Below are 161854 nucleotides of genomic sequence, written 5' to 3' on the forward strand. Positions count from 1 at the left end.
GCCGCCGCGCTCTCCGGGGGGGGCGGGGTCCGCCCGGGCCCGCCGGCGCCGGGTGGCCCGGGCATGCTGGCGGGGGGGGCCCCGCCCCGGGCCGCCCCCCCCCTCGCTCGTTCCCTCCCCCCTCCGCACGGGGACGCGCGGAGGGGGGAGGGAACGGCCGGATCAGCGCTCCGCGGCGGCCCGGTCGGCGTCCTGCGCCTTCAGCGCCCGCTCCACGCCGGCCCGCGCCTCGACGACCTGGCGCCGCAGCGCCGGCGCCGGCTCGGCCGAGGCCAGCCACGCGTCGGTGGCGTCCAGCGTGGCCTGCTCGACCAGCAGCGCCGGGTACAGCCCGACGATGATCTGCTGCGAGATCTCGTGGCTGCGGCTCTCCCAGACGCCCTTCACCGCGGCGAAGTACTTCTCCGCGTACGGCGCGAGCAGGGCGCGCTGGTCGGCCTGCTGGAAGCCGCCGATCACCGCCGCCTGCACGTAGTTGGTCAGCTCGTCCGACTCCACCACGCTCCTCCAGGCCGCGGCCTTGGCCTCGATGGTCGGGCGGGCGGCGCGGCAGCTGGCCGCGTGCTCCTGGCCGGCCGCGGTGTTGTCGCGCTCCAGCTCGGCCGAGATCTCGGCCTCGTCGGCCCGGCCGGTCGCGGCGAGCCGGCCCAGCAGGGTCCAGCGCAGCTCGGTGTCCACGGCCAGGCCGGGGATCTGCGCGGTGCCGTCCAGCAGACCGGCGAGCAGGTCGAGCTGACCCTCGGTCCGGGCGACGCCGGCCAGCGCGCGGGCCCAGGCCAGCTGGTGGTCGCTGCCCGGCTCGGCGGCGCGCAGCGCCTCCTCGGCGGCCTCGGCCCAGCGGGCCAGGCCCACCTCGCGCCAGGCCGGGTCGGCGTAGGCGTCCAGCGCCAGCTTGACCTGGCGGTGCACCGACTGGACGACGCCGATGTCGCTCTCGCGCGGCAGGCCGGAGAGGGCGAGCGTCAGGTAGTCGCGGGCGGCCAGCTCACCGTCGCGGGTCATGTCCCAGGCGGAGGCCCAGCACAGCGCGCGCGGCAGCGCGTCGGTGAAGCCGCCGAGGTGCTCGGTGACCACGGCCAGCGAGTCCTCGTCCAGCCGGACCTTGGCGTAGGACAGGTCGTCGTCGTTCAGCAGGACCACGGCCGGGCGGTGCCGGCCGACCAGCTGCGGCACCTCGGTGCGCGGGCCGTCGACGTCCAGCTCGATCCGGTCGGTGCGCACCAGCGCGCCGTCGGTCAGCTCGTAGAGGCCGATGGCGATCCGGTGCGGGCGCAGCACGGCCTCGCCCTTGGCGCCGGCGGGGAGCGCCGGGGCCTCCTGGAGCACGGCGAAGGACTCGATCTCGCCGTCGGTGTTCAGGGTCAGCGCGGGGCGCAGCACGTTGATGCCGGCGGTCTCCAGCCAGGCGGCGGACCAGGCCTTGAGGTCGCGTCCACTGGCCTCCTCCAGCGCGCCGAGCAGGTCGCCGAGCCGGGTGTTGCCCCAGGCGTGCCGCTTGAAGTAGGCGCGCACGCCCTCGAAGAAGGCGTCCTGGCCGACGTAGGCCACCAGCTGCTTGAGCACCGAGGCGCCCTTGGCGTAGGTGATGCCGTCGAAGTTGACCTGGACGTCCTCCAGGTCGTTGATCTCCGCCATGATCGGGTGGGTGGACGGCAGCTGGTCCTGCCGGTACGCCCAGGTCTTCATCTGGTTGGCGAAGGTGGTCCAGGAGTTGGGCCAGCGCGAGGCGGGCGACTCGGCCTGGCAGACCGCCTCGGCGTAGGTCGCGAACGACTCGTTCAGCCAGAGGTCGTTCCACCACTCCATGGTGACGAGGTTGCCGAACCACATGTGGGCCAGCTCGTGCAGGATCGTCGCGGCGCGGGCCTCGTACGCGGCGTCGGTCACCTTGGACCGGAACACGTACTGGTCGCGCAGGGTGACGGCGCCCGCGTTCTCCATCGCGCCGGCGTTGAACTCCGGCACGAACAGCTGGTCGTACTTGGGGAACGGGTAGGGGAAGTCGAACTTCTCCTGGAAGTAGTCGAAGCCCTGCTTGGTGACCTCGAAGATCGCCTCGGCGTCCAGGAACTCGCGCAGCGAGGGCCGGCAGTAGATGCCCAGCGGCACCTTCTGCTCGCCGTTCTCGTAGGCGTCGAAGACCCCGACGTAGGGGCCCGCGATGAGGGCGGTGATGTAGGAGGAGATGCGGCCGGTCGGGGCGAAGCGCCAGACCCGCGCGTCCCCCTCGCCCTCCGGCTCGGGGGTGGGCGAGTTGGAGATCACGCTCCAGCCGGCGGGCGCGGTCACCGTGAAGGTGAACGCGGCCTTCAGGTCGGGCTGCTCGAAGTTGGCGAAGACCCGGCGGGCGTCCGGCACCTCGAACTGGGTGTACAGGTAGGTCTCGCCGTCGACCGGGTCGACGAACCGGTGCAGGCCCTCGCCGGTGTTGGTGTAGGCGCAGTTCGCGACGACGCGCAGCTCGTTCTCGGCGGCGAGGCCCGGCAGCGCGATCCGGCTGTCGGCGAAGCCGGCGGTGTCGAGGCGCTCGCCGTTGAGGACGATCTCCTCGACGCTCGGGGCGACCAGGTCGATGAAAGTGGCCGCGCCCGGGGTGGTGGCGGTGAACCGGACCACGGTGGTGGACCGGAACGTGCCCCCCTCTCGGGCCGAGCTCAGGTCGAGCTCGATGTCGTACGCGTCCACGTGCAGGAGGTCGGCCCGGGTGCGGGCCTCCTCGCGGGTCAGGTTGGTGCCGGGCACTCGCAGGACTCCTTCGTCAGGCTGATGTCTGGCATCCTGCCATGCCGGTCCGCCCGGTCCGCCGGAATGTGCCCGGATACGGGACGGGCGGGGCGGCAGGGACTCGTCGGTCCCCGCCGCCCCGCCCGCGGACCCGTTACTTCTTGACGTACTTGAACACGGGGGAGTCGAAGCTGCCGCGGGAGAACCCGTACAGCGACCCGTCCGAGTTCAGGACGAACTCGTTGCTGCTCATGCCGATGGTGAAGGTCGAGTTGACGGTGACGTTGCCGAGCTCGCTCACCGCGCCGTCGGCGGCGGCCAGCGTCACCAGCTTGGCGTCGTTGCCGTAGCCCATGTCCAGGATGGCCCGGACCCGGCCGTCCTTGTCGGTGCCGGAGACCAGCCGGATCCCGTCCTTGGCCTTGCCGTCGGTGGACCAGAGCCGCTTGCCGCTGTTCAGGTCGTAGGCGTTGATCGCCGGCTTGGTCGGGTTGGTCTGCACGTACAGCGTGCTGCCGCTGACCACGCTCTGGGTGAAGGCGTCGGCCAGGCCGCTGAGCCGCAGGCTGTCGTAGCCGGGCTCCTTGACGGGCATCTGGGTGCCCGGCTTGTTGGTCTTGTCGAACGGCAGCACGTAGTCGCCGTTCGAGCCGTTGGCCATCGACAGCACCAGCGGCTGGTCGGAGAGGACCTTGTCGACCCGCTCGATGCTGCCGGTCAGGGTGATCGGCGCGGGTGAGGCGACCTTGCCGGTCTCCGTCTCCAGGATCACCAGCTGCGACTTGACGGTGGTGTTGACGCCGTAGCAGCTGTCGGTGACCACGATCTGCGCGCCGGCGGCGGTGCCGTAGACGCTGCAGTTCTTCTCGCGCGGCTGGAACGCCCAGACCGCGGAGCCGTCGGAGACGTTCACCGCGGCGGCCGTGTTGGCGCCGATGCCGATGACCTTGTCGGTGATGCTCAGGGTGGGGGCGACCATCTTGTTCTGCCCGACCTTGGCGCTCCACGACAGCTTGCCCGTGGTGAGGTCGACGGCGGCGATGGTGGAGCAGTCGCTGTCACCGGTGTTCAGCGCGACCGCGGCGACGTGCTTGGAGTTGGCGCTGTACGAGGCGCTGCAGAACTCCTTGGCGCCGGACGGCACCGGGATGCTCCAGGCCTCCTTGCCGTCGGCGGTGTTGACGGCGCGGATGCCGGTGGTGTCGGCGCGCACGGCGATCTTGTCGGCGCCCCAGATGGCGAGCAGCCGGGTGGAGCCGCTGACCGAGCTGGCCGGCTTGTCGGCCGCCCAGCCCAGGTTGTAGGCGCCGGCCTTGCCACCGCCCCCGCCGCCGGTGGTGCCGCCGGTGCCGCCGGCGGTCGTCGGCGGTGCGCTGACGCTGTTGCTGACGTCCGGCGTGGTTCCGCCGCCACCGGTGACCTGGCCGCCGGTGGTGCCGCCGGAGGCGGCCGGCGGGTCGTCCGTCTTCTTGTTGTCGGTGAACAGCACGACCAGCGCGGCGACGATGGCGATCGCCAGTACGCCGCCGATGATGCCGCCCCAGACCATCACGGGGTTGCGCTGCTTCGGCGGGGCCGGCACCGGGGCACCCGGGTAGCCGTAGCCGCCCTGCTGCGGGTAGCCGTACCCGGCCGCGCCGCCGTCGGCGGGCGGCGGCGCGGCGTAGCCGTACGGCTGCTGGCCCGCGGCCGGGGCGCCGAACTGCGGCTGGCCGGGCGCCGGGTCGTACGGGCCGACCGGCGCCGGTCCCTGGGCGGCTCCCTGCGCGGGGAAGGCGGGGGCGGTGGGCGCGTACGCGTACCCGCCCGCCGCCGGGGCGGGCGGGGCGGGCGGAGCCGCCGGCGGGGCGGGCGGAGCGGCCGGGGCCGGCGGCGCGGCCTGGCCGGGGACCGCCGCCCCGTCGAGCTGTGTCTGCTGGTCCGCCACGGCCGCCGGGTCGACGCCGCCCGGCTTGCGTCCGAACGAGACGCCCCGGTTGTCCGGTCCGCCGCCCGGAGCTTCGCCAGCCCCCGGTATGGGGTGATCCCCTGCCATCTGATGCCCCGTCTTGTCTGGAAGCGTCCCGTGGCCGGCGCACGTCCGTGTCCGGCGGGACGGGTGAGATTGGGCACCATCGTACGGGGGGCCGGTTTTCGGACGGGCGGCGGAACCCGCGACCCCGTCCGCCTCCGCGCCGACCTGGGGCGATGTCAACCCTCCGGCACCCCCGCCGACCTGGCCCGCGGCCGCCCTCCGCCCCCGCCGGCCGCCCCTGTCCTCCCGGGTGTGCTCACCGGCCCTTCGCCGTCCCTCCCCCGTGCCTTCACCATCCGGCAGGCCCTAGGCTTCAGGACTTGAAGGGGACGCCCGGCGGAGGGGTCCCGCGCCCTTGGGAGGGTGGATCATGTCGACGGACACTCCGGGTTCGCAGTCCTCGCTGCACCGGGCCAACCTGGAGCGGGTGCTCCGCGCGGTGCGGATGGCCGGCTCGCTGACGCAGGCCGAGATCGCCCGCGGGACCGGCCTCTCGGCGGCCACCGTGTCCAACATCGTCCGGGAACTGAAGGAGAGCGGCACCGTCGTGGTCGCCGACACCTCCGCCGGCGGCCGGCGTGCCCGCAGCGTCTCGCTCAGCGGGGACGCGGGCATCGTGGTGGGGATCGATTTCGGCCACACCCATCTGAGGGTCGCCGTCGGCAATCTCGCCCACCGGGTGCTCGCCGAGGAGAGCGCCCCGATGGACGTCGACGTCTCCGCCGCGCAGGGCTTCGACCGTGCCGAGGCCCTGGTCGAGCGGCTGCTCGCGGAGGCCGGCTTCCGCGCCGACAAGGTGATCGGCGTGGGCCTGGGCGTCCCCGGCCCGATCGACGTGGAGACCGGCGCGCTGGGCTCCACCGCGATCCTGCCGGGCTGGACCGGCATCGCCCCCGGCCGCGAGCTGGCCGAGCGGCTCGGCCTGCCGGTGCACGTCGACAACGACGCCAACCTCGGCGCGCTCGGCGAGCTGGTCTGGGGCGCCGGCCGGGGCCTGAACGATCTCGCCTACATCAAGGTGGCCAGCGGCGTCGGCGCCGGCCTGGTGGTCAACGGGCACATCTACCGGGGGCCGGGCGGCACCGCCGGAGAGATCGGCCACATCACCCTGGACGAGGCGGGCCCGGTCTGCCGCTGCGGCAACCGGGGCTGCCTGGAGACCTTCGTCGGCTCCCGCTACCTCCTGAACCTGCTCACCCCCACCCTCGGCACCGGGCTCACCCTGCCCCGGGTGGTGGAGCTGGCCCACGAGGGCGACCTCGGCTGCCGCCGGGTGATCGCCGACGCCGGCCGGCAGATCGGCACCGGCGTGGCCACCCTGTGCAATCTGCTCAACCCGCGCCGGGTGATCCTCGGCGGAGACCTCGCCGAGGCCGGTGAGCTGGTGCTCGCGCCGATCCGCGACTCGGTGGCCCGCTACGCGATCCCCAGTGCCGCCCGCCAGCTGTCGGTGGTCCCGGGCACCCTGGGCGGGCGCGCCGAGGTGCTGGGCGCGCTCGCGCTGGTGATGAGCGAGGCCGGTGACTCCAGCGCGCTCGCGATCGCCCGCCCGTAGGCACGCCCCGGCCGCCGCGGGCCGGTCCCGGGGCCCCGCCGTCCGGTCCGTCCGCGGCGCACCGACACGCCGGGTGTGCCCGTCCACTCGAAGGAGTGACCGTCGAGGTGACTGGCGCGTACCGGCCGTCGGTACCGGACACCCCGCCCGGTGTTCGGTAGGCGGACATTAGACTCGACCGGTCGACACCGGGCGGCGACGCCCGTCGGGCCCCCGCGGTCCGCGAACACTGAACGAGGAGGAACGGGTGGCCCTGCTGACCCGCATTCGGGGACCGCGCGATCTCGACCGGCTCACGCCCGGACAGCTGGCCACCCTGGCCGAGGAGATCCGGACCTTCCTGGTGACCGAGGTCTCCAAGACGGGCGGCCACCTCGGCCCGAACCTCGGCGTGGTGGAGCTCACCATCGCGCTGCACCGGGTGTTCGACTCCCCGCGCGACCGCATCCTCTTCGACACCGGCCACCAGAGCTACGTCCACAAGCTGCTCACCGGCCGCCAGGACTTCTCCGGGCTGCGGACCAAGGGCGGCCTGTCCGGCTACCCCTCGCGCGCCGAGTCCGAGCACGACGTGATCGAGAACTCGCACGCCTCCACCGTCCTCTCCTACGCCGACGGCCTGGCCAAGGCCAACGAGCTGCTCGGGAAGAACGACCCGGTGGTGGCCGTGATCGGCGACGGCGCGCTGACCGGCGGCATGGCCTGGGAGGCGCTCAACAACATCGCCGACGCCAAGGACCGCCCGCTCGTCATCGTCGTCAACGACAACGAGCGCTCCTACTCGCCGACCATCGGCGGCATGGCCAACCACCTCGCCACCCTGCGCACCACCCAGGGCTACGAGCGCTTCCTGTCCTGGGGCAAGGACGCGCTGCAGCGCACCCCGGTGGTCGGCCAGCAGCTCTTCGAGACCCTGCACGGCGCCAAGAAGGGCCTGAAGGACTTCATCGCCCCGCAGGGCATGTTCGAGGACCTCGGCCTCAAGTACATCGGCCCGATCGACGGCCACGACCTCACCGCCCTGGAGTCCGCGCTCACCAAGGCGCGCGGCTTCGGCGGCCCGGTGATCGTGCACTGCCTCACCGAGAAGGGCCGCGGCTACCACGCCGCCGAGAACAACGACGAGGACCGCTTCCACGCGGTCGGCGTGATCCACCCGGAGACCGGCCTGCCGATCAAGAGCTCCGGCGGCCGGAGCTGGACCTCGGTCTTCGCCGAGGAGATGGTCGCGCTCGGCCACGAGCGCGAGGACATCGTCGGCATCACCGCCGCGATGCTCCACCCGGTGGGCCTGGCGCCGTTCGCCGAGGCCTTCCCGGACCGCATCTTCGACGTCGGCATCGCCGAGCAGCACGCCGTCACCAGCGCCGCGGGCCTGGCCACCGGCGGGCTGCACCCGGTCTTCGCGGTCTACGCGACCTTCCTCAACCGCGCCTTCGACCAGGTCCTGATGGACGTCGCCCTGCACAAGCTGGGCGTCACCTTCACGCTGGACCGGGCCGGCGTCACCGGCGACGACGGTGCCTCGCACAACGGCATGTGGGACATGTCGATCCTCCAGGTGATCCCCGGCCTGCGGCTCGCCGCCCCGCGCGACGCCGACCAGCTGCGCGCCCAGCTGCGCGAGGCCGTCGAGGTCAAGGACGCCCCGACCGTGGTCCGCTACTCCAAGGGCACGGTCGGCCCGGCCGTCCCGGCGGTCGGCAAGGTCGGCGGCATGGACCTGCTGCGCACCAGCCCGGACGCCGAGGAGGGCCGCCGGGCCGACGTGCTGATCGTCTCGGTCGGCGCGCTCGCCCCGATGTGCCTGGAGGTGGCCGACCTGCTGGCCGCCCAGGGCATCAGCTCGACCGTGGTGGACCCGCGCTGGGTCAAGCCGGTCGACCCGGCGCTGCCCGGCCTGGCCGCCGAGCACCGGGTGGTCGTCACGGTCGAGGACAACGGCCGGGCCGGCGGCGTCGGCGCGGCGATCGCCCAGGCGCTGCGCGACGCGGACGTGGACCTGCCGCTGCGCGACTTCGGCATCCCGCAGGAGTTCCTGGACCACGCCTCGCGGGCCGAGATCCTCGCCGAGATCGGCCTCACCGCCCCGGACCTCGCCCGCCGGGTGGCCACCCTGGTCTCGCGCCTCGACGTCGCCGTCGACGCCTGACCGTCTCCCGCACCACGTCACCCCCGACCCGTGTGTGACAGCTCTGCAACAGTCACACTCGGTGGGGGCTGATAATCGCACCAAAGGCGGGACCGGCGCTGCCGGCGCCGATCCCGCCCGGTAGGTTGTCATCCGTGCCGACCCCCACCCGATCCCGCCTGACCGCGCTCGCCGAGCGCCTTCCCTTGGGGGTACCCCCGGCCGACGGCTGGGAGCGCGTGAAGGCCGGCTACTGGACGCGCCTGGTGCCGCTGCTGGCGCTGGTCGCCCTGCTCACCCACCTGCCGTCCTTCATCCGCCCGGTCTGGAGCCCCGACGAGGGCTTCCTGGCCACCCAGGCCCGGATGCTCGCCGACGGCGGCGTGCTCTACGACACCGTGGTGGACCGCAAGCCGCCGCTGCTGCCCTGGCTCTACCAGGCCTGCTTCGCCGTCTTCGGCTCCGCCTCGCTCTGGCCGCTGCGCACCCTGGCGGTGGTCGCCCACCTGGTCACCGCGATCCTGCTGGCCTCGATCGCCCGCGGCCGCTGGGGCAACCGGGCCGGCGTCGGCGCGGGCCTGCTCTACCTGCTGGTCTCCATCGGGCTCTCCCCGGAGGACACCCAGGCGGCGACCTTCGAGGTCTTCATGCTGCCCGCCATGGTGGCCGCCTTCCGCTACGCCGAGCGCCGCCGCTGGCTGGCCGCCGGCATCGCGGTGGCCCTCTGCTCGCTGACCAAGCAGACCGGCGGCGCGGTGCTGCTGCCGGTGCTCTGGATGCTCTTCCAGGACGCCCGCCGGCGCGGCGTGCGCTGGATCCCCGCGCTGCTCAAGATCGGCTTCGGCTTCACCCTGCCGATAGCGCTGGTCGCGGTGATCCTCACCAAGCCCAAGGGCTTCCTGTTCTGGGTGGTCACCGGCAGCGGCGACTACGCCACCGTCGGCGGCGCCTGGCTGCAGATGCTCGGCCGGGCGCTCGGCAACTCGGCGATCCTGCTCGGCGCCGGCCTCGGTTTCCTGCTGCCGGTCGGCCGCCGGCTCTGGCTGAAGCACCGGCACCGCCCGCTGCCGGTCGCCGGCGAGGAGCACGGCTCCACCACCGACCTGTGGGTGTGGCTGCTCTCCTCGGTCGTGGCGGTCAGCATGGGCTTCCACTTCTTCGGCCACTACTACCTCCAGCTGATGCCCCCGCTGGTGCTGCTGGGCACCGGAGCGATCGCCACCTCGGCCGTCCGCTGGAAGCCCGTGCTGCTGTACACCACGGCCGCCGCCACCGTCTTCTGGGGCCTGGCGCTGGCCTGGCCGGGGGAGCGGCTGGACCGCACCACCGAGGTCGCCACCGCGGTCGCCGCGCAGACCACCCCCAAGGACACCGTGCTGGTCTGGGGCATGCACCCGGAGCTGTACTGGCTGGCCGACCGCAAGCCCGCCACCCGCTACCTCACCGCGGGCTTCCTGACCAACTACAGCGGCGGCAAGGACGGCAGCCTCAACGTCGGCGAGCAGTTCTCGATGGCCAACGCCTGGCAGACCTTCGACCAGGAGATCGCCAAGAGCCTGCCCGAGGTCGTCGTCGACGACTCCGGCCTCGCGCCGTACCAGCCCGGCATGATCCCGAAGATCGAGAACCTGCTGGACACCCACTACGAGATGGTCGGCGTCTTCGCCGACACCGTCGTCTACCGCCTCAAGCGCTGAGCGGCCCCGTGCCCGACACAAAGGGCCCCGGTGACCGGATCCGGTCACCGGGGCCCTCCGTTGTTCGCCTAGGCGGGCACGGAGGCCGTACCCGGGGCGAGGAAGCGCTTGCCGTTCACCCGCTCCGAGACGCCCTCACGGTCCAGGTACGGGGTGATCCCGCCCAGGTGGAAGGGCCAGCCGGCGCCGGTGATCATGCAGAGGTCGATGTCCTGCGCCTCGGCGACGACACCCTCCTCCAGCATCAGGCCGATCTCCTGCGCGACGGCCTCCAGGGCGCGGCCGAGGACCTGCTCCTCGGTCAGCACGGTGTCGCCGAAGGAGAGCAGCTCCAGCACCTCGGGGTCGAGGACCTGCTGCCCGTCCACCCAGGTGTAGAAGCCGCGCTTGCCGGCCTTGACCACCTTGCCGAGGTTCTCGGAGACGGTGAACCGCTCCGGGAACGCGCCGTGCAGGGTCTCCGAGACGTGCAGGGCGATGGCCGGGCCGACCAGCTCCAGCAGCACGATCGGGGACATCGGCAGGCCGAGCGGCTCGACGCCCTTCTCGACGGTGGCGATCGGGGTGCCCTCGTCGATGATGTTCTGGATCTCGCCCATGAAGCGGGTCAGGACCCGGTTGACCACGAACGCCGGGGCGTCCTTGACCAGCACCGAGGTCTTCCGCAGCTTCTTCGAGACGCCGAAGGCGGTGGCCAGCGAGGCGTCGTCGGTCTGCTCGCCGCGGACGATCTCCAGCAGCGGCAGGATCGCGACCGGGTTGAAGAAGTGGAAGCCGACGACCCGCTCCGGGTGCTTCAGCTTCGAGGCCATCTCGGTGACCGACAGCGAGGAGGTGTTGGTCGCCAGCACGCAGGTCGGCGAGACCACGTTCTCCAGGTCCGCGAAGACGGTCTGCTTGACGCCCATCTCCTCGAACACGGCCTCGATCACGAAGTCGGCGTCGCCGAAGGCCACGGCCTTGTCCAGCGAGCCGGAGACCAGGCCCTTGAGGCGGTTGGACTTGTCCTTGCCGATCCGGCCCTTCTCCAGCAGCTTGTCGATCTCGGCGTGGACGTAGCCCACGCCCTTGTCGACGCGCTCCTGGTCGATGTCGGTGAGGACCACCGGCACCTCCAGACGGCGGGCGAACAGCAGCGCCAGCTGCGAGGCCATCAGACCGGCGCCGACGACGCCGACCTTGGTGACCGGGCGGGCCAGCGACTTGTCCGGGGCGCCGACCGGGCGCTTGGCGCGGCGCTGCACCAGGTTGAAGGCGTAGATGCCGCTGCGCAGCTCGCCGCCCATGATGAGGTCGGCCAGCGCCGCGTCCTCGGCGTCGAAGCCGGCCTGCAGGTTCTCGTCCTTGACCTGGGCGATGATGTCCAGCGCCCGGTAGGCGGCCGGGGCCGCCCCGTGCACCTTGGCGTCGGCGACCAGCCGGCCCCAGGCGACGGCGTCGTCCCAGGCCTTGCCGCGGTCGATCGCCTCGCGCTCGACGACCAGGTCGCCCTTGAGCACCCGGGCCGCCCAGAACAGCGACTGCTCCAGGAAGTCGGCCGGCTCGAAGATCGCGTCGGCGATCCCCAGCTCGAACACGTCCTTGCCCTTGAGCTGCTTGTTCTGCGCCATCGAGTTCTCGATGATCACCTTGACGGCCTTGGCCGGGCCGATCAGGTTCGGCAGGATGCTGCAGCCGCCCCAGCCGGGGACGAGGCCGAGGAAGACCTCGGGCAGCGAGAACGCCGGGACGCCCGCCGACACCGTGCGGTAGTCGCAGTGCAGGCCGACCTCGACGCCGCCGCCCATCGCCGCGCCGTTGTAGAACGCGAAGGTCGGGACGGGCAGCGCGGCGATCCGCTTGAAGACCTCGTGGCCGCCCTTGCCGATGGCCAGCGCGTCCGCGTGCTCCTTGAGCAGCTCGACGCCCTTGAGGTCGGCGCCGACCGCGAAGATGAACGGCTTGCCGGTGATCGCGGCACCGACGATGGCGCCCTCGGCGGCCTCCGCCTCGACCTGGTCCAGCGCCTCGTCCAGCTTGAGCAGCGAGCCCGGGCCGAAGGTGGTCGGCTTGGTGTGGTCGAAGCCGTTGTCCAGGGTGATCAGGGCCAGCCGGCCGGCCTGCAGCGGCAGGTCCAGGTGCCGCACGTGCGCGGTGGTGACGACCTCGCCGGGGAAGAGCTCGGCGCCGCGGGTCAGCAGCTCAGTCGTGGTGCTCATGTTCACTTACCGCCCTCGAACGCAGACGACTCTTCCGCTCCGCTCCAATGCGGGTTCTCCCAGATGACCGTGCCGCCCATGCCGAAGCCGATGCACATCGTGGTGAGGCCGTAGCGGATGTCCGGGCGCTGCTCGAAGCGGCGGGCCAGCTGGTTCATCAGGCGCACGCCGGAGGAGGCCAGCGGGTGGCCGTACGCGATCGCGCCGCCGTACGGGTTGACCCGCTCGTCGTCGTCCGCGATGCCGTAGTGGTCCAGGAACGCCAGCACCTGGACGGCGAAGGCCTCGTTGACCTCGAACGCGCCGATGTCGTCGATGGTCAGACCGGCCTTGGCCAGCGCCTTCTCGGTGGCCGGCACCGGGCCGATGCCCATCACCTCGGGCTCGACGCCGGCGAAGGCGAACGAGACCAGGCGCATCCTGACCGGCAGGCCCAGCTCCTCGGCCACGTCCTCGGCGGCCAGCAGCGAGGCGGTGGCACCGTCGTTGAGGCCGGCCGAGTTGCCCGCGGTGATGTTGCCGTGCGGGCGGAACGGGGTCTTGAGCCCCGCCAGGTTCTCCATCGTGGTGCCCGGGCGCATCGGCTCGTCCACGGTGGCCAGGCCCCAGCCGGTCTCGCCGACCTCGGGGTTGGTGTTGCGGATCGAGATCGGCACCAGGTCGGGCTGGATGTCGCCGTTGGCGTACGCCTTGGCGGCCTTCTCCTGCGAGCGCACGGCGTAGGCGTCGCAGCGCTCCTTGGTCAGGTGCGGGAACCGGTCGTGCAGGTTCTCCGCGGTCATGCCCATGAACAGGGCGGACTCGTCGACCAGCTTCTCGGAGACGAAGCGCGGGTTCGGGTCGACGCCCTCGCCCATCGGGTGACGGCCCATGTGCTCCACGCCGCCGGCCACGACCACGTCGTAGGCGCCGAAGGCGATGCCGCCGGCGGTGGTGGTCACGGCGGTCAGCGCGCCGGCGCACATGCGGTCGATCGCGTAGCCGGGGACGGACTTCGGCAGGCCGGACAGCAGCGCGGCGGTGCGGCCGATGGTCAGACCCTGGTCGCCGATCTGCGTGGTGGCCGCGATGGCGACCTCGTCGATGCGCTCGACGGGCAGGTTCGGGTTACGGCGCACGAGCTCCCGGATGCACTTGACGACCAGGTCGTCGGCGCGCGTCTCGTGGTAGATGCCCTTCGGGCCGGCCTTGCCGAACGGGGTGCGGACGCCATCGACGAAGACGACGTCCCTCACGGTACGAGGCACGGGGGCTCTCCTCCCAGGGACCAACGGTTCAGGTGGGCAGGCTGCCGCTCACCATCGCACGAGGGGATGTGAGCGGCGCCGCTTCCCCGCTATGCTACCCGCCGGTAACCACCCTGCCCAGGCCTGTCCGGCGACTCTCGCGATGTGTCCCCGGACACGTTCCGCTCGGCGAGCGCCGAACGGAACGCCGAACGGAACGCCGAACCGGACGCCGCACCGGCCACCGCGGGGAACGCCGAAGGGGATGCCGCCCGACCGGGCGACATCCCCTTCCTCCTGCTCCTCCGCCGCTCAGCCCTGCTGCGCCGCCGTCTCCGCCGCCTTGGCGAAGGCGGTGGAGACCACCGGGGCGACCAGGTCCACCTGCCACTGGCGGGCGCCCAGCCGGCGCAGCGCCGCGGCCACGTTCGCCGCGGAGGCGTCGGCCGGCGGCTCCCAGGACACCCGGCGGACCAGGTCCGGGGTGATCAGGTTCTCGGCCGGCAGGTGGTGGCGCTCGGCCAGCTCGCTCACCGCGGCGCGCGCCCCGCTCAGCCGGGCGGCCGCCACCGGGTCCTTCTCGGCCCAGGCGCGCGGCGGCGGCGGGCCGTCGTGCGGTGCGGCGGCCGGCGGCAGCTGGTTCTCCGGCACCTCCCGCCCGCGCTGGACGGCGGCCAGCCACTGCTCCAGCTGGCGCCGGTGCACCCGCGGCCCGAAGCCCTGGACGGACTGCAGCGCGGCGATGTTGAGCGGCATGGCCAGCGCGGCGTTGACGATCGCGGCGTCCGACAGCACCCGGCCCGGCGAGACGTCGCGGTCCTGCGCCATCCGGTCGCGGGCCAGCCACAGCTCGCGCACCACGACCAGCTGGCGGCGGCGGCGCACCTTGTGCAGCTGCGAGGTGCGCCGCCAGGGGTCGGTGCGCGGTGCCGGGCGGGGGGCCGCGGCGATCGCCGCGAACTCCTCCAGGGCCCAGTCGAGCTTGCCCTGGGCGTCCAGCTCCCGTTCGAGTGCGTTGCGCAGCTCGACCAGCACCTCGACGTCCAGAGCGGCGTAGCGCAGCCACGGTTCGGGCAGCGGGCGGGTGGACCAGTCGACCGCGGAGTGCTCCTTGGCCAGGCTCAGCCCGAGCACGCTCTCGGTCATCGGCCCGAGTCCGACCCGGGCGAAGCCGGCGATCCGTCCGGCCAGCTCGGTGTCGAACAGGCGCCCCGGTCTCATGCCCACCTCGGCCAGGCAGGGCAGATCCTGGGTGGCGGCGTGCACCACCCACTCGGTGTCCGCGAGGGCCGCGCCCAGTGCGCCGAGGTCGGGGCAGGCGATCGGGTCGATCAGCGCGGTACCGGCGCCCGCGCGGCGCAGCTGGATGAGGTACGCCCGCTGGCCGTAGCGGTAGCCGGAGGCCCGCTCGGCGTCGACGGCGACCGGTCCGGTTCCCGCCGCGAAGGCGGCGATGGTGGCGGCCAGCGCCTGCTCGTCCGCCACGACCGGAGGGATCCCCTCCTTCGGTTCGAGGAGCGGGACCGGGGCTGCTTCTTCTGGGATGGCTGCTACGGCGTCGGTCACCCCCCAAGGGTACGACGGTCCCCGCGACCGGGAGTGTTGTCGGACTGGTCAGACCGATGACGGGGGCCGCCGGTTCGCCGCCGCGGCGGCGAACCGGGTACTCCTCAGCGCGCCGCGGCGGCCACGGAGGAAACGTTCCTCCATGGCCGCCGCAGCGGCGGACCGCTCAGTGGATGATGCCGGTGCGCAGCGCGACCGCGACCATCCCGGCGCGGTCGCCGGTGCCGAGCTTGCGGGCGATCCGGGCGAGGTGGCTCTTCACGGTGAGCGCCGAGAGGCCCATCGCCACGCCGATCGCCTTGTTGGACTGGCCCTCGGCCACCAGCCGCAGCACCTCCACCTCGCGGCCGGAGAGCTCGCGGTACGCGGCCTGCTGCGCACCCGGCGCGCCGTGTGCCCCGGGAGCGCCCGGCGCACCGTGCGCGCCCGGCATGCCCGGCATGCCGGGCCGGCGCATCCGCCCGGCCAGGCCGGCGGCACCGAGCGGCAGGCCGGGGCGGCCCGGCATGGCGACATTGGTGCGGGTACCGGTGACCACGTAGCCCTTGACGCCGCCGGCCAGCGCGCTGCGCACGGCGCCGATGTCGTCGGCGGCGGAGAGCGCCAGGCCGTTGGGCCAGCCGGCGGCACGGGTCTCGGCCAGGATGGTGAGCCCGGAGCCGTCGGGGAGGTGGACGTCGGCGACGCAGATGTCGCGCGGGGTGGAGACCCGGGGACGGGCCTCGGCGATCGAGGACACCTCGATCACGTCCCGGACGCCGAGCGCCCAGAGGTGACGGGTGACGGTGTTTCGGACGCGGGGATCGGCGATGACCACCATGGCGGTGGGCTTGGTCGGGCGGTAGGCGACCACGTTTGCGGGGTGCTCAAGAAGGACCGACACCAGGCCTCCTGCGGGAGTGGCGGACGGAACCCCGAGGGGGCGGTCGGAGTGTTCCGCGTTCGGAAAGGGTCACAGTCTGCTTCGGCAGCATCCGTGCCCGGCTTTAGCGAAAGATCACGATCTAGTGAGTCACAATACGGACAAATCGCGCAGATGACTGATGCGACATGCTTGGAAATCGCACAAAATCGATCAGATCCAGCGCAAAGCGGTCAGTTCCGAACGATTTGTTGACGGAGAGCCGCCCTGAAGTCACACTCTGTCAGCCTTGGGGGTGGCGGCGCGCCGACCGATGACGCCCGGGCCGGGCGCCACTCCTCAGTGCGAACGGGGGCGTCGCCGCGCCGGCATCGGAACCACTCCACCGAGTGACGTGACGTCCGCGGGGGAGTACGGGGTCGGGGAGGCCGGCGGCAGGCCCGCGCTGATGCAGAGCAGGTCCCCCCAGGCCGCCAGGTGCCGCTCGAAACGGCCGTCGGCCGGCGTCCAGGACGCCCGGATCTCGATCTCGGTGCTCGAAGCGCGGTCCGCCAGCCCGCCGAAGTACTGCGAGGCGCACAGGCTCACCGTGCCGGACGGCTCCGCGTACCCGGCGCCGTGCGCCTGCAGCGCGTCCAGCAGCCAGGCCCAGCCGACCTCGGAGAGCATCGGGTCGCCGGCCATCTCCGGCTCCAGCTCGGCCCGGGTCATGGTGACCACCCGGAAGTCCCCGTTCCAGGCCTCCTGCCCGGCCGGGTCGTGCAGCAGCACCAGCCGGCCGTCGGCCAGCTCCTCGCCGTCCACCTCGACGGTCGCGGTCAGCGCGAAGGAGAACGGCGCCAGCCGGCGGGGCGCCGGGGCGGGGGAGAGGACGACCTCGGGGCGCAGCCGGGCCTCGGAGAACGCCTCCACGGCAGCCCGGAACTCGCTCGGCGCCGCCTCCCGACCCGTTCCGCCACCTGCTCCGCCACCCTGTGCGGGGTGCCCTCCGACCGCTGCCATGACCCGAAGACTAGGTCGAAAACGCGGGTAATCGCCGCAACTTCTTCCCGCGCGGCGCGCCGGAGCGGCAAACCGGCCAGATCTTGGAGGAACCGACGAGGCCGACGGGGCGGACGGGTCCGGGCCGCGTGCGAAGATTTGGAGCGTGAGCGAGACGACGGCAGACACCACGGCAGCCACCCCGGCAGTCCCCCCGACCGGTGCCACCCCCGGTCAGCAGCCCGACGCGCGCCGCGGCGCCGCGTACGACTCGGCGTTCCTGCGCGCCTGCCGGCACGAGCCGGTACCGCACACCCCGGTGTGGTTCATGCGCCAGGCCGGCCGCTCGCTGCCCGAGTACCTGAAGGTCCGCGAGGGCATCCCCATGCTGGAGTCCTGCATGCGGCCCGAGCTGGTCAAGGAGATCACCCTCCAGCCGGTGCGGCGGCACAAGGTGGACGCGGCGATCTTCTTCAGCGACATCGTGGTCCCGCTCAAGGCGATCGGCATCGACGTCGACATCAAGCCCGGCATCGGCCCGGTCATCGCCGACCCGATCCGCACCGCCGAGGACCTGAAGCGGCTGCGCCCGCTGGAGCCGGACGACGTCCCCTACATCACCGAGGCGGTCGGCCTGCTGGTCGACGAACTCGGCTCCACCCCGCTGATCGGCTTCGCCGGCGCCCCCTACACGCTGGCCAGCTACCTGGTCGAGGGCGGCCCGTCCAAGAACCACGAGAACACCAAGGCCATGATGTACGGCGCGCCCGAGCTGTGGGCCGCCCTGGTCGACCGGCTGGCCGACATCACCTCCGCCTTCCTCAAGGTGCAGATCGAGGCCGGCGCCTCCGCCGTCCAGCTGTTCGACTCCTGGGTCGGCTCGCTCGCCCCGGACGACTATCGCCGCTCGGTCATGCCGGCCAGCACCAAGGTCTTCGACGCGGTCGCCGGCTACGGCGTGCCGCGGATCCACTTCGGCGTCGGCACCGGCGAGCTGCTCGGCCTGATGGGCCAGGCCGGCGCGGACGTGGTCGGCGTCGACTGGCGGGTGCCGCTGAACGTCGCCGCCGAGCGGGTCGGCCCCGGCAAGGGCCTGCAGGGCAACCTCGACCCGGCGGTGCTGTTCGCGCCGACCAGGGCCGTCGAGACCAAGGCCCGCGAGGTGCTGCACGCCGCGCAGGCGCTGGGCACCAGCGGCCACATCTTCAACCTCGGCCACGGCGTGCTGCCCACCATGGACCCGGACGCGCTCTCCCGCCTGGTCGCCTTCGTGCACGAGGCCAGCGCCCGCTGACCCACCGCGACCCACCGCGACGGCGGCGGGCCCCGTCCGGGAGACCGGAGGGGGACCGCCGCCGTCGTCGTACCGGGTGTCAGGGCGTCCGTGACCCCTCGTCCTGATCCTGCTCGTCGTCCTGCGCCGCTCCCTGCCCCGGTTCCTGTTCGGCACCGGGCGGGGACGACGGCGGCGGCGCGAAGCCCGGGATCGGCTCCTGGCCCCGACCTCGACCGCGTTCGCGCGGCGTACGCGCCCACCGGCGGCGCACCGCCCACACCGCCGCCGCCACCGGCACCACCACCAGCAGGAACGGCAGCAGCGCGGCCACGGCCACGAACAGCCCGCGCACGATCAGGAACAGCACGTGCCAGCCGCCGCCCAGCGCCGAGCCGACCTTGGCCCAGAAGCCGTCGTCGTCCTCCTCCGGAGCCGGCGCCTCGGGCCGGGCGGTGTCCGGCTTCGGGCGCACGTCCAGCGTGACGGTGGACAGCGAGGTCCGCGCCGACAGCTCCTTCACCTGCTTCTGCAGTGACTCCAGGTCCGCCTCCCGGCGGCTCAGCTCGCTCTCCAGGCTGACGATCTCGGCCAGCGACTTCGCCTGCGCCATCAGCGCCCGCACCCGGTCCACGCTCGCCTGCTGGCTCTGCATCCGGCTGTTGACGTCCGCGACCTGCTGGGTCAGGTCCTCCGCCTGGCTGCGCCGGGACACCACCTCGCCGAGCGCGGCCAGCTGGTCCAGCGTCTGCTGGAACGCCGCCGACGGCACCTTCACCGTGAGCTGCCCGCTCTGCACACCGGTCGCCGCGGGCTCGGGGCCGGTGCCGGGACCGGTGCCGCTCGCAGTCTCGCTCGCCACGTAGCCGCCGGCGGCGAGCGCCAGCGCGCGGGCCCGGTCCAGCGTCTCGTCCACCTTGGCCACCCGCACCGTCAGCTGCGCCGAGTACGCGATCTGCCGGGCGTCCACCACCGGGGCCGCGGCGGGCTGCCCGGTCGCGGCGGCATTGGGAGCCGCCGCCGAGGCGGCCGAACCCGGTCCGCCCGGCGGGGCGTCCCCCTTGGCCGCCTCCCCGGCCGCGGCCTGTGCCGGGGCCGCCGCCGCGCGGTCCGCGGCGCCGTTCTCGGAGCCGGCGCTGCACCCCGCCGCCAGCGCCGCGGCCACCGCCACCGCCGCCAGTGTCCCCGCTCTTCGCCGTCCTCTTCCCACCGTGCGGCCCTCCCGCGTCGACCGTCCGGCGTCCCCCCTCGGGACGCTCGGACCATTCGACGGGAAGCGGCCCGGATCGGATCCCGCCGGAACATCGCGGGTTGATCACGTATCGGCTGCGGGCCGGACAAGGCGTCAGACGGCCTCCACCTCGATCCCCGCGCGCCGCAGCAGCGCCGCCGTCACGCCGTCCCCCGGCCGCAGCGTCCCGCCGAACGTGCCGTCGTACACCTGCCCGCACCCGCAGGACGGGCTGCGGGCCATCAGCAGCGCCCGCCGCGCCCCCGACGCCTCGGCCGCGGCGAGCGCCGCCCGCGCCCCGGCCACGAACTCCTCGGTGCAGTCCGCGCCGGTCGCGTCCACCACCCGCGCCCGGCCGTCCAGCACGTCCGCCCCGTCCCCGCCGACGATCTCCGCCGCCGGCCGGGGCGTCGGCAGCCCGCCCGCCCCTTCCGGGCACACCACGACCCCGCGCCCCTCGGCCACCAGTTCGGCAGCCGCCCGCGCCGTCTTCGCCCGCCCGTCGTACCGACATGGCACCCCGGCCAGACACGCACTCACCAGCACCTTCTCCATGCCGCCGAGCCTAACGAGGTCCCGCACCCGCCCAGGACTCACTACCGTGGGCCCATGAGTGAGTTGCCGGAGTGGATGTACGCACCCCGAGTCGAGGGCTGGTTCGCCGACGACCTCGACCACTTGCCGCAGGCGCCGCGCCACACCGAACTGATCGACGGAGCGCTGGTCTTCATGATGTCCCCGCAGCGGTCGTGGCACAGTCGAGCGGTCACCGGCCTGACCGCAATCCTGGAGGAACTCGTGCCGGAAGGCTTCCTGGCCGAGCGCGAGATGACGATCAAGCTGGACGCGCGTAATCGGCCCGAGCCCGATCTGGTGGTCGCGACAACCGACTACGACCCCGACCGTACGTACTTCGCAGCGGCCGACGTGGCGCTCGTCGTGGAGGTGGTCTCCCCCGAGTCCGCTCACCGTGACCGGGGCGTCAAGCTCCAGAAGTACGCCGAGGCCGGGATCCCGCACTACTGGGTGATCGAGGAGGAGGGACTGCCAGTGGTGCACGCCTTCGAGCTGGAGCGGCCGGTCCGTGCCTACGCCCCGGCCGGGATCTTCCGGAAGCGGCTGGAGCGGCCGGTGCCGTTCCCGCTGGACATCGACCTCGACGCGCTCGTCCCCGCCCCCGGGGCGAAGCGTGCAGCGGATTGAGGCAAAGGTGTAAAGACCTGCGAGACTGCGAACCATGGCGCAGGCACATGTCGTGGTGATCGGCGGCGGTATCGCGGGACTGACCGCTGCCGCCGTGCTCGGTGGGGGTGCGGGGGAGCCCGCGCGGGCGCGGGTGACGCTGGTGGAGGCGTCGGAGCGGCTGGGCGGGAAGCTGTGGGGCGGCGAGGTCGGCGGGGTCCGGGTGGACCTCGGGGCCGAGTCGATGCTGGCGCGGCGGCCGGAGGCGGTCGAGCTGGCGCGGGCGGTCGGACTCGCGGAGCAGTTGGAGCCGCCGACCACCGCCAAGGCCGCGATCTGGACCAGGGGCGCGCTGCGTCCGCTGCCCGGCGGGCAGGTCATGGGCGTTCCCGGGGACCTCGCCGCGCTGGCGGACTCCGGGGTGCTGAGCCCCGAGGGGCTTGAGCGGGCCCGGCACGAGGCGGCCGGCGAGGCGGTCGCGGACGACGTCGCGATCGGCCGCTACGTCGCCGACCGGCTCGGCCGCGAGGTGGTGGACCGGCTGGTGGAGCCGCTGCTGGGCGGCGTCTACGCCGGGCACGCCGACGAGATCTCGCTGCGGGCCGCGGTGCCCGCGCTGCTGCCGCTCGCCCGGGGCGGCGGGTCGCTGCTCGACGGGGTGCGCGAGCTGGCCGGCCGGCCGAAGAGCGACACCCCCGTCTTCCAGGGCCTGCGCGGCGGCCTCGGCACCCTGCCGGCGGCGGTCGCCGCGGCCTGCGCGGAGGCCGGCGTCGAGCTGCGCACCCGCACCGGGGTGACCGCGCTGCGCCGCACCGCCGACGGCTGGCGGGTGACCACCGGCGACGGCGACACCCTGCACGCGGACGCCGTCGTGCTGGCCGTGCCGGCGCCCGCCGCCGCCCGGCTGCTGCGCGCCGACGCGCCGGCCGCCGCCGCCGAGCTGGACGGCGTCGAGTACGCCGGGATGGCGCTGGTCACCCTGGCCTTCCGCCGCGCCGACCTGTCCGAGCCGCCGGCCGGCAGCGGCTTCCTCGTCCCGCCGGTGGACGGCCGCCGGATCAAGGCGTCGACGTTCTCCTCCAACAAGTGGGGCTGGCTGGAGCGCTCGGCCCCGGACACCTTCGTGCTGCGCACCTCGCTGGGGCGGCTGCACGAGGAGGAGCCGCTGGAGCTGGACGACGGGGAGCTGGTCGCCCGCTCGCTGGCCGACCTGGGCGAGGCGATCGGTCTGACCGCCCGCCCCTACGACACCGCCGTCACCCGCTGGCGGGCCGGACTGCCGCAGTACCCGGTCGGCCACCTGGACCGGGTGGCCCGGATCCGGGCGGCCGCGGACCGGGTCGGCGCGCTGGCGCTGTGCGGGGCGGCGTACGACGGCGTGGGCATCCCGGCGTGCATCGCGAGTGCCCGGGCGGCCGTCGCCGGGCTCGACAGAGTGTTGACCCCGCTGACCGGGGCGAACGTCACGGAGAGGACAATGGGCGCATGACTGAGACCGTTGAGCAGCAGGCCGCCGAGCAGCCCGCGAAGAAGAAGGCGCGCGACCTGAACCAGGTCATCCGCTACACCATGTGGTCGGTGTTCAAGCTCAAGGGCGCCCTGCCCGAGGACCGCACCGGGCTGGCCGCCGAGGTCGACGAGCTGTTCGCGCAGCTCGCCGCCAAGGACGTCCTGGTGCGCGGCACCTACGACGTGTCCGGTCTGCGCGCCGACGCCGACATCCTGGTCTGGTGGCACGCCGAGGACTCCGACGACCTGCAGGAGGCGTACAACCGCTTCCGCCGCACCGGCCTGGGCCGGCTGCTGGAGCCGGTCTGGTCGAACATGGCGCTGCACCGCCCGGCGGAGTTCAACAAGTCGCACATCCCGGCGTTCCTCGCCGACGAGCGCCCGCGCGACTACGTCTGCGTCTACCCGTTCGTCCGCTCCTACGAGTGGTACCTGCTGCCGGACGCCGAGCGGCGCGCGATGCTCGCCGAGCACGGCCAGATGGCGCGCGGCTACCCGGACGTGCGGGCCAACACCGTCGCCTCGTTCGCGCTGGGCGACTACGAGTGGCTGCTCGCCTTCGAGGCGGACGAGCTGCACCGGATCGTGGACCTGATGCGCGACCTGCGCCCGTCCCGGGCCCGGCTGCACGTCCGCGAGGAGGTGCCGTTCTTCACCGGCCGCCGCAAGCCGGTCGCCGAGCTGCTCAACGGCCTGGTCTGAGCGGCGCGGCAGGCGAAGGAGGGGTCCCGTCCACATCGGACGGGGCCCCTTCCCGCGTCAGTGGCGGCGTCCGGCGTCAGTGGCGGCGCAGGGCGGCGCGCAGCCGGGCGTCCGGGAGGGCGGCCGGGCCGTTCATGGCGACGGCGGTGAGCAGCTCGCGCTCGTCGTCGTCGGTCAGCCCGTGCTGGCGCGGAGGGCGCACCTCGCGGAGCACCTCCTGGCCGACCGGCGAGGCCCAGCGGGTATAGGGGTAGACATCGACCCGGGCCATCAGCAGGGTGCCCGAGGTGAGCACCAGCGGCAGCGAGAACCAGGCCAGCGGGGTCAGCGCGTCACCCTCCAGCAGACCGCCGGCGACCAGCGCGAGGACCAGCAGCACCAGGGAGAGCAGCAGCGCCTGCCGGACCTGCCGGACCACCAGCACGGTGTGCCGCTGGACGGCCGCCGGGGTGGCCAGTCCGGCCAGCGACAGCCGGCTGCCGATCTCCAGCACGGTGGGGTGGGCGGCCATCGCGGCCCGCAGGTCGTCGGTGCGGCACTGGCCCTCCGGGCCGACGGTGGCGATCACCGCGCGCTCCAGCCGGCTGCGCCCGCGCGGGTCGACGACGGTGGTCCAGCCGGTGTGGGCGAGGTGCAGCCGGCCCCGGGAGGCCATCAGGACGAGGGCGAGTTCGACGACCCGGTCCGGTCCGCCGGCCAGGTAGGCCGTCTCGTACAGCCCGATGCCGACCGCCTCGGGCGGTCGGGGGCCCTCCTGCCCGGAGAACGCGTCGGCGGCGGCGGTCATCCGGACCAGCCGGATGCAGGAGAGCACCGCGGCGACGCAGGCCGGGAGCAGGAAGAGCAACCACATGGGCTTGTTGTAGACCCGGCCGCGCCGCACGCGGTACGTGTTCCCGGACCGCGATACCGAACTGTGACGTCCGGCGGGGCGTCGGGCGGGGGCGGTGGTCAGGAGCCGCAGCCGCCGCCGCAGCTGGAACCGCAGCTGGACGAGGAGGAGGACCCGCAGCCGGAGGACCCCGAGGAGCAGCTGGACGACGACGAGGAGCTTCCTCCGCAGCCGCTGCTCCCGCCGCAGCTCGAACCCGAGGAACCGGAGCCGGAGTCGGACGAGCCGGAGTTGGAGTCGGAGGAGGAGCCGCACCAGACCGCCGGGCTGCTGCCGCAGCCGGAGGACGAGGAGCCGGAGGACGACGAGGACGAGGAGGACGCGGACGGCGAGCCGGCGGCGGACCAGCCGGCCGCCCCGACCGTCTGGTCGGCGGCGGCCGAGGCGAGCAGCGCCTGCCGCAGCTCCTCGTCGGCGAACTCGACGGCGACCAGGCCGCCGAGCGCGATGGCGCCGAGCAGCGCGGCGTCGGCGTTGCGGGCCCCGTGCCGGGGCCGCCACGGCGTGCCGTTGTCCATCAGGCCGAGCTGGCGGCGCCCGGCCGGGGTGATCCGGCCCTTGGGCGGCCGGGTGCCGAGCAGCGAGAGCAGGCCGACGGCGAGCAGCAGCAGCGGGATCCACAGCGCGGGACCGTCGTCGCCGGACCCGTCGTGCGAGGCGAGCGGGTAGGCGAGGGCGGTGAGGGCCACCGTGAGCAGTGGCGCGAGCCAGATGGACCGGTGCGCGGTCCTCGCCCGGCGCAGCCGGACGGGGTTGCGCAGCAGACCTCGCCCGGCGAGCTCGTCGCCGATCGCCTGGACGCCCGGCGAGCGCATCACGGCGAGGCGCAGCGGGTCGAGGTCGAGGCTGCGGGACGGGCCGACCGCCTCGACGATCGCGCGCTCCACGGCGTCCTGCGGGCGGTCGGCGGTGACGGTGACCAGCCGGGAGCGGCTGACCACGACGTGGCCGGCCCGGTGCATCCGGACCAGCGCGGTGTCGAAGACCCGGCCGGGGCCGCCGGCCAGGAAGGCGGCGTGCAGCAGGTGGAGGCCGCGGCCGGGCAGGCCCTGGGGGTTGGGGACGCGCAGGGCGGCCTGCCGGGCCCGTGAGGCCCACAGGACGGTGGCGGCCAGGACGGCGGCGGGGATCAGGTAGTAGGCGTCGTGCCACATGGGCGGGTTCCCCCGGTCGGTGAGACGTGGTCCGGGCGCGCGCGGCGCCGTGGTTCGGGCGGTTCTGGGGTGCGGGGTGCGGTGCGGCGGGAGGCCGCTCAGGTGTCGAGGCCCGGGCGCAGCGCTCGCCGCAGGCGGGCGAGCGGGCCCGGCGGGCGTTCCGGGGCCGGGTCGAGCCACCGCGCCAGCGAGCGGCGGACGTCGGCGTCCGGTCCCGCGCCGCCGGTGCCCGGGTCTTCCGGGCCTGGGCCTCCCGTGCCCGGGTCTTCCGGGCCCGGGCCTTCGGCGAGCACCCAGGCGGCGAAGGCCCGGGCGTCGGCGCGGTAGCCGCCGGTCTGCGGACGGCTGCGGGCGTAGGCGAGGAACAGCGGGCCGTACTGCGCGCCGAGCAGGCGGGGCAGGGCCGGGGCGACCTTGGCGGCGGTGTCCCGCCGTTTGGCGGCCAGACCGGCGGCCTGCGCGCGCACCTGCGCGGGGTCGAAGCCGGGCGGCACCGGGCCGCCGGCCACCAGGGCGGTGAGCAGCTCGGTCTGCCGGGCGGCCAGCCGGGCGCGGGCGGAGTCGGTGCCCCGGTCGGTACTGGCGCCCGGCCGGGTGTCGGTGCCCGGGTCGGTGCCGGTGTGCGGAGCCGCGGTCATCGGGCGGCACCGCCGTCCAGCACCCGCCGGATGGCGTCGAGCTCGGCCGCCAGCTCGGCGGGCGGCGGGAACGCGGCGTCGCGCTCCAGCAGCACCCCGGGCGGGGCGACCCGCGCGCACAGCTCGGCCAGCACCTCCAGCACCGGCTCGGTGACCGGGTGGGCGTGGGTGTCGTGCCAGACGCCGTCGACCAGGGTGCCGCCCGCGACGTGCACGTAGGCGAGCGCCTCCAGCGGCAGGCGGTCCAGCTCGGCGGCCGGGTCGATGCCGAGGTTGACCCGGTTGGTGTGCAGGTTGGCGACGTCGATCAGCAGCCGTACGCCGGTGCGCTCGACCAGCTCGGCGAGGAACTGGCCCTCGGTCAGCTCGTCGTCCGGCCAGGCCAGCTGGGCGGCGATGTTCTCCAGGGCCAGCGGCACCGGCAGCCGGTCCTGGGCGATCCGGACGTTCTCGGCGATCACTCGCAGCGCGTCGCGCGAGCGGGGCACCGGCAGCAGGTGGCCGGCCTCCAGGCCGCCGGCCCGGACGAACGCCAGGTGCTCGGTGACCAGCGGCGAGCCGAGCGCGCCGGCCGTCTCGGCGAGCCGGTCGAGACGGGCCGGGTCGGGCCGGTCGGCGCCGCCGAGGCCGAGCCCGACGCCGTGCGGGACGACGGTGAGGCCGCGCTCGCGCAGGATCCGCAGGGACTCCGGGAGGTGGCCGGCGCAGAGGTTCTCGGCGACCACCTCGACCCAGTCCAGGCCGGGCTGGCGCTCGACCACGGTGTCGATCTCGCTGCGCCAGCCGAGGCCGATGCCGAGCCGGCGGGCGTCGTCGGTGGTGTGGGTGGTGTGGGTGGTACCGGTGGTGTGAGTGCTGCCCGTCGTCGGTGCGGGCGTACGGGGTGCGGGCGTGGGCGGTGCGGGGTGCAGGGCAGGGGAGGTCATCGATGCGCCCCCTTCGGAGGGCCGGGTGGGAAGGCCGTCGGTCGGCCGGGCCTCGTCGCCGGGGCCGCCGGGCCGTGCTGGTGAGCATGTCCCCGGGCGGCTCGGCTGCCAAGCCTGGTCCGGTCATCTCAGAGCATTACTTGAGCTTGGCGTGGCGTCAATGAGCGATCCGTACCGCCGGGCCGCGGCAACGCCGCAGGTCGGGGCGGTCCCGGCCGGAAAAACCAGGGGCGGACGGTCCGGCTGTGGGGCTACCGTGACCTCCCTATGACACTTCTGACGATTCGTGACTTCCGACCGGAGGACGCCGAGGCCGTCGCGGCGGCCCACCGCGCCGGCCGTGAGCACCTGGTGCAGACGCCCGAGATGTTCGTCTGGCGCGAGGCCCGGCCGCCGAAGGGCTCCCACTACCGGACCTTCGTCGCCGAACTGGACGGCCGGGTGGTCGGCGCGGTCCGCTGCGGGGTGGTCGTCGGCACCACGACCACCGGCGTCGGCCACGCCAACGGCAGCGTCCTGCCCGGGTACCGGCGGCGCGGAGCCTTCACCGCCCTGCTGGCCGCCGCCGAGCGGCACCTGACCGGGCACGGCGTCGTCGAGCTGCACAGCTGGGTGGACGACGAGCCCGGCTCGCGCGCCTTCGCCGAGGCCCGGGGCTTCACCGCCGGCCGCACCGCCCACTTCGCGGGCCGCGACCTCGCCAAGCCGCTGCCGCCGGCCCCGCCGCTGCCGGCCGGTGTGGAGCTCCGCCCGACGAGCGACTTCGCGGCCGATCCCCGCCCGGTCTACGAGATCGAGGTGGACGCGGCGCGGGACGAGCCGGGCGAGATCGTGCTGGACGCCGTCGAGTACGACGCGTGGCTGGCAGGGGAGTGGAACCGTCCGGACCTCGACCGCGAGCTGACCGTGGTCGCCGTGGCCGACGGCCTGCCCGTCGCGTTCAGCGCCGTCAGCACCGACGGCGCGGACCGCTACTGGTCGGCGTTCACCGCCTGCCGCCGGGCGTACCGGGGGCGGGGGCTGAGCAAGCTCGCCAAGCTGGAGTCGCTGCGCCGCGCCCGCGCCGCCGGTCTGCGGCGGGCCTACACCTCCAACGACGCCACCAATGCGCCGATGCTCGCGATCAACGCCTGGCTGGGTTACGAGCGCTGCGCGAGCGAGCGGAAGTACATCAAGCGCCTGGACGGCGGCGTGGCCGGAGGTGGTGACGGAGCGTGACGAGACGCTGAGCCGTCCGGGTGAATTCGGGGCGTCCACCCGCGTGGGCGCTGGATGGGGCCCGGAACGCGTGCGTTCCCGGGGCCTCACGGGGCATCACCTCCGCGCAGTCTGTTCGTGCCCGAGTCGTCGGGCTTCCGCGCGGGGGTGCCATGGAGATCCTGCTCCAGATCCTGGTCGGGTTCGTCCCGGCGGTGATCGGCTTTCTCGCCGCCCGCTCGCTCGCCCGCACCAGGCTCTTCCTGCGCTACGGCTTCCTGCGGGTGCTGCTCGGGCCGTACGGCCGGGTGCAGATCGTCACCCCGAGCGTCGAGGCCGCCGAGTTCGCCTACGCCAAGGACGGCTGCCGGCTCACCAGCCGGGGGCCGCGGAACGTGCTCTTCATGCCGATGGCCGAGGCCCGGGCCATCGCCCAGCTCATCGACCTGCTGCGGAAGATCAACCGCAAGGCCACCATCGAGCTGGTCACCGCGGGCGCGCAGGACCCGAGGATGCCGACCTTCTCGATCGGCGGGCCGGCCGTCAACGCCTACTCGGCCGGCGTCCTGGCGGCCGGCTTCCCGGACTTCCGGCTGGAGCACCCGCACGCGGCCCGGGCCCGCTGGGGCGGGATGATCTTCGAGGCGCAGTACAACGCGGCCGACGAACTGGTCCGCGACCACGGCTTCGTGTTCGTCACCCGGACCGGCCGGCAGGCGCCCTGCGTGGTGCTCTGCGGGGTCTTCGCGTTCGGGTCGGCGATGGCGGTGGAGGCCCTGGCGGCGGCCGGCCGGCAGTCCCCGCTGGCCGCGCTGTTCCGTTCCGGGGAGAAGGGGTTCGTCGCCGTCGAGGGCCGGGTGATCGGCCTGGACACCGTGGACGTGACGGTCGAGGTCTGCCGCATCCTGCCCTCGGCCTGAGTGCGCGGGGGCAGGATTCGGCCGCCGCGGATCCGGGCAAACGGGACAGTCCGGGAGACTCTGGGACAGGAAGTGGCCGGATTCATCAGGCTTTTGCTCCACTACTGTCACATCATCGGCATAATCGCGCCCATGACGATCAACCGTGCGAACGTGAGCGCGATTGCCGAGGACCTCTACGTCTGGCTCCCGCCGAAGCGAGGATGGGGCCTGGCCAACTGCGGACTGCTCGCCGGTCCGCGGACGGCGCTGTGGATCGACACGCCGTACGACCCCTCGCTCGCCGCCGAGTTCCTCGCCGAGAGCCGCAAGCGGCTGGCCGACGGCGTCACCGTCGACCGGATCGTCGTCACCCACGCCAACGGCGACCACCTCTGGGGCGCGGGCGTGCTGCCGGACGCCGAGGTGATCGCCACCCGGGAGGCGCTGGAGCACATCCACTGGGAGCCGACGCCCCAGCAGACCCACGGCCTGGTCGTCGGCAGCGACCCGGACTCGCCGCTCGGCGACTACCTCCGGCGCCACTTCGGCCGGTTCGACTGGTCGCACACCGAGCCCGTCCACCCGGACACCGTCTTCCACGGCGAGCTGGAGCTGCGCGTCGGGGAGTACCCCGTGCAGATCACCGGCCTGCCCGCCGCGCACACCGGCGGCGACCTCATCGTCCACCTCCCGCGGCAGCGCGCGGTGTTCAGCGGCGACGTCATCTTCGGCTCCACCGCCGCGCAGCCCGGCGACCACCCCTCGCACTGGGCCGGGCCGCTGGAGAACATCATCGCCGCCTGCGAACAGATCCTGGCCACCGGCGCCGAGATCATCGTCCCCGGCCACGGCCCGGTGCTCGACCGGGCGGGCGTGCGCGAGCACATCGCCTACCTCGACCACGTCCGCGAGCGCGCGCACGCCCTGCACCGGGCCGGCCTGCCCGCCCTGGACGCCGCCCGGCGGATCATCGCCGAGCAGCGCCACCCCGAACTCGGCCTGCCCGAGCGGCTGGTGCTCACCGTCGCCGCCGAGTACCGGCACCTGGAGGACAGCGCGGTGCCGAACATCCTGGAGGCGATGAGCCAGGTGGCCCTGGTCGCCCGGGAGCTGGAGCAGGACGCCGAACGGCGCGTCCCCCGCCCGCGCGCCTGAGCCGGCCGCCGCCCCCCCCGAACCGCCCGTACCGCCCCCGCCCCGAGTCCGTTCTTCGTACAAGGAAACTCCGAGGACGCCGATGACGCAGCTGCTGGTCCCGGCCCTGGCGCTGATCGCGCTCGCCGCGCTCGCCGCGGCCGGGTGGCTGGCCCGCGGCCGCTCCCACGCGCTGGCCCGGGCCGCCGCCGCCGAGGCCTCGACCGGCCTGGCCGAGGAGCGCGCCCGGGTGGCCGAGGGCCGGGCCGGCCGCTCCGAGCAGCAGGCCCGCGAGGCGCGGGCCGAGGAGCAGCGGTCGGCCGAGCAGGCCCGCGGCGCGGCCGAGAGCGCGCTCGCCGCCGAGGACCGCGCCCGGCGGGCCGAGCACCGGGCGGCCGAGGACGGGCAACGGGCCGCCGAGGCCGACCAGGTGGCCGCCGAGGCGCGGCAGCGCGCCACCGGCGCCGAGCGGGCCGCCGCGGCGGCCGAACGCCGCACCGCCGCGCTGCTCGCCGAGATCGGCCACCTCGCCACCGAACGCGTGGTCGCCGCCGCCCTGCGGCTGAGCCACCCCAACGCGCCGATCGCCGGGCCGCTCGACGCCGCCGCCGTCGGCCCGGACGCCGTCCAGGCCCTGCAGGCCGTGCTGGACGCCGCCTCCGCCGCCGTCACCGACGAGCGGGAGCGGGTCGACGCCGCCGCCCGCGCCGCGATGCGCGGCGCCACCTCCAAGATCCAGACCCTGCTCTACCAGATCCAGAGCCTGGTCCAGCAGCTCCAGGACGACAACGACGACCCCCGGCTGCTGGAGGTCGACTTCCGCAACGAGGTCGCGCTGCGCCGGATCCAGACCGTCGCCGTGCTCTGCGAGGCCTGGCCGGGCCTGGCCCGCACCGACTCGCCGCTCGCCGAGGTGGTGGTCGGCGCGCTCTCCCGGGTGCCCGGCTACGCCCGCATCAAGGTGGCCAACCACCTGCGCGAGGACCGGCTCGCGGTGGTCGCCCGGGCCGCCGAGCCGGTGGCCATCGCCGTCGCCGAACTGCTCGCCAACGCCACCGCGTACTCGCACCCGGAGACCGACGTCCCGGTCACCGTCCAGCAGGGCGGCCGGGGCGCCCTGGTGATCGTCGACGACAGCGGCATCGGCATGGAGGAGGACCAGCTGCGCCGGGCCCGCCGGCTGCTGGCCGGCCCGCCCGAGGTGCTGCTCACCGAACTCGGCAACCCGCCCAGGACCGGGTTCGCGGTGGTCGGCAAGCTGGCCCGGCAGTACGGCTTCTCCTGCCACGTCGAGCCCTCCCCGTACGGCGGCATGCGCGCGCTGGTGCGGATCCCGGCCGGGCTGCTGACCGTGGTCGACGAGGAGCAGCCGCTCTCGGTGCTCACCCCGCTGCCGCTGCGCCCCGGGCCCGCGCCCGCCGCGCCGCCCGCCCCGGGCCCGACGGGCGGCCGCGTCCGCGACGGCGTCCCGGCCATCCGGGTCGTGCCGCCGGTGTCGGACGCGCCGGTGTCGGACGCTGCGCCGGTGCGCGCGGTCCCGCCGGTGCGCGCCGTCCCGGACGGGCCCGCCCCGGCGGACGACGGCAGCGGCCTGCCCAGCCGCCGCCGGCGCCGGCCGCTGACGCCCGGCCCGCAGCCCCAGGCCGCCTCCGCCGGAGCACCGGACCGGGGGCCGGCCACCGTCCGCCCGCTGCGGACGCCCGAGCAGGCCGCCGCCCGCTGGCAGGCGCTCCAGCACGGCACCGGCTCGGGCCGCGCCGCGGTCGCCGAGGCCGCGGCCGCCGAGTCCGGGACCGCCGAGGCCGAGGCCGAGACCGAGCGGACCGCCGACGCGACCGTCACCGAGGCCACCGGCACCCGTACCGAATCCGCCCCCCACCCCCCGTCCCCCGCGGCGACCGGCCCCGCCGGCGCCGACCGGGCGGCCCCGCCCCGCCCCGACGCCGACCGCACCGGCGCCGGTCCCGCGGACGCATCGGGCCGCCGCACCACCCAGAACCCCTGAGGAGCCGCGCCGTGAGCAGCACGCCCAGCCCCACCCGCACCACGCCCAGCCCGTCCGACACCGACGGCATCGCCTGGGTGCTGACCCCGCTCCTGGAGCTGCCCGGTGTCGTGCACGCGCTGATCGCCACCGGCGACGGCCTGGTCGAAGCCGCCTCCGACGGCCTCGCCCGTGCCTCCGCCGAGCGGGTCGCCGCGATGACCGCCACCGTGCACGCCGCCGCCCGGGCGTTCACCACCGCCTTCACCGACGCCGAGCAGCCCCGGCTGGCGCAGACCGTCGTCGAGTCCGAGCTGGGCTTCGCCGTCGTCGTCCCGGCCGGCGAGAACACCTCCCTCGCGGTGTTCACCACCCCCGACGCCCAACTCGGCAACGTCGCCTACCAGATGCAGGTCCAGGTCGCCGCCCTGGGCCGGGCACTGGCCAGCCCGGCCCGGCGTCAGGACGCCCCCGCCCGGTCATGACCGCCACTCCCCGCAGGCGGATGGTGCCCGCCTACCTGGTCACCGGCGGCCGGACCCGCCCGGGCGGCGACGGCTTCGAACGGCTCACCGTGCTGTTCGCGACCGGCGCCGACCGCCCGGCGGCGCTCGCGGAGCTGGAGGCGGAGCACCACCGGCTCTGGGACCTCTTACGACCCGGCGCGCTCACCGTGGTCGAGGCCGCCGCGCACCTGCGGCTGCCGGTCAGCGCCACGGTCTTCCTCGCGGCCGATCTGGTCGAGGCGGGCTGCCTGCACGCCCGCGCGCCGATCCCCCGCGCCCAGCAGACCGACCGCTCCCTCGTCGAGAGGCTCCTCGTTGGACTCCGCACTCTCCGGTAACCCGCCCGGCCCGGGGCGGCCGGACCGGGTGGGTTACCTGCCCGACCCCGAACAGACGCTGATGAAGCTGGTGGTCGCCGGCCCGTTCGGCGTCGGCAAGACCACCTTCATCCGCACCCTCTCGGAGATCCCGACCCTGCACACCGAGGAGGCGATGACCGAGACCGGCGCCCCCGTCGACGACGTGGCCGGCCTGCCCGGCAAGACCACCACCACGGTCGCGGTCGACTTCGGCCGGCTCACCCTGCCCGGCGAACTGGTGCTCTACATGTTCGGCACCCCCGGCCAGCGCCGGTTCTTCCCGCTCTGGCAGGACATCGCCCGCGGCGCCATCGGCGCCCTCGTCCTGGCGGACACCCGCCGGCTCGCCGACTCCTTCGAGATCATGGACATGGTCGAGGAGCAGGGCTTGCCCTACGCGGTCGCCGTCAACCGCTTCCCCGACTCGCCGGTGCACCCGGCCGCGGTCCTGCGCAGCCACCTCGACCTGCACCCCAGCACCCCGCTGGTGCTCTGCGACGCCCGGGAGCGCGGCTCCAGCCTGGACGCCCTGATCGCGCTCACCGAGCACGTCCTGCACGGCCTGCCCGCCTCCGCCCCGGCCCCGGAGCAGCCATGACCACCGACCCCGCGCACCCCCCGGCCGCGCTGCACGGCCCGGCCTTCGCCGCCGACCCGCAGGCCGTCTACGAGCGGCTGCGCCGCCAGGGCCCGGTCGCCGAGGTGGAGATCGCACCCGGCGTCACGGCCCTGCTGGTCACCGACTACCAGGCCGCCCTGGACCTGCTGCGCGACACCGACACCTTCTCCAAGGACTCCCGGGCCTGGCAGCGGACCGTCCCGCCGGACTCCCCGCTGCTGCCGGTGCTCGGCTACCGGCCGACCGCCCTGTTCAGCGACGGCGCGACGCACGCCCGCTACCGGCAGGTGATCACCGACGGCCTGGCGCTGCTGGAGCCGCACCTGCTGCAGCGCCGGGTCGCCGAGGTCGCGCACCGGCTGATCGGCGCCTTCGGCGAGACCGGCTCCGCCGACCTCATCGCCGACTACGCCCGCCGGCTGCCCGTGCACGTCCTCACCACCGGCTTCGGCGTGCCCGACGAGCACCGGGAACGGCTGGTGGCCGGCATCGTCGGCTCCATCGAGTCCACCCGGCACGCGGTGGCCGCGTACACGGACCTCGTCGAGGTGGTCACCGGGATGGTCGCCGAGCGCCGCGAACGCCCCCGGCACGACCTCACCTCGTGGTTCCTCACCCACCCGGCCGGGCTGGACAACGACGAGGTGGTCCGGCAGATCACCCTCACCATGATCGCCGGCAACGAGCCGACCACCAACCTCATCGGCAACGCCCTGCTGCGCCTGCTCACCGACGCTCGCTACGCCGGCTCGCTGTTCGGCGGGGCGATGACGGCGCACCAGGCGATCGACGAGGTGCTCTGGCACGAGCCGCCGCTGGCCAACCTCTCCGCCCACTACCCGCGCGTCGACGTCACCTTCCACGGCCGCGCCATCCCGGCGGGCTCGCTCGTCCTGGTCTCCTACGCGGCCGCCAACTCCCAGGCCGCCCCGCCCGCCGCCACCGCCGACGGCGTGGACACCGCCGGGCTGCGCAGCGGCGGCTCCGCCCATCTGGCCTGGGCGGCCGGCCCGCACGCCTGCCCGGCCCGCGACCCCGCCCTGCTGATCGCCATCACCGCGATCGAGCAGCTGACCAGCCGGATCGGCGACCTCGTACTTGCCGAGCCCGCCGACGCCCTGCACTGGCGCCCCGGCCCCTTCCACCGCGCCCTGGTCCGCCTCCCGGTCCGCTTCACCCCGGTCGCCGGATAGCGCGGGGCCCGGCACCCCACGGGTGTCCGGGCCCTCCACGCGTTCACGCGCTCCTTGTCACTCCGCCGGCTTCAGCGTGAGCGAGACCGAGTTGATGCAGTACCTCTGGTCGGTCGGCGTGCCGTAGCCCTCGCCCTCGAAGACGTGGCCGAGGTGCCCGCCGCAGCGGGCGCAGCGGACCTCCACCCGGCGCATGCCGAGCGAGGTGTCCTCGATGTACTGGACGCGGTCCCCGGCGAGCGGCGCGTAGTAGGACGGCCAGCCGCAGTGGCTGTCGAACTTGGTCTCCGAGCTGAACAGCTCAGTGCCGCAGGCCCGGCAGCTGTAGACGCCGACGGTCTTGGTGTCGGTGTACTCGCCGGTGAACGGGCGCTCGGTGCCGGCCTCCCGCAGGACGTGGTACTCCTCGGGGGAGAGCTGGGCGCGCCATTCGGCGTCGGTCTTCTCGATCTCGTAGCTCATGACGGCTCCCGGTCGCGTGACTCAGACGTTGGTGGCAACGTTCGACAGGTGCTCCAGGATTTCCGGGCCCAGGTTGGTCACGTCGCCGGCGCCCATGGTGAGCAGCAGGTCGCCCGGGCGGGCCAGGGCGGCCAGCACCGCGGGGGCGGCCGCGAAGTCGTGCTCGGCGGTCACCTCGGCGCCGGCCCGGCGGGCGGCGTCGATGATCAGCTCGCTGGTGACGCCGGGGACCGGGTCCTCGCGGGCCGGGTAGATGTCGAGCACCACGGAGGCGTCGGCCAGCGCCAGCGCGGCGCCCATCTCCTCGGCGAGCTGCTGGGTGCGGCTGAACAGGTGCGGCTGGAAGACCACCAGCACGCGCCCCTCGGTGGCCTCCCGGATGGCCTCCAGGTCGGCGGTCATCTCGGTCGGGTGGTGGGCGTAGGAGTCGATCACCTGGACCCCGCCCGCCTCGCCCTTGAGCTGCAGGCGGCGGCGCACGCCGGTGTAGGCGCCGAGCGCCTTGGCCAGGTCGGCGGCCGGCACGCCCAGGGCGACACCGGCGGCCAGCGCGGCGACCGCGTTGTGGGCGTAGTGGCGGCCGGGCACCGAGACGGTGAAGCCCAGCTCGGCGCCGTCCAGCAGCACGGTGACCTCGCTGGTCATGCCGCGCGGGACGACCGACAGGACGCGCAGGTCGGCGTCCTCGGCGGCGCCGACGGTGACCACGTTCAGGTCCGCGCGGCCGCGGACGCGGGCGGTCAGCTCCCGGGCGCCGTCGTGGTCGGCGGAGACGACCAGGGTGCCGCCGGGGACGATCCGGCCGACGAAGGTCTCGAAGGACTCGTGGATCTCGTCGATCGAGGCGTAGTTGGCGTGGTGGTCCAGCTCCACGTTGAGCACGATCGCCACCTCGGGCGCGTACTTGTGGAAGCTGCGGTCGCTCTCGTCGGCCTCGGCGACGAAGATCTCGCCGGTGCCGTGGTGGGCGTTGGAGCCGGGCGCGTCGAGGTCGCCGCCGATCGCGTAGGACGGGTCCAGGCCCAGCTCGCCGAGGGCGACGGCGAGCATGCTGGTGGTGGTGGTCTTGCCGTGGGTGCCGGCCACGGCCAGCGCCCGGCGCCCGCCCATCAGCGCGGCCAGCGCGTCCGAGCGGTGGACGACCGGGATGCCGCGCTCGCGGGCGGCGGCCAGCTCCGGGTTGTCGGCGCGGATGGCGCTGGAGACGACGATGCTGCTCGCGCCGTCCGGCACGTGCTCGGCGGCGTGCCCGATGTGCACGGTGGCGCCGAGCGCGCGCAGCGCGCGGACGGTCTCGGACTCCTTGGCGTCGCTGCCGGAGACGCCGGCCCCGCGCACCGCGAGGATCTTCGCCAGGCCGGACATCCCGGCGCCGCCGATGCCGATGAAGTGCGGGGCGTGCAGGTCGTGCGCGGCGTCGTTCAAGGCGGGGCTCCGTACGGGCGGGGGGTCAGGGGAGGGGCGGACGGCGTGCGAATCGTCCTCGCGGGCCGGACCGCGCCGGACCGCAAGGACGATTCTGCACCACTCCGGGGTCGCGTCAGGAGTCGCTGGCGAACAGCCGCAGCACCGGCACGCCCACCTTGTGGCGGGCCTGGGAGGCCCAGTCGCGGTGGAAGAACTCCTCCACGAAGTGCGGGGAGGTGAGCACCACCACCTCGTCGGCCTGGTGCTCCTCCACCACGGCGCGCAGCCGCTCCAGCGGCGACTCCTCGACCAGTTCGCCGACCGCCTCGGCGCCGGCCCGCCGCAGGTGGCGCAGGCTGTGCTCCAGCGACTCGGTGGCGACCGTCGGCCCGCTCTCCGACTCGTCGTGCTCGCGCACCACCTTGTCCAGGTGGCCGAGGGCGACGTCGTCCAGCGCCCGCAGCAGTTCGTCCTGCTTGCCGCGCGGCTGCATCAGGACGACGAAGGACACCTTCTCCTCGCTGTGGAGCGTGGTGACCAGCTCCACGTCCGCGTCGGAGAGCGCCTTCTCGATCATCAGTACCGTCTTGAACACGTGAATCCCTTCCAGTCGCCGGCCCCCGGGCTCCGGCTTCGCATCCCATACTGCCCGGCGGAAGCTTTCCGCACGCTGCCCACCCGGCACACGGGCCACGCGGAGGAGGCCGCAAGTGGGAGCGGGATCACGGTTCGGAGGTCACGGGGTGGGCGGACGCAGGTAGCGGGTGAAGAGGAATCCTTTCTGCTCGATCAATGAGACCAGCCGCATCCGCTGCACGTCGGGCATGCGCGCGTCGTTGAGGATGCGCGGCGCGTCGCCGCCGGTGATCAGCGGCGCCAGCGACAGGCACAGCTCGTCCAGCAGGTCCTCGGCGGCCAGCTGTCCCAGCAGCCGGGGCCCGCCCTCGGTCAGCAGCCGCGTCCAGCCCCGGTCGGCCAGCGCCGCGACCGCCGCCCGCAGGTCCACCGCGCCGCGCCCGACCGCGATCACGTCGGCGACCTCGGTCACCGCCGCCAGGCTGCGCACCGGCGCGTCCTCGGTGGTGATCACCACGGTGCGCACCAGCGGCTCGGTGAACAGCGGCGCCGCGAGGTCCAGCCCCAGCGAGCGGCTGACGATCGCGATCACGGGCGCCGGCGCCTGCCCGGCCGCGCGGCGGGCCTCGGCGAAGTCGGCCCGCGCCCGGGCCGGCCGGTACCCCTCGGCGCGCACCGTCTCGGCACCCACCAGCACCACGTCCGACAGCGCCCGCAGCACACCGAAGATCCGCTTGTCGGCCTCGCTGGAGAGCCCCTCGGAGAGCCCGTCCAGCCGGGCCCCGCCGTCCAGCCCGGCCACCATGTTGGCGCGCAGCCAGGGACGCCCGTGGTTCACCTGCCCGGGGTACGCGTAGACGGCGGCCAGCGCCTCCAGCGAACTCGGGTCGTCGAAGGTCTCCGCCACCGGGCTGATCAGCTGTTGCATGCCCCCAGTCTTCCACCGGGGGCCGCCCCGGGAGGTCCACCGGGTGCTCGTCCCGGGGGCCTCCGACCGGGCGTACCCTTATTCACCGTGTCCGCAGCTTCCCGCCCCGCCACCGCGACCGCGCCGATAGCCCTCACCGCCCGGCGCCCCGTCGTCCCCGCCGAGCGCCTGGTCGCCGAGATGGTGCCGCCGCCGCGCTTCTCCGACGTGAGCTTCGGGACGTACATCCCGGACCAGGCCCAGCCCAGCCAGTACGAGGCCGTGCAGGTCCTGGAGGAGTTCGCCGGCACGCTCAACAGCGGAAACGGTTCCGCCCCCAAGCGCAGCTGGTTCCGCCGCTCCGCCCCGGCCCCGGCCGGCCCGGCCGGCATCTACCTGGACGGCGGCTACGGCGTCGGCAAGACCCACCTGCTCGCCTCGCTCTGGCACGCCGCCCCCGGCCCCAAGGCCTTCGGCACCTTCGTCGAGCTGACCAACCTGGTCGGCGCGCTCGGCTTCCAGCAGGCCGTGCAGACCCTGTCCGGGCACAAACTGCTCTGCATCGACGAGTTCGAGCTCGACGACCCGGGCGACACCGTCCTGGTCTCCACCCTGCTCGGCCGCCTGGTGGAGAACGGCGTCAAGCTCTGCGCCACCTCCAACACCCTGCCGGAGAAGCTCGGCGAGGGCCGCTTCGCCGCCGCCGACTTCCTGCGCGAGATCCAGGGCCTGTCCGCGCACTTCCGCCCGATGCGGATCGACGGCCAGGACTACCGCCACCGCGGCCTGCCGGACGCCCCGCCGCCCTACCTGCCGGCCGAGGTCGACGCCGTGGCCGCCCGCACCCCGGGTGCCTCCCTCGACGACTTCGAGGCCCTGCTCGCCCACCTCTCCGCCGTCCACCCCAGCCGCTACGGCGCCCTGCTGGACGACGTGACCGCCGTCTGCCTGCGCGATGTGCGCCAGGTCGACGACCAGTCCACCGCCCTGCGCCTGGTCGTCCTCGCCGACCGCATGTACGACCGCGAACTCCCCATCACCGCCTCCGGCCTCCCCTTCGACCAGGTCTTCCCCGAGGAGATGCTCCGCGGCGGCTACCGCAAGAAGTACCTGCGCGCCATCTCCCGCCTGGTCGCCCTCGCCCGGGACAGCGCCCGCGCCTGAGGCCGTGACCGGCGCCCCGGTCGGGCGTTTCTCCCTGCGCACGGGCCCGCCGGTGACCACCAGGTCTACGACAGGGACGAGGAGGAGCGATGAGCAGCGGCTACCACACCCGCTGGGTCGTGCCGCCGGAGCACCGGGAGACCGAGGAGTACCGGGCGGCCGGGCGGCGGATGGCGCTGGCCGAGGCCGTACACGCCCGCCGCTCGGCGCTCGGCTGGACCCTCGCGGAGCTGGCCGGGCGGGCGGGGCTGGACGAGGAAACCGTCGAGAGCATCGAGGAGAGCGGGGTCGACCCCACCCTGCCGCTGATCGAGCGGCTGGCCGCCGCCTTCGACTCGGCGGTCCGCATCGACCCGGCGGGGGAGCCCGCCATCAGGTTCGAGGCCCACGCGGCCTGAGTGACCGGTGCTCGCTTGTCGGTGGTGGGTCGTACGGTGGAGGCGTGCGACCCATCACGAGTATTGAGCGGTCAGTGGCGCCCTTCGAGGTCGTCAGTCCCTACCAGCCCAACGGTGACCAGCCGGCGGCGATCGCGGAGCTGGAGCGGCGGATCCGGGGCGGGGAGAAGGACGTCGTCCTGCTCGGTGCCACCGGTACCGGCAAGTCGGCCACCACGGCCTGGATGATCGAGAAGCTGCAGCGGCCCACCCTGGTGATGGCGCCGAACAAGACGCTGGCCGCGCAGCTGGCGAACGAGTTCCGCGAGCTGCTGCCGAACAACGCGGTCGAGTACTTCGTCTCGTACTACGACTACTACCAGCCCGAGGCGTACGTCCCGCAGACGGACACCTACATCGAGAAGGACTCCTCGATCAACGAGGAGGTCGAGCGGCTGCGCCACTCGGCGACCAACTCGCTGCTCACCCGCCGGGACGTGGTCGTGGTCGCGTCCGTGTCCTGCATCTACGGCCTCGGCACGCCGCAGGAGTACGTGGACCGGATGGTGCGGCTGAAGGTCGGCGAGGAGATCGACCGGGACGTCCTGCTCCGGCGCTTCGTCGACATCCAGTACACCCGCAACGACCTCGCCTTCACCCGCGGCACCTTCCGGGTGCGCGGCGACACCATCGAGATCTTCCCGGTCTACGAGGAACTGGCCGTCCGGATCGAGATGTTCGGCGACGAGATCGAGGCGCTGTACACGCTGCACCCGCTCACCGGCGAGATCATCAGCCAGGACGACTCGGTGTACGTCTTCCCGGCCTCGCACTACGTGGCGGGCCCGGAGCGGATGGAGCGCGCGGTCAACGGCATCGAGAAGGAGCTGGAGGAGACCCTCGCCCGGATGGAGAAGCAGGGCAAGCTGCTGGAGGCCCAGCGGCTGCGCATGCGCACCACCTACGACATCGAGATGCTCCGCCAGATCGGCACCTGCTCCGGCGTGGAGAACTACTCGATGCACTTCGACGGCCGCGAGCCCGGTTCCCCGCCGAACACCCTGCTCGACTACTTCCCGGAGGACTTCCTCCTGGTGATCGACGAGTCGCACGTCACCGTCCCGCAGATCGGTGCGATGTACGAGGGCGACGCCTCGCGCAAGCGCACCCTGGTCGAGCACGGCTTCCGGCTGCCGTCCGCGATGGACAACCGCCCGCTGAAGTGGGAGGAGTTCCTGGAGCGGATCGGCCAGACCGTCTACCTGTCGGCGACCCCGGGCGCGTACGAGCTGTCGCGCGGCGACGGCCAGGTCGAGCAGATCATCCGCCCGACCGGCCTGATCGACCCCGAGGTGATCGTCAAGCCGACCGAGGGCCAGATCGACGACCTGGTGCACGAGGTCCGCAAGCGGGTGGAGAAGGACGAGCGCGTCCTGGTCACCACGCTCACCAAGAAGATGGCCGAGGACCTCACCGACTACATGCTCGGCCTGGACATCCGGGTGCGGTACCTGCACAGCGACATCGACACGCTGCGCCGGGTGGAGCTGCTGCGCGAGCTGCGGGCCGGCGAGTACGACGTGCTGGTCGGCATCAACCTGCTCCGTGAGGGCCTGGACCTGCCGGAGGTCTCGCTGGTGGCGATCCTGGACGCGGACAAGGAGGGCTTCCTGCGCTCCGGCACCTCGCTGATCCAGACCATCGGCCGCGCCGCCCGCAACGTCTCCGGCCAGGTGCACATGTACGCGGACCGGATCACCGCGGCCATGGAGAAGGCGATCGAGGAGACCAACCGCCGCCGGGAGGTGCAGCAGGCGTACAACAAGAAGCACGGGATCGACCCGCAGCCGCTGCGCAAGAAGATCGGCGACATCCTGGACACCCTCGCCCGCGAGGACGTGGACACCGGCGAGCTGCTGTCCAGCGGCTACCGCGGCTCGGGCGGCGGCAAGGGCGGCAAGGCCCCGGTGCCGGCGCTGGGCGCCGAGCGCAAGCCGGCGAAGTCGCTGCCGGCGGCCGAGCTGGCCGAGCTGATCCAGTCGATGACGGAGCGGATGCACGCCGCCGCGGTCGACCTGCAGTTCGAGGTGGCGGCCCGGCTGCGCGACGAGGTCAAGGAGCTGAAGAAGGAGCTGCGGCAGATGCGCGAGGCCGGTATCGCGTAGCGGCCGCGGAACGGCTCGCGGCCCCGTCCGCGACCCCCTCCACGACGGCGCCCGCCGGGCCTGGCCGGTTACGTCCCCGGTCAAGCCCGGCGGTGTCTCAGCCCTGCCACAAACGGGTACAGGGCGGACAGCTCGCCCGACCGCAGGCTCTAGGCTGGCCTGCGGCGCCGCTCCGGGACGGGTGGGCCGGAAGAGGGGGCCTCAGCCGGGGGACGGCAACGGGGTGTTCCACCGTGGGGCCGGCGCGGGTGCCCGCGCGGCCGGGCAGAGAGGACATGCGCCGTGTCGGTGAACCTTGCCAAGGGCCAGCGGGTCAGTCTGCAGAAGGGGCCGGGGGAGACGCTCACCGTCGTCCGGATGGGCCTGGGCTGGAAGGCGGCGCCCCGGCGGGGCCTGTTCGGCAGCCGGACCCGGCAGATCGACCTGGACGCCTCGGCGCTGCTGTACGAGGAGCGGACCCCGTCCGACGTGGTGTTCTTCCAGCACCTGCAGAGCGCCGACGGCTCGGTGCGGCACACCGGGGACAACCTCGTCGGCGGATCCGGCGCGGGGGAGGACGACGAGTCGATCCTGGTGGACCTGGTGCACGTGCCGCCGCAGATCACCCAGGTGGTGTTCACGGTCAGCTCGTACACTGGACAGACCTTCGCCGAGGTGCAGAACGCGCACTGCCGGCTGGTGGACGAGTCGACCGGGCTGGAGCTGGCCCGCTACGAGCTGACCGGCGGCGGCCCGCACACCGGCCAGGTCATGGCGAAGGTGTTCCGGGACGGCAACGGCGGCTGGGAGATGCAGGCGATCGGCGCCCCGGCCAAGGGGCGGACCTTCCAGGACCTGCTGCCGGCCATCGAGCCGTTCCTCTGACCCCGCTGCGGCCCTTCAGCTGACCCCCGCTGCGCCCCTTCCGCGGTCGCGGCCCTGACGGGTCTTTACCTTCTTTACCTTTCTTTGGGGATGCTGTTACCCTTCTTGCAGCGGAGGGGAGTATTCCCACGCAGCCGTCCCGTCATCACGGGCGCCCGTCGCGGCGCCCCGGGGCGCTGGTCCGCGGGTGCGCCGACGCGCGTCCGACGGGCGGAAGAGACCTCCGGCAAGTGACGATGACTGTCTCGCCTACCTGCCGGAGGAGCAGTAGTGGACGTTTCCGTAAGCCTTTGGGTCGGCACCATCGCGGTGCTGTTGGCCCTGATCGTGGCCGATTTCTTCATCGGCGGCCGCAAGCCGCACGAGGTGTCGATCAAGGAAGCCGGCATCTGGACCACGGTCTGGGTGGTGCTGGCGGCGATCTTCGGCGGTTTCCTCTGGTGGCACTCCGGCTCGACGCCGGCCGGTGAGTTCTTCGCCGGCTACATCACCGAGAAGTCGCTCAGTGTCGACAACCTCTTCGTCTTCATCCTGATCATGGGCAAGTTCGCGGTGCCGAAGATCTACCAGCAGCGCGTGCTGATGTTCGGTGTGATCATCGCGCTGGTGCTGCGCGCGGTCTTCATCGCCGGCGGTGCCGCGCTGGTCGCCCAGTTCTCCTGGGTGTTCTTCATCTTCGGCGGCTTCCTGATCTGGACGGCCTGGAAGCTGATCAAGGAGGCGCGGGCCGACGAGGAGGACGAGGAGTTCGAGGAGAACCGCCTCCTCAAGTCGATCGAGAAGCGCTTCCCGTCGACCGACAAGTACCACGGCACCAAGCTCTTCATTCGGGAGAACGGCCGCCGGCTGATGACCCCGATGCTGATCGTCATGCTGGCGATCGGCACCACCGACGTGCTGTTCGCGCTGGACTCGATCCCGGCGATCTTCGGCCTGACCCAGGACCCGTACATCGTCTTCACCGCCAACGCCTTCGCCCTCATGGGCCTGCGCCAGCTGTACTTCCTGATCGGCGGCCTGCTGAAGAAGCTGGTCCACCTCTCGTACGGCCTGTCGGTGATCCTCGGCTTCATCGGCGTGAAGCTGGTGCTGCACGCGCTGCACGAGCAGGGCGTGCACGTGCCGGAGATCGGCATCCCGTTCTCGCTGGGCTTCATCGTGGTCGTGCTCGCCGTCACCACCGTGACCAGCCTGATGGCCTCCAGGAAGGCCGCCCTGGCCGAGCAGGACGAGCCCCAGAAGCTGGACGCCTGACCCCGCACCCCCCCGGAACAGGGCGGGCCCGCGACCGAGCAGCGGTCGCGGGCCCGCCCCTTGCGCGTCCGGGGGACTGCCGGCCGCGACTACCAGCCGCGCTCGCGCCACTCGGCGAGGTGGGGGCGCTCGGCGCCGAGGGTGGTGTCGTTGCCGTGGCCGGGGTAGACCCAGGCCTCGTCCGGGAGGGCGTCGAAGATCTTCTCGTTGACGTCCCGGAAGAGGCTCTCGAAGGCCGTCCGGTCGCCCCAGGTGTTCCCGACCCCGCCGGGGAACAGGCAGTCGCCCGTGAACACGTGCGGGTGGCCCTGCGGGTCGTCGTAGACCAGCACGATCGCCCCGGGGGTGTGGCCGACCAGGTGCCGCACGGTCAGCGCGCAGCGGCCCACGGCGAGGGTGTCGCCGTCCGCGAGCGGCAGCGCGGTGGGGACGTCGATGCCCTCCGCGTCGTGCTCGCCGGCCGCGGTGCGGGCGCCGGTGGCGGCGACCACCTCGGCCAGCGCGTTCCAGTGGTCGCGGTGCCGGTGGGTGGTGACGACGGTGGCCAGGTTCTCGCCGACCGTCTCCAGCAGCACCGGCGCGTCCGCCGCGGCGTCGATCAGCAGCTGCTCGTCGGTGTCGCGGCAGCGCAGCAGGTAGGCGTTGTTGTCGTAGGGGCCGACCGCCACCTTGGTGATGATCAGATGCGCCAGCTCGCGCACGTCCGGCGGCCCGCCGACCTTGACCGCTCCGTGGTACGTCATCCGTCCGCTCCTTGTCGGGCTACAGGGTTCGAGGTCATCCTCGCGCCTGGCGGGCCGCTCAGCCCAGCGGGGGCAGGGTGGGCAGCGCGGTGTCGGGGGTGCGGCGCAGGCCGTCGCCGTCGGCGCGGCCGGAGAGCCAGGCGAGCAGGGCGCGGACCGGGCCCTCGACGGTCAGGGCGGGGGTGCCGGTGCCGATCACGGCGCGCTCGGCGGTGTCGTCGGCGAACAGCTCGACGGCGGGCAGGTCGGCGCCGGACAGCTTGCCGGCGAGCCGGCGGAACTCGGCGGCGGCGAACTCGGCCGGCCAGTGCGCGGGGGTGTAGCCGGCGTCCAGGTCGACGTGGTGGTACTCGACCTCCATCAGGCGCTTCCAGGGGATCTCGTAGGCGGGGAAGCGGTAGCCGTGGCGGTGCCGGACCTCGGCGGCCCAGGCGTCGGCGGGCAGCCGGGCGGCGGCCGCGGTGAAGTGCCCGTCGGTGGCGCTCAGGTCGGCGAGCTGGACGTCGGCCGGGCGGGGCGCGCCCTCCTCGATGCCCAGGTCGCGGGCCTCCTCGCTCGGGTACTGGGGGATGTCGGTGCCGGTGCGGGCGCCGTCCAGCAGGTTGACCAGGGAGTCGGCGTTGCGGGCGAGGTGGGCCAGGACGTGGCCGCGGGTCCAGCCGGGCAGGGCGGATGGCTCGGCGACGGCGCCGGGCCCGAGCTCGGCGACGGTGTGCAGCAGGTGCCGGGTGCTCTCCTCGACCTGCGCCAGGTGGCGCGCGGCGCGGGCGGCGGCGGAGGCCGCGGCGGACGGGGCCGCGGCGGACTGCGGGTCGGTCATGGATCGGCCTTCCGTGGGGACGGCGCGTTGCCCGCTCGGGGCTCCGCTCGTTGAAGGGGGCGACGCCGGGGACGCCGGGGACGACGCTACCCCCGTTCCCCGGCGCTGAGCAGGGGCTTTTGCGAACCGCACGGCAAGGCTCCGCAAGCCGTCCTCACTCGTTCGGGTGGACCCGGCTGGACAAGGTCGTTAATCGAACGCGTGAGCTAGTAGGCTGGCTGCCGCATCCTGGAAGAAGCACACCTTCGTTTCCCCCAGCCCTCTCGCCCCGGAGAAAGGCGCCAGAAGCAGTGGCCGACCGCCTCATCGTCCGCGGTGCTCGCGAGCACAACCTCAAGAACGTCTCGCTCGACCTGCCCCGCGATTCCCTCATCGTCTTCACGGGCCTCTCCGGCTCCGGCAAGTCCTCGCTCGCCTTCGACACCATCTTCGCCGAGGGCCAGCGCCGCTACGTCGAGTCGCTGTCGTCCTACGCCCGCCAGTTCCTCGGCCAGATGGACAAGCCCGACGTGGACTTCATCGAGGGCCTCTCCCCGGCCGTCTCGATCGACCAGAAGTCCACCAACCGCAACCCGCGGTCGACCGTCGGCACCATCACCGAGGTCTACGACTACCTCCGCCTGCTGTTCGCCCGGATCGGCAAGCCGCACTGTCCGCACTGCGGGCGCCCGATCGCCAAGCAGTCCCCGCAGGCCATCGTCGACAAGGTGCTCGAACTCGCCGAGGGCACCCGCTTCCAGGTGCTCAGCCCGGTGGTCCGGGAGCGCAAGGGCGAGTTCGTCGACCTCTTCGCCGACCTCCAGTCCAAGGGCTACGCCCGCGCCCGGGTGGACGGCGAGACGGTCCAGCTCGCCGAGCCGCCCAAGCTCAAGAAGCAGGAGAAGCACACCGTCGAGGTGGTGATCGACCGCCTCACCGTCAAGGAGAGCGCCAAGCGCCGCCTGACCGACTCGGTGGAGACCGCCCTGCGGCTGAGCGGCGGCATGGTCGTGCTCGACTTCGTCGACCTCCCCGAGGACGACCCCGAGCGCGAGCGGATGTACTCCGAGCACCTCTACTGCCCGTACGACGACGTGTCCTTCGAGGAGCTGGAGCCGCGCTCGTTCTCCTTCAACTCGCCGTTCGGCGCCTGCCCGGACTGCTCCGGCCTCGGCAACCGGATGGAGGTGGACCCGGAGCTGGTGGTGCCCGACGAGGAGCGCTCGCTGGACGAGGGCGCCATCCACCCGTGGTCCGGCGGCCACACCAAGGAGTACTTCCAGCGGCTGATCGACGCCCTCGCCGGCGAGCTGGGCTTCCGCACCGACATCCCCTGGGCCGGGCTGCCGGCCCGCGCCAAGAAGGCGCTGCTGTACGGGCACAAGCACCAGGTGCAGGTCCGCTACCGCAACCGCTACGGGCGCGACCGGTCCTACAGCACCGGCTTCGAGGGCGCGGTGCCGTTCATCCAGCGCCGCCACCAGGAGGCCGAGAGCGACTCCAGCCGCGAGCGCTTCGAGGGCTACATGCGCGAGGTGCCCTGCCCGACCTGCCGGGGCACCCGGCTCAAGCCGGTGGTGCTCGCGGTCACCGTCGAGGACCGCTCGATCGCCGACGTCTCCTCGATGTCGATCAGCGACTGCTCGGACTTCCTCGGCGCGATGAAGCTGAACGCCCGGGACAAGCAGATCGCCGAGCGCGTCCTCAAGGAGGTCAACGAGCGGCTGCGCTTCCTGGTCGACGTCGGCCTGGACTACCTCTCGCTGGACCGCGCCGCCGGCACGCTCTCCGGCGGCGAGGCCCAGCGCATCCGGCTCGCCACCCAGATCGGCTCCGGCCTGGTCGGCGTGCTCTACGTGCTGGACGAGCCGTCCATCGGCCTGCACCAGCGCGACAACCACCGGCTGATCGAGACCCTCGTGCGGCTGCGCGACATCGGCAACACGCTGATCGTCGTCGAGCACGACGAGGACACCATCAAGATGGCCGACTGGGTGGTCGACATCGGCCCCGGCGCCGGTGAGCACGGCGGCAAGGTGGTGCACTCCGGCTCGCTGAAGCAGCTGCTCGGCAACAAGGAGTCGCTGACCGGCCAGTACCTCTCCGGCAAGCGCTTCATCCCGATCCCGCAGGAGCGGCGCGCGCGCGACAGGAAGCGCCAGCTCACCGTGCACGGCGCCCGCGAGCACAACCTCAAGGACGTCACGGTCGGCTTCCCGCTGGGCACCTTCACCGCGATCACCGGCGTCTCCGGCTCGGGCAAGTCCACCCTGGTCAACGACATCCTCTACACCCACCTCGCCCGGGAGCTGAACGGCGCCCGCACGGTGCCCGGCCGGCACACCCGGATCACCGGCACCGATCTGGTGGACAAGGTGGTGCACGTCGACCAGTCGCCGATCGGCCGTACCCCGCGCTCCAACCCGGCCACCTACACCGGCGTGTTCGACCACGTCCGGCGGCTCTTCGCGGAGACCCAGGAGGCCAAGGTCCGCGGCTACCTGCCGGGCCGGTTCTCGTTCAACGTCAAGGGCGGCCGCTGCGAGAACTGCTCCGGCGACGGCACCATCAAGATCGAGATGAACTTCCTGCCGGACGTCTACGTGCCGTGCGAGGTCTGCCACGGCGCCCGGTACAACCGGGAGACGCTGGAGGTCCACTACAAGGGCAAGTCCATCGCCGAGGTGCTGGACATGCCGATCGAGGAGGCGCTCGGCTTCTTCGAGGCCGTCCCGGCGATCGCCCGCCACCTGCGGACGCTCAACGACGTCGGCCTCGGCTACGTCCGCCTCGGCCAGTCCGCGCCCACCCTCTCCGGCGGCGAGGCCCAGCGCGTCAAGCTCGCCTCCGAGCTGCAGAAGCGCTCCACCGGCCGGACCGTCTACGTGCTGGACGAGCCCACCACCGGTCTGCACTTCGAGGACATCAGCAAGCTGATCAAGGTGCTCACCGGCCTGGTGGACAAGGGCAACACGGTGATCGTCATCGAGCACAACCTCGACGTCATCAAGACCGCCGACTGGATCGTCGACATGGGCCCCGAGGGCGGCTCCGGCGGCGGCACCGTGGTCGCCGAGGGCACCCCCGAGGAGATCGCCGCCGTGGCGGAGAGCCACACCGGCAAGTTCCTGCGCGACATCCTGCCCGGCGACTTCGCCGACGCACCGGTCGCCCCGGCCAAGGCCAAGGCCCCGGCCCGGGCGAAGGCCCCGGCCAAGACCGCGGCGAAGGCGCCGGCCAAGGCGAAGTCCCCCGCCAAGCGCACCACGGCGGCGCGCAAGTAGCCCACGGCGCCCGGAACCCGCCGCGCCCGCGTTCGCCCGCCCCCGGCACGCCCGGGGGCGGGCGGATGAGGACGCATAGACTTCCGGGCGGCCCGCAGCCGCGGCGCCGCCGTCGAACCAGGAGCTCCCCGCCATGTCCGAGGCCCCCGAGAGCCAGGCCCCCGAAGGCCCCGCCCCCACCCGCCGCACCCTGCTCTGCGGAGCCGCGGCCGTCCTCGCCGCCGGCGGCACCCTCGCCGTCTCCGGCTGCTCCTCCTCCGCCTCCGACTCCGGTTCCACCGCGAAGACCCCGGTCGACGTCGGCCCCGCCTCCGCCGTCCCGGTCGGCGGCGGCACCGTCTACCGCGAGAAGAAGATCGTCGTCACCCAGCCCAGCGAGGGCCAGTACAAGGCGTTCAGCGCCAAGTGCACCCACGCCGGCTGCATCGTCGACCAGGTCAAGAACCAGAAGATCCAATGCCCCTGCCACGGCAGCCTGTTCGGCATCGCCGACGGCGCCGTGCTGGACGGTCCGGCCCCGACCCCGCTGCCCGAGTACACCGTGGCGGTCGAGGGCGGCAACCTCAAGGTGACCCCCCGCTGAAGCAGTTGATCTCCCGCACGCGCCCCCGGCCCGAGTCGGTACGGTGGACCCATGGCTGACCCGTCCACCTACCGCCCGGCGCCGGGTGCGATCCCCGCCTCGCCCGGTGTCTACAAGTTCCGCGACGCCCACGGGCGGGTCATCTACGTCGGCAAGGCCAAGAGCCTGCGGCCCCGGCTCTCCTCCTACTTCCAGGACCTCGCCGGGCTGCACCCGCGCACCGCCACCATGGTCACCACCGCCGCCTCGGTGGAGTGGACCGTCGTCGCCACCGAGGTCGAGGCGCTCCAGCTGGAGTACTCCTGGATCAAGGAGTTCGACCCCCGGTTCAACGTCAAGTACCGCGACGACAAGAGCTATCCGGAACTCGCCGTCACGCTCAACGAGGAGTACCCGCGGGTCCAGGTGATGCGCGGCGCGCACAAGAAGGGCGTGCGCTACTTCGGCCCCTACGGCCACGCCTGGGCGATCCGCGAGACCGTCGACCTGCTGCTGCGCGTCTTCCCCGTCCGCACCTGCTCCAACGGCGTCTTCAAGCGCGCCCGCCAGGTCGGCCGCCCCTGTCTGCTCGGCTACATCGGCAAGTGCGCCGCGCCCTGCGTCGGCCGGGTCTCGGCCGAGGAGCACCGCGCCCTCGCCGAGGACTTCTGCGACTTCATGGCCGGGCGCACCGGCAACTACCTGCGCCGGCTGGAGACCGACATGCAGGAGGCCGCCGCCGACCTGGAGTACGAGAAGGCGGCCCGGCTGCGCGACGACATCGGCGCGCTCAAGCGGGCCATGGAGAAGAACGCCATCGTCCTCGCCGACGCCACCGACGCCGACCTGCTCGCCGTCGCCGAGGACGAACTGGAGGCCGCCGTCCAGATCTTCCACGTCCGCGGCGGCCGGGTCCGCGGCCAGCGCGGCTGGGTCACCGACAAGGTCGAGGACGTCGACACCGCCGGCCTGGTCGAGCACGCCCTCCAGCAGCTCTACGGCGGCGGCAGCGAGTCCGTCCCCCGCGAGGTGCTCGTCCCCGCGCTGCCCGAGCCCGTCGAGCCGGTCCGCGACTGGCTGAGCGGCCTGCGCGGCGCCCAGGTCGACCTGCGCATCCCGCAGCGCGGCGACAAGAAGGACCTCATGGCCACCGTGCAGCGCAACGCCCAGCAGGCGCTCGCGCTGCACAAGACCAAGCGCGCCTCCGACCTCACCACCCGCAGCCGCGCCCTCCAGGAGATCGCCGAGGCGCTCGAACTCGACAGCGTCCCGCTGCGCATCGAGTGCTTCGACATCTCCCACCTCCAGGGCGAGGACGTGGTCGCCTCGATGGTCGTCTTCGAGGACGGCCTGGCCCGCAAGAGCGAGTACCGCCGCTTCCAGATCAAGGGCTTCGAGGGCCAGGACGACGTCCGCTCGATGCACGAGGTGATCAGCCGGCGCTTCCGCCGCTACCTCCAGGAGCGCGAGCAGACCGGCGAGTGGGCCGTGCCCGAGGAGCCGGAGGCGTCGGAGGACGGCCGGCACCCCGAGGACGGGCCGCGCACCGAGGACGGCCGCCCCAAGCGCTTCGCCTACCCGCCCCAACTGCTCGTCGTCGACGGTGGTCAGCCCCAGGTCGCCGCCGCCCGGCGGGCCCTGGACGAACTCGGCATCGACGACGTCGCCCTGTGCGGCCTGGCCAAGCGCCTGGAGGAGGTCTGGCTGCCCGGCGAGGACGACCCGGTCGTGCTCCCGCGCAGCAGCGAGGGCCTCTACCTGCTCCAGCGGGTCCGCGACGAGGCCCACCGCTTCGCGATCACCTACCAGCGCGGCAAGCGTTCCAAGCGACTCACCGCCGGAGAACTGGACTCCGTCCCCGGCCTCGGCGAGACTCGCCGTCAGGCGCTGCTCAAGCACTTCGGCTCGCTGAAGAAGCTCCGGGCGGCCACCGTCGACGAACTCTGCGCCGTCCCCGGCATCGGCCGCCGGACTGCGGAGACCGTTGCGGCGGCGTTGTCGTCCCGTACACCTGCCGCACCCGCCGTGAACACCGCCACGGGCGAGATCATCGAGGACGGCGCCGAAGAGCCGGCGCCCGCGGCGCCCGAGCCCGAGACCGCACCCATCCAGGAGACGCCATGACGGCCGACGCCGCCCGTCAGCCGGCGCGCCCCGGACCCACTCGTCCGAGTGAGCCGGGGAAGCACGCCCGCGCGACGAGCGTTTCCCACAGCAGAACCACCGAGAGCGGGGAACCGAAGTGACCGTGTCCGATTACGGGGGGACCGCCAGGCCGGAGGCCGGCGGCGAGAACACCCCGGAGCTGGTGATCATCTCCGGCATGTCCGGAGCGGGCCGCTCCACCGCCGCCAAGTGCCTGGAGGATCTGGGCTGGTTCGTGGTGGACAACCTGCCGCCGGCCCTCATCCCCACCATGGTCGACCTCGGCGCCCGCTCCCAGGGCAACGTCGCCCGGATCGGCGCCGTGGTGGACGTCCGCGGCCGGCAGTTCTTCGACGACCTGCTGACCTCGCTGGACGAGCTGGAGAAGCGCGGCGTGCGGCTGCGCGTCGTCTTCCTGGACTCCTCCGACGAGGCGCTGGTGCGCCGCTTCGAGAGCGTCCGCCGCCCGCACCCGCTGCAGGCCGACGGCCGGATCGTCGACGGCATCGCCCTGGAGCGCGACCTGCTGCGCGAGCTGCGCGGCGAGGCCGACCTGGTGATCGACACCTCCAACCTCAACGTCCACCAGCTGCGGGCCAAGCTCGACGCCCAGTTCGCCGACCACGACGAGCCCGAGCTGCGCGCCACCGTGATGTCCTTCGGCTTCAAGTACGGCCTGCCGGTCGACGCCGACCTCGTGGTGGACTGCCGCTTCCTGCCCAACCCGCACTGGGTGCCCGAACTGCGGGCCCGCACCGGCACCGACGCGGACGTCGCCGACTACGTCTTCCAGCAGCCCGGGGCCAACGAGTTCCTCAACGGCTACGCCGAGCTGCTGCGCATCATCACCGAGGGCTATCGTCGCGAAGGGAAGCGTTACATGACCCTTGCCGTAGGCTGCACCGGTGGCAAGCACCGCAGCGTCGCGATGTCCGAGCGCCTGACGAAGCGTCTCATCGCCGACGGTGTGGAAACGGTGCTCGTCCACCGTGACATGGGACGGGAGTAGCCGCCTCGCCCTGCCGGGCCGCCGGCGGAGGCCGGCGGCGGGCAACAGGAACGCGAGGTAGGTGTGACGGGATACGTGCCCGGGCGGCAGTTCCAGAACAGGACCGCCGACCGGAGTGGGGCCACGGCCCGGTCCATCGTGACCGGCCGGCCCCGCTCCGGGTCGGCCCGCACCGGCCCGTCCCGTCCACATCCGGCACCGCGGACCAGTCAGGCGGCCAGGACCAACCAGGCCCCGCGGATCACCGCGCTCGGCGGCGGCCAGGGCCTGTCCGCCTCGCTGTCCGCGCTGCGCCGGCTCACCACCGACCTCACCGCCGTGGTCACCGTCGCCGACGACGGCGGCTCCAGCGGCCGGCTGCGCGAGGAACTCGGGGTGCTGCCCCCCGGCGACCTGCGCAAGGCGCTCGCCGCGCTCTGCGGCGACGACGACTGGGGCCGCACCTGGTCCGAGGTGATCCAGCAGCGCTTCACCGGTACCGGCGAGCTGGGCGGCCACGCCGTCGGCAACCTGCTGATCGTGGCGCTCTGGGAGAAGCTCGGCGACCCGGTCGCCGCCCTGGACTGGGTCGGCCGGCTGCTCAACGTGCAGGGCCGGGTGCTGCCGATGTCGGCGGTGCCGCTGGACATCGAGGCGGTGGTCCGCGGCCACGACCCGGCCTTCCCGGCCGAGCTGGCCGCCGTCCGCGGCCAGGCCAATGTCGCGGTCACCCCCGGAACCGTGCAGTCCGTCCGGCTCCTGCCGGACGAGCCGCCCGCCGTGCCGGAGGCGGTCACCGCCGTCCGCGAGGCGGACTGGGTGGTGCTCGGCCCCGGCTCCTGGTTCACCAGCGTGCTGCCGCACCTGCTGGTGCCCGAGCTGGCCAAGGCGCTCGTGGAGACCCGCGCCCGCCGCCTGCTCACCCTGAACCTGGCCCCCCAGCCCGGCGAGACGGAGGGCTTCACCCCGCAGCGTCACCTGGAGGTCATCGCCGACCACGCTCCGTCCCTTGCGGTGGATGCGATCCTGGTGGATGAGCGCGCCGTCACCGGCGGCGCCTTCGGCCAGGCGGACCTGGCCGGACTGGAAAAGGCCGCCGAGCGGATGGGAGCAGCCCTGGTGCTCGGCCGGGTCGCCCGTACCGACGGCACGCCGCGACACGACCCGGAGCTCTTGGCAGCCGCGTACGACCGGATTTTCCGGACACATGGAAGGATCGGGCCATGGCGATGACTCCAGCGGTGAAGGACGAAATCAGCCGGCTCCCGGTCACCCGGGCCTGCTGCCGCAAGGCGGAGGTGTCGGCGATCCTGCGGTTCGCGGGCGGGCTGCACATCGTGAGCGGCCGGATCGTGATCGAGGCGGAGCTCGACACCGGAGCCGCCGCCCGGCGTCTGCGCAAGGACCTGCTGGAGATCTTCGGACACTCCTCGGACCTGGTCGTGATGGCCCCCGGCGGTCTGCGGCGCGGCAGCCGGTACGTGGTCCGGGTGGTCAAGGACGGCGAACTGCTCGCCCGCCAGACCGGCCTCGTGGACGGCCGCGGCCGCCCGATCCGCGGTCTGCCCCCGGCCGTGGTCTCCGGCGCCACCTGCGACGCCGAGGCGGCCTGGCGCGGGGCCTTCCTGGCGCACGGCTCGCTCACCGAGCCCGGCCGCTCGTCCTCGTTGGAGATCACCTGCCCCGGTTCGGAGGCCGCCCTCGCGCTGGTCGGCGCCGCCCGCCGGCTCGGCATCCCGGCCAAGGCCCGCGAGGTGCGCGGGGTCGATCGGGTGGTGATCCGCGACGGCGACGCGATCGGCGCGCTGCTCACCCGGCTCGGCGCGCACGAGTCGGTGCTGGCCTGGGAGGAGCGCCGGATGCGGCGCGAGGTGCGGGCCACCGCCAACCGGCTGGCCAACTTCGACGACGCCAACCTGCGCCGCTCGGCCCGGGCCGCGGTGGCGGCCGGCGCCCGGGTGCAGCGCGCGCTGGAGATCCTCGGCGACGAGGTGCCCGAGCACCTGGCCGCCGCCGGCCAGCTGCGGATGCAGCACAAGCAGGCCTCGCTGGAGGAGCTGGGCGCGCTCGCCGACCCGCCGCTGACCAAGGACGCGGTGGCCGGCCGGATCCGCCGACTGCTGGCGATGGCCGACAAGCGCGCCTCCGAGCTCGGCCTGCCGAGCACCGAGGCCAACCTCACCGACGAGATGGCCCTCAACTGACGCCGACCGTCAAGTCCGGCGCCGAACCCTCCGCCGGTGTCCGCTTCCGCGGGCACCGGCGGAGCCGTGTCCGGAGGGTGGGACGGGGCCCGTGCCGAGGGTCCCGGAGGGGGTCGGGACCAACTGCCCGGGAGGGCAAGGCCGGACGACCCGGATTGTTGTGAACACGCGCCACGCCAGGGGTTGCGCGGGCGCCTGATGTGCTCTACCCGGCCTCGGAGGGGTAGGGTCATAGGCGGTCGGGGACATCCCAAAATTCCACCCCGTCGGCATAGCGTCCGGCGTACCTAACGAGGAGATCGGTTCGTGACGATCCGGGTAGGCATCAACGGATTCGGCCGCATCGGCCGCAACTTCTTCCGTGCGGTTCAGGCCCAGGGCGCGGACATCGAGATCGTCGGTGTCAATGACCTGACCGACACCAAGACCCTGGCGCACCTGCTCAAGTACGACTCGATCCTGGGCACCTTCCCGGGCGAGGTGTCGCACACCGCGGACAGCATCACCGTCGACGGCAAGACCTTCAAGGTCGTCGCCGAGCGCGACCCGGCCAACCTCCCCTGGGGCGAGCTGGGTGCGGACGTCGTCATCGAGTCGACCGGCATCTTCACCAAGGCCGAGGCGGCGAAGAAGCACGTCGCGGCCGGCGCCAAGAAGGTCATCATCTCCGCGCCCGCCACCGACGAGGACATCACCATCGTCATGGGCGTGAACGACGACAAGTACGACGGTGACAAGCACACCGTCATCTCCAACGCCTCCTGCACCACCAACTGTGTGGCGCCGCTGGCCAAGGTGCTGAACGAGAGCTTCGGCATCGTCAAGGGCCTGATGACCACGGTCCACGCGTACACCAACGACCAGGTCACCCTGGACTTCCCGCACAAGGACCTGCGTCGCGCCCGCGCCGCCGCCCTGAACATCATCCCGACCTCGACCGGTGCCGCCAAGGCGACCGCGCTGGTCCTGCCGGAGCTCAAGGGCAAGCTGGACGGCACCTCGCTGCGCGTTCCGGTCCCGACCGGTTCGATCACCGACCTGGTCGTCACCCTGGAGCGCGACGTCACCGTCGCCGAGGTCAACGAGGCCTTCAAGAAGGCCTCGGAGACCACCCTCAAGGGCATCCTGCAGTACACCGAGGACCCGATCGTCTCCTCCGACATCGTGAACTCGCCGTTCTCCACGATCTTCGACTCGCTGCTGACGATGGCCCAGGGCAACCAGGTCAAGATCTTCGGCTGGTACGACAACGAGTGGGGCTACTCGAACCGCCTCGTCAACCTGACCACCCTCGTCGGTGCCGGGCTCTGACGTAGCGGGAGCTGACGTGAAGTAGGGGGGAGGGCCCGGAAGGCATGTGCGAAGCCGACCGGGCCCTCCGTCTGCGCACCCTCAACTCCCCATGGACGGCACAACGTTGTGTCGTCCCCTGCTCCACCATCTCGCCAGGAGACCGAAGACCGTGAAGACCATCGAAGATCTGGACGTCGCCGGTAGGCGCGTGTTCGTCCGCGCGGACCTCAACGTCCCGCTTTCCGACGGCACGATCACCGACGACGGCCGGATCCGTGCCGTCGCCCCGACCATCGCCAAGCTCGTCGAGCGCGGCGCGAAGGTCGTCGTCGCCTCCCACCTCGGCCGTCCCAAGGGCGCGCCGGACCCGCAGTTCTCCCTCGCGCCGGTGGCCGTCCGCCTCGGCGAGATCCTCGGCAGGCCGGTCGCCTTCGCGGCCGACACCGTGGGCGAGAGCGCGAAGGCCACCGTCGCCGCCCTGGCCGACGGCGAGGTCACGCTGCTGGAGAACCTGCGCTTCAACGCCGGTGAGACCAGCAAGGACGACGCCGAGCGCGGGGCTTTCGCCGAGCAGCTGGCCACCCTGGCCGACCTCTACGTGGGCGACGGCTTCGGCGCGGTGCACCGCAAGCACGCCTCGGTGTTCGACCTGCCGGCGCTGCTGCCGCACGCGGTCGGCGACCTGATCGCCACCGAGGTGGGCGTGCTCAAGCGCCTCACCGAGGATGTCGAGAGCCCGTACGTGGTGGTGCTCGGCGGCTCCAAGGTCTCCGACAAGGTCGGCGTGATCGAGAACCTGCTGAAGAAGGCCGACCGGATCCTGATCGGCGGCGGCATGGTGTTCACCTTCCTCAAGGCCCAGGGCCACGAGGTCGGCGTCTCGCTGCTGCAGGAGGACCAGATCCCGACCGTCCAGGGGTACCTGGCGGAGGCGAAGGAGCGGGGCGTCGAGTTCGTCCTGCCGACCGACGTCGTGGTCTCCACCGGGTTCCCGGACCTCAAGACCAAGGCCCCGGCCCCCCACTCGGTCGTCGCCGTGGACGCGATCCCGGCCGACCAGCTGGGCCTGGACATCGGCCCGGAGAGCCGCGAGCTGTTCGCGGAGAAGCTGGCCGACGCGAAGACGGTGTTCTGGAACGGCCCGATGGGCGTCTTCGAGCACCCGGACTTCGCCGCCGGCACCGCGGCCGTCGCGCAGGGCCTGCTCGACAGTGACGCGTTCTCCGTGGTCGGTGGCGGGGACTCCGCCGCGGCCGTCCGCATCCTGGGCTTCGACGAGACGAAGTTCGGGCACATCTCGACCGGCGGTGGCGCGAGCCTGGAGTACCTGGAGGGCAAGCAGCTCCCCGGTCTCACCGCCCTGGAAGGCTGAATCTCGCATGACTGAGCGTCTCCCGCTGATGGCGGGCAACTGGAAGATGAACCTCAACCACCTCGAGGCCATCCAGCACACCCAGAAGCTGGCCTTCGCGCTGGCCGACAAGGACTACGAGGCGGTCGAGGTGGCCGTGCTCGTGCCGTTCACCGACCTCCGTTCGGTGCAGACCCTGGTCGACGGCGACAAGCTGAAGATCAAGTACGGCTCGCAGGACGTCTCGCAGCACGACGGCGGTGCCTACACCGGCGAGGTCTCCGGCCCGATGCTGGCCAAGCTGAAGTGCACCTACGCGGTGATCGGCCACTCGGAGCGCCGCCAGTACCACGGCGAGAACGAGGAGATCGTCAACGCCAAGGTCAAGGCCGCCTACCGCAGCGGGATCACCCCGATCCTGTGCGTCGGCGAGCCGCTGGAGGTCCGCAAGGCCGGCACCCACGTCGAGCACACCCTGGCCCAGCTCGAGGGCGCCCTGCAGGACGTCCCGGCCGCGCAGGCCGAGTCCGTCGTGGTCGCCTACGAGCCGGTCTGGGCGATCGGCACCGGCGAGGTGGCGACCCCCGAGGACGCCCAGGAGGTCTGCGCCGCCATCCGCGCACGGCTCGCCGAGCTGTACGACGCCGAGCTGGCCGGCAAGGTCCGGGTGCTCTACGGCGGTTCGGTGAAGTCGTCGAGCGCGGCCGGCCTGATGGCCAAGCCGGACATCGACGGCGGCCTGATCGGCGGAGCGTCGCTGGACGCCGAGGAGTTCGTCAAGATCGTGCGGTACCGTGAGCAGGCAGTAGGCTAACGCCGCCGCAGCAACGTAGGCTTTGGGGCCGGACCACCCGTCGTGGTCCGGCCCCTTCGCCGAAGATACGAGAGAGTTGGTCCCGTCGTGGTTATCGGGTTCTCGATTGCCCTGATCGTCTTCAGCCTGCTGATGATCCTGCTGGTGCTGCTGCACAAGGGGAAGGGCGGCGGTCTGTCGGACATGTTCGGTGGCGGCGCGATGTCCACCGGCGGCGGCTCGGCGGTGGCCGAGCGCAACCTGGACCGCATCACGATCATCGTCGGCCTGGCCTGGTTCGCCACCCTCGTGGTGCTCGGTCTGGTCCTGAAGTACAAGGGCTGACATATCTCTGACGCCCCGTCGCCCCGCGGCCTATCCTGGAAAGGTCCGGGGCGGAGCCGGTGGGTGGCGCATGCTTAACTCCTGCTTACACTAGGACGACTTTCGCCCCCGACGCGCGTCACGCGCGTCGGCGCACCAGCACGCAGGGAGTCAGACCGTGGCAAGTGGCAACGCCATCCGTGGCAGCAGGGTCGGAGCCGGCCCGATGGGCGAGGCGGAGCGCGGCGAATCCGCCCCCCGCAACCGGATCTCCTTCTGGTGCGCGAACAAGCACGAGACCCGCCCGAGCTTCGCGGCCGAAGCGGTGATCCCGGAGACCTGGGACTGTCCGCGCTGCGGCTTTCCGGCCGGCCAGGACGAGCACAACCCGCCCGCGCCGTCCCGCAACGAGCCGTACAAGACGCACCTCGCCTACGTCCGCGAGCGGCGCACCGACGCCGACGGCGAGGCGATCCTCGCCGAGGCGCTGGCCAAGCTCCGCGGCGAGATCTGAGCACAGCGAACGTCGAAGGGCGCCACCCCCGGGGGGGTGGCGCCCTTCGACGTTCACCGGAGCCCTCAGGCCGAGGCCGGGGGGTACAGCTGGGGCGGCAGCTGGGAGGCCGCGGCCCGGTCCAGCAGCCACAGGGTGCGACCGGTGCCGTGCGCCCCGGAGGCGGGCGCCTGGAGCTCGCCGGGGCCGGACAGGGCCACCGCCACCGCACCGGCCTTGTCCTCGCCGGCCGCCAGCAGCCAGACCTCGCGGGCGGCGCGGATGGCCGGGAGGGTGAGCGAGATCCGGGTCGGCGGCGGCTTCGGCGCACCGCGCACGCCGATCACCGTCAACTCGGTCTCCCGCACGCCCGGGTGCTCCGGGAAGAGCGAGGCGACATGGGTGTCCGGGCCGACGCCGAGCAGCAGCACGTCGAAGGCCGGGACGCCGCCCCGGTCGCCCGGGCCGGCCGCCGCGGCCAGCTCCTGGGCGTAGCGGGCCGCCGCGGCGTCGACGTCCGAGCCGTCGGCGCCGTCCGCGGCGGGCATCTCGTGCACCCGCGCCGGGTCGAGCGGGACGGCGTCCAGCAGCTCGGCGCGGGCCTGCACGGCGTTGCGCTCCGGGTCGGCGGACGGCAGGAACCGCTCGTCGCCCCACCACAGGTCCAGCCGCGCCCAGTCGACCGCGTCGCGTGCCGGGGAGGCGGCGATCGCGGCCAGCAGGGCGTTCCCGTTGCGTCCGCCGGTGAGCACCACCGAGGCGGTGCCGCGGGCGGCCTGGGCGTCCACGATCCGGGTGATCAGCCGGGCCGCGGCCGCCTGGGCCATCAGCTCCTTGTCCCGGTGGACGACCAGCTGCGGGGTGGCCGCCGTCATGCGTCCGCCTTCTTGGTGGTGCGCTTGCCGGCGGCCTTCTTCGCGGTGGCGGGGGCCGCCTCCGCGGTCACCCGGGTCGGGTTGGCGACCTGCCCGCCCTCCGTGGCGGCCTGGTGGGTGGCGGCCTCCTCGGCGGCCTCGGCGGCCACCAGGCTCGCCACCGCCTGCTCGGCGTTGTCCGGCTCCTTGAGCCGGTCCACCGGCGTGCGCACGGCGGCCGCGTAGATGTCGTCCGGGTCGAGCCGGCGCAGCTCCTCGGCGATCAGCTCCGAGGTCTCGCGCCGCTTGAGCGCCACCTGGCGGTCCGGCGAGCCGGGCATGGAGAGCGTGCCCATCAGGCCGTCCGGGCGGTCCAGGGTGATGTCCCCGTCCTTGGTGCGCAGGTGCACCGCGGTGATGCCCGGGCCGTTGGTGACGACCCGCTCGACCGGTACGTGCAGCCGGGTGTGCAGCCACAGGCCGAGCAGTTCGACGCTGGGGTTGTACGACTCGCCCTCGACCACCGCGGCGGTGACCGTCGACGGCCGCTGGTCCAGCGCGGCGGCCAGCATGGAGCGCCAGCCGGTGATCCGGGTCCAGGCCAGGTCGGTGTCGCCCGGGGTGTAGCTCTCGGCCCGCTGGGCGAGCTGGCCGACCGGGGACTCGGCGGTGACCGCGTCGGTGATCCGGCGCTGGGCGAGCGCGCCCAGCGGGTCCTGCGCCGGGTGCCGCGGCGCGTTCTCCGGCCACCAGACCACCACCGGGGCGTCCGGCAGCAGCAGCGGCAGGACGACCGACTGGGCGTGCGCGGCGAGTTCGCCGTGCATGCGCAGGACGACCGTCTCCCCGGAGCCGGCGTCGGAGCCGACCAGGACCTCGGCGTCCAGCCGGGTCTCGGCGCGGGCCCGGGGCGAGCGCCCGGCGCGCTTGATGACCGCCAGGGTGCGCGAGGGGTGCTCGCGGGAGGCGTCGTTGGCCGCCTTGAGGGCGTCGTAGGCGCTGCCCTCGTCGGTCACGATCACCAGGGTGAGCACCATGCCGGCGGCGGTGGAGCCGCTGGCCCGGCGCGCCTCCATGAGCGCTGCGTTGATCTTGCCGGACGTGGTGTTCATCAGGTCGATCTTCATGGCCGGCGCCAGCTCCTGCCGTCTCGTGCGAGCATCTCGTCCGCCTCGGCCGGGCCCCAGGTGCCGGCCGCGTACTCGGCGGGCCTGCCGTGGGTGTCCCAGTACTTCTCGATCGGGTCGAGGATCTGCCAGGAGAGCTCGACCTCCTGGTGACGCGGGAAGAGGTTGGCGTCACCGAGCAGCACGTCGAGGATGAGCCGCTCGTACGCCTCCGGGGAGGACTCGGTGAAGGACTCGCCGTAGGCGAAGTCCATCGTGACGTCCCGGACCTCGAAGGAGGTGCCCGGCACCTTGGAACCGAACCGCACGGTGACGCCCTCGTCCGGCTGCACCCGGATGACCAGGGCGTTCTGCCCCAGCTCCTCGGTGGCGTAGGAGTCGAACGGCAGGTACGGGGCGCGCTGGAAGACCACCGCGATCTCGGTGACCCGGCGGCCCAGCCGCTTGCCGGTGCGCAGGTAGAACGGCACCCCCGCCCAGCGGCGGTTGTTGATCTCCAGCTTGATGGCCGCGTAGGTGTCGGTCTTGGACTCGGGGTCGATGCCGTCCTCGTCGAGGTAGCCGCCGACCTCCTCGCCGCCCTGCCAGCCGGCCGTGTACTGGCCGCGCACGGTGTGCCGGCCGAGGTCGGCCGGGAGCTTGACCGCGCTCAGCACCTTCAGCTTCTCGGCCACCAGCGCCTTCGGGTGGAAGGACGCCGGCTCCTCGATGGCGGTGAGCGCCATCAGCTGCAGCAGGTGGTTCTGGATGACGTCCCGGGCCGAGCCGATGCCGTCGTAGTAGCCGGCCCGGCCGCCGATGCCGATGTCCTCGGCCATGGTGATCTGCACGTGGTCGACGTAGGACCGGTTCCAGATCGGCTCGAACATCTGGTTGGCGAAGCGGAGCGCCAGGATGTTCTGGACAGTTTCCTTGCCCAGGTAGTGGTCGATCCGGAAGACCTCGTCCCGGGGGAAGACCTCGTGGACGATCCGGTTCAGCTCCTGGGCGGACTCCAGGTCGTGGCCGAACGGCTTCTCGATGACGGCGCGCCGCCAGGAGCCCTTCGGCGGGTCGGCCAGGCCGTGCTTCTTGAGCTGCTGGACGACGGTCGGGAAGAACTTCGGCGGGACGGACAGGTAGAAGGCGAAGTTGCCGCTGGTGCCCTGGGCCTTGTCCAGCTCCTCGATGGTCTCGCGGAGCTTGTCGAAGGCGGTGTCGTCGTCGAAGGTGCCGTGGACGAAGCGCATGCCCTTGGCGAGCTGCTGCCAGACCTCCTCGCGGAAGGGGGTGCGGGCGTGCTCCTTGACGGCGTCGTGCACCTCCTGGGCGAAGTCCTCGTCGTCCCACTCGCGGCGGGCGAAGCCCACGAGGGAGAAGCCCGGCGGCAGCAGGCCGCGGTTGGCCAGGTCGTAGATGGCCGGCATGAGCTTCTTGCGGGACAGGTCACCGGTGACCCCGAAGATGACCAGGCCGGACGGCCCCGCGATGCGCGGGAGCCGCCGGTCGGAGGGGTCGCGAAGCGGGTTGACGGGTGCCGGCGGGAGATCGTCCGCGTCCGACAGCGGTGTCAACTCGGGGAAATCAGTGCTCACTTGATGGGCTCCGCTTTCGTGCGCTGTGAGCAGGGGGTCACTTCTCGTCGGCGAACGAGGCCAGCGAGGCGGTGACGGTGTCGAGCAGTTCCTTCCAGGACTGCTCGAACTTCTCCACGCCCTCGTCCTCCAGCACCTGGACCACGTCGTCGTAGTCCACGCCCGCGGCGGCGATGGCGTCCATCACGGCCTTGGCGTCGGCGTAGTTGGGCACGATGGTGCCGCCGGTGACCACACCGTGGTCGTCGGTGGCGTCCAGGGTGGCCTCGGGCATGGTGTTGACGGTGCCGGGGGCGACCAGCTCGGTGACGTACAGGGTGTCCGGCAGGGCCGGGTCCTTGACGCCGGTGGAGGCCCAGAGCGGGCGCTGCGGCTTGGCGCCGGCGGCCTCCAGGGCCTTCCAGCGGGCGCTGCCGGCGGTCTTGCCGTCGACGGTGCCGAAGACCTCCTCGTACGCCTGGTAGGCGAGGCGGGCGTTGGCCAGGGCGGCCTTGGAGCGGAGGTCCTTGGCCTCGCCGCCGATCTTGTCCAGGCGCTTGTCGATCTCGGTGTCGACGCGGGAGACGAAGAAGGAGGCGACCGACTCGATCTGGGAGAGGTCCAGGCCCTTGGCCTTGGCGGCCTCCAGGCCGGTCAGGTAGGCGTCGATGACGGCCTTGTAGCGGTCCAGCGAGAAGATCAGCGTGACGTTGACGCTGATGCCCTTGCCGATGACCTCGCCGATCGCGGGCAGGCCGGCCTTGGTGGCGGGGATCTTGATGAAGACGTTCGGGCGGTCGACCAGCCACCACAGCTGCTTGGCCTCGGCCACGGTGGCGGCGGTCTCGTGGGCCAGCCGCGGGTCGACCTCGATGGAGACCCGGCCGTCGCGGCCGTTGGAGGCGTCGTAGACCGGGCGCAGCACGTCGGCGGCGTCGCGCACGTCCGAGGTGGTGATCATGCGGACGGCCTCGTCGGTGGTGACCTTGCGGACGGCGAGGTCGCGCAGCTGGCCGTCGTAGGAGCTGTCGCCGCCGCCGATGGCCTTCTGGAAGATGGTCGGGTTGGTGGTCACGCCCACCACGTGCTTGTGCTGCACCAGCTCGGCGAGGTTGCCGGTGTTCAGCCGCTTGCGGCTGAGGTCGTCCAGCCAGATCGCCACGCCTTCGTCGCTGAGGCGCTTCAGTGCGTCAGTCATGGTGCTTCCGTCCCTTTACTTCTTCTGCTGTGGGGTGGTGTGGGGGCGGGCCGGTGCGCCGATGTGCGGTCGGCGCCCCGGCCCGGTGCCGCTAGCGGTTGACGGCTTCGAGCGAGCGCAGCGCGTTGTGGGCCTCGGCGACCACGCGCTCGGCGGTGATGCCGAACTCCTCGAAGAGCACCTGGTAGTCGGCGGAGGCGCCGAAGTGCTCCAGCGAGACGATCCGGCCGTGGTCGCCGACCAGCTCGCGCCAGCCCTGGGCGATGCCGGCCTCGACCGAGACGCGGGCCTTGACCGACGGCGGCAGCACGCTGTCGCGGTAGGCCTGGTCCTGCTCCTGGAACCACTCGAAGGACGGCAGCGACACGACGCGGGTGGCGATGCCCTCCGCCTCCAGGACCTCGCGGGCCTTGACGGCCAGCTGCACCTCGGAGCCGGTGCCGAGCAGGATCACCTGCGGGGTGCCGGTGGAGGCCTCGGCCAGGATGTAGCCGCCCTTCGCGGTGTCCTCGGCGTTGCCGTAGGACGAGGAGGTGCGGTCGAAGGTCGGGACGTTCTGGCGGGTGAGCGCCAGGCCGACCGGGCCGGGGTTGGTGGTCTGGCGCTCGATGACGGTGCGCCAGGCGACGGCGGTCTCGTTGGCGTCGGCCGGGCGGACCACGGTCAGGCCCGGGATGGCGCGCAGCGAGGCCAGGTGCTCGACCGGCTGGTGGGTCGGGCCGTCCTCGCCGAGGCCGATGGAGTCGTGCGTCCACACGTAGGTGACCGGCAGCTTCATCAGGGCGGCCAGGCGGACGGCCGGGCGCATGTAGTCGGCGAAGACCAGGAAGGTGCCGCCGTAGACGCGGGTCTTCCCGTGCAGCGCGATGCCGTTCATGGTGGAGCCCATGGCGTGCTCGCGGATGCCGAAGTGGATGGTGCGGCCGTAGGGGCCGGCCGACTTCAGCGGGTTGCCGTCGGGGAGGAAGGAGCTGTCCTCGTCGATGGTGGTGAGGTTGGACTCGGCGAGGTCGGCCGAGCCGCCCCAAAGCTCCGGGATCACCGCGCCGAGGGCCTTGAGGGTCTCGCCGCTGGCCTTGCGGGTGGCGACGGCCTTGCCGGCCTCGAAGACCGGAACGGCCTTCTTCCAGCCGTCGGGCAGCTCGCCGGCCTCGATCCGGTCGAACTCGGCGGCGCGCTGCGGGTTGGCGGCGCGCCAGGCGTCGAAGGTCTGCTGCCACTCGGCACGGGTGGCCTTGCCGCGCTGGACGACCAGCCGGGCGTGCTCGATGACCTGGTCGCTGACCTCGAAGGTCTTCTCCGGGTCGAAGCCCAGGACCTTCTTGGTGGCGGCGATCTCGGCGGCGCCGAGCGCGGAGCCGTGGGCCTTGGCGGTGTTCTGGGCGTCCGGGGCCGGCCAGGCGATGATCGTGCGCATCGCGATCATCGACGGGCGGGAGGTCTCGGCCTTCGCGGCGGCCAGCGCCTCGGCCAGCGCGGCGACGTCGATGTCGCCGTTGGCCTTCGGGGTGACGCGCTGGACGTGCCAGCCGTACGCCTCGTAGCGCTTGAGGACGTCCTCGGAGAAGGCGGTCTCGGTGTCGCCCTCGATCGAGATGTGGTTGTCGTCGTACAGGGCGACCAGGTTGCCGAGCTTCTGGTGGCCGGCCAGCGAGGAGGCCTCGGCGGAGATGCCCTCCTCCAGGTCGCCGTCGGAGACGATGGCCCAGATGGTGTGGTCGAACGGCGACTCGCCGGCCGGGGCGTCCGGGTCGAACAGGCCGCGCTCGAAGCGGGCGGCCATGGCCATGCCGACGGCGTTGCCGATGCCCTGGCCGAGCGGGCCGGTGGTGGTCTCGACGCCGGCGGTGTGGCCGTGCTCGGGGTGGCCCGGGGTGCGGCTGCCGGCCACCCGGAAGGCCTTGAGGTCGTCGAGCTCCAGGCCGTAGCCGGAGAAGTAGAGCTGGGTGTAGAGCGTCAGGCTGGTGTGACCGGGGGAGAGGACGAACCGGTCACGGCCGACCCAGGACGGGTCGGTGGGGTCGTGGCGCAGGAAGCGCTGGAAGATCAGGTAGGCGGCGGGGGCCAGCGACATGGCCGTCCCGGGGTGTCCGTTGCCGACCTTCTGAACCGCGTCCATCGCCAGGACACGGGCCGTGTCGACGGTCCGCTCGTCGAGGTCCGACCACTCGAATGCATTCGGCGTCGTGCTCACCCTGTCTCAGGGCTCCTTCCATTGTGAAGAGTGACCCCGTGAGGGACCGGGTCGGCCACGTCGCTGGGGCCGGACGCTGGGTGGTGCCGGTCACGGAGGGTAGATCCCGCTTCTGTGGGCGAGCCTACCGTCCGGGCCGGGGCTCACCCTCCGTGGTGGGACAACTCAGGCATGTTGGCCGTCATTCCCCGGACTGTCCGTGGACGACCGTGCGCCGGCACGGCCCGCCCCTTTGTCCACCCTCGCCCGGATCCGTCCGGTTCGCCTCTCCGGGGTGCGGGACGGGGGACGAGGGCCCCCGCGGGGGCCGCCGCGGCAACGTTCCAGGTCGGGGCGGTGGGGGTTCACCCGGGGGTGTGCGTTCCGCCTCGCCGGGGCACCCCGGGGCCGGTGGGGAGATATGGAGCGTCTAAGGTGGCGTGGTACGCGCAGAGCGGACGATTCGGGAGACAACGTTCCGGTGGCCGCCTGTGAGGATTCATCTTCAGTTGGGGTGTTAGTGACCGCCGTCGAATCCCGTCCCGCCGGGGTCACCGGGGCGAGGCCTGCGCACCGGCCGTTCGGGGCCCGTGTCGGCGCCTTCGTCGCACTGACCAAGCCGCGGATCATCGAGCTGCTGCTGATCACCACGGTTCCGGTGATGTTCCTGGCGGAGCGCGGTGTGCCGGACCTGCTGCTGGTGCTGAAGGTGGTCCTCGGCGGATACCTCTCGGCGGGCGGCGCCAACGCCCTCAACATGTACATCGACCGCGACATCGACGCGGTGATGTCCCGCACCGAGCGCCGGCCGATCGTCACCGGCATGGTCTCGCCGCGCGAGGCGCTGGTGTTCGGCATCGCGCTCGGCGTCCTGTCGACGGTCTGGCTGGGTGTCCTGGTCAACTGGCTGTCCTCGGCGCTGGCGCTGGGCGCACTGCTCTTCTACGTGTTCGTCTACACGCTGGGGCTCAAGCGGCGCACCGCGCAGAACATCGTCTGGGGCGGCATCGCCGGCTGCATGCCGGTCTTCGTCGGCTGGGCGGCTGTCACCAACTCGGTCTCCTGGTCGGCGCTGGTGCTCTTCCTGGTGATCTTCTTCTGGACGCCGCCGCACTACTGGCCGCTGTCGATGAAGGTCCGCGAGGACTACGCCCGGGCCGGGGTGCCGATGCTGCCGGTGATCAAGGGCAACCTGGCGGTCGCCAAGCAGATCGTCGCCTACTCCTGGGTGATGGTGGCGGTCTCCCTGCTGCTGTGGCCGCTGGCCGACACCAGCTGGCTCTACCCGGTGGCGGCGGTGCTGCTCGGCGCGGCCTGGCTCAAGGAGGCGCACGCGCTGTACGGGCGGGCCAAGGCCGGTGTGGTGGGCGCCAAGCTCAAGGAGATGCGGCTGTTCCACTGGTCGATCACCTACCTGACGCTGCTGTTCGTGGTGATCGCGGTGGATCCGTTCGTGAAGTGATGCGCTGACTGCCGAGAAGGCCCCGGTCGATCCGACCGGGGCCTTCTTCTTTCTCCGTGCTTCCGCGCTCTGCCGTTCCGCTACCGGGAGGGGAGCCCGGAGGGGCCGACGTGGCCGTCCAGCCAGTCCTTGAGCGGCTGCGAGGCGTGCAGGAAGCCGGTGATCCGCCGGTACGCGTCCCGGGTGCCCAGCCAGGCCTCCGGGGCCCACTCCTGCCAGGCGATCAGCCCCTTGTGGCGCAGCAGCGCGATCCGCGGGTGGTCCTTGGGGTAGCCGCGCGGGGCGGACTTCAGGGAGTCCCGGCCGACCACCTCGGGGCCCGCCGCGCGGACCCGCTCGACCACCCGCTCCAGCTCCGCGCCCGAGACGTCCTCGGCGACCGCGGCCCGGTAGCGGTCCAGCTGGTCGGCGGCGAGCTGGTACAGCCCGTTGCCGCAGGCCAGGCCGTCGGCGGAGAGCTGGACGTAACCGCCGGCCCGCAGATGGGCGCCGATGTGGGTCTTGTACGGGGACTTGTCGGCGCTGAACCGGACGTCGCGGTTGGGGCGGAAGATCTTGCCCGGCCCGAACTCGGGTTCCAGCTCGGCCAGCAGCCGCTCCATGGGCTCCCGTACGGCGTGCTCGTACTGGCCCTTGTGGGACTGCCAGAAGGTCTTGGAGTTGTCGGCCTCAAGGTGCTCGTAGAAGTCGAGCGCCTCGGCCGGCCAGCCGTCGAAGGTCACCCCTCCAGTATGTGGCCCGGTGCACACGGCGCTCCCGTCGCCAGCGTCGCTACCGCTCGGTAGCATGCGGGCATGAGCAGCGCAGAGACCGCCACCCCCGCCGCGCCGGACGCCCGCGCCGAGCGCCGCGCCAAGCGCATCGCCAAGAACCTGACCGCCTTCGCCGCGCAGCACGGCGGCAGCGCGGACGGCGTCGTCGAGTACGTCGGCGCGGTCGCCACCCGGATCGTGGTGGTCGGCGCCGACGGCGCGTGGGGCGACCAGGTCGCGCCCAGCTACGCGGTGGGCCGCCGCGCCGCCGAACTGGCCGGCGTCACCCTGCACGACTCCTTCGAGGGCGAGCTGGCCCTGAAGGTGCGGACCGGCGCCTACGAGTGGAAGCGGATGGCCGGCCTCCAGCTCGGCGGCTGACCCCTTCCGGCAGGGCGCACGTACGCCGAAGGGCCCCGGTCTCGTCGACCGGGGCCCTTCGTTCGCGTCCGGGGACCGTCAGGCGGCCACGGGCTCGGCGGCGCGGGAGGCCGGGGCGCCGGCCGCGACGGGGGCGTCGTCGCGGGCGCGCAGGGCGAGGGGGATGCGCAGGGCGGCGATCCACAGGACGGCGGCGCCCAGCATGTGGAGGCCGACCAGGATCTCGGGGACGTCCGTGAAGTACTGGACGAAGCCGATCACGGCCTGGAGCAGCAGGCCGATCAGCAGCTCGCGGGCCCGGGCCTTGGCGGCCGGCGGGGCCTTGACCGCCGCGAACACGAAGATCACCGCGATCGACAGGCCGATCGAGAGGAAGGCCAGGTCGGCGTGGGCCTGCGCGAGGCGGTCGTAGTCCACCGGGATGCGCGGGACCATCTTGTTGTCCTGGGGCGTGCCGGGGTGGTGGCCCGCGCCGGTGACCAGGGTGCCGGCGGCCACCAGCAGGCCGATCACACCGACCAGGACGTAGCTGAGCCGCCTGATCGGCTCGGCCACCAGCGGGCGGGCCGGACCGTCGCCCTCCTTGCTGCGCTCCCACATCAGCGTCGCGACCCAGACCAGGCCCATCGCGGCGATCAGGTGCAGTGCCACGGTGTAGGGGTTGAGGCCGGTCAGCACGGTGATGCCGCCGAGCACGGCGTTGCTCATCACCAGCCAGAACTGCGCCCAGCCGAGCTTGGTCAGACTGTGCCGCCAGGGGCGGTGGCAGCGCGCGGCGAGGATCGCCCAGCCGATGGCGGCGCTCAGGACGTAGGTGAGCATCCGGTTGGTGAACTCGATGACGCCGTGGAAGCCCATCTCGGCGGTCGGGGTGAGGCTCTCGTCGGTGCAGCGGGGCCAGGTGGTGCAGCCGAGGCCGGAGGCGGTGAGCCGGACGGCGCCGCCGGTCACGACGATCACCACGCTCATCACCAGCGCGGCGAACGCGGCGCGCTTGACCATGGCGGCGGAGGGCTGCCAGCGCTCGGCGAGCAGGGAGAAGGGGGTGGTCTTAGGCACGGCGTCCATGGTATGCGGCCTTACGGCCGATCTTGGGGCGGGGCGGCCGGGGCCGCGGCGGCCGAACGGCGGAGTCTTCCCGTGTCGACATAGCGGCAAACCCGCCAATCGTAAAGGGGTGGCAAAAAGGACTCTTCGGGCAAGCCGGTCATTGGTCTTGACCAATCACCCATTTGGCCGAAAGAGTGCGGCTTGGTCCATACCTTTTTCAGGTGGACCCCTCCCACCCCCCGCACGTAAGCGGAGAACCTGCACATGCGCATATCCGTACCCGCCGCAGCGCTCGCGCTCGGTGGATCTCTCGTCCTGGCCGGGCTGGTAGCCCCGGCCGCTCAGGCCGCCGACCCGAACCAGTGCCTGACCCTCGGGGTCGCCAACCTCTACGGCGAGTTCGTCGAGACCGACGACACCCACACGCCGGACGCCGAGGGTGCGGTGGCGGTCGGCGGCAACGCCGACTTCACCGGTGGCTTCTCGGTCGGGCAGGAGCTGACCGCCGACCAGGTCAAGGCGCTGCCGGGCGGCAACGCCCTGGTCGTCGCCGGCAAGCTGACCGGTGGCAACACCCAGGTCATGAAGGGTAACGGCATCTACGGCTCGGCCGCAGCCGGCGCCGTGATCCAGGCCCATCAGGGCAACACCGGGCAGGGCGCCTCGCCGATCGACTTCGGCGCCGAGTTCGCCCGGGCGCGCGCCGTCGCCACCACGCTGGCGGGGCTGCCGCAGACCGCCGGTGCCACCGTCGAGGCGAAGGGCAAGGAGCTCTACCTCACCAGCGGCGACGCCAAGTTCAACAGCTTCACGGTCCCCGCGGCCACCCTGCAGGGCGCCACCGACATCTTCGTGAAGGTGCCGGCCGGCGCGGTCACCGTGGTCACCGTGACCGGTGCCTCGTACGACCAGGCCGCCGCGAAGACCACCGGCTTCCACCTGTGGGACGAGGGCAAGAAGGCCTACGTCCTGGACGACAAGGTGCAGAGCGCGCACGGCGGTGCCATCCGCTCCAAGCTGCTCTGGAACTTCCCGACCGCCACCAAGGTGGTCAAGAGCAGCTCGGCCGCCTGGTCCGGCACCGTGCTGGCGCCGAACGCCGCGTTCGACCTCGGCTCGGCCGCCCCGGTGAACGGCTCGGTCATCGTCAAGTCGCTGAGCGGCAAGGGCGGTGCGGAGACGCACCACTACCCGTTCACCGGCTGCCTGCCGAACGTCGTGCCGCCCACCACGCCGCCGACCGCCCCGGCCACCACGCCGCCGGTGGTGGTGCCGACCGGTACGCCGTCCGCCACCACCACGCCGTCGACGCCGGCCACGCCCGGCACCACCGGGACGCCGAGCACCCCGCCGACCACCCCCGGCACCACCGGTACGCCCGCTCCGTCCGTGACGCCGGGCGGCTCGGGCAGCCCGTCCGCGTCGGGTACGGCCGCGCCGTCCGCGAGCGCCTCGGCGAGCCCGTCGGCCTCCGCCTCCGGCTCGGCGATCCTGCCGGCCTCGGCCGCGAGCCCGTCGGCCCAGGCCAACGCCGGGGGCGACCTCGCCCACACCGGCTCCGGCCCGGTCGTGCCGCTGGCGATCGGCGGCGCGGTGGTGATCGCCGCCGGTGGCGCGCTCGTCCTGGTCGCGCGTCGGCGCAAGGCGGCCGCCCAGGCCTGAGCCCGCCACGGGATCGTTCCGGCTCCGGCCGGAACTATCCGGCCTGGCCGCCACTGATCCGGATTGCCCGATCAGGCACCCCCGGTGATCGCAAACGATCACCGGGGGTCGTGCTTTTCGGCCACTCTGGCAGAGTTCACTTCACGTTGGGCGAAGGGGCGTCGTCCGAGGCAGCGGGTGTGATGGGCTGCCGATGCACAGGCCGGTGCGGACGCCTAGAGGAAATCCGGCCGCGCAGCGGGGTGTGGAGGGGTGCGGGGGTGCCGGTAGAGTCCCCCGGACAGTCGTAGCGGGCCACCGCTGTTCCACTCAATACGCCTGCTGCACAACACCGTTCGGAGGGGACAACGAGATGGCGCGACAGCGGCGGCAGACAGGGATCGGAACCGGGGCGGCGATCGCGGGCACGGCGGCGGCGGCCGTCCTGCTGCCGGTGGTGCTGGCGACCAGCGCCTCGGCGCACGTGCCGACCTGGCAGGTGACCTGCGACAAGATCGTGATCGACCTGACCAACTACAGCCCCGACGCCAACATCAAGAACGTCGTCAGCCTGAGCATCGACGGCGTGAAGCTGCTCGACCAGCAGGTGTTCGGCAAGGAGTTCCACCAGACCTTCCCGGTGGCCGCGCACAGCGTGCCGGTCGACGCCACTTTCGTGGTGACCACCACCGAGGACCCGAAGAACAACGACTGGAACAAGACGGAGACCAAGACCATCCCGGTCTGCGCGACCCCGACGCCCACCCCGACGCCGACGCCGACTCCCACGCCGACGCCGACCCCGACCCCCACGCCGACTCCCACTCCCACCCTCACGCCGACTCCCACGCCGACGCCGACCCCGACCCCCACGCCGACCCCGACCCCGAGCCGTACGGCGACGCCGAGCCCGACGCCCACGGTGACGCCCACCCCGAGCCGCACGCCCACCCCGACGCCGACCCCGACCGCGACGCCCACCCCGGTCGCGCCGGCGCTCGCCCAGACCGGTAGCAGCGACGCCACCCCGGTCATCGCGGCCGTCGGCGGCGGCGTCGTGCTGCTCGGCGGCGCGCTCCTGCTGCTCGCCCGCCGCCGCCGCGGCGGCAACACCGAGGGCTGAGCCGGGGCACGGAAGCCCGGACAGTGACGACGGCCCCCGGCTCATCGAGTGAGCCGGGGGCCGTCCCCGTGCGCTGCGGCCCGGCCGCCGCTCCCGGCCGCTACTCCCAGCGGAAGAAGCGGGCGGCGGCCGCGAGCCCGGCCACGGCCCAGACGGCCAGGATGGCGAGGTCGGCCCAGGGGGTGCCGGCGCCGGACTGGAGGACCGAGCGGAGGCCGTCCGAGAGGGCGGCGATCGGGAGGAGCTCCAGGACGGACTGGACGGCGGCGGGGAACTTCGAGAGCGGGACGATCACGCCGCCGGCCAGCAGCAGCAGGACGAACACCAGGTTGGCGGCGGCCAGCGTGGCCTCCGCGCGCAGGGTACCGGCCATCAGCAGGCCGAGGCCGGAGAAGGCGGCGGTGCCGAGGACGAGCAGGGCGGCCACGGTGAGGGGGTTGCCCTGCGGGGACCAGCCGAGGGCCAGGGCGATCACCGACAGCAGCGCCACCTGGAGCGCCTCGGTGACCAGCACGCAGCCGGTCTTCGCGGTCAGCAGCGCCCAGCGGGGGAGCGGGCTGGCGCCCAGGCGCTTCAGCACGCCGTAGCGGCGCTCGAAGCCGGTGGCGATCGCCTGGCCGGTGAACGCGGTGGACATCACCGCGAGCGCGAGCAGCCCCGGGGCGAGGAAGTCGACCCGCTTGCCCGGCCCCTCCACGGCGACGATGTCCACGGCGGAGAAGAGCACCAGCAGCACCGTCGGGATGACCACGGTGAGCAGCAGCTGCTCCCCGTTGCGCAGCAGCATCCGGGTCTCGAACGCGGTCTGGGCGAGCAGCATCCGGCCGACCGGTGCGGCCCCCGGCCGCGGGGCGTAGTCGGTGGTGGTCATGAGCGCAGGTCCCGTCCGGTCAGGTCGAGGAAGACGTCTTCGAGGCTGCGGCGCTGCACCGCGAGCCGTTCGGGCAGGATCCCGCCGGCCGCGCACCAGGCGGTGACGGTGGCCAGCAGCTGCGGGTCGACCGGTGCCTCGACGCGGTAGCCGCCGGGGGAGGTCTCGGCGGCGGTGGCGCCCTCGGGCAGCTCCTTGAGCAGGGTGGCGAGGTCCAGCCCGGGCGGGCCGTCGAAGCGCACGGTGGACTCGGCGCCGCCGCGGCAGAGCTCCTCCAGGGTGCCCTCGGTGATCACCTTGCCGCGGTCGACGATCGCGACCCGGTCGGCGAGCTGCTCGGCCTCCTCCATGTGGTGGGTGGTGACCACCACGGTGACGCCGTCCCGGCGCAGGTCGCGGACCAGCTCCCAGGTGGCGCGGCGGGCCTGCGGGTCCAGGCCCGCGGTGGGCTCGTCCAGGAAGACCAGCTCGGGGCGGCCGACCACGGCCATCGCCAGCGCCAGCCGCTGCTGCTGCCCGCCGGAGAGCCGCCGGTAGGTGGTGCGGCCGCAGGAGCCGAGGCCGAGCCGCTCGACCAGCGCGTCGACGTCCAGCGGATGGGCGTGCAGCCTGGCGGTGTGCCGGAGCATCTCGACCGCGCGGGCGCCCGCGTAGACGCCGCCGGACTGCAGCATCACGCCGATCCGCGGGCGCAGCTCGGCGCTCTGGGCGACCGGGTCGAGGCCGAGCACGCGCACGGTGCCGGCGTCCGGGCGGCGGTAGCCCTCGCAGGTCTCGATGGTGGTGGTCTTGCCGGCGCCGTTGGGGCCGAGAACGGCGGTGACGGCGCCGCGCGCGATGCTGAGGTCGAGACCGTCCACCGCGGGCTTGTCCCCGTAGCGCTTGACCAGCCCGGTGATCTGGACCGCGGGTTCGGATTGCATACGGGTGAGTCTAAGAGGCCCCAACAGGCCGTTTGCACGCTGGGCTTGATCACTTCATCCGCTGGTCAGGTAAGGCTTACCTGCGTGACAGATGCCACGGGTGAGGCCTGGATCACGGCTTGTCCTGCCGGAAGTAATTACGCAACACTGGTGTTGTGAAAAACATGCGCGAGCACCCCACGCAGCAGGAGGCCGAGTCGGCCCCCGGCTGCGCCGTGCCCGCGACGGCGGCCGAGGTGCTGCTGGACGGCCACCGCGCCACCCGGGACCGGGTCGCCCGTTCGATCCTGGACCACGGTCCCTCCTCCGCCGCCGACCTGGCGAACCGGCTCGGCCTCACCGCCGCCGCCGTCCGCCGTCACCTGGACGGACTGGCCGCCGCCGGCCTGGTCGAGTCCCGCGACCAGCGGGTCTACGGCAGCCGCGGCCGGGGCCGCCCGGCCAAGGTCTTCGCCCTCACCGACGCCGGCCGGGACGCCTTCTACCAGGAGTACGACCAGCTCGCCGCCGACGCCCTGCGCTGGATCTCCGACTCGGTCGGCGGCGGCAAGGCCGGGGAGGAGGCGGTGGCCGCCTTCGCCCGGGCCCGGTTCGGCCGGCAGGCGGAGAAGTACCTGGAGGCCCTGCGTTCCACCGGGGCGGCGGAACGCACCGAGGCACTGGCCCAGGCGCTGAGTGCCGACGGGTACGCTGCCACGGTGCGGAGGGTCCCGTCGGCCGCGGCGAAGGCCCCGGCGGGCGCCCAGCTCTGCCAGCACCACTGCCCGGTCGCGCACATCGCCGAGCAGTTCCCGCAGCTCTGCGAGGCGGAGACCGAGGTCTTCTCCCAGCTGCTGGGCACCCATGTGCAACGGCTGGCCACCATCGCCCACGGCGACGGGGTCTGCACCACCTATGTGCCGGCACCCGGTGCCGCATCGTCGCCCGCCCTGCGCACCGCCGCGGGCCGGGACACCGGTGCCGCGCCGACTGCCGGTACGTCCACCGATGATTCAGCGTCCGCGCGTTAGGAAGCCCGCATGACTGACACCGTTTCGCACCCCGAGCTCGAAGGCCTCGGCACTTACGAGTACGGCTGGGCCGACCCGGACGTGGCCGGCGCCGCCGCCAAGCGCGGACTGAACGAGGACGTCGTCCGCGACATCTCGGCCAAGAAGAACGAGTCCGAGTGGATGCTGAACCTGCGTCTCAAGGGCCTCAAGCTGTTCGGGAAGAAGCCCATGCCGACCTGGGGCTCCGACCTGTCCGGCATCGACTTCGACAACATCAAGTACTTCGTCCGCTCCACCGAGAAGCAGGCCGAGTCCTGGGAGGACCTGCCGGCGGACATCAAGGCGACGTACGACAAGCTGGGCATCCCGGAGGCGGAGAAGCAGCGCCTGGTCGCCGGTGTCGCCGCCCAGTACGAGTCCGAGGTCGTCTACCACCAGATCCGCGAGGACCTGGAGGAGCAGGGCGTCATCTTCCTGGACACCGACACCGCGCTGCGCGAGCACCCGGAGCTGTTCAAGGAGTACTTCGGCACCGTCATCCCGGCCGGCGACAACAAGTTCGCCGCGCTGAACACGGCGGTGTGGTCCGGCGGCTCCTTCATCTACGTGCCGAAGGGCGTGCAGGTCGACATCCCGCTGCAGGCCTACTTCCGGATCAACACCGAGAACATGGGCCAGTTCGAGCGGACGCTGATCATCGTCGACGAGGACGCCTACGTCCACTACGTCGAGGGCTGCACCGCGCCGATCTACTCCTCCGACTCGCTGCACTCGGCGGTCGTGGAGATCATCGTCAAGAAGGGCGGCCGCTGCCGCTACACGACGATCCAGAACTGGTCGAACAACGTCTACAACCTGGTCACCAAGCGCGCCGTGGCGTACGAGGGCGCGACCATGGAGTGGATCGACGGCAACATCGGTTCCAAGGTCACCATGAAGTACCCGGCCGTCTACCTGATGGGCGAGCACGCCAAGGGCGAGACCCTGTCCATCGCCTTCGCCGGCGAGGGCCAGCACCAGGACGCCGGCGCCAAGATGGTCCACATGGCGCCGAACACCTCCTCCAACATCGTCTCCAAGTCGGTGGCCCGGGGCGGCGGCCGCACCTCGTACCGCGGTCTGATCGAGATCGGCGAGGGCTCCAAGGGCGCCAAGTCCAACGTGCTCTGCGACGCGCTGCTGGTCGACACCATCTCGCGCTCGGACACCTACCCCTACGTGGACGTCCGCGAGGACGACGTGTCCATGGGCCACGAGGCGACCGTCTCCAAGGTCAGCGAGGACCAGCTCTTCTACCTGATGAGCCGCGGCATGACCGAGTTCGAGGCCATGGCGATGATCGTCCGCGGCTTCGTCGAGCCGATCGCGCGCGAGCTGCCGATGGAGTACGCGCTGGAGCTGAACCGGCTGATCGAGCTGCAGATGGAGGGCTCCGTCGGCTGACCCGCCGGCCGCCCCGCCGTCCATCGACACGTATTTTGAGGAAGAGAGCACAACGAACAGCCATGGCTGACACGCCTTTGAATGTCGCTGCGAACAACGCCGGCTCCACCACCGCCGGTTCGATCGAGGTCGGCACCGCCGGCGCCGGCGCCCAGCTGGCCGGCCCCGGCACCGGCCGGGACAGCGTCCGGCAGCCGATCGACGCCCGCGTCGCGGTCGAGCCGTCCTACGACGTCGCGGACTTCCCGGTGCCCACCGGCCGCGAGGAGGACTGGCGGTTCACCCCGCTGCACCGCCTCGCCGGCCTGCACGACGGCACCGCCGCCGAGGCCGAGAAGGGCGAGGACAAGGTCGAGCTGAGCCTGCCCGAGGGCGTCACCGCCGAGGCCGTCGGCCGCGACGACGCCCGCCTCGGCAAGGCCGGCAAGCCGGTCGACCGGGTCGCCGCGCAGGCGTTCAGCGCCTTCGAGCAGGCGCTCGTGGTCACCGTCCCCAAGGAGACGGTGCTCACCGAGCCGGTGCGGATCGACGTGCACGGCGAGGGCGGCACCCGCTTCGCCCACGTGGTCATCGACGTCAAGCCGTTCGCCGAGGCCGTCGTGGTCCTGGGCCACACCGGCACCGGCACCCGGGCCGCCAACGTCGAGCTGCTCGTCGGCGACGGCGCCAAGCTGACCTTCGTCTCCGTCCAGGACTGGGACCGCGACGCCGTGCACGTCGCCCAGCAGACCGCGCTGATCGGCCGCGACGCCTCGCTGAAGTCCGTCGTCGTCACCTTCGGCGGCGACGTGGTCCGCCTGCACCCGCGGGTCGCCTACGCCGCGCCCGGTGGCGAGGCCGAGCTGTTCGGCCTCTACTTCGCCGACGCCGGCCAGCACCTGGAGCACCGGCTGGTCATCGACCACGACACCCCGCACTGCCGCTCCAACGTCGTCTACAAGGGCGCGCTGCAGGGCCAGGACGCGCACGCCGTGTGGATCGGCGACGTGCTGATCCGCGCCGCCGCCGAGGGCACCGACACCTACGAGCACAACCGCAACCTGGTGCTCACCGACGGTGCCCGGGTCGACTCCGTGCCGAACCTGGAGATCGAGACCGGCGAGATCGTCGGCGCCGGCCACGCCTCCGCCACCGGCCGCTTCGACGACGAGCAGCTCTTCTACCTGCAGGCCCGCGGCATCCCGGCCGACGAGGCCCGCCGCCTGGTGGTGCGCGGCTTCTTCGCCGAGCTGGTCCAGCAGATCGGCGTCGCCGAGATCCAGGACCACCTCATGGAGAAGATCGAGGCCGAGCTGGAAGCGGCGGTCTGACACCCATGAGCTTCCTTCGCGCCTGCGCGCTGAGCGAACTGGCTGAGGACGTGCCCAAGCGCGTCGACCTCAACGGTGTCCCGGTCGCCGTCGTCCGCACCGACGAGGGGGTGTTCGCGATCAACGACATCTGCTCGCACGCGAACGTCTCGCTGTCCGAGGGCGAGGTCGAGGACTGCATGATCGAGTGCTGGCTGCACGGCTCCAGCTTCGACCTGCGCTCCGGCAAGCCCTCCGGCCTGCCCGCCACCAAGCCGGTCGCTGTCTACCCCGTAAAGATCGAAGGGGACGATGTGCTCGTCTCCGTCAACCAGGAGTCCTGAGTACACATGGCTACCCTTGAAATCCGCGACCTGCACGTCTCCGTCGAGGCCGAGAACGGCCCCCGGGAGATCCTGAAGGGCGTCGACCTGACCGTGAAGCAGGGCGAGACCCACGCCATCATGGGTCCGAACGGCTCCGGCAAGTCCACCCTGGCCTACTCGCTGGCCGGCCACCCCAAGTACACCGTCACCGGCGGCACCGTCCTGCTGGACGGCGAGGACGTCCTGGAGATGTCCGTCGACGAGCGCGCCCGGGCCGGCGTCTTCCTGGCCATGCAGTACCCGGTCGAGGTCCCCGGTGTCTCGGTCTCCAACTTCCTGCGCACCGCCGCCACCGCCGTCCGCGGCGAGGCCCCCAAGCTGCGGCTGTGGGTGAAGGAGGTCAAGGAGGCGATGGCCGCCCTCCAGATGGACCCGGCCTTCGCCGAGCGCAACGTCAACGAGGGCTTCTCCGGCGGCGAGAAGAAGCGCCACGAGATCCTCCAGTTGGAGCTGCTGAAGCCGCGGATCGCGATCCTCGACGAGACCGACTCCGGCCTGGACGTCGACGCGCTGCGCATCGTCTCCGAGGGCATCAACCGGGTCCGTGAGACCGGTGAGGTGGGGACCCTGCTGGTCACCCACTACACCCGCATCCTGCGGTACATCAAGCCCGACTACGTCCACGTCTTCGCGGGCGGCCGCATCGTCGAGTCCGGCGGTGCCGAGCTGGCCGACAAGCTGGAGGAGGAGGGCTACGAGGCCTACGTGAAGGGTGGCGCGTCCGAGTGACCCGTACGCACGAGTCGGCGGTCCTGTCGGGCCTGCTCGACACCGACGCGATCCGCAAGGACTTCCCGGTCCTGCAGCGGCTGCTGCACGACGACAAGCAGCTCGTCTACCTGGACAACGCGGCCACCTCGCAGAAGCCCCGCCAGGTGCTCGACGCGCTGAACGCCTACTACGAGCGGCACAACGCCAACGTCCACCGCGGCGTGCACGTGCTCGCCGAGGAGGCCACGGCGCTCTACGAGGGCGCCCGTGACAAGGTCGCTGCGTTCATCAACGCGCCGAGCCGCGACGAGGTGATCTTCACCAAGAACGCCTCCGAGTCGCTCAACCTGGTCGCCAACATGCTCGGCTGGGCCGACGAGCCCTACCGGGTGGACGCCGAGTCCGAGATCGTCATCACGGAGATGGAGCACCACTCCAACATCGTCCCGTGGCAGCTGCTCTCGCAGCGCACCGGCGCGAAGCTGAAGTGGTTCGGGCTGACCGACGAGGGCCGGCTCGACCTCTCCAACATCGACGAGCTGATCACCGAGAAGACCAAGGTGGTCTCCTTCACCCTGGTCTCCAACCTGCTCGGCACCGTCAACCCGGTCGAGGCCATCGTGCGCAAGGCGCAGGACGTCGGCGCGCTGGTCGTGATCGACGCCTCGCAGGCCGCCCCGCACATGGTGCTGGACGTGCAGGCGCTGGAGGCCGACTTCGTCGCCTTCACCGGCCACAAGATGCTGGCCCCGACCGGCATCGGCGTGCTCTGGGGCCGCCAGGAGCTGCTGGAGGACCTCCCGCCGTTCCTCGGCGGCGGCGAGATGATCGAGACCGTCACCATGGGCTCGTCCACCTACGCCCCGGCGCCGCACAAGTTCGAGGCCGGCACCCCGCCGATCGCCCAGGCGGTCGGGCTGGGCGCGGCCATCGACTACCTGTCCGGCATCGGCATGGAGCGGATCGCCGCCCACGAGCACGCCATCACCGCGTACGCGGTCGAGCGGCTGCTGGAGGTCCCGGACCTGCGGATCATCGGTCCGCGCACGGCCGTCGACCGCGGCGCGGCGATCTCCTTCACGCTGGGCGACATCCACCCGCACGACGTGGGCCAGGTGCTCGACGAGCAGGGCATCGCGGTGCGCGTCGGCCACCACTGCGCGCGGCCGGTCTGCCTGCGGTACGGAATTCCGGCGACCACGCGGGCGTCGTTCTACCTGTACTCGACGCCGGGCGAGGTCGACGCGCTGATCGACGGCCTGCACCACGTCCGGAACTTCTTCGGCTGAGGACGGGGCACGCGACCATGAAGCTCGACTCGATGTACCAGGACATCATCCTGGACCACTACCGCAACCCGCACGGCAAGGGGCTGCGCGACGGTGACGCCGAGGTGCACCACGTCAACCCGACCTGCGGCGACGAGATCACCCTGCGGGTGAAGCTCGACGGCGGCACCGTCGCCGACGTCTCCTACGAGTCCCAGGGCTGTTCGATCAGCCAGGCCAGCGCCTCGGTGCTGAACGACCTGGTGGTCGGCAAGTCCGTGGGCGAGGCGCAGGCGGTCCAGGAGGCCTTCCTGGAGCTGATGCAGAGCAAGGGCCAGGGCGAGGGCGACGAGGAGGTGCTGGAGGACGCCGTCGCGTTCGCCGGCGTCTCCAAGTACCCGGCCCGGGTCAAGTGCGCCCTGCTCAGCTGGATGGCCTGGAAGGACGCCACCGCCAAGGCCCTCGCCGAGCACCCCACCGTCACCGACTGACACCGCAGAGGAGGACACCCACCACCATGAGCGACGAAACCACCTCCCCCGCGGAGGAGACCGCGTCCGGCCCGGTCGGCACCAGCGCCGGCACCGTCTCCGTCGAGGACCTGACCGAGGCCCTGATGGACGTCGTCGACCCCGAACTGGGCATCGACGTCGTCAACCTCGGCCTGATCTACGGCGTCCACATCGACGAGTCCGATGTGGCCACCATCGACATGACCCTCACCTCGGCGGCCTGCCCGCTGACCGACGTCATCGAGGACCAGGCCAAGACCGCGACCGACGGCCTCGTCCAGGACCTGCGCATCAACTGGGTCTGGATGCCGCCGTGGGGCCCCGACAAGATCACCGACGACGGCCGCGAGCAGCTTCGCGCCCTCGGCTTCAACGTCTGAGGCCTGTCCGCCGCTTTTGCGTGGCCCCTTCCTCCTCCTGGGGGAAGGGGCCACGCGTTTTCAGCTTTCCGTGACGTGCACGGCCTTCGCGACCAGCTCGCCGATCCGGTCGACGGCGGTGGAGGGGCCGGGGAAGAACCGGTTCTTGGTCAGCGCGAAGGCGGTCCCGGTCGCGGTGTCGGCGTACGCCGCGCTGCCGCCCATGCCGGGCATGCCGAAGGTGCTCAGGGTCTGCCGCGGGTCCGCCCCGGGCCGGCCGAGGTTCCAGCCCAGCGCGCGCGGCACCGGGAAGCCGATCAGCTGGTCGACCTCGGCCGTGGCCAGGGCCGTGATCTCGCGCAGCCGCTCGTCGGAGACCAGCCGGACGCCGTCCACCTCGCCGAGCAGCGCGGCGTACATCCTGGCCACCGCGCGGGCGGACATCGTGCCGCCCGAGGGGATGTCGGAGGTGAGCACCACGGGGTCGTTGCCGTACGCGGCGCTGGGGGTCACGGCGGGCGGCGTGGCCCTGAACAGCGGCAGGTCGGCGGGCATCGCCGCCATCATCTCGGCGGAACCGGGCGCGTCCTCAAGGCGGGCGAGCCGCCCGAGCTCGGACTGCGGGACACCGAGGAACAGCTCGTCGGCGATGCCCAGCGGCTGCGCCACCTCCTCCCGGAGCACCTGCGAGACCGGCCGGCCGGTGGCCCGGCGCACGATCTCGCCCATCACGAAGCCCCAGGTCATCGCGTGGTAGCCGGTCCTGGTCCCGGGCTCCCACCAGGGCTCGGAGCCGGCGATCAGCGCACACATCCCGTCCCAGTCGGCCAGGTCCCGCACCGTGAGGCCGGCCGGTACCGCCGGGACGCCGAGCGAGTGCGTCAGCGCGTGGCGGACGGTCGCCTTGTGCTTGCCGTGCGCCCCGAACTCGGGCCAGAGTTCCACGATAGGCCGGTCGTACTCGATCACCCCGCGCTCCGCGAGCACGTGCACCACCGTCGCGGTCGCCCCCTTCCCGGTGGAGGCGCTGTAGAACGGTGTGTCCGGGGCGACCAGCCGCCGGCTCTCCGGATCGGCGACCCCCGCCACGGCGTCCACCACCAGCTCCCCGTGCCGGTACACCGCGACCTGGATCCCCAGCTCGGCCCCCGACTCCACCATCTCGTCAACGGCCCGCTGCACAAGCTCCTGCATCCCGCTCTCCTCCTCGGCTGCGGCGCTCCTGTGCGCCGCTCACCCTCAGGTCGCCACGAAGGGGGAGATCTCGACATGCGGTGCTCTCGCTCCCAGCAGGGCGGCCCGTGCGCGTGCGACACCTCTTTCCGTCACGGAAGCACCACCCCCGGCCGCCTCGGGCCGTGCACCGAGGCCCGAGCAGGCCCGGCAGATCCCCGGTGCGGGCACCGGGTCGTGGCACTTGGCGCACTCGGAGTAGCCGGCTTTCTGTGTTCCTTCCGCCGGCCGAGAGGGCGGCATCTTGTGCTCCAACCGGTAGCGGAGCACGGCAGCCGCCGAATGCATCGGAGCCGGCAGGCCAGGCAACAGGGCGTGCGCGAGGTCGGTCGCGGTGCAGCCGCGCGCCAACCACCGCCCCACCAGCGGCGCCAGTTCCCGCGCCTCGGCCTCGCCCAGACGCAGCCGGGGCTCGGGCCGGATCGCGCGGAACAGGGTGTCCACCGCCTCCCGTTCGTCTTCGTCGGCCGACTCCTGGGGGAGGGTGGGTTCTTGGCCCCGGTCCTTTACAACAGGACTGCCAGCGACGCCGGTTGGCGGCCCACCGGACGCCGGACGGGTGACACCCGGCCGCGCGTGCTGGGGGGTGTCGTAGACGTGCGCCTCGCTGCGGAGGGTGCCGTCGGGGAGGCGGATCTTCTCGACGCGGTAGTACCCGGCGTCGGTGAGTTCCTTCAAGGCCTTGCGGACGGCCCCACGCCCCTGGGGGCTGGTGTCGGCCATGTGCCGCCCGTCCTCCCGCCAGCCGTCGGGCCGGGAGAGCAGATCCGCGAGCAGACCGCGGGCGGTGTAGCTCAACCGCCGGTACTGCAACACGGAGTTGGGTAGCACGGTGAAGTTGCGCACGTGGGCGCTACGATGGATGTGCATCGGGAGTCTCGCTCCTGTTGCCGGACCCCGGGGTGTTGGTAGCACCGCCGGGGTCGCAATTTTCTCTTTGAGTACGGAACGTACCACGACATTTGACGCAGCGTGAGCCATTCGTGACTACCTGATAGGGTCCAAGGCTCCCCAACTCGGCAACTCCCGCTACCGTTGCCCCATGACGGATCTGCGCCGGGTGCCCGTGGACGAGGTGCTGAAACGGGTCGAGACCGCCTTGGGCACCCGGCTCGACCGGGCCTCGGTGGTTCGCAAGCGCCGCTCCGTGGGCGCCCGCACGGAGCGCGGAACGTGGGTACGGATCGAGCGGCGAGGCCTGGACCGGATCGGAGCCCAGGGCGGGGACGGCACCCCGTCGGCCGAGGCGCTGAGTGGCATCGCGAAGCCCGCCTGGCTGGCCGCCGTCGCCTGGCTCGACGACGCCGAGCCGGTGATGTGGCGGGCCGATGAGACCCGGCTCCTCCCGTCCGAACCAGTTGGGCCCGCAGTGGTGGCGGACGCACCCGGGCTGCCTCCCGGCTGGTGGGCACAGCTGAACACCTCCCTGGATGCGCTGGCCCGACAGCGGACGAACCGAGTCGCCACACCCGACACCGAGACGATCACGCAGGCCCTGGTGACGCGCACGATCCGTCAGATGTACCCACACGTCGATGCGACGGTGGACGAGTGGTGCCCGGCGCACGCGGACCTGAACTGGGCGAACGTGACGGCGCCGGATTTCTGCCTCTTCGACTGGGAGGACTGGGGCATGGCCCCGCGCGGCCTGGACTCCGCCACCCTCTGGGCCGCTTCCCTCGCCGTACCTGCCCTGGCCGCCCGCGTCCGCACCGAACGAACCGCCGACTTCTCGACCCGGGACGGCAAGTTGATGACCCTGTTCGTCGCAGCGAAGATCCTCGGGCCGTACGCCCATCCCGAGGACCCTCGCCTTGACGGAGCCCGCACACTGGCGGAGCAGATGGTGAAGGAGCTCGTGACTACCTGACGGTGGTGAGCTCCCCGCGTGCGACGGCCGCGCGGAGGACCGTGGCGATCTCCTGCGGCAGGAGATTGACCGCGTCGAGGGCACCGGTGGTCAACGGGATCTCCTCCAGGAGGTACTCACCCCGCCCTTCCTGACTGAACTCGGGACCGCTGCGGTCCTCGAAGCTCCATTTCTCGATGGTGGCGAGGTAGAAGTCCTGGCGCTCGCCGTCGCCCTCAACGGTGTGGAGCAGGCCGACGATCTCCACTTCACCGGCGATCTCTTCACGCACCTCGCGCAGCAGGGCGTCCTCGGGGCTGGCGTCGGTCGGCTCGACCTTGCCACCGACGATCACCCAGTACGGGGCGACGCCGGGGCGGATGCGTTTGATCAGCAGCATGGTGTCGTTCGGGGTGAGGAGGACGGCGCGGACTCGGTGCTGCATGGTTCCTTCTTCCTGGACGGGGCGGGTTCCCTCTGCTCAACGGACCGGAGGCTTTGGGTGCTGGGTGTCGGCCGCGTGCCGGTGCACGCGGCCGACATGGAGAGAGTGGCGTGCACGACGTTGCCGTGCGGCCAGGGGGTCACACCCCAGCGCTGCCGGGTGAGCCGATCGACCAGGAAGAGTCCTCGGCCGGACTCGGCGTCCGGCCCGGCATCGATCAGCACCGGCAGGATCGCCGACCCGTCCGCGACCAGCAGCCGTACGGTGTCGCTGCTTGCGCGCCGGATGCCGACCATCATGGAGGTCTGGCAACCGGTCCTCGCCGCGTTGCCCACCAGTTCGGACATGATCAGCTCGGCGTCGTCGATCAGTTGCGGCAGCTTCCACTCGGTGAGTTTGGCGCGGACCAGGAGCCGGGCAGTGCCGGCCGACGCGGGGCTGTACGGCAGTCGGAGGGTGGCCGGGCCCGGCGCGCGCGTGAGCGCGGGGCGTTGGTGATGGAGCATCAGCATGCAGCCACTGTCGCGAAGCCGTCACCGTTCGTGAACGGACGGGATATATCAGTTCCAGAAGTCGTACCGGCGTCGAGTGAGACGATTCGTATCACTCCTGGCTGATGATGACGGATGTTCCGAGAATCAATGCGAGCTTGCGCAGCTTCGCCAGGGTGGCGCTGCCCGCGCTCGCCTTCTGCGCGATCACCCCGGGCAGCCCCTGGTGTCGCGCCCATCCCGGCGCGGCCGAGCAAACGTCAAGCAGGGTGTCCAAGGCGGTGTCCGACTGCCGGGTCTCGGCTTGCGCGAGTGCCACGTCGAGCATCATCCGGTTGCGCGCCGACGGGGTGAGTGAACCCGTGCCGGCGAGCGATTCGAACAGGCCCAGCGCTCGTGCCGGCCGGCTGGTCGAGACGGAGATGCCGATAGCCTGGGCGGCGACCGTCGTGGGCCCGAACGCCGTGCCGTTCACCCGGACGTCCCGGCCCATCCGGGCCGCTACCGCATACCCCTGCGACAACAGATCGTCGGCGCTGTCCACGTCTCCCTGACGGGCGGCGACGACGGCTGCGAACGTCACGTGCCACCCGTAGGTGGCGAGCGTTCCGAGATCTCGATCTCCGTATCTGGGCTCGATGGACTCGTACGACAGGCGGGCCGTCTCCCCGGCCTGGTCGAGCCGGGCGTCCCGCAGGTAGATCCACGACCGGCCGGAGGCGACCATGGCCGAGCGGACGGTGTCCCCTGCGCGGTCGGCCTCGTGTTGGGCGTGACCGATCCCGGCGTACGCGAGATCGCGGGCGCCGAACTGGTTCGCCACGTAGGCGGCAAGGCGGTACGCGTCGGCGAGGACGCCTGCGGCCGTGCTCTTCCGGTCGACCGGAGCTGCCTTCAGGGCGGCGGCGGCTTCACGCAGTGCGGGGGTGACCCGGACTCCCGCGCCCACGTAGTCTCCGGATCGGTAGGTCTTCCATGCGGCGGCGAGTCCGGCCGCGAGTTCGGCCGGGGGCGGGGGCTGTACATCGACGCCGACACCGGCGGCGGTGTCGTGAACGATGCGGGACAGCTCGCGGATCATTGCCCGGTCGGCGCCCTGCATCGCCCGACGGGGGGCCTGTTGGCCGAGGACCACCGACACGTCCGTGTGCAGCGCGGCTGAGATCCGCAGCAACGTCTGGAGGCTGCCACCGAGGTTGCGTTCCGCCTTGCGGATCGTCGCCACGGACAGGCCCGACGCTTCGGCGAGTTGCTCCTGGGTCATGTCCGGTCCGCGGAGAAGCTTGATGCGCTCGCCAGTGGTGTAGTCGGTCCACTGCGTCATCCCTGGTCCCCTTCCGGGTGCACGGCCGTACTGGGAAGGTACCCGCTCCCATGAACGGGCGGAGACGGTCCGATCACGTTGTGCCACCTGTGGCGGGCGGGCCGAACGTCAACCTGCTGTCGCGCAAACCGCTCCTTCGAAGGATGCGGTTGCGCAGCAGCGGTTCATCGGCGAATGGGCGGCCAGGCTGGGGGCATGTCGTCTGTTGTTGCGTCCGGGCAGTGGGTCTTGCCCGAGTCGCCGTATGCGCTGTGGGCTCGGGGTGAACTCGACGAGTATCTCTGGCTGCCAGAGCGGCTGCAGGTCGAGGTGATCGGTGGGGAGTTTGTCGTGACGCCGTATCCACCGGTGAATCACGCCTTGATGCTCTCGGACATGAAGGAATGGCTGTTCCGTGCCGAGTTCAGGAAGGAAGGCTTCCCGTGGCAGGTGGTGCAGCGCGTCGGTGTCGACCTTGCCGAGATCGGGGACGGCTACTGTCCCGACCTCGTCGTGGTGACTGCTGAGGTGGATCTGCTGGCAAGGGCGGAGGACCGGTATCTCCGCCCGGACGAGATCAGCTTGGTGGCCGAGGTCACGGCGTACCCCAGCGCACACACTGGCCGGCGTCCGGTGTCCGGCAAGGCCACCAAGTGGAGTGGCTATGCGCGGTGTGGGGTGCCGTACTACCTGCTGGTGGACCGGGATCCACGGCAGCCGGGTGTCACCTTGTTCGGGGATCCGAACAAGGCTGAGGCCACGTATCAGGTGATGGGTGAGTGGAAGTTCGGTGACGCGGTTCGGTTGCCGGAGCCGTTCGATGCGGAGATCAGGACGGATGCCTGGAGGCCCTGGGGATGAGATGGCGCCGCCCCGGAACGGAGATCCGTTCCGGGGCGGCGGCGTGTGTGGGGGGTCAGGCGGTCCGGGGGCGCTTGGCGACGGCTATCGCCAGGGCGGCGCAGAGGAGGGCGGCGAGGAGGGTGAAGCCGCTGGTGGCGGGGAGGAGGCCGTAGGTCTGGACGAGGGCGCCGACGGCGACGATGGGGAGGGAGGAGCCGAGGTAGATGATGATCCACAGGGAGCTCAGCTCGGAGCCCCTGCGTTCGGGGTTCATCGCGGCGACGGTGGTGGTGAACAGGGAGCGGAAGGCGATGCCCTGGCAGGCGCCGCCGAGGACGCTGCCGATGAAGAGCAGCGCCGGGGTGCCGGTGTACTGGGCGGTGACGACCAGGGCCAGGCCGGTGGCCAGGCCGGCCATGCCGAGGGCGATGACCAGGCGGTCGGCGGTCGGCGGCACGAGCAGCTGGGCGACGGCCGAGGAGCCGAGCAGCAGGGCCGCGACGACGGCGCCGATCAGCTTGGAGTCGGTGTGCAGCAGCTTGGCGGCGAAGGCCGGGGCCAGGCTGAGGTAGACGCCGAAGACCGCGTAGGAGATGAACCCGGCCGCGGCGGCGAGCAGGAACTCACGGCGACCGGTGCGCGGCAGCCGCAGGCGCTGGGGCCGCAGGTGGGCCGGAGTGGTGATGCGGGGCGGGGTGGCCGGCGGACGGTTGCGGCCGGGCATCCGCGGGTGGACCAGCGCGAGCGGCACGCAGAGCGCGAGCAGGGCGACGGCGTGCAGCAGGAACGGGCTGAGCAGCGGGTCGGAGCCGCCGGCCAGCAGGGCGCCGACCACCGGGCCGAGCGCGACGCCGCCGGCGGAACAGGCCAGGGTGATCTTGGCGGCCCGGGTCGGGTGGTCCGGCATCAGGTCGCCGAGGGCGGCCCCGGCGGCGCCGGTGGTCAGGCCCACCGCGATGCCCTGGACGGCCCGGCCGGCCGCGAGCTGCCAGAAGCCGCCCGAGGTCGCGAACACGACGTCGCCGACGGCGGACAGCGCGACGGCGGGCAGGATCAGGGCGCGTCGGCCGAGGTGGTCGGACCAGTGGCCGACCACGGCCAGCACCGGGACCAGCGCGAACACGTAGAACGCGAAGAGGATCGTGGTGTCCAGCGCGGTGAGGTGCATCCGCTGCTGGAGGAGCGAGTAGATCGGCGTGGCCAGGTTGGCGCCGATCAGCATGAGCAGCAGGGCGGCGGCGACGAGGCCGACGCGGACTCCGCGCAGCGCGTTCCAGCGGCTGATCGCGGAGAGCTGGAGCTGGGCGCGTGGCGCGAGCTCCAGGGGAAGCAGGGCCTCCGACAGTCGGCGTCCGTCGAACTGCGCGGTGCGCAGGCCGGAGCCGGCGGGGGAGAGGTCCGCCATGGCAGGGGTCTCCTGTGGCCGGGCACCACCCGGGTCGGCGGGGTGTGCCGGCGCGCCCGTCCTGGCGGCGCTGTGGTGGTGGCCTCGGTGCGGGCTCCCTGGTGGGGCAGGTGAGCTGAGAAGGGGGGGCTACGTTGCCCGTCGGCGCGCGCGGGGTTGTGCGCGGTACCGACTTCGAAGGATAAGGGGTGGGCGCACGGTTGCGGCGCGCGCCCCTTGAGGCCGGGCGTCCGGGGTGCCCGGCCTATACGCTGAGGTGGTGGACCGGTGACGCGGAGGTGATCTCCGCGGGCCCCGGCCGGCTGACCGCTCGGCGTAGGGAGAACGCGCAACGATGGCCGCACGACGTCGTAGGAACGCGGACACCCCGGCGGCGGGTGCGCCGGGCGAGGGTGCGGTGCTGCCCGCCGACCTGGAGCTGCAGGACCTGTACGGGGCGTTCGCCGCCCACGGGCTGGACGACGAGGACCTGGACGACGCGGCCGTGCTGGTGCCGCCGGTCACGCTGCCGTCCGAGCCGGAGCTGGCCGAGCGGGCGAAGGCCGTCCCGATGTTCGGGTGGGTGCTGAAGCTGGCCCGCTGGACGGCCCCGCACCGTGCGGTGGACGAGTTCGGCGACCTCACCGGCCCCGACCGGGCCCCGGCGGCCCGGCTGCTGGGCCTGGCCCCCGAGGAGGGGGACGCGCCGGAGGAGGCGGTGGTCGAGGCGATGCGCGCCTGGTCGCTGGCCTGTGACCTGGACCTGGTCGAGATCGGCACCACGGCGGCCGGCGAGCACGTCGCGATCCCCGGTCCGGACCTGGAGGCGGCCGAGGCGGGGGACGCGGAGACCGTCCTGGAGCTGTGGCTGACGGCCGCCGGGATCGTCCGCGAGCTGGCGGTGGAGGCGGACTCGCAGGACCTGGAGGCGGAGGACGGGGAGCGGGCGGAGGAGGACGAGGACGGTCTGAGCGACGTCGAGGACGCTCGCGACGAGGCCGCCGAGCTGCTCGACGAGGCGCTCCAGGTGCTGTACGAGACCACCGCCTTCGCCGAGCCGGGCAACGAGACGGTGCCGCTCGGCGTGCTGGCGGCGCTGCTGGTGGTCCCGGAGGGCGAGGAGCCGAGCGACGAGCTGCTCGGCGACATCACCGATGTGATGGTCGCCCTGGACCCGATGCTCGCCGACCTCGCCGAGCTGGGTCTGCTGGAGTACCGGCCGATCGACCCGGAGCTCTTCGACGAGGAGGAGGAAGGGGAGGCCGAGCGCTCGGCGCAGGCCGAGTCGGCGGAGCTGGACGAGGCGGAGTCCGCCCGGTTCGGGCTGGTCCGGCTCACGCCGCTGGGCCAGTACGGGATCCGGCAGTGGCTGCTGGAGGACGGCTACGACGCCCCGCTGGTCGGTGACCTGGCCCGGGGCGACGCCGCCGAGCTGCTGCGCGGGGTCAGCGAGGCCGCCAATGTGCTGCCCGAGGAGGAGCTGAAGGTCTGGGTGGCCGGCCGCGAGCCGGTGGCGGCGGCGCGCGAGCTGCTCGCGGCGGCGCGCGGCATCGACGCGTACGCCCCGATGCGGCGGCTGCTCTGCCACTCGGCGCTGACCCTGCTCGGCGCGCCCGCCGAGCCGGCCGTCCGGGAGGTGCTGGACGACCCGGAGCTGGGCGGCGGCGCCCGGGCCTGGCTGGTCTCGCTCGGCATGACGGACGTGCCCGTGCCGGACCGGGCGATGGCGCTGTGGACGGTCGTGGACGCCTTCGCGGCCCAGCTGCTGGACACCGGCGGCGATCCGGACCAGCTGCGCGACCTGGTCTCCGAGCTGCCGGTGACGGACGACCCGGTCGGCTACTTCGGCGAGCTGTGGCGGGTCGAGCACCCGTACACGGCGGACGTGCTGGAGGCGGTCGGCGAGCTGCATCCGGACCGGGCGGTGGCCAAGGAGGCCCGCAAGGCGGCGTTCAAGGCCCGTTCCAGGGGCTGAGCGGGCCACGGATCGGGTTGAGGGCCGGGCGGTCGATCGTCAGTTCGGCAGGTCCAGCGAGCCGTCCTCGGTGAAGGCGAAGAACGGGTTGTGGGCGAGCTCCCAGAGGTGGCCGTCCGGGTCCTCGAAGTACCCGGAGTAACCGCCCCAGTCCGTCGCCGCCGGCGCCTTGACCACGATGGCGCCGGCCGCCACCGCCGTCTCCAGGGCGGCGTCCACCAGGGCCTGGGACTCCAGGTTCACGGCGAGGGTGACACCGCGGAAGGCCGGTTCGCCCGCGGACGGCACGCCCGCGTCGGCGGCCAGCTCCTCGTGCGGGAAGAGGCCGAGCACCGAGTCGGCGGTGCGGAACCAGACGATGTTCGGGCTGGACGCGGCGGAGCGGTGCCAGCCGAGCGCCTCGTAGAAGCGGGCGCTGCGGTCGAGGTCGGCCACACCGAGGGTGACGATGCTGAGCCGGGCGGGGAAGGGCGAGGTCGCTGTCATGCCCGCCAGCCTAGGGAGGGGCACTGACAGCGGCGCTCCGGACGGGTCCGTCCGGAGCGCCGCGGCCGATCCTCCCGGCGGGCAAAGGGCCTGATGACCCGGTAGGTCGGGCCACGTATCGTTGCCCGGGTGCCGACGGCACGGTGCGGACGGCGAGGGCAGGGGGTGCGGCGCGGGATGAAGCGGGCGAGCGGAGGGGGCCGGGACGGCCGGTTCGGGGATGGTGCGGGCACGGTGGATCCGTTCGACCGCCCGGACGATCCCCTGGACGGCCCGCCGGACGGGCACCCGTCCGGCGACCTGGAGGAGTTCCTCGCCGTCGAGGAGGCGCTCGCCCGCCGCAGTCTCGTCGCGGCCGACTTCCCGGTGTTCGGCGTCGTGCCGGTGCTGGGCCAGGGCGGCGCCGCACTGGTCGGGTACGGGCACGACGGGTACGGAGCCGACGGTTACGGCACGGACTTCGGTGGGGCGGCCGGTGGGGCGGCCGGCGGCGGAGCGGCGGGGGGCGGCGCGCCCGGCTGGATCGAGATCGGCTTCGGCGACTGGACCTCGCCCGCCGGCCCGTACGTCACCGTGCGCACCCACCGGCCCGGCGCCGACCGCCACGAGCCGCTGCCCGAGCTGGAGGACGTGGTCGAGGACGAGCGCGACCGGGCCTACGAGCAGCTCGGCGTCGACGAGGGCGACACGCCCGGCCGGGTCCGCGCGCTCCGGGAGTGGATCACCGTGGACGGCGAGTCGCGCGCCGTCGAGGTGCACGAGGACCGGCGCGGCCTGTGGTCCGGCGTGGCGCTGCCCGGCTGCTGCCCGATCAGCGGGGTCGAGCCGGTCTGGGCCGGCCGCTTCCGGGTGGACGGGCTGACCGTCACGGTCTGCGGGCGCGGTGTGCCGCCGGGCGGCGTCGAGCTGGCGCGGATCCGGGACCACGAGCGCCATCTGGGCGGCCGCACCGCGCTGCTGCGCGAGCTGGCGGTCCGTCGCGGCCGGCACCTGCCGGTGGAGCGGCGCGAACTCTCCCCGGTCACCGGGCTGGAGGCGCACCGGGCGGTGATCGCGCACGGCATCAGCGAGGCCGCCGCCATGGAGGCACGGCTGCGCTCCGGGCGCCCGCCCCGGCCGCCCCGGGGGGCGCGCGCGGAGGCGGGCGCGCTGCGCTGGGAGGCGGCGGTCCGCCAGCAGATGCGGCTCGCCTCGGAGACCCGCGAGGAGGCCGCCGCGGCGGTCGCCGCGATGGTGGAACAGCTCGGCCGGCTCTCCCAGTTGACGCACTGGGTGGTCGGGACGGCGGAGGGCGACGCGGCGGTGGAGGAGTCGATCCGGTACACGGTGTTCGCCAGCGAGGTGGCGAGCGTGCCGGCGCAGCGCGCCTGGCGGCAGGTGCGGCTCGGGGAGCGCGGGGAGCGCGGGGAGCACCCGATGGGTGAGCAGCTGTGGCTGGCGGCCTGGGAGCAGTGGCGGGCGGCGCGGACCGGCGGACGCTGAGCCGGTGCCGAGCCGACGGCCCGTCGGCGGTGGTACGGCGGGTGACGGTTCACCGACCCGCGGTGTGACCTGTGGTGACCGGGCAAAAATTGAGCAATGGGTTTGCATAAGGTCGGCAAATGACCACCCCGACGAGGTGTCCGCGTCATCGGGTGTTCACCGCGCGGGCGGAGTCTGCTGGGCGTCGACGACCATTCTCGACACCTCGCACGCCACGCGCCGGGGACCTCCCCGGTCGGCGGCCCACCCCTCAGGAGTGACTGCCATGTCGCTGTCCCGCCGGGACTTCGTCAACCGTTCCACCATCGTCGGGGCCGGCGTTCTGATCGCCGGCAGCGCCGAGGCCCTGGCCAGCGCCCCGGGCGCGATCGCCGCCCCGGCCGGTGGCGAGGTGCCGGTCGCCGCGGCCGCCGAGGGCGAGCGCGTCGCCGTCGGCTACGGCCCGCTGGTCGCCGACCCGGAGGGCCTGCTGGCCCTGCCGAAGGGCTTCAAGTACAAGGTCCTGAACCGTGCCGGCGTCAGCAAGCTGCGCACCGGCGAGTTCACCCCGAGCAACCACGACGGCACCTCGGCGTTCGAGGACGAGCGCGGCGGCAACCTGCTGGTCGTCAACCACGAGCTGGGCGGCGCCCGCGCCAACTGGCCGAACCCGGTCCCGCTGACCGAGGGCCACGTCTACGACCCGGGCGCGGCCGGCGGCTGCACCATCGTGCACGCCAAGGCCAACGGCAAGGTCGAGCAGTGGGTCGGCATCGCCGGCACCGCCACCAACTGCGCCGGTGGCGTCAGCCCGTGGGGCACCTGGCTGTCCGGCGAGGAGACCGAGGACAAGGCCGGCAAGAACGGCTTCACCAAGGACCACGGCTACATCTTCGAGGTCGACCCGTTCGACGACGACTACAACCGCGACCCGCAGCCGGTCAAGGCGTTCGGCCGCTTCGCCCACGAGGCCGTCGTCGTCGACCCGAAGCGCGGCCACGTCTACCTGACCGAGGACGCGGGCAACCCCAACGGCCTGCTGTTCCGCTGGACCCCGCCGGCCGGCTTCAAGCACGGCCGCTACCAGCTGCGCAAGCTGGCCGCCGACGCCGGTGTGCTGGAGGCCTTCAAGGTCTTCGACGCCCAGGGCAAGTTCATCGACGACCTGTCCCGCGCCACCCAGGTCGGCACCACCTACGGCGTGGACTGGGTCAAGGTCCAGGACCGCGACGCGAGGACCGTCTCCATCCGCAAGCAGTTCAAGGACGGCGAGGTCACCCGCGCCCGCAAGCTGGAGGGCATGTGGTGGGGTGACGGCGGCTTCTACTTCGTCTCCAGCTTCGCCCGCTCGGAGAGCCCGGTGCAGCACGACGGCCAGGTCTGGTTCTTCAACCCGGCCCGTCGCACCATCACCCTGAAGGTCCTGCTGGGCGTCAACACCGACGTCTGGGGCGACCACGACAACTTCGACGGCCCGGACAACATCACCGTCTCGCCCTACGGCGGAATCGTGATCGCCGAGGACGGCGAGGGCGTCTCGCACCTGTTCGGCGCCACCGAGGACGGCCTGACCTACGCCATCGCCCGCAACGAGCTGAACATCGGCACCGCCGAGAAGCCCGAGTTCAGCGAGTTCACCGGCGTCACCTTCTCGGACGACGGCAAGACCCTCTTCGCCAACATCCAGACCCCGGGCATCCAGCTGGCCATCACCGGCCCGTGGCACCGCCTGAACGAGCACAAGCGCGGCCAGGGCTACGGCCAGTGAGCTGAGTGCGAGTGATCGTCAGGGGCCCGTTCCTCGGAGCGGGCCCCTTTCGCGCATCGGGCCCTCGTGCGCACCGGGGCCGTCAGGGCTCGGCGGGCAGCCGCAGCTGGAGCATGGCGAGCAGCCGCTGCTGCGGCTGCGCCAGGTCGATGCCGGTCAGCTGCTCGGCCCGGCGGACCCGGTAGCGCAGGGTGTTCGGGTGGATGTGCAGGGCGTCCGCCGCGACCCGGACCTCGCCCAGCGCGTCCAGCCAGGCCAGCACCGACTCGGCGAGCCGGGTGCCGTGCCGGCGGTCGTACTCGGCGAGCGCGGTGAGCCGCGGGTCGCGCAGGCCGCCGCGCTCCTGGAGCAGCGCCAGCATCTCGCTGACCAGCACCTCCGCCTGGACGTCGATCAGCGCCGCGACCTCCAGGTCCACCCCGCCGCGGCCCATCGCGTCCAGGATCCGGTCCGCCTGGGCACGCGACTCCGGCACCCTGGCCAGGCCGTCCACCGTCGAGCCGATCGCCGCGCGCAGCGGGACGCCCAGGTGGTCCCGGGCCGCCTCGACCGCCTCCTGCGCCCAGCCGCGCACGGTGGCCATCGGCAGGTTGGCGGGCAGCTCGGGCAGCAGCACGTAGACCCGGGACTCGATCGGCGCGAGCAGCGCGGCGCGGTGCCGGGCCGCGGTGTGCACCGAGATGAGGCCGGTCACCTCGGCCCGGGTCAGCTGCTCGGTGGTGCCCGCGCTGTACGCCAGCACGGTGGCCGGGCGGCGCAGGTCCAGGCCGAGGTGGGTGGCCAGCGACTGCGGGCCGGTGGAGCCCTCCAGCAGGCCGGTGAGCAGGGTCTGGGTCAGCCGGACGTCCGCGGACAGCTCCCGGCGCCGGCGCACCAGCTGGGCCGCGGCGACCCGGGCCGCGCCGACCAGTGCCTGCTCGGCGAGCGGCGCCAGCGGCTGGGAGCCCTCCTGCACCCAGATGGTGCCGAGCGGCTGCGCGCCGGCCCGGATGCCGATCGCCAGCCGGCGGCGCAGGCCCAGCTCCGGGTGCGGGTCGACCGCGATGGCCGTGTCCGAGCTGCGCAGGTGCTGGAAGACGCCCCACTCGCGGAGCTTGGACAGGTACGGCTCGGGCCCCTGCCAGCCGAGGATGGACAGCCGGCGCAGGTCGTCGACCTCGTCGGAGTCGGAGGAGCGGGAGTAGGCGAGCACCCGGCTGGAGGTGTCCTCGATCGAGACGATGCCGTTGGTGAGGACGGCGACGGTCTGGGCGAGCGAGAAGAGGTCACCGGCGTTGTGCTCGGCGGTGCCGGGCGTGTCCGGGGCGTCCGGCCCGGCGATGATCGCGCGGGCGAGCGAGTCGAGGTGCTCCCAGCGGGTCTCCCGGCGCACCGAGAGCAGTGCCACGCCCGCCTCGGTGGCCGCCTCGCGCAGCGCGTCGGCCTGTCCGGGGGCGTCCAGCTTGACGGCCACCGCGGCGGCCCCGGCCCGGCCGGCGGCGCGCAGCGCGGGGAGCGCGGCCCGGCCGCGGGCGCCGATGGCGAGCACGAGTTCGCCGGGAGCGGCGGTCGGCGGGTCCTCCGGGTCGAGGATGGCGACGTCGCGGACCGGGACGTCCAGCCCGTGCGGGGCTGCCTGGAGCTCGACGAGCGGCTCGCCCAGGGACATCAGCAGCTGGCGGAGCGGGAGGCCGGGGGTGGTCATACGGGCCTCCTCGGGGCGTCCGGCGGGGCGCTGGTGGGGCGTCGGCTGGGCGTCGGCGGGGCGTCCGATGGGGCTCCGGTGGCTGGTGGCCCCGGTTCTTCATTCGGGCGAACAACGCCGTCCGGATGATTTTAGCCGTCCGGCCAATCAAGCGGGCCCCGGTGCAGGAATAGCGTTCGTCATGTGGCCGGCGTGCGACCCGCGCCGGCATCCCCCCGCAAGAAACGAAGGAGAGCGTGCGCTCATGGACGCTGTGACCCAGGTCCCCGCGCCGGTGAACGAGCCGGTCCACAGCTACGCCCCGGGCAGCCCGGAACGGGCCCGTCTGGAGGCCAAGCTGAAGGAGCTGGGCGGCCAGGAGCCGGTCCAGCTGACCATGACGATCAACGGTGAGCGCCGGATGGGCGGCGGCACCGAGTTCCACGTCGTCCAGCCGCACAACCACGCGGCGAGGCTCGGTACCCTGCGCAACGCCACCCAGGCGGACGCGCAGGAGGCCATCGACACTGCCCTGGCCGCGGCCCCGGCCTGGCAGGCGCTCTCCTTCGACTCCCGCGCCGCGATCTTCCTGCGCGCCGCCGACCTGCTGGCCGGCCCCTGGCGCGAGACGCTGGCCGCCGCCACCATGCTCGGCCAGTCGAAGACCGCGCAGCAGGCCGAGATCGACACCCCCTGCGAGCTGGTCGACTTCCTGCGCTTCAACGTGCACTTCGCCCGCCAGATCATGGCCGAGCAGCCGATCTCCTCGGACGGCGTGTGGAACCGCAGCGACCACCGCCCGCTGGAGGGCTTCGTCTACGCGATCACCCCGTTCAACTTCACCGCCATCGCCGGCAACCTGCCGACCGCCCCGGCGCTGATGGGCAACGTGGTGCTCTGGAAGCCCTCGCCCACCCAGCAGTTCTCCGCGCACCTGCTGATGCAGCTGCTGGAGGAGGCCGGCCTGCCCAAGGGCGTCATCAACATGGTGACCGGCGACGGCCTGGACGTCTCCGCCGTCGCGCTGAAGCACCCGGCCCTGGCCGGCATCCACTTCACCGGCTCCACCGCCACCTTCCAGCACCTGTGGCGCGAGGTCGGCAACAACATCTCCGGCTACCGCACCTACCCGCGGATCGTCGGCGAGACCGGCGGCAAGGACTTCCTGGTCGCCCACCCGTCCGCCGACAAGGCCGTGCTGAAGACCGCCATGACCCGCGGCGCCTTCGAGTTCCAGGGCCAGAAGTGCTCCGCCCTGTCCCGCGCCTACGTCCCGGCCTCGATCTGGGCCGAGCTCAAGGACGAGTTCCGCGACGAGGTCGAGGGCCTCACCATGGGCGACGTCACCGACCTGGACAACTTCATGTCGGCCGTCATCGACGAGCGCTCCTTCGCCAAGAACAAGGCCGCGATCGACCGCGCCCAGGCCGACGCCAAGGTCGAGGTCCTGGCCGGCGGCACCTACGACGACTCGGTCGGCTACTTCGTCCGCCCGACCGTCCTGGTCTGCGAGGACCCGGCGAGCGAGTACTTCAAGGACGAGTACTTCGGCCCGATCCTGGCCGTCCACGTCTACGAGGACGACAAGTACGACGAGATGCTGGCGCAGATGGAGTCGGTGTCGGCCTACGGCCTGACCGGCTCGATCATCTCCCAGGACCGCGAGGCCGTGCAGCACGCGATGCACAAGCTGCGCTTCGCCGCCGGCAACTTCTACATCAACGACAAGCCGACCGGCGCGGTCGTCGGCCAGCAGCCGTTCGGTGGCGGCCGGGCCTCGGGCACCAACGACAAGGCCGGTGCCAAGCAGAACCTGGCGCGGTGGACCTCGACCCGCTCGGTCAAGGAGACCTTCGTCCCGCCGACGGACTACCGCTACCCGCACATGGGCTGAGTGCCCCACCGGGACCCCTTCGCGGTCCCCTGACGCCCCCGGTCCCGCAGCCGGGCGGCGTCCCCACGGGCGGCGGACCCCACTCCCCGGTCCGCCGCCCGTCTTTCTGCCACCCTTAGAAGCACCAGCTCCAGGAGTCACGATGCTCCGTTCCGCCCTCCTCGCGGCCTCCCGGTCCTCGCAGGTCCGCACCGTCGTCGAGAAGTTCCCGCCGACCCACGCGATAGTCGAGCGCTTCGTCGCCGGCGAGGCCCTCGACGACGCCGTCACCGCCTGCGACGACCTCGTCGCCACCGGCCGCAAGGTCACCCTGGACCACCTCGGCGAGGACACCCGCGACGCCGCCCAGGCCGCCGGCACCGCCGAGGCCTACGAGTACCTGCTCAAGGCGCTCAAGGAGACCGGCCTGGCCGCCGGCGCCGAGGTCTCGGTCAAGCTCTCGGCCGTCGGTCAGTTCCTCCCGGTGGACGGCGAGAAGATCGCCCTGGAGAACGCCCGCCGGATCTGCGAGGCCGCCGCCGAGGCCGGCACCACGGTGACCCTCGACATGGAGGACCACACCACCACCGACTCCACCCTCGGCATCGCCCGCGAGCTGCGCCAGGACTTCCCCTGGCTGGGCGTCGTCCTCCAGGCCTACCTGCGCCGCACCGAGGACGACTGCCGCGAGTTCTCCGGCGCCGGCTCGCGCGTGCGCCTGTGCAAGGGCGCCTACAAGGAGCCCGAGTCGGTCGCCTTCCAGGGCAAGCACGAGGTCGACCTCGCGTACGTCCGCGCGCTCAAGATCCTGATGGCCGGCGAGGGCTACCCGATGATCGCCTCGCACGACCCCAACATGATCAAGATCGCCGGCCAGCTGGCCCAGTGGAACGGCCGCAAGCGCGACTCCTTCGAGTACCAGATGCTGTACGGCATCCGCCCCGAGGAGCAGCTGCGCCTCGCCGGCGAGGGCAACACCATGCGCGTGTACCTCCCGTACGGCCAGGAGTGGTACGGCTACTTCATGCGCCGCCTCGCCGAGCGCCCGGCCAACCTCACCTTCTTCCTGCGCGCCATGGCCACCCGCGGCTGACGCACGCGAACGCCGAACGGCCCGCGCCCCCACCGGGGGCGCGGGCCGTCGCGTGTCCGGGCCCTACAGGAAGTCCTTGGTGTCCAGTTCGAAGTCGAACGGCGCCGGAAGCGCGAGCGGCTCGCCGAAGGCGGCCAGGTGCACCTCGGTGTACTCGTCGCGCTTCGGTTGGGAGAAGAGGCTGACCTGGGACTTCTCGCGGTCGATGAGCAGGTAGAGCGGGATGGCGGCGCGCGCGTAGCAGTGGCGCTTGGCGATCCGGTCCTGGTCGGGTTTGCTGGAGGTCACTTCAGCCACCATCGCCACGCCGTCCGGCTCCATCCAGGACGGCGCGCCGCGGAAGAGGCGGAGCTCCATCGGCGCGAACGTCGCGTCGGGAATGACGTGGTTCTTCGGGCAGAGACCGCCACTGACCAGACGGAGTCCCTTGGTGCCCGCCACCTGCATGCGGACCTTTGACAGACGGCTCATCTGGTCGATGAGCAGCCCGATGTAGTCCTCGTGATCGCCGTCCGGCGGTGGAGTCACGATGATCTCTCCCTCGATGAGCTCGGCCCGGAAGCCTTCGGGGGAGTGCAGGCTCAGGAAGCTCTCCAGCAGGATGTCCTCCTGCGACGGGGAATCCGTGATCGGTTTCTCATGCGCCACAGCACTCATGATGCCCCTCCTTCAGGTGGACGTCACGCTAGTGCCGGGCTGAGCCGAGTTATGCCGTGCACGGTGATCTTTCACCCGATGGTGTGAGGCGGTGGGCGTAGGCGACCGGCCGGTGCCGGGGAAGGGCCGGTAGCTCGGTGGGGCGGGGTGCGCCGGGTTTTCACCCGATCGTGCGAGGGGGCCCGGCGTAGGATCTTCACGCTGGTGAACTCGTGGTGCCGGGTGAGGAGTTGGCGTGGTGGTGAAGCGGTTCGCGGAGTTGTCGACGCCGTTGGTGGCGGACGCGTGCGTGCGGGTGGGGGTGGCGGTCCGGGCGGCGCCGGCGGGGGTCCGGGCGGTGGTGCCGGGGGGCCGGGTGGCGGGGCGGGTGCTGCCGGTGCGGCACTACGGGAGCGTGGACGTCTTCCTGGAGGCGTACGGGGCGGCCGAGCCCGGGGACGTCGTGGTGATCGACAACGGCGGACGGCTGGACGAGGCCTGCGTCGGGGACCTCGCCGTGCTGGAGGCGCGGGCCGCCGGGGCCGCCGGGGTGGTGGTGTGGGGGCTGCACCGGGACACCCCGGAGCTGGTGGAGATCGGACTGCCGGTGTTCAGCTACGGCAGTCTCCCGGCCGGGCCGCTGCGGCTGGACGGGCGGGAGCCGGAGGCGCTGGCCAGTGCGAGGTTCGGGCCGCATCTGGTGGGCGTCGAGGACGTGGTGTTCGCGGACTCCGACGGCGTGCTGTTCGTGCCCGGGGCCCGGCTGGACGAGGTGCTGGAGGCGGCGGCCGGCATCGCCCGCACCGAGCGCGCGCAGGCGGACCGGATCCGCTCGGGTGACACGCTGCGCCGGCAGACCGCGTTCGACGAGTACCTGGAGCGCAGCGAGGCCGACCCGGAGTACAGCTTCCGGCGGCACCTGCGGCGGATCGGCGGGGCGATCGAGGAGTGAGGGGAGACGACAGCGCCCCCGGTGGTGTGCCGGGGGCGCCGTGGGGGGCGGGTCAGAGCATCGCGGCGGCGGGCTTGACCATCGCACGGGCGGTCTTGGCGTCGACGTACTCGCCGATGGCGGTCATCACCCACTCGCCCGAGTACTGGCGGATCAGCTTGCACATCACCACACCGGTGTGCGGCTCGGAGTGGGTGAGGTCGAAGCGGACCAGCTCCTGGTTGGTGGCGGCGTCCACCAGGCGGCAGTAGGCGTTCTTGACCTCGGTGAACTTCTGGCCGGAGAAGGAGTTCACGACGAAGACCAGGCCGCAGACCTCCGGCGGGAGGCCGTCCAGGTGGACGGTGATCGACTCGTCGTCGCCGCCGCCCTCACCGGTCAGGTTGTCGCCGGAGTGGGCGATGGCGCCGTTGAAGATGCCCAGCTTCATGAACCAGGCGGTGTCGAGCTTCTCGCGCTGGGCGTCGAAGGCCAGGCAGGAGGCGTCGAGGTCGATGTTGCGGCCGCGGCCGGCGGGCTCCCAGCCGAGGCCCATCCGGACGGCGGAGAGGAAGGGCTTGCCGTTCTTCTCCAGGGAGACCGAGCCGCCCTTGGTGAGGCTGACCCGGCCCTTGTCCAGGGTGACCTTGGTGAAGGACGGGGCAGCGGCGGGCGGGGCCGGCGGTGCGGGGGGAGCGGGCGGCATCGGGGGCGCGGTCTGCGGCATCGGCGGGGCGGAGGCCATGGCGAGCCGGGGGTCGACCGGGGCGGCGGGCGCCGGCGGCGGGGTGACCGGGGCCGGGGTGACCGGGGCCGGGGGCGCGACGGGCGCCGCGGCCGGCTGCTCGTCGACGCTGACGCCGAAGTCGGTGGCGATGCCGGCCAGGCCGTTCGCATAGCCCTGGCCGACCGCGCGGACCTTCCAGGCGCCGTTGCGCTGGTAGACCTCGACCACGATCAGCGCGGTCTCCCGGCCGAGCGGCGGCGGGGTGAAGGTGACCAGCACCGCGCCGGTCGCGGCGTCCCGTACGGTCGCGGTCGGTTCGATGCCCGCGAAGGTGGCGCCGGTCTCGTCGGGGCTCGCGGTCACCACGATCTTGGTGATCCCGGCCGGGACGGCGGCGGTGTCGACGATGATGGCGTCCGGCGTTCCGGCGGCGGCCGGACGGTGGGTCACACCGGGCCCGTTCGGTGCGTTGTAGAAGACGAAGTCGTCGTCCGAGCGGACCTTTCCGGCGTCGGTCAGCAGCAGGCCCGAGACATCCAGCGCCTTGGGTGCGGTGACCTCGACGGTCACCCGCGCGGCGGTCAGCGGGGCGTTGCCGCCTTGGGTCAGGACCGTGGACACGAACTCCTCCTGGGATGCGGTGGTGCGGCGCCGGCCCCGGCGTTGGGGCGGCTGTGCCGGCTGGCGACCACAGTAACGAACGAGCCCGGTCGGATGAGCCCGAACGGGGCGCTGACCTGTTGGGTTGCCCCGGGCCGCCGGACCGGTGGCGGGGCGCGGTCCGGCGGGGGAACGGTGCGGCGGTCAGCCGGTCGGGGCGGCGGCGCGGGGGGCCGGCAGCGGGGCCGGAGCAGTGGTCCGCGCGGGGGCCGGCGCCGGGACCGCCGGAGGCGCCGTGAAGGTGCCGAGGGCCGCGACGGCGCGCGGGCGGCCGATGCCGAAGGCGCTGGCGTTCCAGGACCCGGGGGTGCGCGGGCCGACGCTCCGGGCCGGGCCGGCCTGCCCGGTGGACCGGGTGCCGCGCACGGTGAAGGTGTAGCGGCCGGGGCGGACGTCCGTACCGGGCGGGGTGGTGAAGCGGTAGACCGCCGCGCCGCGCTCCTGGTGTGCGGTGACCACGGCGCCGCCGAGGTCCGTCCACGCGGTGCCGACGCCCGGGGCCGCCGTGCCGGGGGCGAGGCGGAACTCCGCCTGCAGCGCGGTGAGCGGCTCGCCGACGGTCAGTGCGAGGACGTGCCGGGTCCCGTCGCGGCCGAGCGACTGGACCACGGCCGCACCGGCGAGCGCCTGGTCGTCGGCCGCGTCGGTGCCGGCGGCCGGACGGGTCACGCCGGTGTCCTTCGTACTGCCCTTCGTCGGGCCCGACCCCACGCTGTCGGTCGCGGGCTCGGCCGAGCCGTCGGCAGCGGTGTCGGCCGTGCCGAGGGTCCCGCCGGTCCACTCGCGCGGCGCCGGGGCGGGCGCGCCGGGGCCCGGGGCGGCGGGGACGAAGGGGCGGGGCGTGGCCGACGAGGGGGAGGCCGCGGGTACGGAGGGCGACGGCGACGGGGAGGCGCCGGTCGGTGACGCGTCCTCGGCGGGCCGGCGGGCGGTCTGCGCGCCGTCGGCCGCCGCGAGCTGCTCGTCGGCGGACTGCGGGTGGTCCGCCCGGCCGCCGGCCAGGGTCTCCGGGGCGCCGCCGGGGCCGGGCTGCTCCGTGGCGGGCCCGTCGGTGACGCCGTGTCGGGGCGCGGGGCCCCCGGCGAGCGGCGCGGTGGACGGGGAGCCCTCGGTGCGGGGCGCGGCCGGGCCGGCGGAGCGCTGGGCGGGCACGGAGTCGGGGGCGCGGGTGCCGGCCGCCGGGCCGGAGGCACCGGGCGCGGGCGTGGCCGGGGCGGCGGAACGGCGGCCCGCCGTCGTGTTCGGCCCGGCGGCGTCCGGGCCGGAGGCGGTCCCGGTGCCGGAGGTCGTGCCGTTGCCGCCGATGGTGTCGGGGGAGGTGGACGGGCTGGGCGGCGGCGCGCTGGAGCCGACCCGGGCGACCCCGGCCCGGCGGCCCACGCCCTGCTGCTCGTTGAGCAGGAAGGTGGTGGCGATGCTGATGCCCACGACGGTCGACATCGCCATCGCGGCGCCGGAGAACCGCAGGGTGGGCAGCCGCAGCCGGCCCCCGAACGGGCCGGGACGACCGTGCCGGCCGTGGCGCGTGCGGTACCGGTCGGACGCGTGCGTCGCGTCCTGCCCGGTGTCGTCGGACAAGGTCACCGGACCCCTCCCTCCCCTGAAGTCGCCGTTGCGGTCGTGGCATTCTCCCACGTGCCGACGGCTGTGCCGGTGCCGCCGGACCGGGCGGACGGCCGCCGGCTCCCCGGTGCGGCCGGCGCGTTCGGTCCGGTCCCGTCGAATCCGGTCCGATCCGGTCCGATGAGGTACCGGCTGGTCCGGTCCGGTCGGGACGTCGTCAGGATTCGTTCGGGCACGGTCCGGCCGGGTCGTGCGGGGGCGCGCGTGCGGAGTCCGACCGGGCACGCGCGCGGGCGTGCGCCGGCAGGGGGACGAGCGTAGCAGCGGGCCCCCGGGCGATGGCCAGTGCTCGGACGGAATTGATCCAATCCGTGGACAACCCTTTGACCAGCGGAAGTTGACGGTCCGTCTGACAAGGCCGGTAAGGGATGGTCGGGCGCTACGGGGGTTATTGCAACCCCCTTGCAACCCTTGCCCGAAACTCGCGCGGCGGAGCACGCTGGAGGACATCCCACGCCGTCCCGGAGAGACCGTCATGCCGCCCGACCCGCTGCCAGCACCCTTCAGTGCCCCCCTCGCCGCTACCCCCACGGGCGGCGATGAGGCAGGCTCCACCGCCGCTCCGGCGGCGGTGGAGGAGGTGTTGACGCTGCGGATCTCGCTGGGCGAGGAGGTGGTCGGAGAGGTCCGTACGCGGTTCCGGTTCGACGCCGCCCGCCCGTACGAGGTGCTGCTGACGTTCCACCTGGGGCGGCCGGACGAGGCCGACTGGGTGTTCTCGCGCGAACTGCTGCGCGACGGCCTCCGCTCGTTGAGCGGCCAGGGCGACGTCAAGCTGTGGCCGGCGTACTGCCCGTGCCACGGCTCGACGTTGCACCTGGCGCTCGAGTCCCCGCACGGCAGTGCCCTACTGGAGGCCTCCAGGCCGAAGGTCCAGGAGTGGCTGGACCGCACGTACGCGATGGTCTCGGAGACGGCCGAGCAGGCCCATGGGCCGAGTGACGACGAGCTCTCGGAACTGCTCGCCGGCGGCCACTGAGCCCGGTGGACGGCGGGCCCGGCGGACGGAGGGCCCCGGGGCGGTGGCCCCGGGGAGACGGTGGGCCGCAGGGGCGGTGAGGGTTACGAGGGTTGCGGGGGCGGCAGGGGGAGACGGCCGGTTCGGGGGCGCGGCGGCGCCGACCCGTCGGCCGGGGGGCGCGGGTCCGGTAACGGCGGCGTCCCGGGCAGCCGGACCGTTCCGCCGACCAGCCCCGCGCGGAGCCTGCGCACGGCCGGCGCCGAGGAGGTCGGCAGCAGGTCGTACGGATCGTCCGGGCCGGCCACCGCGACCAGCACCGACTCGGCGAAGCGGTACGGCCGGTGGGCCAGCAGACCGCCGAGGTAGCGGCGCAGCCGGGACAGCTCGGCCCGCACCGTCACCGTCCGGGCCGGGTCCCCGAACAGCGCGTCGGCCAGCTGGGCGGCGCTGAGGCCCTCGCGCTCGGTGGCGAGCAGGAGCAGCAGCTCGGCGTGGCGCGGGCTGAGCGCGTGCGACCAGCTGCCGGCCGCGCCGTGCACCGAGAGACCGGGGTTGCCCGCGCGGCGCAGGTCGAGCCGGACCCTGGCCCCCTCGGCCTGCTCGGCCAGCAGTCCGGCGGCGGGGCCGGCGGTGTCCCCGCCCGGACCGCCGGGGCCGTCCGGGTCGCCCGGTGCGGCCGGGGCGGTGTCCCGCGCCAGGAGCGGGCGGACCAGCCAGCCGTCGGCGAGCGGCTCGATCACGCACTCGCCGAGGCTGGGCAGCCAGTGCACGGCGGCCGAGTCCCAGCCCTCGGCGGGCAGCCGCAGCCGGGCCGGCGGCGGCAGTCCCGCCGCGGCCGCCGTCCAGCCCGCCGCGTCCACGACCAGGGCGGGGCCGTTCACCCGGGCCAGCATCGGGGCGGCCAGGGTGCGCAGGTGGTGCAGGGATTCGAGCCGGCGGGCGCGCAGCTCGGTCTCGGCGAGCTTGGCGGCGGTGGCGGTCAGCTGGAGCAGGTACGGGCGGACGGAGTGGGCCGGGCCGCTGAGGTTGATCGCGCCGATCAGCCGGCCGGTGCCGGGGTCGTGCACCGGGGCGGCGACGCAGGTCCAGGAGTGGTGGCTGCGCAGGTAGTGCTCGGCGGAGTGGACGTGCATCGGGCGCTCGGCGCGCAGGGCGGCGGCTATGCCGTTGGTGCCGACCCGCTCCTCCACCCAGCGGGCGCCGGTGAGGAAGCCGATCCGGTCGGCGCTGCGGCGCAGGCCGCGTTCGCCCTCCTGCCAGAGGATGTGGCCGTCGGCGTCGGTGATCGCGAGGATCAGCGGGGGCTGCTCGACCTGCTCGACCAGGGTGCCGCGGAGGATCGGGAGCAGCGGGTCGAGGCCGCTGGCCCGGCGGCGGTGCTCGATCTCGGCGGGGCCGAGGTGGACGGCGGCGGCGCCGGCGTCCGGGTCGAGGCCGAGGCGGCGCAGGCGCTCCCAGGAGTCGCCGATCTCGGGGCGGGGCTGGAGGAAGGGCGGATCGTCGGCGGCGGTGGCGTCCCGGTGGGCGGCGCGGGCGGCGGCCTCGGCGAGGGCGCGCTCGTGGACCTTGGCCAGTTCGGCCGCGCTCTGCGCGGTGCGGCGTTCGGGTCGTCGGGTCTGCCGTCCGGACTGCCGCACTCGTGTCGCTCCTCGCCGCCGTTCGAGGGCGCGCCGGGGCCGACGCGCTGACGAAAGCGTACGGGCGCCACCGGTTCCTGGGGATGGGGTCTGCCAACTCGGAATACCAGACGGTATGAGAGTGGTCATGCCAACGAATGGTGGCCCGTGCGTCTTAGTGGGAAGGCGTCCGCTGCTGGGCGGTCTCGACGGTGTGGTGGAGGTCGGCGGTGGCGTCGAGGCTGGTCACGGCGGTGAGGGCGAGGCAGGCGGTCAGGGCCAGGGCGGCGGTCCGGCGGGAGGCGACCGCCCCGGCGGGGCGCGGGTCGAGCAGGGCGGCGACCCGGCGGGGGACCGGTCCGCCATGGGCCGCCGGGGCGTGCCGGGGGCGCCCCGGCCAGGGGGAGCGGCCGGCGGCGAGGGCGGCCCGGCCCACCGCGCGGGCGGTCACCCGGCGGTCGCCGACCCGGGCGGCCGCGGACTCGTCGGCCCAGCGTTCCAGGTGGTAGCCGAGCGGTGCGCGCAGGGCCCGCAGGGCCGGGTGGGCGGCGGCCGCGTGGGCGGCCAGGGCGAGGAACAGGTGGTGGCGGGCGGTCAGGTGGGCCCGCTCGTGGGCGAGCAGGGCCGCGCGTTCGGGGGCGTCCAGGGCGCGCAGCATGCCGGCGGTGACCACGATCCGGCCGGGTTCGGCGGGCCGGCCGGGGCGGCGCGGGCGGCCGGGCAGGGCGAAGGCGTCGGCCTGCTCGTCGGGCAGGACGGCGAGTTCGGTGGCGGGCGGGGTGGTGAGCAGTCGCTTGGCGCGCTGGGGCCACGGGGTGCGCGCCCGGCGCATGGGTGCGCGCGGGGGGCGCGTGTTCGAATGGTGGTCGTTCGGGCCGTGCGGCGGGCCCGGGGTCCGGGTGGCGGCGTCGGCGGAGGTTCCCTCGGCGTGCCCGGTGGAGGCCGGCCCGGGGGAGGCGGCCCGGGGGGAGGCGGCGTCGACGGCGGTGCGGGCGGCGTCCAGGTCGCGTCGGCGCAGGCGCACCGTGCGCAGTCCGAGGGCGACGAGGGCGGCGAGCGCCAGGGCGGCCGAGACGGCGGCCGCCGTCGGGAGGCCGGGCAGCCCGGCGGCGAGCCAGTGCGGCGAGAGGTGGCCGAGGGCGGCGACCGGCGGCAGCCGGAGCAGCCCGGCGACGGTGAGCAGGCCCAGCGAGCACAGTGTGCCGCCCGCGAGCACGGCCGAGGTGGCGGCCAGCGTCCAGACGGCGGCGCGCGGCGACAGCGCCTCGGCGAGCCGGCGGGCCGGCAGCACGGCGAGGAAGGGCAGCAGCAGCGGGGCCCAGACCGCGACGATCACCGGGCGGCGTCCTCGTCGCCGAGCAGGTCGCGCAGCAGGCGTTCGTCCTCCACGGAGAGGTCCGAGACGAACCGGGCGAGCACCGTCGAGCGGTCGGCCTCCCGGCCCAGTTCGGCGTGCATCCGGCGGGCGGCCAGTCCGGCGGGGTCGGCGACCGCGGGGACGTAGGCGTAGCCGCGTCCGGCGCGGGTGCGGTGCACCGTCCCCTTGTCGTGCAGCCGGGCGAGGATCGTCGTCACGGTGGTCCGGGCCAGGTCGGCGCCGAGCGCCCCCTGGACGTCCTGCGGCGTCAGCGGCCGGTCGGCGGCCCAGAGGGCGGCGAGCACCTCGGCCTCCAACTCGCCGGCGGGCCGGCGGGCGGACGGTACGTCGGACATGGCGGGGGTTCCTCCAGCTATCGTCTACAGTCATGTAGACCGTCTACGCGACTGTAGACGATCGGGTGTGCGCTGCGGTGCCGCCCACCAACGTACGGGAGGTCCGCCGGTCGTGTTCCAGTCGTTCGCCGATGCGGCGCCCGCCGGCACGGATGTGCTCGGTGTGCTCGGCGCCCTCGCGGGGTCCGTATTCGGCCCGTTCGTGACCGGTATCGACCGTTATGTGTCGATGACCCTGCTTCTGGTAGTAGTTGTCTCCATGCTCCCGATTGTTCTCGAAGTGTTCGGCCCCTGGCGGGCCCACCGACGCGGTGGTGAGGTCCGGTGATGACGTTCAACGAGCTGGCCGCGTACGACGGCAGCGGCATCGACGGCGGCCTGTACCGCCGGGTGGTCGGCTGGGCGGACGCCGCGCCGCACTGGTTCAACCGGCTGGTCGAGGTGTGGTCGCTGATCGGCCTCGGCCTCTTCGCGCTGCTGATGCTGGCCGCCTGGTGGCGGGCGCGCGGCGGCGCCGCGGCGGTGCAGGCCAGAGTGCTGGCCTCGCCGCTGATCGTGGTCGTCGCCTACGCGGTGAACTCCGGCTTCAAGGGGCTGGTGGAGGAGGTCCGCCCGTGCGACCAGCTGCACGTGCGCAACACCCTGGAGGCCTGTCCGGGCCCCGGTGACTGGTCCTTCCCGAGCAACCACACGGTGATCGCGGTCGCGGCGGCCGTCGCGCTCTGGTTCGCCGACCGCCGGATCGGCGCCGTCGCCGCGGTGGCCGCCGTGCTGATGGGCGCCTCCCGGGTCTGGGTCGGCGTGCACTACCCGCACGACGTGCTGGTCGGCGCGCTGGTCGGCCTGCTGGTGGCCCTCCCGCTCGCGCTGGCGGCCGGCGCGGCAGGTCCGCTGGTGGAACGGGCCCGCTCCGGCCCGCTGCGGCCGCTGCTCGGCGCCGGTCCGCAGGCGGTCGCTGAGCCGGCCGGGCGGCCGGTCGGGGCCCGGCAGGACTGACGGCCCCGGAGCGGACCCCGACCAGGGCGTGTCCGCCGTCCCGGCCCTTGTGCGGCCGGGGTGGCGGGGAGAGCATGTGAGCCGGGCGCGGCTGCCCCCCAGGGGAGCACCCGCCCGGCTCAGTCGTGCCAGGGCGCCGCGCGCGCCGGGCGTGCCAGTGGAGGGAAGTGCTGCCCATGCCGTACCGACTCGACATCACCCAGGGGGACTGGCCGGCCGAGGAGCTCGCCAAGGGCGTCGAGGGACTGCTGGCCGAGGCGATGGTGCTCACCCTCGCGACCGCCGGCCACGAGCACGGCCCGCACGCCAACCTCGCCTTCTTCGCCCACGACGACGACCTCGTCCTCTACTTCGTCAGCGAGCGCGCGACCCGGCACAGCCACCACCTGGCCGAGGAGGCCCGGGCGGCGGCCACGGTGTTCCTGCCGCCGCCGCTCTTCGGCGAGCAGCTGCGCGGCCTGCAGCTGACCGGCAGCGCGGGCGAGGCGTGGGGGCGGCAGGCGGAGGCGGCGCTGGCCGCCTACCAGGGGCGCTACCCCGCCTTCGCGCAGGACGACGAGGTCCGGCGGCAGTTCCTGACCGGGGGCGGGGCGGCGGCGCTGTACCGCTTCCAGGTGGAGGAGCTGACGGCGGTGGACGAGCCGAAGTTCGGCCGGCGGCACTACCTGCGGGCGGCCGTACGGCGCTGAGCCGCTCCGCTCCGGTGGCCGGGTGGTGCCGGGGTGGCGGGACGGCCAGGTGACCCGGTGGCGGGACGGTCCGCCAGGTTGTCTGTACAACTTATCGGTCGGTTCATCTGGGATCCGCTGTTCGGACGCCCCTCGGACACCTGGCGGCATCAGTCTGGCCGCATGAGAGTCATCGTCGTAGGAGCAGGCGTGCTCGGCACCATGCACGCCTGGCAGGCCGTCGAGCGCGGTCACGAGGTCGTCCACCTGGAGCGCGAGGCGGAGGCGCGCGGCGCCTCGGTGCGCAACTTCGGCCTGGTCTGGGTCAGCGGCCGGGCCCAGGGCGAGGAGCTGGACACCGTGGTGAGGGCCCGCGAGCTGTGGGAGCGGATCGGCGGTCAGGTGCCCGGCCTCGGCTTCCGCGCCAACGGATCGCTCACCGCGATCCGCACCGAGGCGGAGCTCGCGGTGGCCGAACAGGCGCTGACGCTGCCCGACGCCGAGCTGCGCGGCTACCGGCTGCTCGACCCGGAGCAGACCCGGGCCCTCAACCCGGCCCTGCGCGGCAAGCTGCTCGGCGCCCTGCACTGCGAGCGGGACGCCGCCGTCGAGTCGCGCGTCGCCCAGCCCGCGCTGCGCGCCGCCCTGACCGCCACCGGCCGGTACACCTTCCTGCCCGGCCGCGAGGTCCGCGACGTCATCGGCGAGAACGCCGTCCGCGACGACCACGGCGACGTCCACACTGGCGACCTGGTCGTGCTGTGCACCGGCGCCTGGCTGGGCGGCCTGGTCCGCGAGCTGGCGCCCGCGCTGCCGGTCCGCAAGGTGCGGCTGCAGATGATGCAGACCGACCCGCTGGGCGAGCCGCTGACCACCTCGGTCGCCGACGGCGACTCCTTCCGCTACTACCCGGCCTTCGCCGGCAGTGCCCTGGACCGCCTGCGCGAGGTCCAGCCGCAGTCGCCGGTCGCCGCCGAGCACAGGATGCAGCTGCTGATGGTCCAGCGCCTGGACGGCGGCCTCACCATCGGCGACACCCATGAGTACGACCAGCCCTTCGGCTTCGACGTGGTCGAGGACCCGTACGACCACCTGGTGGCCGTGGTCGAGGACCTGCTCGGCCGCCCGCTGCCGCGGATCCGCCGCCGCTGGGCCGGCGTGTACGCGCAGTGCGTCGACACCACCCGGGTCGTCCACCGCGAGCGCGTGCGCGACGGCGTCTGGCTGGTCACCGGCCCCGGCGGCCGCGGCATGACCTGCTCGCCCGCCATCGCCGAGACCACGGCGAACCTCGCCAACCTGTAAGCCCGCCTGCAAGACCGTCGGAGGAACTGAACATCATGTCGTACGACATCAGCCTGGTCGTCCTGGACATGGCCGGCACCACCGTGGCCGACGACGGCCTGGTCGAGCGCGCCTTCCAGGCCGCCGCCGGCTCGCTCGGCGTCGAGGCCGGCAGCCCCGAGCACGCCCGCATGCTGGAGCACGTCCGCGCCACCATGGGCGAGTCCAAGATCTCCGTCTTCCGCCACCTGTTCGGCGAGGAGGAGAAGGCCCAGCGCGCCAACACCTCCTTCGAGGCCGCCTACCACGACCTCGTCGACGCCGGCCACTGCGAGGCGCTGCCCGGCGCGGCCGAGGCCATCGCCGAACTCCGCGGCCAGGGCCGCAAGGTGGTCCTCACCACCGGTTTCTCCCGGGCCACCCAGGACCGCATCCTCACCGCCCTCGGCTGGGAGTCGATCGCCGACCTCACCCTCTGCCCCGCCGAGGCCGGCCGCGGCCGCCCGTACCCGGACCTGGCGCTCACCGCGCTGCTGCGCACCGGGACGGACTCGGTCCGTCGGATCGCGGTGGCCGGCGACACCGGCTACGACATGCTGACCGGCTCGCGCGCCGGGGCCTCCGTCGTCGCCGGCGTCCTCACCGGCGCCCACGGCGAGGAGCGGCTGCGGGCGGACGGGGCGACGCACGTGCTGGCGTCCGTCGCCGAGCTGCCCGCGCTGCTGGCGGGCTGAGCCGGGGCCGGCACACCATCACCGGCGGGCGGGCGCGGCGGGAGGCGCGCCCGCCCGGTCGGCTTTCCCCGCCCGAGCACGCTGACCGGCCGGGGCCTTCGCCGGCCCGCGCGGCTCGCCCGGTCCGCCCGGTCCGCTGTGGCCGGTGTGCCCGCCGGCCTGTCAGCCGCGCGCCTCCACCGTCGCCGCGAGCGCTCCCGGCAGCTCGGCGCAGGCGGTTCGCAGGCGCCGGACGAGGTCCTCGCGGGTGTGCCCGGACGGTTGTTCCACCCATCCGGCGAGGGCCTGGTGGAACGCCGACAGCAGCATGTCGAGCGCGAGACGGGCGCGCAGCCGGGCGGCGCCGTCCGCGGTCGCGTCCAGCGTGAAGCGCCGCACGGCGACGGCGACCGCTTCCCGGCCCACCCGGTCGCAGAAGGCCAGCCCGTGGGCGCTCATCGAGGGCGTCCGGGCGGCCAGCTTCCGGCTCGCCAGCACGCGTTCGGCCCAGCCCCCGGCCGGCATCCGGCCGATCGACTCGACCAGGGCGTCCTCGTACAGCGAGACCAGCCGGCGCCCGTCCGGCGGGCAGCTCTCCAGAACCTCCAGGAACACCACCCAGAGGTCCTGGGTGGGCGCCATCGCGACGTCCTCCTTGCTGCCGAACGTGCGGAAGAAGGTCCGCTTCGAGACCTCGACCGCCTCGCACAGCCGGTCCAGTGTCACGCCGTCGAAGCCGTGTTCGCCGAACAGTTCCAGCGCGGTGTCGATCAATGCCTGCCGGGTGCGCAGCTTCTTGCGTTCACGCAGCGGCGGCTTCGCGGGGGCGGCCGTCTCGGGAGTCATCGTGGTCAGCCTATCGCGGCGAGTAATGCCACCTGTAGGCTTATGCCACTCAGTGGCAGAATCTTGGGGAGGACCTTCCATGCGTGCGCTTCTGGTCGACAGCTCGGCCCCCGGCCGCCTGCGCCTCGGTACGGCCCCCGATCCGGAACCGGCCCCGCACCAGGCGCTGATCCGGGTCACCGCCACCTCGCTCAACTACGGGGAGGTCGCCTTCGCCCTCGACTCGGCGGCCGACGGCACGGTGCTCGGCTGGGACGCCGCCGGGATCGTGGAACGCGCCGCCGCCGACGGTTCCGGGCCGGCGCCCGGCACCCCGGTGACCACCCTGATGCCCGCCGGCGCCTGGGCCGAACTGCGGGCCGTCGACACCGGGCTGATCGGCGTGGCGCCCGCCGGGGCCGACCCGGCGGACCTCGCCACCGTCCCGGTCGCCGGTGCCACCGCCGTGCGTGCCCTGCACCGGGTGGGGCCACTGCTCGGCCGTACCGTCCTGGTCACCGGGGCCACCGGCGGAGTCGGCCGTTACACCGTCCAACTCGCCCGCGCCGCAGGGGCGCACGTGATCGCCTCCACCGGTGCGCCGGACCGGAACGGCGCTCTGCTGCGGCGCCTGGGGGCGCACGAGGTGGTCGGCTCGCCGAAGGAGTCCCCGCGGCCCGCCGACGGCGTGATCGACCTGGTCGGCGGGCCCCAACTGGTGGAGGCCTACGAGGCTCTGGGGTCGGGCGGCACGCTGGTCGCCGCCGGGCACAGTGCGGGCGAGGGGGAGAGCTTCCCCTTCGGCGCGCTCTTCGGGGACCGGGACCGGCACGACCGCGGCCTGGTGACCTTCATGCTGCTCGCCTGCACCGGCCTGGACCGGGACCTCACCTGGCTGGCGCACCGCGTCGCGGCGGGGGAGTTGGACCCGGGCATCACCTGGCGCGGCGGCTGGAGGGACGCCGCGGACGCCGTGGACGCCCTGCTCGCCGGCCGGCTCCACGGCAAGGCGGTGCTGTCCTTCGACGACTGAGGCGTACGGCGTCGCGGCCGGGGTTCCAGGAGTGCGACGGGCCCCGGCCGGGCGGCGCGTTCCGGCTCCCTCGCGCGCCTCCACCCCCGGTTGTTGACGAGCGGAAACCCGCGGCCGGATATTCGAAACGCCGCCGAAACAATGGCGTCCGGGTATTGCCAGTGTTCGCCGGGAACTCCTAAAGTCGCACGCATGGCAGCTGGAGAGTTCCTGGCTGCTCGCCGGCACGTCGATTTCGGACGGCTCGCGAGCGCCCTCTGTACGGCCGCTCCGGCGTGAACCGGCGGCGGACCCCGGACGGGTGGACGGGGGCCGCCGCAGGACGCCGGACCTTCCCGGGGTGGCTCGTCCCCGCACCGTTCGTGCAGGTCGATGAGGTGCCCCGATTCCTTCGCCGCGGATCCCCGGTCGGACCGCGCGCCCGTGCACGCCGTCCGGGAGGCGGGCGCGACCGTCGTGCGGGCCGGTGGACCGCTTCCCCGTGAATGATTCCGGTGCCGCCCCCGATATTTCCCCGGGGCCGCCGAGTCCGGAATCACCGAAAAGCATGGAGGGAATTCATGAGCGAGATCGGCGATTCGGAAACGAACGGTTCGCCCCGGGTCGGCCGGCGCGGCTTCCTCGCCGGCGCCGCGGCCGCGGCCGCCACCGCCGCCGCCCCGGCGGCGCTCCAGCTCGTGGCGGCGCGCCCCGCCGCCGCGGCGGCCGAGGCCGCTGCCGGGGCCGGGGCCGGTGCCACCCGGCCCAACATCCTGCTGATCGTCACCGACGACCAGCCCAAGCACACCGAGTGGGCCACCCCGCAGATCGTGGACTGGATCCCCGGCCACGGCGTCCGCTTCACCCACGGCCACGTCACCACGCCGCTCTGCGCGCCCTCGCGGTCCTCGGTGTTCTCCGGCCGCTACGCCCACAACCACGGCGTGCGCAACAACGGCGCCTCGCACAGCCTCGACCAGCACACCACCGTCCAGCGCTACCTCCGGCAGGCCGGCTACCGCACCGGACTGTTCGGCAAGTACCTCAACTCCTGGGCGGTGGCGGACAACCCGCCGCACTTCGAGGAGTGGGCGCTGCTCCAGCCGGCCTACAACAACGCCACCTGGAACATCGACGGCGACGTCCAGACCCTCACCGGCTACACCACCAACATCATCAAGAACCGCACCCTGGCCTTCCTCGACAAGGCCGCCACCGACACCCGCCCCTGGTTCGCCTACGTCACCCCGTACGCCTCGCACGAGCCCAACGTGCCGGCCCCCAAGTACGCGGACACCGTCGTCCCGCCGTGGAACGGGCGCCCCTCGGTGCCCGAGGACGACCGCAGCGACAAGCCCGGCTACATCCAGAACGCCACCGCCACCCTCGCCGACGCCCAGGCGGTGCGCACCCGCCAGCTGCGCACCCTGCTCTCCGTCGACGACGCCGTGCAGGCGATCCACGACAAGCTGGTCGCGCTCGGCCAGCTGGACAACACCCTGGTGATCTACCTCGGCGACAACGGCTACACCTGGGCCGACCACGGCTGGCTCAAGAAGTCCGTGCCCTACTCCCCGGCGCACGAGGTGCCGTTCTACCTCTCCTGGCTGGCCGGCGGCCTCGGTGCGGGCACCACCGACCACCGGATCGTCGCCAACATCGACGTCGCCCCGACCATCCTCGACGCCGTCGGCATCACGCCCGACACCCCGCAGGACGGCCACTCGCTGCTCACCGCCGCCGACCGGGACCACCTGCTGGTGGAGTGGTGGAAGCAGGGCACGGCGGCGGGCGGCCCGCCCACCTGGTCCTCGTACGTGGCCGCCGACAAGCAGTACACCGAGTACTACGCGCTGCACACCGACGCGAACGGCACGGTGTCCGGCACGGGTGAGGTGAAGTTCCGCGAGTACTACGATCTTGCGGCCGACCCCTACCAGCTGAGCAACCTGCTGTACCAGGCCACACCGCAGCAGGAACAGGCGCTCGGCGTGCCGGCGTTGGCGGCGCAGCTGGCCGCCGACCGGGCCGCCTGACCCCCCGGGCCCTTCCCCTTCCCCTTCCCCCTGATGGTCCGGGGGTGGTGGCCGGCCGCCACCCCCGGGCCCCCGACCCCCGATCAGAACGAGGAACCACCGTGTCCACCACCAAGCCCTGCTGCGCCCCCGGCCGCGACGGCGACGGGGCTGCCGCGCCCGTCGCCCTCACCCTTGCCGCCCCCGGAGCCGTCTCACGGGTGGCGCGGCAGCTCACCGGCCTGCCCGGCGGGCGGTTCCTGATGGGCACCGACGACCGGGAGGGCTACCCGGAGGACGGCGAAGGGCCGGTCCGCGCCGTCGAGCTGAGCCCGTTCCGGATCGCGCCGACCACGGTGACCAACGCGGCCTTCGCGACCTTCGTCAAGGCCACCGGCCACCGCACCGAGGCCGAGACCTTCGGCTTCTCCTACGTCTTCGAGGGCTTCCTGCCGGAACGGCTGGCCACCACCTCCCCGCAGGTCGCCGCCGTGCCGTGGTGGCGGGCGGTCGCCGGGGCGAGCTGGCGCGCGCCCGAGGGGCCGGGCTCCTCCGTCACCACCCGCCAGAACCACCCCGTGGTGCACGTCTCGTGGCACGACGCGCAGGCGTACTGCGCCTGGTCGGGCACCCGGCTGCCGACCGAGGCCGAGTGGGAGTACGCCGCCCGGGGCGGCCTGGAGCAGGCGCGCTACCCGTGGGGCGACGAACTCACCCCGGGCGGACGGTACATGTGCAACACCTGGCAGGGCGTCTTCCCCACCCGGAACACGGCGGCCGACGGTCACCGGGGGACCGCCCCGGTGACCGCCTTCCGGCCGAACGGCTTCGGCCTGTACAACACCGTCGGCAACGTCTGGGAGTGGTGCGCGGACCGGTTCAGCGTGGACTTCCACCGCACCGGCCCGAGCCGTGACCCGATCGGCCCGCCGGACGGCGAGGCACGGGTGATGCGCGGCGGCTCCCACATGTGCCACGCCTCCTACTGCTACCGCTACCGGGTGGCGGCGCGCAGCTCCAACACGCCGGACAGCTCGGCCGGGAACATCGGCTTCCGGGTGGCGGCGGACGCCCGGTGACCCCGGGTGCCGGCTGGTGCGGGGCGCCCCCTCAGTGCAGGGTGCCCGCGTACCGCTGGGTGAAGCGGGTGCCGGTGGCCGCCGTCACGGTGACGTCGTAGCGGCCCTGGTCCAACGGGTACACGGCGGTGGCCGTGGTGTTCGGGCCGACCCGGACGGTCTGCTCGGTGCCCGCGTAGTCGTTCGGCGTGAGGGTGAAGGTGACGGCCGTCCGACCGGCGTTGGCGAGCGTGAAGGTGAGTGCCGAGGCGTCGGGCACGGCGTTCACCACCGGCACCGCGACGTCGTCCTGCTCGGCGCGGACCACCGTCCCGGCGTAGCGGCGGACGAAGCCGTCCGGGCCGTGCACGGTGAAGTCGTAGCGGCCGTCGGTGGTGGCGGCGTCCCAGGTGTGGGTGCGGCTCGCGCCGGGGGCCACGGTGTACGGGGTGCCGGCGAAGGCGTAGACGGTGTTCGGGTAGACGGTGAACGGGTAGGCGACGCCGCCGTCGTTGCGCAGCGTACAGGCGATCAGGCCGGTGCCGCGGTCGACGGCGGCCTCCGCCCAGGGGCGGTAGGGCAGTCGGCGGTGCGGGCGGGTTCCGGTCTCCTGGACGGGCATGGACTGGGCGCCGACGGCGGGGAGTTGCACGCCCGGCAGCTTGGTGCCCGCGTCGGCCCTGGCCATCAGGGCTTTGGTGTCGGGGAGTTGCGGGACCGAGTAGTCGGGGGCGGTGAAGTCGAAGCAGCTGGTGAGGTCGCCGCAGACGGCGCGGCGCCAGGCGGAGATGTTGGGCTCGGCGACGCCGGTCACCTGCTCCATGAAGCGCAGTACCGAGGTGTGGTCGAAGACCTGGGAGTTGACCCAGCCGCCGCGCGACCAGGGCGAGATGACCCAGAGCGGCACCCGGTTGCCGAGGCCGATGGCGCGGCCCTGGGTGAACTCCTCGGGCGTGCCGGGCTCGGGGGTGGGCGGCACGACGTGGTCGAAGTAGCCGTCGTTCTCGTCGTACATCACCAGGAAGACGGTGTGCCGCCACACGTCCGGGTTGGACATCAGCGACTGCAGGGCCTGGTTGACCCAGTGCGCGCCGTAGTCCGGGCCGGCGGTGGGGTGTTCGCTGAACAGGTAGGGGGCGACCAGCCAGGAGACGGTCGGCAGGGTGCCGTCCTTGCAGTGGGCGTCGAAGGCCGCGGGGTCGAACTTGGTCATCGCGTTGATGTACCGCGGGTCGGTGGCCGGGAATTTGTGGAACTGCTTGAAGTAGGAGAGCGCGTTGTCGTCGTAGTCGCCGGTGCGGTCGTCCTTGCTGGGGTTGTGGTAGACCCGCCAGCTCACGCCGGCCTGCTGGAGGCGCTCGGCGTAGGTGGTCCAGTCGGCGACGGGGTTGTCGGTGACCGGGGTGTTGTCGATCCAGGGGCCGGTGGTGCCGTCGCGGCCGGGGCCGGCGGTACCGGTCCACAGGTAGAGCCGGTTGGGGTCGGTCGGGCCGGCGAGCGAGGTGAAGTAGGCGTCGCAGAGGGTGAACGCGTCGGCCAGTGCGTACTGGTAGGGGATGTCCTCGCGGGTGAAGTAGCCCATGGTGCGCTCGCCCTTGGCGGCGATCCACTTGTTCATCGCGCCGTTGTTGATGGCCTGGTGGCCGGTGGCCCAGTCGTGGGCGAGGCCGCCGGCGTTCTGCGCGTTGTACTTGGTGGTGTCCATCCGGTACGGCAGCATCACGCCGCCGTCGCTGCGGCCGCCGTCGGGCTGGCGGAACACGTCGGTGCCGTCGGGGAACCGCAGCGCCTGCTTGTCGCCGAAGCCGCGCACGCCGTTCAAGGTGCCGAAGTAGTGGTCGAAGCTGCGGTTCTCCTGCATGAGGACGACCACGTGCCTGACGTCGGCGATGGTGCCGGCGGGGGAGGGCTCGGCGGCCTGGGCCGGGGTGCCGGGCAGGCCGGTCAGGGCGGCGGCGCCGGCGGCCGCGGTGGCCCCGACGAAGGTGCGGCGGGAGAGCTCGGACATCGTGAACTGGCCTCTCAGAGCTGGAAGGTGGCGACGGCGGCGGCGCAGTCCGAGGGCCAGCCGTTGGCGGCGGCACCCGGCTCGGGCTGCGGCCAGCCGGTGGCGAGGGTGTGCGCCTCGACGAGGGTGAGCGGTCCGGCGAAGTGCACGGCGGCGATCCGGTCCTGCGGCTCGGGCTTGCCGGCGGCGCGCTGCTTGCGGCTCGGCGACCAGGTGGCCCCGGGCGCGGCGGCCGGATCGGGGTGGGCGGCACGGTAGCTGTCGGTCAGTCCGGCCCCCTGGATCGCGGTGGTGACGGGCCAGTCCAGCGCGCCGACGCCGCTGTGCGCGGCGGCGGTGGCGGCCGTCCAGTCGAGGTGCGACGGCGAGGCGAGGTCGGCGCCGAGGAGCACCGGGACGCCCGTCGCCGCATCGGCCCGGACGGCGGCGGCCAGCGCCCTGGCCTGCTGGAGGCGGGTGGAGGCGTTCTCGGCGGCGGTGATCTGCGCGGCGCTCTGCCCGTCCTGGGCGGCGTACGGCCCGTAGTTCGCCTCGTCGAGGTGGGCGCTCCAGACCCGGACGGCACGGCCGCCCGGCAGCTGGACGGTCGCCCCGGCGGCGGGCAGCGCGGTCGTCGGCGCGGTGGCGGCGGTCAGCGGGTAGCGGCTGAGGATGCCGACGCTGCCGGCGCTCTGGTGGGCGTACCAGCCGAGCGCGGTCGCCAGCGTCCGGGCGGCTCCGCCCGCCGTCTCCTGGAGCGCCAGCACGTCCAGGCCCTGGGTGAGGACGACGCGCAACTGCTTCTCGACCGCGTCGGTGAAGGCGGCGCCCGCGTTGGCGAGGTTCCAGGCGGCCACCTTGAGCTGGGGCGCCGCCGTCGGGTCGGTGACCGGGACAGCGAGGGTCAGCGCGTCCGTGGCGCCCCCGGTGTCCTTCACGCCGACCAGCAGCTGCCACTCGCCCGTGCTCGCGGGCGCCGTGCCGCTGACCGTGCCGTCGGCGGCGACGGCGAGCCAGGCCGGCCCGCTGATCTTGCGGAACGTGGGGGCGCCGGAGGGGCGGCACCAGAGTCCGCCGAGCTTGACGGTGACGGCCGCGCCGGGCGCGACGGCGGTGGCGGTGAGCGCGTCCACGGCCAGGTGCGGGCGCGGCGCCACCGGCTTGGGCCGGAAGGTGAACGGCGCGCTCTGCGCGAGGACGCCGTAGCCGTTCTTGGCGAGCAGGTACGCCGTGTACGGCCCCCCGGTCAGCGCCGAGGTGTCGAGCTGGACGTCGCCGGACGCGCCCGGCGTGTACTTCCAGAGCAGCGAGGCGCCGTTGCCGGGCTGCCGGGTGCCGTCGTAGACGCCGACCCAGTTCTTCGGATCGGCGGCGTCGGTCGTCCAGTGGAAGGTGAGCCGGTCACCTTCGACCGGAGCGGTGGGGGAACTGAGGGCGAGCGTGCTTCCTACGGCCACGGGGGTCCTTCGAGTCGGGCGGACGGTCCAGTTGGCTGGACAACTGGACGCCTATTGACCCGAAGGAGGGAGTACGTGGCGTGAACACGGCATGGCTGGGCGCGGGGAGGTCGGCCAACTCGTGCTTGAGTGCCGGTCGTCGGCGAATCATTCGGGCCCGTCTGCGCCGTCCGCTTGACCTTGACACGGTGGCAAGGTCTTGACTGCGGAGCAGGAGGTGGCACTGATGACCTTGCCGCAGGAGGAGACGACCACGATGCGGGCGTTCCGGGCGCTGGCGCACCCCGACGCGTCGGTCCGGTTGCAGGCCGCGCTGGCGGTCGGCACCGCGCCGGACCCAGGGTTCGTCGCCGAGATCGTCGAGCGCTGCGCGGTCGAGCCGGAGTTCTCCGTACGGGAGATGCTGACCTGGGCACTCACCCGCCACGAGCCGTCGGCGGTGGTCCCGCCGCTGGTCGAGGAACTCCGCTCGGACCGTGCCCGGGCGCGGAGCCAGGCGTTGCACACGCTGTCCAAGATCGGGGACCGGCGGGCCTGGCCCGGGATCACACCGGCGCTGCTCGCCGACGCCGACGACGAGGTGGCCCGGACCGCCTGGCGGGCGGCGGTCGTCCTCGCACCCGACTGTGAGAAGCCCGTTTTGGCCGTAGAGTTGGCGAAACACCTCGGTCGCGGCGAGCGCGAGACGCAGCTGAGCCTCAGCCGGGCGCTGATCGCGCTCGGGGAGGTGGCGCGGCCGGCCCTGGACGCCGCCGCCGCGGCTCCCGACCCCCGGGTGCGCGCCCACGCGCTCGCCACGGAGCGGCTGTGGCGCGATCCGGACGCCGGCTTCGCGTTCGCGATCGAGGAGGCGAAGCGCGTGGTGGCCCTGGGCGGGGAAGGACGGTAGTCGGTGCTGATCGGCGAGGTCGCGCGACGGTCCGGGGTCAGCGCCCGCATGCTCCGGCACTACGAGGCGCTCGGCCTGGTGCGGCCGACGGGGCGGACCGACGGCGGCTACCGGGAGTACGCGGACGAGGACGTCCGGCGGATCTTCCACATCGAGAGCCTGCGGTCGCTGGGGCTGTCGCTGCGCGATGTCGGGCGGGCGCTCGACGACCCCGGCTTCGCGCCCGCCGAACTCGTCGACGACCTCATCCGCGAGACCCGGCAGCGCATCGCGGCGGAGACCGAGCTGCTCACGCGCCTGCGCCGGATCGGCGCCGCCGAACCGGCGGGCTGGGAGGACGTCCTGCGGACCGTCGCGCTGCTGCAGGGGCTGGGGTCGAAGAGCGCCAGGACGCGCCAGCGCGCGGCCCTGGCCGCGACCGACGGCGTCCCCGTGCCGGTGGAGGCGCTGGTCGAGGCGGTGCTGGGGGAATCGGACCCGAACGTCGCCGGCGCTCTCCGCTGGGTGCTGGCGCAGTCGGGCGAGGAGGCGGCGGCGCTGCTGGCGGCCGGCCTCGACGCACCCTCGGCGGAGGTGCGCGAGCGTGCCGTCCGCTCGCTCGCCGAACTGCCGGACGCCGTGGCCACCGCACTGCTGCGGGACGCCCTCACCCACCCCGACCGGGCGGTCCGCGGCCGCGCGGCGCTGGCCCTCGGGGCTCGTGGGGCGGCCGACGCGGTCGCGCCGCTCGTCGGCCTGATCGTCGAGGGAACGAACGACGTCGACGCGGCCGACGCCCTGGCCGCCCTGGCGACCGACCCCGCGTCGGCCGACCGGATCGCCACCGCCCTCGTCGAGCGCCTTGCCCCCGCGGCTGTGGACCCGCCCGCCCGCCGCCGCCTGACCCAGGCCCTGGTGGACATCCCGAGCCCCACGGCCACCCGCGCCCTCACGGCCCTGACCGAGGACGAGGACCGCGCCGTCGCCCTCACTGCCGCCTACGGCCTCCAGTGGCGCGACTCCCCGCCGGGCGCGGGGCGTTGAGGGCTGTCCCGGCCTGTGGTACGCCTGCCTGAACGGCAGTCACGACCGGGATGGGGTGGTGGGGATGAGGACGGCTCTGGTCACCGGGGCGTCGCGCGGAATCGGCCAGGTGATCGCGACCCGCCTGGCCGCCGACGGGGTGGCGGTCATCGTGCACTACGGCACCGACGAGGCCGGCGCGGCGGCGACGGTGGAGGCGATCGAGGGCGCAGGCGGAACCGCCTACGCCGTGCGCGCGGAGCTGGGCACGGACGACGACGTCGACACGCTCTTCGCCGGAGTGGGGAGGGCACTGGCCGGCCGCCCGCTCGACGTCCTCGTCAACAACGCGGCCGCCCCACCCGCCGGCCCGCTCGGCGTCACGACCCGGGAGGAGTTCGACCACCTCTTCGCGGTCAACGTCCGGGCCCCCTACTTCACCGTCCAGCGCGCCCTGCCGCTGCTCCGCGACGGCGGCCGCGTCATCACGATCTCCTCCGTGGCGACCCGGATGGCCAACCCCGCCCAGACCTCCTTCGCGATGACCAAGGGCGCGATCGAGACGATGACCCGCACCCTGGCCAACGACCTCGGCACCCGCGCCATCACCGTCAACGCCGTGGCCCCCGGCGCCACCCGCACCCCGGCCAACGCCCCGGTCTTCGAAGCCCCGGGCCTGACCGACTCCATCACCCGGGCGACCGCCCTCGGCCGCCTGGGCACCCCGGAGGACATCGCCGACATCGTCGCCTTCCTGGCCTCCGACGCCGCCCGCTGGATCACCGGCCAGATCATCGACGCCACCGGCGGCCTCTTCCTCGGCCCCCGCGCCTGACACCGCCGACGGCCGCCGTGATCGGCACGGAGCAGCGGAACGGACCCCGTACGCGGTGTGTACGGGGTCCGTGCGGTGTCAGTGGCCGCTCTTCAGGTTGAGGACGACGACTCCGACGATGACCAGGGCTATGCCGAGCCATTGGAGGCGTCCCAGGGACTCGCCGAAGGCGACGACGCCTATGCCGGCCACGGCCGCCGTTCCGGCGCCGGACCAGACGGCGTAGGCCACGGACACCGGGATGTGCTTCAGGGCGCGGCCCAGCAGGGCGAAGGAGAGGACGTAGCCGATGGCCACGCCCACGCTCGGCCAGAACCTGCTGAAGCCCTCGGTCAGTTTGAGGCAGCTGGTGGCGCAGACCTCGCTGAGGATGGCGAGGGTGAGGAGTACGTAAGGCATGGGGGCTCAAACCCCGGGCGCGGCGGTGAGCTTCCCGAGCAGGGCCAGGTCCGCGTGCTCCAGGCTGTCCAGCAGGGTGACCCGGGAGCCGTCCGGGATCGGGACGTCGCTGGAGGGGACGGCGAGGACGGCGCAGCCGGCGGCGGTGGCGGAGGCGACGCCGGTCGGGGTGTCCTCGACGGCCACGCAGGTGGCCGGGTCCAGGCCGAGCAGCGAGGCGGCGGCCAGGTAGGGGTCCGGGGCGGGCTTGGTGCGCGGGGTGTCCTCGGCGGCCAGGGTGACGGCGAACCAGTCGCGGCCGATGGAGCCCAGCACCATGTCGACGACCCGCCGCGGGGAGGCGGAGACCAGCGCGGTGGGCACCCGGGCGTCCCGGAGCGAGGCGAGCAGGGCGAGGGCGCCGGGGCGGGGGACGGTCTCGGCCGCGACCTTGCCGGCGAAGGAGTCGCCGAGGCGGGTGGCGAGTTCGGACTCGCTCAACGAGGTGCCGCTGACCCGGTGGAGGTGGGCGGCGGTGTGCTCGATGGCCTGGCCGAGGACCTCGGGGGCGTCGGCGGCGGTGAGCGAGTGGTGCAGTTCGTCGGCGAGTTCGGCGGCGGCCTGCCACCAGAGCTGCTCGGTGTCGACGAGGGTGCCGTCCATGTCGAAGAGGACGGCGGCGGGTGGGGGAGTGTCAGGCATGGCGGTACCTTCGAGGGTTCACGAGAAGGAGCAACGGTCGGTCGTCGGTCAGACCGTACGACGGTCGACCAGCACCGGCCGCTCCGGCAGGGTCAGCGCGGCGCGCGAGCCGATCGGCAGCGCGGCGGCGGCCTCGGTGGGCAGGTCGGCCTTGACCTCGGTGCCGTCGTTCAGGCGCACGGTGAGGCGGGTGACGGCGCCCAGGAAGGACGCGGAGACCACCAGGGCGGGCCCGTGCTCGTCGGGGGCCGGCAGGACGTTCTCCGGGCGGACCAGCACGTGCAGCTCGCCGTCGGCGGGCAGGGTGCCGTCCACGGCGTGGCGGCGGCCGAGGACCTCGACGCCCTCGCCGGAGCGCTCGCAGGGGATGCGGCTCATGGTGCCGACGAACTCGGCGACGAACGCGGTGGCCGGGCGGGCGTACAGCTCGGAGGGGGTGGCGCACTGCTCCAGGCGGCCGGCGCGCAGGACGGCGACCCGGTCGGCCATCGACAGCGCCTCCTCCTGGTCGTGGGTGACGAACAGGGTGGTGATCCCCAGCTCCTGCTGGAGGCGGCGGATCTCCTCGCGCAGCGACAGCCGCACCTTGGCGTCCAGCGCGGACAGCGGCTCGTCGAGCAGCAGCACCCGCGGCTGCAGGGCGAGCGCGCGGGCGAGCGCGATGCGCTGCTGCTGGCCGCCGGACATCTGGTGCGGGTAGCGGCCGGCGTGCTGCGGCAGGCCGACCAGCTCCAGCAGCTCCTGGGCGCGCTTGAGGCGCTCGGCCTTGCCGGTGCCGCGCATCCGCAGGCCGAAGGCGACGTTGTCGGCGGCGGTCAGGTGCGGGAAGAGGCTGTACGACTGGAACACCATGCCCGCGTCGCGCTTGTGGGCGGGGATCGCGGTGATGTCCGTGCCGTCGACCAGGACCTGACCCGAGTCGTGCTGCTCGAAGCCGGCCAGGATGCGCAGCGCGGTGGTCTTGCCGCAGCCGGAGGGGCCGAGCAGGGCGAGCAGCTCGCCGGGGTGGACGGTGAGGTCGAGGCCGTCCAGCGCGGTGGTGGCGCCGAACGCGCGGCGCAGCGAGCGGAACTCGACGGTCGCGCTGCCGGGGGCGAGGGGGACGCCGGTGACGGGGGCGGTGGCCGTGGTCATGATGGGTGACTCCGGGGGTTCAGGAGGTGGCGGGCTTGTGGCGGCGCTCGCGGCCGACGGTGGCCAGCAGGAGCAGCAGCAGCCAGGTGAGCAGCAGGCTCAGGATGGAGACCGCGACCGACATGTGGGCCTGGCTGTTGCCGACCGAGTAGATCCAGACCGGGAAGGGCTGGAAGCCGAGGATCGAGGCGGCGGTGAACTCGCCGAGCACCAGGGCCAGGGTGAGGAAGGAGGCGTTCAGCAGGGCCCCGCGCAGGTTGGGCAGGACGACGGTGAACACCGCGCGCGGCCAGCTCGCGCCGCAGTTGCGGGCGGCCTCGACGAGGGTGCGCACGTCGACCGAGCGCAGGCCGGCGTCCAGGGCGCGGTAGGCGAGCGGCAAGGCCATCAGCACGTAGGCGATGACCAGCACCAGCGGGAAGTCCGGGTCCTGGATGAACACGAAGGTCTGGAAGAACGGCGTGTCCATCAGGTAGTCCGGGCCCCAGCGGAGCACGCCGATCAGGCCGGCGGTCAGCGCGACCGGCGGGACGACCAGCGGCAGGGTGCAGAGCACGTCGATGACCGGGCGCAGCTTGGGCGCGCCGAGCCGGACGGCGATCAGCGCCGGGACGAGCAGCACCAGCAGCACCAGGACGGTGACGACGGCGAGGCCGAGGGTCAGCCAGAGGCTGTCCAGGAAGCCGGGGGCGGAGAGCAGCCCGGTGTAGGCCTCGAAGGAGATGCCCTGCGGGTCGTCGATGGAGAACCAGAAGGAGGCCGCGAGCGGGACGACGAAGTACACGCCGGCGAGCAGCAGCACGGCGCCGCGCCACCAGCGCACGGGGCGGCGCCGGGCGGGAGCGGGGGCGGAGGTGGTCAGCTGAGCCATCGGGCGCTCCGGCGCTGGAGGGGGAGGTACACGGCCATCACCAGGACGGCCACGACGATCATGTTGAGGCTGAGGGCGAGGGCGAGGTTGCCCTGGCCGACCAGCACGTTGCCGGAGAGCGCGTCCGCGATCGAGCGGCTGACCAGCGGGACGGTCGCGCCGACCATGGCGGCGGCGGTGGCGTAGGCGGCGAAGGCGCTGCCGAACAGCAGCACGAAGCCGCCGAGCAGGGAGGGCAGCAGGATCGGCAGGGCCACGTGGCGCCAGTACTGCACGGTGGTGGCGCGGTTGTTCTGCGCCGCCTCGCGCCACTGGGCGCGCAGGCCGTCCAGGGCCGGGGTGATGGTGAGCACCATCAGCGGGATGAGGAAGTACAGGTAGACGACGGTCAGGCCGGTGAACGAGTACAGCGACCAGCCGTGGTCGGTGAGGTGCAGCAGCTTGGTGATCTCACCGGCGTTGCCGAGGGTCGCGACGAACGCGAAGGCCAGCGGCAGGCCGCCGAAGTTGGCGAGCACGCCGGAGGCGGTGAGCACCGCCTGGCGCAGCCAGCCGTGCCGGGAGGTGACGACCGCCTGGGCGAGCGGCAGGCCGATCACGGTGGCGAGCAGCGCGGTCAGCGCGGAGAGCTTGAGGCTGCTCAGCATGGCGGTCAGGTAGCCGCCCTGGACGGAGGCCGTCAGGTTGTCGAAGGTGAACTGCCCGGCACCGTTCTCCGCGTCGCTGGAGGCGGTGAACGCGCCGATCACGATGGCGACGGTGGGCAGTCCGAAGCCGATCAGGAAGAACAGCAGCAGCGGGACGGTGGCGAGCCAGGAGGCGCCGCGCAGGCGGGCCGGCGGGCGTCGCCGGGGGGTGGGGGTGGTGGTCGTGGCGGTGGCGGTGGCGGACGCCCCCGCGCCGCCACCGGGGACGGTGGCGGCGGGGGTGGTCGGCACCGGGGTGGGAGCCGTGGTCATGAGTGCCTTTTCTCAGCCCGATGGGTGGTACGCGGCCGGTGGGGCGTCAGCCCGCGATGGCCTTGGTCCAGTTCTCGGTGACGACCTTCTTGGCCGCGTTGATCTGGTCCACGGTCGGGAAGGTGGTGAACGGCTTCTCGACGGCCGGCAGCTTGGCGGCGGCGGTGGCGTCCAGGGTGCCGTCCTTCTTCAGCGCCTCGAAGGTGGACGGGGTGGCGTAGCCGCCGAGGAAGAGGTTCTGGCCCTCGGCGCTGAACAGGTACTCCTGCCACAGGCGGGCGGCCGCCGGGTGCGGGGCCCACTTGTTGATCGCCTGGTTGTAGAACTGGGCGTAGGAGCCGTCGACCGGGATGGAGACCTGCCAGTCGATGCCCTTGCCCTTGAACTCGTCGGTGTAGCCGGCGTTCAGGTAGGACCAGTCGATCGAGATCGGGGTCTCGCCCTTCTCGATGGTGGCCGGGGTCGACTCGACCGGGTTGAAGTTGCCGGACTGCTTCAGCTTGCCGAAGAAGTCGATGCCGGGCTGGATGTTGTCCAGCGAACCGCCGTTGGCGAGCGCGGCCGCGTAGACGCCGCCGAAGGCCGAGCCGGACTTGGTCGGGTTGCCGTTGAGGGCGACCTGGCCCTTGTACTCGGGCTTGAGCAGGTCGGCGAAGGTCTTCGGGCAGTTGGCGATCTTCTTGGCGTCGCAGCCGATCGAGACGTAGCCGCCGTAGTCGTTGACGGCGGCGCCGTTGGCGTCCTTCATGGTGTCCGGCACCTTGCCGAAGGTGGCCACCTTGTAGGGGGCGAGGATGCCGTCCTTGACCGCCTGCAGGGCGAAGGCGCTGCCCAGGTCGACCACGTCGGGGGCGCGGTCCTGGCCCTTGCGGGAGTTGATCGCGTTGATCTCGTCCTGGCTGGAGCCGTCCGGGTTCTCCTCCTCGACCTCGATGCCGTACTTGGCCTTGAACGAGTCGATGATCTTGCCGTAGTTCGCCCAGTCCCGGGGCAGCGTGATGACGTGCAGCTTGCCCTCCTTCTTGGCGGCGGCGACCAGGCCGTCCATGCCGCCGAAGTCGGCGGCGGAGGTGGCCTCCTTGGCGTCCTTGGTGCCGGCCTTGGCGGCGTCGCCGGCCTTGGCGCTCGACCCGGCGGAGCCGCAGGCGGTGAGGGAGAGCGCGGCGGCGGTCAGTACGGCCGCGAAGGCGGCGGCGCGGGCGCGGTGCACGGTCACGGGGAAGTTCTCCTGTTGAGGGGGCGTACTGCGAGGGGGCGTCCGCGGGGGGTTCCGCGTGCCGGCGTCTCGCGAAGGGCGGCGGGTCGGCCGGGGTGAGCGGCCGATCGACGTCGTCCGAGTTGACTAGCCAACTTCGCTGACGTGGGTAAGTACGCCGGAGCCCGGTGACGGGAAGGTGAACGGATGGCCCAGCCCCGGGGTCGGCTGCGGGAACGGTCGAATCAGGTCGGCGGCGGAGCATTCGGCGAATGCGATGCTTCGGGAGCGCAGCGGGATAAGGTCGGGCTGTCCGGCGCCGGAAGGGCTGCGCAGGACACCGCCCAGGAGGGACATTGACTGACGTGGCACTGGAGTCGGGGCGCCCGGAAGCCGGTTCGGCGGATGCGCCGGCCGGCGCGTCCGGGGGCGCTTCCGCAGCCGAGCGCGGGGCCGGTTCGCTCTACCGCAAGGTCGCCGCCGACCTGCGCGAGGCGATCACCACCGGCGCGTTCGGCGAGGCCGGACGGCTGCCGGCCGAGGGCGCGCTCGCCGAGCAGTACGGGGTCTCCCGCGGAACCGTCCGCCAGGCACTCTCGGTGCTGCGCTCGGACGGCCTGGTCACCTCGCGCCGGGGCACCCGCCGGGTGGTGCTCGGTACGGCCCGGGTGCAGAGCTTCTCCGAACTGCTCAGCTTCACGCGCTGGGCGTACTCGATGGGCGAGGAGCCCGGCGGCATACTCGACTCGATGGTGCGCCGCCCCGCCGACGCCGCCGAGCGCGAGCAGCTGCGCCTCGAACCGGGCGACGAGGTCTACGTCATGGTCCGGCTGCGCACGCTCTCCGGCACGCCGGTGATGGTCGAGCGGACCGTCTACCCGCCGCGGGTCGGCGAGATCGTCGCCGAGCTGCCGCCGGACGTCGTCTCGCACACCGAAGTCCTGCGCGAGCACGGGATCCTGTTCACCGACGCCGACCACACGATCGACATCGTCGCCGCCAACGGGGACGACGCCCGGCTGCTCGGCTGCCGGCGCGGCGGCCCGCTGCTGCGCGAGCGGCGCCGGACGACGGACCCGACCGGGACGCCGGTGGAGTGGTCCCAGGACCGCTACCTGCCCGGCACGGTGGCGTTCAGCGTGCACAACTCGCTGGCCACCTCGGCGCTTTCGCGGCACGCCCGGGAGATGGACTGAGGCCTGCGGCGGGGCGGCCCGGCTCGCGGGCCGCCCTTTCGGCGGCGGATCGTCAGCGCATCAACGAGGCCAGCAGCAGCCGGAAGTGGGCGAAGTCCGGCGTGACCGCCCCCGCCTCCTTGGCCAGCTCGTCCCAGCGGCGCACCGCCACCGCGTCCTCGGCGCCCGGGTGGGCGGCGAAGTCGGCGGCCTCCTGCTCGGACATCGGGCCGCCCTGCACCTGGAGGGTGTACTCGGAGGCCTCGGACAGCTTCGCCCGGTAGTCCGGCTCGACGGCGCACAGGTAGCGCTTGGCCGCCACGTGCAGCCGGACCGGCTCGGTGACCTCCGGGCCGAACCAGCGGGCCAGCCAGTCGGCTCCGGTGTCGCTGTGCCGGTTGTCCTGGCCCTGCATCAGGTCCCGTCCGTGCAGGACCCCGTGGAAGTGGCCGATGTCGTGCAGCAGGGCCGCGGCGACCAGCTGCGGGGCCGCCCCGGCGGCCTCGGCCAGCGCGCCGGCCTGCAGCATGTGCTCGGCCATGGTGACCGCCTCGCCCAGGTACTCCCCGGCGCCCTCGCCCGCGAACAGCGCGGCCAGCTCGTCCAGCGCGGCCGAACGGCGGTGCAGCACGGCCAGGGTGGAGGCCAGCGAGTCCAGGTCCGCGTAGCAGCCCTGGAGGTGGCGGCGGCCGTCCTGCGCGAAAGCGGTGCGGGCGTGCATCAGCCGGGTGTTGTCGAAGACCAGGCAGTCGCCCGGGTCGAGCCGGAACTCCAGCTGCAGCTCCGGGCGCAGGGTGATCGCGGCGAAGGCGCGGTACGCGGCGTAGAACGCGTCCAGCTCCGCCGCCGAGCCGCGCAGGGTGGCGATCGAGCGGTTGTTGAACCGCACCTCGCGGATCCGGCCCAGCGGGTCCACGTCGATCAGCGGCCGGTCGGCGCGCAGTTCGGCGGCGCGGTCGCGGAAGACGAACGGCACGAGGGTGCGGGTCAGCACCGCGAAGTGCTCCGGCGCCTCCGCGCGCAGCAGCGCGGCGGCCCGGAAGCCGTCCACCAGGCCGGAGTCGCCGCCGGTCGCCGAGTTCTCCAGGCAGTGCAGCAGTTGCAGGGTCGGCACCGGGTCGCGGTACGGGTTGTCGGTGTGCGGGGTGATCGCGGCGCTGGTGAACGCCAGGTTGTTCGGGTCCGGCTCGACCCGGACGTCGAACAGTTCGCCGTAGTTGGTGACCCGCACGTGGCCGAAGCTCTCCGCGACCGCCAGCACCTGCCGCTCGCGCACCGGCACCCCGCGCAGCACGGCGAAGCCGGAGCGGCGGACGGCGGCCAGCACGGCCGCCTGCTCGGCCGGGTCGGCCAGGTAGGCCGACCACTGGGCCTCGGGGATGCCGGCGGCGAAGTCCGCGGCCTCCCAGAGCCGCTTGTCGGCCTCCGTCCGCCCGTCGCCGTCGGCCTCCCGGGCCAGCCAGGCGAGGGGGTGGCGCGAGCGGTGCCCGTCGGACCAGAGCACCTCCAGGTGCCCGTCCAGCTCGGCCCGGGCGGCGATCGTGAGGCCGTCCGGCAGGTCGGTGATCTGGAACAGCTTCTGCCCGCTGCGCGGGTCGCGGCACTCGGCGCAGGGGCAGTTGTCGCGCAGCCAGTACGGCGACGGCTCGGTGGTGGTCATGGTCTTCTCCTCGGCGGCCCGGGGGCGTGGGGGTCGAAGTTGATCGAAGGTGATCGAAGTTGTATAGCCAACTTCTCCGTCGCGCTGGAGCCTGCCGGGGGACGGTGAGCCGTGGGTGCCGGGGGAGTGAACGATTCGGGAACAGTGCCGGGCCGAACGCCCGGCACCCCTTGTCGAGCGGGACCTGACCTGCTCGGATGTGCCGATGCTCGAACATGATCAACCGCCGGCCGACGCGCCCCCGGTCGCCGAGGCGCCCGTCGAACCGTCCGCCGAGGCGCACCCGGTGCGCCCCTCCCGCCGCCGGCTCCGGATCGGCCTCGCCGCCGCCGCGGTCCTCGGCTGCACCGCCTTCGGGGTGGCCTTCGCCGACAACTTCGCCGCCCTCGGCGCCTACGACTACCGGCCGCCGGAGCAGTTCCAGGGTCTGCCGAAGGCCTCCGACGGCACCCGCGACAAGCAGTCCTGGCGGATCGGCGGCGGCTCCGGCGTCTCGACCACCAGCTACCGCAGCCCGGACGACGAGCGGCTGGTCTTCGTGACCGTCGCGGAGACGCACATCTTCCTGCCCGCCTCGCAGCTCGACGACGCGATCGCCGCGCAGCGCGCGAGCGGCTACACCTACACCGACCTGCACGACGTCGACCCGGGCGAGCGCGGCGGCGTGATGAAGTGCGGCCTGGCCGGGTTCGAGGACGGCGAACTGTCGGTCTGCACCTGGGCGGACGGCAGCATGTGGGCCGGCTTCGCGGAGGTCCTCGACGGCGCGACCGTCGATCCCGACGTGCTGGCCGGGCGCGCCCGGGAGTTCCGCCGCCTCGCCGAGGTGCCGGCGTAGGGCGGGTCCGCGCCGGGCCGGACGGCGGACCGCCCCGCCCGCTGCGGCGGACGGGGCGGGTCGGGCGGCCGTTGAGCGGCCTCAGACGGTCGCGTGCCAGGCCTGCTCGGCCGCGGTGAGGGCGGGGGCGGCGTCGGCGCCGGTCGCGGTGGCGAGGGCGGTGAGGGTGGCGCGAACGGTGCCGAGGGCGGCGGCGGTGCCGTAGTGGTTGACCCGCAGCATCTCGGCGGCCAGCACGCCGCCGCCGGCCTGGACCGGCAGCGAGGCGTCGAGCCGGCGCAGCTCGGCGGCGAGGGCGGTGGCGTCCAGGCCGGCCGGGGTGCGCAGGGTGGTGGCGACCGGCGCGGCGTGCGCGTCCTCCGGGACGAACGGGCTGAGCGTGCCGAGTGCCCGGACGCCCGCGCGGGTGGCGGCCGCGGCCGCCCGGTGGCGGGCGATGACGGCGGGCAGGCCGTCCGCCGCGATCCGGTCCAGGCAGGCGCCGAGCGCGAGCATCTCCAGCTGCGCGGGCGCGTGCGGCAGGACGGTGCGACCGGCGTCCGTCCAGCGCTCCTTCCAGTCCAGCAGCGAGAGGTAGGAACGGCGCGGGGCGGCCGGGTTGGCGGCGATCCGCTGCCAGGCCCGCTCGGAGACCGAGACGGCCGAGACGCCGGCCGGTCCGCCCATCGCCTTCTGCCCGCCGATCACGCACAGGTCGACGCCCCAGGCGTCGGTCAGCAGCGGCTCGGCGGCCACCGAGGCGACCGCGTCCACCATCAGCAGCGCGCCGTGCTCGCGCACCACGGCGCCGATCTCGGCGACCGGGTTGGTGTTGCCGGTGGCGGCCTCGGCGTGCACCAGCGAGACGAAGTCGATGGCCGGCTCGGCCGCCAGGGCCGCGGCGACGCGCTCGGCGGTCACCGCGCTGTCGAACGGCACGGCGAGGTCGACGACCTTCGCGCCGCAGTCGCGCAGCCAGTTGCCGAAGGTCTGGCCGTACGGGCCGGTGACGATGTTGAGCGCGGTCGAGCCCGGGTGCGCGGCGCCGCGGATGGCGGCCTCCAGCGGCAGCAGCGCCTCGCCCTGGGTGACGATCACGTCGGCGGTGGTGTGCAGCAGCGCGGCGACCTGGTCCTCGATCGCCGCGAAGTCGGCGGCGGTGAGCGGGGGCAGGTCGAGGAAGGGGCTCACGGTCACTGGGCCTTTCGAGGGGGTGCGAGGGAGGGAGCGGCGGGTGGCCGGGAACGAGTCTGCCCCATCTTCGCTGCTTACAGGGAACGGCGCCGTCGGTAGAGTGCGGCCATGAGCGATGGCGCGGTGCTGCACGTCCGGGGTCGGGTGCTGGTCGGTCCGGAGGACGTCCGGGACGAACTCTGGGTGGTGGACGGCCGGGTGACCTTCTCCCGTCCGGCCGCCGTGGGCGCCGCCGGCCCGGACGTCCGGACGGTCCGGGGCTGGGTGCTGCCCGGCCTGGTGGACGCGCACTGCCACGTCGGCCTGGACGCGCACGGCGCCGTCGACGCCGCGACCAGCGAGAAGCAGGCGCTCACCGACCGCGACGCCGGCACCCTGCTGATCCGCGACGCCGGGTCCGCCGCCGACACCCGCTGGATCGACGACCGCGAGGACCTGCCCCGGATCGTCCGGGCCGGCCGGCACATCGCCCGCACCCGCCGCTACATCCGCAACTACGCGCACGAGATCGAGCCCGGCGACCTCGCCGCCTACGTGCGCGCCGAGGCCCGGCGGGGCGACGGCTGGGTCAAGCTGGTCGGCGACTGGATCGACCGCGACCGCGGCGACCTCGCCGCCTGCTGGCCGGGCGACGCGCTCGCCGAGGCGATCGCGGCGGCGCACGAGGAGGGCGCGCGGGTCACCGCGCACTGCTTCGCCGCCGAGTCGCTGCCGGACCTGCTGGCCGCCGGCATCGACTGCGTCGAGCACGCCACCGGCCTGACCGAGGAGTTGATCCCGGCCTTCGCCGAGCGCGGGGTCGCGATCGTGCCGACCCTGGTCAACATCGCCACCTTCCCGCAACTGGCGGCCGGCGGCGAGGGCAAGTTCCCGGCCTGGGCCGCCCACCTGCGCCGGCTGCACGAGCGCCGCTACGACACGGTCGGCGCCGCGCACGACGCGGGCATCCCCGTCTACGTCGGGACGGACGCGGGCGGCTCGCTGGCCCACGGACTGGTCGCGGAGGAGGTCGCCGAGCTGGTGAAGGCCGGGCTCACCCCCGCCGAGGCGCTGTCGGCGGCCACCTGGGGCGCGCGCGCCTGGCTGGGGCGCCCCGGCCTGGAGGAGGGCGCGCCGGCCGACTTCGTGGTGTACGCGCACGACCCGCGCGCCGACGTCCGGGTGCTGGCCGATCCGAAGCTGGTGGTGCTGCGCGGGCGCCCGGTGGCGTGAGCCGCGGTTCGAGGCGCCGCGGTGTGATCATCTCGGTGAACGGGCGGTCGGTGTAGGCCGATAGGGTTACGCCCATGGCACCGCGTCCACTGAACGAGATCGTCGAGCCCGGGTGGGCCACCGCGCTGGAGCCGGTGGCCGGGCGGGTCGCCGCGATGGGCGACTTCCTCCGCGCAGAACTGGCCGCCGGCCGCACCTATCTGCCCTCCGGCCCGAACGTGCTGCGCGCCTTCCAGCAGCCGTTCGCCGAGGTGCGGGTGCTGATCGTCGGCCAGGATCCCTACCCGACCCCCGGCCACGCCGTCGGCCTGAGCTTCTCGGTGGGGGCCGAGGTCCGGCCGATCCCGGCCAGTCTGATCAACATCTTCCAGGAGTACGGCAGCGACCTCGGCCTGCCGCAGCCGTCCAACGGTGACCTCACGCCGTGGACGCAGCAGGGCGTGCTGCTGCTGAACCGCGCCCTGACCACCGCCCCGCGCAAGCCGGCCGCGCACCGCGGCAAGGGCTGGGAGGAGGTCACCGAGCAGGCGATCCGTGCCCTGGCGGCGCGCGGCGGTCCGCTGGTGGCGATCCTCTGGGGCCGTGACGCGCGCAATCTGCGGCCGCTGCTGGGCGAGATCCCGGCGATCGAGTCGGCGCACCCGAGCCCGTACTCGGCGAGCGGGGGCTTCTTCGGCTCGCGCCCGTTCAGCCGGGCCAACGAGCTGCTGGTGCGGCAGGGGGCGCAGCCGGTGGACTGGCGCCTGCCGTAGGCGGCCGGGCGCTCCGCCGTAGCAGACGCGGGTCAGCGCGGAGCGTCAACTTCACCCCAACGGGTGAAATGACGCTCTGTGTGGCTCATGTGACGGATCGTTTGAGAAGACTGGCGGCTCATCCATTCAGCCGTGGGGGGTACCACCATGTCTTCTCGACGAATCGTTTCCGCAGCCGCCGCCGTGCTGGCCTGCACCGCTCTCACCGTTCTCACCGTGCCGCCGGCCGGGGCCGTCGAGCCCTCGCCGTCCGCGTCGGCCTCCGCGTCGACCTCCGTTCCGGCCTCCGCGCCGGGCAGGGCGCGCGCCGTGACCGCCGAACTCGACCTGGACGTCCGGCTGTTGAGCAACGCCGTGAACGTCCCGGTGGACGTCTCGCTCAACAAGGTCGAGTCCCCGGCGCAGCGCGAGGGCACCGTCCTCACCGCCACGGTCGACGGCGTCGACCAGACCGGCCCGGTCACCCTGGTCAAGGCCGAGGTCGGCAAGTCGGTGACCAAGGTCGACGCCAAGGGCGCCACCGCCTCCGTCACGCTCGCCGACGCCGACGTGCACGCCCCCGGCCTGCCCGGGACCACCCTGCTCGGCCTGAAGGCGCTCAGCGCCACCGCCACCTGTCCCGTCGACGGGCAGCCCACCGCCGACGTGGTCGCACCCGTCGGGCTCACCGTCCTCGGCAAGCCGGTCACGGTCAGTCTGTACGGGCCGACCAAGGTGGACGTGCCGCTGGTCGGAAGCGTGTCGGTGGAGTTCTCCAAGAGGACCACCACCTCGACGACGGCCGCCGCCTCCGCCCTGGAGGTCCAGGTGGCGGTGGACCCGCTCAACCTCAACGTCGCCAAGGTCACCGGCACCGTCAAGGTCGCCTCGGTGAGCTGCGAGAAGCCCGTCCCGGCCGCCCCGACGGCCACCGCCACCGCGTCGGCCACCCCCGCGACCGCCGTCACGCAGACTCCGGCCGCGCAGCCGGTCGCGGACACCACCCCGTCCGCCACCGCCACCGCCACCGCCGCCCCTGCCCCTGTCTCCGCCTCGTCCTCCGCCACCGCCCGTCGGACCGCGGCCCCCGCCGCTTCCGCCTCCGGCTCCGCCAACCCCGCCGCGCCCGACAGCCTCGCCTCCACCGGCGGCAACGACGCCACCGGCCGGCTGGCCGCCGGGGCCGCCGCCCTGGTGGCCGGAGGCGGCTGCGCCCTCTGGGCCACCCGCCGCCGCCGGGCGGCCGCCCCGGCCCACGCCCGCCGGCACTGACCCCGGGGGCCCGCCCCGGAGCCCGTCCCCGGACCCCATGGATGCGGGAGTGCCACCCGCGGCACTCCCGCACCGTGACCGTGCCAATGCGGACGGTTGGTTCACATGCGCGTTACACAAGAGGAACAACCGGGAAACGGCGGCTTGCAACGCTACGCGGGCACCCACCACTCAGTTTGCGAGGTACACCGCCGTGGCAATCAAGGCCGAGTACATCTGGATCGACGGCACCAAGCCGACCGCCAAGCTCCGCTCCAAGACTCGTGTCCTGCCGAACGCGGACAAGATCCCCACCTGGGGCTTCGACGGTTCCTCCACCAGCCAGGCCGAGGGTCACGCCTCGGACCGGGTGCTGACGCCGGTGCGCGTCACCCCGGACCCGATCCGCGGCGGCGACCACATCCTCGTCCTCTGCGAGGTCCACGAGACCGACGGCACCCCGCACGAGTCCAACACCCGCGCCCTGCTGCGCACCGTCGCCGAGCAGTACGAGGCGCAGGAGTCGATCTTCGGCATCGAGCAGGAGTACACCTTCTTCAAGGGTTCCCGCCCGCTCGGCTTCCCCGAGGGCGGCTACCCGGCCCCGCAGGGCGGCTACTACTGCGGCGTCGGCGCCGAGGAGGTCTTCGGCCGCGAGATCGTCGAGTTGCACCTCGACCGCTGCATGGACGCCGGCCTGGCCATCTGCGGCATCAACGCCGAGGTCATGCCCGGCCAGTGGGAGTTCCAGATCGGCCCGGTCGACGCCCTGACCGTCTCCGACGACATGTGGATCGCCCGCTACCTGCTCTACCGCACCGCCGAGGAGTTCGGCATCGACGCCACCCTCGACCCGAAGCCGGTCCGCGGCGACTGGAACGGCGCCGGCGCGCACACCAACTTCTCCACCAAGGCGATGCGCGAGAACTACGACGCGATCATCACCGCCTGCGAGTCGCTCGGCACCTCCCAGGAGAAGGTCCTGGAGCACGTCACCCAGTACGGCGCCGACATCGAGTCCCGCCTGACCGGCAAGCACGAGACCGCCCCGTGGAACGTCTACTCCTACGGCGTCTCCAACCGCGGCGCGTCGGTCCGCATCCCGTGGCAGGTCGAGGTGGAGCAGAAGGGCTACATCGAGGACCGCCGCCCGAACGCCAACGTCGACCCCTACGTCGTCACCCGCCTGCTGATCAACACCTGCTGCGCCGCCCTGGAGAAGGCCGGCCTGGTCTGATCCCGGTCCGCCGGCAGCACCACCCCGCACGTCCGCAGGGCCTCCCCACCTCACCGGGGAGGCCCTGCGGCCGTCACGGCCCGTCCTGGTCGGTGGGTGCGCGGTGCTCGGACACCCGTTCCCCCCGGCCGGTCGGTGTGACGATCCGTTGCCCGCGTTCGCTGACAGGGGTGGGGTCTGTCGGCTCTCTTGATCGAGGGGTGGGGCCGGGCGGAGAATGGCGGGTGTGAACGTTTCTGCTGCTGGGGTGTCCGGGGGGCTCGTGCGTCGGTTGCACGTGGACCTGGGGAGAGTGTGGGCGGCTGCCTGTCGCCGGTGAGCGTCCCGGTGTTGGTCCTTTCAGACGGCTCTTCCGGCAGCGGAGTGTGTGTTCATGACCCTGACGTTCCACTGGTTCCTGCCCACCAACGGTGACAGCCGGCACGTCGTCGGCGGCGGGCACGGGTCGACGCCCGGTGCCGCCGGCGGTGACCGGCCGCCGTCCCTCGGGTATCTGGGGCAGATCGCCCGCAGCGCCGAGCAGTTGGGGTTCGAGGGGGCGCTGACGCCGACCGGGGCGTGGTGCGAGGACGCCTGGCTGACGACGGCGATGCTCACCCAGGTGACCGAGCGGCTCAAGTACCTGGTGGCGTTCCGGCCCGGGCAGATCGCGCCGACGCTGGCGGCGCAGATGGCGGCGACGTACCAACGGCACTCCGGCGGGCGGCTGTTGCTGAACGTGGTGACCGGCGGGGAGTCGGCGGAGCAGCGCGCGTACGGGGACTTCCTGGACAAGGACGCGCGCTACGCCCGCACCGGGGAGTTCCTGTCGGTCGTGCGGCGGCTCTGGACGGGGGAGAGCGTCGACCACGACGGTGTCCATCTGCGGGTCGAGCGGGCCGAGTTGAACCGGCTGCCGGATCCGGTGCCGCCGGTGTACTTCGGCGGGTCGTCGCCGGCGGCGGGCGAGGTCGCCGCCCGGTACGCGGACGTGTACCTCACCTGGGGCGAGCCGCCCGCGCAGGTGCGGGAGAAGATCGCCTGGATCCGTGAACTCGCCGAGCGGCAGGGGCGGACGGTGCGGTTCGGGATCCGGCTGCACGTGATCACCCGGGACACCTCGGCGCAGGCGTGGGCGGAGACCGAGCGGCTGCTGGCGGCGATGGACCCGCAGCGCGTCCGGGAGACCCAGCGGGCGCTGGCCCGCAGCGAGTCGGTGGGGCAGCGCCGGATGATCGCGCTGCACGGGGGCTCGGCGGAGCGGCTGGAGATCTACCCCGGGCTGTGGGCGGGCATCGGGCTGCTGCGCGGCGGGGCCGGGACGGCGCTGGTGGGCAGCCACCGGGAGGTGGCCGACCTCGTCACCGAGTACCACGAGCTGGGCATCGACGAGTTCGTGCTCAGCGGGATGCCGCACCTTGAGGAGGCGTACTGGTTCGGCGAGGGCGTGCTGCCGGTGCTGGCCGCCCGGGGCCTGTGGAGCCGGCCGGGGCAGTAGGGCCCGGGCCGGCCGGCGCCTACTGCTCGCCCAGCACCATCCACTTCTCGGGCTTGGCCATGGCCTCGAAGCCGACCTTCGCGTAGACCCCGTGGGCGTCCGCGGTGGCGAGCAGGACGCGGCGCAGGCCGTGCTCGGCGAGCCCGTCGCGGACGGCGGCGGCCAGGGCGGTGCCGAGGCCGCGGCCGCGGGCGGCCGGGGCGACGTAGACGTCGCACAGCCAGGCGAAGGTGGCGCGGTCGGTGACCACCCGCGCGTAGCCGACCTGGGCGCCCGAGGCCTGCTCGTAGAGGCCGAAGTTGAGCGAGTCGGCGATCGCCCGGTCCTGCTTCTCGCGGCTGCGGCCGATCGCCCAGTAGGCGTCCTCGGACAGCCACCGGTGGATCAGACCGGCGTCGAGGCGCGCGGGGTCGGTGGAGATCTCGTAGCCGTCCGGCAGTCCGGTGTCACTGGTCATGGCCGGATCCAAGCAGGGATCCGGCCGCGCGACCAGCGGATTTCTCAGTGGACGGGCACGGCGTTCTCCGGCAGGTCGTGCCAGTTGGTGACGATCGGCCTGTCGACGTTGGTCGGGCCGATCGGCAGGCTGACCGGGTCGGGGTCCGGGCTGCCGATGCCCACGATGATGTCGGTGAACTGGACCGCCTGGTTGTCCTTGGTGGTCTTCGTCATGACGCCCGCGTAGGCGGTGTCCGAGCCGCTGAGCCTGATCGGCCGGCTGACGCCCTGCTCGGCCTTGGACGCCTCGATGCCGCCCGAGCCGAAGGCGATGACCGGGGGCCGGGGCGGGAGCGTGCAGGTCACCCCGGGCCTGGCCTTGGCGGCGATCAGGACGTAGCCGCCGGCCTGGGACTCGGCCTTGGCGGTGAGCAGCAGGTCCTTGGCGCCGCAGGTGCCGGCGGCCTGGCCGGGGGCGGACGCGGAGGCGGAGGGCTTGGCGGCTCCGGAGGGCTTCGCGGTCCCGGACGGCTTCGCGGCGGTGGTCGCGGGCGCGGAGGGAGCGGAGGGCGCGGTGGTCGCGGCCGGGCTCGACGCGGGCGCGGCGGCGTCGCTGTTCTCCGGCCCGCACGCGGTGGCGGTGACGGCGAGCGCCGCGACGGCGAGGGCGGTGAGAGCGAGTCGGCGCGAGCGCATGAGGGATCCCCCGGAGTCCTGACCACCGGTGTCGTTCACCGGCGCGGCACGACCGTACGACGGGATCGTTCACGGCCGGGTGCGGGAAACATCCCGATCCTGTCCCAGCCCGATGCGCCGACAAGGGATGGTCAACACCCCTGTCACGAGGGACGATCGACCCCATGACCGAACTCCCGTTGCTCCTCCTCGACGTCGACGGCCCGCTGAACCCGTACGCCGCCGTGCCGCAGGAACAGCCCGCCGGCTACCGCACCCACCACCTCCGCCCCGACTTCCGGCTGAACCGGTTCCCCGGTCGGCCGGCCGAGGAGGTCGAGCCGCTGCGGCTCTGGCTCAACCCCGGTCACGGGCCGGAACTGCTGGGCCTGCCCTTCGAGTTGGTCTGGGCGACCGCCTGGCAGCACGAGGCCAACACCTTGATCGCCCCACTGGTCGGCCTGCCCGAACTCCCCTACGTCCCCTGGCCGCGGATCGACCAGGAGGAGCCCGACGGCCTGCACTGGAAGACCCGGGTGCTGGTCGAGTGGGCGGCCGGGCGGCCGTTCGTCTGGGTGGACGACGAGCTGGGGCCGCAGGACACCGAGTGGATAGCGGCTCACCACCCGGGACCGGCGGCCACCTTCCGGATCGACCCCAGGATCGGGCTGCGGGCCGAGGACTTCGCCACCCTGCGGGGCTGGGCGCGGGCGGAGCTGGGGGCCGGGGCGTGAGGGTCGGTACGGTGGAGCGGCTGCGGCGGCACCCGGTGAAGTCGATGCTCGGCGAGGAGCTCCGCGAGGCGTCCGTGACGGAGCGCGGCATTCGCGGCGACCGCGCGTACGCGCTGCTGGACGTCGACACCGGGCGGGTGGTGAGCGCCAAGCACCCGCGGCTGTGGGCGGGCGTGCTCGGGTTCACCGCCCGGACCGGGACCGGCGGTGAGGTGGTGGTCACCGGCCCGGACGGCGCCGTCGTCGACGAGCGCGGGCTGTCGGAGCGGCTGGGGCGCAAGGTCCGGCTGGTGGACGAGCCGCCGCCGGGTGCGAGCGTCGAGCGGTCCGTCCCGGAGGAGGTCCTGGAACACGGTCCGCGCGCCGAGGTCGGGTTCACCGTCAGTGAGCTGGGGCGCGGCGCGCCGCCCGGCACCTTCCTCGACTTCGCGCCGCTCCACCTGCTCACCACGGCCGCCCTCGCCGCGGCGGGCGGTGCCGGGGCGGGCGGCGCCGCAGCCGAGCGGTACCGCCCGAACGTGGTGGTCCGGACCCCCGACGCGGTCGCCGGCTTTGTCGAGAACGGCTGGGTGGAGGGCGAGCTGGCGATCGGGGCGCGGGTGCGGCTGCGGGTCGTCACGGCGACGCCGCGCTGCGCCGTCCCCACCCTCGCGCACGGCCCGGGGGTGCCGCGCTCGGCGGCGGCGCTGCGCACGCTCGCGGAGCGCAACCGGCTCGTCCCGCTGCCGGGCATGCCCGCGCTGCCCTGCGTCGGCGTGTACGCCCGGGTGCTGGCTCCGGGGCGGGTGGCGGTCGGCGACCCGGTGGTGCTGGTGCGCTGAGCGCGGGGGCCACCGGCGGCCGGGCGTCAGCCGTCGAGAGCCTGCGCCAGGGCGGTCAGGAAGCGGTCGGTGGTGGGCTCGTCCCGGACGGCGATGCGCAGCCAGTCCGGGCCGAGGCCGGGGAAGGTGTCGCCCCGGCGGACGGCGAAGCCCAGGGCGCGCAGCCGGGCGCGGACGGCGTCGGCGCCGGGCAGTTCGACCAGCAGGAAGGACGCCGCCGGCTCGCCGTGCACCCGGACGGCCGGGAAGGCCGCCAGGCCCTTCAGCAGGTACGCGCGCCACAGGCCGAGTTCCCGGGCGGCGGCCTCCGCCTCGGCGAGTGCGGCCGGGGCCGAGCAGGCCTCGGCGGCCACCAGCGCCGGGGTGGAGACCGGCCAGAGCGGCTGGGCCGCGGCCAGCTCGGCGATCAGCGGCGCCGGGCCGAGCACGTAGCCGATCCGCAGACCGGCCAGCCCCCAGGTCTTGGTGAGGCTGCGCAGGACGACCACCCGGCCCGGCAGGTCCCTCGCGCCGGCGAGGGATTCGCGCTCCCCGGGCACGGTGTCCATGAACGCCTCGTCGATCACCAGGGTGCGCCCCGGCCGGGCCAGGGCGGCGACGGCGGTGGCCGGGTGGAGCACCGAGGTGGGGTTGGTGGGGTTGCCGAGCACGACCAGGTCGGCCTCCTCCGGCACCGCTCCCGCGGTCAGCCGGAAGCCCCCCGCGGCGGAGAGCAGCACCCGCCGCACCTGGTGTCCGGCGTCCCGCAGCGCGGCCTCCGGCTCGGTGAACTGCGGGTGCAACACCGCGATATGACGAGGCGTCAGCACGCGTGCCAGTAGGACGAAGGCCTCGGCGGCGCCCGAGGTGAGCAGCACCTCCGCCGCCGGCCGGCCGTGCCGCTCGGCGACCGCGGCCCGGGCGGCGGCGCCGTCGGGGTACGCGGCGAGGTCGGCGAGGGTGGCGGCGAGGCGGGCGCGCAGCCAGGCCGGGGGCGTGCCGGTGCGGACGTTGACGGCGAGGTCGACCAGTCCGGCGCCGTCGGCGCGCACCTCGGCGTCACCGTGGTGGCGCAGGTCGGGCTCGCTCGGGGCGTCTTCGGTGCGCGCCCCTTCGGCGGGGGAGTGAGGGTTCACGGCTGCTCTCCTGGATTCTGCCGGGGCTGCGGACGGCGGTGGGCCGCCGGGGGCCGCGGGGCGCGGGCGACGGCCACCGTCGCGGCGGCCGACCTCCGTTTGGGGGCGACGAGCTCGGCCCGCCCGCCGCCGGCCCCCGTCAGCGCCGCCGCCTCGGCCACGCTGACCGTCCCGACCGCGTCGCCGACGGCGCCGGACGGGTTGGGCACGGGGACGGCGGCCAGCGCCGCGGCCGGGTACTCGGCCACCGGCACGCCGAGCGCCGCCGCGGCCGAGCGGACGGCGGGGTGGCCGCCCTTGCCGTCGAGGGTGGCGAGCGCGCCGACGGCGCCGGCCGGCAGCCCGGCCGCGGCGAGCGTGCGCCGGATCAGGTCCAGCAGCTCCGCCCCGGTCGCCGAGCCGCGCACGCCCACCCCGACGACGAGCCGCCCGCGGCCGGGCGCCGCCACGTCCGAGCCGTCACCCGGACCGCCCAACGCGCCGGAACCGATGCCGTCCGAACCGTTCCCGTCCGGCCCTCTCACGCCACGCTCACGCCCTGCTCACGTCCCGTTCCACCACGTCACCCGCCCGACACCTGCCCGAGGGCCGCCCGCCGACCGGCCCCGGTGCCCGCCCGCCCGGGGCGGCCGAAACCCGTCGCCCCCGGCCGCCCGGAATGCCCAGGTCAGGCCAGTACCGGCAGTCGCGGACAGGCGGAATCCCACCACGCCCGTGACGGACGGGTCAATCGCGACGCCTGTGACCCGCGTCCGGCGGCGGTCCTCGGCCACCCACCGCTGTTCGCCGTTTCTTCATGTGGCCGCCGAGGCCCGCGCCACCGCGCCGCTCCTACTGTTTGCGGCGCTCCGAAACCGCCGGTTCCCCGATCGGCGGCCTCTCCCACCCCGGCAGTTCCCGCGCGGCCGGGCCACCTCCCCACCCGGCCGCCCCCGACGTACGGAGGACAGCATGCCCGAGAACCAGGAGACTGTTGACATGAGCGCCACGACCCCCGTCGCCGAGGGCGCCGCCCCGCGCCGCCCCCGCCGCCGCACCCTCACCGCCTCCGCCGCCGGCCTGGCCCTGGTCGCCGGCTCGCTCGGCCTGTGGGCCGCCACCGGCACCACCGCGCAGGCCGCCGCGCTGCCGACCCCGGACCACGTGGTCGTCGTCGTCATGGAGAACCACGCCTACACCCAGGTGATCGGCAGCTCCGGCGCGCCGTACATCAACAACACCCTGGCGGCCGGCGGCGCCACCCTCACCCAGTCGTTCGGGCTCACCCACCCCAGCGAGCCCAACTACTACCAGCTGTTCTCCGGCTCCAACCAGGGCCGCACCGACGACAGCTGCGTGCCGGTCGGTTCGATCAACCAGCCCAACCTCGCCTCCGAGCTGATCGCCGCCGGCAAGAGCTGGGGCAGCTACAACGAGGGCCTGCCGAGCCAGGGTTCGACCACCTGTTCCAGCGGCAAGTACGCGCAGAAGCACAACCCGTGGTTCGGCTTCGGCAACGTGCCGACCAACACCGCGTACACCATGACGCAGTTCCCGACGAACTTCGCCAGCCTGCCGAAGGTCTCCTTCGTCGTCCCGGACCTGTGCAACGACATGCACGACTGCTCGGTCGCGACCGGCGACACCTGGATCCAGAACAAGCTCGGCGCCTACGCCGCCTGGGCCAAGAACAACAACAGCATCCTCGTCATGACCTTCGACGAGGACAACAAGCTGTCCGGCAACCGCATCCCCACCGTCTTCTACGGCGCCCACGTCACCCCGGGCTCCACCACCGCCACCACCTACAACCACTACAACGTGCTGCGCACGCTGGAGGACCTCGCGGGCCTGACCACCCACGCGGGCAACGCCGCCTCCGCCGCCACCATCACCGGCATCTGGAACTGACGCCCGTGTACGTCGCGGACTCCCGCAGCTCCAAGGCCCCCGCCGCCCCGGCCGACACCCGGCCAGGGCGGCGGGAGGCCGCCGAGGGCGCCACCCGTGCGGCCCCCGGCGCCACCGCCGGCCGGGCCGCCCGGGCGGCGGTCCCCGGCACCGTCCTGGTCCTGGGCGTGGTCAGCCTGGTCACCGACATCTCCTCCGAGATGGTCAGCGCCGTCCTGCCGCTCTACCTGCTCACCGGCCTCGGCCTGTCCCCGCTCGGCTTCGGCCTGCTCGACGGCATCCAGAACGGCTTCAGCGCCGTCGTCCGGCTGGCCGGCGGCCACCTCGCCGACCGGCGCGGGCGCGACGGCGCGCCCCGGCACAAGGCCGTCGCCGCCGTCGGCTACGGCCTGTCGGCGCTCTGCAAGCCGCTGCTGCTGCTCGTCCACACCGTGCCGCTGATCGGCGCCGTGCTCGCCGTCGACCGCACCGGCAAGGGCCTGCGCACCGCCCCGCGCGACGCGATGATCTCGCTCGCCACCGAACCCGCCCACCGCGGACGGGCGTTCGGCGTCCACCGGGCGATGGACACGGCCGGCGCGCTGCTCGGACCGCTCACCGCCTTCCTGGTGCTGCGGATGGCCGGCGGTCCGCTGCTCGCCGACGGCGGCCAGCAGCAGGGCTACCACGCGGTGTTCGCGGTCAGCGCCTGCGTCGCGGTGCTCGGCGTGCTCGTCCTGCTGCTCTTCGTACCGAACCGGCTGCGGGCCGACGAGCCGTCGACCCTCCACCCCCGGCTGCGCGACGGGCTCGCCCTGCTGCGCATCCCCGGCCTGCGCCGGCTCACCGTCTGCGCCGTGCTGCTCGGCCTCACCACCGTCAGCGACTCCTTCCTGTACCTGCTCGTGCAGCGCCGGCTCGGCCTCGCCACCGAGTACTTCCCGCTGCTCCCGCTCGGCACCGCCGGCGCCTTCCTGCTGCTCGCTGTCCCGCTCGGCGCGCTCGCCGACCGGATCGGGCGCCGCCGGCTCTTCCTGGCCGGCCACGGCGTCCTGCTGACCGCCTACGGGCTGCTGCTCTCCCCGCTCGACGGGCTGCCGGTGGTGGTCTGCGTGCTGCTGCTGCACGGCGCGTTCTACGCCGCCACCGACGGCGTGCTCGCCGCCGCCGCGGCCGACACCGTCCCCGCCGGGCAGCGCGGCGCCGGGCTCGCCCTGGTCGGCACCGGGCAGGCGCTCGCCCGGTTCGCCTGCTCGCTGGCGTTCGGCGCGCTGTGGAGCGTCGTCGGCGGCACCACCGCGCTGACCTGGTCGGCGCTTGCGCTGGCCGGCTGCGTCACCGGGGCGGCCTTCGTGCTGCGCGAGCCCGCCGTCGTCGAAGCGCACGCCGTTGAAGACCCCGCCGTTGAAGACCCCGCTGTTGAAGGCCCCGTCGACCCCGAGGTGCCCAAGTGACCACCGCCCCCCTCCGCAACCGCACCCGGGTGCTGATCCTGCTGGTCGCCGTCGTCCTGCTCGGCGCGGTCGGCACCGGCGCCGTGCTGTGGGCCGCCGACCGCTCCGCCGACCGCGACCGCGTCCAGGCCGGCGGCCCCGTCGTCACCCCCGGCGAGGTGACCCTCAAGGACCCGGCCACCCGGCAGCTGGTCTTCCGCAACATGGCCTGGGGCCCGCACCGCGACGAGATCGCCACCGTCCCCGCCGACCACCCCGACGGCCCGCGCACCTCCTCCGGCGTCCAGTGCCTGCGCTTCTACGCCGCCGCCGGCACCGGCATCTGCCTGCGGGCCGAACGCGGCGCCCTCCAGGACACCTACCGCGCCGTCGTGCTCGACGACCGGCTGCGCGAACGGCGCTCCTTCCCGCTCGCCGGCATCCCCACCCGCTCCCGGGTCTCGCCCTCCGGCCACCTCGCCGCCTGGACCGTCTTCGTGAGCGGCGACTCCTACGCCGGCACCGACTTCTCCACCCGCACCTCGATCGTCGACGTCCGGGACTGGAACCTCCGGGAGAACCTGGAGGACTTCGACGTGATCAAGGACGGCAAGCCGTACCGCGCGCCCGACGTCAACATCTGGGGCGTCACCTTCGTCGACGACGACGCCTTCTACGCCACCGTCGCCACCGGCGGCCAGACCTACCTGGTCCGCGGCGCCCTGGGCGCCCGCACCCTCACCACCCTCCACCAGAACGTCGAATGCCCCTCGCTCTCCCCGGACGGCACCCGGGTCGCCTACAAGAAGCGCGTGCCCGGCGCCTCCGAGGACGCTCCCTGGCGGCTCTACGTCCTGGACCTCGCCACCATGACCGAGACCCCCACCGCCGAACAGCGCAGCATCGACGACCAGGCCGTCTGGTCCGACGACCACACCCTGCTGTACGCCATGCCGGGTGACTTCGGCGCCGACCTGTGGACCGTCCCCGCCGACGGCACCGGCTCCGCGCGGCGGCTGCTCGACGCGGCGGTCGCCCCGGCGTACCTCGGCTGACGGGTACGGGACAGGCCGGCGGGGCCGGTCGGGCCGGGTGGTCCGGTGCGGAACTCGGAGCGTAGGGTCCACGTCGAGCACTACGAGTGGTCGCGCCGTGCCTGGCCGCCACGACGACGGACCGGGGGAGCAGGAAGAGTGAGGCAACGAGGGCCCGACCGCGGGCTGTCGCCGGAACGCGTGCCCAGCGACTCGTGGCCGGCGCTGCACGGCAGACCGGTGCTGCGCCGTACGGTCGCGATCGGCCTGGTGATCTTCGTATCGGTGCTGGCCGCCCTGGCCGTCCGGGGCGTCAACGCCCTCACCGTCGGCCGCGGCGCCATCGAGACCGACCGCGACCGCGCCGAACTGCTGGCCGGCCTCCACCCCTCCCAGCACCCGGGCGCCGGCCGCTACTACGTACCGGTCGGCGCCGTCTACACGCACACCGCGGACGGCCTGCCCGTCGCCTACCTGCACTACCGGCTGGCCGGCGGGCACGAGGTCGGCGTCGGCGACTTCCTGCGCACCTACGACCTGGCCGCCCCCGGTGCGATCACTCCGCTGCCCGTCGACCTCGCCGAGGCGCTCGGCGGCGACGAGCCGGCCGAAGCGCGCGAGGTCGGGGTCCCCGACCCGTTCGCCACCCCGTCCTCGCCGTCCTCGCCGGTGCCGACGGCGTCCGCGTCCGCCGACCCATCCGCCGACCCGTCCGCCCTCCCGGGCGAAACCCCCGCCGCGGAGCCCGAGCCCACCACCCCGGAACCCACCGGCCACATCGCCCCGGCCACCGAATCCGAGTCCGAGGCCGGGTCCGCAGCCGAAACCGACCCCGCCACCGCCACCGAGCAACCCCTCCCGGCCCCGGAGGACACCCCCTCGCCCACCCCGACCCCCACCGCCGACCCCACCCCCACCCCCGTCGTCACCCCGACGCCCGCCCGCGCCCGCCGCATCTACATCGCCCCCGACCCCGCCGGCCTCCCCGGGGCCGCCGACATCTACGTCCGCGCCACCGGCTGACCGCCCGCTGGCGTACGGTGACTGCTGTACCTCGAAGGAGCCTGCAGAGAGGGAGACGCCGTGATCACCCATGACCGGCCGCAAATGAGCCTTGAGGCGTTCGAGTCCATCGCCGAGGCCGCAGCGCTCCAGGACATCGCGCTCGAGTTCATCGACGGTGAAATCGGAGTCAAGCCCGTGCCCGACGGCGACCACGGTCAGATCATCGCGTGGCTTCAGCGGATCTGCATGCAGCACCGCCCCGACCTGTGGCTCTTCGCCGAACAGGGCCTGCGCATCCCCTCGTACGAGAACGGCGACGCGCGTCCGGACGGCACCCTCGCGCCGGCCGAGTACTTCGCGGGCCAGGGCGAGTGGGCGGATGCGCGCGGCGTGCTGCTGACCGCGGAGGTCACGTCGTTCGACCGGAGGGCCGATGAGCGTGACCGCGTGAAGAAGCCCCGTGCCTACGCCGAGAGCGGCATTCCCGTCTACCTGCTGATCGACCGGGACAGTGACACCGTCACCGTCCACAGCGAGCCGGTCAAGGGCCGCTACCGTGAGATCCGGAGCTACGACTACGGGGAGCAGGTGGAACTGCCCGGCCTGGACGTCACGCTGGACACCGAGGTCCTCAAGAACTACAGCCGCTGAGCCAACCCCGGGGTGGGGATCGTCGGTTGGCGTGCTGCACTCCTGGAACGACGCTTGACACGGCGGCCGGCCGCTCGCCGGGAAGGACGCGGCCGGGGGCGAGGACGGCGACGGCTCCGTGGTCATCAGCCGGGAGGGCGCGGTCGACCGGTGCGAGATCACCGTCCGCTGCCCGGACGTCCGAGGCCGAACGAGCCCGCCCGCCCCGGGCCCTCCCGCACAGGAGGGCCCGGGCGCCACCGGATAGGGTCGCCACGCGGGCCGATGTGCGGTGCGCGCGTGGACCCGAAGGAGCTGACGTGGGCGAGGCCGTCTCCCCCGAGACCGGTGCCGACACCGTGGACCCCCGCCGGGGCGCGGAGCTCGCGGCGCGCTGGTGGAAGTGGGCGCTGTCCGCCCCGATGGAGCGCAGCCCGGTCGCCGACACCACCGGTGAGTTCGCCGGCTGGCGGCAGCCCTCGGACGTCTGGTTCCTGGCCGGCACCTACGGCGGCCGGGTCGTGCGCCGCTGTCCGATCGCCGCCGGGAAGCCGGTCTTCTTCCCGGTCTTCAACACCCAGCGGATCGCCCTCGGCCTCTCCTCCGCACCGTGGCGCGTCGAGGCCTCGCAGGCCGAGGCGGCGCTCAACGGAGTCCCGCTGAAGGTGCACGAGTTCGCCTCCAGGCGCTTCCTGGCCACCGGCATCCCGCGGGTCGCCTGGGGCCTGTGGTGCGCCCTCGACCCGCTGGCGCCCGGACAGTACGTGCTCACCGTCAAGGCCGACGCCGGCGGCTTCCTGGTCGACACCACCTACCACCTGGACGCCGTCGACCTCTGACGCCGTGTCACAGGTGCGCGAGCAGCCCGCGCAGCGGGGCCGGCTCCCGCCCGCCGTCCAGCGCCCCGACCAGCAGGTGCCCGTAGCGGATCTTGCGGCCCGACTTCGTCCCCAGGAACCGCCGCAACTGCCCCTCCGGCCGCCCGCCCTGGTGCGCGGGCTGGCGGACGAAGGTCTGCCAGGCCGGGAGGTCGCCCTCGGCCTCGACGATCTCCGCCACCCGCGCCACGCCCAGCGCGCGGATCAGCTCCTCCTCCAGGTCCGCCACGCACACGAAGAAGCCCTCGTCCGGCGCTCCGGCCCGCTGCAACCCGCGCTCGTAGAAGCCCTGTTCGTTCGCGTCGCAGAGCCCGGCCAGCCGCAGTCCCAGCCCCGGCGGCCCGAGCAGGGCGGCAAAGCGGGCGACGTTCATCGCCCCGCGCATGGAGACGACGCACACCCCTTCGGCGGCCAGGTCCCGGCCCCGCCGGGCGGCCAGCGTCTCGACGGCCGCGAGGTCGCTCGGCCCCTCCACCAGCACCGCCGTCCGCACGCCCAGGCGCTCCGCCAGCTCACCCGCCGGCCCGCCGGGGCCGCCGGCCGCCCAGTCGGTGACCGCGTCCCGGAACGCTTCGATGTCCGCCATGGAGCCGATTCTGCCCCCGCCGAGGCCACCGGTCCCGCCATTTTCCGCGGGAGCGCCGCCCTGCGGCGGAGTGCTCCTCGTCAGGACCGGGACCCCAACCGCCGTCAGTGACGGCTGAGGTAGGTGAGGACGGCGAGGACGCGGCGGTGGCCGCTGTCGGCGGGCGAGAGGCCGAGCTTGGCGAAGATGTTGCCGATGTGCTTGTGGACGGCGTTCTCGGTGATGACGAGCCGGGTCGCGAGCGTGGCGTTGTCCTTTCCCTCGGCCATCAGGCCGAGGACTTCGCGTTCGCGCGGTGTGAGGGCGGCGATCGGGTCGTGGGCGGGGCGGGTGAGGAGCTGGGCGATCACCTCGGGATCCATCACGGTGCCGCCCGCGGCGACCCGGCGCAACGCGTCGATGAACTCGCTCACCCGGCTCACCCGGTCCTTGAGGAGGTAGCCGACGCCGCCGCGCCCGTCGGAGACCAGTTCGCCGGCGTACTGCTGCTCGACGTACTGGGAGAGGACCAGCACGGGCAGGCCGGGGTGCCGGCGGCGGGCCTCGATGGCGGCGTGGATGCCCTCGTCGCGGAAGGCCGGTGGCAGCCGGACGTCGACGATGGTGACGTCCGGCCGGTGCTCGGCGACGGCGGCGAGGAAGCCGGGGGCGTCCTGGACGATCGCGGCGACCTGGAAGCCCGCGGCGGTCAGCAGCAGTTCCAGCCCGTTGGAGAGGAGGACGTTGTCCTCGGCGATCACGACCCGCACGGCAGGCTCACGGTGATCGTGGTCGGGCCGCCGCCGGGGCTGTGGAGGCGGAGGGAGCCGTCGAGCGCCAGGACGCGGTGGCGGATCCCGGCGATGCCGGTGCCCCGTGTCTCGTCGGCGCCGCCGACCCCGTCGTCGGAGGTCTCGATCGACAGCCGGTCGCCGTCGCGGGCGACGCGGACGGTGGTCCGGGTGGCCCGGCTGTGCTTGGCGGCGTTGGTGAGCGCCTCGGCGACCGTGAAGTACGCGACGGCCTCGACCGCGGCGGGGACGGTGCCGAGGGTGCCGATGTCCAGGGTGGTGTCGATCGCCGAGCGGCTCGCCAGCGAGGTCAGGGCCCCGCTGAGGCCGCGGTCGGCGAGGATCGGCGGGTAGATCGTCCGGATCACCGCGCGCAGCTCCGTCATGGCCTCCTCGGCGCTCTCGTGCGCCTCTTCCAGGAGCCTGGCCAGCATCCGGGGGTCGGTGTCCTGCAGCTCGCGGGCCAGGCCCAGGCGCATCGCGATGGCCACCAGCCGGGCCTGGGTGCCGTCGTGCAGATCGCGTTCGATGCGGCGCAGTTCCCGACCGTGCGCGTTGACGGCCCCGGCCCGGGTCTCGGTCAGCGCCTCCACCCGCCGCGCCAACTGCTCGGCGGCGGTGGGGGAGAGCAGCGCCACGCAGCTCCGGGCGTGCAGCCGCGCCAGCGGCGGGAGCAGCCAGAGGGTCAGCGCCGCGAGCACGACGAACTGCGCCGTCCCCAGGGTCAGCGCGGTGCCCCAGCCGGTCAGCGGCACCCCGGCGGCGAAGCCGCCCGCGCGGGTGCCGGCGGGCAGCGCCCACCACAGGGGCACCGTGACGGCCGTCGTGACCGCGTTGCCCGCGCAGGCCACCGCGACGAGCCCGAACGCCGGACCGCTCACCACGGAGCTGCCCAGCCACCCGAGTAGGCGCCACGTCCCGACCCGGGCGGGCCCGTCGTCCGGTGCGCGCAGCAGCCGGCCGGCGCGGCGGCGGTGCCAGGACGCCCAGGCCCGGGCCGCCCTCGGGACGACGAGGAGTACGGGCAGCGCGGCCAGGGCGAGCGCGGCGGCGCCCAGGCTTCCCAGCAGATAGCCCAGCGCGCGCCACGTCACCGACAGCCGATCGGTCCCCCGGTGCTTCATCCGGCCAAGTCTGAGGCATGGTCATCGGCGCCGGCACTACAGCCCGCCACCCTGTCTTCCCGCCCGTGGGCGGTAGCGCGTGCGCACCTCGGCCGGACCTACCGTCAACGCCCATGACAACCCGACCGATGACCCGACCGACCACTCGATCGACGCCCCGACCGACGATGCGATCCTTCACGCGGAGCCTGGCGCTGGCCGCCGTCGTGACCGCGACCCTCGCCACCACCGTGCCCGGCGCGACGGCCGCCGCCGAGCGTCCGGAGGCACGCCTGCAGCGCGACGCCGACGCGATCACCGCACTCGGCGTGACGGGCGTGCAGGCCCGCCTGACCACCTCCGCCGGCGGCGACGCGACCGCCACCAGCGGCGTCGGCGATCTGGCGGACGGGCGGCCGGTGCCGGCCGACGGCCACTTCCGGATCGCCAGCGTCACCAAGACCTTCGTGGCCACCGTGGTCCTGCAACTCGTCGGCGAGGGCCGGCTCTCGCTGGACGACCGGATCGAGCGGTGGCTGCCCGGCGTGGTGTCCGGCAACGGCAACGACGGGCGTGCGATCACCGTCCGCCAGCTGCTCCAGCACACCAGCGGCCTCCACGACGACTACCCCGACTACACCTCGGCGGAGGACTTCCAGCGGCACCGCGACGACAGCTGGACCCCCGAGCAGATCGTCGCCCGGGCGATGGGCCACGGCCCGGACTCCGAACCCGGTGAGCAGTGGCGCTACGGCAACACCGGCTACGTCCTGCTCGGCATGATCGTCGAGCGGGTCACCGGGCGGACCTGGGACGTGGAGGTCGGGGAGCGGATCACCCGGCCGCTCGGCCTCCACCACACCCTCCGGCCGGGGACGTCCCCCGAGCTGCCCCAGCCGCACGCCCGCACCTACCAGGGCTTCGGGCCCGGCGAGCCGCTGGTCGACGTCACCGAGCAGGTCGGCCCGGGCACCAACGGGGAGGCCGGGCTCGTCTCCACCACCGCCGACCTCGACCGGTTCTTCGGCGCCCTGCTCGGCGGCCGGCTGCTGCCGCCGGCGCAGCTGGCGCAGATGAAGCGGACCGTCCGGGTCGGCGAGGAGTTCCGCGCGCTGATGCCGCGCGCCCGCGACGGCCTGGGGCTGTTCTCCCGCCCGCTGTCCTGCGGCGGGCGCTACTGGGGCCACGAGGGCGGCGACGCCGGCTGGGTCACCGCCACCGGCAGCACCGCCGACGGCCGGCGCACCGTCACGGTCTCGCTGTCGGGTGTGCTCGCGGCCTCCGCGGCCGACGTGCTGGGCGTGGAGCGGGCCGTGAGCAAGCTCGTCGACGACGCCCTGTGCGCGGCGCCGGGCGCACGCTCGTAGAAGCGTCGGCGGAGTGGGAAGTCGGTGGGGGCGACTTCCCACTCCGCGCTACCGCGCGTCGGTGGTCCGTGTGCTCGCCGCCGCCGCCGCGACCATGCGGTGCATGACGGCCACCGGCAGGCTCGGGTTGACGGCGGCGTCCTCGGCGGTGAACGGGTCCCGGAGCGCGGCGGCCAGCAGCGCCGGCGGCAGGGCCGGGTGCCGGTGGGCGAAGCTGTTGAGGTAGGAGGCGTCGTCGGCGGCCAGCGCGGCGACCGTGGCGGGGGAGAGTCGGGGGTCGTGGGCGGCCTTCCGGCGGACCATCGGGTCCGGGTCGCGGGCGAGGCGCTCGGCGTCGGCGGCGGTGGACGCGGGGTCGTCCAGGGCGAGCCGGCGCATGTGCGGGCGGGGGTCGTCGAGGAAGCGGAGCAGGCCGTCGCGCGGGAAGTTGGGGTGGTTGAGCGGGCGGCCGGGGAAGGAGAAGCTACCGGTCCAGCCCTCCTCCCAGAGGCCGAGCAGCAGCTCGGCGGGGGCGTCGTCGCAGGACTCGGTGAGGAAGAGGCGGACGGCGAAGTCCTCGTCCCGGGCGAGCAGTTCGACGACGTCCGGGGGGAGTCGGCGGGCGCGGGCGACGCTGCGGCGTATCCAGGCCTTCGGGGAGGCGGCCAACTGCCGCATGGCGTCGGTGTCGTGGTGGAGGGCGGCGACCCAGGGGAGGGCGTAGGTCCGGTCGCCCGGGTCGATGTCGGGGACGGCGTCGGCCAGTTCGGCGAGCGCCTCCGGCGTCGCGGGCGGCTCGGAATCCGGGCTGCGGCCGGGTTCGGGGGCGGGTTCACCTTCACGGGCCGCGTCGGCCGCCTTCCGCAACTGCTCGTGGTCGGCCCGCCCGACGGTGGCGGCGAGCAGACGGTCCCACCGGGCGGGCGAGAGGTTGCTGCGGCGGAGGAGGCCGGTGTGTCCGGCGTCGAGGAGGGCGAGGTGTACGTCCGTCGGGGCGGCCTCGTTGAAGACCAGGCAGTCCAGCCACATCTCGACGAGCTCCGCGCCCGGTCCGGGTGGCGCGAACAGCGGGGCCCACACGGCGTCGTCGTCCGGGTGATCGTCGGTCTCCACCGGGGCAGGGTAGCGGAGGCGCGGGAACGGGCTACCCGGCGTCGGCCGTGACGCGGTCGAGCTCGGCGGCGGGGTAGGGCGTGCGCTTGCTCTCGGTGAGCAGCCGGCGCTGGAAGCCGCCCAGGACGACGGCGGTCCGGGCGTGCCGGTCGACGATCGCCGCCACCTCCGCCGGGACGCCGTCGGGCCGCCGGCCGGCGAGCCACCGCTCCAGGAAGGCGGTCGCCTCGGTCTCGCCCCGATAGGGGGTGAGGAGGTGGTGGCGGAGCAGGTGGGTCACGGTGTGGTCGCGGTCGTAGGCGCGGTGGCGGTCGAGGAACCGCCGTTCCTCCGGGGAGAGTTCGAAGTCCGTGCTGAGCGCGAGCCCGAGGTCCGCGAAGTAGACGCGTTGGCCGTCGGTGAGGAGGTTCTCGAAGTGGGCGTCGAAGTGCACGAGCCCGCGCGAGCGCATGAAGGCCGCGCCGCGTGCCACGGCGTCGGCCGCCCACCCGTACCGGCCCGCGTCCTGCTGCTCGCGCAGCCGGGCGGCGAGCGTCTGCGGCAGGTGCTCCAGGAAGAGCACCAGGCTGTGGCGGGCCCGGCCGATCGCCTCCAGCCGCTCGCGCACGGCCGGGGAACCGTCCCAGTGGGCGACGGCGCCGTCGACGCCGCCGAGGAAGTCCATGAAGCCCTCGGGTGGCGTGTCGGGCAGCACGCGCCAGTGGTACATCAGCGGGAAGCCGTCGTACTCCCCGCCCAGGACCCAGTGGGTGGTCATGGTGTGCGCGGCCAGCTCCCGCCAGGCGCCGAACCCGGCCGAGCCGATCCCGTACTGGTAGAAGACGGGCAGGCCGAAGTGGTTCGCCGTGGAGCGGACGTTCTCCGGGCGGAGTTCGAGGTCCGTCAGCGGCACCTTCTTGACGAACACCCGCGTCCCGTCGACCTCCAGGGCCGCCGAGGTACCGCCGACGCCGGTCCCGAGGGGCCGGGCGTCGGCCACGACCTCACCGAGCCGCCGGTCGCCGAGCAGGGACAGGCGGGTCGCGATGGAACCGTAGGCGGCGAGCCGGGCCGGCTCCGGGGCTTCGACGTGACGCAACTGCCGCTCCTCGCTCGGTGGTCAGGCCAACATAGGTGACGCTGTCGGCCTGGGGCGACCGCTTTCCGGGTGGGCGGCGCACTCGTAGGTGTTCTGCGATGCCTCGTTCCCGTTGCCAACTGGTCGACTGGCACAGCGTGTCGCTGCGAACCGGGTCGACGGAGGTACCTGATGGCACCTACTCTCCTGGTAGGAAACGAAGTTGCCGCGTAGGCCGCCCCGGCCGGCGGAGCTGGCCCGAGTCCTGGAGAGGCAGCGGCGATGATGAAGCGGACTCGCCTGGTGCTGGCGGCCACGGCCGGGGTTCTGGTCGTAGCGGGCACGGCCACCGCAGTGGCCGTGGCCCGCGATTCTGCGGGCGTGGTCGTACAGGAGGATCTTCCGCTCTCGCCCGAGATGCAGCGATACGTGAAGGATCCGGCCGCATTCGAGGAACTCCTGCGCACGAGTCCCCCCCACGCCACTGATGGAACGAGTGGACCCGTCTGGGAAGTAGAGGCGGACGTGGGTCCGCGACGTCTGTCACGGACCCACGGTCCTGCGGGTTGATCAGTTGGCGTTGGGCCAGTTGATCATGCCGGCGGCGTTTCCTCCGTGGTTGGACGAGTAGAGGTAGTTCTCGACCCACTGGTTATGGTCGTCGGCGATGCGGTGGCTGTTCGTTCCCACGATCTGGCTGTTGACACCGAAGTCGATGATCATGGGGCCGCCGCTGGCTCCGCCACCCATGTCGCAGGCAAGCTTGAGGCGGTTGTCGAGCGGATTCCAGTTGCCGGCGTCTACGGCGTTGCCGTGGCAGCACATCGGCTTGGTTCCGTTGCAGAGCTCTGCGCCCGTGAGTCCCACAAGTCGCCGCCACCACGCTTCGTCCCTGCTCTGGATCTGATCTCCGAAGACGATCTCTAGCCCGGCGGCCGGAGGCGCGCGAAGCGGCGGACGACCGGGGCGAGGTAGTCGGCGTGCGGGCCGGGCAGGCCCGGCAGGTCGGCGGGGGAGCGGAGGAAGGCCAGCTCGACCAGCTCGCGCTCGGGCGGCGCGAGGGCGCCGAACCGCTCGCGCAGCACCGGCTCGGGCTGCGGCGGGGCGAGGAAGAGCACGCCGACGCTGCCGTACCGGCCCCGGGTGACCGCCCACATCGCCAACTCGCCCGGCCCGGCGGTCACCCCGGTCTCCTCGGTCAGCTCCCGGGCGGCGTTGCGGCGCAGCGCGGCGAGGTCCAGGCGCTCGCCGTCGGGCGGGGGTTCGACGGCGCCGCCGGGCGGCTGCCAGCGTCCGGGGGCGGCGGTGGTCGGGGACATCCGGCCGACGAGCAGGCGGCCGTCGTCGGTGGGCTGCAGGACGCTCACGGAGAGGGAGGCGGTGGGGGCGGCGGAGGCGGTGACGTGGCGGAGCGCGTAGTGCCGGTACGTCACGCGCGACCAGAAGACGTGGAGTTCACCCGGCCGGGGCCACGAGGTGCCCGCGCACGCCACCACCGGGCCGTCGAAGAGTGTGGGATTGGCCAGGACCATCTCCGCCCAGACGCGGTCCCGGGCCCGCCGCTCCTCGGCGGTCAGGCGGGCGGCGGGCACTTCGACGAGCCGGATGCGGCGGACGCCGAGGACCTCGGCGGGCGGCGGGAGGAACGGCGAGGGTGTCTCGGGCATCCGCCCATGGAAGCAGGAACCGGCCGCGCGGTCAGCTCGGCGCGACGGGTGCGTTCGGGAAGCCGTGGGCGCGGTCGGCGGCGGTCACCACCCAGAGCGGGAACTGCTCCAGCCGGATCGGCGGTGAGGCGGGGAAGTCGGGGCGCAGCACGGCGTCGGGGAAGAAGGCGACCCGGCAGCGGCGGCAGAACCAGGCGGCCTGCCAGACGTGCTGGTGACGCTGCCAGTGGGCGTGCAGCAGGCCGTAGTTCTCGACGAACCTGCGTTCGTGGCGGCGGCGCGAGACGACGCGCGCGATCAGCCCGACGGCGAGCAGGAACCCGGGGACGATGAGCGTGCCGACGAAGTAGGCGATCAGCTCGGCCGTTTCGGCGCCTTCGAGGTCCTCCCTGAAGGACTTGGTGACGCTCAGGAGACCGAACACGGCGAACACGCCCGAGAGGGAGTAGAAGGTGATCGCCACGACGCTCCGGTGCCGGCCCGGCTGCGGCGGGGGCGGAGGGGCGAGCAGGGCCCGGGTGGGCTCGTCGAGCGGCGGTTCGGCGGTGGGCGCGAGGGCGTGCGGAACGGCGACGGACTGGTCCGAGGCGGAGCACTGCGGGCAGGTGGCGCTCACGAGCGGTCGACTCCTGGGGCAGGGGCGGGAGTTGGTGCGCGCAGTACAGCACAGAAAGCCGACACGCGGGTGGACCGGTCGGCGGGGCGCAAAAGCGGGGGACAGGGTGCGTCCGGATGGGATACGAATTGTCCGGTGAAGTTGAGCACCACGGTCCACCGGGTCCGGCACGGCGGAGAGGAGTACCGGGTGGTGAAGGCCGGCCCGAGGTCGGGTCGTGCCGTGCTGTACGACAACGGCTGGTCGCTGGACATGTACGTGGACCGGCAGGCGGCGGAGAGCCTGGCGGTGGCGTGGGGGCTGGCCGCGCGGTCGCGGCGGTCGCTGGTGTACGTGCCGCTGAAGGCGGGCCGCGAGGGGCCGGCGGGGACCGGCGAGTGGCAGCGGTCGTCGGTGGCGCTGGACCTGGTGCTGGTGCAGCCCGGGTTGGGGTTCCCGCCCTCGCGCTGGAAGGCGGTGCGCGGTCGGCTGGGTGCGGGGAAGCCGCAGACGATGGAGATCCCCGAGACCGACTTCCCGAGGGACGACGAGGACGACGAGCAGCCCGCGCACCACGGGGGTCGGGGCGACGAGCTCTGCTTCGGCTACGCCGCGGAGACCCTGTTCCTCACCGGCAGCGCCACGGCGTTCCGCTCGACCGGCGCACTGGTGCATTCCCTGGTGGCCGACGGCCCGGCCCGCGCCCTGAGCTACCCGAAGACCCACGAGTGCGTGACCCTGGAACACGACGGCGCCCGATTCGGCCGCCCCCTGCGCCACACCCCGGGCGCGCTGCACATCGAGTACGCCCACGGCTGGAAGGTCGCCTGAGAACCCGGCGGCGGTCGCGGCGTCAGCCGGCGCCGTGTCGACGGCTGAACGGCGGCGGGAGTCCAGCCGTCGACGGTGCGGGGCCGGCTGCTCGGGGCGCGTCGGTCAGGCCGTGTTCCTGGTGACGAACTCGGCGATGGCGTCCTCCATCTGCTGGAGGCCGGGGTCTTCGAGGGGGTAGTGGCCGGCATTTTCGAGCATGCCAGGTCGCTACTTCCTCACCCGCTCCGGGCACGGCGACGAAACGCGCTACCGCGGCACCCTGAGCGACGCCTTCACCCTCACCACCGGCGGCACCTGCGCCTCACTCGTCGGCTCCGCCGTCGAAGAAGCGTTCGCCCACCGCCGCCCCCGCACCGGCGGCCCCGCCCGCCTCGCCGCCGAACACACCGGCGCCCGCCTGCTCACCTTCCGCTACGCGGGTCTCACCCGCACCGCACTGACCGTCGGCGGCTCCGAACACCTCGGCCTGCCCGAGGCCTTCCCCCACCTCGACAGCGTCGATGTGGGCCTCGGCTGGTTCGGCCGGGCCACCCGCCCGGTCCAGACCGCCACCCACCTCGCCGCACCCCTCCTGCGCACCCCCGCGATCCGCGGCGCCGTCACCAGGCTCTCCCAGCGCCTCCCCGGCTCCACCCGCGAACCCGACCCCGACGGCCGGGCCCTCGTGATCGCCACCGCCCGCGACGTGGCAGGCCGGCCTCTGGCCACCACCGCCCTCACTGGCCCCGACCCCTACGAGATGACCGGCACCCTCCTCGCCTGGGGCGCAAGCCACGCTGCCACCGCCGGTGTCACCCTCACCCCCGGCGCCCACGGCCCCGTCACGGCCTTCGGACTCCGGACACTCCGCCACGGCGCCGCCCAAGCCGGCCTGCACGAAGCCGAGTCCACAGGCATCCCCGGGTAGCGGCCGAAGGGCGTCGGGACGCATGCGCAACACGACCCGGTTCGCGGAGCGGCCGAACCCGGGGTGGTCCGGGCGTCCCGTGCGGGAGGGCAGAGGGCCGCGCAGCCTGGCCACGTACCGCCGGTACGCCCGCGCCTCGGCCGAGGTGGCCTGGACGGTGGCGAGACGGTCGGGGAACAGGACGCTTCCGGCGTGCAGTTGGGCGGCGGTCCCGAACCGGTTGCCGTGCAGGCGGCCGGTCACCAGCCGGCCCCGGTCGACCCGGAACCAGACCTCGCGCCGGTTGCCGAACAGCACGATGCTCTCGCGGAGATCGTGCACGTCGGTGTACACCTCGAAGTCCCAGTCGCCCGTGGGCGTTCCAGGAGCGTGGTGCCCACGAAGGCGGTGCATGAAGCGGGGGAGGTCGACAGGGGTACCGAAGGGGAGTACCGCGTCGGCGAAGGGCTCACCGGCGATGAAGTGAAGCCTGAACTCCAGCCCGTACAGCCGCCCGTGGACCTTTCTCCTGATGGAGAGCGAGAACATGTCCGCGTCGTCGAAGCTGGAGTGGTGCTCGGGACGGACGTGCCGGCTCAGGTACTCGAACGAGAGCGTCCGCCGATCGACGAGCAGGCCGGGGATCCGTGCGGCGGAGCCGTGCAGCAGGTAGAGGCACATCAGGTCCACCGGATGTGTCTCGCGTGCCAGGTGAGTGAAGAACCCATCGGAAAAACCGTCCCGCAAAGCGTCTCCAGCCCTCCCGCCCCCGCTGCGCCGTGGGCACCGGCAAATCTACGGCAGACGTGAGGAGTTCAGCGGCCCCCGACCGGAGAGCCCGGTCGGGGGCCGAGGAGGACCGGCGGTGGTGCTGCCGCCCGCCAGGACGTGTTGGCGGGCGTCCGAGTCGTCGAGCGCGCGGTACCTCACCACGGGGTCGCCGGCTCGCACCAAGGCAGTCGCGCATGCGAGACACCATGGCCGTGGCGGTTGTACGTCGAGATCCTCGATCACTGCTGGAGCGGTGCGGCACTCGACACAAACAGCCATGGTGTCCGCGCGGTTCTCAGGACCAGGCCGAGCTGCACTGGGTGCAGCCCCACTGGCCGTACAACGAGGGCCCTGACCGGTGTGCGGTCACGGCCCCGAAGCGTGGGGTTCAGATGGTGCCGAACTCATTGGCCTGGACAGCAGTGACGAAGGATCGCCAGGCGTCGGAGGGAAAGACGAGTGCGGGGCCGGACGGGTCCTTGGAGTCGCGGACGGAGACGAGGCCGGGGAGGTTGGGAGCGACCTCAACGCACGACCCCCCATTGTTGCTGTACGTGCTCTTGCACCACTGGGTCGTCGCGAGTGCCGCTTCGACACTGTCGATCGTCATTTGAGGCCTCCCAGTTCGAGTGGATCCGAACTCTGTCCACAGTAGACGCGTAGAGGGGCCAGGCGAATCCCAGAACCGGCCGCATAGCGAGGGCCCAGGCCGCCTTGGCGGCCAGGGCCCCGGGGTGGTGGTGATCAGATGGTGCCGAACTCGCCGGCCTGGATGGCGGTGACGAAGGATCGCCAGGCGTCGGAGGGGAAGACGAGTGCGGGGCCGGACGGGTCCTTGGAGTCGCGGACGGGGACGAGGCCGGGGAAGTCGGGGGTCACCTCAACGCAGGTCCCCCCGTTGTCGCTGTAGGAGGACTTGAACCAGGCTGCGATGGACAGGTCTACGGGGCCGATCATGACGTTCCTTTCACGCCTGACGGATCATCTCCAGAGAGGCGGCTTTCGGCAGCGCTTCCACTGTGAGGTGATGGTAGTCCCTTTCCAAAGGGCGGGCGGTTTCGCTCTGCCGAGCGAGGAACCCGCGCATCTGGCACTCCGAGTAGGCGAGGAGTGACCGGTCCGCCATGGTCAGTAGAGTGACCACCTTGCTGAACGGCAGCTCCTCGGCGAGGCTGTACGGCGCGATCTGGATGGTGATGTTGGGCCTTGCTGCCCGCTCCTCCAGGTGGCGGAGCTGGCGTCGCATCACCTCACGTCCGCCCACCGGGCGACGGAGACAGCCTTCGTCGAGGACGAAGTGAAGCCAAGGCGCGGGCTTTCGCTCCAACAGCTTCTGGCGAGTGAGCAGAAAGTTGACTCGGTCGTCCGCCTGTTCCTGGGTGATCTTTCCACGTCGCACAGCAGCGGCGGCGAATGCCGCCGCATATTCCTGGGTCTGTAGGAGTCCAGGGACGATGCCGAGTTCGAAGTGGCGAATCTCGACCGCCTTGGCCTCCTGAGCTGCGTACTCGGGAAACCCTTCGAGGAGTGAGGTGTTGCTGATGTTCCAGAACATCAGCTCCAGGGTTCCGCCGGTATCAAGCGCATCATCGGACTTGATGGCGAAGAGCTGGGTGGGATTGCGCGTCCCTCTTTCGATGGAGGACACGAGGGTGTCGCTGTAGCCGATGATCTTCCCCAGATCGACCTGGGTGAACCCCTTCGCCTCGCGCGATCTGCGGAGTTGAACTCCGAAAGCCGCCGCAGGCGATGACGTTGGGTCAAGTTCCGTTCGCCGCATGTTCGATCGCCTCCCGCAGCCCGAATCCCACATGGCCGAAGTGTCCAGTGCGAACCCTTCCGATCGTAGCCCAGATCGCCCCACCATGGATACGGGTCGTAGCGATCCCTATGCACAGCGCAACCAGGAGCCCCCATGCCCAGTCGCCCCCGCATGCCCGTTTACACCCCCACCGTCGGCGAGGTCGTCCGCGACCTCGGGCACCGGGACTTCTCCGGCAAGCCCATCGAGGCCGTGTACATGGACACCCTCGCCGGGCTCGTCCACCTCCGGCCCGAATCCGGCGGCTGCGAGTGGACCACCAAGCCCGAACACGTCCAGGCCCTCGCCGAGCCCCGCTTCGTCACCGTCCAGCACCCCAGCCGGCCGCGCACCGCCGACGTGGCGTGAGGCTGCTCGCCGCCGTCCTCGGCGTCGCCACCCTCTCCGCCCTCGCCGCCATGGCCGTCTGCTGGCCCATCCACGACGGGCCCCTCGCGCCCCAACTCCTCATCTTCGGGCTGATCCTCACCATCGGAATCTCCGCCGGACTGCCCGCCTGCTTCACCCGGCTCTCGCCCAACAGGAGCACCCCATGCTTCACCACCTCCCCGCCATCCTCACCACCCCGCCCCGCCGACGCCTCGGCCACCAGGCCCTCATCCTCAACCGCGACGGCGCCGTCCTCC

Annotated in this window: 149 protein-coding genes and 1 pseudogene; 83 read left to right on the top strand and 67 right to left on the bottom strand. The window is 73.3% G+C overall.

The annotated features are described in order from the left end of the window. Positions 1–162: 162 nt before the first annotated feature. Together pepN and ACFU9E_RS13670 are read right to left on the bottom strand one after the other, a co-directional pair. Complete coding sequence (gene pepN / locus ACFU9E_RS13665) at positions 163–2742, bottom strand: aminopeptidase N (protein WP_380689869.1); 2580 nt, start codon at positions 2740–2742, stop codon at positions 163–165. A 136-nt stretch (positions 2743–2878) separates the two neighbouring features. Beyond that, positions 2879–4651, bottom strand: a complete 1773-nt coding sequence (locus ACFU9E_RS13670; RefSeq protein WP_380715010.1) for a PQQ-binding-like beta-propeller repeat protein — start codon at positions 4649–4651, stop codon at positions 2879–2881. A gap of 457 nt (positions 4652–5108) precedes the next feature. Here ACFU9E_RS13670 and ACFU9E_RS13675 point away from each other — a divergent pair, with 457 nt between their 5' ends. The 3 genes from ACFU9E_RS13675 to ACFU9E_RS13685 all read left to right on the top strand — a co-directional run bounded on the left by ACFU9E_RS13675 (position 5109) and on the right by ACFU9E_RS13685 (position 10121). Continuing rightward, a complete protein-coding gene (locus ACFU9E_RS13675) occupies positions 5109–6293 on the top strand; it encodes an ROK family transcriptional regulator (RefSeq protein ID WP_355369210.1) in 1185 nt (394 codons plus the stop codon). 247 nt (positions 6294–6540) lie between these two features. Next, complete coding sequence (dxs, locus tag ACFU9E_RS13680; protein WP_380688194.1) at positions 6541–8445, top strand: 1-deoxy-D-xylulose-5-phosphate synthase; 1905 nt, start codon at positions 6541–6543, stop codon at positions 8443–8445. 134 nt (positions 8446–8579) lie between these two features. Then, complete coding sequence (locus tag ACFU9E_RS13685; protein ID WP_380688196.1) at positions 8580–10121, top strand: ArnT family glycosyltransferase; 1542 nt, start codon at positions 8580–8582, stop codon at positions 10119–10121. 68 nt (positions 10122–10189) lie between these two features. Here ACFU9E_RS13685 and ACFU9E_RS13690 read toward each other — a convergent pair whose 3' ends face one another. From ACFU9E_RS13690 to ACFU9E_RS13710, 5 genes are all read right to left on the bottom strand, one after another. Next, on the bottom strand, positions 10190–12319 hold the full coding sequence (locus tag ACFU9E_RS13690) for a 3-hydroxyacyl-CoA dehydrogenase NAD-binding domain-containing protein (protein ID WP_380688538.1): 2130 nt from the start codon (positions 12317–12319) through the stop codon (positions 10190–10192). Between the two features lie 2 nt (positions 12320–12321). Further along, entirely contained in the window at positions 12322–13566 is a 1245-nt protein-coding gene (locus ACFU9E_RS13695; RefSeq protein ID WP_380688540.1) for a thiolase family protein, read from the bottom strand. A 291-nt stretch (positions 13567–13857) separates the two neighbouring features. After that, positions 13858–15111 carry an HRDC domain-containing protein gene (locus ACFU9E_RS13700; RefSeq protein ID WP_380688542.1) on the bottom strand — a complete coding sequence of 418 codons (1254 nt, stop codon included), beginning with the start codon at positions 15109–15111 and terminating at the stop codon, positions 13858–13860. 166 nt (positions 15112–15277) lie between these two features. After that, complete coding sequence (locus tag ACFU9E_RS13705) at positions 15278–15994, bottom strand: response regulator transcription factor (protein ID WP_355369198.1); 717 nt, start codon at positions 15992–15994, stop codon at positions 15278–15280. Between the two features lie 318 nt (positions 15995–16312). Next, entirely contained in the window at positions 16313–16975 is a 663-nt protein-coding gene (locus ACFU9E_RS13710) for a DUF3000 domain-containing protein (RefSeq protein ID WP_355369196.1), read from the bottom strand. A 259-nt stretch (positions 16976–17234) separates the two neighbouring features. On the opposite strand from ACFU9E_RS13710, the gene hemE reads away from it, so the two are divergent. Beyond that, positions 17235–18248: a uroporphyrinogen decarboxylase gene (gene hemE, locus ACFU9E_RS13715; RefSeq protein WP_355369234.1), complete on the top strand. Its 1014-nt coding sequence runs from the start codon at positions 17235–17237 to the stop codon at positions 18246–18248. Positions 18249–18327: 79 nt separating this feature from the next. On the opposite strand, the gene ACFU9E_RS13720 is transcribed toward hemE, so the two are convergent. Next, complete coding sequence (locus ACFU9E_RS13720) at positions 18328–19398, bottom strand: DUF4349 domain-containing protein (protein ID WP_380684032.1); 1071 nt, start codon at positions 19396–19398, stop codon at positions 18328–18330. Between the two features lie 174 nt (positions 19399–19572). Continuing rightward, positions 19573–20013 carry a DUF523 domain-containing protein gene (locus ACFU9E_RS13725; RefSeq protein WP_380684031.1) on the bottom strand — a complete coding sequence of 147 codons (441 nt, stop codon included), beginning with the start codon at positions 20011–20013 and terminating at the stop codon, positions 19573–19575. Positions 20014–20067: 54 nt separating this feature from the next. On the opposite strand from ACFU9E_RS13725, the gene ACFU9E_RS13730 reads away from it, so the two are divergent. Genes ACFU9E_RS13730 through hemQ form a run of 3 tightly spaced genes read left to right on the top strand, consistent with a single transcriptional unit; the run spans position 20068 to position 22851 of the window. Then, entirely contained in the window at positions 20068–20661 is a 594-nt protein-coding gene (locus tag ACFU9E_RS13730) for a Uma2 family endonuclease (protein WP_380684029.1), read from the top strand. 34 nt (positions 20662–20695) lie between these two features. Then, positions 20696–22129, top strand: coding sequence for a protoporphyrinogen oxidase (gene hemG / locus ACFU9E_RS13735; protein WP_380684028.1), 1434 nt, complete (start codon positions 20696–20698; stop codon positions 22127–22129). Next, the gene (hemQ, locus tag ACFU9E_RS13740) at positions 22126–22851 is read left to right on the top strand and encodes a hydrogen peroxide-dependent heme synthase (RefSeq protein ID WP_355369185.1); all 726 of its coding nucleotides are present in this window, start codon (positions 22126–22128) and stop codon (positions 22849–22851) included. The genes hemG and hemQ overlap by 4 nt, the downstream gene beginning before the upstream one ends. A 76-nt stretch (positions 22852–22927) precedes the next feature. Here hemQ and ACFU9E_RS13745 read toward each other — a convergent pair whose 3' ends face one another. The 3 genes and pseudogenes from ACFU9E_RS13745 to ACFU9E_RS13755 form a co-directional block, all read right to left on the bottom strand. Next, a complete protein-coding gene (locus ACFU9E_RS13745) occupies positions 22928–23704 on the bottom strand; it encodes a TIGR04222 domain-containing membrane protein (RefSeq protein ID WP_380684025.1) in 777 nt (258 codons plus the stop codon). Between the two features lie 98 nt (positions 23705–23802). Further along, complete coding sequence (locus ACFU9E_RS13750) at positions 23803–24897, bottom strand: TIGR04222 domain-containing membrane protein (RefSeq protein ID WP_380684023.1); 1095 nt, start codon at positions 24895–24897, stop codon at positions 23803–23805. Positions 24898–24995: 98 nt separating this feature from the next. Continuing rightward, positions 24996–26461, bottom strand: a pseudogene (locus ACFU9E_RS13755) (DUF692 family multinuclear iron-containing protein). Positions 26462–26728: 267 nt separating this feature from the next. Here ACFU9E_RS13755 and ACFU9E_RS13760 point away from each other — a divergent pair. The 8 genes from ACFU9E_RS13760 to ACFU9E_RS13795 all read left to right on the top strand — a co-directional run bounded on the left by ACFU9E_RS13760 (position 26729) and on the right by ACFU9E_RS13795 (position 34355). Beyond that, a complete protein-coding gene (locus ACFU9E_RS13760) occupies positions 26729–27679 on the top strand; it encodes a GNAT family N-acetyltransferase (RefSeq protein WP_380684022.1) in 951 nt (316 codons plus the stop codon). Positions 27680–27831: 152 nt separating this feature from the next. Beyond that, entirely contained in the window at positions 27832–28578 is a 747-nt protein-coding gene (locus tag ACFU9E_RS13765) for a hypothetical protein (protein WP_355369177.1), read from the top strand. A gap of 132 nt (positions 28579–28710) precedes the next feature. Beyond that, positions 28711–29715, top strand: coding sequence for an MBL fold metallo-hydrolase (locus ACFU9E_RS13770; protein ID WP_380684021.1), 1005 nt, complete (start codon positions 28711–28713; stop codon positions 29713–29715). An 82-nt stretch (positions 29716–29797) separates the two neighbouring features. Next, complete coding sequence (locus ACFU9E_RS13775; protein WP_380715012.1) at positions 29798–31699, top strand: ATP-binding protein; 1902 nt, start codon at positions 29798–29800, stop codon at positions 31697–31699. Between the two features lie 11 nt (positions 31700–31710). Continuing rightward, the gene (locus ACFU9E_RS13780; RefSeq protein ID WP_355369171.1) at positions 31711–32163 is read left to right on the top strand and encodes a roadblock/LC7 domain-containing protein; all 453 of its coding nucleotides are present in this window, start codon (positions 31711–31713) and stop codon (positions 32161–32163) included. Next, positions 32160–32522, top strand: coding sequence for a DUF742 domain-containing protein (locus ACFU9E_RS13785; RefSeq protein ID WP_355369169.1), 363 nt, complete (start codon positions 32160–32162; stop codon positions 32520–32522). The genes ACFU9E_RS13780 and ACFU9E_RS13785 overlap by 4 nt, the downstream gene beginning before the upstream one ends. Further along, on the top strand, positions 32500–33141 hold the full coding sequence (locus ACFU9E_RS13790; RefSeq protein WP_380684694.1) for an ATP/GTP-binding protein: 642 nt from the start codon (positions 32500–32502) through the stop codon (positions 33139–33141). Before ACFU9E_RS13785 ends, ACFU9E_RS13790 begins: the two co-directional genes overlap by 23 nt. Further along, complete coding sequence (locus tag ACFU9E_RS13795; RefSeq protein ID WP_380684693.1) at positions 33138–34355, top strand: cytochrome P450; 1218 nt, start codon at positions 33138–33140, stop codon at positions 34353–34355. Before ACFU9E_RS13790 ends, ACFU9E_RS13795 begins: the two co-directional genes overlap by 4 nt. Positions 34356–34412: 57 nt before the next feature. On the opposite strand, the gene msrB is transcribed toward ACFU9E_RS13795, so the two are convergent. The 4 genes from msrB to ACFU9E_RS13815 all read right to left on the bottom strand — a co-directional run bounded on the left by msrB (position 34413) and on the right by ACFU9E_RS13815 (position 37728). After that, on the bottom strand, positions 34413–34817 hold the full coding sequence (gene msrB, locus ACFU9E_RS13800) for a peptide-methionine (R)-S-oxide reductase MsrB (protein WP_355369165.1): 405 nt from the start codon (positions 34815–34817) through the stop codon (positions 34413–34415). A gap of 21 nt (positions 34818–34838) precedes the next feature. Beyond that, positions 34839–36221: a UDP-N-acetylmuramate--L-alanine ligase gene (gene murC, locus ACFU9E_RS13805; RefSeq protein ID WP_380684695.1), complete on the bottom strand. Its 1383-nt coding sequence runs from the start codon at positions 36219–36221 to the stop codon at positions 34839–34841. A 136-nt stretch (positions 36222–36357) separates the two neighbouring features. Then, on the bottom strand, positions 36358–36819 hold the full coding sequence (locus tag ACFU9E_RS13810; protein WP_355369163.1) for an indole-3-glycerol phosphate synthase: 462 nt from the start codon (positions 36817–36819) through the stop codon (positions 36358–36360). A 141-nt stretch (positions 36820–36960) separates the two neighbouring features. Then, on the bottom strand, positions 36961–37728 hold the full coding sequence (locus ACFU9E_RS13815; RefSeq protein ID WP_380684692.1) for a pyrimidine reductase family protein: 768 nt from the start codon (positions 37726–37728) through the stop codon (positions 36961–36963). An 87-nt stretch (positions 37729–37815) separates the two neighbouring features. Here ACFU9E_RS13815 and zapE point away from each other — a divergent pair, with 87 nt between their 5' ends. The 5 genes from zapE to ACFU9E_RS13840 all read left to right on the top strand — a co-directional run bounded on the left by zapE (position 37816) and on the right by ACFU9E_RS13840 (position 43531). Then, positions 37816–38871, top strand: a complete 1056-nt coding sequence (zapE, locus tag ACFU9E_RS13820) for a cell division protein ZapE (protein ID WP_380684691.1) — start codon at positions 37816–37818, stop codon at positions 38869–38871. Positions 38872–38960: 89 nt separating this feature from the next. Then, entirely contained in the window at positions 38961–39269 is a 309-nt protein-coding gene (locus ACFU9E_RS13825; protein WP_380684690.1) for a helix-turn-helix domain-containing protein, read from the top strand. Positions 39270–39313: 44 nt separating this feature from the next. Next, positions 39314–41413, top strand: a complete 2100-nt coding sequence (gene uvrB, locus ACFU9E_RS13830) for an excinuclease ABC subunit UvrB (RefSeq protein WP_380684688.1) — start codon at positions 39314–39316, stop codon at positions 41411–41413. Positions 41414–41695: 282 nt separating this feature from the next. Further along, positions 41696–42277 (top strand): TerD family protein, encoded by a 582-nt coding sequence (locus ACFU9E_RS13835; protein ID WP_380684687.1) that lies wholly within the window; start codon positions 41696–41698, stop codon positions 42275–42277. Between the two features lie 270 nt (positions 42278–42547). Beyond that, positions 42548–43531, top strand: a complete 984-nt coding sequence (locus ACFU9E_RS13840) for a TerC family protein (RefSeq protein ID WP_380684686.1) — start codon at positions 42548–42550, stop codon at positions 43529–43531. Between the two features lie 89 nt (positions 43532–43620). Here ACFU9E_RS13840 and ACFU9E_RS13845 read toward each other — a convergent pair whose 3' ends face one another. Together ACFU9E_RS13845 and ACFU9E_RS13850 are read right to left on the bottom strand one after the other, a co-directional pair. Next, entirely contained in the window at positions 43621–44274 is a 654-nt protein-coding gene (locus ACFU9E_RS13845) for an MBL fold metallo-hydrolase (RefSeq protein WP_380688628.1), read from the bottom strand. 58 nt (positions 44275–44332) lie between these two features. Next, a complete protein-coding gene (locus ACFU9E_RS13850; protein WP_380688626.1) occupies positions 44333–45094 on the bottom strand; it encodes a maleylpyruvate isomerase family mycothiol-dependent enzyme in 762 nt (253 codons plus the stop codon). 290 nt (positions 45095–45384) lie between these two features. On the opposite strand from ACFU9E_RS13850, the gene uvrA reads away from it, so the two are divergent. From uvrA to ACFU9E_RS13905, 11 genes are all read left to right on the top strand, one after another. Next, positions 45385–48357, top strand: a complete 2973-nt coding sequence (uvrA, locus tag ACFU9E_RS13855; RefSeq protein WP_380688624.1) for an excinuclease ABC subunit UvrA — start codon at positions 45385–45387, stop codon at positions 48355–48357. A gap of 133 nt (positions 48358–48490) precedes the next feature. Then, complete coding sequence (locus ACFU9E_RS13860) at positions 48491–48940, top strand: Rieske (2Fe-2S) protein (protein WP_380685354.1); 450 nt, start codon at positions 48491–48493, stop codon at positions 48938–48940. A gap of 51 nt (positions 48941–48991) precedes the next feature. Beyond that, complete coding sequence (uvrC, locus tag ACFU9E_RS13865; protein WP_380685356.1) at positions 48992–51043, top strand: excinuclease ABC subunit UvrC; 2052 nt, start codon at positions 48992–48994, stop codon at positions 51041–51043. A gap of 199 nt (positions 51044–51242) precedes the next feature. After that, positions 51243–52073, top strand: a complete 831-nt coding sequence (rapZ, locus tag ACFU9E_RS13870; RefSeq protein ID WP_355369228.1) for an RNase adapter RapZ — start codon at positions 51243–51245, stop codon at positions 52071–52073. Positions 52074–52211: 138 nt separating this feature from the next. Continuing rightward, the gene (gene yvcK / locus ACFU9E_RS13875; protein ID WP_380685358.1) at positions 52212–53285 is read left to right on the top strand and encodes a uridine diphosphate-N-acetylglucosamine-binding protein YvcK; all 1074 of its coding nucleotides are present in this window, start codon (positions 52212–52214) and stop codon (positions 53283–53285) included. Then, positions 53276–54256 (top strand): DNA-binding protein WhiA, encoded by a 981-nt coding sequence (gene whiA, locus ACFU9E_RS13880; RefSeq protein ID WP_209411690.1) that lies wholly within the window; start codon positions 53276–53278, stop codon positions 54254–54256. The genes yvcK and whiA overlap by 10 nt, the downstream gene beginning before the upstream one ends. Positions 54257–54562: 306 nt before the next feature. Continuing rightward, positions 54563–55567 (top strand): type I glyceraldehyde-3-phosphate dehydrogenase, encoded by a 1005-nt coding sequence (gene gap / locus ACFU9E_RS13885; protein ID WP_355369138.1) that lies wholly within the window; start codon positions 54563–54565, stop codon positions 55565–55567. Positions 55568–55718: 151 nt separating this feature from the next. After that, positions 55719–56921 (top strand): phosphoglycerate kinase, encoded by a 1203-nt coding sequence (locus tag ACFU9E_RS13890; RefSeq protein WP_380685360.1) that lies wholly within the window; start codon positions 55719–55721, stop codon positions 56919–56921. A gap of 7 nt (positions 56922–56928) precedes the next feature. Next, on the top strand, positions 56929–57714 hold the full coding sequence (gene tpiA, locus ACFU9E_RS13895; RefSeq protein ID WP_380685362.1) for a triose-phosphate isomerase: 786 nt from the start codon (positions 56929–56931) through the stop codon (positions 57712–57714). An 87-nt stretch (positions 57715–57801) separates the two neighbouring features. Further along, positions 57802–58038 (top strand): preprotein translocase subunit SecG, encoded by a 237-nt coding sequence (gene secG / locus ACFU9E_RS13900; protein ID WP_380685364.1) that lies wholly within the window; start codon positions 57802–57804, stop codon positions 58036–58038. A 205-nt stretch (positions 58039–58243) separates the two neighbouring features. Beyond that, complete coding sequence (locus tag ACFU9E_RS13905) at positions 58244–58531, top strand: RNA polymerase-binding protein RbpA (RefSeq protein WP_243436955.1); 288 nt, start codon at positions 58244–58246, stop codon at positions 58529–58531. A gap of 65 nt (positions 58532–58596) precedes the next feature. Here the strand turns inward: ACFU9E_RS13905 and pgl are convergent, their stop codons facing one another. The 5 genes from pgl to tkt all read right to left on the bottom strand — a co-directional run bounded on the left by pgl (position 58597) and on the right by tkt (position 65436). Next, positions 58597–59385 carry a 6-phosphogluconolactonase gene (pgl, locus tag ACFU9E_RS13910; RefSeq protein ID WP_380688771.1) on the bottom strand — a complete coding sequence of 263 codons (789 nt, stop codon included), beginning with the start codon at positions 59383–59385 and terminating at the stop codon, positions 58597–58599. Then, entirely contained in the window at positions 59382–60491 is a 1110-nt protein-coding gene (opcA, locus tag ACFU9E_RS13915; protein WP_380688773.1) for a glucose-6-phosphate dehydrogenase assembly protein OpcA, read from the bottom strand. The genes pgl and opcA overlap by 4 nt, the downstream gene beginning before the upstream one ends. Next, the gene (zwf, locus tag ACFU9E_RS13920; RefSeq protein WP_380688777.1) at positions 60488–62035 is read right to left on the bottom strand and encodes a glucose-6-phosphate dehydrogenase; all 1548 of its coding nucleotides are present in this window, start codon (positions 62033–62035) and stop codon (positions 60488–60490) included. Before zwf ends, opcA begins: the two co-directional genes overlap by 4 nt. 67 nt (positions 62036–62102) lie before the next feature. Next, positions 62103–63242: a transaldolase gene (gene tal, locus ACFU9E_RS13925; protein WP_380688775.1), complete on the bottom strand. Its 1140-nt coding sequence runs from the start codon at positions 63240–63242 to the stop codon at positions 62103–62105. Between the two features lie 91 nt (positions 63243–63333). Beyond that, positions 63334–65436 carry a transketolase gene (tkt, locus tag ACFU9E_RS13930; protein ID WP_380688737.1) on the bottom strand — a complete coding sequence of 701 codons (2103 nt, stop codon included), beginning with the start codon at positions 65434–65436 and terminating at the stop codon, positions 63334–63336. 499 nt (positions 65437–65935) lie between these two features. On the opposite strand from tkt, the gene ACFU9E_RS13935 reads away from it, so the two are divergent. After that, entirely contained in the window at positions 65936–66877 is a 942-nt protein-coding gene (locus tag ACFU9E_RS13935; RefSeq protein WP_380688739.1) for a heme o synthase, read from the top strand. Positions 66878–66957: 80 nt separating this feature from the next. Here ACFU9E_RS13935 and ACFU9E_RS13940 read toward each other — a convergent pair whose 3' ends face one another. Continuing rightward, positions 66958–67599, bottom strand: coding sequence for a DUF2461 domain-containing protein (locus ACFU9E_RS13940; protein WP_380688741.1), 642 nt, complete (start codon positions 67597–67599; stop codon positions 66958–66960). A gap of 72 nt (positions 67600–67671) precedes the next feature. On the opposite strand from ACFU9E_RS13940, the gene ACFU9E_RS13945 reads away from it, so the two are divergent. Then, positions 67672–68010 carry a hypothetical protein gene (locus ACFU9E_RS13945; RefSeq protein ID WP_355369120.1) on the top strand — a complete coding sequence of 113 codons (339 nt, stop codon included), beginning with the start codon at positions 67672–67674 and terminating at the stop codon, positions 68008–68010. Between the two features lie 78 nt (positions 68011–68088). Here ACFU9E_RS13945 and ACFU9E_RS13950 read toward each other — a convergent pair whose 3' ends face one another. Further along, on the bottom strand, positions 68089–69078 hold the full coding sequence (locus tag ACFU9E_RS13950; RefSeq protein WP_380689426.1) for a heme A synthase: 990 nt from the start codon (positions 69076–69078) through the stop codon (positions 68089–68091). Positions 69079–69324: 246 nt separating this feature from the next. On the opposite strand from ACFU9E_RS13950, the gene ACFU9E_RS13955 reads away from it, so the two are divergent. After that, positions 69325–70722: a choice-of-anchor A family protein gene (locus ACFU9E_RS13955; RefSeq protein WP_380689423.1), complete on the top strand. Its 1398-nt coding sequence runs from the start codon at positions 69325–69327 to the stop codon at positions 70720–70722. Positions 70723–71074: 352 nt separating this feature from the next. Next, positions 71075–71824 (top strand): LAETG motif-containing sortase-dependent surface protein, encoded by a 750-nt coding sequence (locus tag ACFU9E_RS13960; RefSeq protein WP_380715014.1) that lies wholly within the window; start codon positions 71075–71077, stop codon positions 71822–71824. Between the two features lie 100 nt (positions 71825–71924). Here the strand turns inward: ACFU9E_RS13960 and ACFU9E_RS13965 are convergent, their stop codons facing one another. Continuing rightward, positions 71925–72695, bottom strand: a complete 771-nt coding sequence (locus ACFU9E_RS13965) for an ABC transporter permease (protein WP_380686134.1) — start codon at positions 72693–72695, stop codon at positions 71925–71927. Further along, positions 72692–73618, bottom strand: coding sequence for an ABC transporter ATP-binding protein (locus tag ACFU9E_RS13970; protein ID WP_380686136.1), 927 nt, complete (start codon positions 73616–73618; stop codon positions 72692–72694). The genes ACFU9E_RS13965 and ACFU9E_RS13970 overlap by 4 nt, the downstream gene beginning before the upstream one ends. 164 nt (positions 73619–73782) lie before the next feature. On the opposite strand from ACFU9E_RS13970, the gene ACFU9E_RS13975 reads away from it, so the two are divergent. The 8 genes from ACFU9E_RS13975 to ACFU9E_RS14010 all read left to right on the top strand — a co-directional run bounded on the left by ACFU9E_RS13975 (position 73783) and on the right by ACFU9E_RS14010 (position 80599). Then, complete coding sequence (locus ACFU9E_RS13975; RefSeq protein ID WP_380686138.1) at positions 73783–74628, top strand: helix-turn-helix transcriptional regulator; 846 nt, start codon at positions 73783–73785, stop codon at positions 74626–74628. 9 nt (positions 74629–74637) lie between these two features. After that, entirely contained in the window at positions 74638–76053 is a 1416-nt protein-coding gene (gene sufB, locus ACFU9E_RS13980) for a Fe-S cluster assembly protein SufB (protein WP_380686140.1), read from the top strand. A gap of 62 nt (positions 76054–76115) precedes the next feature. Beyond that, positions 76116–77363 (top strand): Fe-S cluster assembly protein SufD, encoded by a 1248-nt coding sequence (gene sufD, locus ACFU9E_RS13985; RefSeq protein ID WP_380686143.1) that lies wholly within the window; start codon positions 76116–76118, stop codon positions 77361–77363. A gap of 5 nt (positions 77364–77368) precedes the next feature. Further along, on the top strand, positions 77369–77686 hold the full coding sequence (locus tag ACFU9E_RS13990; protein WP_355369096.1) for a non-heme iron oxygenase ferredoxin subunit: 318 nt from the start codon (positions 77369–77371) through the stop codon (positions 77684–77686). A 6-nt stretch (positions 77687–77692) separates the two neighbouring features. Next, positions 77693–78457, top strand: coding sequence for a Fe-S cluster assembly ATPase SufC (sufC, locus tag ACFU9E_RS13995; RefSeq protein ID WP_355369094.1), 765 nt, complete (start codon positions 77693–77695; stop codon positions 78455–78457). Between the two features lie 23 nt (positions 78458–78480). After that, positions 78481–79728 (top strand): cysteine desulfurase, encoded by a 1248-nt coding sequence (locus ACFU9E_RS14000; RefSeq protein ID WP_380686146.1) that lies wholly within the window; start codon positions 78481–78483, stop codon positions 79726–79728. 17 nt (positions 79729–79745) lie between these two features. Continuing rightward, positions 79746–80198 carry a Fe-S cluster assembly sulfur transfer protein SufU gene (sufU, locus tag ACFU9E_RS14005; protein ID WP_355369092.1) on the top strand — a complete coding sequence of 151 codons (453 nt, stop codon included), beginning with the start codon at positions 79746–79748 and terminating at the stop codon, positions 80196–80198. 26 nt (positions 80199–80224) lie between these two features. Next, positions 80225–80599: a metal-sulfur cluster assembly factor gene (locus ACFU9E_RS14010; RefSeq protein ID WP_376088450.1), complete on the top strand. Its 375-nt coding sequence runs from the start codon at positions 80225–80227 to the stop codon at positions 80597–80599. A 60-nt stretch (positions 80600–80659) separates the two neighbouring features. Here the strand turns inward: ACFU9E_RS14010 and ACFU9E_RS14015 are convergent, their stop codons facing one another. Together ACFU9E_RS14015 and ACFU9E_RS14020 are read right to left on the bottom strand one after the other, a co-directional pair. Beyond that, on the bottom strand, positions 80660–81772 hold the full coding sequence (locus ACFU9E_RS14015) for a serine hydrolase domain-containing protein (protein ID WP_380689517.1): 1113 nt from the start codon (positions 81770–81772) through the stop codon (positions 80660–80662). Positions 81773–81817: 45 nt separating this feature from the next. Continuing rightward, positions 81818–82681 (bottom strand): hypothetical protein, encoded by an 864-nt coding sequence (locus ACFU9E_RS14020; protein ID WP_380689515.1) that lies wholly within the window; start codon positions 82679–82681, stop codon positions 81818–81820. Positions 82682–82853: 172 nt separating this feature from the next. Between ACFU9E_RS14020 and ACFU9E_RS14025 the strand changes: the two genes are divergently transcribed. Then, positions 82854–83681, top strand: a complete 828-nt coding sequence (locus tag ACFU9E_RS14025) for a hypothetical protein (RefSeq protein ID WP_380689513.1) — start codon at positions 82854–82856, stop codon at positions 83679–83681. On the opposite strand, the gene ACFU9E_RS14030 is transcribed toward ACFU9E_RS14025, so the two are convergent. The 3 genes from ACFU9E_RS14030 to ACFU9E_RS14040 all read right to left on the bottom strand — a co-directional run bounded on the left by ACFU9E_RS14030 (position 83674) and on the right by ACFU9E_RS14040 (position 85920). Next, positions 83674–84105, bottom strand: a complete 432-nt coding sequence (locus tag ACFU9E_RS14030) for an NUDIX domain-containing protein (protein WP_380689511.1) — start codon at positions 84103–84105, stop codon at positions 83674–83676. The two genes, ACFU9E_RS14025 and ACFU9E_RS14030, sit on opposite strands and share 8 nt — an antisense overlap. Next, positions 84051–84617: an ATP-binding protein gene (locus tag ACFU9E_RS14035; protein WP_380715016.1), complete on the bottom strand. Its 567-nt coding sequence runs from the start codon at positions 84615–84617 to the stop codon at positions 84051–84053. Before ACFU9E_RS14035 ends, ACFU9E_RS14030 begins: the two co-directional genes overlap by 55 nt. Positions 84618–84708: 91 nt before the next feature. Continuing rightward, positions 84709–85920: a helix-turn-helix domain-containing protein gene (locus ACFU9E_RS14040; protein WP_380687666.1), complete on the bottom strand. Its 1212-nt coding sequence runs from the start codon at positions 85918–85920 to the stop codon at positions 84709–84711. A gap of 195 nt (positions 85921–86115) precedes the next feature. Between ACFU9E_RS14040 and ACFU9E_RS14045 the strand changes: the two genes are divergently transcribed. After that, positions 86116–86760: a Uma2 family endonuclease gene (locus ACFU9E_RS14045; RefSeq protein ID WP_380687668.1), complete on the top strand. Its 645-nt coding sequence runs from the start codon at positions 86116–86118 to the stop codon at positions 86758–86760. A 55-nt stretch (positions 86761–86815) separates the two neighbouring features. On the opposite strand, the gene ACFU9E_RS14050 is transcribed toward ACFU9E_RS14045, so the two are convergent. Beyond that, positions 86816–88147 (bottom strand): MFS transporter, encoded by a 1332-nt coding sequence (locus ACFU9E_RS14050; RefSeq protein ID WP_380687670.1) that lies wholly within the window; start codon positions 88145–88147, stop codon positions 86816–86818. Between the two features lie 334 nt (positions 88148–88481). On the opposite strand from ACFU9E_RS14050, the gene ACFU9E_RS14055 reads away from it, so the two are divergent. Beyond that, the gene (locus tag ACFU9E_RS14055) at positions 88482–90101 is read left to right on the top strand and encodes a hypothetical protein (RefSeq protein WP_380687672.1); all 1620 of its coding nucleotides are present in this window, start codon (positions 88482–88484) and stop codon (positions 90099–90101) included. Between the two features lie 39 nt (positions 90102–90140). Here ACFU9E_RS14055 and ACFU9E_RS14060 read toward each other — a convergent pair whose 3' ends face one another. Next, positions 90141–90587: a VOC family protein gene (locus ACFU9E_RS14060; RefSeq protein WP_380687674.1), complete on the bottom strand. Its 447-nt coding sequence runs from the start codon at positions 90585–90587 to the stop codon at positions 90141–90143. Positions 90588–90821: 234 nt separating this feature from the next. Here ACFU9E_RS14060 and ACFU9E_RS14065 point away from each other — a divergent pair, with 234 nt between their 5' ends. Both ACFU9E_RS14065 and ACFU9E_RS14070 read left to right on the top strand, forming a co-directional pair. Beyond that, the gene (locus tag ACFU9E_RS14065) at positions 90822–92069 is read left to right on the top strand and encodes a hypothetical protein (protein WP_380686772.1); all 1248 of its coding nucleotides are present in this window, start codon (positions 90822–90824) and stop codon (positions 92067–92069) included. Positions 92070–92334: 265 nt separating this feature from the next. After that, complete coding sequence (locus tag ACFU9E_RS14070) at positions 92335–93816, top strand: alkaline phosphatase PhoX (protein WP_380686774.1); 1482 nt, start codon at positions 92335–92337, stop codon at positions 93814–93816. An 82-nt stretch (positions 93817–93898) separates the two neighbouring features. Here the strand turns inward: ACFU9E_RS14070 and ACFU9E_RS14075 are convergent, their stop codons facing one another. Continuing rightward, positions 93899–95500: a PucR family transcriptional regulator gene (locus ACFU9E_RS14075; protein ID WP_380686776.1), complete on the bottom strand. Its 1602-nt coding sequence runs from the start codon at positions 95498–95500 to the stop codon at positions 93899–93901. A gap of 244 nt (positions 95501–95744) precedes the next feature. Between ACFU9E_RS14075 and pruA the strand changes: the two genes are divergently transcribed. Together pruA and ACFU9E_RS14085 are read left to right on the top strand one after the other, a co-directional pair. Continuing rightward, positions 95745–97373: an L-glutamate gamma-semialdehyde dehydrogenase gene (pruA, locus tag ACFU9E_RS14080; protein WP_380686778.1), complete on the top strand. Its 1629-nt coding sequence runs from the start codon at positions 95745–95747 to the stop codon at positions 97371–97373. Between the two features lie 142 nt (positions 97374–97515). After that, positions 97516–98445 (top strand): proline dehydrogenase family protein, encoded by a 930-nt coding sequence (locus ACFU9E_RS14085; protein ID WP_380686780.1) that lies wholly within the window; start codon positions 97516–97518, stop codon positions 98443–98445. Between the two features lie 63 nt (positions 98446–98508). Here the strand turns inward: ACFU9E_RS14085 and ACFU9E_RS14090 are convergent, their stop codons facing one another. Further along, entirely contained in the window at positions 98509–99102 is a 594-nt protein-coding gene (locus ACFU9E_RS14090) for a Uma2 family endonuclease (protein ID WP_380684572.1), read from the bottom strand. Between the two features lie 238 nt (positions 99103–99340). On the opposite strand from ACFU9E_RS14090, the gene ACFU9E_RS14095 reads away from it, so the two are divergent. Then, on the top strand, positions 99341–100033 hold the full coding sequence (locus ACFU9E_RS14095) for an RraA family protein (protein ID WP_380684583.1): 693 nt from the start codon (positions 99341–99343) through the stop codon (positions 100031–100033). 52 nt (positions 100034–100085) lie between these two features. On the opposite strand, the gene ACFU9E_RS14100 is transcribed toward ACFU9E_RS14095, so the two are convergent. Both ACFU9E_RS14100 and ACFU9E_RS14105 read right to left on the bottom strand, forming a co-directional pair. Beyond that, positions 100086–101348, bottom strand: a complete 1263-nt coding sequence (locus ACFU9E_RS14100) for a TerD family protein (RefSeq protein ID WP_380684584.1) — start codon at positions 101346–101348, stop codon at positions 100086–100088. 195 nt (positions 101349–101543) lie between these two features. After that, entirely contained in the window at positions 101544–102983 is a 1440-nt protein-coding gene (locus ACFU9E_RS14105) for a hypothetical protein (RefSeq protein WP_380684573.1), read from the bottom strand. A gap of 622 nt (positions 102984–103605) precedes the next feature. On the opposite strand from ACFU9E_RS14105, the gene ACFU9E_RS14110 reads away from it, so the two are divergent. Next, positions 103606–104001 carry an SsgA family sporulation/cell division regulator gene (locus ACFU9E_RS14110; protein WP_380684574.1) on the top strand — a complete coding sequence of 132 codons (396 nt, stop codon included), beginning with the start codon at positions 103606–103608 and terminating at the stop codon, positions 103999–104001. An 83-nt stretch (positions 104002–104084) separates the two neighbouring features. Here ACFU9E_RS14110 and ACFU9E_RS14115 read toward each other — a convergent pair whose 3' ends face one another. The 3 genes from ACFU9E_RS14115 to ACFU9E_RS14125 all read right to left on the bottom strand — a co-directional run bounded on the left by ACFU9E_RS14115 (position 104085) and on the right by ACFU9E_RS14125 (position 107312). Then, a complete protein-coding gene (locus tag ACFU9E_RS14115) occupies positions 104085–105620 on the bottom strand; it encodes a GAF domain-containing protein (protein ID WP_380684575.1) in 1536 nt (511 codons plus the stop codon). A 154-nt stretch (positions 105621–105774) separates the two neighbouring features. After that, positions 105775–106935, bottom strand: coding sequence for a M48 family metalloprotease (locus ACFU9E_RS14120; RefSeq protein ID WP_380684576.1), 1161 nt, complete (start codon positions 106933–106935; stop codon positions 105775–105777). Continuing rightward, complete coding sequence (locus tag ACFU9E_RS14125; RefSeq protein ID WP_380684577.1) at positions 106932–107312, bottom strand: BlaI/MecI/CopY family transcriptional regulator; 381 nt, start codon at positions 107310–107312, stop codon at positions 106932–106934. The genes ACFU9E_RS14120 and ACFU9E_RS14125 overlap by 4 nt, the downstream gene beginning before the upstream one ends. A gap of 112 nt (positions 107313–107424) precedes the next feature. On the opposite strand from ACFU9E_RS14125, the gene ACFU9E_RS14130 reads away from it, so the two are divergent. From ACFU9E_RS14130 to ACFU9E_RS14150, 5 genes are all read left to right on the top strand, one after another. Beyond that, positions 107425–107640 (top strand): hypothetical protein, encoded by a 216-nt coding sequence (locus ACFU9E_RS14130; RefSeq protein WP_380684578.1) that lies wholly within the window; start codon positions 107425–107427, stop codon positions 107638–107640. Further along, positions 107640–108308, top strand: coding sequence for a phosphatase PAP2 family protein (locus ACFU9E_RS14135; protein ID WP_380684579.1), 669 nt, complete (start codon positions 107640–107642; stop codon positions 108306–108308). The genes ACFU9E_RS14130 and ACFU9E_RS14135 overlap by 1 nt, the downstream gene beginning before the upstream one ends. 176 nt (positions 108309–108484) lie before the next feature. Continuing rightward, positions 108485–108997 (top strand): pyridoxamine 5'-phosphate oxidase family protein, encoded by a 513-nt coding sequence (locus ACFU9E_RS14140; protein WP_380684580.1) that lies wholly within the window; start codon positions 108485–108487, stop codon positions 108995–108997. Positions 108998–109159: 162 nt separating this feature from the next. Further along, positions 109160–110281, top strand: coding sequence for a TIGR03364 family FAD-dependent oxidoreductase (locus ACFU9E_RS14145; protein ID WP_380684581.1), 1122 nt, complete (start codon positions 109160–109162; stop codon positions 110279–110281). 35 nt (positions 110282–110316) lie between these two features. Further along, positions 110317–110994 carry a phosphonatase-like hydrolase gene (locus tag ACFU9E_RS14150; protein WP_380684582.1) on the top strand — a complete coding sequence of 226 codons (678 nt, stop codon included), beginning with the start codon at positions 110317–110319 and terminating at the stop codon, positions 110992–110994. Between the two features lie 162 nt (positions 110995–111156). Here the strand turns inward: ACFU9E_RS14150 and ACFU9E_RS14155 are convergent, their stop codons facing one another. Then, entirely contained in the window at positions 111157–111819 is a 663-nt protein-coding gene (locus ACFU9E_RS14155; protein ID WP_380681677.1) for a TetR/AcrR family transcriptional regulator, read from the bottom strand. Positions 111820–111898: 79 nt separating this feature from the next. Here ACFU9E_RS14155 and ACFU9E_RS14160 point away from each other — a divergent pair, with 79 nt between their 5' ends. The 3 genes from ACFU9E_RS14160 (at position 111899) to ACFU9E_RS14170 (ending at position 115904) form a co-directional block, all read left to right on the top strand. Then, on the top strand, positions 111899–112831 hold the full coding sequence (locus tag ACFU9E_RS14160) for a zinc-binding dehydrogenase (RefSeq protein ID WP_380681675.1): 933 nt from the start codon (positions 111899–111901) through the stop codon (positions 112829–112831). A 560-nt stretch (positions 112832–113391) separates the two neighbouring features. Further along, on the top strand, positions 113392–114846 hold the full coding sequence (locus ACFU9E_RS14165) for a sulfatase (RefSeq protein ID WP_380681673.1): 1455 nt from the start codon (positions 113392–113394) through the stop codon (positions 114844–114846). A gap of 101 nt (positions 114847–114947) precedes the next feature. Then, complete coding sequence (locus ACFU9E_RS14170) at positions 114948–115904, top strand: formylglycine-generating enzyme family protein (protein ID WP_380681671.1); 957 nt, start codon at positions 114948–114950, stop codon at positions 115902–115904. Between the two features lie 31 nt (positions 115905–115935). Here ACFU9E_RS14170 and ACFU9E_RS14175 read toward each other — a convergent pair whose 3' ends face one another. Beyond that, positions 115936–117891, bottom strand: a complete 1956-nt coding sequence (locus ACFU9E_RS14175; protein WP_380681669.1) for a phosphocholine-specific phospholipase C — start codon at positions 117889–117891, stop codon at positions 115936–115938. A gap of 14 nt (positions 117892–117905) precedes the next feature. Continuing rightward, on the bottom strand, positions 117906–119327 hold the full coding sequence (locus tag ACFU9E_RS14180) for an endonuclease/exonuclease/phosphatase family protein (RefSeq protein ID WP_380681667.1): 1422 nt from the start codon (positions 119325–119327) through the stop codon (positions 117906–117908). 226 nt (positions 119328–119553) lie between these two features. On the opposite strand from ACFU9E_RS14180, the gene ACFU9E_RS14185 reads away from it, so the two are divergent. From ACFU9E_RS14185 to ACFU9E_RS14195, 3 genes are all read left to right on the top strand, one after another. Continuing rightward, the gene (locus ACFU9E_RS14185) at positions 119554–120216 is read left to right on the top strand and encodes a HEAT repeat domain-containing protein (RefSeq protein ID WP_380681665.1); all 663 of its coding nucleotides are present in this window, start codon (positions 119554–119556) and stop codon (positions 120214–120216) included. Positions 120217–120219: 3 nt separating this feature from the next. Continuing rightward, positions 120220–121239, top strand: coding sequence for a HEAT repeat domain-containing protein (locus ACFU9E_RS14190; protein ID WP_380681663.1), 1020 nt, complete (start codon positions 120220–120222; stop codon positions 121237–121239). Positions 121240–121303: 64 nt separating this feature from the next. After that, complete coding sequence (locus ACFU9E_RS14195; protein WP_380681661.1) at positions 121304–122053, top strand: SDR family oxidoreductase; 750 nt, start codon at positions 121304–121306, stop codon at positions 122051–122053. A 78-nt stretch (positions 122054–122131) separates the two neighbouring features. Here the strand turns inward: ACFU9E_RS14195 and ACFU9E_RS14200 are convergent, their stop codons facing one another. The 6 genes from ACFU9E_RS14200 to ACFU9E_RS14225 are packed head-to-tail and all read right to left on the bottom strand — an operon-like array spanning position 122132 to position 127313. Continuing rightward, entirely contained in the window at positions 122132–122452 is a 321-nt protein-coding gene (locus ACFU9E_RS14200) for a DMT family transporter (RefSeq protein WP_380681659.1), read from the bottom strand. Positions 122453–122458: 6 nt separating this feature from the next. Further along, a complete protein-coding gene (locus ACFU9E_RS14205; protein ID WP_380681657.1) occupies positions 122459–123133 on the bottom strand; it encodes an HAD family hydrolase in 675 nt (224 codons plus the stop codon). Positions 123134–123181: 48 nt separating this feature from the next. Continuing rightward, entirely contained in the window at positions 123182–124267 is a 1086-nt protein-coding gene (locus tag ACFU9E_RS14210; RefSeq protein WP_380681655.1) for an ABC transporter ATP-binding protein, read from the bottom strand. Positions 124268–124286: 19 nt separating this feature from the next. Further along, positions 124287–125138: an ABC transporter permease gene (locus tag ACFU9E_RS14215; RefSeq protein ID WP_380681653.1), complete on the bottom strand. Its 852-nt coding sequence runs from the start codon at positions 125136–125138 to the stop codon at positions 124287–124289. Next, positions 125126–126097 carry an ABC transporter permease gene (locus tag ACFU9E_RS14220; RefSeq protein ID WP_380681651.1) on the bottom strand — a complete coding sequence of 324 codons (972 nt, stop codon included), beginning with the start codon at positions 126095–126097 and terminating at the stop codon, positions 125126–125128. The genes ACFU9E_RS14215 and ACFU9E_RS14220 overlap by 13 nt, the downstream gene beginning before the upstream one ends. A gap of 46 nt (positions 126098–126143) precedes the next feature. After that, positions 126144–127313: an ABC transporter substrate-binding protein gene (locus ACFU9E_RS14225; protein WP_380681649.1), complete on the bottom strand. Its 1170-nt coding sequence runs from the start codon at positions 127311–127313 to the stop codon at positions 126144–126146. 344 nt (positions 127314–127657) lie between these two features. On the opposite strand from ACFU9E_RS14225, the gene ACFU9E_RS14230 reads away from it, so the two are divergent. Further along, a complete protein-coding gene (locus ACFU9E_RS14230) occupies positions 127658–128488 on the top strand; it encodes a GntR family transcriptional regulator (RefSeq protein ID WP_380681647.1) in 831 nt (276 codons plus the stop codon). Positions 128489–128540: 52 nt separating this feature from the next. Here ACFU9E_RS14230 and ACFU9E_RS14235 read toward each other — a convergent pair whose 3' ends face one another. Then, entirely contained in the window at positions 128541–130127 is a 1587-nt protein-coding gene (locus ACFU9E_RS14235) for a phosphonate degradation HD-domain oxygenase (protein ID WP_380681645.1), read from the bottom strand. 205 nt (positions 130128–130332) lie between these two features. Here ACFU9E_RS14235 and ACFU9E_RS14240 point away from each other — a divergent pair, with 205 nt between their 5' ends. Continuing rightward, positions 130333–130965 (top strand): hypothetical protein, encoded by a 633-nt coding sequence (locus ACFU9E_RS14240; protein WP_380681643.1) that lies wholly within the window; start codon positions 130333–130335, stop codon positions 130963–130965. Between the two features lie 81 nt (positions 130966–131046). Here the strand turns inward: ACFU9E_RS14240 and ACFU9E_RS14245 are convergent, their stop codons facing one another. Next, complete coding sequence (locus ACFU9E_RS14245; RefSeq protein ID WP_380681641.1) at positions 131047–132141, bottom strand: pyridoxal-phosphate-dependent aminotransferase family protein; 1095 nt, start codon at positions 132139–132141, stop codon at positions 131047–131049. 105 nt (positions 132142–132246) lie between these two features. On the opposite strand from ACFU9E_RS14245, the gene ACFU9E_RS14250 reads away from it, so the two are divergent. From ACFU9E_RS14250 to ACFU9E_RS14270, 5 genes are all read left to right on the top strand, one after another. Continuing rightward, a complete protein-coding gene (locus ACFU9E_RS14250) occupies positions 132247–133350 on the top strand; it encodes an amidohydrolase family protein (RefSeq protein ID WP_380681639.1) in 1104 nt (367 codons plus the stop codon). A 74-nt stretch (positions 133351–133424) separates the two neighbouring features. Then, positions 133425–134102, top strand: coding sequence for a uracil-DNA glycosylase (locus ACFU9E_RS14255; protein WP_380681637.1), 678 nt, complete (start codon positions 133425–133427; stop codon positions 134100–134102). A gap of 147 nt (positions 134103–134249) precedes the next feature. Next, on the top strand, positions 134250–135353 hold the full coding sequence (locus tag ACFU9E_RS14260) for an LAETG motif-containing sortase-dependent surface protein (RefSeq protein WP_380681635.1): 1104 nt from the start codon (positions 134250–134252) through the stop codon (positions 135351–135353). 193 nt (positions 135354–135546) lie between these two features. Continuing rightward, entirely contained in the window at positions 135547–136569 is a 1023-nt protein-coding gene (gene glnII, locus ACFU9E_RS14265; RefSeq protein WP_380681633.1) for a glutamine synthetase GlnII, read from the top strand. A 373-nt stretch (positions 136570–136942) separates the two neighbouring features. Then, positions 136943–138046, top strand: a complete 1104-nt coding sequence (locus ACFU9E_RS14270) for an LLM class flavin-dependent oxidoreductase (RefSeq protein WP_380681631.1) — start codon at positions 136943–136945, stop codon at positions 138044–138046. Positions 138047–138065: 19 nt separating this feature from the next. Here the strand turns inward: ACFU9E_RS14270 and ACFU9E_RS14275 are convergent, their stop codons facing one another. Together ACFU9E_RS14275 and ACFU9E_RS14280 are read right to left on the bottom strand one after the other, a co-directional pair. Then, positions 138066–138503 (bottom strand): GNAT family N-acetyltransferase, encoded by a 438-nt coding sequence (locus ACFU9E_RS14275; protein WP_380681629.1) that lies wholly within the window; start codon positions 138501–138503, stop codon positions 138066–138068. 44 nt (positions 138504–138547) lie between these two features. Then, a complete protein-coding gene (locus ACFU9E_RS14280; protein ID WP_380681627.1) occupies positions 138548–139180 on the bottom strand; it encodes a hypothetical protein in 633 nt (210 codons plus the stop codon). A gap of 164 nt (positions 139181–139344) precedes the next feature. On the opposite strand from ACFU9E_RS14280, the gene ACFU9E_RS14285 reads away from it, so the two are divergent. Together ACFU9E_RS14285 and ACFU9E_RS14290 are read left to right on the top strand one after the other, a co-directional pair. Continuing rightward, positions 139345–139893: a hypothetical protein gene (locus ACFU9E_RS14285; protein ID WP_380681625.1), complete on the top strand. Its 549-nt coding sequence runs from the start codon at positions 139345–139347 to the stop codon at positions 139891–139893. Beyond that, positions 139890–140714 carry an MOSC domain-containing protein gene (locus ACFU9E_RS14290; protein ID WP_380681623.1) on the top strand — a complete coding sequence of 275 codons (825 nt, stop codon included), beginning with the start codon at positions 139890–139892 and terminating at the stop codon, positions 140712–140714. Before ACFU9E_RS14285 ends, ACFU9E_RS14290 begins: the two co-directional genes overlap by 4 nt. Before the next feature lie 26 nt (positions 140715–140740). Here ACFU9E_RS14290 and cobC read toward each other — a convergent pair whose 3' ends face one another. Further along, positions 140741–141829: an Rv2231c family pyridoxal phosphate-dependent protein CobC gene (gene cobC / locus ACFU9E_RS14295; RefSeq protein ID WP_380681621.1), complete on the bottom strand. Its 1089-nt coding sequence runs from the start codon at positions 141827–141829 to the stop codon at positions 140741–140743. Further along, on the bottom strand, positions 141826–142353 hold the full coding sequence (locus tag ACFU9E_RS14300) for a cobalamin biosynthesis protein (RefSeq protein WP_380681619.1): 528 nt from the start codon (positions 142351–142353) through the stop codon (positions 141826–141828). The genes cobC and ACFU9E_RS14300 overlap by 4 nt, the downstream gene beginning before the upstream one ends. Positions 142354–142807: 454 nt before the next feature. Here ACFU9E_RS14300 and ACFU9E_RS14305 point away from each other — a divergent pair, with 454 nt between their 5' ends. The 6 genes from ACFU9E_RS14305 (at position 142808) to ACFU9E_RS14330 (ending at position 148639) form a co-directional block, all read left to right on the top strand. Beyond that, positions 142808–143719 carry an alkaline phosphatase family protein gene (locus ACFU9E_RS14305; protein WP_380681617.1) on the top strand — a complete coding sequence of 304 codons (912 nt, stop codon included), beginning with the start codon at positions 142808–142810 and terminating at the stop codon, positions 143717–143719. 5 nt (positions 143720–143724) lie between these two features. Further along, a complete protein-coding gene (locus ACFU9E_RS14310; protein ID WP_380715019.1) occupies positions 143725–145152 on the top strand; it encodes an MFS transporter in 1428 nt (475 codons plus the stop codon). Further along, the gene (locus ACFU9E_RS14315; RefSeq protein ID WP_380686166.1) at positions 145149–146186 is read left to right on the top strand and encodes a TolB family protein; all 1038 of its coding nucleotides are present in this window, start codon (positions 145149–145151) and stop codon (positions 146184–146186) included. The genes ACFU9E_RS14310 and ACFU9E_RS14315 overlap by 4 nt, the downstream gene beginning before the upstream one ends. Positions 146187–146366: 180 nt before the next feature. Further along, complete coding sequence (locus ACFU9E_RS14320) at positions 146367–147188, top strand: hypothetical protein (RefSeq protein WP_380686164.1); 822 nt, start codon at positions 146367–146369, stop codon at positions 147186–147188. Between the two features lie 84 nt (positions 147189–147272). Continuing rightward, positions 147273–147821, top strand: coding sequence for a Uma2 family endonuclease (locus ACFU9E_RS14325; protein ID WP_380686161.1), 549 nt, complete (start codon positions 147273–147275; stop codon positions 147819–147821). Between the two features lie 299 nt (positions 147822–148120). Beyond that, positions 148121–148639 (top strand): hypothetical protein, encoded by a 519-nt coding sequence (locus ACFU9E_RS14330; protein WP_380686158.1) that lies wholly within the window; start codon positions 148121–148123, stop codon positions 148637–148639. 7 nt (positions 148640–148646) lie between these two features. On the opposite strand, the gene ACFU9E_RS14335 is transcribed toward ACFU9E_RS14330, so the two are convergent. The 3 genes from ACFU9E_RS14335 to ACFU9E_RS14345 form a co-directional block, all read right to left on the bottom strand. Then, positions 148647–149264 carry a TOPRIM nucleotidyl transferase/hydrolase domain-containing protein gene (locus tag ACFU9E_RS14335; RefSeq protein ID WP_380686156.1) on the bottom strand — a complete coding sequence of 206 codons (618 nt, stop codon included), beginning with the start codon at positions 149262–149264 and terminating at the stop codon, positions 148647–148649. Between the two features lie 104 nt (positions 149265–149368). Further along, entirely contained in the window at positions 149369–150013 is a 645-nt protein-coding gene (locus tag ACFU9E_RS14340) for a response regulator (protein WP_380686153.1), read from the bottom strand. Further along, on the bottom strand, positions 150001–151158 hold the full coding sequence (locus tag ACFU9E_RS14345; RefSeq protein ID WP_380686150.1) for a sensor histidine kinase: 1158 nt from the start codon (positions 151156–151158) through the stop codon (positions 150001–150003). Before ACFU9E_RS14345 ends, ACFU9E_RS14340 begins: the two co-directional genes overlap by 13 nt. 167 nt (positions 151159–151325) lie before the next feature. Here ACFU9E_RS14345 and ACFU9E_RS14350 point away from each other — a divergent pair, with 167 nt between their 5' ends. Then, complete coding sequence (locus ACFU9E_RS14350) at positions 151326–152504, top strand: serine hydrolase domain-containing protein (RefSeq protein ID WP_380686148.1); 1179 nt, start codon at positions 151326–151328, stop codon at positions 152502–152504. 48 nt (positions 152505–152552) lie between these two features. On the opposite strand, the gene ACFU9E_RS14355 is transcribed toward ACFU9E_RS14350, so the two are convergent. The 5 genes from ACFU9E_RS14355 to ACFU9E_RS14375 form a co-directional block, all read right to left on the bottom strand. Next, entirely contained in the window at positions 152553–153596 is a 1044-nt protein-coding gene (locus ACFU9E_RS14355; RefSeq protein ID WP_380685822.1) for a hypothetical protein, read from the bottom strand. Positions 153597–153627: 31 nt separating this feature from the next. Continuing rightward, on the bottom strand, positions 153628–154674 hold the full coding sequence (locus ACFU9E_RS14360) for a protein kinase family protein (RefSeq protein WP_380685824.1): 1047 nt from the start codon (positions 154672–154674) through the stop codon (positions 153628–153630). Between the two features lie 549 nt (positions 154675–155223). Continuing rightward, positions 155224–155520 carry a hypothetical protein gene (locus ACFU9E_RS14365; protein ID WP_380685826.1) on the bottom strand — a complete coding sequence of 99 codons (297 nt, stop codon included), beginning with the start codon at positions 155518–155520 and terminating at the stop codon, positions 155224–155226. A 56-nt stretch (positions 155521–155576) separates the two neighbouring features. Beyond that, the gene (locus tag ACFU9E_RS14370; protein WP_380685828.1) at positions 155577–156320 is read right to left on the bottom strand and encodes an NUDIX hydrolase; all 744 of its coding nucleotides are present in this window, start codon (positions 156318–156320) and stop codon (positions 155577–155579) included. A 31-nt stretch (positions 156321–156351) separates the two neighbouring features. Beyond that, on the bottom strand, positions 156352–156936 hold the full coding sequence (locus tag ACFU9E_RS14375) for a hypothetical protein (RefSeq protein ID WP_380685830.1): 585 nt from the start codon (positions 156934–156936) through the stop codon (positions 156352–156354). 135 nt (positions 156937–157071) lie between these two features. Between ACFU9E_RS14375 and ACFU9E_RS14380 the strand changes: the two genes are divergently transcribed. The 3 genes from ACFU9E_RS14380 (at position 157072) to ACFU9E_RS14390 (ending at position 159445) form a co-directional block, all read left to right on the top strand. Then, on the top strand, positions 157072–157746 hold the full coding sequence (locus tag ACFU9E_RS14380; RefSeq protein ID WP_380685832.1) for a hypothetical protein: 675 nt from the start codon (positions 157072–157074) through the stop codon (positions 157744–157746). Positions 157747–157945: 199 nt separating this feature from the next. Continuing rightward, positions 157946–158656, top strand: a complete 711-nt coding sequence (locus tag ACFU9E_RS14385) for a hypothetical protein (RefSeq protein ID WP_380685834.1) — start codon at positions 157946–157948, stop codon at positions 158654–158656. Between the two features lie 192 nt (positions 158657–158848). Beyond that, positions 158849–159445: a hypothetical protein gene (locus ACFU9E_RS14390; RefSeq protein ID WP_380685836.1), complete on the top strand. Its 597-nt coding sequence runs from the start codon at positions 158849–158851 to the stop codon at positions 159443–159445. 349 nt (positions 159446–159794) lie between these two features. Here the strand turns inward: ACFU9E_RS14390 and ACFU9E_RS14395 are convergent, their stop codons facing one another. The 3 genes from ACFU9E_RS14395 to ACFU9E_RS14405 all read right to left on the bottom strand — a co-directional run bounded on the left by ACFU9E_RS14395 (position 159795) and on the right by ACFU9E_RS14405 (position 161186). Next, positions 159795–160016: a DUF397 domain-containing protein gene (locus ACFU9E_RS14395; RefSeq protein ID WP_380685838.1), complete on the bottom strand. Its 222-nt coding sequence runs from the start codon at positions 160014–160016 to the stop codon at positions 159795–159797. A 134-nt stretch (positions 160017–160150) separates the two neighbouring features. Next, positions 160151–160363 (bottom strand): DUF397 domain-containing protein, encoded by a 213-nt coding sequence (locus ACFU9E_RS14400; protein ID WP_380685840.1) that lies wholly within the window; start codon positions 160361–160363, stop codon positions 160151–160153. Between the two features lie 10 nt (positions 160364–160373). Continuing rightward, positions 160374–161186, bottom strand: a complete 813-nt coding sequence (locus ACFU9E_RS14405) for a Scr1 family TA system antitoxin-like transcriptional regulator (protein WP_380685842.1) — start codon at positions 161184–161186, stop codon at positions 160374–160376. Positions 161187–161321: 135 nt separating this feature from the next. On the opposite strand from ACFU9E_RS14405, the gene ACFU9E_RS14410 reads away from it, so the two are divergent. Then, positions 161322–161576 (top strand): hypothetical protein, encoded by a 255-nt coding sequence (locus ACFU9E_RS14410; RefSeq protein ID WP_380685844.1) that lies wholly within the window; start codon positions 161322–161324, stop codon positions 161574–161576. Positions 161577–161854: the final 278 nt, after the last annotated feature.

It is taken from the genome of Kitasatospora sp. NPDC057595 (assembly GCF_042800875.1).
Lineage (GTDB): Bacteria > Actinomycetota > Actinomycetes > Streptomycetales > Streptomycetaceae > Kitasatospora.

Excerpts from the sequence above, each read along its gene's own strand:
- ACFU9E_RS13730 (WP_380684029.1), top strand. The coding sequence starts at position 20,068 with ATGAGTGAGTTGCCGGAGTGGATGTACGCACCCCGAGTCGAGGGCTGG.
- ACFU9E_RS13760 (WP_380684022.1), top strand. The coding sequence starts at position 26,729 with ATGACACTTCTGACGATTCGTGACTTCCGACCGGAGGACGCCGAGGCC.
- hemG (WP_380684028.1), top strand. The coding sequence starts at position 20,696 with ATGGCGCAGGCACATGTCGTGGTGATCGGCGGCGGTATCGCGGGACTG.
- ACFU9E_RS14395 (WP_380685838.1), bottom strand. The coding sequence starts at position 160,016 with ATGACGATCGACAGTGTCGAAGCGGCACTCGCGACGACCCAGTGGTGC.
- ACFU9E_RS13750 (WP_380684023.1), bottom strand. The coding sequence starts at position 24,897 with ATGTGGCACGACGCCTACTACCTGATCCCCGCCGCCGTCCTGGCCGCC.
- ACFU9E_RS14070 (WP_380686774.1), top strand. The coding sequence starts at position 92,335 with ATGTCGCTGTCCCGCCGGGACTTCGTCAACCGTTCCACCATCGTCGGG.
- ACFU9E_RS14240 (WP_380681643.1), top strand. The coding sequence starts at position 130,333 with ATGCTCGAACATGATCAACCGCCGGCCGACGCGCCCCCGGTCGCCGAG.
- ACFU9E_RS14035 (WP_380715016.1), bottom strand. The coding sequence starts at position 84,617 with ATGCTGATGCTCCATCACCAACGCCCCGCGCTCACGCGCGCGCCGGGC.
- ACFU9E_RS14195 (WP_380681661.1), top strand. The coding sequence starts at position 121,304 with ATGAGGACGGCTCTGGTCACCGGGGCGTCGCGCGGAATCGGCCAGGTG.
- ACFU9E_RS13815 (WP_380684692.1), bottom strand. The coding sequence starts at position 37,728 with ATGCAACAGCTGATCAGCCCGGTGGCGGAGACCTTCGACGACCCGAGT.
- uvrC (WP_380685356.1), top strand. The coding sequence starts at position 48,992 with ATGGCTGACCCGTCCACCTACCGCCCGGCGCCGGGTGCGATCCCCGCC.
- ACFU9E_RS13955 (WP_380689423.1), top strand. The coding sequence starts at position 69,325 with ATGCGCATATCCGTACCCGCCGCAGCGCTCGCGCTCGGTGGATCTCTC.
- ACFU9E_RS14150 (WP_380684582.1), top strand. The coding sequence starts at position 110,317 with ATGTCGTACGACATCAGCCTGGTCGTCCTGGACATGGCCGGCACCACC.
- opcA (WP_380688773.1), bottom strand. The coding sequence starts at position 60,491 with ATGAAGATCGACCTGATGAACACCACGTCCGGCAAGATCAACGCAGCG.
- ACFU9E_RS14370 (WP_380685828.1), bottom strand. The coding sequence starts at position 156,320 with ATGCCCGAGACACCCTCGCCGTTCCTCCCGCCGCCCGCCGAGGTCCTC.
- ACFU9E_RS14305 (WP_380681617.1), top strand. The coding sequence starts at position 142,808 with ATGAGCGCCACGACCCCCGTCGCCGAGGGCGCCGCCCCGCGCCGCCCC.
- hemQ (WP_355369185.1), top strand. The coding sequence starts at position 22,126 with ATGACTGAGACCGTTGAGCAGCAGGCCGCCGAGCAGCCCGCGAAGAAG.
- ACFU9E_RS13795 (WP_380684693.1), top strand. The coding sequence starts at position 33,138 with ATGACCACCGACCCCGCGCACCCCCCGGCCGCGCTGCACGGCCCGGCC.
- ACFU9E_RS14400 (WP_380685840.1), bottom strand. The coding sequence starts at position 160,363 with ATGATCGGCCCCGTAGACCTGTCCATCGCAGCCTGGTTCAAGTCCTCC.
- ACFU9E_RS14135 (WP_380684579.1), top strand. The coding sequence starts at position 107,640 with ATGACGTTCAACGAGCTGGCCGCGTACGACGGCAGCGGCATCGACGGC.
- ACFU9E_RS14345 (WP_380686150.1), bottom strand. The coding sequence starts at position 151,158 with ATGAAGCACCGGGGGACCGATCGGCTGTCGGTGACGTGGCGCGCGCTG.
- pgl (WP_380688771.1), bottom strand. The coding sequence starts at position 59,385 with ATGACGGCGGCCACCCCGCAGCTGGTCGTCCACCGGGACAAGGAGCTG.
- ACFU9E_RS14260 (WP_380681635.1), top strand. The coding sequence starts at position 134,250 with ATGTCTTCTCGACGAATCGTTTCCGCAGCCGCCGCCGTGCTGGCCTGC.
- ACFU9E_RS14385 (WP_380685834.1), top strand. The coding sequence starts at position 157,946 with ATGCCAGGTCGCTACTTCCTCACCCGCTCCGGGCACGGCGACGAAACG.
- ACFU9E_RS14210 (WP_380681655.1), bottom strand. The coding sequence starts at position 124,267 with ATGACCACGGCCACCGCCCCCGTCACCGGCGTCCCCCTCGCCCCCGGC.
- ACFU9E_RS13770 (WP_380684021.1), top strand. The coding sequence starts at position 28,711 with ATGACGATCAACCGTGCGAACGTGAGCGCGATTGCCGAGGACCTCTAC.
- ACFU9E_RS14215 (WP_380681653.1), bottom strand. The coding sequence starts at position 125,138 with ATGGCTCAGCTGACCACCTCCGCCCCCGCTCCCGCCCGGCGCCGCCCC.
- ACFU9E_RS14160 (WP_380681675.1), top strand. The coding sequence starts at position 111,899 with ATGCGTGCGCTTCTGGTCGACAGCTCGGCCCCCGGCCGCCTGCGCCTC.
- ACFU9E_RS14045 (WP_380687668.1), top strand. The coding sequence starts at position 86,116 with ATGTCGTCTGTTGTTGCGTCCGGGCAGTGGGTCTTGCCCGAGTCGCCG.
- rapZ (WP_355369228.1), top strand. The coding sequence starts at position 51,243 with ATGTCCGGAGCGGGCCGCTCCACCGCCGCCAAGTGCCTGGAGGATCTG.
- ACFU9E_RS13725 (WP_380684031.1), bottom strand. The coding sequence starts at position 20,013 with ATGGAGAAGGTGCTGGTGAGTGCGTGTCTGGCCGGGGTGCCATGTCGG.
- ACFU9E_RS14145 (WP_380684581.1), top strand. The coding sequence starts at position 109,160 with ATGAGAGTCATCGTCGTAGGAGCAGGCGTGCTCGGCACCATGCACGCC.
- ACFU9E_RS14335 (WP_380686156.1), bottom strand. The coding sequence starts at position 149,264 with ATGGCGGACATCGAAGCGTTCCGGGACGCGGTCACCGACTGGGCGGCC.
- whiA (WP_209411690.1), top strand. The coding sequence starts at position 53,276 with ATGGCGATGACTCCAGCGGTGAAGGACGAAATCAGCCGGCTCCCGGTC.
- sufD (WP_380686143.1), top strand. The coding sequence starts at position 76,116 with ATGGCTGACACGCCTTTGAATGTCGCTGCGAACAACGCCGGCTCCACC.
- ACFU9E_RS13970 (WP_380686136.1), bottom strand. The coding sequence starts at position 73,618 with ATGCAATCCGAACCCGCGGTCCAGATCACCGGGCTGGTCAAGCGCTAC.
- ACFU9E_RS14010 (WP_376088450.1), top strand. The coding sequence starts at position 80,225 with ATGAGCGACGAAACCACCTCCCCCGCGGAGGAGACCGCGTCCGGCCCG.
- ACFU9E_RS13845 (WP_380688628.1), bottom strand. The coding sequence starts at position 44,274 with ATGACGTACCACGGAGCGGTCAAGGTCGGCGGGCCGCCGGACGTGCGC.
- ACFU9E_RS13675 (WP_355369210.1), top strand. The coding sequence starts at position 5,109 with ATGTCGACGGACACTCCGGGTTCGCAGTCCTCGCTGCACCGGGCCAAC.
- sufU (WP_355369092.1), top strand. The coding sequence starts at position 79,746 with ATGAAGCTCGACTCGATGTACCAGGACATCATCCTGGACCACTACCGC.
- tpiA (WP_380685362.1), top strand. The coding sequence starts at position 56,929 with ATGACTGAGCGTCTCCCGCTGATGGCGGGCAACTGGAAGATGAACCTC.
- ACFU9E_RS14250 (WP_380681639.1), top strand. The coding sequence starts at position 132,247 with ATGAGCGATGGCGCGGTGCTGCACGTCCGGGGTCGGGTGCTGGTCGGT.
- ACFU9E_RS14040 (WP_380687666.1), bottom strand. The coding sequence starts at position 85,920 with ATGACGCAGTGGACCGACTACACCACTGGCGAGCGCATCAAGCTTCTC.
- ACFU9E_RS14270 (WP_380681631.1), top strand. The coding sequence starts at position 136,943 with ATGACCCTGACGTTCCACTGGTTCCTGCCCACCAACGGTGACAGCCGG.
- ACFU9E_RS14125 (WP_380684577.1), bottom strand. The coding sequence starts at position 107,312 with ATGTCCGACGTACCGTCCGCCCGCCGGCCCGCCGGCGAGTTGGAGGCC.
- ACFU9E_RS14175 (WP_380681669.1), bottom strand. The coding sequence starts at position 117,891 with ATGTCCGAGCTCTCCCGCCGCACCTTCGTCGGGGCCACCGCGGCCGCC.
- ACFU9E_RS13850 (WP_380688626.1), bottom strand. The coding sequence starts at position 45,094 with ATGACCGACCCGCAGTCCGCCGCGGCCCCGTCCGCCGCGGCCTCCGCC.
- ACFU9E_RS13965 (WP_380686134.1), bottom strand. The coding sequence starts at position 72,695 with ATGACCACCACCGACTACGCCCCGCGGCCGGGGGCCGCACCGGTCGGC.
- ACFU9E_RS14205 (WP_380681657.1), bottom strand. The coding sequence starts at position 123,133 with ATGCCTGACACTCCCCCACCCGCCGCCGTCCTCTTCGACATGGACGGC.
- ACFU9E_RS14255 (WP_380681637.1), top strand. The coding sequence starts at position 133,425 with ATGGCACCGCGTCCACTGAACGAGATCGTCGAGCCCGGGTGGGCCACC.
- ACFU9E_RS14015 (WP_380689517.1), bottom strand. The coding sequence starts at position 81,772 with ATGCAGGAGCTTGTGCAGCGGGCCGTTGACGAGATGGTGGAGTCGGGG.
- ACFU9E_RS14050 (WP_380687670.1), bottom strand. The coding sequence starts at position 88,147 with ATGGCGGACCTCTCCCCCGCCGGCTCCGGCCTGCGCACCGCGCAGTTC.
- ACFU9E_RS14140 (WP_380684580.1), top strand. The coding sequence starts at position 108,485 with ATGCCGTACCGACTCGACATCACCCAGGGGGACTGGCCGGCCGAGGAG.
- ACFU9E_RS14030 (WP_380689511.1), bottom strand. The coding sequence starts at position 84,105 with ATGCAGCACCGAGTCCGCGCCGTCCTCCTCACCCCGAACGACACCATG.
- ACFU9E_RS13975 (WP_380686138.1), top strand. The coding sequence starts at position 73,783 with ATGCGCGAGCACCCCACGCAGCAGGAGGCCGAGTCGGCCCCCGGCTGC.
- ACFU9E_RS14025 (WP_380689513.1), top strand. The coding sequence starts at position 82,854 with ATGACGGATCTGCGCCGGGTGCCCGTGGACGAGGTGCTGAAACGGGTC.
- ACFU9E_RS13775 (WP_380715012.1), top strand. The coding sequence starts at position 29,798 with ATGACGCAGCTGCTGGTCCCGGCCCTGGCGCTGATCGCGCTCGCCGCG.
- ACFU9E_RS13690 (WP_380688538.1), bottom strand. The coding sequence starts at position 12,319 with ATGAGCACCACGACTGAGCTGCTGACCCGCGGCGCCGAGCTCTTCCCC.
- ACFU9E_RS14325 (WP_380686161.1), top strand. The coding sequence starts at position 147,273 with ATGAGCCTTGAGGCGTTCGAGTCCATCGCCGAGGCCGCAGCGCTCCAG.
- pruA (WP_380686778.1), top strand. The coding sequence starts at position 95,745 with ATGGACGCTGTGACCCAGGTCCCCGCGCCGGTGAACGAGCCGGTCCAC.
- ACFU9E_RS14280 (WP_380681627.1), bottom strand. The coding sequence starts at position 139,180 with ATGCGCTCGCGCCGACTCGCTCTCACCGCCCTCGCCGTCGCGGCGCTC.
- sufC (WP_355369094.1), top strand. The coding sequence starts at position 77,693 with ATGGCTACCCTTGAAATCCGCGACCTGCACGTCTCCGTCGAGGCCGAG.
- ACFU9E_RS13710 (WP_355369196.1), bottom strand. The coding sequence starts at position 16,975 with ATGGCAGCGGTCGGAGGGCACCCCGCACAGGGTGGCGGAGCAGGTGGC.
- msrB (WP_355369165.1), bottom strand. The coding sequence starts at position 34,817 with ATGAGCTACGAGATCGAGAAGACCGACGCCGAATGGCGCGCCCAGCTC.
- ACFU9E_RS14055 (WP_380687672.1), top strand. The coding sequence starts at position 88,482 with ATGGCCGCACGACGTCGTAGGAACGCGGACACCCCGGCGGCGGGTGCG.
- ACFU9E_RS14020 (WP_380689515.1), bottom strand. The coding sequence starts at position 82,681 with ATGCACATCCATCGTAGCGCCCACGTGCGCAACTTCACCGTGCTACCC.
- ACFU9E_RS13860 (WP_380685354.1), top strand. The coding sequence starts at position 48,491 with ATGTCCGAGGCCCCCGAGAGCCAGGCCCCCGAAGGCCCCGCCCCCACC.
- ACFU9E_RS14200 (WP_380681659.1), bottom strand. The coding sequence starts at position 122,452 with ATGCCTTACGTACTCCTCACCCTCGCCATCCTCAGCGAGGTCTGCGCC.
- ACFU9E_RS14285 (WP_380681625.1), top strand. The coding sequence starts at position 139,345 with ATGACCGAACTCCCGTTGCTCCTCCTCGACGTCGACGGCCCGCTGAAC.
- ACFU9E_RS14220 (WP_380681651.1), bottom strand. The coding sequence starts at position 126,097 with ATGACCACGGCTCCCACCCCGGTGCCGACCACCCCCGCCGCCACCGTC.
- ACFU9E_RS14410 (WP_380685844.1), top strand. The coding sequence starts at position 161,322 with ATGCCCAGTCGCCCCCGCATGCCCGTTTACACCCCCACCGTCGGCGAG.
- ACFU9E_RS13745 (WP_380684025.1), bottom strand. The coding sequence starts at position 23,704 with ATGTGGTTGCTCTTCCTGCTCCCGGCCTGCGTCGCCGCGGTGCTCTCC.
- ACFU9E_RS14060 (WP_380687674.1), bottom strand. The coding sequence starts at position 90,587 with ATGACAGCGACCTCGCCCTTCCCCGCCCGGCTCAGCATCGTCACCCTC.
- ACFU9E_RS13765 (WP_355369177.1), top strand. The coding sequence starts at position 27,832 with ATGGAGATCCTGCTCCAGATCCTGGTCGGGTTCGTCCCGGCGGTGATC.
- ACFU9E_RS14165 (WP_380681673.1), top strand. The coding sequence starts at position 113,392 with ATGAGCGAGATCGGCGATTCGGAAACGAACGGTTCGCCCCGGGTCGGC.
- ACFU9E_RS14405 (WP_380685842.1), bottom strand. The coding sequence starts at position 161,186 with ATGCGGCGAACGGAACTTGACCCAACGTCATCGCCTGCGGCGGCTTTC.
- ACFU9E_RS14090 (WP_380684572.1), bottom strand. The coding sequence starts at position 99,102 with ATGAGTGCTGTGGCGCATGAGAAACCGATCACGGATTCCCCGTCGCAG.
- ACFU9E_RS13785 (WP_355369169.1), top strand. The coding sequence starts at position 32,160 with ATGACCGCCACTCCCCGCAGGCGGATGGTGCCCGCCTACCTGGTCACC.
- ACFU9E_RS14350 (WP_380686148.1), top strand. The coding sequence starts at position 151,326 with ATGCGATCCTTCACGCGGAGCCTGGCGCTGGCCGCCGTCGTGACCGCG.
- ACFU9E_RS14275 (WP_380681629.1), bottom strand. The coding sequence starts at position 138,503 with ATGACCAGTGACACCGGACTGCCGGACGGCTACGAGATCTCCACCGAC.
- ACFU9E_RS14235 (WP_380681645.1), bottom strand. The coding sequence starts at position 130,127 with ATGACCACCACCGAGCCGTCGCCGTACTGGCTGCGCGACAACTGCCCC.
- tal (WP_380688775.1), bottom strand. The coding sequence starts at position 63,242 with ATGACTGACGCACTGAAGCGCCTCAGCGACGAAGGCGTGGCGATCTGG.
- ACFU9E_RS13960 (WP_380715014.1), top strand. The coding sequence starts at position 71,075 with ATGGCGCGACAGCGGCGGCAGACAGGGATCGGAACCGGGGCGGCGATC.
- ACFU9E_RS13825 (WP_380684690.1), top strand. The coding sequence starts at position 38,961 with ATGAGCAGCGGCTACCACACCCGCTGGGTCGTGCCGCCGGAGCACCGG.
- ACFU9E_RS14155 (WP_380681677.1), bottom strand. The coding sequence starts at position 111,819 with ATGACTCCCGAGACGGCCGCCCCCGCGAAGCCGCCGCTGCGTGAACGC.
- ACFU9E_RS13990 (WP_355369096.1), top strand. The coding sequence starts at position 77,369 with ATGAGCTTCCTTCGCGCCTGCGCGCTGAGCGAACTGGCTGAGGACGTG.
- ACFU9E_RS13905 (WP_243436955.1), top strand. The coding sequence starts at position 58,244 with ATGGGCGAGGCGGAGCGCGGCGAATCCGCCCCCCGCAACCGGATCTCC.
- ACFU9E_RS14185 (WP_380681665.1), top strand. The coding sequence starts at position 119,554 with ATGACCTTGCCGCAGGAGGAGACGACCACGATGCGGGCGTTCCGGGCG.
- ACFU9E_RS14075 (WP_380686776.1), bottom strand. The coding sequence starts at position 95,500 with ATGACCACCCCCGGCCTCCCGCTCCGCCAGCTGCTGATGTCCCTGGGC.
- ACFU9E_RS14085 (WP_380686780.1), top strand. The coding sequence starts at position 97,516 with ATGCTCCGTTCCGCCCTCCTCGCGGCCTCCCGGTCCTCGCAGGTCCGC.
- sufB (WP_380686140.1), top strand. The coding sequence starts at position 74,638 with ATGACTGACACCGTTTCGCACCCCGAGCTCGAAGGCCTCGGCACTTAC.
- ACFU9E_RS13950 (WP_380689426.1), bottom strand. The coding sequence starts at position 69,078 with ATGGACGCCGTGCCTAAGACCACCCCCTTCTCCCTGCTCGCCGAGCGC.
- ACFU9E_RS13945 (WP_355369120.1), top strand. The coding sequence starts at position 67,672 with ATGAGCAGCGCAGAGACCGCCACCCCCGCCGCGCCGGACGCCCGCGCC.